This window comes from Actinomadura macrotermitis (assembly GCF_009604375.1).
GTDB classification, from domain to species: domain Bacteria; phylum Actinomycetota; class Actinomycetes; order Streptosporangiales; family Streptosporangiaceae; genus Spirillospora; species Spirillospora macrotermitis.
This window is the reverse complement of the sequence record NZ_WEGH01000003.1, coordinates 952,012-1,180,514: the sequence shown is the minus strand read 5'-3', so window position 1 is coordinate 1,180,514 and position 228,503 is coordinate 952,012. Positions and strand designations below refer to the sequence as shown.

The window sequence follows — 228,503 nt, the reverse complement described above, 5'->3', positions numbered from 1 at the left end:
GATGGACGTCACCACCGACGCCGTCCAGCTGCTCGGCGGCTACGGCTACACCCGCGAGTTCCCGGTCGAGCGCATGATGCGCGATGCCAAGATCACCCAGATCTACGAGGGCACCAACCAGATCCAGCGCATGGTCATGGCCCGCCAGCTCCTCAAGTAGGCCCCTGAAATGCGAAAACGCCCCCTTCCCCGGTGACCGGGAAAGGGGGCGTTCGGAGTTGTGGAGGGGGTCAGGGGCCGTCTGCTCCGTCCCTGCTCCGTGAGCCCGGTTTCGGCAGGCGGCTCATGCGGTTGTCGATGGCCTTGCGGGCGCGGTCGTGGGAGCACGGCAGCATGTGCGCGTAGGTCCGCAGGGTGAAGCCCGGGTCGTGGTGGCCGAGGTACTCGGCGAGCTCCTTGATGGACACGCCCTCGGCCAGCGTGACGCTGGCGTAGAAGTGGCGCATCTGGTGCGTCCCCTCCTTGCGCGTGGTGGCGTACCGCATCCGGGTCTTGCGCTTGCCGTCCTTGCCGGGCTTCTCGTCCTTCACCGGCTCCGCCGGCGGGATCACCTTGGCGTCGACAAGGGCGGGCTTCCAGACGCTCTCGCTGAAGTTGCGCGCCCGGACGTGGAGGTCGTCGGTGTGCCAGCGCAGGAGCATCCTGCAGGTGTGTGGCTTCCCGCCGACCTTCTCCCACGGCAGCGTGTACGGCCGGGGCGGAAACGCCTCCATGTACTCGCGCAGGTAGTCGGCCACCCAGTCGGGCAGGGGCACGATCCGGCTCCGGTCGTTCTTGGGCAGCGCGAAGATGCACTCCCTGCCGACTTTCTTGACCTGCCGGCGGATCTTGATGACCTGTTCGTCGAAGTCGATGTCCTCTTCGGCCAGGCCGAACACCTCGCCCTCGCGCAGGCCGCATGCCGCGCCGAGCACCGGGACGATCCGGTACCGCTCGGGGTGCGCGCCGATCACTGCGAAGACCCGCTCGTCGGCCCAGGCCTCCACCTCCCTGGGCGGAGCGGAGGGGACCTGGACGGCTTTTGACTGGACGGGGCTGGTCTTGATGATGCCGTCCGCGACGGCCAGCTCCAGCGCGCCCTGGAGGACGAGGAACGCGGCTCGGACCGTCGAGGTGTCGTAGCGCTCGCGCAATCCGCTGATCCACTGCTGGATCTCGGAGGGCTTGATCTGGTTGATCTTCCGCTTGCCGAAGGTGGGCGCGACGTGCAGGCGGTACTTCGACTCGTACTGAATGGCGCTGCTGGGATCGACGACCCGGGTCTCTAGCCACCGCTGCCCGTAGTCCTCAAAGAGCTTTTCGCCGGCCTTGGAGTCGATGTAGTCGCCGCGCTCTTTGTCGGTCTCCTTGCTCTTCCAGTACCTGTTGGCGTCCTCCTTCTTCTGGAACGCCTTCGACTGCTCCTTGCCCTCAGGAGAGGTCCAGCAGGCGAGCCAGCGCTTGCCCTTGCCCCACCGCTCGTTGCGAACGCGCTTGGTTTTACCGTCCGAGGTCTCCTCCGGACGGGTCCACAGGTCCTTGGTGTAGCCCACGTCAGTCCTGCTCCTTGAACCAGGCACGGACGTCGGCGGGGTCATAACGCAGGTGCTTGCCGACCCGGCGGGCGCGCGGTCCGGTGCCGCGGTGCCGCCAGATGTAGAGGGTGTTGACCGGGACGCCGAGGTAGGCGGAGACGTCCTCGGGGCTCCACAGGCGGTCGTCGCTCAGCGAAAACTTGTCGTCGGCCTGCGTGGACGTGATGGGCGTGGCCATGATGAACAGAACCTCTCTAGGTGGGAGGTGGCGGCCCCGGCGGGGTGCTTGGCGGTTCGCCGCCGGGGCCGTCCTGGAATGGGTGGTGGTCAGCCGGCCTTGCGGTCGCCGGGTGCGGGCAGGGGACTGGCGAGGCCGTTGGCCAGGGCACGGTCGACGATGCGGCGGGCGAGGCGGTCGGGCAGGCCACTGGCCAGTCCGGCGTGGATGAGGCGGTCTTCGATGTCGCCGCGGCTCAGACCGGACCAGCTCAGAAGGCCGCCGGCCTTGTAGGCCAGGGCGGACAGGGCGCGCTGGCGGCCGTCGGTGAGGGATGCCAGCTCGGCGGCGCCGCTTTCGATCACGGCGGCGATGTAGGCGGCGGCCCGGTGCTCCTGGCCGGTCGCCGGCGCGGCCGGTAGCCGGGCCGGCGAGGTCGTGGGGCGGTCGGTGGCGACGCGCAGGACTTCGCGGGCGAGCCAGTCGGGCATGTGGCCGGGGGCGGCGGGCGTGCCGGTGAGAACGCGATAGGCGCCTGCAGGAGCGGCCGCGCCAGGGGCGATGCCGTAGTTCCAGCCGGCCTTGATGTCGATCTGCCAGCCCAGCTCGCTCAGCGCCTGGCGGAGCCGGCCGCCGCCAGCGACCTGGGGTGCGCGGTACCACAGGTGGCGGCCGCCGGACGGGGTGGCGACGGCGATGGGCTGGTGGCCCGGGCCGGTGGGCCAGGGGTGGGGGCCGCCGCGCAGGTGGGCCAGCAGGCGCAGCACGTCGGCGCCGGTACGGACCGCGGACGGCTCGTGCAGCTGCTCAGCGGTGAGGGTGAAGCCGGGCAGAAGCTCGGTCGCCGGATCGGCGGGCGGTGCGGGGGCGTGGTTGTCCAGGTCGATCAGCACCAGGCCGGAGGGGCCGGCGGCGACGGCGGGGACTGCGGTGGGGGTGCGTCGCCACCAGGTGCGGATGCGGTCGGGGTCGGTGGTGGCGGCGCGCACGCCGTGGCACCACTGCCCGGCGGGCAGGCAGGGGCAGGCGGCGTAGTCGTCGCGTGAGCAGGTGGGGTTGTCGCGGCAATGCAGGCAGTTGGCTAGGGGGCGCTTGTCGCGGGGCGACAGCGGGAAGACGTGCCAGCCGATGGCGGCCAGGTCCAGGGCGAGCTGGACGGCCGGGACCGTGGCCTGATTCAGGTTGATCATGGCGGCTCCTTCCGGGGCGGTCGATGTGGCGGCGTCAGATAGGAGAAGTGCGTTCGGGGCGCTGAAAGTGACAGCGGGCGCGGGGGATGTTTCGGCGATTGGGCGGGCGCGTCCGCGAGCCGGTTCGCCGGGGCGGAGGAAACGAGACATCCCCCGCGCCCGGGTGTCGGTGGGCGCCGGTGGCTGACTGAGGTGTGAATGACCCGGCGGTGATGTCGCTGATGTCACCCGACCGCTTGCCAGTGGTGCTGACCTGCGCGAATGCGGGTGACATCAGGCCGGTTTTGATGTCACCCAGGGGTGACATCAACCGGGCCGGGTGACATCAAGGCGGCGGGCCGGGTGACATCGGTGACAACGGGGTGACATCAAGCAGAGCGTTGATGTCACCGGGCCGACCTGCGGTTTCACCGCCGGGTGACATCAGTGACATCGCGTTCTCCTCTTTGGAATTGGAAGAGGAAGAAGAGCTGTTGTCCTGCGGCCCGGCGTCGATCTTGCTGATCAGCAGGGTGCGGCTCTTTTTGCTGCGTTGGGCGCGCACGTCGATGCCGACCTTGCGCAGCGTCGGGGCGATCTCGCGGACTTTGCGGCCCACCACGCGGTAGTCGGTGGGCAGCTCGCCGGCGGGCATGCCTTTGCGGCGGCAGGCGTCCTGCAGGTGCGGGATGAGTTCGCGGGCGGTGCCTTCCCAAGCGGCGCCGCCATGCTGGGCGTGGTGGTGTTCGGCGAACAGGTACAGCGCCTGGGCGAGCCGGTCGCCCTCGATGAGTTCGGCGCCCATCGCGGCGACCTTGCGGCGATAGGTGGCCAGGGTGGTCCAGCCGGTGGCGGTGTCCAAGGCGGCCAGCACGCGCGCGAAGTCGGCCATCCGCGGCAGCTCGGCCACCTGCACGGTGGGCAGCTCGCGCAGGACATCGGCGACCAGGTCCAGCACGACGGCCAGGGCGCGCGGGACGGCGGCATTGCGGCGGGCGGTGACTTCGGCTTCGGGCAGGCGGGTGTCGATGACATCGGGTTCGACCAGCATCATGCGGTCGGCCAGGTCGCCGGCCAGCTCGTGCTTGAGCCCGATGGTGGTCATGGCGATGACGCGCTGGAAGGAGAACACCGCGATGTCCTCATCGGAGTGCAGCACGCGCTGCAGCACCGCATCGCCGGTGACGCCCTTGCACAGCGAGTTGGACAGCCACGGGGCGATCTCGGTGACGTTGTCGAAGGAGAACGCCCACGAGGCGCGGGAGAAGATCGCCCATTCGCGCTTGTCGGAGGGTGCTTCGCGGTCGGCGGCCGGCTGCGGGTCCACCAGCGCCAGCAAGGTGCGTACCAGCGAGGACTTGGCGGTGCCCTGCTCACCCTGGACGAACAGGATCGGGTGCGGCATGTCGATCAGATAGGCGGCCACCACCCACGCCACCACCAGCCGGTAGTCCTCCTCGGCGAGGTTGATCAGCTCGCGCAGCCCGCCGAGGTCGTCGGGGGTGCCACCGCGCTCGGGAACGGCCAGGGGGTGGATGAGCTCGGAACGGCGGAAGATGACCGGGGAAGAGGAGGCCAGCGTCCATCCGTCGGGGGTGATGACGAAGGCCTGGCCGGTCTCGGTGCCCATGTCGACCACCACCGAGTGCCGGCGTTCCTCAGGGGCGTCGGGCATGGTGTGGCGGCCCATCCGCAGGAACACCGGCTCAGGCGGCTGTTCGGAGGCCTCGCCGTCCAGGATGTTGATGCAGTCGGCCAGCGCCGAGGACGGCGCGACCTTGCCGGTACGGCGCAGCAGCGACATCGCCAGCTTGGCGCGCAACCCCGAACCGCTGCGCGAGGCCAGCGGCAACGCCAGGTTCGGGCCGTCCTTGGGCACGGCGTAGGTACGGCCGTCGGTGGAGCGGATCATCCGGTAGCCCTCTTCGGCGTACTGCATCAGCAGCTGCGCGGTTGAAGGTCCCTTGCCGCTGTCGTCGGTGTCGGGCTCGTGGTCCTGGCCGCCATCGCCGCCGTTGCCGTCGCGGCCGTGGTCGGTACGGTCCGCGGGCGGCTGTTCGGCGGGGTCGTGGCCGGTGGCGGGGAGATCGTCAGAGAGGTCGTCGGGGTGGTCATCGTTGTGATCACGTGTGCTCATATGCGACCCTCTTTCTCGATTACGTGTGTTGCAGAAGGCCCCCTCGCCCGGGGCCTTCTTGCATTTGCGGGGCATGTCGGTGGACGGGAACGGCGGTGCGGGTCAGTAGCGGTACCGGGCCGGCCGGACCGCGGCGTACAGCTGCGTCAGGGCGACCTTGCGGACCGGGGCATGGGGATTGAGCGGCAGCATCTGCTGTACGGCCAGGCCGTCGCGCTGCAGCAGTCCCAGCGTGGTCACGGCGACCGCCAGCTCCCCTTCGTCCAGTCCCTCAACCGGCCGCTGAGTGGCCAGCACGCGGCGCACGGCTTCGACGCGTCGAAGCGCGACCGGGCCGGGGGTGTCGATGACCACCAGCACCAGCGGGAACGGCGTCCTGCGGTCGCCGGGGCTGTAGCGGGTGCGCCAGCTGGGCGGCGCGCCGGCGGCGGCTCGGGTGGCGGGCCGGTGCTGGCGGTAGGCGTCGTAGGCCGCCAGCTTGGTGGCCAGGGTGTGGACGCTGGTGGTGCCGCGGTCCAGCTCGACGAACAGCACCGGCGGCAGCCCGGCGGCGACGGCGTCGGGCTGCAGGCGGATGACCGCGTCGGTGATGACCATTGCCCGCGCCGAACCGGTCGCTGTTCCTGGTGATCCGGCCGGGCCGTGGGCGACCTCCACCGCGCAGTCCTCCAGCGCGGCCCAGCCACCGACATGCAGAGCGGTGAGCAGGTCGGTGACGGCCAGGGCGTGCGCCTGCAGGGGGCCGGCGGCCAGCGGCGCGGTCATCCGGTACGGCCGCGGCTGGATGTCGGGGGATGCCTCGGCAGCTGTGGCCCCGGAGCGGGTCAGGAACCACACGCGCTGGCGGTGGGCGCCGCGCCGTCGCACCGCACCCACCAGCCCGGCCCGCTCCAGCTTGCCGAGCTCGGCGCGGATATAGCGGGAGGAGGCGGCGTGGGGAGTGATCAAAGCCTGAAGGTGGTCCGCGGTGGCCAGACGGCATCGGTACAGCACGGTCAAGGCCTGCGCGGCCGCCAAACTGATCAGCAGATCACCAGGGTGGGCAAGGTTGCCCACCCTGGTGCCGACCTTGCCCGGGCGGACCACGGAAGGTTGCCGAGCCTGGGAGACGGCGCCCAGGCCGGGCAGTACCGCCGGCGGCGCGGGGGCGGCAAGACGTAGACGGGCGGAGCGAGGGCCGACGGCCGGGGGCTGGTCAGAGTGATCGCGCATACCCAGGGGAGGTGCGGAGCGCGGCGACCGTGTGACACCGAACGAAGATCTTTCTTGAGCCCAGCTTCAGCCGCGGCCTCCTGGCCGTGGGCAAGCTGGCGAAGTGTTCCGGGAAGAGGGCCAAGGCCGTCCTCGGCCGTCGGCATCAAGGGCCCTGATGCCACATCTTGCTCCCACAGGGCAAGCAGGACGTGGCCGCATCGGTTCATCGATGACCCGCCAACGTTCCAGGCCGCCCACGGCCGTTCGCGATACAGGGCCCTGTATCGCACATCTTGCGCCCGCAGGGCAATCAAGGTGGAGGTCGTCGGCAGTGGCGCCACTGGTACCGATGGCGGTGGCGCGGCAGGTTCCATGGGCAGTCTGCTCGCCGTGCGTATTTCTCCTTGCCAGGGCGGGTTTGGCAAGGGTCGGGCGAGCGCTGACAACCTTACCTGCGTGACGTGATCGGCCGCGGGCAACACGACCGGGTCGGTTGACCAGCAGCCGAGAAGATCGAGAGCCTGGCCTCTATGACGAACCGGGACTGGCTCAACACCGATCACCAGCTGATTCCTGGCCTGGAGGTGTTCCGCAGCGACCGCCGGTTCCAGCTCTGGGCCTACTCGGTCAGCCACAGCCAGCTGCTCCTACGCAGCAATGCAGGTGAGGACCGGCAAGGATGCAGCCACGAGACGACCATTGAGGTGATGTTCAAGCCGGTCACTACGGTGAAGATCCGAGACGCTTACAACGGGCTTGCCATCCGCTGCGCCACCCCCGAGGAAGCCGAGCGGATCAAAACATCGACCCCCAGCATCGAGTTCCTCCGCGACGACCGCGTCTTCGCTCTCGAAACCCAGGGCGAGACCGACTACGTGATCGCCATGGCAGTCGGCTGGCACGAGGACATCCTCAGCCCAACCCGCCTCAGCTTCTACGCCGCCATTGACCCCTACGAACCACGCTGGCCCGGAACGCTGCTCGGTGGCGCGGACGCGGGATTCACCATCGCCTCCGCCGAGGAGCTCATCAATTCCCTCTCCGACTCCGAGCCCGGCCAACGCAGGGACCACTGGCGCGCCGTCTACGTCGTGATGACCAAGGTCACCTACCCCAAGGGCGAGACGGAGTCTTCTGGCGCCGGCGTCTTCCTCTCCCGAGCGGACGCCGAGGACTTCAAAGCCCTCATCCAGGAGCGCGTCACCGACTGCTGGATCGAGCAGCTTCCCATCGCGATCTGAGCAACCGGACGACGATGCCGCACTCGTCATGGACATGTCTTCGACACAACACCACAGGTCAACTACGCGATCTTCACGCTAACCCCGCATAAGCAGGGACTCGGCGACGTTGTCGGCTGCCTGCCGCCAGATGGTGCAGGTCAGGAACAGCGCCTCGCCGTCGGTCCAGTTGTTGGCGGCCTTGTTGAAGTAGCGCGGGGTGGAGGCGACGCGGAACGACGCCACGCTCAGGCCGCTGGGGGTGATCCGCAGATCCGGATCCTCTACGAGGTTGCCGATCAGGGTGATGGGGGGTGTCGCCGAAAACCATGGGGGCCTCCTTGTGAGGCTGGTGGGACAGGGAAGGGCGAAGAAAAGCCCGGGCGGCCGGTGAGGGCCGCCCGGGCTGGACTGAGCGGGTCGGTCAGGTGCGGGGGGTGCGCCAGCCGCGCGTGAACAGCACGGCGGTCTTGGTGGTGATGGCGTCGGCCAGGTCGATGCCGTGCACGGTGGCGGTGGCGTAGGCGGCGGCGACCACGTCGGCCAGGTGGGCGGTAGCGACCTCGTCGGCCGGCCCGGTTGCGTTGGTGCGGCCGGCCAGGTGGGCCTGGACGAAGCGGCCGGTGATGGTGAACAGGTGCATCACCTGTTCGTCGCCACCGGGGTGGGTGTGGTCGTCGATCAGTTCGGCCAGGTCGGGCGGCTCGGGCAGCACACGGTCTAGGACGTGGGCGGTGATGTAGGCGGTGATGACGACGTCGGCGAGTTCGGCGGCGACGTCGCTGAAGGGGCCGGTGCGGCGGGCCTGTCCGGTCCAGCGCCGGTAGGCGCCCATCAGTTCGCCGGTCTCTTCGGCCAGCGCGAGGACCTGGCGGTCGCGCTCCTTGCGGGCGGGGAAGTGCTCGCGCAGCCGCTGGGTGATCTGGGCGGCGAGCGCGGCCAGCGGCACCGGGGTGAGGCCGTAGGGGTCGGTGGGCATGTCAGGTCTCCTGCGCGGGGTCGGGGCGGTAGGTCAGCCAGTCGGTGATGCGGCGCTGGGCGCCGGCGGGGGTGTGGCCGAGGTCCAGGAGGCGCTGGAAGGCTTCCTCGCTGTCCAGGTACCCCTCGGCCAGGTCGGTGCCGATCTGGGCGATGGCCTCATCGCGGGGGTCGGGGGCGTCGTCGAGCGGCAGCAGGCACATGGCGGGTGTCCTCGCTTCCTGCCAGGGGCGGGCTCTACTCCTGGCGGCGGCGTTTGCTGGGGTTCTGCTTGTAGGGGTCACGCGCGAACATGCGATGTTCGCGGCCGGTGCCGCCGCAGCGGTCGCAGGCGCGGTAGGCGCCGGTGAACCAGGTGCCGCGGTGCTTGCCGCTGCCGCTGCACCGGCCGCAGGACTTGAAGGGGTGCAGCCGGATCGAAACGCGGTAGCCGAGGGCCCAGATGAGGCCGAACAGCAGGGCCACGACGATCAGGCCGCCCTGGCCGTGCTCGCCGCCCGGGGTGCCGGGCGGGCCGGTGGGAGTGGGCGACGGCGGACCGCTGGAGGGGACGGTGGCCGGCAACAGAACGCCGGGGTGCGGAAGGAAGACGGTGGGGTCTAAGCGGTGGGTCATGGGGGAGAAGGTCCGTTCCAGAGCAGACCAGCCGCCCGGCTGCCGAGTGGCGGCCGGGCGGCTGGATGGAGCGATCGGAAAGGGGACGGATCGCGTGTGGTGATCACGCGTTGTGAGGGCGGGAACCGTCTCACCCGAACTGTCCCAACTGTCTCGCCCGGACGCGGGATGCGTCCACGTGTGCGCGCGTAGGGGCCGGTGAGACAGTTCGTTGAGACAGTTGGCGAGACAGTTCAGTGAGACAGTTCGCCCCGACCTTCGGTCACGGTGTGTGATCGGCGGTGGGGTCGTGGTCGGGCAGGTAGTACCGGTTGGCCTTGCCCTTCCCGACGCTGACGATGATCTGGTCCTTGACCAGCCGGCCCAGCCAGCGCGCGCCGGTGGAGGTCGGCTTGTCCAGGAGGGTGATCAGTTCGTCGCGGCGGGCGCCCTTGGGGCCGCGGTCGCCCAGGAAGGCGATCACGGCGCGGGCGGCGTCGGCGGGGACGGTGGTGTTGTCGATGGCGCGCCGGGCGTCCTGCAGGTGGGTGAGCGGGATGGCCTCCTCGGGCGGGGTGGCGGTCTCGTTGATGAACTCGTCCAGGCGCGCCACCAGCCCCTGGGCGGCCTTGTCGATCTGGGATTCGTCGGTGACGTCGAAGTCCCAGTCCTGGCCGCCGCCGTTGTCGGGCTGGGGCTGGCCGGCGGGAGTACCGCTCCCGCCGCCCGTGCCGGTGTCCGGCCCGGTGCCGGGCGAGGGGCTGGGCGAGGCTGGCCGCGCCGATTTGGCGGCGGGGACGGGGTGGCGGTCGGCGTAGCCGGGCAGGGTAGCGGCGATGTGGGGTTCCAGGTGCGCCTCGGCGGGGCCGTAGGCGGCGGCCAGGGCCTTGACGGTGTCCCGGTCGTACAGAGCGCGGGTGCGTCCGGCCTGCCAGGTGCCGCCCTGGCGGACCAGCAGCACCACGCCTTCGGCGCCGCCGCCGTAGGTGGACATGTCGGGGCAGCCCATGGCCTCCCAGCCGGGGACGGCCTTGGTCATCTCGCCGGCGTTGGCGACCCGGCCCACGATGGTGGTGTAGGCGTTGGCCTTGCCCTCCTTGGAGCCGGTGTGCTGGACGACGTCGCGTTGCTTGGCGGTGACGGCGACCACGCCGCCGGACCGGCCGCGCCGGTGGACCTTGTTCAGGACCGGCTTGATGTCGGCGGCGACGGCCGACTCCATGCCGGTGGCGGTGTCCTGCTCATCGATGATCAGGATGACCACCGGCGCCTGAGCGGAGGGCCGGTGGGTGCCGCCGTCGCAGTCGATGGCGCGTTCGTCGACCAGGGCGTCGATCCAGGCCAGGATCGCCAGCGCCTTGTCCTCCTCGTCGACACCGGCGGCCTCGTGCAGGTAGTCGCCCCACAGGCTGGGGATGACGCCCTTGCCCAGGTCGATGGCGACCACCAGCACGTCGAAGCATTCGGCGGACTGCTGGACGATGTTGGACAGCACGTTGGACTTGCCGCCGCCGTTGCTGGCCACGATGTCGACGTGCCGGGCGCCGCCGGCGTCGAACACCACCAGCTCCAGGTCCTGGCCGCTCTCGGGGGCGGTGCCGATGGTGAACGGGCCGTCCAGGATGGAGCGCTGGCCCTTGCCTGCCGCCGCGTGCTCCATGCTCTGGCTGCCCTCGGGGACGGTGAGCGCGGGGTGGGCGACCTCATCGGTCCACAGGTCCCGCAGCTGCAGGGTGATCCACAGGATCCGGGCGTTCTTGCGCTGCCCTTCGATGCGGACCTGATCGGCACCGATGCCGTAGCAGCGGGCGATCTGCTCACCCAGGTCACCGCGCTCCAGCCGCGTCACCGACGGGCCGTCCACGCCCAGATCGACCTTGAACCGGACACCGACCTTGGTGGTCTCGGTGCGCAGCAACCGCGACCCCTCCAGCCCGGTGAGGCCGGCGATGGTCTCCCAGCGGGCCTGCAGCTCGGCGGCGCGGCGGCGGGCCTTCAGCACGTCGGACCAGGTGTAGGCCGACCACAGGCCGGTGGAGGCGAGGGTGTAGGCCAGCAGGGTGGGCAGGTTGGTGATGCCGGTGGCCGCGGCGGTGGCCAGCCACAGCGGCGGCGCGGCGACGATCGCGGCGACGGCTCCGGAGTAGCGGGGCGAGCCGTGGGCCTTGTAGGTCGACACCCAGGCGGCCAGCGCGGCCGGCGGTCCGAACGCGCCCAGCATGATCGGGTCCATCGGGCCGGTGGCGTAGTGGTGGGCGAGCTCGCCGACCGGGTAGAGGGCGGCCAGGCCGGTGCCCAGGCCGCGGGTGTCAGGGGCCCGCATCACCCAGCGGGCGTACTCGCGCACCGCAGCGCGGGCCAGCCGTCCCGCCGGCGCCCGGCGCGGCGCCTGGTAACCCGCCGAGGCCAGCGCGGCCATCGGGGCCAGCGGGTCCATCAGGTCGGTCTCGGCGTACCGGCCGCGTCGGCCGCCACGGCGACCACCCGGGCGGGCGCCGAAGCCGCGGGGCTGGTTGGGAGCGCGGACGAAGCCGCGGGCGGGACGATTGAACATGCAGATCAACTCCAACGACGGCAACCGGCCGCGCCGCCCTGGAGGACGACGCGGCCGGTGAGAAGGCGAGTGAAGGGATGAGGGTCAGGCGGCGCGGCGGCGTGAGGTGCCGATGATGCGGATGCCGCGCGCGGCGATGGCGCGGGCGTCCTCGAAGTAGTCGGCGAAGTTGGCGGCCGAGCGGCGGGCGTCGCCGGCGGCGGCGTCCAGGTCGAGCACGACCTGCTCGAACTGGGCGATGACCGGGGCGGGGATGCCTCGGGCGGCCAGGTCCTGAACCCAGTCGTCGATCCGGTCGGCAGCCAGGGCGAGCAGGTCACCGATGGCCAGGCAGGTGGCGATGAACTCGCCGTCGGAGTCGGGCGCTTCGAACTCCACCAGGTAGCGGCGGGCACGGGAACGCATCACGACCTCCTTTCACGAGAGGAGCGGACGGGGTCAGGTGGGGTCGTCGCCGGTGAAGTGGATCCCGGCCTCGGCGACCGCGCGGGCCTCGGCGAACCACGCCTCGAACAGCATCGATGCCAAGGCGGTGCAGGCGGCGGCGTCCACCAGGCCCTCACTGACGTTGTTCAGCGGAGCGGTGACGATCGGCGGCATCCGGCGCACGATGACCTCATCGGTCCAGTCCTCCACCGCCACCCCGATACCGCGCAGGATCTGCTGCAGCTCCTGGCAGGACTCCAGGAACTCCACATCGGTCTCGGGGGCGTCCAGGTTCAGCGGACCGGTGATGCGCATCCGCGGCTGCGCCCGCCGCGCCCGCCGCGCCGCCGACCGGCCCCCGCCCCGGCCTGCACTGCGACCGGCGGCCCGGCGCGCGGGACCTGCGGTGCCCGGCTGCGGCACCGGACCGCCGGACGGCATGGGGATCGGGCTGCGCGGCTGCCCGCCGGTGCCGGCGGGCAGTTGCGGCATGGTGCGGCCGTTCAACGCAGGCTGCGCAGCCTTCGGGGACTGCACCGCCTGCGCCGGCCGTGCGGGCTGACCGGGCTGCGCGGTGTTATCGCCCGGGGCACCCGGACCGTTGCCCGGGTTGGTGCGGGGTCGGCGGATGAAGCTGGTGGTGCCGCCGTTGGCCTGGCGACGCTGCCAGCGGGCCTCGGCCCAGGGCTTCATCCGGCGGCCACGCTGCGCGGCGCCGCGCACGCCCTTGCCGATCGCGCGGCCGCCCAGATCGGCGACCGCATCCGCCAGCATCGTCTCATCGGTGTGCGGGGCACCGGCACTCTTCCACGCCTTGACCAGCAGCGAATCGGTGCGGGCCGGGCGGCGCGGCGGGTGGTGCTGGGTGCGGTTCTTGCGGATTGCGTGGGCGCCGCCGGCGAACGCCGCCGACCCCAGGAACAGCATTTCGATCACGGCCGCGCCCCCTTGCCGGTCTCGGCCAAGTCGGCGGGCAACTCGTGTCCGCTGCGCCGGACGTCGATGACGGTGATGACCAGCCAGAGCAGGGCGTAGAGCGGCCACTGCACGGCGGCGGCCAGCCACCACGGCTGGCCGAACACCACCTGGGTGCTGCCGGGCACGCCCAGCAGGAACGCCCAGGCACCCAACGACGGACGGTTGGCCCAGCCATACGCCACCGCCCGGCGGACGGCCGACGTGCCGGCGGGCGGGGAGGTGGGGGTGGTCATCGCAGCCACCCGTCCAGGGCGCCCGACAACTGGTGCAGGACCGGCAGGATCTTGGACCCCAGCGGGGTGCTGGCGGCCAGCAGACCCCACGCGGGCAGGGTGATCAGGAAGAACATCTGGACCAGGCGGCTGTAATACACCATGAACAGCACGCCGGTGAGCAGGGCGAGCAAGGTCATCGAGACCCTCCTTGAGAAAGCGGCCGGCCCAGCCGCGCGGGGGCGGCCGGGCCGGTGAGGCGACAGGTCAGGGGCAGTAGGTCAGGGCAGCAGTGAGCCCAGGAACGCGCCCAGCAGCGAGGCCAGCCCGATCACCAGGACGGTGTCGGCCAGGGCGCACAGGCGCTGCTTGCGGTGCAGCAGGTTCCACGGCGAGGCCTTCGCGTCGGCGCGGTTGGTCGCGGCCGCGGAGCGGGGGCGGGCGGTGAAGGTGGGAGCGGGACGCAGCTGCAGCGCGGCCAGCCGCAGCAGGGCCACGGCCGCCATCAGCATCAGCGCCAGGACCGCCATCAGCCGGCCCGGCCACCCGGTCGGCAGGCCGATCAGGCCGGTCAGGACGAAGACCAGGGCGACGGTGCAGGCGATGATCTGGCGGCAGCGGTTCTCCACCCGGGCGATCTCGCTCCGCACGTCGCGGACGTGGTCGGCTGGGGTGTCGGTGGGCGGGTAGTTCAGGTCGGTGAGGTCGGACACGGCGACTCCAGAGGGGAAACGGCGCCGGGCCCTGCCTGCAGCTGCAGGCAGGGCCCGGCGGAGCGGACGGAAGGAGTAGGGAGACCGGATATGCAGTCCGGAGCACGGGTCAGGCTGCGTTGCGCAGTTCCTGGAAGCGGTTGTTGACCCAGCCGATCGACCAACCGCAACGTGCGGCGGCGGCCCGCACCGACAACCCGGCCTCGAACGCCGCCTGGACCACGCGCAGGGCCTGGTCCTCAGGGAGCTTGTCGGTGACCGGGGCGGCGGCCAGCAACTCGGCGCGCTGCTGCTGGACCTGTTCGGTGCGTTGCTGTTCACGCTCGCGTTCACGGCGGTGGGCCTCGGCCTGGCGCTGTTCACGCTCGCGCGTGACGCGTTCAGCCTCGGCCTGCTGGCGTTCAGCTTCGGCGCGGGCCTGTTCACGCTCGCGCTCGTGGCGTTCACGCTCGCGGGCGGCGGCCTCTTCCTGCTGCTGCTGCAACTCCAGCTCCTGGAGGTGAGCGGCGATCTCGGCCTGGCGGGTGATCTCGGCCTGGCGCTGGGTCTCCTGACGGGCCAGCTCGGCCTGCTGCGCGGCGGCCTCGGCCTCGTGGCGGGCCTGTTCGGCCTGCAGTTCGGCGCGCTGGCGTTCCTCGCTCGCCAGCCGCTCGGCATGCTCGCGCTGCTCACGCAGTTCGCGTTCGCGCGCCTCACGCTCGGCCTGCTCCTTGCGCTCGGCCGCCAGGGCGCTTTCTCGCGCGGCCTTCTGCCGGGCGGCGTGCTCGGCTTGCCGGCGGGTCTGTTCGGCCGTCTGCGCGGTGGTGAGGGCCGCGGTGATGGCGCGCCGGTAGGCCAGCCCGGTCTCGGCGGTGACGATCAACAGCAGCGGCGCGACCGCATGCACCGCGACGCCCGCCTTGTCGTGCTTGAGCGCCGAATCGGCGGTGTTGAGAGCCAGCGTCATGATGCCGGTCATCCACCGCAGCACCACCGGCCAGCCGCCGCCGTCGCCGTCCAGGCGGGCCAGGACCGAGTCCAGCCGCACCACGATCACCACCGCGGCATCCACCACCAGCGGCAGGATCGGCGCCGTCCACTCCCATCCGTCGGGGGTGTGCTTAGCCATCAGCGGGGTGACGGTCAGCACCGAGTAGAGCATCGCGCCGAACACGATCAGCCAGGTGCCGATCGAGAGTGCCCGCTCGGCTTTGTGGATCTGCTTGTCGCCGTGGTGAACGCCGCTCTCCTGAACGGGCTCGGCGTGAACATCGCGGTGAACGGGTGCGGGGTGAACGGGGTCGGCGTGAACGCGGCGGGCCGGGGTGTTCACGCCGGTGTTCACCGCCGGGCCGGTGTTCACGGCTCCGGCTGCGCTGGGTGCGGCGAACGTCGGTGCGTGGTGGTCGGTGGAGTCCCTGGCGAGGGCGGCGGGTTTCGTCGCGGGAATCCCCGTGGTGGTGGGGATGTCCATGGGCGCAACCTCCTTACGGGGACAGGGCCCGGCCGCCCATGCAGACGGCCGGGCCGAGGGTGAAGAAGTGGAGCACCCAGAGGAGGTGCGCGAAGGGTGCGGAATGTGACAGTGATGGCGCAGAGCTGAAGAGAGCCGGTGGAACTCGGTCGGGCACTGGGCGGCCGATGGCGGACAGAGACGGTTCAGGCGTTGACGGTGGCGGTATCTGCCCGTTGATTGCCCTGTTCGAGACCGTCCGGGATGTTTGCCGGTTTGAGGGGTGGGCTCGTGGAGCACCAGGAACCCGAGTTCTCTCCCGCAGCGACCCGCGCATTGACCGATGCGGTGCTAGTGCAGGCGCGTGCTGATGAGCTGGATGATTACCGTGACTTGGCTGTGCAGGCTGGATGCGGGCTGGTGGTCACTGGCCGGGACGCGATCCGCGGCTTGCGGGAGGCTCGGGCGGCCGGAGTGTCCTCGCCAGTGCTGGTCGACCGGCGCCGTTACGCCGGTAGGAGGCGGATGCCAGGGACCGCACCGCTGACGGCCTCATGGCTGGAACAGCAATATGCGGCGGGCGCGACGGTGCTGCTGACCGACTCGGGTTACATCGGCCGCGGTGATGAGCCGGCGTTGGACGCCATACTCAGTCAGGCCGCCTTCTATCAGCGAGAACGGGCTGGGGAGGCGACGGTGTGGGCGGTGTTGCCCCTGCACCAGTCCTGGCTGCGGGAACACGTGTCGATCTTGACCGGCTATCTGCGTCAGTATCGGACGCCGGTAGCGCTGGTGCTGGAACATGCCAGTGATCCGCTGGGAACTCAGATCGCGGTGCAGGGACTGATGCAGATACTGGCCGTTCCGGTGCCGGTCGCGCTGCTGTGCACTGACGTGTCGGCGCTAGGAGCGCTGGCGTTCGGTGCGGTGTTTGCCGCGGTCGGAGTGCGTACTAGCTTGCGGCACCTGTATCCCCAAGATGCCGGAGGTGGCCGGCCGACTGGGGTGGTCAGTGCGCTGGTGGACCCGGTGCTGTCGATCGTGTCGACCAACAAGATCGCGGCGGCCTACGCGGCAGACCCTGACAACCAGGTGTGGCAGTGCTATTGCGAGCACTGCCATGGTCGGGACCTGACCTGGCTGGCCACTGCCGGGCAGGTGCAGGCTAACCACCACAGCTTCACCGCGCTGCTGGCGCGCCGTGAAGAGCTGGAATCGATCCCTCGTGGCGAACGCCGCCGAGGCTGGTGGCAGAACCGCTGCAGCGACGCACTGTGGAACTACGAAGACCTACGGCTGTTGACGCGGCACCGATGGACGTCCCCAGGATTCCTCAGAGCGTGGAAGACGGTGTAGACACCGACGCGTCTCTCGATGCGGTGACTGTCTGCTGGCTGACCAGCAGAGCCTGGAAGATCTGTTCCTCCACCAGCCGGTGCACCCAGGTTGCGCGGCCGGTGGGGCGCTGATCAGGCGGATGCACCAGTTGCAGCCATCCGCCTGATCCATCCCGGGTCCAGCCGTTGCCCTGGCCGTCGTGTGTCTGGGACGCCGGCGGATCCGGTTGGGGATGATGGGCGATAACCCCAAATCCCTCTACTAGGGCGAGCATCTGCAGGTGGCTGGAGCGGGCCTGGGAGGGTGGGACGATCGCCATCCGTGCTCCGAACGCCACAAATCCGCCGAGCGGGGCCAGCGCCCCACGCCAGGTCCGCCGAGCTGACAATGCCCCATCGATCTGCACGGGCGCGGAAGCCTTAGCGAAGGCGGTATCGGTGGCCAGTGCGAAACGCAGGGACAGCGGGTCGGTGACCGGGCGTTGTTCTCCCTGCAGTCGGCTCTGGCCAGCCTCGGTAAGTCGAGCAGCCACCCACAAATGGCAGCCGAGCAGATCGACTTCGGCGAGGATGCCAGGCCAGCCCAACAGGGCCGCCGCGTGCTCCATCAGCGACTGGGTCGTGTTGTCGTTGGAGATCTTCGACATCAGTCCCTCGCAGATTGGGGCGACCAGGAAGCGGCCGGGCGAACAGCGCAGCGGAGCTCCTTGCCCAGCCACTCTGGCAGCAGGCGAATCGATCACAGCGACCGGGTCAGCAATCGTTACCGTTCCGGCGTTCCCGAGCCGCCGCTTTGCGCTGGGCGGTCAGCTGGTGAGCCGGATCGGCATTAGCGCCGGCCCCCGGTCGCCGTCGGCAGCGGCGCCAGCTGGTTCAGCGGCACGACCTGGGCGGGGTTGTCGCCGTCGTGGATCAGGACCCAGGGCTGGGCGAGGGCGGGGTCGCTCAGCCAGTCCAGCACCACGGCCGGGCGGTCGAAGCCGGGGCCGGTCAGCACGATGGTGCCAGGGGCATACCAGCGGCGGGCGAGGTGGTAGCGGCCTCGCGAGGACCTGGTGAGGGCGAAGTGGACGTGCCCCCACAGGGCCGCCTGCTCCAGCACCGCGGCGGCGCCCAGCACCGCCAGCAGGCCGATGCCACCGATCAGCAGGAAATGGTGGGGCAGCGGCGAGTCCAGCAGCACGGCGACGATGCCCGCCAGCATGACGACGCCGATGACGGCCCGGGTCAGCAGGGTGATGCGGCGGCCGCGGTCGTCCATCGCCTGCAGCTGCAGCAGGTCGGTGATGTCGGCCGACTCGCCGGTGGCCGGCTCGGCGGCCAGGACCGGGACAGCCGGGCGGATGTGGTCCAGGTGGGTCATGGTGACTCCTTCAGGAAGGGGTGAGGTCGGCGGTCAGGGGGCGGGGGGTGTTCACCTGCGCCGCCACCGCGGCCGCGCTCCGGCCGTGATGGCGGTCTCGGCGGCGGTGGCGAGCTCGGCCAGGTCGCCCGACAGGGCGCCGGAACCGGCGTCCAGCTGCTCGGTGACCTGCTCGGCCAGGGCCAGGACCGCGTGGGTGAGGCCGGACAACGAGGTGCAGATCTCGCGGGCGTCGACGGAGGCCTTGGGGTCCAGGTCGCGGTCGGCCACCTGCAGCGCTTCGTCGGCGTGGTCGCCGGTGGCGGGGACGGGCATGGTGATCGGGCCGTCCAGCACCGCGCGGCCGACGTCGGCGAGGGTGTCCAGCGGGCCGGCCTCGCCGACGAAGCCGCCCGGGCCCTCACCGATGCGGTGGGAGGCGCGCAGCCACAGCCAGCCCTGGCGGGCGCACGCCCACACGTACCGGCGCACCGCGGTGGACCCGCCGTGGCTCCAGGTGGGGTGGGCGATCAGGACGGTGACGGTGCCGTCGGCCTCGACGTCGAACGGCTCGTCCCAGTCGTCGGCCTTGGGGGCGCCGGCCAGGATCGGGGAGATGTTCAGCTCGGTGAGCTTGCGGGTCAGGGCGGCGACGTCGGTGACGGCGGCCTGGTGGCGGCGCTGCCGCTCGGCGCACCGCGCGGACTCGTAGTGGCTGATCGCCAGCTCCAGCCCGTCGGGCTTGGGCGAGCGGTCGACCGGCCGCCAGTCCAGGGGCGCGGTAAGTGCGTTCAGGATCATCGGATACCTCGCAGATGTGGGAAAGGGAGCCAGACCGGGCGCCGTGTAGCAGCGGCGCCCGGCCTGGCCTGGCAGAAGCGGGGGAATCGAGACGCAGGGATCAGAGGCGCGGGGTGCCGGGCCTGCGCTTGAGCGCGCAGGCGAGTTGGCGGGCCGCGCGGTGGGTGTGGTCGGGCAGGGCGCGGATCAGAGCACGGCGGGTGTCGTAGAGCAGGCCGGGCAGGCCGGCGGGCCGGAACGCCGAGTCGATCAGCCGGGCGGCCAGCGCCCGGGTGCAGGCCGGGCAGTACACCGCCTGGTCCTGGTGCATCCCCATCAGCCAGGGGGCGATGTCGGCCAGCAGAGTGCTGGCCGGGCACCGGTCGCAGGTGGCCGTCCACTGGTCCAGCCGGGCCAGGTCGGGGACGCCGTGGGCGTCGCGCAGCGGGATGATCACCGGGATCACCCCGCCCGCAGTCGCACCGGCCGCGCGGCGGTCGGCGGGCAGATTGGGCAGATAATGGCGCCGACGGGCGGGTTCCACACCCGGCCCGTGCCGTGGCAGGTCCAGCACGGCTCGCCGCACCGCCGCCTGGTGCGGCGGGCGCGGCGGCCGGTCAGGCGCGCGAGGATGGACATGGGTCGGTCCTCCAGGTCGTATCTGTGAGGAATCGGTCAAGGGCCCCGGCCGGTGTTGGAGCACCGGTCGGGGCCCGGCTCAAGGTCGAAGGGGCAGGCCGTCCGCAGCGGACACACAGCGGCGGTACCGCCGAGGTGTCCGAACCGCAGGGCAGGCCGCACCAGATCAGCCGGCGGGCGGGGGTGCCTGGCCGGTGACCGCGATGGTCAGGTAGCGGCGAACGCCCGGGGCGCGGCGGTTGGCGTAGTCGGTGGAGACGTCGACGACCTCGGCGTGCTCGCCGATCAGCTCGGCGAGCACGTCCACGTCGGCCGGGTCGCCCGACAGGCGGACCTTGACGAGCCTGATCACCAGGCGCCCCGGCTCGGCTCGTTCAGCGCCTGGATGAGAGGCGCGAGCTGCCGGTTGATCAGGCCCACCAGGGCGGTGACGGCGGCCTTGGCGTCGTGGGTGAGCATCGCCTCCCCGCTGCGGGGCAGCGGCGTCACCTTGTGCGCGGTGACCGGCGCGGGCAGCTCCTCCGCAGTGAACGGCAGGACCACCGTGGCGGTGGTCAGGAGCGTCGGCCGGTCAACCAGGCGCTCTCCCAGCGGCTCCCAGTACCGGTCGGTGAACCGGTCGTGCTCCCAGCCGTTCCACCGCCCCGGCAGCCGGCGGTAGGCCAGCGGCGCGGGCGGCGGGACCGCCAGGGCGGCCCTGGCCAGCAGGGAACCGTCCCACTGCGACCGCACGCAGTGCACGGACTGCAGGCGGGGCTCGTCCCACTGCACGTAGCTGGGCGACATGATCGGGCCGCAGGCGACCTGCCAGGCCGCCACGGCGAACCGGACGGCGTCGCCGGTGATCGGGACGCTTTCGAAGTCGTCCTCGAACAACTCGACGTGCTGCTTCAGGTACTCCCCATACCGGGAGGTCGCCTGACGGCCGTCGGACGCGTCGGTCCGCAGCGGACCGGTGAAGGTAGCGGTATCGGGCATGGGCAGGTCTCCGTTCTCCGCCGGGCCGGGGCCGGGCGGTGCGAGGTCGGTCGGGTTGGGGTCGATCGCGGTACCGCGGCAGCGCAGGCAGGGTCCACCTGCGGGGTCGGTGCGGGTGCCGACGCAGCCGACGCAGATCACGACCACGGGGGCGGGCGAGCCGGTCACGGCCGGTCGGGCGGCCGGGCCGGGTTGGCGGCGGTGCGCGGGGTGGCGGTGCTGTCGGCGGCTGGGGTCGTGGTGGCGCGGCGGGCGCGGGCGGTGAGCTCGGAGGCGCGGCAGTTGCGCTCCACCAGGCGCATGATCATCGGGTGCTGCATGGGGAGTCCTGGGCGTGAAGGAAGACCGGCCTCGCTCCCCGGGACGAATGAGGGAAGCGAGGCCGGTCAGCTTGGACAGCGGGAAGGAAGGGATCAGGAGGCGGACAGGTCGGCGATTGCCTCGGGGCGGGTGTTCCAGGGCGCGGCCGGGACGGCCGGCCGGGAACTGCGGTTCACGCGGCGCTCCCCCGCGGGCGCATCGGCGTGACGGCGGTCGCGCTCACACCCTCGGCGGCGATGACGATGCGTTCGTCCTGGCGGATGACGGTTTCCCAGCACTGCCCGCAGGCGGTCTTGCCGATCCGGCGCCGCATGGTGTGCTCGCGGGCGTCGCACAGCCGGCGGGCCTTGACGGCCAGCGGGTGCGTGGCGGCCAGGAAGTCCGGCTCCCACTCCCAAGTGGCCGTCGAACCGTTCTTGGCCCGGGACTTGCGGCGGGCCCGCCGCACCGCGGCGACCGCGTCGGTCGCGGACACCTTGCCGTCCCGGACCTGTGCGCGGGAGGACTCGTCCAGCTCCAGCAGCGCCAAGTGGTGCGACACCGTGGAGGACGCCAGCCCGGTCGCGCGGCAGATGTCGGCGGCCTAGTAGCCGCGGTTGACCAGCGCGCCGAGCGCTTCGGCCTTCTCCATCGGCGTCAGCTCGCGGCGCTGGCAGTTCTCGATCAGCATGACCTCGATCGCGCGGCCGTCGTCGTTGACGCCGTGCCGCACCACCACCGGCAGCCGCTCGCCGTGGCGGCCGGCCTGCAGGGCGGCGGCGTGACGGCGGTGGCCGGCCAGCAGCTCGAAGTGCCCGTCCCGGGTCGGGTGCGGACGCACCACCAGCGGCTGCAGCAGACCGTTCGCGCGGATCGAATCGATCAGCTCGGTCAGGTCGCCCAGGTCCTCGCGGACGTTGGCCGGGTGCGGATGGATCAGGGATGCGTCCAGGTAGGCGTTGCTGCCCATCGGCGGACTCCTTTCAGAAGGGATGAAGGGCATGCGAGAACGCCCCGGCCGAACCGGCCGGGGCGTGGAGAGCGAGGAATCTCGAAGGGAGAGGCGTCAGAGGCGAGCCGTCTGCGCGAGAGCTGCGCCTTCGGACTGGGCCAGGGTCTTGGCGCGGGCCTGAGCGATCTGGTGCACGGCCGGCGGCACCGGCGGGCGGGGCTTGGTGAACTGCCGGGCGCTGCGGCGGGCGTCGGCGTCGGCGACGGCCTCGGACAGGCGCTGCCGCCACATCTCGTAGGACAGGTTCACGATCACGCGCTGACCCGACCCCGGGCACCGCGGCTGGGTCGCCCACCGCTCCAACGGAGCGGTCTTGCGGCCGAAGGCATAGCACGGACCTCGCTCTCGGACAGACGCGACCGCCGGTGCGGGTGGATCATGTGCCGCTTGATCGGCTGGAACGAACCGCAGTCGAGGCAGGTGACCAGCGTCCGCGGCTTGGGGTGGACGTCCTCGGGGACCGGGGCGGGGATGTCGATCTGGGAGGGAAGCAGGTCGCTGAGCGAGATCGGGTCACGGCCGTTGTGACGCATGGGCAGCTCCTCGTGAGAGGGAACGCGGTTTCGCGCACTCCACCCGCCACCTCCTGCGAACCGGACGATGGCGCATGGGCAGCGCGAACGCTGCGAGCTTGCGATCAACCGTGGTGTCCGTGCGGGGACCTCGTTGTTCGTCATCCCGCCGGTGGAGCACCACGTATGAAGTTGTGAGGAGACTCGCTGAACGATCAACAGGATGCCTACACGTCTAGATGAGTTCCATCACTTGTATAGATGTGTGCGCGTCGTCTGTCAACGCTTTGCCTTAGTGGGCCGGAAGCTCGTACGACAGGACGTACGCGTCGGCCGACATGATCGTGTCGCAGACTTCGACGGCGCGCCCCTCGGTGTCGAACGCCGTCCGCACGAGCCGGAAGACCGGCGTGCCGGCGGGAAGCTGCAGGATGCGCGCCTCATCGGGGGTCGGCATCCGAGCCGACACCTCTTCCTCGAACCGTTCGAGGGTGTGCCCCATATCCTCGATGCGGGCGTAGATCCCACCGGGGCCAGGGTTGGGATCCGTGATCGGAGTACCTCTGGCGATGTCGGCAGGGATGTACGACACGGCGGTCTCAACAGGGTGGCCGTTGAGTGAGTACCGCCGACTGCGGACGACTACCTCGTCGCCGGCTTCGAGGGAGAGCCGATCGGCAACCTCGGCCGTCGTGGCCTGCTCGCGGATCTCGATCATGTCGACTTCGGACTTGGCCCCCACCTGTGCCGACTCGGCGAGGAAGGCGGCCTTCCCCTCCTTGCGGTGCCTGCGGGCGAACCGGTCGGAGGCAAGGCGGCGAACCGGGGGCCGGCGGCGAACGAACACGCCCCGCCCATGCTCGGAGACGACCAGCCCTTCCGTCTGCAGCTCCTGAAGAGCGCTGCGGATCGTCATGCGGGCGACCTTGTAATGCTCGACAAGCTGGGCTTCGGACGGCAGCTTCGCCCCCTCCGGGAGGCGGCCCCGCTGGATGGCGTCACGCAGGTGGTCGGCGATCTGACGGAAGACGGCACGATCACTGTGCGGATCGAGCTCGCCGGTAAGTACTCCGTCAGCGTTCAAAGCGCGACTCCACAACTTGTCCAGACGTCTACTACTGTCAGGTTACCGATGGAGGGGAGCACATGCCTGATCACTCTGCCCGTCACTCAGTGAGCGTCGCCGGCGTCGTTGTCGACGGCGACAAGGCCCTGCTCGTCCAGCGTCGGGACAACGCCCACTGGGAGCCGCCCGGGGGAGTCCTCGAAGTCGCCGAGACCATCACCGACGGCCTGGTCCGCGAGGTCCGCGAAGAGACGGGACTGACCGTCGAGCCCATCGCCCTGACCGGCGTCTACAAGAACATGACGCGCGGCATCGTGGCCCTCGTGTTCCGATGCCGGTCGGTCGCCGGCAACCTCCTGACGAACGATGAGGTCAAAAGCTTCCACTGGGCCACGAAGGACGAAGTCACGGCCATGCTCGACGAGGCTTACGCTGTCCGCGTCCTCGACGCCATGCAGGCCGAGCACCCCAAGATCCGCCACCACGACGGCGTGAACCTCCTCGGGTGACGAGCAGGCAGCGAGGCTAGCACCACGTTTCAGGTGTCTACTTCTAACTAGCTCATCGCTCCCGCCAGAATGCAAGGTTGTTGCGGGTGGCCAGGGTGTTTGGGTGGTCGGGGCCGAGCACGCGCAGTAGGTCGGTCAGGAGTTCTTCGAGGGCGGTGGCGGCGCCTGCGGCGTCTCCTGCCCGGCCTCGCCAGGAAGCGAGGTTGTTGCGGGTGGCCAGGGTGTCGGGGTGGTCGGGGCCGAGCACCCGTATCCGATCGGTCAGGAGTTCTTCGAGGGCGGTGGCGGCGCCTGCGGCGTCCCCTGCCCGGCCTCGCCAGGAAGCGAGGTTGTTGCGGGTGGCCAGGGTGTCGGGGTGGTCGGGGCCGAGCACCCGTATCCGATCGGTCAGGAGTTCTTCGAGGGCGGTGGCGGCGCCTACGGCGTCCCCTGCCCGGCCTCGCCAGGTTGCGAGGTTGTTGCGGGTGGCCAGGGTGTTTGGGTGGTCGGGGCCGAGCATACGCAAGACATTGGTCAGGAGTTCCTCGAATGCGGCAGCGGCGCCTGCGACGTCCCCTGCCTCGCCTCGCGAGGAAGCGAGGTTGTTGCGGGTGGCCAGGGTGTTTGGGTGGTCGGGGCCGAGCACGCGCAGTAGGTCGGTCAGGAGTTCTTCGAGGGCGGTGGCGGCGCCTGCGGCGTCTCCTGCCCGGCCTCGCCAGGTTGCGAGGTTGTTGCGGGTGGCCAGGGTGTCGGGGTGGTCGGGGCCGAGCACCCGCAGTTGGTCGGTCAGGAGTTCTTCGAGGGCGGTGGCGGCGCCTGCGGCGTCTCCTGCCTCGCCTCGCCAGGAAGCGAGGTTGTTGCGGGTGGCCAGGGTGTCGGGGTGGTCGGGGCCGAGCACCCGTATCCGATCGGTCAGGAGTTCTTCGAGGGCGGTGGCGGCGCCTGCGGCGTCTCCTGCCTCGCCTCGCCAGGAAGCGAGGTTGTTGCGGGTGGCCAGGGTGTCGGGGTGGTCGGGGCCGAGCATACGCAAGACATTGGTCAGGAGTTCCTCGAATGCGGCAGCGGCGCCTGCGGCGTCCCCTGCCCGGCCTCGCCAGGTTGCGAGGTTGTTGCGGGTGGCCAGGGTGTCGGGGTGGTCGGGGCCGAGCACCCGCAGTTGGTCGGTCAGGAGTTCTTCGAATGCGGCAGCGGCGCCTGCGGCGTCTCCTGCCTCACCTCGCCAGGAAGCGAGGCGATTGCGGGCAGCCAGGGTGTCGGGGTGGTCGGGGCCGAAGTGGCGCAGGCAAGCGATGTGCAGGTTGGCGGAGGCGGTGATGGCGGCGGCGACCTGCCCGGTTTCGCCGAGACTTGCAGCGGCCCGAAAAAGCAGGGTGTGGGCGTCAGAGCTGTAGAGGGCAGCGCCGGTGGCGTGCTGGAGGGCGGTGGTGTTGGCGCGCAGGATTTGGCCGATCTGGTCGCGTTCGATCTGCGGCCATATCTCCAGTAGGGCGCCAGCTGCGGCATGGGCGAGATCGGTAAACGTGTCTGGGTCAAGTTGGGGTTGGAGGGTGAGATTCTCGCGGGTAGCGCGCTGGACGAGCTGGTGTACGCGAACCTCGCGCTGGTCGGCGGCCCGGTCGTGATCGATCAGACTGTGCCGGTGCAGGTTCCGTAATGCGTCGTCCACCATGTCTGCATCTACCTGCGGGCTCGTGGTGTCGGAAGCGGGTACGAGTAGACGGGTGGTGAGGTAGTCCAGGGCGGGCGGGCAGGTCAGTGCGGCCTGGGGGATGCCAGCCGAGTCCAGGACGCTGATCAGTTCCAGTACCGGACGGGCGAGCCCGGTAGGTGCGGCCTGGTCGGCATGCTCGACGGACAGTTCCCAGGTCGCGGTGACAACCCGTTGGTGCCCGTCGGGCAGGTAGTCCTCGCCAGGGACGGCATGGGCCAGCAGCCGGCTGGCAATGCGTCGCCGATAGGTCGCGCAGGTGATGTCGGCGTTGTTGATGTAGGCCGTGGCCTGTGCCAGCGCCAGCGGCAGAAACCCCAGTTCCTCGGCGAGGGCATCTAGCTCGGAGGCCAGCGCATGGTCACCTAGCTTGGCGGCCAGGTAGGAGCGGGCTTCGGCTGGAGTGAAAGTGCCGATATTGACCGTGCGCCGGTCCGCCCCGGCGAGTGCCGCTTCCCGTAGCCGGGTGGTGACCAGTACTTGCCTACCCGTCTCCGAGGCCGTGGTCGGCGGCCACAAACCGTTCAGGTCCCGAGGGAGCTGCACGTCGTCCAGCACCACCAGCCACCGTTGATCAATGGTCTCAGCCCAGATCAAGAATTGTTCGGCCGCATGTTCTGGGTCATCGTGATCGGCCAGCGGTAGACCTAGGCGCTGGGCGGTGGCGGTGTAGGCGGAGACGATGTTGTCGCGGGTGGCGGCGTTCACCCACAACACGACGCCGACCCCCTGCTGGCAGGCGCGGCGGGCGTGCGCGGCGGCCAACTGGGTCTTGCCGACTCCGCCCATCCCGGCCAACACCTGGGTCAGCGCCTGGGGTTCTGGTTGGGTCAGCACCACCGTGCCGCCCTCACTGACCGCTGTCTGTACCTGTTCGGCAACCTGGCGTTCCTGGAAGCAATCGGCTGGCCGCGGGATCACCCCGACCCGGATCTGTTCCACCATCGTGCTTGGTTCGGACGGGCAGGAGGACGAACGGCTGCGGTCAGCGATCATCAGCCGATCCCACTCGTGCGTCGACAGAGGCCGCTCGTTCGCCCACTTCGCCAAAGTGGCGCCGACCTTGACCAGCTGATCCAGAACACGCGGCACCGCCGTGCCCTTCGCCCACCCGTTCACCGTTGAATACGGCACACCCGAAGCGGTCGCGAGCTTCTTCTGGGACACCTGGCCAGGTTGGCGGACGCGGGCCTGGTCCCACAGCCGTGCCAGTTCCGCCAAGACCTGGGAAGTCGAGTCCTTCGGACGGAACTCCGCCACGACGACCGCCTCCTCGCCCCCGAAAGACCGCTATCCGGATCCGGGACGGACCGACCCGGATCCCCGCCCACCAGGAGCGTAGCCCCACGGTTCCGGACCCATCCGGCATATCTGCAACATCATCGCCATCCTCGATGTCATGCAGCCATGACACACACCAACACCCCCAAGCTCCGCCCGACCACCCCCACTACGAAGCGCCGCTCCACCACCCGCCGGCTCCGCCGCACCATCGGATTCGCCCTCGCCCGCGGCGCCGCCCACGCCACCGGCACCGGCCTCATCGGCCTGCTGTTCTGGTGGATCACCCATCGCTAACTTGCGCTGCACCACGAAGTGGCCTGCACGCCTATGGGCGTGCAGGCCACTTCGTTTATCTGTTTGACTTTGAGTGTGTGGAGTTCTGCTGCATCCCTTCGATCCTGAAGTAGTGGCTGGCTTCTGCTTTTCTGTCTCAGACGGACATGATTCTGATCAAGTATAAATAGCTCTGCTAGCCATGAGATGGATCAGTGTTCCTTAGAGGGCTATCACTCATCTTTCGTACTCCCCTCGCGCCAGTCTCGTTCAATGCCCCCTCCAGGGCTCGCTGAGTTCAGCGGCAGCGCCAACTGATTTCTAAAGCACAACGTGAGCATAGGAGTCGAAGCGAGCGCGATCTGATGTCTGCGCCTCATTGGAACAGTTCCTATCGGCGATAGGACTCGATGAGGACTTGGGTCAGTTGGGCAAGTGCAGTGATCGATGTCAGGAGGGCCGGAACCACCAGCCACCACACTCGCTTCCACTTCTTGAAATTCTCCATCTCTCCTCCTTTCGTTCTTGGGCGTCGTGGCCACCCACGCCCAAGAAAAGGGGAGATCAGGCCGTGAGCCAGTCGAGAGAACTCTCTGGCTCGCGCTCGTGCTCCGCCTTGGCATATTCCACTTTGGCGCTCTTCAGTAGTTCATGCCACGAGGTGACATCAGGGCGTCGCCTCAGGAGTGCGCGCCGCTCCTGTTCGGTCATGCCACCCCAAACACCGAACTCGATCCTATTGTCCAAAGCATCGGCAAGGCATTCAGCCCTGACCGGGCAGCCTCGACAGATCAATTTTGCCCGATTCTGGGCCGCGCCTTGAACAAAGAGCGCATCCGGATCGGCGTTTCGGCAGGCAGCTCTGGCCGTCCAGTCTAGGATCCATACACTGCTTTCTGTAGGCTTTGGCTCGCTTTCTGGTGGGGTTTCTTCATCCAATGCCCCACCCGATATGATGATGAATGCACGCGAGGGATGCCGGGTGAAAAGTTCGGATTCGGCGTTGACGATCCGGCTTTCGAGGCGGCGCAGAGCTTGATCGGTGTCGTAGTCAGCGTACTGCTCGCGGAACTTCGCTGCGAAGTTCTCCAGTGGGCTCCTATCGGTGTTCATGCCTCCGCACCTCCTTCGCGGTAGTCCCCCAGGAGAGACCTCAGGCTCGATCTGGCAATGGCCAGGTGAGAGGTCACCGTTGATGGGCTGATGCCGAGATAACGGGCGATTTCGGCGGTCTCGTAGTCGAAGATGAGGGAGAGTCGGGCACATTCGGCTTGTCGTTCGGGGAGTTTGTCGATCGCCCGAGTGACGTCGAGCATGCGTAGTGAGGGCTCTATGGCGTCCGGGGCGTGGTGGTAAGCGTCAATGGAGTCGCCGTCTATGGTCGCCGAGGCGGGGGCTCGGTCGGATTTGCGGCAGTGGCTAGCGAAGGTGTCACGGAGGACTTTAAAGGCGAACGCCACCGGGTTGTCGCTCGCGAACAGGCGCTTCCTCACCCGGTAAAGGGTCAGGAAGGTTTCGCTTACGACATCCTCGGCATCCTCATGTGACAAGCCGCGCAGCCGCACGTACATGACGAATCTGACCTGGTGCTCCCGGTTGAACGCCACGAACTCCTGAGGCAGCAGGCTGCCGGAAGGTGCGATCTCATCGGTGTCCTGACATAGCGGGCTGGGTGCTAGGCCGTTCAACAGGCAGACACAGGAGGCGCGTGGGCACGCGTCGACGGCTGCAGCCAAAGCTCATCCCACCAAGATCGCTAGTTGGGGGAGCGGGTCTCTTCCATGCATGTCCCTACCTCCCGTCATGGTCACTTTTCACTCATAACGCCGCTCCTGGATGGCGCTCCGTCCAACGGATTCTCAAGATTTTTTCGAGCGGTCATCAGGTGGAGGCTGGAAGCGAGGCTCAGGTCCTGGCCTGGAGGGGGTCATCGAGCACCCTGCCAGAGCTCGGGTGCTGTAGGCCGACCTGGCCTTATCCAGTGACCTCGCCGGCAAGCCCGCTATCGAGTCACCTGAAGATCCGCAGGTATGAAGTTCAGCGCAGCAGCGATCCACGCCTCAGGCAGGCGGGCCGGTTGGTCCCCTGGATGCTGAGCTTCGCTTGCTCCGTCTGTGCTCCGTGAGACGTCTGAAGAGGATGAAAGGCGACGTGTGATGACGGGTGGCTCCGCTGCAGCTCAGAAGCGGGTTCGATGGTCCTGATCAAGGTGGGATTCGGCCCGGCTGAAAACACCCAGATCTACGAGGGCACCAACCAGATCCAGCGCATGGTCATGGCCCGCCAGCTCCTCAAGTAGGCCCCGGCCGACAGAAACGCGCCCCTTCCCGACCCCAGGGAAGGGGCGCGTTCGCGTTCGCGGTGCAGGATGATCTTCTCGGTGGACGGGGCGCCGATCAGGTGCAGCCGGCCGATCGCGCGGGTCGCGCTGTCCGCCAGGTCCTTGAGGTGGGCGCGGGCCCGTCGGGGTCGAAGATCTCGTGTCCGTCGATGACGGCCGTCCGGTGGTGAACGGTGCTCATGGTGGTCAGGCCGGCAGGGGCCGGCGGGGGCGCGCCGGGGCGACGAGCAGCGCCGCGGCGACGGTGAAGGCGAGGGTCAGGGCGAAGTAGCCCCGGTAGCCGCCGGTCGACGCGTGGATCAGGGTCGCGACCCCGAGCCCCGCGGCGGCGGACAGCTGGTGGATCACCCAGGCGGGGGCGAGCGAGCGGCCCATCCGCGCGGGGTCGAGCCCCCGCGAGAGGACGGCCATGGTCAGCGGGATCACCGGGAACGAGGAGGCGCCGAACAGCGCCGCGACGGCGATGAGCGCCCAGCGGCCCGGCACCGCCACCGCGATCAGCAGCGCGGTCCCGCGCACCGCGTACAGCACCCGCAGCAGCGTCTCCGGCGGGTACCTGCGCAGCAGCCGGACCGCGGCCGCCGAGGTCAGGCCGGCCGCGACCGCCGCGACCGCGACGAGCCGCCCGCCTCCCGCGACCGACCAGCCGGCCTCCACAGCGTGCTTGGGCAGCATCAGGATGACGACGTAGAGGGTCGCCGCGTGCAGGCCGAACGACACGAGCACGCGTCCGCGCCCCCGCAGCGGCTCCCCGCCGCGGGCGGGCGCCTTGACCGCGGCGGTATCGGCGGGCAGGAGGAGGCGGAGGGCGAGGGTGACCGCGAGGCCCGCGGCGCCGAGGACGGCGTAGGTGGCGCGGACGCCGATCGGGCCGAACAGGGCGGTGGCGGCCCAGGGCCCGAGGAGCTGGCCGAGGTTGATGCCGAGGGCGGCGCGGGCGAGGGAGGGGCCGGCCCGGTCGCCGTGCACGCGGCCGATCAGCGTGGTGACGGTGAGGCTGGAGGAGGCGGCGAAGCCGAGCCCGCCGAGCACCATGTAGGCGAGGACGAACTGCCAGGTCTCCCGCACGGCGGCGAGCGCGAGGTAGCTCGTGGAGATCAGGGCCAGCCCGCCGGCGAGGACGGCCCGCGCCCCCACCCGGTCGAGCAGCCCGCCGATCGGCCGCTGCGCGAGGCCGGTGAGCAGGGTGCTCAGCGCGGCGGCGACCGCCAGCGCGGTCGTGCTCACCCCGTACGAGGCGGCCGTCGGCGTGAAGAACACGCCCATCGAGAAGTTGAGGCCGAACGAGACCGTCATGGCGGCGAGCCCGGCCCAGGCCACGTGTTCCTTGCGCATGGACATCTCCTAACTGTCTAGCTTGCTGTGATCGGTTAACATGGGGTATGGCCATCCGACCCCTGCTCGGCGAACCCCTCCCGCTCGATCTCGTCGACACCGAGTGGCGCGAGCACGGGCAGCCGGTCGACGGCCTGGCCGGGCCCGGCGCGGTCGAGGCCTGGCTCGCCGAGCACGGCCTGCCCCCGGGCGACCCCGGTCCGCTGCTCCAGGTCCGGCGCGCGATCCGCGCCGCGCTGGAGCGCCGCGACTTCACCGCGATCGGCGAGGTGCTCGCGCACGGCCGGATCCGGCTCGGCCTGGACGCCGCGGGGCCGGTGGAGACCGTCGAGCTGGACGACCCCGGCCTGCTCCCCGCCTGGACCGTCGCGCGGGCCTTCGCCGACCTGGTCGCGTCCGCCCCGCCCGGCCGGATCCGCCACTGCGACGGGCCCGGCTGCGTCCTGTGGTTCCTCGACACCTCCCGCAACGGCCGCCGCCGCTGGTGCTCGATGGCGGCCTGCGGGAACCGCGCCAAGGCCCGCGCCTACTACTCCCGCGCGACGTCCTGACGGGCCCGCGGGTCACCGGGCGGCGGCCCCGACCAGGTCGATCTTGGCGTTGAGCGCGCTGAGCAGCAGCGCGGTGTTGTGCGAGCCGGTGCGCAGGCTGCCGGAGATCGCGAGGGTCCGGTGACCGTTCATGGCCGTTCCTTTCGGGGGGAGGAGGCGATCAGTGCCGGCGGCGGGCTCCGTGCCGACTTAACTGATCATCATCTAGTTGAAGGTTAGAAGTGCGCCGGTGATTCCCGGATTCCAAGGAATCTTGAAGTTCCGCGGTGGCGTGTCACCAACGCCAGGGCCGCCGCTGCGGGGCACCGGGGACCCATCGCGCCACGCCCGGCCGACACGAAAGCGCCCCCTCCCGGGGTCCGGGAGGGGGCGCGTCCAGGGCGGTCACACGCTGCAGAGGTAGTGCCTCGGGAGGGAGATCGTGTCGACGCACTGGGAGTTGTCGTAGAGCGAGCGGGGGGCGATCCGCGGCGCCAGGCGGTACAGGACGCCGCTCGCGCCGTAGGCGACGATTCGGGTCGGGCGGTCCGCCGAGGTGCGCATCGCGCCGCGCGACATCGCGCCGGTCGCCGTCGGGTCGGGCTCCATGCGGCCGGTGTGGGACGCCAGGAAGAAGCCGTCGCGCAGCACGGCCCGGACGGTCCGGCCGTCCGACCAGGTGACCTCGACCCGCCGCACCTCCGGCCTCGCCCGGCCGGAGACCAGGAAGACCAGGTCGTCGTGGACGGCCCGGCCGTTGCGGTACTCCACCGTCCCCGACCTCGTGGGCGCCGTCACCGAGGCGGCGGCGTCCACCCGCAGCGGGTGCCGCAGCGCCTTCGGGTCGGCCGGGCCCGCCGGATACCAGGGGATCGGCTGGGGCACCTCGGTGTTGCCGGTCTTCGGGGACGCCGCGCACAGCACCAGGTCCCGCGGGCTGCCCACGGCCGCGACGAAGAGGTCCTTGCCCAGGTGGATCCGCGCGAGCAGCCGGGCGTCGGTCGCCGCGACGGGGTCGCGCGGCACTTTCCTGCGCAGGCATCTGAGCGCGTCGGCCACCTCGTCCGGGGTGTTGGCCGGCAGCCCGTTCGAGGTGTGCAGGGCGGCCGTCCGCCCCTCGTCCTGCGGCCAGGCGAACGGCACGACCACCGCCGCGGCGGTCGCCACCGCGGCGAGCGCCGCGGCGGTGATCCGCCGCCGTCGCCTGCGGTCGTGCCGCCGCAGGACGCGCCCGGCCAGGCCGGGCACCGGCGCGGCCTGGCCGGCGAACTCGGCGAGCGCTTCCTTGAGGATGGGATCGGTCATGTCCGTCCTCCCGCGTGTTCGGATGAGGGCGCCAGCTCGCGGAGCCGGGCCAGCGCCTTGTGGGTCTGGCTGCGCACCGTGCCGACCGAGCAGCCCATGATCTGGGCGACCTCCGTCTCGGAGAGGTCCTCGAAGTAGCGCAGGACGAGCACGGCCCGCTTGCGCGCGGGCAGCGCCGCCAGGGCGTGCCGCAGCGCCAGCCGCTCGGCGACCTCGCCGCTGCGGTCGGGCTGCGCGACCTCGGGCGGCGCCGCCACCGCCGTCTCCCGCCGGGACCGGCGCCACCGGCCGACCTGCTCGTTGTACATGGCGCGGCGCACGTACGCCTCGGGCGATCCGTGCACGTGGCGCCACCGCGCGGCCGTCTTGACCAGCGCGTTCTGCAGCAGCTCCTCGGCGGCGTGCTGGTCGCCGGTCAGCGCGTAGGCGGTCCGGACGAGGACCGCGGAGCGCGACTCGACGAACCGGGTGAAGCTTTCGCGTGCTTCCTGGTTCACACCGGCCTCCCCCTTGTCTTCCGCCCCCTCAGACTTCGGGCGGGCCGCGATCTATGCCGCCGGGCGCGTTCGCTTATCGATTAGGGGCGGTGAAATTTCGGCGGCGCGCCGGACCGGCCTGGACGGCGGGCCGCCAGATGCGCTCCGAGCTGGGAGAACGGCGTTCGGGGCGGCGCCGGGCGGGCCGGCCGGTGCCCATTGCCGGGTGCCTGGCCAGGGGTCATCGTGACGGCACCACGAGCGCCTCTCCGAACGGCAGGTGTCCCTCCCATGGTGAAGCTTTCCAGACCGTTCGTCGCCGTCTTGTCGGCACTCCTCCTCGTCCTGGCGGTGACGAGCCCGGCCCGGGCCGCCGCCGCACCCGAGCCCCCGTCCCAGCGCTACCTGGTCAGCGGGCCGAAGACGCCCCAGCAGCGCAGCCAGGTCGCCCGTACCGGCGCCGCGATCGACGCCGTCCGCAAGGACGGGTCGCTGGAGGTCAGCGCCATCGCCTCCGAGCTCAAGGCGATCAAGAAGCTCGGCTACACCGTGGCGGCGCTGCCCTCGCCGCAGCCGTACCAGCGGCTGGCGACCTCGTACCACACCTTCGCCGAGATGCAGGCCGAGCTGGACGCGGTCGTCGCGGCCTACCCGCAGATCGCGCGCAAGGTCGTCATCGGCAAGTCCTACCAGGGCCGCGACATCGTCGGCGTGAAGATCAGCGACAACGTCGCGGTCGACGAGAACGAGCCCGAGACGCTCTACATCTCCAACATCCACGCCCGCGAGCGGCTCACCGCCGAGCAGACCCTGGACCTGATCGGCACCCTGACCCGGGGGTACGGCAGCAACACCCGGATCACCAACCTGGTCAACTCCCGGGAGATGTGGATCTTCCCGATGGTCAACCCGGACGGCCAGGTGTACGACATGACGTCCGACACCCAGCCGGGCCGGATGTGGCGCAAGAACCGGCAGCCCGCGCCGACCGACCTGAACCGCAACTTCCCCTACAAGTGGGGCTGCTGCGGCGGCTCGTCCGGCAACGTGTCCAGCGAGACCTACCGGGGCCCGAGCCCCGAGTCCGCGCCGGAGACCAAGGTGCTGACGAACTTCGTGCGGAGCCGGATCGTCGGCGGCGTGCAGCAGATCAAGCTGTTCCTGGACATCCACTCCGACGCCGAGATGGTGCTCTGGCCGTTCGGCTACACCTACAACGACACCGTCCCCGGCTCGATGTCCACCGACGAGGAGGCCACGCACCGCACCATCGGCCGGACGCTGGCGGCGAGCAACGGCTTCACCCCGCAGCAGTCCAGCGACCTCTACATCACCGACGGCACGACCGACGACTGGACGTGGGGCGACCAGCGCATCTTCTCGTTCACCTTCGAGCTCGGCGGCGGCAGCTTCTACCCCTCGCCGTCCCGGATCGACTCCCTGGTGGCCGGCACCCGCGACTCGCTGCTCACGCTGACCGAGTACGCCGACTGCCCCTACCGCGCGATCGGCAAGCAGGCCCAGTACTGCGCCGCCTGACGGTGCGTCCCGCCGGGGCCGGCCGGCCCCGGCGGGGTCACCCGCCGGCGGCGTCCTTCGCCGCCTGCTCCACCCGCTGCCAGTGCTCCCGCCACGCGACCTGCTCGGGCAGGTTGTCGTTGTCCTCGCGCATCCCGGCGGCCCCGTCGATGAGCTCGCGGACGATGTCGGCGTGCCCGGCGTGCCGGTGGGTCTCGGCGATCACGTGCACCAGGATCCGGTGCAGGGTCACCTCCTCGTTCCTGTCGTCCGGCCAGTGCGGGACGCGGCCGGGCGCGTCCAGCTCCAGCGCGGCGACGGTGGCGTCGGTGTGCGCCCAGGCCCGCCGGTACCCGTCGACGATCTCCGCACGCGCCTCGTCGGCGTGGGCCCACAGGTCGGCGTTGGGGTCGGTGTCCCATTCCTCCTCCCACGGCTTGGGCTCGCCGGAGGGACGGCCGAACGTCTCGCCGAAGTAGACCAGCTCGACGCTGGTGAGGTGCTTGACCAGGCCCAGCAGGTTGGTGCCGGTCGGGGTGAGGGGACGGCGCGCGTCGTACTCGGAGAGTCCGTCGAGCTTCCACAGCAGGGCGCCGCGCGCGTTCTGCAGGTAGCGCTGCAGGGCGGCCTTCGGATCCGATTCGTTCATGCCGGGAGTCTGCCCGCTGCACGGCCCGCATGGTGGATCTAGATGGTTTTCGTTGTGAGATGGTTCGATCGCAACTGTTTTCGTTGAGAAGTGGTTTCCAGGCTGCGGTAACGGTAGCGTGCTGCTGATCATTTTCAGCATGCCTCGGGGAAGGGGCGCCGTGAGCCACAGCCCGCTGCCGGAGACCGAACGCACCCGTCATCGCCGGTTGCGCGAGCAGGGGAGCCGGGACCGCGCCCAACTGGACGCCATCCTGGCCGCGGGCTTCGTCTGCCACCTCGGCGTCGTCGTCGACGGCTGCCCCATGGTCGTCCCCACCGTCTACGGCGCCGACGGGACGAACCTGTACTTCCACGGCTCCGTCGCCAGCCGCAGCCTGGTCGCCTCGCCGGACGCGCTGGTCTGCGTCACGGTCACGCACGTCGACGGCCTGGTCCTCTCGCGGTCGGTGTTCGAGCACGGCGTCAACTACCGCAGCGCGATGGTCTACGGCGTGCCCCGGCTCGTCACCGACCCGGCGGAGAAGCTCGCCGGGCTGCGCCTCCTGACCGAGCAGTCGGCGCCGGGGCAGTGGGACTACGCGCGGCGGCCCGACCGCAAGGAGCTCGCGGCGACGGCGCTGCTCGCCCTGCCCCTGGACGAGGCGTCGGTCAAGATCCGCGTGGGGCCGCCCGACGACGGCGACGGCCCGGACGCCGGCCTGGACGTCTGGGCCGGCGTCCTGCCGATGTCGGCGGTCTTCGGCGAACCGGAGGCCGACCCCGCCCTCAGGGAGGGCATCGCCCTGCCCGCCCACATCGCGGCTAGGCGGGGATGATCGGGCCGAGCCAGTTGCCGCCGCAGACGTCCAGGGTCTGGCCGGTGACGAAGGCGGCGTCCGGGCCGGCCAGGAAGCCGACCGCGCCGGCCACGTCTTCGGGCTCGCCGAGCCGGCCGAGGGCGGTGATGGCGGACAGGCCCGCCACCGCCTCGGGGGAGGCGGTGTGGCCGGCCGTCAGGTCGGTGCGGATCACGCCGGGGGCGACGGTGTTGACGGTGATGCCGCGGCGGCCGAGCTCGTTGGCCAGCGACGGCGTCATGGCGTCGAGGGCGGCCTTGGTCATCGTGTAGGCGATCTGGGTGGAGACCGCGATCCGGGTGGAGGCGACGGAGCCGATCTGCACGACGCGGCCGCCGTCGTTCAGCAGCGGCAGGGCGCGCTGCACCACCAGGAACGGGGTGCGGACGTTGACGGTGAACAGCTCGTCGAACTCGGCGGCGGTGACCCCGGCGACGGGATTGGTGGAGCCGATACCGGCGTTGTTGACCAGGATGTCCAGGCCGGCGCCGTCCAGCGCGGGGACGAGCTGCTCGAACATGCGGTCGGCGGCGTCCGCGGCGGCGAAGTCGGCCCGCACCGCGAACGCCCGGCCGCCCGCGTCCTCGATCAGCCCGACGGTCTCGTCGGCGGCGACCTTGTTGCCGCCGTAGTGGACGGCGACCCGCGCGCCGTCCGCGGCCAGCCGCAGCGCCACGGCGCGGCCGATCCCGCGCGATCCGCCGGTCACCAGCGCGGTCTTGCCCGTCAGCGTGCTCATCTCGTTCTCCCGCCCGGCGGACCCCTGCGGCCCGCCAACGAGACGACCATCGCGGTCCGCGCTGACCGCCCGCGCACCGCCCGCTGACCGCGCCCGCTGACCGCTAGTAGGCGACGGTGAAGCGGGTGCGGGAATGGCGGGGGTGCTCGGCCTCGTCGAGGACGGCGACGGCCAGGTCGGCGACGGAGATCTGCGAGACGCCCTCGGCGTCGACCAGGAGGGCGTCGGTGCCGAGGCGGTAGTGGCCGGTGCGCTCGCCCGGGAGGAGGAGCGCCGGCGGGCTCAGGTAGGTCCAGTCGACGTCGGGGACCTCGCGGGCCGCCTCGTGCTGGGCGGCGCAGGCGAGCGCGATGGGGCGGTAGGCGGGCGGCATGTACTGCGGGTCGTCCAGCACCCGCAGGCCGTTCGGCGTCGTCAGGGTGGCGGCGCCGCCCACCAGGAGCAGCCGGGTGGGGGTGCCCGCGAGGCCGGTCAGCAGGGACTTGGCGGCCGTGACCAGGTCGTGCTCGTGGCCGTCGGGCGGGCGGGTCGCGCTGACGACGAGGTCCTGGCCGGCGGCGAGCGCGGCGACGGCGGCGGGGTCGGCGGCGTCGCCCGCGCGGTGGGCGGCGGCCGGCGGCAGTTCGGCGAACCGGGCCGGGTCGCGGACCACGGCGGTGACCTGGTGGCCCCGGGACAGGGCTTCGGTGACGACCTGGGCGCCGACGCTGCCGGCGGCCCCGAACACGGTGATCTTCATGGCCCCAGCATGGCGGCCGGGTGATCTATGAGTCCAACGCATGTTCGTCATGGGAACGATCGTGATGCGCGATGGATGCGGCGGGCGCGCCGGACTGGATTACGGGCCGGCGGGAACCGGGCGTGATTCGGTCTTATATGAGGTTATTTCCCGGGGTTTATCGGTGGGGCGGCTGAGACGAATCTGCCGAGCCTCTACTGCGGTGGCCCGAACAGGTGGATAGTTGTGTCAAGGTCAGTGCATCCGTCCACCAACGGCGGGCCGATCGAACGGATATGACGTGTCAGACACCATCGAGTGGCGCACCGTGCGCGGGCCGGTGCCCGACGCCCGGGTGATCGCCGAGACCTCTCCGCGCCGTACCGTCCAGTACCAGCTGCTCGCGGCCGGGGGCCTGCGCTGGATCCGCCGGATCCGGCGGGAGCGGGGCCGCGAGATCATCGAGGAGTCGCCGCCGACGCGCGCGGCCGTCACCAACGACCGGTGGCCGCAGGTGATCGGCGAGCTGCACACCATCGTCTGACCTGGCCCGCGGCGGGATTGTCGTACGTCCGCGGCATCATGGGGCGGGTGGACGCAGCACCCCGTACGACACCGCCGCCGCCCGTCGACATGGCGGCCGAGGTGCCCGGCCTCGGCGCGTACGCGCGGACGGCCGTACGCCTGCACCCCCGGCCGGGGAACCCCGGAGCGCGCGACAGCCATATCGGCGGGCCGCTGCTGTGGCCGGCCGGCGAACCCTGGCCGCACTGCGCCGAGCCCGAGGACCGGCCGCCCTGGATCAAGGGACTTGACGCGCCGAACGCCCTGGTTTCGGTCGCCCAGTTACGGGCCGCTGATTTCCCGGAGCTCGCCTTTCCGGACGGGGCCGATCTGCTGCAGATCCTCTGGTGCCCCACTTTCCACCCGCATAACGGTTACCAGCCCGAAGTGCGCGTGGTGTGGCGGCGCGGCGCGGACGTCACCGACGTGCTCGCCGCCCCGCCCGCACCGGCGCGCGCCGAGGACGGCTACGTCCCCCGCCCCTGCGTCCTGCATCCCGAGCGGGTGACCGAGTACCCCTGGCACGAGGAGCTGCCCGGCGAGCTGCGGGCACGGCTGCACGCCTGGGAGGAGACCAGGGAGGAGCCCGCCGACTACCAGTCGGACCTGTCGGTGGTGCCCGGCTGCAAGGTCGGCGGCGGCATGGCCTGGCCCGTCACCGACATGCCGCCGCAGGAATGCCCGCACTGCGCCGGGCCGATCGGGCTGCTGCTGCAGCTCGACAGCACCGAGTGGGACGGCGCAGGGCGCTGGCGGCCGGTCGAGGACGCCGACGACGCCGAGCCCACCGGCCTCAGCATCGCCCGGCACAGCCATCTGGGCATCTTCCGCTGCGAGCGGGGGCACGCCTTCCCCCTGTCGCAGTGATCAGGTGCAGAGCTTCTGCGTCGCGGTGCCGGTCTCCAGCTCCTGGCCCGGAGCGGTGGAGGAGTCCTGCTCCTTCTTCTTCTTCACCTTGACCTTCTGGGCGCCGTCCCAGTCGGCGCCGACCAGCACCTGGATGCGGTCGCCGAGCGAGGCGACCTTCTTGACCTTGGCGCCCGGGATCGCGGCGGCCAGCGTCTTCGCCGAGTCCTCGCGGCTCCCGCCGTACTGGATCTGGGTGGTCTGCAGGCCGCGGCGGGCGACGCCCGGCACGACCGTGACGTTGAAGCCGACCTCGCGCAGGTCCTTGCCCGCCTTGGTGGCCAGGCCCCGGGTGCCGATGGCGTTCAGCACCCGCACCGAGATGTCGGCCGGCGCGACCGTCGGCGCGTTCGGGTCGTCGGGGGACTTGGCCGGCGCCGGGGACTCCTCCTTCTTCTTCTGCGTGACCGGCTCGTCGTGCCGGATCTTGGAGAACAGGTCGCCGGCCCGCTCCTGGTCCCACAGCACCGTGGACTGCGGCGACCCGGAGTTCCACAGCACCACGTTGTGGCCGGGATCGGCGAGGGGGAGCTTGGCGAAGGTGAGGTTGTCGGTCGACAGCCCCTTCATCTGGTCGGCGAGCTTGGGCAGGTCGCGGGCCAGGTCCTTGTCCACCCGCAGCGACTTCAGCGCCGCGTTCAGGAACCGGGTCGACTTGACCGGGTCGCTGAGCGTCCGCGACGACAGCGCCTGCTTCATCATCGACGCCATGAACTGCTGCTGGCGGTCGATGCGGCCGAGGTCGGTGCCGCCGGTCAGGGTGTAGCGGGCGCGGGCGAACGCCAGCGCCTTCAGCCCGTCGACGTGGGACTTGCCGGCCGGCAGCCGCAGCCCGCTCTTGGGGTCGTCGACGGCCTGCTCGGAGCACACGTCGACGCCGCCGAGCGCGTCCACCATGTTCACGAACCCGTAGAAGTTGACCTCGACGTAGTGGTCGATGGACACGCCCGTCGAGCGCTTGATCGTGTCGACGGTGAGGTCGGGGCCGCCGAACTGGTACGCCCAGGTCAGCTTGCCCTGGCGGCTCGGCACGAGCTGCCCCTTCGGCGCCTCCGCCCCGTTGGACCTGTGCGCCGGGATGGTGACGAGCGAGTCGCGCGGCAGGCTGACCATCGTCACCCGGTCGTGGTCGCGCGAGACGTGCAGCAGGATCATGGTGTCGGAGCGCTCGCCGGCCTCGTGCCCCAGGTGCGCGGCGCGCTGCTGCTCGGGGGTGAGGCCCTCGCGCCGGTCGACGCCGGCGACCAGGATCGTCATCGCGCCCTTCGGGCCGTCCTTGCCGTTGCCCAGGCCGCCGACCGAGACCTTGTCGATCGCGCCGGTGACGTAGTTCTGGAACGCCCACGCGCCGCCGGAGGTGAGCAGCACGAACGCCGACATGGTGCCGGTGAACATGAGGAAGCGCCGCTGCCGGCGGGCGTTCAGCGCGGCGCGCGGGCTGAGCGCGGCGGCCGGCCGGCGCGGGCCGCGCGGGGCCTGCACCGTCACCCGCGGCGCCGGCACGCCGTCGACCTTGACGCCCTCGACCTCGCCGTCGCCGTCGCCGGACGCGGCGCCCGGGCGCGGGCGGAAGTAGTGCTCCAGCGGGTCCTTGCCGCCCTCCGCGTCCTGCCCGTCTGCCATGCTGGCCGCCGCCTCCCCAAAGAACGATCCGGCGTTACCCACGCGAGTTTCCACCACTCTAAAGTGGTGCGGGGCGGATCGTTCGCTACCGGGCCCTCGTGTCCTTGCAGTAACGTGGCGCCGTCTTGACCTCCGTCCCGGTACCCGCAGCCGGGTCGTCCGGGCGTGTCACAGGCAGCGAGTAAGAGAGGACAGAGGGGTCCTGCTCCGGCGAGCCGGGGCGCGGCCCGTGAGCGATGAACCCGTCTCCCCACGCACACAGCGCCCAGCAGCACGAGGCCCCCGACGGCCTCGGGACCCGCGAGCCGCAGCCCGCCGACCGCACCTGGCCCGCCGTCTCGGTGGTGATGCCGGTCCTCAACGAGGAACGCCACCTGACCGACGCCGTGCGGCGGATCATCACCCAGGACTACCCGGGCGAGCTGGAGCTGGTGCTGGCGATCGGCCCGTCCAAGGACCGCACCGAGGAGATCGCCGCCCGGCTCGCCGCCGAGGACCCGCGGATCGTGGTGGTGGCCAACCCGACCGGCCGCACCCCGCAGGGCCTGAACATCGCGATCAAGGCGTCCCAGTACTCGATCATCGTGCGGGTGGACGGCCACTCGCTGCTGCCCGCCGACTACGTGCGGGCCGCGGTGGAGACGATGGAGGCGACCGGCGCCGACAACGTCGGCGGGATCATGGCGGCCGAGGGCGTCAGCCCGTTCGAGCAGGCCGTGGCGCGCGCGATGACCTCCAAGCTCGGCGTCGGCAACGCCCGCTTCCACACCGGCGGCGAGGCCGGCGAGGTGGAGACCGTCTACCTCGGCACGTTCCGGCGCAGCGCGCTGGAGCGGGTCGGCGGCTACGACGAGACGTTCGTGCGCGCCCAGGACTGGGAGATGAACCACCGCATCCGGCAGACCGGCGGGCGGATCTTCTTCACGCCGCGGATGCGGGTCACCTACCGGCCGCGCCCGAACCTGCGGGCCCTGGCCAAGCAGTACTTCCACACCGGCCGCTGGCGCCGCGTCGTCGGCCGCGAGCACCAGGGCACGCTGAACCTGCGCTACCTGGCGCCGCCGCTCGCGGTGGTGGCGATGACGGCGGGCGTGGTGGCCGGCGCGTTCGGGTTCTGGCCCGGCTGGGTCCTGCCCGGCGGCTACGCCCTGGCGATGATCGCGGGCGCCGCCGTCGAGGGCCGCGGCCTGCCGCTCGCCGCCTGGGTGCGGCTGCCGCTGGTGTTCGCGACCATGCACGTGTCGTGGGGCGTGGGGTTCCTGACCAGCCCGCCCGGGCTCGGCCAGCCCACTCCCGCCAAGCACTGACCCGGCGGGGCGAACCGGACGCCGGGCCGGCGCGTCTCAGGGACGGGCGGGCGGATCACGCCACCCGTCCTCGAGGAGGGTGGCCATGTCCAACACGGTCCGGCATGTTCTCGGCCTGCTGCTCGGCCTGGTCGCGACCCCGCTGGTCGCGGCCGGCCTGGCGTACGGCTCCTACCGCTGGTGGTGGCGCATGCGCTACCAGGTCGGCGTGCTGAGGCACGACGACTCCGGCGGGCTGGCCGGCCTGGTGGTGCTGCTGGTCGTCGCGGTGCTGCTCGGCCTGCTCATGGGCTCGCGCGTCTCGCCGCTCGCCTCGCTGGTGCCCGGCGTCCTCTTCGGCGGCCTCGGGCTGCTGTGGCTGCTCGCGCCCCGCTGGGCGATGCTCCACAGCGGCCACGGCCTGTCCTCCAACATCAGCTTCGGGTACACCACCCTCGCCACGAACGGCGCGCTGATCGTCATCGGCGGCGCGCTGCTGGTGGCGTCGCTGCCGCCGTCGCGGTGGAAGGCCAAGGCGCCGCGCCAGGGCGCCGTCCCGCCGCCGTACCAGGGCGCGCCCATGCCCGGCCCCGGCCGTCCCGCCCCGATGCCGCAGGACGCCCCGCCTCTCCCGCAGCCCCGCCCGGCGGCTCCGCAGGCGCCCGCCCAGCCGCCGGCCCCGCAGCCGTCCGCACCGCGCCATGACGGCGAAGGCGGCGAGTGGACGCAGATGTTCGGCGGTAAGGGCTAGTCCGCCAGGGCCTTCAGGACTCCCGGGACCTCGTTGACGACCATGGCGTCGACGCCCGCCGCCGCGTAGTCCCGGGCGGCGTCCGCCTTCGGGCACCACACCATGAACTCCAGGTCGGCCTTGTGCGCGGCGTCCACGCACTGGTCCAGCGGGCGCAGCCGCGTGTCGGGGTGCTCGAAGCCGCAGGTCGCGGTGTGCACCGCGACCGCCTGGAATCCCAGCCCGGCGGCGGCGGGCACCGCGTGCCACATCGGGAACCGCAGCCAGGTCAGCAGCCCGACCGGGACCTGCGGCAGTTCGTCGCGCAGGAACGTCAGCAGCGACGGGTCGAACGAGGTCACCAGCAGTTCCCGGCGCCGCGCCTCGCGCGCGAGCAGGGGGAGGAGCAGCGCGCCGGTGCGGCGGGACGGGGCGTCCACCGCGTCCTCCAGGATGGTCTTGACGTCCACGTCCACCGCGATCTCCGGCGGCAGCGCGTCGAAGATGTCGGCGAGCCGGGGCAGCCCGCTGGCGGCGGCGGTGCCCTCGATCAGGAACGCGCCGTCGGTGCCGGTCGGGTCGTGCCGCAGCACCAGCTCGTCGTCGGCGGTGCGGGTCACGTCGATCTCGATCCAGGTGAGACCGGCCGCGGCGGCGGCGAGCATCGACTCCAGGGTGTTCTCGGCGACCGGCACGTCGGTCCCGGCGGGCAGCACCTCGCCCGAGCCGAGGCCGCGGTGGCCGATGACGACGGGGGGACGATCGAAGATCACGACTGCTCCAGGGGTTCGGTGGCCAGGTGCTCGGCGACGACGACGTCGAGGGGATGGGTGACCTTGAGGTTGCGCTCGCTGCCGGCCACCACCCGGATCGGCACGTCCGGCAGGTAGCGGTGCACGATGCCGCAGTCGTCGGTGGCGCGCAGCGCGGGGTCGGCGAGCGCCAGCTCGTAGGCCTTGCGCAGCACGCCGAGGCGGAACCCCTGCGGCGTCTGGAACCGGCTGAGCGACTCGCGCGGCGGCATCGCGGCGACGAACCCGCCGGCGACCTCCACGATCGTGTCGGAGGCGGGCATGCCGACCGCGACGCACTCGTGCGCGTCCAGCGCGTCCAGCACCCGGCCGATCACCGCGGCGTCCACGAACGGGCGGGCCGCGTCGTGGAACAGCACCCGGGTGCCGTCCGGCCGGTCCGCCAGCACCCGCAGCGCCGCGACGGTGGAGGCGGTGCGGGTGTCGCCGCCCTCGATCACGGCGGTCACCTTGCCGAACGGCGCGGCGATCGCGGCGGCCGCGCGCAGGTGCCCGGCGGCCATCACCACCACGACCTCGGCGATGCCGGGGTGGTCGTCGAAGGCCCGCACGGCCAGCTCCAGGATCGGGCGGCCGCCGACCTCGATGAGCTGCTTGGGCCGGCCGGCGCCGACACGCTGGCCGATCCCGCCGGCCAGCACCACCGCGACCGTTCGCATCGTCGTACTCCTCTTTCCGTAGCGGTCGGTGGCCGAGCCGCTACTGTGTGCATTCTCCAGCTCGGTTCCCTGTGTGGCGGAGGCGCCGATGACCGTTGCGGTAATCATTGCGACCGGATGGACCCGAGGCGGCCCCGAGCCCGGTCCCGCCGCCGCCCTGGGCTGCGCGGACGACCCGGAGGCGCCCACCCAGCTGGCGCGGCTGCAGGGCCGGCTCGGCAGGCTCAACGTACCGGACCGGTACGTGGTGGCCCGTCCCGAGCAGGCGCCGCTGCTGCGCAAGGACGGCCACGACGTCGTCGAGTGCGCCGATCCGGCCGCCGACCTGCGTGAGATCGCCCGGCTGGCGCGGCGGCACGGCGGCCCGCTCCTGCTGCTGCCCGGCGACGTCGCGATCGGCGACGAGCAGCTCGTCCGGCTGCTGCGCGACGTCCGCGCCCCGGCCGCCGCGCTCACCGTCGCGCCGCCCCCGGCGCCGGACGGCGGCCTGGCGCCGGTCCGCACCCGCGCCGGCCTGATCGACTCCGCCGGGTCCCCGTACCACCGGGTGACGGCGCCGGACGCGGCGTTCCCCGGCGTGCTGCGCGTCGACAGCACCGGCATCGGCGACCTCGCCGGCGTCGCCGAGAAGCTGGCGCTGCTGCTGGAGGTGCCCGGCGCGTTCCCCGAGCCGCACGGCGGGCAGGAGGCGGAGGCCGCCGGGCTGCTGCTGGTCGGCCTGGTGCGCTCGGGTGTTCCGGTCACCGCCGTCCGCGACGACCGGCTGCCGTGCCTGCGCGCCGCCTCCGGACCCGCCGCCCACGCCGCGCACGCCGCCGTGGACGCGGTGGACGAGGACCGGATCCGGCTGGCCGACGCCGTCAAGAGCGACGACGGCTTCTTCGCCACCTACGCCGTCAGCAGCTACTCGCCGTACCTGGTCCGGCTGGCGGCCTGGCGCGGCCTCACGCCGAACGCCGTCACCTGCGTCTCGCTGGCCGTCGCGCTGCTGGCGGCGGTGTGGTTCGCGGCCGGCACCCGGGCCGGCATGGTCGCCGGCGCGGTGCTGTTCTACCTGTCGTTCGTGCTGGACTGCGTGGACGGGCAGCTCGCCCGCTACACCCGGCAGTTCAGCGCGCTCGGCGCCTGGCTGGACGCGGTGGGCGACCGGGCCAAGGAGTACGCGGTGTTCGCCGGGCTCGCGGTCGGATCGTCCGTCGCGGTCGCCGGGTCGGGCGTGGATGGCGGGAACGTGTGGCCGCTCGCCGTCGCCGCGCTGGCTCTGCAGACTGTCCGCCACATGATCGACTTCTGTTACGCGGCCCGTCCCGGGCAGGACGGGGCGGAGCCGCCCGCGGTCGTCCCGCTGTCGGCGGCGGGCGACGACGCCCCGGCCGAGCGGCCGCCCGCCCCCGAGCCCGCGGGCCGGGCGGCGCGGCTGTCGGCGGCCACCAGCCGGGTCCGCGCGCTGCACTGGGCCAAGAAGATCGTCGTGCTGCCGATCGGGGAGCGGTTCGCGCTGATCTCCCTCACCGCCGCGTTCGGCGACGCCCGCCTGACCTTCACCGCGCTGCTGGCGTGGGGGACGGTCGCCGCCGCCTACACCCTGGCCGGACGGGTGCTGCGGGCGAGGGCCCGATGAGCGGGACCGTCCCGGCCGGCACCCGGGAGCTGCAGGCCTTCCGCGACGACGGGCCGGTGGGCCGGGCCGTCGGCGGCTTCGTGCGCGGCCAGCTGCCGCCGCTGCCCGGCGCCCTGGTCGCCCTCGCGATCACCGCGGTGCTGCTGGTCACCGGCGTCGGGGAGCAGCGCAGCCCGGCGCTGTTCGCGCCCGCGGTGGCGCTGCTGCTCACCTGCCCGGCTGCGCTCCATCCACATAACGGCCGGTTGGACTGGCTTGTCCCGCCCATCATTCGCTCAATCGAGTATGGTTACCTCGCTGTATTGGGGTTCGCACAGGCTGTCCCGGCACCGCTGGTCTACGTGCTCGTGGCGGTCCTGGCCTACCACCACTACGACACCGTGTACCGCGCCCGCCAGGGACTGTGGCCGCCGGAGCAGCTCTTTCGCGCCGGTCTCGGCTGGGACGGCCGGATGCTCATTGTGGCCTTCGCGGGCCTCTGCGGGCTCCTCCCGTTCGCGTACGCTGCGCTCGCCGCCTACCTTGGCGTGTTGTTCGTGAGCGAGAGCGCCGCGACGTGGTCGCGGACCGGCCGCGACAGCGGCGTGATGGTCGACCTGGAGGATGGGAACGCATGATCGGTATGGTGCTGGCCGCGGGTGCGGGGCGAAGGCTGCGGCCGTACACCGACACACTGCCGAAGGCCCTGGTGCCGGTCGACGGTGACACCACCATCCTGGACATCGCCCTGTCCAATCTGGCCGAGGTGGGCCTGACCGACGTGGTCATCGTCGTCGGCTACTGCGCCGGCGCCGTCGAGGAGCGCAAGGCCGCCCTCGAGGAGCGCTACGGCGTCACGATCACCCTGGTGCACAACGACAAGGCCGAGGAGTGGAACAACGCCTACTCCATGTGGCTGGCCCGCGAGCACTTCGCCAAGGGCGTGCTGATGGTCAACGGCGACACCGTCCACCCCGTCAGCGTCGAGAAGACCCTGCTGGGCAACCGCGGCCCCGACATCCTGCTGGCCGTCGACGACGTCAAGAAGCTCGCCGACGAGGAGATGAAGGTCATCCTCGACGCCGACGGGCACCTGGAGCGCATCACCAAGCTGATGGACCCGGCCGACGCGGCCGGCGAGTACATCGGCGCCACGCTGATCGAGCCGGCCGCCGCCGAGGCCCTCGCCGACGCCCTCAAGGCGACCTTCGAGGCCGACCCCGACCAGTACTACGAGGACGGCTACCAGGAGCTGGTCCGCCGCGGCGCCAAGATCTCCGTCGCGCCGATCGGCGACGTCGCCTGGGTCGAGGTCGACAACCACGACGACCTGGCCAAGGCGCGCGAGATCGCCAAGACCTACTGAGCGGTCTCCCCCCGAACGACCTCCCCCTCCGGGAGCACGCCGTCCGACGACCTGCCGAGGAAGGCCCATGCCCCTGCTGACGCGGATGCTGACCGCACCGCTGTCCATCGACGTACGCCGCGGAGCCGTGGCCGACCTCGGCACGCTGCTGGCCGACCGGCGCATCGCCACCGAGGGCCGGGTGGCGATCGCGGTCGGTCCCGGCCAGGGCGACCAGATCGCCGAGCACGTCCGCCCCTCGCTGGAGGCGTGCGAGGTGTTCCGGGTCGAGGACGGCACGGTGGACGCGGCCGTCGCGCTCGGCTCCCGGCTGCGCGCCGGCTCCTACGAGGCGGTCGTCGGCATCGGCGGCGGCCGCACCATCGACGCCACCAAGTACGCCGCGACGCTGTCGGGCATCCCGATGGTGTCGGTCGCGACGAACCTGTCGCACGACGGGATCTGCTCGCCGGTCGCGTCCCTCACCCACGAGAAGGGCAAGGGCTCGTTCGGCGTCGTCATGCCGCTGGCGATGGTGGTGGACCTGGACTACGTGCGGGCCGCGCCGCCGCGGCTGGTGCGCGCCGGCGTCGGCGACGTGGTCAGCAACTTCTCCGCCGTCGAGGACTGGCTGCTGGCGGCGCAGGAGTGCGGCGAGAAGGTCGACCGGATGGCGCTCACCGTCGCGCGCACCGCCGCCGAGGCGCTGCTGCACCAGCCCGGCACGATCGACTCCGACCGGTTCCTCACCGTGCTCGCCGAGGGCCTGGTCCTGTCGGGCATGGCGATGTCGTTCGCCGGCGACTCGCGGCCGGCGTCCGGCGGCGACCACGAGATCCTGCACGCCATCGACCAGCTGTTCCCCGGCACCGCCAACCACGGGGAACTCGCGGGCATCGGCGCGGCGTTCTGCTATCACCTGCGCGCCACGCACCTCGGCGACGGCGCGGAGCGGCTGGAGGAGATCCTGACCTGCCTGCGCCGGCACGGCCTGCCGTGCCTGCCGGGCGACGTCGGCCTCAGCGTGGACCAGTTCGCCGAGGCTGTCCTGTATGCCCCGCGCACCCGTCCCGGCCGCTATACGATCTTGGAACATCTCGGGCTCGACGAGGACGCGACCCGCAAGGCGGTGCAAGAGTATGTCCAGGCCCATGGAGGCTGAGGCCCCCGAGCCGGGCCCCCCGCCCGGCGGCGGCATCCGCGCCGGCGACGACCTGCGGCCCTCGCGCAAGCAGGCCAAGGTCGCCGACGTCCGGCGGCACGGGCAGCCGCCCGGCCTGAAGGACCGGCGCAACGAGGAGCACTGGGCCGGCCGCATCTACATGCGCGACCTGTCGCCGTACTTCTCCTGGCTCGCGCTGCGCCTCGGCTTCTCCCCGAACCAGCTCACCTACCTGATGATGCTGAGCGGCATCGTCGCGGGCGTGGTGGTGTCGCTGCCGCTCGCCGGCATGGGCGCGCTGTGGGCGGCGCTCGGCGGCGCCGTGCTCATCCAGGTCTACCTGCTGCTGGACTGCGTGGACGGCGAGGTGGCCCGCTACCTGCGGCAGACCTCGGTCGCCGGGGTGTTCCTGGACCGCATCGGGCACTACCTGTCGGAGGTGTCGCTGCTGATCGGGCTCGGCTTCGCCGCGCAGGGCGGCTGGCACAGCGGCGGCTACGTCGAGCTCGGGCTGGTCGCCGCGCTCGGCGCCGCGCTGATCAAGGCCGAGACCGACAACGTGGTGGTGGCCCGCGCCAAGTCGGGCCTGCCCGCCGACCCCGCGGGCGGCGACCGGGCGCTGCGCCCGCGCTCCACCCGCATCGCGCTGGCCCGGCAGGCCGCCTCGATGCTGCGCTTCCACCGCATCATCGGCGCGGTCGAGCTGTCACTGCTGATCCTGCTCGCCGCCGGTCTGGACGTGGCGCTCGGCACCGGCACCCCGGCCGCGACCCGGGTGCTGGCCGTCGCGGTCGCCGCCGTCGCGGTGCTGCAGACGCTGCTGCACCTGATCAGCATCATCGCCTCCCGGAGACTCAAGTAAATGAAACTGTCCGTCGTCGTCCTCACCATGGGGAACCGGCCGCAGGAGCTGGCCCGCGCCATCAACAGTGCGCTGGAGCAGGAGCACGTGGACGTGGAGGTCGTGCTCGTCGGCAACGGCGCGGACCCCGCCGGTGAGCGGGCGGGGCTGCCGCCCTTCGACGACGAGCGGGTGCGCACGCTCGCGCTGCCGCGCAACGTCGGCATCCCGGCCGGCCGCAACCGGGGCGTCGAGGCGTCCTCGGGCGATGTGATCCTGTTCCTCGACGACGACGGCTGGTACCGCTCCAACCGGCTCGGCGCGCACCTGCGCGACCGGTTCTCCGCCGAGCCCGACCTCGGCATCGTCTCGTTCCGGGTCCGCGACCCCGAGGGCGGCCGCGGCGAGCGCCGGCACGTCCCCCGGCTGCGCGCGGGCGACCCCGAGCGCTCCTCGGAGGTCACCACGTTCCTCGGCGGCGCCTGCGCGGTGCGCCGCGCCGCCTGGGACGCGGGCGGCGGCCTGCCGGAGGACTTCTTCTACGCCCACGAGGAGACCGACCTGGCCTGGCAGGTCCTGAACGCGGGCTACCGGATCGTGTACGACGCGTCGGCGGTGATGTTCCACCCGGCCGTCCTGCCGACCCGGCACGAGATGTTCTACCGCTACAACGCCCGCAACCGGGTGTGGCTGGCGCGCCGCAACCTGCCGTGGCCGCTGGCGCTCACCTACCTGGCGGTCTGGGTCGGCATGACCCTGCTGCGCGAACGGCGTCCGGCCGCGCTGAAGCCGTGGTTCAAGGGCTTCGCCGAGGGCTGGCGCAAGCCGGCGGGCCCGCGCCGCCCCATCTCCTGGGGCACGGCCTGGCGCATGACCCGCACCGGCCGCCCCCCCATCATCTGACGGGTGCCGGCCGCGGCGTCATGAGGCCCAGGGCGTCTGCGGCACCGGTTCTTCCAGCCACCCGCCCTGCCGGACCGGGCGCCCGCTGAGCACCGTGCCCAACGAGGGCTCCACCAGGAACGGCGTCGAAGGGACGGCCCGGAACGCGCGGATGTCCCGTTCGAGCAGCACTCCGGCGGGGTAGTCAGGGATCTTGATCTCCCGGTGGACCCGCGTGAAGCCCTGCTCGTGGTAGTAGCGCTGCAGCGCTGTGTTCTTGGACCACACGTCGATCCGGAGGCAGTGCGCCGCGTGCTCGTGCAGGGCGCACTCGCCGACCCAGTTCAGCAGCAGCGCGCCGAGGCCCTGTCCTCCGTAGCGGCGGTCGACCACCAGCCGGTGCAGGTAGATCGCGGTGTCCCCGGGTTCGCCCCACAGGTCCTCGTTCGCCTTCAGGGTGGCGCTCACCGTGGCGATCGGGGCGAGCCCGTCGCAGAGCATCCAGGTCTCCCCGCGCAGCAGGGCGTCCCACACCCGCTGGTCGCGCTGTACCCGGGTGGGCCAGGGCCGCTGCCACTGGTCGCTGCCGATGCTCTGCAGCCAGGCGGACGCCTGAGAGATGAGCCGGAGGACGGTGCCGCAGTCCCCGGCGAAGGCCGGGCGAAGCCGAAAGCTGGATACCACGTTCGGTCCTGTTCGCGACGACGAAACACACACTCACTCACAGCGCCGTGCCGAAGCCTCACGCGCGCCCGCTGCCGGTCAAACCCTTACGTTAACTCAGACAAGCCGGTCGAAATAGACATGCGGAGCGTGGATGCGCGACCGCCGTGCCACCCCGGGGAACCGGTGGAGCGGCACGGCGGCGTCGCGGCAGAAGCCGTCGCGGGACCTAGGCGAGAACGCGGGCCGGTGCGAGAGCGCGGACCACGGCGTCGAACGCGGCGGGGTTCTCGTCGTGGGCGCGGTACTTCACGCAGGACCCGGTGATGCCCGCCAGGAGCCGCCAGACGACTTCGGACGGCACGGGCAGGACACCCCCGCCCAGGTGGACGGCATCGGCGAGGACGGTGCGAACACCCTGCTCGCCGGCCACGTAGGGCCCGACCCGCCAGCCCGTCTCCTCGTCCCACACCAGCGCGCGGCCGTCGGCGAGCACGATGGTGGCGTCTCGCGGGCCGCTCGGGTCGAGCCAGCTGCGCACGACGGTGACGCCGGCGTTGTGCAGGGCCAGCACCGCCTCGGTGAGGTACGGCCGCAGGAGCTCGAGAGCCGGGTCCTCGTGCGGTGCCGGTGTGATGTCGATGGACATGTGGACTCCAACTATGGGAAACAGGCGACGCGCCCTGCGCCGCCCCTAGTGGTGAAGACAGGAGTGGTCGAAGAGAGGAAAAGGCCGTGCGGAGAATGTTCGCCGCTCACGCGGTCTCGTCGGGCACGGGAAGCATGGCTTCGATGACGAAGATGTTGCGGTCCGTGGGATAGGCGGTGACCGTGTAACGGCAAGGGTGGCCGTGCGCGTCGAAGGCGGTGCGGCGGTGTTCGAGGATCTGCACGGCACCGCTGTCCGGGATGTTGAAGAAGTCGACCTCGCGGGCGTCGGGTGGACGCACCACGATCTCGTCCCGGTATCCGACCTGCTTGATGCCCAGGCTTTCTTCCAGGTAGTCCATCGTGCCCTGGTCGATGTCGGTGTTGCGGAGCAGTTCCGTCGCCCCCCTGGTGACGAAGTCCATGGGGTAGTAGGAGGTCTGCAGCGACCAGGCCACCTCGTCGATGTAGCGCTCCTGGTGCCGGCCGACCAGGGACTCGGTGGTGCTGACGTTCAGCGCCTCGGCCATGACCGGCGTGGCGACCTTGATGTGCACCTCGGTGTCGCCGGTGCGCGCGGTGCGCCCCTTCGCCTCGGCCTCGGCGACCCACGCCTTGCCCTCTCCGCCGCCGAAGCCGGTCCGCTCGTCCGGCGTCAGGGTGACCTTGTAGCGGACGGGCGGGATCGCCACGAAGGTGCCGATGCCCGAGCGGGCCTCGACCAGGCGCAGGTTCTTGAGGATGCCGATGGCGTCCCGGATGGTGTTGCGCGCCGTCTCGTGCTGTTTGGCCAGCTCGGCCTCGGTCGGCAGCTGGTCGCCGGGCCGCAGCCTGCCGGTGGTGATCTGCTGGCGCAGCTCGTTGGCGATCTCCATGTAGCGCGGCGTGTTGGCCACGGTGCTGCCTCCCGGCGGTCCCAAACGTCCAGATGGCTTAAACGAAGGGTATGGCGTAGGCCTCTTGCGTCACCTGACTTAATCACCTCCATTTTCCATGATCAAAAGTTTACTGGCCAGTATCCGTGGAATGGTCAAGGTAGCTGAGCTGTCTAGACAGCCTGGATTGCGAGACCGAGCCTAGCCGCCTGAGCTGAATAAGTCACCAGCACCAACGAGATAGCCGGGGAAGGTTTGCCAGATCCTGACGGAAGACCCTGGAAATGGTGTGCCGCGCCTCAGAAGCCTCACAAGTAACAAAAGATCTGAAAATCCGCAAAAGGGAAAGGCGGGGCGTGATCGGAATGCGAACCGACACCATCCCGGTCCACGGCCCGGCCGGACGGCCGGAACGCCGCGCGGTGGCCCCTCCCGAACGACAAAGAGGCCCAAGCCGATGAAGACCCACATGCTGTGCCGCGCGAAGCGGGACCGGTCGGGAGCGATGATGCGGCACACGGAACGGCGGACCGGCGCCTCCGGCCCGGAGCTCGACCTCACCGAAGAGCAGCGCTCCGCCCCCCGGGCGGGCTGCGATCTCACCGGGGAGCGGGCGGACGGCGCCGAGATCGACCTCACCGGCGAGTGGACGACCGCCCGGCGCGACGCCCTCGACCTGAGCGCCGAGCGCCCCACGGCGCGCAGCGGCGTACGGATCGCCGCCGGGCCCCGCGCCGTCGCCTGACCCGCCGGGGCGCGGGCGCTCCGGCGGGTCAGGCGGTCAGGCGGTCAGGGTGGTCCGCCAGGTGGGGTCGGCGGTGAGGACGGTCAGGCGCTGGGTGGCGCGGGAGACGGCCACGTACAGGACGCGCAGGCCCCGGGGGGACTGGGACGCGACGGTCTCGGGGGCGGCGATGACCGCGGCGTCGAACTCCAGGCCCTTGGCCTCCAGGACGTCCAGGACCTGGACGCGGTCGGGCAGGCCGGCGGCGAGGCGGTCGCGGTCGGCGGCGGTCCAGGAGCCGCCGTCCGGAAGCGGGACGATCACGCCGATGGTGCCCTCGACCTGGTCCAGCAGGGTCTCGGCGGCGGCGCGGGTGGCCGCCATGAGGCCGCCCGGGGCGACCAGCTCGACCAGCGGGTCGATGCCGGACTCGCGGACGGCGCGGGCCGGCCGGGCCTCGGGCAGCGCCAGCGCGAGGACCCGGGCCGAGACGGCGGCGATCTCGGTGGAGTTGCGGTAGTTGGTGGTCAGCTCGTACTCGTGCCGGACGGTGCGGGCCGCCGCGGGCGGCTTGCGGGGGCGGCGCCCCCGGCCGCCGCGGGAGCGGGGCGGCTCGCCGCCGAGCGCGGCGTCCATGGCCTGCCGCGCCGCGGCCAGGTCCTCCCAGGCGCTCTGCGCCGGGTCCTCCACGATCGTCCAGCTGGCCTGGCGGCCGCGGCGGCCGAGCATGCGCCACTGCATCGGGGACAGGTCCTGCGCCTCGTCGACGACGATGTGCGCGTACTCGGGGCGCTCCTCCACGACGCCGTCGTCGACGCGGCGGGCCCGCTCCAGCCGCTCGATGGAGGTGGTGAGCTCCTGCATCTCCGGCTCCCACGACTCGTCGGCGACCTCCTCGCCGGTGAGGATGTTGACGCCGTCCACCACGAACGGGTCGTCCTCGCGGGCGCGGCGGCGGGACGGGCGCGGCGGCGGGCCGAGCAGCGCGTCGATCTCGTCGAGCAGCGCGACGTCCTGGTAGGAGACGCCGGGGCCGGCGAAGGACGCCGCGAGCGGCCCGATCGCGGCCGGGTCCAGGTCGCGGGCGGCGGCGCGGCGCAGCCGGGCCGGGTCGCCGAGCGCCGACAGCACCTCCTGCGGGCGGCGCATCGGCCACCAGGCGATCAGGAAGTCGGTGAAGGCGCGCTGCTCGCGGACGACGGTGTCGAAGCGGCCGCGGTCGGTCTGCGCGGAATCGCCGCCCGGCCTGTCCAGCTCGCCGAGGCCGTCGGCGGCCAGGATCGCGTTCCACAGCCCGGTCTGGCCGTCGACCTCCTCGGCCTCCTGGCCGCCGGTGTCGGTGAAGCGCCGCCACAGCGCGTCCAGCAGGGCCTCGGCGGCGCGGCCGCGGCCGGCGTTGACGCTGCCGCGGGTGCGCCGGTGCACCTCGGCGCGGATCTTGTCCAGGGCGCCGCGGTCCAGCCGGACGACGACGCCGCGGAACACCACGCGCAGCTCGTTCGGCGCGCCGGGCGCGTGGTCGGCGACGGCGCGGCGCAGCACCGCCGCCATCGCCTCCGCGCCCTTGTGCCGGGCCAGCTCGGGGGTGTCGTGGCCGGTCGCGGTGACGCCCGGCACCAGGTCGCCGAGCGAGCGCAGCGTCGCCGACCCCTCGCCGAGGGAGGGCAGCACGCGCTCGATGTAGGCGGTGAAGCGGCGGTTCGGGCCGACCACGAGCACGCCGCGGGAGCCGAACCGGCGGCGGTGCCGGAACAGCAGGTAGGCGACGCGGTGCAGGGCGACGGCGGTCTTGCCGGTGCCGGGGGCGCCGCGCACCAGGACGGTGCCGTCGGCGGGCGCGCGGATGACCTCGTCCTGCTCGCGCTGGATGGTCGCGACGATGTCGCGCATCGCGCCCTCGCGGGTGCGCGCGAGCGAGGCCAGGAACGCGCCGTCGCCGACGACGGTGAGCCCGTCGGCGGCGGCCGGGTCGAGCAGGTCGTCCTCCAGGTCGACCACGGCGTGCCCGCGCGAGTGCAGCACCCGGCGGCGGATCACCCCGCGCGGGTCCTCGGGGGTGGCGCGGTAGAAGTCCTCGGCGGCGGGCGCCCGCCAGTCGATCACCAGGGAGTCGTGGTCGCGGGTGCGCACCCCGATCCGGCCGACGTAGCGGACCTCGCGCCCGTTCTCCACCCGGCCGGACGGCTCCTGCCCGTTCTCGGGCGGGCGCGGGAACAGGTCGAGGCGGCCGAAGACCAGGCCGTCGTCGGCGATGTCGAGGGCCTGGGCGCGCAGCGCGGCCTGGTGCACCATCGCGTCGCGGTCGACCAGCGACGCCTTGGTGCCGGCCTGTGCCTGCCGGAAGCCCTCGCGCAGCATCGCCTGGGCGTCGGCGCGCATCTCCTCGAGCCGGCCGTAGGCCACGTCGACGTAGCGCTGCTCGGCGGCGATCTCCTGGTCCTTCACGCTGGAAGGCCGGCCGGTGACCGGGGACGACATGCGGGCTGCTCCTCGCGGCTGACGGAAAGGGACAGCTTATGCCGTTCGGGTGACATCCCGATCAGGGGGCCGGGACGTGCCGGAGCCCCGGCCGGCGGACGGCCGGGGCTCCGGGTGCCGGTCAGGCGGTCTTGGCGACCTTGGTGACCTTGGCGGGCTTGGGCTCGGGCTTCGCCGGGGCCTTGTGGCCGGTGGCGGGCTTGACGGCGGGCTTGACGGCGGGCTTGGACGCGGGCTTGGCGGGCGCCTTCGGCTTGGCCTGCGCGTGGGGCGCGGGGTCGGGGGCCGGGGGCGTGGGCTTGTCGCCGCCCTTGTCCGGGACGGGGGCGGGGGCCGGCGGTTCGGCCGGCGGCGCGGGCGGGTGCTCGTGGGCCGGGGGCGGCGGCAGCTCCGGGTCCGGCTTGGGGTCCGGCTTCGGGGCGGGCGCGGGCTCGCCCGGCGCGGGCTCGCCCGGCTTCGGCTCGGTCGGCTCGGCCGGCTTGGTCGGCGCGGGCTCGGCCGGTGCGGGCTCGGCCGGCGTCGCGGGCGGCTCGGCGGGCTTGGGGTCGGCCGGCTTCTCCGGCTCGGCGGGCCGGGCCGGCTCGCTCGGCTTGGCGGGTTCGGGCGGCGTGGTGGGTTCGCTCGGCTTGGGGTCCTTACCCGTCTTGGGCGGCTTGGGGTGCTTGTCGGGCTTGCCGGAGGGTTCGGCCGGCTTGGTCGGCGCGGGCTCGCTCGGCGCCGTCGGCACCGTGGGCGTGGCCGGCTCGGACGGCACCGTCGGCGCGGGCGCGGCCGGCTTCGGCTCCACCGGCTTCGGCTCGGCCGGCGGGACCGGCGGGACCGGGCTCGGGGTGCTCGGCAGCGTCGGGTCGACGGTCGGGTCGGTCCCGGCCGCCGGCGGGGCGGTGGCGCCCGGCCCGGCGGGCCCCTGGTCGGGCGCCGGCAGCGGGCCGGGCACCGGGGACAGGCCGTAGGGCGTGGGGAAGGCGGGCGGGAGCGGGTCGATCAGCGGGTCGACGACACCGAACTGGGCGGGGGCGGCGGCGGTGTGCGGCGCGGCCACCACGGCGTCGGCGAAGGCGGGCAGCCCGAGGCCCGCCAGGCCGGCGCTGAGCGCGGCGATCGCCAGGCCTCGCCTGGTCGAGCTGAGTGCAGACACGAGGGATCAGGTTCCTTTCTCGTTCGGTTCAGCGGGGCGGGAGGGCGAACAGGGCGACGCCGTCGGCCGTGCGGTCGGCGACGATGACGCGTTCGGCGGCGATGCCCCAGGGCAGCGCGGTGCCCTGGGGGAGGTCGGCGGGGGCGGCCGGGGCGGCGGCGGGGACGGCGACCAGGCGCTTGCCGATCCGCCCGTACAGGGTCGGGCCGGCGGCGGTCAGCGGGCTGAACCCGGGCCGGGCGACGGCGGCGGGGCGGCCGAGGTCGAACAGCACCGGCCCGAGGGCGGCGGCGGCCCCGTCGGCGCCGCGCGCCCAGACCGGGGCCCGAAGCTGCGCGGCGGGCGCCGCCGCGGCAGCCCTGACCTGCCCGGACACCGCGTCGTGCAGGGCCGCGACGGCGTCGCCGCCCTTGCGGGCCGACCACACCAGCGCCACGGTGCCGTGCCCGGCGGCCGCGACCCGGGTGACGGCGCGCGCCCCGGCCGGCGCCTTGGGGACGATCTTGACGGGGGCGGCGCCGGGCGCGACCCGCCACCACAGCCCCTTGCCGGTCGCGGCGAGCACGCCGGTGCCGTCGACGGCCATGGCGACGGCCTGGCCCGGCAGGGTGACCCGCACGATCCGGCCGCCGCTGACCAGGGCCGCCTCGCGGCCCGGCAGCGTCAGCAGCGGGCCGTCCCCGGCCCAGCTCAGCCGGGCCTTGTCCGGCAGGTCCAGGGTCAGCGGGTCGGCGCCGGTGCCGTTGACCGGCCAGAGCAGCAGGCGCTGCCCGGCCTGCACGGCGATGACGGGCCGCCCGTCGGCGTGGGTGGCGACCGGCTCGCCGGCGGCGTCGGGCGGCAGCGCGGCGGCGGTGGTCCAGATGACGGCGCCGGTCGCGCCGTGGCGCAGCTGCAGCCGCCGGTCGTTGGTGACGAGCGCGACCATGCCGCCGTCGGCGATGGCCGGGCGGGTGCCGGGGCGGATCGCGGCCTGCCAGGCGGCGCGGTCGGACCAGCCGGGCGGGACCTGGCGGTTGAACCGGGCGGTGGCCGACGGGGACGGCGCGGCCGTGGGGGCGGGCCGCCCGCCGTCGTCGTCCCGCAGCAGGCTGAACCCGCCCGCGACCAGCACGCTGACCGCGAGCGCGGAGCCGGCGCCGAGCAGCATCACCCGCCGTTCGAAGCGGCGCCGCGTCCCGGGGACCTTGGCGGCCGGGCGGGCCGGGCGGGCCGGCGGCGGGGCCGGTCTCAGCCAGGGCTCGTCCTGCTCGGGCGGCGCCTGGTAGACGGGGCCGGTGAAGGGCCGGGGGGCCTCGCCGGGGGCGGGCCCGGCGTTCGCACCTGGGTCGGGAACGGACACGGGGGGTCCCTTCCGGTCGCGGGTCGGATCAGGTCAGGACTGGCCGGCGCCGCGATCCGGCGCGGCCTGCTGCACTGCGGTCACATCACCACGAATCACCTCACGAGCATCTCAGAAATCGATCATGTGATGACAGCCTTCCGGTGACTTGCGGAAGAAAAAACGGCCCGCGCCCTGACCTGAACAGGCCAGGGCGCGGGCGCTCCGGGCGGGCCGGCCCGCGCGGGTCAGTCCGCGGGGGCGGTGTAGCGGTCCTGGATCCAGCGGAACGTGCGCGGGAGGTGACGCGAGGCGACCGAGGCGAAGCGGGCCGTCGGGCCGGGGAACACGAACAGCTCGTCGCGGGCCAGGGACCGGTCGACCGCGTCCAGCACGACGCCGGCGTGCATGCCGCGGGCGTTGCCGGTCGCGGCGGGGTGCTCGGCGGCCTGGCGGCGGTAGGCGGGGGTGTCGACCTGGGCCGGGCAGACGCAGCGGATCGCCACGCCGCGGCCGCCGTACTCCACCGCCAGCGACCCGGCGTAGGCGTTGATGCCGCCCTTGGCCGCGGCGTAGGCCGAGGTCATCCGGCCGGGCGCGATCGCCGCCAGCGAGGAGAACAGGATCAGCTCGCCGCGCCCGGCCGCCAGCATCGCGGGCAGGGTGGCGCGGACGACGTGCAGGGTGCCGAGCAGGTTGGTGCGCAGCACCCGCTCGACCTCCTCCAGCGGCTGGTCCATGGCGGGCGCGAGCGGGCTGATCGCGGCGGCGTGCACCACCCGCTGCGCCGGCCCGGCCTCGGCGGCGATCTTGTCGACGGCGGCGGCGTCGGTGACGTCGCAGACGCGCACGTGCACGTTGGGGGAGCGGCGGGCGGTGCGGGCGAGGCCGGCCTCGTCCACGTCGATCGCGACGACGTCCCACGCGGCGGCGGCGAGGCGCTGGGCGGCCAGCGCGCCGATCCCGCTGCCCGCGCCGGTGACCAGGGCGGTGCGGCGGGTCATGCGCGCACCTCCTCGGCGCCGCCGAAGGTCATCGACAGCCGGCCGACGCTGCTGCTCGTCAGCGCGCGGGCGCGGTCCAGGCCGAGGCCGCGCAGCTCCTCGGCCACCGGGTGGTCGCCGAGCAGGACGGTCGCGCCGCCGGGCCGCGTCCGGACGGCGCCGGGCCGCAGGCTCCACGGGATGCGCCGGGTGACGCCGTCCAGGCAGGAGTAGGCGTCCACGGCCGGCTCGCCGCCCCGGGCCGGGATCGGCGGCCCGGGGCGGACGGCCACCTCGATCGCGGTCCGGCCGCCGATCCGCACGGCGCACCGCTTGATCCGGCTCGACAGGTCCATCGGGATGTCGGCGAGCTCCTTGGGGAAGCCCCAGATCGACCGGCCCGCCTCCAGGGTGAACTCCTGGTTGACCGGCAGCCAGTGGATGAACGCGCCGACGCCGCGTTCCCGGTCGGGGTGCCGGACCAGGAACGCCACGGCGAACTCGTGGTAGGCGCCGAGGTCGCCGTCGGCGTAGCGGACGAAGGCCAGGGAGCAGACCGCCCGCCCGCGCCACGCGGCGGCCTCCAGGCCGGAGTAGGCGATGACGGCCTGCGCGGCGCGCGCGGGCACGGCGAACATGGCCGAGGCGACGGAGGCGTCGCGCACCGCGAGCGGTAACGCGACCTTTTCCCCCTGGATCGTGTGGAGTTCGGTCGTCACCCGGTTATTAGAACAGGTACCTATTTTGTTGTCATCCGCGTGTTCCGTCACGCGGCGACTCCAGGGACGCCTTGATCCGCGCCAGGGTCGCGCGCATCCCGGCCCGGTTGACCCGCGCCCGCTCCGCGGCCGGCACGCCGGTGAAGACCTTGCCGAGCAGCGAGACCAGCCCCGCGCCCCGGTGGTCGCGGCGCAGGTCCTCCCAGTACTCGGCGAGCCGGGAGGTGCCCTCGCCCGTCCCCTCGATCCGGTAGCCCCACAGCGCGACCGGCATCCCGAAGCTGGACACCCGGAACGCGAACGCCTGCCCGGGGACGGCCGCCGTCACCTCACAGTTGGTGAACCACACCCGCCACCCGAGCCGGTTGAACCCGACGAACCGGGTCCCCTCCACCACCTCGCGGCCGCGCACCCACACCGCGAACAGCTCGGGGCTCCACTGGCGCATCCGGCGCGGATCGCGCAGCGCCCGGTAGATCTCCTCAGGCGCGGCGCCGACCGCCACGCTCTCCTCCACGACCCATTCGCGTTCCATGGCGGCATCTTGTCAGCGCAGATGCGCGAACCGCTCGGCCCAGTCGGCGTACCACGCGGCGTACCAGGGCTCGGCGGCGGCGAGCGGCATGATGTAGGTGACGGTCTCGGCGTAGTAGCGGCCCTGGAAGTCGCGCGGCATCGCGTCCAGCGTCTGCACGTTGCTGACCCGGTCGGCGAGCTTCACCAGGATCGCGTCGGGCGGGGCGTCGCGGAGCCGCCGCAGGTAGGCGGCCTTGGCGGCGCGCTTGGCCTGCCGCCCCTGCCCGGCGGCGGGCGGCTTGGTCACCCAGTCGACCAGCTCGGCGACCCGCTCCCCGAACCCCGCCTCGACCTCGGCGACGGTCGCGGCGGTGTCCTCCACCACGTCGTGCAGCAGGGTCGCGGCGAGGACGGCCGGGTCGGTGACGCCGGCCCCGCGCGCCTGCACCTCCAGGGCCTCCAGCAGGTGCTCGGTGTAGGGCGCGCCGGTGGGCCGCTCCTGGTCGCCGTGCCAGCGCCGGGCGGCCGCCGCGGCGGCGTCCAGGAAGGCGAGCGCGGCCTGGTCCAGGCGGCCGTCCGCCGCCAGGCCGGCGCGGGCCTGCTCCCAGGTCCGCCAGTCGGTGAACAGCTGCATGGAGACAGTCTGCTCTAGACCGGTTCGCGCAGCCCCGCCGGGGAGCGGCCGCCCCAGGTCTCCAGCTGCGCGACGAACCGCTCGGCGTGCACCGGCCAGTGGTAGCGGGCGCGGGCGGCCTCGTAGCCGCGCTTGCCCGCGCCGGTGCGCAGCTCGGCGTCGGCGCGCAGCTTGCGCACCGCGTCGGCCGCCGCCGCCGGGTCGCCGAACGGCACCACGATGCCGCAGCCGGCCGGCTCGACGATGCCGACCGCCGGCGGGTTCGGCGTGGTGACGACCGGGATGCCGTGCGCCATGTACTCCACCACCTTGGTGGGCATGGAGTGCCGGTAGTTCGGCTCGTCGTGCAGCAGCGCGAGGCCCGCCATCGCGCCCTCGGCGATGCGCAGCGCCCGGTCGTTCGGCACGAACCCGTACCAGCGCAGGACGCCCTCGCGCTGGGCGTCGCGCAGCGCGGGCCGCACGTCGGCGTCGGCCGACCCGATCAGCTCGATCTGCACGCCCTCGGGCGCCAGCAGCCGGGCCATCTCGATCATGTCCAGTGCGCCGCGGGCGACCGACAGGTGCCCGACGTAGACGGCGCGCCGGTCGTCGGGCGGGCCGGGCGGCAGGTCGGCGACGTAGGTGGTGTTCGGCACCACCGGGTGCTCGCCGCCGAACCGGTCCCGGTAGCCCTCCTCGGCGAGCAGCAGCCGGTGCCGCCGCTCGGAGCGCTTCTCCAGGTGCCGGACGGCCGGGCGCAGCAGCGGCCGGACCGGGCCGGGCACCCAGCCCTTGGCGGAGAGCGCCGCCGCGGTGTCCTCGTGCACGTCCCACACCACCGTGCGGCGGCTGACCTGCTTGGGCAGGCCGACCAGCAGCTCGGGGTCGTGCAGCAGGACCAGGTCGGCGTAGGCGGAGTGCTCGACCAGCGCCCGGTGCGCGGCGCGCAGCGCCCGCAGCCGGTGCCGGCCGGTCGCGCGCGGCACGTCCACCGGGCTGATCTCACGCCACGGCGTCACGTTGCAGGCGCGGAACGGCGCGATGTAGGTGACCTCGTGGCCCGCGTCGAGCAGCGCCCGGATCTGGCGGTGCAGGATCCGGGCGTCCTCGGGATGGTGCACGACGGTGCAAACGCAGACCCGCATTCCACTCACTCCGGAAGGGTGCCGATAGTCCTTCTTGCCCGTGACGGGAGAATTCCAGGTGCCCGGCGGGTTAACGACGGGCGTACGCATGGCGTCGCCGATCGTGGAATCGCTTACCAAAGGGCCGGTCACAGTAGTTCAACGGTTTCTTGCTGAATTCCCCGGGTTCGTCCCCTGGTGTCGAAGAGGAGCCGGGAATGGCCGGCCAGCAGCGCCGCGTCGTACTCGGCGTGGTCGGCCAGCACCACCACCAGATCGGCCTCCTCCAGCGCCGCGGGCAGGTCGGTGCCGGCAAAGCGGACCTCGGTGTCGCGCACCCGCCACTCGGTGACGTAGGGGTCGTGGAAGCTGAGGTCGGCGCCGAGCCGGGCCAGCCGCCGCGCGACCGGGCGGGCCGGCGACTCGCGCTCGTCGGCGATGTCTGCCTTGTAGGTGACGCCGAGCAGCAGCACCTTGGCGCCCTTCAGCGCCCGCCCCTCGCGGTTGAGGAGCTGCTGGGCGCGGTCGGCGACGTATCGGGGCATCCGGTCGTTGATCTCCTGGGCCAGTTCCACGAACCGGAACGGGTAGCCCAGCGAACGCACCTTGTACGACAGGTAGTTGGGGTCGATGGGGATGCAGTGCCCGCCCACCCCCGGCCCCGGCCGGAAGGCCTGGAAGCCGAAGGGCTTGGTGGCGGCGCAGTCGATGGCGTCCCACAGGTCGATGCCGAGTTCGTGGCAGAAGACCGCCATCTCGTTGACCAGGGCGATGTTGACGTGCCGGTAGGTGTTCTCCAGCAGCTTGGCCATCTCGGCCTCGCGGGTGCCCTTGGCCTGCACGACCCGCTCGACGAACTTGCCGTAGAACGCCGCCGCCGCCGACGCGCAGGCCGGCGTCAGGCCGCCCACGATCTTGGGGGTGTTGTGCACCCCGTAGACCGGGTTGCCCGGGTCGATGCGCTCGGGCGAGAACGCCAGGTGGAAGTCCTCGCCGGCGGTGAGCCCGGAGGTCTCCAGGATCGGCCGCAGCACCTCGTCGGTCGTGCCGGGGTAGGTCGTCGACTCCAGCACGACCAGCGTCCCCGGGCTGAGGTGCCGGGCGATCGCCCCGGCGGCGCCCTTCACCGCGGCCAGGTCCGGGCCGCCGTCCTCCGACAGCGGCGTCGGCACGCAGATCACCACGGTGCGCGCGCCGTCCAGCACGCTCTCGTCGGTGCTCGGTGTGAAGCCCGATCCCAGCATCGCCGCGACCTCGGCGTCCGCCACGTCGTCGATGTGCGACCGGCCCGCGGCGAGGCCCTCCACGACGGCGGCGTCCAGGTCCAGGCCGCCGGCCTTCAGGCCGGCGGCGCTGGCCTCACGCGCCAGCGGCAGCCCGACATAGCCGAGCCCGATGACCACCAGATCCACCCGGTGGCTCCCTTCGCGAGTTCACGTTGATGATCATTGCTTCGAATACGCCTGCCGGTACCGGGTGGCGACGGCCCGCCAGGTGCGTTCCGCGCCGACCCACTCCCGTGCGGCCTGTCCGATTTTTCGTCTTAGTTCGGGACTGTAAATCAGCCGGGACAGGGAATCCGCCCAGGCATCCGGGTCTTCGGGAAGAGTTAACGTGCCTGTCACGCCCGGTTCCACGATTTCCCGAAGAGCCTTGACATCACTTGCTATTACAGGGATTCCCCCTGCCATCGCCTCCAGAGGTTTTAGGGGCGTCACCAATTGGCAAACCCGGTCCGCCCTCCTGGGGACCGCGAAGACATCGAGGACCGCGTGGAAGCTGCGAACCGACGCCATCGGCACCCGGCCGGTGAACACGGCGTGCACGCCGTGCCCGGCGGCGCGGCGCTCCAGCGCGCCGCGCTCGGGGCCGTCGCCGACGAGCAGCAGCGTCACCGGCTCGCCCCGGTCGCGCAGCAGCGCGGCGGCGTCGATGAGGGTGTCGATGCCCTCGTACCCGTAGAAGGACGAGGTCAGTCCGACGACGACGGCGTCCGGCGCGATGCCGAGCCCGGCGCGCAGCGCCGCCCCGTCCGGCAGCGGCTCCAGGAACTCCTCGTCCACCCCGTTCGGCACCGTGAAGATCTTGGCGGGGTCCACGCCGCGGCCGGCGATCTCGGCGCGCATCGCCTCGCCGAGGGTGACGACGGCGTCGGCCTCCAGCATCCGGCGCGTCTCCAGCGCCCGGGTCAGCCGGTAGAACTCGTCGGTCTCGGTATGGGCGGGGTCACGCGAGAGCCAGGAGTCCTCCAGGAAGCCGCGCACCTCGTAGACGACCGGCAGCCCGTGCCGCCGCCCGACCTCCAGCGCGACCGCCGCGTTCAGGTGGTTGCTGACGGCGTGCAGCACCTGCGGGCGGACCTGCGCGACGACGCGTTCGGCCAGGTCGGCGCCCTTGATCACGTCCCGCACCGGATTGGCGGCGGGCAGCCAGGGAAGCAACCGGTGGTAGGGGACGCCGTCGACGTCCACCCGCGCCCGCGCGTCGCCGAATCCCTGGCCGAGCGGGTGGCCGAGCCGCGACACCACGTGGGTGTCGAAGCCGAGCCGCCGCTGGGCCAGCGCGATCCGGTGGGTGCGCACGGTGTACCCGGCGTTGGTGACCGGCAGCGCGTTGGTGACGAACTGCAGCACCGTGCGCCGCTCGGTCCCGGCCGGGCGGACGGCGCGCGGCGCGGCCGGTTCGCGCAGCAGCAGCCGCAGGTCGGCGGCCTCGCGGCGCGGGTCGCGGGGCCGGGGCAGCGCCAGGCGCGAGCGGCGCAGGGCGGGGACGGGCAGCACCCGGGCGGCCAGCCGGGGCGCCCGCGCGGGGTCGTCGCGGAGCTGGCGGCCGGCGGATCCCAGCAGGTAGACCGCCGTTTTCGGTGTGGGTTTGGTCGGCACGGCGGGCGAGCGTAGGCGACCCCGATGAACAGAAGGGAAATCATGACGGCTTCACGCGTGCTCGTGCACGTCCTCGGGGCGCGCCCCAACTTCGTCAAGGCGGCGCCGGTGATCCGCGCGCTCGCCGGGCGGGGCGTCGAGCAGGTGGTGGTCCACACCGGCCAGCACTACGACCGGGCCATGTCCGAGGTGTTCTTCGACGAGCTCGGGCTGCCCGAGCCCGACGTCAACCTGGGCGTCGGGTCCGGCTCGCACGCCGCGCAGACGGCCGCGCTGCTGACCGGGCTGGAGGACGAGTTCATCCGGCGTTCACCGGCCCTGGTCATCGTGTACGGCGACGTGAACTCCACCATCTCGGCCGCGCTCGTCGCCGCCAAGCTGCACATCCCGGTCGCCCACGTGGAGGCCGGGCTGCGCAGCTTCGACATGACGATGCCCGAGGAGGTCAACCGGCGCCTCACCGACCAGCTGTCGGACCTGTGCCTGGTGACCAGCCCCGAGGCCGTCGGCCACCTGGCCCGCGAGGGCGTGGACGTGGACCGGGTGCACCTCGTCGGCAACCCGATGATCGACACGCTGCTGGCCAACCTCGACAAGTTCGACACCGAGCGGGTGCGGGCCGAGCACCGGCTGCCGGAGCGGTACGTCCTGGCGACCATGCACCGCCCGGCCAACGTCGACGACCCCGACACCGCCGCCGCGCTCGTCGGGCACCTGCACGGCGTCGCCGACCTCGCCGACGTCGTCATCCCGGTGCACCCGCGCGGCCGCGCCACCCTGCTGGCCGCCGGGCTGGACGACCACCCGCGCGTGCACGTCCTGGAGCCGCTCGGCTACATCGACTTCATCGCGGCCGTGCGCGGCGCGGCGGCGGTCGTCACCGACTCGGGCGGCCTCCAGGAGGAGACGACGATCCTCGGCGTCCCCTGCCTGACCGTCCGCCCGAACACCGAGCGGCCCATCACCATCACCCACGGCACGAACCGGCTCGTCACCTTCGAGGAGCTGGTCCCCGCCGCACGCAAGGCGCTTGCCGTTGACGCGGGGGGTACAGGGGGGTCGTCCCCCATGAATGACTCGACCCCGCCGCTGTGGGACGGCCAGGCCGGCCCCCGTATCGCCGATGTGATCATGGAGTCCCTCGTTGGCTGACCCGATCGACGCCGCCGCCCTCGCCAAGGCCCACCAGCAGACCGCGCGGCTGCGCGCGGCGCTGCGCGACCGCGAGGAGCGGCTGAAGGAGACCGAGCAGCGGCTCGCCGCGCTGGAGGCGTCCACCACCTGGCGGGTCGGGCGGCTGATGGCGGGCACCGCCCGCAACCCCAAGCGCGGCGCCCGGCTGCCCCGCGAGCTGATGCAGCTGTGGAAGGACCGGCACAGCCCGACCGCGGCGCCCGCCAAGAGCGACCGCAAGCCGGTGCACATCGAGCAGACCGACCGGCCCGAGGACCGGCTGCTGGTCGCCGGCCCGTGCGAGACCGCGGTCGTCGCCGGGATCTTCGGGCACGGCACCGCCGACCTGATCGCCTCGCACGCCAAGGTCATGCCGCTCTACCCGCACGACGCCAAGATCGTGCTCGGCACCGCCGACGTGGACGCGCTGCTGGTCGACGCCACCGCCGGCGCGCCCGGCGGCCCCTGGGCCTACCTCGGCCAGCCCGGCATGTACGACCGCGACCGGGCCCTGCACGACCTGCGGCGCCTGGCCCGGTCCCGGGACCTGCCCGTCGTGCTGTGGGGCGCCGCGCCGCCGCCGACGCTGGCGATCCTGGAGTGGGACGCCGTCGTCACCACCCCGGCCCAGCTCACCGAACTGCTCGTCCCGTGAAAGGAAAAATCGTGGGACCCCTTTTGCGGAAGCGCGCCCTCGTCTACGGCGACGTCGATCTGAACCTGATCGACGGCTCGGCGATCTGGGCCCAGGGCATGGTGCAGACCCTCGCCCGCGCCGGGTGCGAGGTCACCCTGGTCCTGAAGGCCCCGGTGCGCACCGGGCGGCTCGTCGACCCGCTGCGCGCCCTGCCGAACGTCACCGTGCGCAGCCCGCACGCCGACGGCCGGCTGCCCGCGCAGATCCCGATGCCGGTCCGCTGGGCCGCGACCGTGCTCGCCGAGGTCGACGCCGAGGACCCGTTCGACCTGATCGTGGTGCGCGGCCGCCGCCTCGCCGGCAAACTCGCCGCCGGGCCGCTCGCCGGGCGCCTGTGGACGTACCTGACCGACGTCCCGCAGCAGGCCGGCGACTTCGACGGCGACGCCTTCGGCGAGCTGCGCCGCATCGCCGACGCCTCGCGGCTGCTGCTCTGCCAGACCGAGGAGCTGCGCTGCTTCCTGGAGAGCGCGGTCCCGGCGACGGCGGGCAAGAGCGTGCTGTTCCCGCCCGTCGTGGTGCTGCCCGAGGGCCTGGAGCCGCGCGCCGCCGGAGCGCCCGAGGGGCGCGCGCTGAAGCTCGTCTACACCGGCAAGTTCGCGCCGCGCTGGAACACCTACGAGATGACCCGGCTGCCCCGGCTGCTGTCGGTGGACGCCGAGGTGCACATGGTCGGCGACAAGGTCCACGACGATCCCGGCGACCCCGGCTACGCGCCGCGCATGCAGGCCGCGCTGGAGACCGCGCCCGGCGTGGTCTGGCACGGCGGCCACCCGCGCGCCGAGGCGATGCGGCTGACCGCCGCCTGCGACATCGGCCTGTCGTGGCGGCACCCCGAGCTGGACGCCAGCCTGGAGCTGTCCACCAAGCTGCTGGAGTGCGGGCTGCTCGGCGTGCCGGTGGTGCTGAACCGCACCCCCATGCACGAGCGGCTGTTCGGCGTGGACTACCCGCTGTTCGTGGCGACCGAGGACGACGTCGTCACCGCCCTGGACAAGATCGGCCTGAACCCCGACCTGTACGAGCTGGCCGCCGAGCGCTGCCGCGCCGCCGCCGAGGACTACACCCTGGAGGCCGCCGCGCGCCGGGTGAAGGGCTACCTCGCCGAGGTGTTCCCCGAGCCCGACCCGGCCGTCCTCGCCGCCGCCGGAGGCCGCAAGCTGCGCGTCGGCGTCGCCGGGCACGACCTGAAGTTCTTCACCCGCCTGCTGGACTACCTCAGGTCGCGGCCCGACATGGAGGTCCGCGTCGACCACTGGGCGGCGCTGAAGGCGCACGACCCCGAGCGCGGCCAGGAGCTGCTCGACTGGGCCGACGTCATCATCTGCGAGTGGTGCGGCCCGAACGCCCTGTGGTACGCCGAGCGCAAGCGGCCGGGGCAGCGCCTGGTCGTCCGGCTGCACCGGTTCGAGCTGTACGCCGACTGGCCGCGCAAGCTGGACATCGACAGCGTCGACCAGGTCATCTGCGTCAGCCCGCACTACGCCGACCTCACCCTGGCCAAGACCGGCTGGCCCAAGGAGAAGGTCACCGTCATCCCCAACTGGGTCGACGACCGGCAGCTGGACCGGCCGAAGCTCGCCGGCGCCGAGCACCACCTGGGGTTCATCGGCATCGCGCCGTCGCGCAAGCGCCTGGACCTCGCCCTGGACGTGGTGGAGGAACTGCGCCGCGACGACCCGCGCTTCACCCTCTTCGTCAAGTCCAAGCTCCCCTGGGAGTACTGGTGGATCTGGCAGAAGCCCGAGGAGCGCGCGCACTACGAGAAGGTGTTCCACCGCATCCGCCGCTCGCCGCTGTTGTCGGGCGGCGTGGTCTTCGACGACTACGGCCGCGACGTGGCCGCGTGGCTGCGGCGCATCGGGTTCGTCCTGTCGACCAGCGACGACGAGAGCTTCCACCTCGCGCCCGCCGAGGGCATGGCCTCGGGTGCGGTGCCCGCGCTGCTGAACTGGCCCGGCGCCGACACCATCTACGACACGCGGTGGATCCACACCGGCACGTCGGCGATGGCGGCCTCGATCGCCGACACCGTCCGGCTGGACCGCTGGGAGGCCGACCGGACGCTCGCCCGTGAGCAGGTGCGGCGCGACTACGGCCTGGCGGAGGTCTGCCGCCAGTGGACCGACCTGCTCGCCGTCCGCGCCCCGGTCGCGGCGCCCGGGATCTGAGGCGGGGAACCGGCACCGCCGGCGGACCGAAGCGGTCCGCCGGCGGTGCCGGTTCCCCTCTGTCCGCTCAGCTCGAGCCGAAGACGCGCTCGACGGCGCGTGCGGCGGCCTGGCCGTCGTCGTACGGGCAGTACTTGGCGACGAAGGCCCGGTAGGCGTCGGCGTACTCGGCGGTGAGCTCGTCCATCCGCTTGATGGCCGCGAAGACCTCGGCGGAGGTGCTCACCAGCGGACCCGGGGCCTCGGACTCGAAGTCCATGTAGAAGCCGCGGACGTGGTCGCGGTAGGTCTCCAGGTCGTAGGTGAAGAAGATCTGCGGCTTGCCGGTGCCGGCGAAGTCGAACATCGCCGAGGAGTAGTCGGTCACCAGCGCGTCGGCGACCAGGTAGAGGTCGGCGATGTCGGGGTAGTGCGAGACGTCGATGACCGAGCCGTCCGACCGGGCCCAGGTCCGGTCGGTGATCAGGTAGTGCGCGCGGACCAGGACCACGTGGTCGTCGCCGAGCGCGGCGTGCGCCTCGGCCAGGTCCAGCTCCAGCGAGAAGGCGCGCTTGCCGGGCGCCAGGTGCTGGTCGTCGCGCCAGGTCGGCGCGTACAGCACGATCCGCTTGCCCGCCGGGATGCCGAGGATCTCGCGCACCCGCGCCGCGCGGCTCGCGCGGTCGGGGGCGCGCAGGATGTCGTTGCGCGGGTAGCCCGCCTCCAGGATCTCGCCCTCGTAGCGGAAGGCCCGGCGCATGATCGGCGTGGTGAAGGGGTTCGGCGACACCAGGATGTCCCAGGCCGGCACCTCGCGGTCCATCCAGTCCAGCGACTCGGTCCGCCGGTAGGCCATGTCGCGCAGGTCGAAGGCGAGCTTCTTCAGCGGGGTGCCGTGCCAGGTCTGCAGGTAGAACTGGTCGTCGCGCTTGACGAACCACGGCGGCACGCCGAAGTTGGCGACGATGTAGCGGGCCCGGGCGAGGGCCTCGTAGTGCTCCCGGGTGTCGTACAGCACGACGCGCGCGTCGCCGGGCACCTCGAAGCGCCCGTCCTTGGAGGCCCAGACGCACTCCAGGTCGGGGCGCGTGCGCCGGATCTCCTCGTAGATCGCGCGCGGGCTGCAGGAGTACTGGGCCCCGGCGTAGGAGTCGAAGACCACCATCTCGCGCAGCGGCAGGCGCCGCATCGCCGGGTAGTCGTTCTCCTGGATGCGCCGCTGCGCGAAGGCGCCGCGGTCCTCGTCGGGCTGGTCCGCCCGGATGCGCATCAGCAGGGCGTCGACCTGGTAGGCGTCCACGGTCACCCGGTGCACGCCGGCGACGTGCGGCTCGGGCAGCGTGGCGAGGGCGGAGCGCTCGACGGCCACCAGCGTCTCCTCGCCGGCGGCCGTGCGGGCCAGCATCTCCCAGACGCCGCTGCCGAGGGCGCGCGTGGTGCCGAACACCGAGATGGCGCCCGGCCGGAACTCGGCGGTGAACCGGTCGCCGTCCCAGACCAGCGGGAAGTCGTAGGTCTCGCTGGAGCGGCGCCGGCGCAGCATGAGCCGCTCGGGCCGGTCCACCGGGGAACAGTGGTCGCCGCTCAGCACCAGCCGGTCGCCGTCGGCCCAGCGCACGTCGGTGACCACGGGCCGCCGGGTGCGCTCGACGCCGCGCAGGTTCCCGTACCGGGTGCGGGTGACGGCGAACTCCTGGCCCGGGGTGGGGTAGCGGCCCTCGGGGAAGCCGCCCGGCGTGGCCGGCTTGATGAGCTTGTCCCCGACGGCCAGCCGGATGTCCCAGTCGACGCTGTCGCGGATCTGGGACAGCCCGCCGGCCGCGGCCGGCCCCTCGGGGCCCGAGACCAGCTCGTCCAGCGGTAGCCGGGCGGTGAAGCCATAGGTTCCGTCGACCGCCGGGACGATCTCCACCGGTCCCTGCACGGAGGTGTCGTCGCCGGCGTGCACCCGCGAGGCCTGCACCCGCACGCCGGCTCCGGGGTCGCTGGTCAGCACGCCTTCCAGGAGCAGTTCCCCGTCGACCTGGCGGTGCCCGGTCACGACGGCCTCGTCCCGCCGGACCTGCACCAGGAAGCCGTCGGGGGCGGCGACCGGCTGCACCCGGGTGTGCGCGGCCACCTGCCGGTCCGGGGCCCACTTCACCCGGGCCTGCGCGGGGCTGTCGACGGCCTGGCTGCGCTTCAGCCCGGGCACCGAGGCCTCGATGTGCAGCTGCCAGGTGATCTGCCGCCACTTGCCGGTGTGCTTCAGCTGCTCGGGGTCGATCTCCACGGCGAAGCCCGACCCGTCGTAGCTGACCGCCCGCTGCCAGGAGTCGGCGGTGACGTCGGGACGCCGCACCCGCTGGACGTCCAGGGCGATGCGCTTGCCGCGCTTGGGCGCCTCCAGCCACATCCGGATGTCCAGGTCCTGCGGGCCGGCGACCTGCAGCCGCTCGAAGTTGGCGTGCCCCTCAAGGCGCAGCCGGCCCCCCTGCCAGCTCACCTCGTCGACCTGGGCCCACAGCTTGAGGTCGTCGGTGACCTCGTAGATGTCGAGCGGCACGTTCTTGGCGGGGTCCTCGAAGAAGGGGTACTCGGCGTACCAGCGCTTGCGCAGCCGCCCGCGCCGCACGATGCGCACGTCCTTGGCCTGCCGCTTCTCGAACTCCACGGCCTCCTCCAGCTCGGGCAGCAGGTGCCGGCCGAGCAGGTGGAAGGTGAGCCGGCGGTTCACCGGCAGGTGCCGCAGCGCCTCGAGGTCGGACCGCTGCAGGCACGCCACGCCGAGGTCGTAGATCTGCTGCTGGGCGTCGCCCTCGGCGGCCAGCAGGCTCTCGGTGAGGATGCCGAGGTCGACGTCGAGGGCGTATCCGTCGAACTTGGTCTTCAGGTCCGGCGCGTGCTCCTTCAGGAAGACCTGCACCATCTCGACCGACTTCATGCGGTCGGTGATGTTCGCCAGCTCGTCGCGCCGCCTGGTGATCGAGCCCTCACGGCGGCGCCAGTAGTAGACCGTGCTGGACAGCACGTCCACCGACTCGGCCAGCACATGGGCGGCGATCATGACGGGCGGGTCTTCGTAGAGCATGTGCGGGTAGGTCAGCTTGTGCCGGTCCCAGAAGGAGCGCCGGAAGACCTTGTTCCAGACCGTCCGGTCCTGGAGCAGGGCGGGGTGCTTGCGGATGTGCGTGCGCAGCCGGGTGGTGGCGCAGGCCTCCTCGTGCAGCCAGCAGGGCCAGCTCTTGGCCGAGTCGAACCGCCGCACGTTCCCCGAGACGATGTCGGAGCCGGTCTCCTCCAGGGAGCCGACCATCAGCTCGTAGGCGTAAGGGGCCAGTACGTCGTCGCCGTCGGCGAAGGCCAGGTACTCCCCGGCGGCCCGCTTGATGCCGGCGTTGCGGGCCGGGCCGGGGCCCTGGCTCTCCTCCAGCTGCACCAGCACGAAGCGCGGGTCGCGGGCCGCGTACTCCTTGGCGATGATCGTGCCGCCGTCGGTGGAGCCGTCGTCGACCATGACCACTTCGAGGTCGTGCAGGGTCTGCCGGCCCAGCGACTCCAGGCAATCTCCGAGGTACTGCTCCAGATTGTGGAACGGAACGACGACACTGATCTTTGGTGACATGGCCCCACTCAGTCAACGCATAGGGAGGTGTGCGGAAAGGTGCTCGGGTCGGACGGTCGGAAGCGGCGGTCAGGAGCCGTGCCGGGTCCCCGCCGGTCACCGCGGTGACCGCCGGCGTCGCCGCCGGGCTCGGCTGGTGAGGGAGGTGCGCGGCCGCCGGTCCTGGCTCCGCCGGCACGTCTGGGAGGTACGGACGATCACCGGGGGTGATTCGGTGGCAGTGTCCTACGTCACCGAACCCCCATCAATCCCGATTTACCCAAATCTTCACCAGGGTCAGGGTATATGAACTTTCGCTGCCTTTGAGATAAACGCCTCCGACCAGGGAGAGCGGCACTAAGCGGGGACCGGCCGGGAAGTCCGGTGGCGGGGCGGGGCGCCGGACCTGCGGCCCGGTCGCCGGCCTGGTTCCGAGGCCGGACCGGGAAGATGACCTTCCCGGCACTATGCTGCAGCCATGCGAGCTGTGTCACGGGGAGCGCGGTATCTCGTAACGACAGATCGCGGTGACGGGGCCGGCCGGCGCCTGGCCCGTCGGACGGGCGGACTGCTGCTCGGGCACGGGCTGTTCGCCCTGCTCCTGCTGGGGGCCTGCGGGCTCCGCTGGACCGCCATCCGCGGTTTCCCGTCGATGCTGCTGTTCGGCGACTCGCCCACCTACCTGCGGACGGCACTGGACGACACGCCGTCGCAGCTGCGCCCCGGCGGCTACTCGATCTTCCTGCGGCTGCTCCGGCCGTTCCACGACTTCACCGTCGTGCTGACCGTCCAGCACGCGCTCGGCCTGCTGGCCGGCACCGTGGTGTACGCCCTGGTGTGGCGCGGCGTCCGGGCGGCCTGGCCGGGCCGGATCTGGGTTCCGGGGCTCGTGGCCGCGCCGGCGGCCGTCCCGGTGCTCTACGACGCCTACGTCGTCCAGCTCGAGCACATGCTGCTCTCGGACTCGCTGTTCACCTGCATGCTGGTCCTCGGCGTCGCGGTGATCATGTGGCGGCGGCGCATGCCCTGGTGGGCCGGCGCGCTGACCGGGCTGATCTTCTCCTGCGCGGCGCTGGTCCGCTCGGTGGGACTGCCGATGCTCGCCGTCGCGCTGGTCTGCATGGCCGCCAGGCGGGCCGGGTGGCGGCCGGTGGCGGCCGCGGTGGGCGCCGCGGTCTTCCCGATCGCGGCCTACATGACGTGGTTCCACTCGGCCTACGGCACCTACGCGCTGACCAGCACCGACAAGATCTGGCTCTACGGCCGGACCGTCGACTTCGCCAAGTGCACGGTCATCAAGCCGCGCCCGGAGGTCGCCATCTTGTGCCGTGACGGCCTGCCTCGCGACCCGGCCGTCGCCCCCGCCTTCCAGGCGCTGTGGGGCGAGGATTCGGGGTTCGCGAAGCTGCCCGCCCGCCTGTACGACCCGCAGGCCAACGAACTGGCGGGCGAGTTCGCGACGGCGGCGATCACCAAGCAGCCCGGTGACTACGTCAAGGTGATCTGGCGCGACACCTTCCGCGCTTTCGAACCGGGCCGCGCCCCCTATCCGACGCCGGACACCGCCGCGGAGTACGAGTTCCCCGTCGGCGCCTCCATCCGGGACCGTGAGGCCGTACTCGGCCGCATGTACGGCGGTTCCAGCGCCGCCGCCCGCGTGGTCGAGCCCTACGGGCAGACCATGCGCGACTACCAGGACTGGGCCTACCTGCCGGGCCCCGCCCTCGGCGCCTTCATGGCGATCGGGCTGGCCGGCGTGCTGCTGCGGGCCCGGCGCTTCGGCGGGGACGTGCTGCTGCCCTGGTCCACCGCGCTGGCCCTGCTGGTCGTCCCGGCCGCGACGGCGGACTTCGACTACCGATACGTGCTGCCCGCCATCCCCTTCGCCATGCTCGCCGCGGGGCTCACCTTCGCCTTCCGGCCGTCCCGCCGCGCGACCACGCCGGCGCCCGAAGCGGCGAAGGTGTCGCTCCTGAAAGCCGAGCCGTCCCCGGCGGAGGGCGCGCCCGCGTCTGCCGGCGGGGCGATCAATCGTGGTCCTGAATCCACTTGAGGAGGTCGTCGCGGACGGTCCCGGAGGCCAGCACGTCCATGCCGTGGGCGCTGCCGGTGATCGTGCGGGCGGTGCAGGAGACCTTGACGGCGGCGAGCCTCTGGCACAGCTTGACCGAGTGCTGCGGGGGGACGAAGTCGCCTGCCGAGTGGACGAGGTACATCGGGGTGTCGCCGGCACTGGCGTGGTTGAAGCTGACGGCGTCGACCCAGCGGTTCCAGCAGGCGGTGTCGGCCTTCTCCGGGGTGCACCGGGTCAGCAGGACGGCGGTGTCGCGGAGCTTGTGGCGGTTGTTCTTGGCGCCGGCGGCTTCACCGTCGTAGTAGGCCTTGTAGGGGCTGGCGACGGGCGAGACCGCGGCGACGGCCTTCACGGTGCCGGTGCCCGTGCCGTAGGTGCCGACATTGGTGACCAGGTGCCCGCCGGCGGAGGAGCCGAGCAGGACGACGCGCTTGGGGTCGACGGCATAGGTGGCGGCGCGGACCTTGATCCAGTTGACGGCGGCGATGACGTCGGTGCGCTGCGCGGGCCAGGCCGCCTGGGTGTTGAGCCGGTAGCCGGCCGCGAAGACGGCGTAGCCGTGGTCGCTGAACCAGCGGGCCTGCCCGGCCCAGGAGGACTTGTCACCCTCGTACCAGTAGCCGCCGTGGATCATCAGGATCGCCGGGCGCCGGGCGGCGCTCGGATGGTAGTACGCATCGATCTTCTGGCGCGCGTCGGTGCCGTAGGCCAAGCCGGTCTGCTCGATACGGGACGCGGTGGTGCGGGCAGAGATCCTGGGGGCGGCCGCGGTCCCGTCGTCGGTGGTGCGTCTGGAGGGCACCAGCGCGGGCGGCCTTTTCCCCGTGGTGTCGCCCGGCCGCGGGGTGGTGGCCGATACCGCTGCGCGGGATGCGGTGCGGGCTCGGATCCAGGCGAGGACCTGGTCGCGCTCGCCCGTGGTGAGCAACGGGCCGCCGCTGGCCGAGCCCGTGACGGTCCTGACGGTGACGTCACCGTCGCCTGCAGCGGTGAGGGCCGTGCGCAGCTGCTCGCTGTGGAGGGCCGGGAACATGTCGCCGGCCGAGTGGACCAGCAGCATGGGGGCATCGTCGGCGGAGGCTCCGGTGGCGGCGGCCATGTCCTGGTAGCGGGCGGCGCACACCGGCTCGGAGTAGGTGGGCGAGCAGTTGGCCAGCAGCACCGTCTGGTCACGGGCCTTGCGCTGGGACGTGGTGGACGCCGAGGTCTGCGCCGAGTCGTACGCCAGCCGCGGTGAGGCGATGGGGGAAAGGCCCACCACCCCCCGCACCCGTGCGCCGCCGCTGCCGGAGGTCCCCAGGTGGGCGGCCAGCTGCCCGCCCGACTGCGAGCCGATGACCGCGATCCGGCCGGGGTCGAGCCTGAACGACGAGGCGTGGCTTTTGATCCATGCCACGGCCGCCATGGCGTCATCGCGAGGTGCGGGCCACGGGGCATCGGTGTTGAACCGGTAGTCGACGGAGAACACCGCGAACCCCTGGCCGGCGAACCACTCGGCGTTGGCCTTCCAGTCGATCTTCTTGCCCGTCTGCCAGTAGCCGCCGTGCAGGATCACGATGCCCGGCTGGGAGCTGCCCGGTTTCGGGTCGTTCCAGTAGGCGTCCAGCGCCTGCCGCTTGTGCGATCCGTAGGCATAGGACTTGGTGTGCCCCACCGCCGCGTGCGAGACGACGATGGGAGTGAGAACACCGATGCTCGCAAGACCGGCCGCCACAGCGGCGATCCTTGCTCGCTTGCGCACGAGGCTTTTCATAACGATTGTTTCCTGTGGATAGTCAACGGGTTCTTGCTGGTGAGCGGCTTGGCCGACCGACGGCTCGACGGGTGATCAGGGAAGCGGGAATGGTGTAGCGGCGTGCACCGGCCGTCTCTGGAGGGGGCGGCGTACTGCTGCCCGGGAGCCTTGGGCGAGGCGGGCTGTGACGGCTCTCTTGCCGAGGGGCCACCGGCTTCGTGTCCGCGGTGTGCCCGGGGCCGCGAGAGCACACATGCGAGTACTTGTGAAATGAGGCATTGACCTGGCGCGACGCGTTCTTTCCACTGGTGAGCGACCCCTGAGAAAGTTCGCTCTAGGTGACGGGGGAACCGACTTGTCGACTTGTCGATCTTCCCTTGCGGGACGCCTCGATTGACTTGGACGTTTACCCGGCTTTTCTGTGATGTGGATCACTGTTTGGCGGCCCTGGCGTTTCCGACTTCGATGGGCGCGCGGATGCAGGTTCTTTTGATGGCCATGGGGTCCGTGTCCGATTTAACGGTGATCTTCGAGAGGCAAGGCGTTCCGGGCCGACCCCAGCGGGGCCATCGCCGAGGAGGTGTCCGCTGGGCCGGTCAGAGCGCCCGGACGGTTCGGTCGCAGATGCCGTCGAGCGGTGAAGGTGACGGGCCGGCTTCACAACGGGGCGATCGGCTTGGGAACGCGAGGTGGTCCCGCCCGGATGCGGCGGGACCACCTCGCGCGGGACAGGGGTCTGCGTTGTGCTAGATGTTTTTCAGCGCGTTCCCGAAGTGGCGGAAGTCGGCGCGCTCGATCAGCAGCTTGGGGCCGGCAGGGTCCTTCGAGTCGCAGACGGCGACGGCACCGTGGATGGCGGCGAGTTCGATGCACTGGTCGCCTTGCTCGCTGCTGCGGCGAGATTTGTGCCATTCAACGATGCTCAGGTCCATTTCTCTTCTATCGCCTTTCGCAGAAGATCGCGCGTCGCATTTGGAGATAGGGACTGAGACTGTAGTCTAGCGAAGACCCGCACGGACTCGCCGATCTGGGCGGGAAGTGTAGTGGTCTCGCCGTTCGTGGTCTTTTCGATGTACACGGTGCTGGAGTCATCGCCCTGCGTTGCGATCGAGAACGATGACCGAGCTCCGCGGTGATAGGCGAAGGGTGCGATCTGCACGAACACCCCGTCCCGCTGCGACACCTCGACGAGGTGCTGTAGTTGCTCGCGCATTGTTTCCTTGCTCCCGATCCTCCGGTACAGGACTCCTTCGTCGAGAACGAGGCAGAACATGGGTGTCGGTATACGCTGTAGGACTTCTTGCCGCTTGAGCCTGTTCGCCACTGCCTTGTCGTCTCTCAACAGCTCAAAGGCGTACTCTTTTGTCTGGAACAGTCCGTCTACGAGTAGAAGCGAGTAGGTTCGAAGGAGGGAAGCTGTCGCCTCCTTCGCCTGAAAGTCCTGATAGTAGGCCGGGAAACCGCTGTTGAGCTTTTTCCATGCGTCGGTGATGTGGCCACAGGCGTTGAGCAGCTCGTCAAGCTTCTCGGCGTTCTCGTAGGAGCACCTCGTCGTTCCCTTGATGGTGCGGCCGATGTAGCTGGGGCTCACCGGGAACTTGCTTGCCAGTTGAGCGCGGGTCATCTTCGCGAGCTCTCGATGCTCGTTGACGATGGCGCCAAAATGTAGCGACTCGGTTGTCGGCTGCACTTTGCTCATGTGCGCTCCCGGATGAACTCAACTGAACCACCGATGAACCGAACTGACCAGAAGTCGACACTCTGTGTAGGTGCGCTGTCGCGCTACGCCGGACCCTGGCTGGATGAAGCCCCTACCAGGCACTCGAAACCGAGGTCAGACGATGATCAGAGCGAGCGGCGGGCCGCCGTCGGCGGAGGCGGGCCGGAGCGGAAGTAGCGCGATCATGCTTCCGGCGGAAGCCGGGGCGATCAAAAAGGCGCGTGATTTCACCACCGAAGGGTGCGAGCGGCACGGAATGGACACGTTCACGGCCGTGCTCGTGGTCTCCGAGCTGGCCACCCACGCACTCCACCACGGCACGGCCGCCGGAGAGCCGATCATCCTCCGGCTCTACATCTCCGACCACGGGCCGGTCGTCGAGGTATGGGACCGCGGCGACGGACACCCGTACGCGCTGCCGCCGGACCCTTCCCGCGAGAACGGCCGCGGAATGGCCATCGTGGGGGAGTTGGCCCTCCGCTGGGGCGTCAACGTCCTAGAGGGGGGCGGGAAATGCGTGTACGCCGTCCTGCGGGCGGAGGCGTCATGAGCGGCTACCCGGTCTACATGGTCCTGCTCAAGACTTCCGGCGCGCGCCGGGCGATGCGTCGCGTGGCCGCTCAGCCCCACGCCCTGCAGGCCGTCGCCGACGAACTGCACGACGACCTGGGAAAGGTGCGCGATCCCGTCGAGCGGGCTCGCCTTCTGGGCATGGCCGAAGGGCTGGAACGCGCGTCCCGGCAGGTCCACCAGGCCATCATGGACGGCTACGGCCTATGGCCCCAGTGGGATCGCCGGACGGCCGGAAGGCCCTAAGGCATTGACGGGGAAGGGCGGTGGGCCTACCTCCCGGCGGCGGGCTTGGTCGTCTGAGCGAGGCCGACGCCTTCGACGCCCTTGCCGGTCAGATCTTGCGAGCTCGGTCGGCGCAGGCGCGCTGGAGGCGATGAGGTGTTCGCCTGGCGGGGGCTCGTCGTTCGTGCAGGTCAGGGCAGGAGGACCAGGCCGAAACCGCCGTTCGGCCGCTGGGTGAGGCCCAGCTGGGTGCCGCTGATGGTCGTGGCGTCCCGGGGCCGGCCGCCGGGGAGGATGTAGAGGCGCCCTCCCGCCCGGGTCGACCACTCGGGGACCCCGATGACGAGGTCTGGTGTGCCATCCCCGGTCAGATCGGCGACGGACAAGCCGCCGATCTGCCGCGGGTCGCTGCTGGCGGGCTGCGGCAGGCTGTCCTCATCGATGGTCTCGGCCTGGGCGGGCCGCACGCCGCCGGGAAGGACGGCGACCTTGCCGTTTTCGGTGACGGTGACGTCCGCAGTGCCGTCGCCGGTCACGTCGCCGACGGTGAATCCGGGTGCTGTGCCCGAGTTCAGGGGCACTCCGGGGTCGGGGTCAAGGGGCTCGAGGGTGGGCGGAAGGGGGAGGCTCTGCGGGGCTCCAAGTCCGGTGGAGGTTCCCGGCACCACCGTCATCGCCCTGCCGGTGTCCCGCATGACCAGGTCGGGCCGGCCGTCGCCGGTGACGTCGCCAGCCATCGACTCCAGTCCTACCCGGCCGCGGCCGAACACAGTGGCCCGCTCGCTCAGGCCACGCGGGCCGCCGAGCCGCAGTTCGCCCCAGTCATGGCTTCTTTCGCCTTGGGTGCTCCACTTGACCATCACCGCGAGGTCGGAGCGGCCATCGGCGTTGAAGTCGGCGACCTGGAGAGACTCGAAAGAATCCTCGGCGCCACGTCCATGCGGCGGTTTCCTGATCAGCCTGCTGCGTTCGACGGGGACGGGCCGGTCGACCACGTTGCGGAACAGGTACAGAGCGCTGAACGCTCCTGTCGTGGCGACGATGTCGAGTTCGCCGTTGCCGCCGAAATCCCCGATCGCCACCTTGTCGAAGACCCCGTTCGTTCCTGGTGAGACGAGTTCCACCGCACGGGTGGTGGGCCCGTTCGCACCGCCATAGATGATCGTCACGGCGGCGTCCCCGAGACCGTTGCAGCCCCCGTCTTGCCCGGCCGCCACCAGGTCGTCGTAGCCGTCGCGGTCGAAGTCGGCCGAGTCCAGCATCGTGCCGAACGTGTAGTTCGGCTTGCCGCGGGTCGGCACGTCCAGGCAGCCATGGGTGATGATCTGCCGTCTGGCCGGGTCCGGAGCATGCGGATCACTGGGAATACGGCGACATAGGCGCCCGACCACTCTCCGGGCAGGACCTTGCCGGGCGCGTCCGCCATGCGGAAAGAAACCGAGACGGCGATGTCGCGACGACCGTCGCCGTTGAAGTCACCACCATGGCCGCCGGCTCCCTTGACGGAGCGGCTCGCCTCGCGCGACGCCGCTGCGCCGGGCGTGGGCGCTGAGGAGCTTCTGCCGTGGGGTAGTGCAGAGGCGCAGCCCGGCTGGGGCTTGGCGCTCCGCGTGACCGGAACGTCGGGGATGACGTCACCGGCGGCAGCGAACAAGGTCACCACAGCGACGGCGGCCGTCGGCAGAGTGCTCCGCCTCCACGGGCTCGTGCTTCGAAAACACTTCACCCGAAAAGCCCCCAAATGCGATGTGTCGTACACGTGATCATCCACCATTGGTCCGGCTCCGCCAAGCGTCGGCCCGTGGGCAGTGGCCGGCGGTGTGTCTGCCGCGCGCGCTCCAAGCAGGTGGTTGCGGACACGCCCAGGGTGAACCGGGATGGTTCGGGCGCAGTGCGGTCGGATGATCCCGACGGCGTGCGTCGGCGCTGGTGGCATGGCCAGGATGCAGGGGAGTTCAGACATTCCGTCACACCGCAGGATGAGCGCGAAGAATGGCAGAACTTCAGTACTCCCGAACGTCGGTTAAGCACCAGAATTGCCCTCGATTCAGAGAAGACCGCCCGGTCCAGGGAGCGCCGAGGCCTGGCAGCGAGCTTGGAATTCTGGGTCACCTCTTACCTGGCGCGGCTACTGATCGTGACCACCGTGACGACGCGGACGGATGCCAGATGACGCCGGGTGTCGGCTTCCCGGCGGCACCTCCAACACGAAAAGCAGCCGTGGTCACTCACAGTTGCTTTGAGACTGGATCACGTTCGGGAGCGGAGGGCCGTGAGCGGGGGCTCGGGCTTCTGATCGAGGCCGACGCCCTTGCCGACTGGATCATGCGAGCACGGCCAGCGCAGGCGTGGTGGAGGCGGTGGGGCATCTGCCTGATCTCGTAGAGCCGGTGGGGGAGGCCCGCCGTTCGTGCAGGTCAGGGGGAATACGAGTCAGACGACCTTGGTGATGCGGCAGTCGATGCCCGCCGGGCCGGGTGGTGTCTGGGCCGGGGTGGTGCCGCTGAAGGTCGTGGTGTCGCGGACGTCGAACGTGCGCTCTCCGATGCGCTGCTTGGTCGCGGCGTCGAGCACCTCGACCGTCACCTGGAAGCGGTTCGAGTCGCCCTTGATGGTGCCGTCGATCGTGACCGTCCCGACGCCCCCGGTGGTCTCCACCTGGCAGCTGACCTGGGCGTTGTAGGTCCGGTGGCCGAGACGGGGCGTGTCCTTCCCGGTGAGGGCAGGGACGAGCAGGTAGAGCAGGCCGACGGCGCCCGCCACGATCACGGCGATGAGGAGCGCCTTCCGGTGCCGCTGTCGGCCACCCGGGCCGTGGGGATCCTGGGCAAGCGTCCACTCGTGCGTCGGCATGTGTCCTCGCTGACTTCAATCCGGATGATCACCGGCACGGGGACAAGCGGCCAGGCCAGCGGCGCAGAGCGTCCCCTTCACCCGAGGCTCTGTGCCCGATCGCATGCGACGAGGGCCGTGCCGGAGGCACCACCGGACGGGGGCGGGGGTGCCGCGGCACAGTGTATTCACGCGATCAACACCGCAAACCGGCACCGGTGAGGTCTGAGGGGTGCGCGGCCGTCGTCCGTGCGGGTCAGGGGGTGGGAACGGCGCCGATCTTGTTCACCCAGCCCTGGCGTTCGAAGGCGTAGTAGTCGCCTACCTGCGGGCCGCGGCCCGTTTGCGGGTCGGGGTCGCTGGACAGCTGCTCGAAGGCGAGGAACCGGGCGGTCGCCGGGTCCACCACGAGCCGCACGCCGTCGACGCCTTGCGCGGTGACGGCCATGCCGGTCCGGCCCAGCCGGTCCTTGATCTGGCCGGTGACGTGGACGGACGGGGAGTCGGCGAGGATCCGGTAGAGAGCCGCCCGCGTGCCGGGGGTGGTCGGGGCCATGAACAGGTCCCAGGCGCTGACGAAGACGTACCGGCCGAAGTCGGCGGGGGCGACGTAGCCGTTCGCGCCGCCCTTGCGGTCCTGCTGCCACAGTTTCCGCAGGTAGCCCTCCAGGCCGCTTTTGGTCGCCGGCAGTGTTGCGATGGTCGTCCACTCGATCTCGTGCGAGCCGATGCTGGGGTTGACCAGGTGCGAGGCCTTGTACTTGTACTCCTTGCCTGTGGGCTTGTCGTACGTGATCGTGGCCGGCTTGGAGGCCGTCGTGCCGCCGTTGATGTCGAGCGGCGGCGAACCCGCCGCCTTCCAGGCCGCCTCGTCCTTCTTGGTGGGGAAGGTGGCCGTGATGTCCAGCGGGCCGTGCATGCGGAACCTCATGCCGGTTCCGCCCGACCGGGTGCACACCCAGTTCTCGGCGCTGCTCGCGGTCTGTGCCTGGAACGTTCGCCGCTTGCCTGCGGGGGTCGGGAGGCCGGGGCCGGCCTTGAAGGGCATCAGGTCCTGCCACATGCGGGTCCGGCTGTACCAGCAGGTCCCGTGGGTGGCGGGCTGCTTGGCGGCGGTCTCCGCGCTGGACAGCAGGAACGTGCGGGTGTCGATCGTCCCGTTCTGCCGGGGGTTGCTGGGCAGCGCGTTCACGGCCAGCGCCGCCGCCACCGCGGTCGCGCCGGCGGCGAGGGCCAGCAGCCGGACCGGCCGCCGTCTCTGCACCGTGGACGCCCGCGCCTGGATCTGCGCCAACTCGGGGCGCCGCGCGTAGGCGGCGTCGGCGAGTTCGGCGACCAGGGCGGGCTTCAGCCCGTCGATCACGCGGTCGAGTTCGTCGTTCTTCACTGCTTCTCCTGGACGACTTGAGGGCGCAGGACGCGTGCACCGGGTTCATGGGACGCCTCGAGCGCCCGGGCCAGCCGGCGCCGTCCGCGGTGCAGCCGGACGACGAAGGCGGTGCGGGAACAGCCGGCGACACGCGCCGCCTCGGCGGGTTCGAGGCCGTGCCAGACGGTCAGGGTGACCGCCTCGGCCTCCTTCGCCGACAGGGTGCGTAAGGCGGCCAGTGCCTGGTCGCGGGCGATGACGTGGTCCGCGGCGTCCCAGGCGTGCCGGTCGGCGTCCGTGGTCAGGCCGGCCAGCCGGTCGACCAGGCCGCGCGCCCGGCCGGCCGCGCCGTGCGACTGGCGGGCCAGGTTCCTGGCCACGCCCAGCAGCCACGGCAGCGCCTGCTCGGGGATCTCGTCGATCTTCCGCCAGGCGACCGTGAAGACCTCACCGGTCAGGTCCTCGGCCGTCTGGGGCGGGACCCGCAGCACGACGTAGCCGAAGACGTTGCGGTAGTACCTCTCGTAGAGGCGGGTGAAGCGGGCCTCTCGCTCGTCCATGCCACCTCCTTCCTTCTCGGAGCCGATACACCGGGAAGTCGGAGAAGGACGCGCCGGATTACCCCCAGGGTCGGGAAAACTTCGCGGATCGCGCTGAAGGCTCACTCACTGGGCGGCGATATCTCGACCATCCCTCTTTCCACGTTGTCGTCCTCCTCGTCGGGCTTGGGCAACAGCTTCTCCGGTGGGGTCCTGGTCCATTCGGCCTGGCGGACGATCTCATAGAACCAGCGGGAGCCGGGGCGCAGCCCGGCGTTGCGGGAGCCGGGCGTGATGATGACGGTCTGGCTCGCGGTGAGCCGGCCCGTCCGGGCGTCCACGAGGAGTTGCAGCTCGACCGTCCCGTTCTCGGGTGTCGTCTCGCGCATCGCGACGCCCTTGCTGATGCGGCCCGCGGCGTCGGTGGCGGTGATGGCCTGGACGCCCTTCAGGCTGGCGAGGACCCGGTAGGTGGCGATCCGCACCGCGTCGCTGACGGGGGCGTCCACCAGCAGGAAGGAGGCGCTCCCGAACAGGTAGCGGTCGGGGTCGGGCAGTCGCTGATGATCGAACTGGGTCGCGTAGTTCAGCAGCCAGGCGCGCAGCTTGGCGGGATCGGCGGGCAGCTTGCGGGCGTCCTCGTCGCCGAAGTCCAGAACCGGGCCATTGCCCATCTCCGGTCCGATGGCGCGTTCGGGAGCATTAACGCCCAAGGTGGCGGCGTCCGGGCGGAGGTCGGCCTTCCAGATGGTCCGGTCGACGGGCGTCGCGGGACGGACATCGATCCGCCTCCCCTGCCATCCTCTGCTGGTGGCCGCGTGAGAGAAACGGCGCCGGGGGAGTGTCCCGTGGGCCACGGTGAGCGTGTAGTCGTCCTGCTCGACCTCCATCGCGTAGCGGACGCCGGGCCGGTAGGGAGACGTCACCAGGACGGTCCCGCCGACCGTCGACCGGCGGTACCAGACCTCGCCGTCGCTCGGGTTGCGGGCTCGCCCGTCGGCCGCCGCGAGCAGGAACCGGGCCGCCGGGCCGCTCTGCCCCGCCAGCGGCTCGACCCCGTAGAGCGGGCGGGTGCGCCAGGCGTACAGCCCCCAGGCGGTCGCGACCACGGCGGCGGCCAGGAAGGCGGCCACGGCCACCCGCGTCCGCGGTGCCATCGGCCCCGGCCGCCGCACGGCGGGGCGCGCCTCGGCCAGCAGCCGGGCGCGGGCCGCCGCCGTGGTGGCCGGCGACGGGGGCCGTTCGGCGGCGTGCAGTCCGGCGATCCGGTCCAGGTCATCCACGGGTGTCCCCCAGGTGGGCGTCGGGCAGCACGGCCTTGATCTTGCGGCGGGCGCGGCTGAGCCGCGAGCACACGGTGCCGTAGGCGATGTCCAGGGCCTCGGCGACCTCGGCGTATCCGAGGTCGCCGAGCGCGACCAGCAGCAGGACGTCGCGGTCGCCGTGCGCCAGGCCCGCCAGGGCCGCGCTCAGCGGGCCGTCCGCCGCGGCGACCGCGCTCAGCACCCGGTCCTCGTGCCCTTCGACGGCCTCGGCCGACCGCAGCCGGGCCAGCGCCCGGTAGCGCCGCAGCTCGGTGCGCCGGTGCCGGCTGACGAGCCGGGTCGCGATGCCGTACAGCCACGGCCGCGCCGAGGCGTGCGCCGGGTCGAACGCCGCCCGGCCCCGGAAGGCGATCAGGAACGTCTCGGCGGCGATGTCGTCGGCGGCGTCCGCGCCGAGGCGGCGGTCCACGTACCGGTGGATCTCGGCGTAGTACCGGTCGAAGACCGCGGCGAAGCCTTCGGGGCGGCGCCGCGAGGCCGCGATGATCTCGGCGTCGGTCGGTGGTCCCGCCGTCATGTCCGGGCCCGCGGCGCCCTGGATCCGGCCATCGGGACTCCTTGGTGGGGTGTGTACGGGAGGAGGCACACCCTTGATTGCCCGCAGGCCGCCGGATCCTTCTCGCCGGGATCCGGCGCCGCCCGGCGGGAGCGCCGGCCTCGATCATGGTCTGTGCGGGGTAAAGAATGCGGCGGGTGGTCCGGCGGAAGACTGATCTACCGGTATGCAGCGGGCATTTGCCCTGGTCGATGCGGCAGGGTGATCGGGTACGTAAGCGCCATGAACGCAATGGGTGATCGGACCGGGACGTTCGGAATGCTCAGTGGTATCTGCGGGCAGACGGCGCAAACATTCGATGTCAGGTACCGTCGGAACGGTATGGGACATGTCGGGTCGCTGTCATGGGTGTCGCCGGAACGCCGGCCGGCCACGGCCCGTGGACCCGGCGCGTCGCCCGCCCGTCCGGTGAGTGCGGCCGGGGACCGATGCCCGCGCGAGGGCCGTTCCGGTTATATCGGTCCGAATGGTCGCGACAGAAGAAGAGGTTGCGCCTACGGTAGTTAACCCGCCAAAAGGTGTCCTGCCTTGCGTGTGGCGCATTCCGTGGAAGGGACCGCATCGGCCGCGGGCCGGGACGCAGAACAGGGGGCCATGCCATTTCCGAGATCGATACGGGCACCTTGCCCGACGACGTCACCGGGCCGCCCCGGGCCCGCACGCTCGTCGTGGTGCCCGCGCTGAACGAGGAGGCGTCCATCGGCGGGGTGCTCACGGAACTGGCCGCCTGCCATCCGGCGGTGGACGTGCTGGTGGTCGACGACGGCTCCAGTGACGGCACCGTCCGCGCCGCGCAGGCCGCCGGGGCGCCGGTCGTGCAGCTCCCGTTCAACCTCGGCGTCGGCGGCGCGATGCGCGCCGGTTACCGGTACGCGCTGCGGTACGGCTACCGGGCCGTCGTGCAGGTGGACGGCGACGGCCAGCACGACGCGGCCTACATCGAGCGCCTGGTCGCCGCGCTGGCGGACGCGGACGTGGTTGTCGGCGCCCGGTTCGCCGGCGAGGGCGCCTACCCGGCCGGGCGCGGCCCGCGCCGCTGGGCCATGGTGATGCTGTCGCTGGTGCTGTCGCGGCTGGCCGGTACCCGGCTCACCGACACCACCAGCGGTTTCCGCGCCGCCGGGCCGCGCGCCATCGCGCTGTTCGCCGAGCACTACCCGGCCGAGTACCTGGGCGACACCGTGGAGACCCTGGTGATCGCGATCCGGTCCGGCTGCACCGTCCGCCAGATCCCGGTGGCGATGCGGCCGCGGGCCGCCGGGCAGGCCAGCCAGTCGCCGGTCCGCGCGGCGATCTACCTGTTCCGCGCCGTGGTCGCGCTCGGCATGGCGCTGGTGCGCCCGCAGAAGGGCTTGGCATGACCGTCTACCAGCTCGGCCTGCTCGGCGCGGCCATCTCCATGCTGGTCATCTTCGAGATGCTGCGCCGCCGCCGGCTGCGCGAGAAGTACGCCGTGGTGTGGGTGCTGGTCGCCGTCGCCATCGCCGTCTTGGCGATCTTCCCGGAGGTGCTGGTCTTCGCCGCCCGGGTCACCGGCGTGCAGGTGCCCGCCAACCTGCTGTTCTTCGGCGCCAGCCTGGTGCTGCTGACGGTCAACGTGCAGCTCAGCTCCGAGGTCAGCCGGCTGGAGGAGAAGGTGCGCACGCTCGCCGAGTCCGTCGGGCTGGAGCGGCTGGAGCGGCTGGAGCACGAGCGGCGGTGCGAGCGGCGGTGACCGAGGAGCAGGCCGTCCGCGCACCCGCCGCCGGGCGCGGCACGCTGACGGTCGGGGCCGGGCTGGTCCTGCTCGGCGTCTCGGCGAGCGTCTACCTGGTGCTGTCGGCGCGCGCCGTCGGGCCGCGCGAGTTCGCGTCGGTGTCCACGCTGTGGACGCTGATCTACACCTTCGGCATCGGCGCGTTCCTGCCGTTCGAGCAGGAGCTGGGCCGGGCGCTGGCGCACCGGGGCGAGCTGGGCCGGGGCGGTGCGCCGGTACTGGCCCGCACCGCCGTCGCCGCCGCCGTCGTGCTGGCGGTGCTGCTGGCGGCGGGCGGCCTGCTGGCCCCCGCGCTGGTGGACCGGCTGTTCGGCGGGACGTGGGCGCCGCTGCTCGCGCTGGCCGTCACCCTGGTGGCGATGGCCGCGCAGTACGTGACCCGCGGCGCGTTCTCGGGCACCGGCCGGTTCGGCTGGTATTCCGCGCAGCTCGGCCTGGAGGGCGGAGCCCGCATCGCCGGGTGCGCCGTGCTCTTCCTGGCCGGGGTGCACACCATCGGCCCCTACGCCTGGCTGCTGGCGGCCGCGCCGCTGCTGTCGGTGCTGGTGACCGCGCCGGGTGTGCGCGCCGCGCTGCGTCCCGGGCCGCCGGCCGGCTGGGGCGAGATCTCGGCGAACCTGGGCTGGCTGCTGCTGGCCACGGTGTGCGCGCAGGGCGTCGCCAACGCCGCCATGGTCGCGATCCGGCTGCTGGCACCGGGCAGTGACGCGGCGGGCCGCTTCCTGGCCGCCTTCGTCGTCGCGCGGGTGCCGCTGTTCCTGTTCCAGGCCGTGCAGGCGGTGCTGCTGCCGGGCCTGTCGCGGGCGCTGGCCGCCGGTGACCGGGCCGCGTTCGGCCGCGAGCTGCGCCGGGTGCTGGCCGCGACGGCCGGCGTCGGCCTGGCGGGCGTGCTCGGCGCCGCGCTGCTCGGCCCGCAGGTGCTGCGGCTGGCGTTCGGCGCCGCCTTCCACCTCGGCCGGCTCGACATCGTGGTGCTCGCCGCCGCCACCGGCCTGTACATGATCGCCCAGGTGTTCCAGTCGGGACTGGTGGCGCTCGGGCGGCATCGCGCCAACGGCCTCGCCTGGGCGATCGCACTGCTGGTGTTCGTGCTGGCCTGCCTGCTGCCGATGGGCGTGCTCGCGCGCGTCGAGCTGGCGCTGGTGCTGTCCTGCGCGGCGGCCGCGGTGCTGCTGGGCGCCTGGCTCCGGGAAGGGGCCCGCGCCGCCGTTCCGGCCGGGCGATTCGAAGATGGAGTGATGACCCGTTGAAGCTTTCCCTGGGACGGCGCGTCCCGGTCCGGCTGCGCTTTCCGCTGGTGGTCTACGCCGTCTGCCAGTTCGTCCTGCTGCTGTGGTGGGCCGCCTACTATCCGGGCGCGATGAGCTATGACTCCATCTCCTACGTCTGGCACGTCACCACCGGCCACTGGATGGCCAACCACTCGGTGCCCTACGACGGCCTGGTCTGGCTGTCGCTCAACGCCACCGGCGGCCTGGCGGCGCTGACGTTCCTGCAGGTCGTGTTGTGGGCCGTGGTGCTGGCCTACACCGCCGACGTGCTGCACGACCTGGGCGTGCGGGCCCGCTGGGCGGCGCTGGCCGCGCTGGCCGCGGTGCTGCTGCCCGCGCTCGGCCAGTTCCCCTCCTGGGTCTGGAAGGACGTCCCGTTCACCATCGCGGCCGTGCTGGTCTTCGCGGCGACCGGCCGGATCATCGCCCGCCGGCTCGCCGGGGAGCCGGCGCCCGCCCGGCTGTTCTGGCTGCTGGGCCTCGGTTTCCTCGGCCTGGTGCTGTTCCGCAACAACGGCTTCCTGACCGCGCTGATCGCCGTCCCGGTGCTGGTGGTGGCGCTGCGCGGGTACCGCCGGCGGGTGCTGGCGCTGACGCTGGTGCCGATCGCGTTCTCGTTCGTGCTGACCTCGGTCGTCTATCCCGCGCTGAAGATCGAACCGGCGCGGCCGAGCCTCACCTACGCCTCGGCCTACGCCGATGTCGCGGTGGCCTACCACGAGCGCCCCGAGAGCTTCTCCAAGAAGGACCGCAAGGTCATGCGCGAGGTCGCACCGCTTTCGCACTGGGACCAGGCGGGTACCAGTTGCTACAGCGCCGACTGGCTGACCAACCGGCCGCAGTTCAAGAAGTCCGTCGCCGACCGGCGGACCGATGAGCTGATGGCGTTGTGGTTCCGCACCCTGCACCGCACCCCCGACCTGGCCATCGGCGCCCGCATCTGCCGGGGCTCCGTCGCCTGGGCGATCTGGCCGGGTCCGCGGGCCCTGGACGGCCAGACGCTCATCGCGGGCGGTGACGTCCCGGGCGACCGGTTCTCCTGGGCACTGCCCGGCGCCCGGATGGACGGCAACCCCTATCTGCCGGAGCTGAGCACCCGGCCGCTGTGGCGGCCACTGCACGGCGCGCTCTCGTTCGCCTGGCGGGTCAGCCGGATCCCACAGCTGGAGTTCCTGCTCTGGCGGGCGCCGATCTGGTGCTACGCGGGCATCGTGGCCATCGGCCTGTTCGCCTGGCGACGGCGGACGCCGGGCGCCTGGGGGCTGACCGCGATGATCGTCGCCGGTCAGCTGTCGGTGCTGGCCGCCAACCCCGCCCAGCTGTTCCGCTACATGCCGGGGCCGATGCTCATCGGGATGCTGGCGCTGCCCTTGGCCACTGTCCTGTCCGGGTCCGGGCGCGCCCGGGGCGGGGCGGGGGAGGACGTCCCCGCGGAAGCCGGGAGCGGCGAAGCCGTCCAGCCCGTTTCGGAATCTATGTAGAATTTATTCAGGTTTGTCGAATGAGCGGCGGGCCGTCAACCGTCTCCCACCCGCCTTCCTGAGCGACGCCCCCTGCGGATCCCCGCTCGATGCCCGCAGAGGGACCGGCGTCGCCGCTTCCAGGTGTGGGTAGAGACGCTTGGCCAGTCACGGACGGGGACGTGGAGCCACATGGCGAATCCGAAGGTCAGTGTGATCGTGCCGGTGTACAACTGCCGGGCGAGCCTGGAGCGGACCTTCCGCTCGGTGCTGGACCAGACGCTGCCCGCCGGGCAGGTCGAGATCATCGCGGTGGACGACGGCTCCACCGACGGCAGCGGCGAGGAGCTGGAGCGGCTGGCCGCCGGGCACCCCGGCTTCACCGTCCTGCACCACGAGACCGGCTCGGGCGGGCCCGGCAAGCCGCGCAACACCGGCCTCGCGGCGGCGACCGGCGAGTACGTCTTCTTCCTGGACGCCGACGACCACCTGGCCCCCGAGGCGCTGGCCCGCTGCGTCGCGATGGCCGACGAGAACGGCACCGACGTGGTGGTGCCCAAGTACGTCGGCATCGGCCGCAAGGTCAACCCGCACCTGTTCCGGCGCACCGTGCCGTTCACCACCATCCAGGACGCCGTCCCGAACCTGTACGGCAGCATCACCGTGCTGAAGCTGTACCGGCGCAGCCTGCTGGACCACCACGGCATCCGCTTCCCCGAGAACGTGCTGTCGGGCGAGGACCAGATCTTCGCCGTCCGCGCCTACTTCGAGGCCAAGGGCGTCTCGGTGCTGGCCGACTACGACTGCTACTACTGGGTGGACCGCGACGACGGCACCAGCGCGCTCCAGCTCGGCGGCGCGCCGGCCGAGCACTACTTCCCCGAGATCGAGACGCTGCTGGCCTATGTCACCGGGCGGACCGAGCCCGGCGCCGTCCGCGACCGGCTGCTGCGCCGGCATTTCGCCATCGAGATCTTCTCCCGTTTCGACCCGCGCTACCAGCACTTCACCGAGGCCGAGCGGCAGGCGACCAAGGCCGCCGTGCGCGACCTGGTCCGCCGGTACGGCAACCCGACGATCATGGGCGGGCTGTCGCCCTACATGCGGCTGCTGGACCATCTGCTGCGGCACGGGCACGACGCGCTGATCGACCAGGCGGCCCGGGTGCACGCCGAGGACCCGCCGCCGATCGTCGTGGACGGCGAGCACGCCTACCTGGCCTACCCCGGCTTCCGCGACGCCGCCCTGAGCATCCCCGACGAGGTCTTCCGGCTGAACGGCCCGCTGAGCTGGCGGCACGGCCTGACCGGCCTGGAATGGCGCGGTGGCCGCCTGCTGGTGCACGGCTACGCCTTCGTCGAGCGCGTCGACCGGGCCGAGCAGCGTGAAGAGCTGGTGCTGCGCGAGCGCGAGGGCGAGCGCGAGTACCGCATCCCGTTCGTGCGCGCCGCCGCGTCCGCCGAGGGCCGCCCTCAGCTGACCGCCGAGATCGACCCGGCCACCGTCGCGGGCGGCGCCCCGCTCCCGCCGGGACGCTGGGACGCCTTCGCCGTGGTCCAGGTGCAGGGCCGCACGCACGAGGGCCGCATCGTCGCGCGTGAGGGCGCGCAGGACGTCCTGCCGGGCGCCCGTGTGGCGCCGGTCGCCTCCGGCCTGCCCGTCCTCACCCCCTACCTGACCAAGAACGCGGGCGCCCTGGCCCTGCACGCCGGCGGTACCGGGGGCCTGGCCGGACCTGCGGCCCCCGCGCGGATCGAGGCATCCGGTGACGGCTTGCGGCTGACGGCCGAGCTGGCCACGGCGGGCGACGCGCCGGTCACCGTCGCGGTGCTGCTGCGGCACCGCGGCGACGACACCGTCCACACCGTCCCGGCCGCCCTGCAGCCTCTGGACGGCGCCGTACGCGTCACGGCCGACCTGCCCCCCATCAGCGGCCGCAAGGGGGTCTGGGACGTCTCCTACGAGATCACCTTGGCCGGTGCGCACGGTAGGCTGCGCGCTCCCGCCGCCGAGTCCGCCGCCGGCGTTCCCGGTGTGCTGCGCACGGTCAAGGGCAATCTGTCGCTGGAGCACGGCGGCGCCAAGAGCGCCGGCGGCCGGCTGCGCCGCCTGTTCCGCCGCGGCTGACCTCTGGAGAGACGAAAAGGCGCCCCCGGAAGCCGGGGGCGCCTTTTCGTTCGGCAGGCGGAGCGGTCAGCCGCTGCTGGCGGCGAACTCCTCGGCCGGCAGCTGGGCGCGCAGGCTGTCGATCTTGGTCTGCAGCTTGGCCAGGTTGCGGCTGTAGTCGCGGCTGGACAGCCAGAACTTGTAGATGATGATGAACTCGAACGCCAGCATGCCGATGGCCGACAGCACCGTCACCGGGATGATCGCGCCCGGGATCAGCGCGGCGACCAGCGGCGCGACGATGAACACGCCCATCTGGAACTCGATGCCGCTGATCAGGTGCGGGCGGATCCGGCCGCGCTTCAGCACGTTGCGGATGCGCGCGTACCAGGGGAACTGCTTGTTGAAGCCGGCCTGCAGCTGGGCGTTGGGGTTGTCCCCGACGACCTGCTCCTCCATGTCGGCCTCGGGATCGGCGCCGATGGCGCCCTCGGCCGAGCGCAGCTCGTCGCCGACCGCGACCGGCGTCTCGCCGTTCGCGCGGCGGACGGCCAGCTCCAGCGTCTGCGCCTCCTCGCGGGCGGCGCCCAGCTTGGCGCGCATCTGGTTGCGGACCTTGTAGATCTCCAGCGCGTCCATGTACCGGAGCATGTCCAGGAACACCACGGCGACGGCGGTCCACACGTAGGCGACGTTGCCGGTGATGGCGTACTGGCCGCCCATCAGGGCGATCGCGCAGGCCAGCACGCGGACGCGGTCGAAGATGTAGTCCAGCCAGGCGCCGAACACCGAGCCGGTGCCCTTCAGCCGGGCGATCTTGCCGTCCATGCAGTCGAGCGTGAAGGACAGGTGGTAGAGCAGCGCGCCGAGCAGCAGGTAGGGCCATGAGCCGACGGCGAAGCAGCCGCCCGCGGCGAGGCCGAGCAGCAGTGCGCCGACGGTGAGCTGGTTCGGCGTGATGTTCGTGCGGTTCGCCGTGACGCGCACCAGCCGCGAGGCGAGCGGATCGACCAGCAGCACCGTCCACCATGCGTCACGCGCCTTGTACGTCCGTTGCCGGACGTCGTCGAGCGTGAAATTCGCCATGGAGAGCTGTCCTTTCGTTCTGAAGAGGCTTACCCGGTCGCGGAGTCCGCCGACCTCGAAGCCGTCGTGGGGTGCGGCTCGCGTCGCCCGGCTGCACGCCGTCCCCCAGAGCACCGCTCCGATGGTATCGGGTGTCCGCCGCGAGACCTTCGCATCGTGGCCGGTTCGTGATCAAGTGATCACATAACGGTCAGCCGCGGAGCAGCATCCGATCCACCGCGCGAGCGGCGGCGGTGCCGTCGTCCCAGGCGCAGAACTTCTCCTGGAACGCCCGATAGCGGGCGGCATAGGCACCGGTGGACGCGCCGGCGTCGCGGATGGCGGCGATCACCTCGGCCGAGGTGGCCACCAGCGGTCCGGGCGCCTCGGCCTCCAGGTCGAAGTAGAAGCCGCGCAGTTGATCACGGTAACGCTCCAGATCATAGGTGAAGAAGATCTGCGGGCGGCCGGTCACCGCGAAGTCGAACATCACCGACGAGTAGTCGGTGATCAGAACATCGGAGATCAGGTACAGCTCGGCGATGTCGGAATAGCGGCTGACGTCGATGGTGAACTCGCCGTCGGCGCCCTCCACCCCGCCGCCCAGGTTGAAGTGCCCCCGGACCAGCAGCACATGGTCATCGCCCAGCGCGGCGCGGGCGGCGGCCAGGTCGAGCTTCAGCTCCATGCTGTAGCCGCCGCTGCGCGCCTGGTCGTCGCGCCAGGTCGGCGCGTACAGCACGACCTTCTTGCCGGGGGCGATGCCCAGCAGCGACCGGACCCGCTCGGCGCGTTCGGCGTCGCCGCGCACCAGCAGGTCGTTGCGCGGGTAGCCCGACTCCAGCAGCTCGCCGTCGTAGCGGAACGCGCGCCGCAGGATGGGGCTGCTGAACGGGTTGGGCGACACCAGCGCGTCCCACTGCGCGACGTCGGCGCTGAACCGCCGCAGGTAGTCCTGCGCGTTCTTGAACTGCGGCCGCTCGATGTCGTAGCCGATGCGCTTGAGCGGCGTGCCGTGCCAGGTCTGCAGGTAGAACTGCCCCTCGCGCTTGACGAACCATTCGGGCATCGGGTCGTTGCCGACCAGGTACCTGGCCTGGGCGAGCGTCTCGAAGTGGGTCCGGCTGCCGTACAGCACCGTCCGCACGCCCGGCGGCGCCTGGAACCGGCCGTCGAGGGTGACCCAGACGTAGTCCAGGTCGGGGTGCCGTCGCGCCATCTCCTCGTAGACGGCGCGCGGGCTGTCGGAGTACTGCCGGCCGCGGAAGCTCTCGAACACCGCCAGGTCGCGCAGCGGCTCCCGGCGGAAGGCCGGGTAGTCGCGCTGCGCGAGGCGCTTCAGGCCGTACACGCCGCGCTCCTCGTCCGGCAGCGCGGTGCGCACCTCCAGCCGCAGCGAGTCGGCCTGGTAGGTGTGCAGCCGCAGCTCGTGCAGCCCGACGATCTCCTGCGGCGGCAGTCCCGACAGTGAGCTGCGCGACACCGCGACGGGCACCTCGCCGTCGGCCATCGGCACGAAGAAGCCCCACAGGCCGCTGGCGAGCGGCAGCGGCTGCCCGAAGACCTTCACCCGGGTCGGCGCCAGCTCGGCGGTGAAGTTCTCGCCGCTCCAGGTGAGCGGGAAGACGGCGGTGTCGCCACCGTTGCGCAGCCGCAGGACCAGCCGGTCCGGCCGGTCGGTGCCGGCCATCTCGCCGTGCAGCAGCAGCCGCCCGTCGCCGGTCCACTCGGCGGTGGTCACCGCGGGCCGGCGGGACCGCTCGATGATGCGCAGGTTGCCGAACTTGGTGCGGGTCACCACGATCTCGTCGGCGCCCAGGGGGTGCCGCAGTTCGACGTCGTCGTGGACGGACAGCCTGATCGGCTTGGCGTGCCCGGCGAGTTCGAGGGAGGCGTCCCAGTCCAGGCCCTCGTTGACCCAGGTGTGCAGCGCCACGCCGGTCTCGGCGGCGTGCGAGACCAGCGCGTTCAGCGGGATCCGCGCGGTGAACGCGCCCTCGGCGTCCAGGCTGACGGGCGACTGCGCCTTGGCCATGCCCTGCCGGCGGGTCAGCAGCAGCCGGCCCGACGCGGCGGCGCCCTTGGCGCTGCGGCCCTGCAGCACCAGCTCGCCGGCCTCGATCCGGGCGGCGCCGACCTGCGCGGCGAGCTGCTTGACCTGGATGGTGAACCGGTCGCCGGCGGCGGTGACGGGCCGGATCGTCACGTCCGGGCCGGCCTGCCAGGCGTTGGCCCAGCGCACGTCGCTGCGGCGGGGGCCGCCGAGCGGGCCCGAGCGCACCAGCCCGCCGGGCGCGGTCACCTCGGCATGCAGCTCCCAGCTGGCCGAACGCAGTGCCTGCAGGATGCGGTGCCGGCTGACGCGCAGGAACCGGTAGCGGTTGACGTGCAGCGCGGACGGGGCGATCTCGACCTCGAACCCGGCCCAGTCGTAGTCGGCGGCGGCGCGGGTGGCGTCGGCGGACACGTCGGGCCGGTGCGCCCGCCGTACGGGCAGCTCGACCGTGGCGCCGTTGCGTACGTGCCGGAGCCAGACCCGCAGGCCGGGTGCCCCGGGGGCGTCGCCCGGCCTGGTCATCGGGATGCGGGTGATGTAGGCGTGCCCGGCGATGTGCAGCCGGCCGTCCCGCCATCCCGCGTTGTCGACGCGGCCCCGGAGGGTGACCTCGTCGGTGATGTCGTACAGCTCGTCGGGGACGTCGTAGGCGGGGTCGCCGAAGAACGGGTAGGCGCCGTACCAGCGGTCGCCCTTGCGGACCGCGTCGGCGGAGAAGATCTGTGCCTGCTGGTAGGCGAGCATGACCAGCAGCTCGTCGATCATGCCGTGCGAGATGAAGTGGTACTTCAGCCGCTTCAGCGCGGTCAGCTCGGTCAGCAGGGACGGGTCGGCCTCGGCCAGCACGTCGTTGACCAGCGACCGCAGCCGGGCCTGGTACTCGGGGCCGCCGTCGCCGGCCACGTCGATGTACAACGGCAGCTCGTCCGACAGCACCAGGGCGAGGTGGGCACGCCACAACCGCGGTGAGTGCTTCTTCAGGAACGCGGTGACCGAGCGGATGCTGCGGACCCGGTCCTCCAGGTTGCCCGGCTCGGTGCGCCGCTGCGTGATCGACTGGGACTCGCCCTCGCGCTCGCGCCAGTAGTAGACGACGTCGCTCAGCACGTCCACCGACGCGGCCAGGAAGTGCGCCGGGATGGTGACCGGCGCGTCCTCGTACAGGCCGCCCGGGAACGCGAAGGCGTGCTTGTCGTAGAACGACCGGCGGAAGACCTTGTTCCACGCGGTGCGGTCGCCCAGCAGGTCTGGGCGCTTGGAGATGTGCGTGCGCTTCTCGGTGACCCGGAACATCTCGGTGTGCATGCCCGAGGGCCGCGGCCCCGCCGAGGTGAGCCGCCGTACCGCGCCGCAGACCAGGTCGGATCCGGTCTCCTGCAGGGTGCCCACCATCATCTCGTAGGCGTAGCGGGGTACCAGGTCGTCGGAGTCCAGGAACGTCAGGTAGGTGCCCGTGGCCTGTGCCGCGCCGGTGTTGCGGGCTGGGCCGAGGCCCTTGTTGTGCTGCTCGATCAGCCGGAAGCGCGGGTCGCGCTCGGCGAACCCCTTGGCGATGGTCGCGCTTCCGTCGGGAGAGCCGTCGTCGACCATCAGCACCTCGACGTCGCGCAGCGTCTGCTGCTGTACCGACTCCAGGCAGGCTTCGAGATAGTCCTCAACGTTGTAGAACGGCACGATGACGCTCAGCAACGGTGACACGGCTCTCCCGATCGCACCGGCGCCTGCGGCGCCGTCTGTGGTTGGCCCCCGCCGGAGAGCGGCGTAGGGGAACGGCTGGCTTGCGGAGTGACCGGACCGGGACGGCGGCCGGTCGGGGGTGGTTCCCTACCCACTCATGATCATGATCATGAGTGGGGGTGCCCGCCTTTCGCGTGGACGCGGCTGTTCCTCAGGCTAGCCGACGAGCTTGTCGTGCGTCGTCCGATTGATCACCTTTGGTCGGCGCGGCCGACCGGCCGCGCCGCGCCCGGCCGGCGCAGCCCGGTGAAAGCCCAGGTCATCTTGGGTTCCAGCGCCCAGCTCATGCAGCGGACCACCGGCTTGGAGCACAGGAAGGTCCCGGCCACCACGGCGCCCGCCATCACCGCGAGCACGCCCGGGACCGTGTGCATCCAGGCCGCGCCCCACCAGTCGGTGAACTGCAGCAGCCGGGTGACGAACCCGTGCAGCAGGTAGGCGTACAGGGTGGTCGCGCCGAGGCCGGTGAACCAGGTGCGGCGCTGCGGCACGATCGTCAGGAACGCCGCGACCAGCACGATCGCGCAGCCGAACATGCCGAGGCGCATGAGGGTGCCGACCAGGTTGCCGACGCCGAGCTCGTCGTGCGGGTCCTTCCAGTAGATCCAGTCCTTGTTCATGTGGTTCATGACCACGAACGCCGCGCCCGCGCCGCAGACCAGCGTGACGATGCCCGCCATCCGCGCGGCGGGCCGCTTCAGCAGCTCGAAGTGCGCGGGCTTCAGCATCAGCCCGAGCACGTAGAACGGCAGCAGCCCGATCACCCGGTGGATGTTGAAGGTGGAGCCGAGGTCGCTCATGTACGACAGCAGCGAGAACACCATCGCGACCGCGAGCGGCCAGCGGATCTGCTGCCAGACCGGGGTGGACAGCCGCCACATGAACAGCGCGCACAGGAACCAGGTCAGGAAGTACGGCTTGAGGAGGCTGATCTCCAGCTCGTTGCGGCCGGCCAGCCAGTCGTAGAGCGAGTAGGCGATCTCGAAGACCACGTAGGGGACGCCCACGTTGGTGATGAGCTTGCGGGCCTTGCCGCCGGAGAACGTCCAGTTCCGGGAGAAGTAGCCGGTGATCACGATGAACAGCGGCATGTGGAACATGTAGATGAAGATGTACAGGCCCTTGGCCAGCGGCACGTCCAGCAGGTTCGCCAGGGAGTGGCCCACCACCACCAGCAAGATGGCCAGGAACTTCGCGTTGTCGAAGAACGGGTCGCGTTCCTTGCGGCGGGGGGTTGGAGCGTTCCCGGCGGCCTGGGGGGCGCTGCCGGGGGTGTCCACCGGGGGCGCCGGCCACGGGGGACGGGGCTGCTGGGCGGGGGGACTGCTGGTGGGGAACATGGGCCTTCCGGAGGGTCGGCTTTGAAACGGAGCCGGGCCCGGCCCGCGAGGGGGCCGGGCCACCGGCTCAGGGCTGCTTGCAGACGTCGTCGCTGGCGCGGATCTCGCCGGTCTGCTTGGGGATGCCGCCGCTGCCCGCAGTGCGCAGGTTGGTGAAGTCCTGGCCGATGACCAGGGCGACCATGCCCGGGGCGAGCTTCGGGCCGGGGGCGGGCTTGGGAGTGCCGTTGACGATCTTGGCCAGCGTCTGCGCCTGCTGCTCGGCACCGGCGCCGTACAGCACCTTGGTGGTGGCGCTGGTCGCGGCGTTGCCGGTGCCGGCGACCTGGAAGCCCTGCGTCTCCAGGTCCTGGGAGACGCGGCCGGCCTGGCCGTAGATGCCGCTGGCGTTGAAGACGCGCACCCGCACCTGGTTCGGCGGGATCTTGGCGGCGGCCGCCTTCGGCGCGGCCGGCGGCACGGTCTTGTCGTTGCGGATCGCCGAGAAGAACGGCGCGGCGGCCGAGGTCAGCGCGACCCGGTTCTTGTCCAGGGGGTCGGGGCCGGAGGGGACGGTGACGAAGCGCAGCTTGCCGGAGGAGATCCCCGACATGCCCCGCGCGATCTTCATCATCTCCTCGGTGGTCAGCTCGCTGTCGGTGCGCAGCGACTTGCTGCCCGCGCTGATCAGCGAGAACAGCTTCTGCGGGTTGGTGAGCGTGCCCGCGCTCATCGCCTTGTTGGCGAGGGCGCCCATGAACTTCTGCTGCCGCTTGATGCGGTCGGTGTCGGAGCCGTCGCCGAGGCCGTGCCGGTTGCGTACGTAGGCGAGCGCGGTCTCGCCCTTGATCGTGTGCTTGCCCGCGGACAGGTGCAGGCCCGAGAGCTTGTCGTTGACGTCCTTGGGCAGGCACACGTCCACTCCGCCGACGGCCTCGGTGATGGCCTTGAAGCCGACGAAGTTGACCTCCATGAAGTGGTCGATCTTGATGTTGCTGATGCCCTCGATCGTCTTGATCACGCAGGCCGGGCCGCCGAAGGTGAACGCCGAGTTGATCTGCGCCCGGGACGAGCCCGGGGTCATCGTGCCGTCCTTGCGCTTGCAGGGGGGCATCTGCACCATCAGGTCGCGCGGGAAGCTGATGCCCATGGCCTGGCCGCCGCCCGGCGACAGGTGCATCAAGATCATGGTGTCCGAGCGCGGCGGCTCGTTCTTCATCTTCCGGCCGTACTTGGAGTTCTTGCCCGCCCGGCTGTCGGACCCCAGCATCAGGATGTTCAGCGCGTTGTTCAGCTTCTGCGGCCGGTTGGTGCCGATCTGCGCGTTGACGTCATCGCGCCCGATGTTGCCCATCGCGTTGAGGTAGGTGCCGTAGGCGGTCAGTGCGGTGGCGACCAGGACCACCGACAGGCCGATGGACACCCAGCCGAGGATGCGCCAGCCGCGGCGCCGCGCCGGCTGAGGGTCGGCGTCGTCGACGTACTCCATGTACAACGGGTTGCTGTTCATCGGCTCCGAGGCAGGGCGTGGGGCCCGCTTTCATGGGGGGTCGGGACACAGAGGTTAGGTCAGGGGACCCGGTGTACGGACCCGGATGTGTCATTCCATCCGGGCACTCCGGCCACCACGGTCACATGTTCCAGGGTGAGGCGACGATCTAGGAGTGCTTTGTCAAAGTTTCGTTGGATTATGACGGAAGCTCCCGAGGCTAGTGGTGCAAGCAGACCCGCCAGAACCCCCGACAGTGTGGCGAAGGACACGCCAACCAGAAGGCGATCGTCGGCGTCAAGGCCCCATTTCGTGGCGGCCGCAACCGCTTCGCGGACGAGTTCGGCACCCGTCAGTGTGTCCTTTGTCACACTCAGGGCGGGCATGTCCGCGGACGTTCCCGCGGGCGGCACGAACCGGTCCCCGTAGCCGCGGACCTCGGTGGCGTAGTCGGTGACGCCGGGCGGGCAGGAGGCCAGCGGCCCGCCGAGGGCGTGCAGGGACAGCCCGACGATCTCGTCGGCGTCCTCGTCGGTGAGCACGTCCGCCAGCACCTCCTCCGCGGCCACCAGGAGGTACGGCGCGGTGCCGGCGCCGGGTTCGACCGCATCCGGCCCGCTTTGCGGCCGGACCGTTTCGGGCTCCACCGGCTGCGCGACGAGCCCCGCCGACCAGCACGCCATCAGCCACACCGCCGTCTGCCAGTGCGGCGGCAGCGCCAGCACCACCCGGGTGCCCGGCTCGGCGCCGAACCCGTCCACCAGCAGGTTGGCGGTCTTGGCCACCCAGTTGTCGAACGTGCGCGCCGACAGCTCCACCCGCTCGCCGGTCCGGTCGTCGTAGAACGTCACCAGCGGCCGCGACGGATCGTCGGCCACCCGGCGCCGCAGCAGCCCCGCGGGCCCCATGTCCTCCATAGGGAGGAGCGTAAGCCCAGCAGGCCCCGCGGACGGCGCGGCGCGGCCCGCTTCCGCCCGCACGCGCACTGCTTGCCCAGGTCATCGCGCGTGAGTACGATCGGCCGGACGTCCGGCGCTCCGCACCGGCCTCCGGACGCCCCGGGGCGGCGAGCGCCGCCCGCCGGGCGGCGCGGGGCGATGCACTCGACCATCCGGGGGGAAATGTGAGCGCGGGCCGGCTGCTCGCGCGGCTCACGGTCGCCCCGGCACTGCTGATCGTCGCGTGGCTCGCGGTGTCCCTGCCGCTGCTGCTCGCCGGCTCCTTCGAACCCGGCCCCGCCTTCGTGCTGTTCCTGCCCGTGGCGGCCCTGGTGCTCTGGCTCGGGCTGCGCGACGGCGCCCCCCGTGGGGAAAGCGGCGACGGCGCGGACGTTCCCGGCCCGCTCGGGCGTGTCTCCTGGTGGTCGGCCGGCGGCGTGATCGCGGTCGCGCTGGCCTTCCTGGCCGTCCAGGTCTGGATGTGCTCCGAGCAGGTCATCGTCCGCCGCGACCCCGCCTCCTACGTGCAGTTCGCGACCTGGCTCGCCGAGCACGGCTCGCTGCCGATCCCGCAGAACCGCGCGGCGTTCGGCGGCGGCGACCCGGCCCTGGCCTACGGCAGCCCGGCCTTCTACGCCGAGCCCGGGCAGACGATCGTCCCGCAGTTCATGGCGGGCCTGCCGCTGATCCTCGCGCTCGGCGCCTGGTTCGGCGGCACCTACGGGCTGCTCGGCATGGCGCCGCTGCTCGGCGCGTGCGCGGTGCTGGCGTTCGGCGGCCTGGTCGCCCGCTACGTCGGCCCGCGCTGGGCGCCCGCCGGGGCGCTGCTGCTCGCGCTGACCACCCCGATGATCTGGGTGTCGCGGACCACGCTCAGCGAGCTGCCCGCCCTGGTCATGCTGCTCGGCGGGCTGGCCCTTCTCTACGACGTGCGGACGGACCGGCGGCACGCCGCGCGCGCGCGGGCGTTCCTGGCCGGGCTGACGCTCGGCCTCATCGTCCTCACCCGCATCGACGCCCTGCGCGACCTCATCCCGTTCGTGGTGTTCGCCGGGCTGCTCGTCGCGCGCGGCCGCCGCACCGGCTACCCCTTCGCCGCCGGCCTCACGGTCGGCGCGGGCGCGGGCCTGCTGGAGGGGTTCGTGCTGTCGCGGCCGTACCTGCGTTATCTGCACGCTTCGGTGAACCCGCTGCTGCTGCTGACGGCCCTGGCGATCGCCGCGACGGCGCTGCTGGTCCTGCTGCTGCGCTGGCACGTCACCGCGCCCCGCATCGCCCGCGCCGGGCAGGCCGTCGCGCGCGGGCCGCTGCCGAACATCGCCGCCCTGCTGACGCTGCTGGTGATGGCGGCGTTCGCCGTCCGCCCCTACGTGCAGACGGTCCGGCGCGTCCCCGCCAACGCCGACGACAAGCTGAACGCGCACTTCCTGCAAGAGGTGCAGCGCATCAACCACCTGCCGCTGGACGGCACCCGGCAGTACTCGGAGCTGTCGCTTCACTGGGTGGCCTGGTACATCGGCGTCCCCGCGCTGCTGCTCGCCGTCTTCGGCGCGGCCCTGCTGGCGCGGCGGCTGCTGCGCGGCCGCTCGCCCGAGTGGCTGATGCCCTACGCCGTGATCGCCTGGACGACCGCGACGACGCTGATCCGCCCCGCGATCACCCCCGACCACCCGTGGGCGACCCGCCGGCTGATCACCGTGGTGATCCCCGGGCTGCTGCTCATGGCGCTGTGGGCCGCCGCGTGGACGATGCGCCGCGTCCGCCGCGCCGGCTACGGGCCCGCCGTGGTGCGCACCGCCGCCGTGGTGACCGCGGCGGCGCTGGCGGTGCCGGTCGCGGTCTCCTCCTACGGCGTGCTCACCTCGCGCACCGACGAGGGCGAGGTCGCCGCCGTGCGCGGCCTGTGCGCCCGGCTCGGCGGGCCCGGCCGGTCGGTCATCGTGGTCGACGCCGACACCGCCGACCGATTCCTGCCGGTGATCCGCGGCATGTGCGGGCTGCCCGCCGCGCGGACCGCCCCCGGCGCGCGGACCGAGGACGTGCGGCGGGTCGCCGCCAAGGTCTACAAGGCGGGCCGCCGCCCCGTCGTGCTGGGCGCCCAGGCCGCCCAGGTGCTGCCCTACGGGCCCGTCGCCCAGGTCATGGCGCTGCGCACCCGGCAGGACGAGCGGACCCTGGACCGGCCGCCCTCCAGCACCTGGGGACTGGCGATCACGGTGTGGATCGCGGAGCCGCCCGCGCGGTGACCGGCCGCATCCGGCCGCCGGGACGGGTATTCTCGCGCTGCGTGAGCACCGACCCCATCTCGACCGCGCCCGTGCACGTGACGATCGTCCTGCCGTGCTACAACGAGCAGGACCACGTCATCGACGAGGTCGAGCGCATCACCAAGGCCATGGACAACAGCGGCCAGACCTACGAGCTGCTGGCCGTGGACGACTGCTCGACCGACGCCACGCTGGCCCGGCTGGAGGAGGCGGCGCCCCGCTTCCCCAACATGCGCATCATGCGCTTCCAGCACAACAGCGGCTCGGGCACCGTCCGCCGCATCGGCACCCAGCAGGCGCGCGGCGAGATCGTGGTGTGGACCGACGCCGACATGTCCTACCCCAACGAGCGCATCCCCGAGCTGGTGCAGATCCTGGACGACGATCCGGCGGTCGACCAGGTCGTCGGGGCGCGCACGTCCGAGGAGGGCACGCACAAGGTGCTGCGGGTCCCGGCCAAGTGGTTCATCCGCAAGTTCGCCGAGCGGCTCACCAACTCCAAGATCCCCGACCTGAACTCGGGGCTGCGCGCGTTCCGCCGCGAGGTCGCGCTGCCCTACCTGCGGCTGCTGCCGCCCGGGTTCTCCTGCGTCACCACGATCACCATCGCGTTCCTGTCGAACCAGCACCCGGTGCGCTACGAGCCGATCGCCTACTCCAAGCGGGCCGGCAAGTCCAAGTTCCACTTCTTCAAGGACGCCTACCGCTACATCCTGCAGGTGCTGCGGATGGTGATGTACTTCAACCCGCTGAAGGTGCTGCTGCCGCCGGCGCTCTGGCTGGTCGGGATCGGCCTGGCCAAGGGCGTCTACGACATGGCCGTGCACTTCGGCTACTTCGCCAACAACACCATCATGATCTTCGTGACGGGGCTGATCATCGCCTCGATGGCGCTGCTCGCCGACCTGATCGTCAGATCCCGGGGGGACGTCTAGCCCGTGGTGACGAGCATGCGGATCGCGATCGTCGGGCCCGCCTTCCCCTACAAGGGCGGCGGGGCGCACCACACGACCGAGCTGGCGCACCGCCTGGCCGCCGCCGGGCACGAGGTGCGGATCGAGTCCTGGCGGGCCCAGTACCCGGGATTCCTGTATCCGGGACAGCAGACGATCGACGAGCCGGAGGGGGAGCCGTTCCCCAACACGGCGCGCGCGCTGGACTGGCGGCGCCCGGACGGCTGGTGGCGCACGGGGCGCGCGCTGCGGTCGGCCGACCTGGTGGTGCTGGCCGTCCTCAGCCCGGTGCAGGTGCCGGCCTACCTCGGCATCCTCGCCGGGCTGCGTGGCGGCGCGCGCGCTGTGGCGCTCTGCCACAACGTGCTGCCGCATGAGCGCAAGCCCTACGACAAGCCGCTGATGAAGGCGCTGCTGAACCGGGTGGACGGGGTGCTGGTGCACTCGGAGGAGCAGGCGGCGTTGGCCCGCGACCTGACGTCCAAGCCGGTTTCGGTGGCCGAGATGCCCGCGCACCTGCCCACTCCTGCGCGCGCGCTGCAGCGCGCGGACGGAGTGCGCGACCACCTGCTGTTCTTCGGGATGGTCCGCCCGTACAAGGGCCTGGACGTCCTGCTGCGCGCGCTTGCCGCGAGCTCCACCAAGGCCACGCTCACGGTCGCGGGCGAGTTCTGGAGCGGCCTGGAGGAGACGAAAGACCTGATCGCCTCGCTGGGCCTGTCCGACCGGGTCGAACTGCGCCCCGGCTACGTCCCGGCGGCCGAGGTACCCGAGCTGTTCGCCGCCGCCGACGCGCTCGTCCTGCCCTACCGGACTGCCACCGCGTCGCAGAACGTCTGGATGGCCCACGAGTACGGCGTCCCGGTCATCGCGACCCGCGTCGGGGGCTTCCCGGAGCAGGTCCGCGACGGCGTGGACGGCCTGCTCTGCGAACCGGACGACGCCGCGTCCCTCACCGAGGCCCTGGACCTCTTCTACACGCAGGCGGAAAAGCTGAGGGCCGCGGTCGAACCCGCCGACCACGGCCCCCGCTGGGACGCTTACGTCACCGCGCTCACAGGTGCGGCTCGATGACCTTCAGCAGCGCGCGCTTCGGCTTGGCGCCGGTGACCTGCTCGACGACCTCGCCGCCCTTGTAGAGCAGCAGCGTCGGCAGGCCGAGCACGCTGTACTTGCCTGGGGTGACCGGGTTGGCGTCGTAGTCGAGCTTGGCGATGGTGATCTTGCCGTCGAACTCGGCCGCGATCTGGTCCAGCACCGGCGCGATCATCTTGCACGGGCCGCACCAGTCCGCCCAGAAGTCCACCAGCACGGGGATATCGCTCTGCAGGACCTGCTCGTCGAACGTCTCGTCGGTCACGGTGATGGGGGCGGTCACGGTCGCTCCTTCGTCGGCTGCCTGTCGGGGACAAGCATCGGGGCCGCGGTTTTATTTCGTCCCATCGCCACCGCGACGCCCGCGCCGAGCAGGTCGGCGACCGTCAGCAGCACCCGCGAGGCCACCGCGACCACCGCGGGCGCCCCGGCGGGCAGCACCGGCGTCAGCACCAGCACCATCGCGGCCTCCCGCGCGCCGAGCCCGCCCGGCGCGATCAACACCAGGAAGCCCGCCACGAACGCCAGCGCGTAGGCGCCGGTCGCCATGAACGGCAGCCCGCCGCCCGACCCGCCGACGGCCACGCACAGCAGCCAGATGTGCAGGCCGAACAGCGCCCACGCCACGATCGTCCAGGCGATGGCGTGCAGCGTCACGCCGAGCCCGACGGGCCGCTCCAGCGGCTCCCGCCGGGCCAGCCGCAGCACCAGGTTGATCGCCCACGTCACGATCCTCGGGTGCAGGCAGGCCAGCAGCACCGGCGCCAGCAGGAACAGCCACCAGTACCGCTCCCGCGCGGCCGGCGACGTCAGCGGCAGCGTCGCCGCCGCGACCGCCAGCCCGCACGCCATCGACGTGGCGACGGCCAGCATCGTGGCACTGAAGCTGCGCTCGCGCGGCACGTCGTGCTCGCGCGACATCTCGATCTGGGTGACCAGCGCCCACACCTTGCCGGGCACGTACTTGCCGAGCGCGGAGATCGCGGCGATCCGGAACGCCGCCTTCAGCGGCAGCGGCGACCCCATGCCCCGCACGAAGATCCGCCAGGCGACCATCCAGGTCCACAGGCCCGCGCACCCGGCCGCCAGCGACCCGAGCAGCGTCGGCACCGACATCTGCTCGAACGCCTTGACGGTCTGGTCCCACTGCGAGACCAGGCTCCACGCGCAGAAGCCCAGCGCGAGCAGGACGAGCAGGATCCGCAACACCCGCATCGCGACGGTCTTCGTATTCACGGCCCCAAGGGTAGGCGAGCCGCACCGCCCCCCGAGCCGCTCCGCGCGAACGATAAGGTCACTCTCTTCGGGCCGGCGCGAGCCCCCCGGAGTCCCGAAGGCGACCGCCCATGACGAACCTTCCCCAGGCGACGGCACGCCTCGACGCGGCCTTGGCCGGTCTGGCAGTCACTTTCCGCGGGATGACGGCCCACCCGGACGAGTACAACTGCGTGTGCCACTGGGGCAGCGCCGAAGAGCCGGCGTTGCTGAAGACACCGGACGTGGAACTGGCCCCGGACCTGCTGCGCCGCACCTGGGAGACCACCGACTGGGACCACCAGGCGCTGGTGCTGCGCCGGATCCTGCCCCAGTGCGCCAGAGCCTTGGTGAGCGGTCACCTGCCCTCGGACGACGCCGGCCGTTACATCGCCCTGGGGGAATGGCGGCAGTGGCCTGCGTCTCAGGTCCATCTGGCCGAAGCGGTCGAACAGTGGGAGTACGACCTGCTGGTCGACGAGCTCCCATGGGAGAACTGGGAGTACCAGCGGACCGATGAGGAAAGGTGCATCGAGCTCACGGCCTGGCTCCTCCGGCACGCGTCCCCGCGCCTCCGCGTCCATGGCGTTCCCGAAGAGCGGCTGCAACGGATACGGCTGTTCGGCGTCCCCGTTCCCACCCGCTGGGACGACCCGCACTGGCCGTACCAGGCTGACGACTGACGAGAGGCGTGCGCTGCGCCACGGCGTCCTGGCGAGCGCAGCACAGGACCACGACGACGGCACAGAGGACGAATCCCACGCGCAACCCGCCCAGCAGCAAGGGCGGAGCGCCCAGGAACTTGGCGGCGACCTGCGGCAAATACAGCATGGCCACGGCCAGCATGGTCAGACGGGGCACCCGTGCGCGGCTCCCGGCCAGGTCGTGGACGAGAGTGCCCAGCACGATCCCGGAGGTGTAGTAGGCGTGCACGGCCGGGTCGAGGAGGATCCGGACGGCCAGGGCCGGCAGGATCACCGAGGCCCACCCCTGGCGCGCGATCGCGGCCGCCGCGAGCGCCGCGCCCAGCAGGAACTGCGCCGGCCGCACCCATGAAGGCGTCGCGGAAGCAGCGACGTCCAGAAAGTGCAGACCCGACGCGGCGGCGACGGGGACGCCGAAGCGGGCCGCCGCCAACGTGCCCGGCTCGGCGATCAGGAACGGCGCCCAGACCAGCACCACCCCGGCGGCGCACGCGGCACCCGCGCGCCACCACATGCGCCAGGGCAGAACGAGCAGCAGCGGCGCGAAGGCGAGCGCCCAGGGCTTGGCATCGCCGGCAGCGGCGATAACAGCCCCGCCGGCACCGGCCACCGCCGCCGCAACGCGTGCAGCGCCCCGAGCGTGAAGCCGAGCGCCAGCACGTCGTCCAGATGGGCGGTCTGGGTCGCGACCTCGGCCCAGACCGGCAGGAAGAACGCGCCGGCCCACAGCAGCCGCGCGGGGGAGCGCACCGCCGGCGGGACCAGGGCCCAGACCGCCGCCAGCATCAGCGGGCCGGACAAGCCGAGCAGCGCGACCGCGGCGAACCTGCCGGGCACCAGGCCCAGCGCCGACAGCGGGGCGGCGGCCAGCAGCGACAGCGGGCCGAACTGCAGCTCGGGGTGCGCGGCGTAGAGGTGCAGGCCCGTCCCGGGACCGTTCCCGAACAGGAGCCGCCCGCCGAGGTCGAAGTAGTGCCACGACCCGCCGGCCTTGGGCTCGTGCACGAGCGTCCATGACGCCGCCCAGCCCCACCCCCACACCCAGGGGCGCTTCGGCCACCGTCGCCGCCGCTCCTCCTGACGGACGGCCGGTGAAGCGGCCGTCAACGATCCGGCCTGCCCGCTCCATGACATCTGCTTTCCCCCTGGTCATCGTTCAGTTGATCACGCCGGGTGATCAACTCTCACTGAAAAGACTCTTTACTGCCCTTGATTCGTGCAGCAAGATCTTCTTCGTAGGACTCTATGTCATGAGGAAATTAACCGAAGGTTAAACAGGCAGAAAGGAGGCTGTCATATCTGGCTCCCGCTTGACCGCGAAGCCCGGCGACCCCTAGTGCGCGACTTCGAGCCGAGGATCATCGACAACTTTCAACGGCGAGGATTCGCCTGCGCACCATGTGATGAGCGCTTCCCGCCGCCGTCGGTTCCGGTGGGCTTCACGCCTGCTGGAGGCCAGGTGAACGCCTGCACGGAGTGCGCTCCCCTGATCACCGTGCCGCCGAGCGCGCTCCCCGCCACATTGGTGACAGTCACAGATTCCTGACCAGGACCACCGGTCCTGGTTTCCTCAGGCGCCCTTACAGCAGGCGCTTAACACACCCCGCAGTTCTCTTCGCCATGCCCTGCGAATGAAAGGCGATCACTTCAGGCCGTCCGGCCCGGCGAGGGACGGTAATTCCGCATGCCCATGTGAGAGGAAGAATGTTCGTGGCAAAACGTTCCGTCGCACTGGCCGCCGCCTCGGCGCTGGTGCTCGCCGCCTTCGCCGCGCCCGGCGCGGCCGAGGCGAAACCCCGTCCCAGCTCCAAGCCCTACACCTTCCAGCACCTGTTCCCTGAGCCCGGTTCGCCGAATGCGGCCCATCCGAAGCTGGGGCCGTCCAAGCGCAAGGGTGTGCGGCTGGTCAGCCCGGGCACGGTCGGCAACCCGTCCAAGACCCGCATCCCCAAGTACGCCCCGTCCGGTGCGACGACCAAACCTCCGGCGCCCGGGCAGAGCCGCACGGCCGCGGTGGCGGCGGCATCGGTTCCGGTGGGCATCGGCCCGGTCCGCAACGGCACGTTCCTGTCGTTCAACCTGGCCGACTACCTCCAGCTCAAGGTGAACGTCGGGTCGGGCAACGCGATGGTGCGCACCACCGACATGTCGCTGCCGGGCATCGGCGGGAACGTGACGGTAGGGGCGGCCTACAACAGCCTGCTGCACGCCGCCGATGTCCCCACCGGTGTCATCTCGCCGGGGTGGACGACGCGGGTCGGCCAGGACGTGCGGCTGCGCAAGAACAGCGACTCCTCGGTCACCTTCACCGGCCCCGACGGCACCTCCGGGGTGTTCACCACCTCGGGGTCGGGCTACACCACGCCCAAGGAGTTCAAGGGCGACCTGGTCACCCAGACCGGCGGCGGCTGGAAGTACACCGACCACGGTTCGGGCCGCAAGCTGTACTTCGACTCCGCCGGGCTGCCGACCAAGATCGAAGACCGCAACGGCAACACCACCGACTACGGCTACACCTCGGGCAACGTCTCCAGCATCACCTACAAGCCCAAGGGCACCACGACCGGCCGCTCCATCAAGGTGGAGATGTACAACGGCAACCAGATCACCAAGTACAGCCAGAGCGTCTCGGGCGGCGCGGGCCGCGCCGTGGTCTACACCTACGACGCTTCCAACCGGCTGGCGCAGATCCAGGAAGCCTCCGGCGAAGTCGCCCAGTTCAACTACGACGCCGCCGGCAACCTCAACTGGATCAAGAACGGCAAGGGTGCCGTCACCCAGCTGGCCTATGACGGCAACCACCGGGTGCTGTCGGTGACCCGGGTCGGGGCCAGCAGCAACCAGGTGACGCGGCTGGCCTACACCTCCGAGACCGAGTCCCAGGTCGCCGACGCCAACACCGACCAGGCCAAGGCGGTCGCGGACGTTCCGCACACCACCTACACCCTCAACTCCAACGACCGGGTCACCAAGACCGTCGACCCGGCCGGCAAGACCCGTTCCAAGTCTTACACCCCCTTCAGTGACGTCCAGTCGTATGAGAACGGCAACCAGGGGGTGACAACCAACACCTTCGGCGCCAACGGCGGTGAATCTCAGACCAAATCAGCCTCACCGTCAGGTTCCTCGGCTTCGATGACCTACGGGAACTCGGCCACCAGCCAGAATCCGACGGCCGCCTACCAAGCGTCAGCCGGGTCCGACACCCAGGGCAACTCGACCGCGTTCACCTACGACGGCCCGGGCAACCTGTCATCATCCAAAAACGCGCTGGCCGCCGAGGCCAAGCTGTCCTACAACAGCGACGGCACGGTCAAAGACTCCACCGACCCGGACAACGGCTCCAACTCCACCACCTACGGCTACGACAGCAACCGCCAGCTGACCTCGGTGACGCCGCCGACCGGCAACACCTTGAAGAAGAAGACTTTCACCTACGACGGGTATGGGCGGCTGGCGACCGTCACCGACGGCAATACCAAGAAGACGACCTACACCTACGACGACAACGACCGGGTACTGACCGTGGCCTACTCCGACGGCACCCCGACCGTGACGTTCACCTACGACAAGGCCGGCAATGTCCTCACCCGAACCGGGGCGACGGGCATGACGACCTGGTCCTACACCGCCCGCAACCTGATGGCCGGGCGCCAGTCCACCTCCGGTGGCGGGGAGATCGACTGGCAGTACGACGCGGCCGGGAACCTGGTCAACCAGCTCACCACCGCCGGGACGCTGCACTACGTGCACAGCTCCCGCAACCTGCTGGCCAACATGACCGACTACTTCGGCAAGAAGTGGGAGTTCAAGTACGACGACGACGGCAACCGCACCGACACCTGGTTCAACAAGACCTCCGACACCGCCTGGTCGATGCACACCAAGAACACTTACGACGACTCAGGCCGCATCACCCGCATTGTGACTTCGCGTGCCGGCAACGACTCCACCGTGGTCTCCGACACGATGTACTGCTACTCCAAACGCGGCTCGGCCACCAGTTGCGACACAACGAATGCCAACGACACCGGTCTGCGGCAGTGGAGCAAGAACAACCTCTCAGACACCATCAGCGACTACACATACGACAAGAGCAACCGGCTCACCAAGGCCACCAACGTCGCAGGCCATGACTACACCTACGATTACGACGCCCGCGGCAACCGCCTGACGGTCAAGACCGACGGCACTCAGACCCAGTCGCTGACCTACAACTCCGGCAACCAGGCCACCACCTCGGGTGAGACCTACGATGCCGCCGGCAACCTGACCGCCACCACCGGGAGCGGGGGATTGAAGGGCACCTACAACGGTGCCGGACAGACCTCGCAGTTCACCAAGGGGTCAACGACGATCGGTCTCACCTACGCGGGAACCGATCAGGCCGAGATGGTCACCACCAAGGGCGCCTCGATCGTCTACGGCAGGTCCGGGGCCACCAGCGCCGGAATCATCTCCTACACCCAGGGCACGATCTCGGTCTGGATGATCCACGACAGCTCCGGTACCCCGATCGGTTACTCCGACGGCCAGAATCCCTACGCCTTCGGCGTAGATGGTCTCGGCTCCACCACCTCGATCATCTCCCTGGCCGGAACTCAGGACGCCGCCTACACCTACGGCCCCTACGGGGAGACCACTCCCAACTCCGGAGCGCAAGCCGGCGTTAACCTCATCCGCTACACCGGCGGTTTCCACGAGCCCGGCACCGGTCTGCTCAAACTCGGCCAGCGCTACTACGACACCGGCCGCGGACGCTTCACCCAGCAAGACGCTGTCAACTCCGTCGGCAATCTCAAGAACGGCAACCGTTACGGCTACGCCGGAGACGACCCGATCAACAACGTCGACACCACCGGCATGCTGACCAGCGAAGTCAGCGGTAAAGCCTGCTATTACGTCTGCGTGGGCGTGGGCCTCGCCGCCGACGACCAAGGGAACTGGGCGCCCACCAGCTTCTTCGGTGTGGGAAGCCCGGGCCTCAGCGGCGGTGCCCAGACCAGCACCGGCAACGTCGAATCCGGCAACACCCTGGAAGTCGAAGGCGCTTACGGCTACGGAGCCGCCACGATCAACAACCAGGGAGAGGTCGGAGGTGGCGTCGGCACCGAGTACAGCACCGACCCCATGCTCAGCGGTGGCATCAAGACCGTCTATTAGGACATAGAGAGGGTGCCAACAGGCACAGCGCAAGAACGAGAGGAGAGTCATGCATCCCCTTCAGATCGTCATCATGATCGTAGGTGTGCTCATCGCGATAACACTGAGCTACTTCGTCAAGAGGACGAGAAGGTAGAACGTGGCACTCCTGTGGATCATTGCGATCGCGGTCGGCGCTGCGGTCGTGCTGCTCAACGGACCGGTCGCCCGCCTCCTTGAGCGCAAGCAGAAGACCTTCAAGGACCCGACGGCGCACCGGGTCGGCCTGTACCGCCTCGTCGTCATCTTCTGGGGGCTGCTGCTCGCGGGCATCGGGACCACCAACCTGATCGGCTGAGCACCCTCACCCACCCGTATGGCGTTGCCTGCGCCCGGCATCCAGCCGGGCGCAGGCAACGCCATACGATCTCAGTTCTGCACTCACCCGACCTCAGTCCCCCTATATCGCGCTCGACCGTACCGGCCCCCTGCGCGGCCGGCTCTGCGCGGCAGGCTTCGTGCGGATGCCACCCGCAGGAATGCCGCATCAGTACGGATGCCAATAGCGCCAGCGGCCGGGGACGGTCAAGTTCGCGATCCGCCGCCGCACCTCACCGGCGTCCTGCTCGTCCTCCCCGGCTTTCGGGGCAGGTCGCGGACGACGCTGCCGGGTAGCGCGGTGGTCAGAGCGGCCTGCAGGTCGGGGTCGGCGGCCAGCAGTCGCGGTGCCTGCTCGGGGCCAGCCGGGCGGCATGCCGGTAGGCGTAGGTTTCGCGGCCGTAGTTTTGCGGCGAGGGGCTGAGCTTGACGTAGGCGGTGGTGTCGCCGTCCAGGCGCCAGACCTGGGAGTCCTCACGGCCCCAGGACACATCGACTGCGGTGGTGACGTCCGGCAGGTGGCGGGCGACCCAGTGGCGAAGGTCGGTGGGCAGAGCGGCGGTGTCGCGCCTCATCGGGGTGGGTCTCCATAGCATAACTGGCGATAGTGCAGAGAAGGGGGAAATCCCCTCTCCGGGTCGGTGCAATATTTAGACTTCCTAAGGTGGAATTAAATATGCTAAAAGTGATGTCGGTCGTTGCCTGTGTCATTGGAGTAGCTCTCATGGTCTACCTTCGACAAGGCATTAGCGGAAAGGTCTCAACTCCTGGATGGCTTTACGTTGTTGGAGGCATTTATGCAATCACCCTTCTTGTGTCGGCAATAATTTACTCGAATAGGAAATCTAGGGAAAAGTAATATTGAGAGGCTTTGATCCTGCTAGAAGGGGCGAATGCTAGCTAACGCCGGAAGGTGGCGCGGCCTGCCCGGAGTCGGCGCCTCCCGAAGGCGTTTCGCCACGCTCAACGCATTGCAGGGAGTTGCTGCCCACTGTCCTCATAGGCACCCTCACTGGCCCGGGCATCGGCAACCTGTATATGTCCCACCGCTACTACGCCCCCAGCAAGGTGGCTTCCCCCAGCAAGACACCATCACCAAACTCGCCGACCCCAAAAACGGCACCTCTATGCCTGCGCCGGCGACAGCCCCATCGACTACACCGATCTCACCGGCCGGCTCCCCTTCGGCAATGCCGTCCAGGCAGGCGCCACATGCATCGAAGGCGGCTTGGTCGCCCCCTAGGGTGACATCTCCCTGCGCCGCGATGTCCGGAGCTGCGACCGGTGGTCTTCCGGGAGTCGCTATGGAGGGAATCGCCGCAGGAGGCGGATGCGCTATCGCCGCAGCGAGCCCGTGGTACCTGGACATGAACGCCATGACCGGTACTCCCTAGCGGAGGTAACCGGCAGAAAGGAAAGGGAGGACGATGCAGAAGGATGAAGGGGACTTCTCGGCGATGGACGGTCGGACCATGCGAGGCTTGGCCGGCCTTGCTGTCTTCTTCATGGCGCTGACGCTCCTGGGTATCTAGTTCCTTATCGCTCCTCGCCTTGGCTGGCTCAAGGGCGGAAACGTCGTGATCGACGCGATCTGTGTTGTAGGTGTCCTCCTCGGAGGCGCTCTCTCCGTTATGTTCATCCGAACCATGGTGATCGGAAGTAGAGGTCACAAAGGAAAGCGATGATCTAACGGTCGCTGCCGGCGTCGGCACATCATCGACGAATTCGTCTCCGCAGGGGTGCATGAGCCGTGGCTGTCGCCTCCAGGTAAATGGTGGTGGCGGCCACGATGTCGTTTACGAGAGTGGATGTGGTCGTGAGGATAAGTTCGCCAAGCGTGATCAGCGTGCAGTAACCTGTAAGCGACGGGCCCGCCGAACTCAAAAGCGGCGATCTCTGTGCCTATGCAGGCCCTGCGGTCCCAGTGTGATCGAAGGCGTCACCTGGTGCCCGGCGAGAGGTCCAAAGGGATTGCTGATTAGGCCGGCAGTCAGAGTCGCGGAAGCAGAGTAGGTGCAATCGGTGCTTTTGCTGCCGGCTGTGTCATGGGAATGGCAGGACAAGATACCAAAGGATGCAGAGGAGATCGCTCCGTGAAAGAGGTCGCCATTGTCGCTGCCCTGCTGCTTGTTTCGGCGATCTTAAAGCATATTTTCTACACTTCTACCTTCAATGACTGGTGCAAGAAGCGTCGCAAAAGGAGATAGCCTCAGCATAGAACAGTGCAAGTCGGACGTTGATTGGACGTCCACGCCGCTCTGGCGGCGCATAGTTGTCGTGTGCGCCTGTGCCGAGGCGGCTACTGGGACGCGGCCGGGCCATCAAGTGCTGATACCCAGGCGACGGCCCTCATCAGCCCCTGCCCTGGACCATGCGGCGGCGTACCCGGCAATCCTGCCCGGCCGTCGCCGCAGCCCTACCGTCGCAACGGCGACCGCAGACGGGCAGGAAGTGGGCGCCCAGCTCCCGTCCGCCGCCCTGCTGGGCGGCCGTTCAGCCTTGGCGCTCCCGTCGGTCTCTCTGGCGGGCCTGGGTGATTCCTTTCCACCGCGTTCCGGCCGTACTCCAGGTCAGAGGGGCGTTCCTGGGGAATCAGATTGCTGGAGCCATCACTGGGTAGGCGGAACAAGGGTCCGGGGACTATGTGCGGCCGTCCCGATGGTAAGTCCATGACGGGCGGAAAGGATTGCAAGTGCAGATGCCTAAATCGGTAGTCGCGATCATCGTCACCATCGGTCTGTCGTTCGGACTCTATATGGCCTATAGCAGAAGGGCCAGTTATGACGCACCACCATGGGTCGCTGGACTGGGAGTAGTAACCCTGATCATCATTTTCGTGGGCATGGTCATCTACTCTAAGAGAAACTCGAAAGGTAAGAGCGGCGACTCGCCCAGGTGAGAATACGGCGGATTTCAGTGCGGCAATAGAAGGTGGCCGGCCTTCCCGGCGTGAGTCAGATGACCTGCAACGCCGCCCAGAAGATGAAGGCCGGTAAAGCCGGCACTATCACTGTGCACATCCTGCTTGGCGACTCGGGGACTCCGTTGGGCTCGTCAATGGCATCACTACCGCCTACGCCACTGACGGCCTGGGATCGGCCGTCGCCACCGTCGACCAGGCCGGCGCCAAAGCCACCGGCTACACCTACACCCCCTCAGGCGAGCAGTCCGGCAAGGCTGCAGGTGACACCAACCTGGTCGGCTACACCGGCGCCCTCACCGACCCGGCCACCGGCAACCTGTACCTGTCCCACCGCTACTACGCCCCCAAGTAGGGCAGCTTCACCCAGCAGGACACCATCAACCAGCCCGTCGACCCCAAGAACGGCAACCTCTACGCCTACGTCGGCGGCGATCCCATCAACTACACCGACCCCACCGGGCAGTTCGGTTTCGGAAACCTCGCGAATGTGGGCCTTAACGCCGGCGTCGGCATCGGCGCCGGCCTGATGACCCCCGTCCTGTGCGCGGGCGCTCTCGGCGTGGGATGCATCGCGGCTGGCGCCGCAGTCGCCCTTACTGGAGGCGCTGTCGCTGGGGGACTCGGGTCGGTCATGAAGGGCAACTCTGGAAGCGCGGTTGCTGACGACACCTACGAAGGAATGCTCTCGGCGGGGCTCGGCTATGCAGGAACCTTCATCTAGGTTCCTATCTGATTACCTCGAAGGAAACGCCAATGAAAAGAATCGCGCTCGCCGGGATATGCACTGCTCTCGTTATGGCGGCACTCGGCCTCGTGGCAGGGCTGCTGGGTTTGTGGCGCCACGCCCTTGAAGCAGTAGTAGCTCTTGGCGCAGTGGGGTTCATTGGCGGCATGATCAAAGAAGTCATGGCCCAAAAAAGGAGAACTTCCAGGTAGGGAGATGGATGCCACTCCGGTTTGGTCAGGTCGGAGTGGCATCCATCGCCTTCATGGAATCCGAAAGGCCTGGATTGATGCGCAGATTTTTCTATGTCGCAGGTGTGGTCTTCCTTTTTGTTTTAGCAGGAGCTCCTTTTGCTGCCAGAGCAGCCGGAAATTCGATCCCTTCGTGGATCGGAGTTTCTGTGGGATTGCTTGCATTTGGAGGTGCTGCGGCTTATACGTGGATCCATCGAAGTGGAAGGAGAAAGGATTGAAAACTTCCGGCTATGGGCAGTGGGCGATAGTCGTAACGTAATTGATGGTCGGGGCATCGGCGGTGCACTCTCGTAATCTGCAAGATGCGCCTGATGGCCTGCTCAAAGCAGGGTCGATCGTCAAGGCGTGGACAATAAATGAGAACGCCTCGCGAAAGAGGCCATCATTGTCGCCGCCACTGGCCAGGTGGGGCTGCCGCTGCGCCGCTACCCGTCGGATATGCCGGTAAAGTGGCCCCGGCTGAGCGCCGGACGGCCCAGTCGCGCTAGTCCTGTGTGTACACCCGACGGCCTCTCCATGGTGCGCATCCAGCGATATGCGTTCTTCCCGCTGGGTTGTCTTAAACGGCGCTCCTGGCAGAGGCGATCGGGGAGTTCGCCTTCGCAGAAGGCCCGTTCGCCGTCTCACCTTCCCCATCGCGCCGGGGCGCTGCGCAAGTGACCGGCCGCCGCATGACCGTCCATGGAAAACATGCCTGGCAACGCCATCATCTGGGCCGCCAGCGGCCTGGCCTCGATGGTCGCCATCGTTGATCAGGTTTGTGGTGCGTCGATCCGCCGAAGGGGATTGAGCGCGGACTTCGGCCATGGTCAGAGACGAACGTCCATGCCAGGTCAGCATTGGGTGAGGGTGAGGGTGAGGGTGAGGGTGAGGGTGAGGGTGAGGGTGAGGGTGAGGGTGAGGGTGAGCAGGCCGTGGGCGGCGTTGTTCACTGTGGACGGGCGTCGGCGCGGGCGATCCGTTCGGCCGCCCGGCTGAGCAGGTTGGTCCTTCTGCCCGAGCCGACTTCGCCGGCGTGCCCGGCGATCTCGTTCAGGACCGGTTCCGCCTTCTGCCATGACCCCACGTGGGTCAGCTCGTTCAGCAGGTGGACCTGGTCGTTGTAGCAGGCGATACCAGCAACATCAGCGTCTTACCGGTCAGGCACAGCTGTACGACGTATGCCGCGTCGGCTCTGCGCTCGGAGGACCCCAGCCTGCGGACCGTGCCTAACAGGCTGGCCAGCTGACCGGCTCGTCCGCCTCATCCACCTGCAGACGGTGTCGTTGTCTGGTTTTTCTGCTGCCTCCTCCGGGAGGGGGAGTTGGGGTGGAGGCGGTGACGAGGGCGGGGAGGTCGGTGGCAGGGACGCGGCGGCCGGTTCCTCAATGGGAGATGCCCCAGGGTGTCAGGGCTTTGCCGTTGAGGTCGTTGGTTTATTCGGCAAGCTGCTGCTGAGGGAGGTCGAGTTTGGTGCGAGGTGTGTGATCAGGGTGCCAATGGGGCCGGTTTAAGTTAATGCGTCCGGCTGGCTTGGGGCTTGCGGGGACGTTTCGTTTTCTGCCGGTGGAAAAGCGGCGCCGAGGGGATGCGGTGGTAGGGGGCTGCGGTGAGCGTTGGTGTTAGTGGGCGTTGCGGTTAGTGTTTTGAGGGCTTGTTGTTCGGTTTCCGGCTGGTGGCCGGGCTGCGGGGCGTGTGCGTGGCGCCGCGATGCGAATTGAAGGAAGATCCAGCCGGACGGCGGTGCGGCGGTGCGGCGGGTTGTCGGGGTGCGGGTGGGTGGACGGTGAACGTGGGCCGTCGGCTGAGGCCGATGGAGACCTGGCGCGTACTGCCGGCGGGGGTCGCAATTAATGCGAAAACAATTCGGGCATTGACTGGCGAGGGGCGGATCAATCCGGCATTCCACCTCTTTCGCAAGGCGATGGATTCGCCTGGCCCGGCGAGCGATCTCGAGTGCCAGAGAAAGAAGGTAAAGAAATGCGGTGAGTAGTATCACGATCACCGTGTGTTCGATATTATTTGTGTATGCGTTCGGTGTTGGATCCGGCAGAAGTGGCCCAGATCCCCAGCGGGGATCTGGTGGCCACTTTGGCCGTGGTGACCGCCGAACTGGCCCGCCGTGAATCCCCCGAGTCGGGTGCGGTGTGCAAGGAAATCGCCGAGACGCTGAGCCGTGCTCAGGACCAGGCCGAGTATGTGATGGCCGGTCTGGTCGGGCGGGTGGACGCCACCAGCGAACAAGCCCGGTGGGGGCTGGCCTCGCCCAAGGCGTGGTTGTGCACCGGGTTGGGCATGACCGACGCCCGCGCCGCCGAGCGCCTCGCCCTGGCCCGCCAGCACCACCGCCTGACCGAAACAGCGCGCCGCTGGGCGGCAGGAGAGCTGCCGCTGGGGCAGGTCACCACCATCACCCGCGCCGTGGCCTGCCTGGACGACGAGGATGCCGCCAAGGCCGAAGAGGTGCTGCTGGGGCTGGTGGATGAGGGCTTGTCGACGCGGCGGGTGGCGCAGGTGGGCAAGCGGATTCGTGAGGTGATCGCCGACCGCGACGACACCGGCGAACCCAAAGAAGCCGCCCGCGGCTACGACCGCTCCTGGATCGCGGTGACACGGTCGCTGGACGGCGGCCGCTACCTCAAGGGCTGGCTCAACCCCGAAGACGCCGCGATCTGGGACGGCACCCTGGCCCCGCTGGCCAAGCCCGCAGGGCCGGACGACACCCGCGATGTCACCGAACGCACCGCCGCGGCCTTGTCGGCGGTGCTGGCGGGCGGCCACCGCGCCACCAAGGTGACGGTCATCTGCGACCTGGACACCCTCACCGGCGGTCAGGCCCCCGCCCGCCTCGCCGACGGCACCCCGATCCCCGCCGAGCACGCCCGTCGCATCGCCCTGTCGGCGGGGGTGTCACCGCTGCTGCTGGGCCGCGGCCACACCCCCCTCTACCTGGGCCGCACCGCCCGCTTCGCCACCACCGCACAACGCCAAGTACTGGAGACCCTCTACGACACCTGCGCCGTCCACGGCTGCGAGATCCCCGGCGCGCTGTGCGAGGTCGACCACATCACCGGCTGGGCCCTGAACGGATGCCCCACCGACATCGACCGGCTCGCCCTGTGCTGCGGCTGGCACAACCGCTTCAAACACACCCACCCCGACCAAATCCACATCACCCACGACGGCCACCGCTACATCTACCGGCTACTCCCGCCCCCGGACCACCGCCCGCACCTCACACCCACGCGCGAAGCCACCGAGCGGGACGCCAGTGGACGGCACACTGGCGAGCGCAACCCCTGGCTGGGGCCCGTGCCGCACGTGCCGACCCCCAGCCGGCCGCCCCAGAGACAGCACACCGGCCTCGGCGCCCGGCCGCACCGCCGAACCCAGCCCCCGCCCCCGGCCACCAATCACCCCCAGCGGACATAACCCCCCTAGCTCCAGCAGGAACCGCGCCGCCGCACCGCATCTACCACCGCACCGGCTCACCCGGCCGGCACCCACCCGCGCCCTGCCCGCCACCAGCGTCAGAGACGCGCCCACCGCCCAACCCGCTCGCGCTCGAGCAACCGCGACCCTCAGGGCACGCGCAGACAGCCGGCTACCACCAGAGCGGACGCCCGCAGCGGAGCGGCCACACCACGCAGGCGGCAGCTGAGCACTTCACTCAGCTCCCGCCCCGACCTCGCTCCGCCCCCAACGAAGCGAGCCCGAACACCCCGCTCTCGCCGGGCAAGTGCAGAAAGCGCCAAGCCCTCACCGAAGCGGGCGCCGACGAGTCACCCGCAGCGGGCAGGCGGCAGCTGCTACTTCCCCAAGGCCTCGTCTCCGCCAAGCAGCGCTCGACGGACCCGCCCCGGCTCCTCACCCTCCTCGCGGGCTGGTGCTCTGGGTGATGAAAGGAACACGGAGTGGAAAGGGGTGGGGGATGGACGCGCAGCGGTTCGGAGGGCCGCCTCGGTTGTACTCGTGGGACGTCGAGTGTGTGGGAGCGGCCGGGGTCACCGATGATCCTGGGCGCGCGATCGACCACGTCAACGCCGCGCTGCGAGCTGCTCCGCCTAGGGCGTGCGCGAGTGTGAAGCGGGTTCATCTGTCCAGTGGGCTGGAGCCCGGTTACCGGGTCGTGAGGGAGGTCGGGCGCGCACGGCGTGATCGGGTCACCGGCGATGTCGCCTGGGAGTTCTGAATGCCGTGCGCTGGTACGGGGCAGGGCGGATGCGATAAATCCGGATACGAACAGTGCGTGAAGATCTTGTGCAGGCGAGGTCGTCAGCGGGTCGGCGGCCCTGTTCCGCGGGGATCATTTGCGGGCAGGATCCGCCCACCGTGCTCGTTTCCTAGTGCAAAGGCCCTCATCCGCTGATGGACGTCTCCGATATCGCCGCCGACCGGTCGGTTGCGCCGGATGTTCGCCGGCGCGTGGCCGATCCGCTGGTACTCGCGGTGGGCGGTTACCTTTTTGTCCGGTTGGTCGCGATCGGGCTTCTGTGGCTCTGGGCCCGGTCGGTGCATCGGCCGCTGAGCGGTGTGCTGGGGCGGAAATGGGACGCGGTCCACTACATCAATCTGGCGCAGCATGGCTACGACCACGGCGCGGGGCAGAGCAATCTCGCGTTCTTCCCGCTCTATCCGGGCCTGGTTCGCGTTGTCGATGCGGTCTCTCCCGGCAGTACGGTCGCTGCGGGCATTGCCGTGGCCTGGGTGGCGGGGCTGGTCGCGGCGTGGGGCATCTACCGGCTCGGTGCCTTTCTGCATGACGCTCGTACCGGCATCGCACTGGCCGTGCTCTGGGGGGTGATTCCGCATGCGGTTGTGGAATCCATGGCCTACAGCGAGAGCCTGTTCACCGCGCTTTGCGTCTGGTCCCTCTACTGCGTGCTCGCCCGCAGATGGGTCGCCGCGGGCATGCTCTGCTTATTGGCCGGGCTCAGTCGGCCTACGGCTACCGCGCTCATCGCGGCTGTCTGCCTTGCGGCCTTGGTCGCTGTCTTTGAGCGGCCGGCTGACTGGCGGCCCTGGGCCGCGTTGGTGCTCGCACCGCTGGGGTGGGTCGGTTATCTCGCTTGGGTCGCTCATCGTGTGGGCAGGGCCGACGGGTGGTTCTACGTCCAGAGCCACGGCTGGGGCAGTTCTTTCGACGGCGGCCGGTTCACCGTGACGGAAGGTGCCCGGTTGCTCTCCAAGTCGGCGCCGCTCGATCCTTATCTCGTCACTCTTGTTCTGGTCATTGCGGTCGCTTTGTTCGTCATCACGTTGTGTGACCGGCAGCCCTGGCCACTGCTGGTCTACAGCGCTCTTCTTCTCGTGACGGCCCTCGGCGGGGCTGGCTACTACCACGCCAAGGCCCGGTTTCTTGTTGCCGCCGTTCCCTTGCTGGTTCCGGTGGCCGCTGGCTTTGCCAAGGCCCGCACCGGGACGAAGGTCGTCCTTTTCGCGGTGCTCACCCTTGTCTCGGGGTATCTGGGCGGCTATCTGCTTCTGGTCTGGACGCGCTCCCCCTGAAGCTGACCTGATCTTGGGCATAGCTTCACCGACGATCAGGCATCTCCTGTTCTGTGACGTTCGTCGCCGACAGGGAGAACCGCATGGAAGTCGAACGGCAGTGGAAGTACCTGGCCGAGTTCCTGGGGACGGCCCTCCTGGTGTTCTTCGCCGTCGGCAGCGCCTGTTTCGGGAAGGCCGAGCTCGGCGCCCTCGGGATCGGGCTGGTCTTCGGCCTGACGCTCTACGGGCTTGCCTACGCGTTCACGCCGATCTCCGGGTGCCATGTGAACCCCGCGGTGACCGTGGCCCAGCTGGTGGTGGGACGGATCTCGGTGCCCGACGCCGTCGGCTACATCGTCGCGCAGGTGCTGGGCGGCATCGCGGGCGCGGCGCTGATCCACGCCGTCGCGGGCGCGGGGGGCATCGCGCTGCAGGTGCAGGGCGCCAACGGCTACGGGCATCCGAAGTACGTCGGGGCGGGCGGCGCCTTCGTGCTGGAGATCATCCTGACGTTCATGCTGGTCTTCGTGGTCTTCCGGGCCACCGGGCCGAGCGCCGGCGCGGCCATCGGCCTCACCCTGGGCGTGGTCAACCTGGTCGGCATCCCGCTGGACGGCGCCTCCGCCAACCCGGCCCGCTCGATCGGCCCGGCCCTCTGGGACGGCTCGCACGCCATCGGGCAGCTGTGGCTCTTCATCATCGCGCCCCTGATCGGCGGGATCCTGGCCGCGCTGGTGGCGCGGCTCTTCGCGCCCGTCGTCGACCCGTACGCGCCGGCCGCCGGTGACTGAATGCAGCCGCGCGTCGTTCCGCTCGGGCCGATGAAACTCTCGGATGTGGTCGCCTTCATGGGGCACCAGGTGCATGTCTGCCGGTACCGCGAGGCCGGGACGCTCCTCGGCTGGATGGGGCGCGACCTGCGCGGGCGGCGGGTGCTCGACGTCGCCGGCGGGGACGGCTACTGGGCCGGGCGGGCCCGGCGGCGGGGCGCGCGGGCGGTGTCGATCGACCTGGCGCGCAAGAAGATGGAGTACGGGCGCACGCTCGCGCACGCCCCCGCGCTGATCGAGTGCGACGCGCTGCGGCTGCCGTTCGCCGGCGGGTCGTTCGACGCGGTCCTGTCGGTCTGCGCGATCGAGCACTTCGACGACGGCGGCGCGTCGCTGGAGGAGATGGCGCGGGTGCTGCGCCCCGGCGGGCAGGTCTTCATGTCGGCCGACGTGCTGAGCCGCGCCGACGCCTGGCCGAAGCTGCGCGACGCGCACAAGGCCAAGTACCACGTGCAGCACACCTACACGCACCAGAGCCTGCGGGGGCTGATGGAGGAGCGCGGCCTGGAGCTGGTCCGGCACTCCTACCAGTTCCGGACGGCCGCGGCCGAGCGGCTCTACCTCTCGCTTTCGGCGTACGGCGGCAAAGTGGGCTTCAACGCGGCCGCCCCCCTGGCCCCGCTGGTCGCGCTCGGCGACCGCGGCGCGCCGAACGAGCGGGGCAGCATCGTCCTCGTGCAGGCGCGCAAGAGAGGGTGATCTTCCGTGCGGGGCGTCCTGCTCTGAGCGGTCGATCGGCGTAGGCTCGGAACGTAATGAGTGATCTACGCCACCCCGGCTGAGCCGGGGGATGGGGGTGAACCGTGGCGCCTCGGATTCTGCTCGACGCCACAGCGGCGCCGGCCGACCGCGGGGGGCTCGGGCGCTATGTCGACGGCCTGCTGGCCGCGCTGCACGAACTCGGCGCCGACCTGGCGGTCGCGTGCCAGCGCGCCGACGAGGAACGGTACGCGGCGCTCGTGCCGGGGGCGCGGGTGGTGGCGGGCCCGACGGCGCTGGCGCACCGCGCGTCCCGGCTGTCGTGGGAACAGACGGGCCTGCCGCACGTGGCCGAGCAGGTGGGGGCCGACGTCATCCACCTGCCGTCCTACACGATCCCGGTGCATCCGGGGCGGCCGACGGTGGTGACCATCCACGACGTGACGCTGTTCGCCGAGCCCGACGGCGGCGACCCGCTGCGCGCCACGTACGTGCGGTCGGCGACGCGGACGGCGGCGCGCCGCGCGACCCGGCTCATCGCGCCGTCCCGGGCGACCCGCGACGAGCTGGTCGCGCTGGTCGGCGCCGACGCCGGGAACATCGACGTGGCCTACCACGGCGTCGACCACGCGGTGTTCCACCCGCCGTCGACGGCCGAGGCCGAGCGCGTCTCGGACCGGCTCGGCCTGCACGGGCTGCCCTACGTCGCCTACCTGGGCGCGCTGGAGCCGCGCAAGAACGTGCCGAACCTGATCCGCGGCTGGGTGCGGGCGTGCGCGGAGCTGACCGGCCCGCCCGCGCTGGTGCTGGCCGGCAGCGGCGGCTGGGACGACGAGGTGGACGCGGCGCTGGCGACGGTGCCGCTGCAGCTGAAGGTGGTGCGGCCCGGCTACCTGCCGTGGTCGGCGCTGCGCGGCCTGTTCGGCGGCGCGCTGGTGGTGGCGCTGCCGAGCCGCGGCGAGGGGTTCGGGCTGCCGGTGCTGGAGGCGATGGCGTGCGGCGCGCCGGTGCTGACGACGCGGCGCGGCCCGCTGCCGGAGGTCGGCGGCGACGCGGTCGCCTACACCGAGCCGGACGCGGCCGGCATCGCCGCGGCGCTGACCTCGCTGATCGGCGACCCGGCCAAGCGCAAGCGGCTGGCCGACGCGGCGGCGGCGCGGTCGCGGCGGTTCAGCTGGCGGGCGTCGGCGGAGGCGCACCTGGCGTCCTACGAGCGGGCCGTGGCGCAGTACGCGGCGGCGCGCTGATCGGGCGGCAGTAAGCTCTCCCGAGCGAGGAAGGAGTCCCTTGGAAGCGATCTTGTTGGTCGGGGGGCAGGGCACCAGGCTGCGTCCACTGACCATTTCCACCCCCAAGCCCTTGCTGCCCACGGCGGGGGTGGCCTTCCTCGCGCATCAGCTCGCGCGCGCGCACGCGGCGGGGGTGACGCGCATCGTCTTCGCGACGTCCTACCGCGCGGAGATGTTCGAGGCCGCGTTCGGCGTCCGGGCGCACGGGGTGGAGCTGGTCTATGTCAGCGAGGCCGAGCCGCTCGGCACCGGCGGCGCGATCCGCAACGCCGCGCGCGCGCTGACCAGCGGCCCCGACGACCCGGTGCTCATCCTCAACGGCGACATCCTGTCCGGCCACGACGTGCAGGCGCAGGTCGCGCTGCACGAGAAGGCCGGCGCGGCGGTGACGCTGCACCTGACCGAGGTCGACGACCCGTCCCGGTTCGGCGTGGTGCCGACCGACGGCGAGGGCCGCGTCACCGCGTTCCTGGAGAAGGCGGCGCGGCCGGTCACCAACCAGATCAACGCGGGCTGCTACGTGTTCCGCCGCTCGGCGATCGACACCATTCCCGAGGGGGAGGTCGTGTCGGTCGAGCGCGAGACGTTCCCCGGCCTGATCGCCTCGGGCGCGGTGGTGATGGGCCACGTGGAGTCGGCGTACTGGCTGGACGTCGGCACGCCCGAGGCGTTCGTGCAGGGCTCGCGCGACCTGGTGCTCGGGAAGATCGCCTCGTCGGCGATGCCGGGCGAGCCGGGCGACCGCCTGGTCCTGGACGGCGCGGTGGTGTCGCCGGGCGCGGTGGTGCGCGGCGGCACGACGGTCGGGCGCGGCGCGGAGATCGAGGCGGGCGCGACCGTGCTCGGCAGCGTCCTGCAGGACGGCGCGTTCGTCTCCGAGGGCGCCACCGTGCGCGACTCGGTGATCGGCCGCGGCGCGCGGGTCGGCGCGGGCGCGGTGCTGGACGGCGCGATCCTCGGCGACGGCGCGTCGGTCGGTCCCGGCAACGAGCTGCGCGGCGGCCTGCGCCTCTGGCCCGGGATCTCGCTGCCGCCGACCGCGGTGCGGTTCTCCACCGACGCCTGACGAGCCCATGACGGTTCAGGTGGCGGACGCGCTCCGGCGGGAGTGGCGTCCGCCCTGGCCGCTGGACCTGCACCGGGTCCTGTCACCGCACCAGCGCGGGGTGGGCGATCCGGCCTTCACGGTGGACCCCGACGGGGCCGTCCGGCGCGCCTCGTTCACGCCCGACGGCCCCGGCACGCTGCGGCTCGCCCTGTCCGGCGGCGTCGTCCACGCCATGGCGTGGGGGCCGGGTGGGGCCTGGCTGCTGGAGGGCGTCCCCGACCTGCTCGGCGCGGCCGACCCGGCCGAGGAGTTCGACCCCGCCGGGCATCCGCTGCTGACCCGGCTGGTGCGGGCGAGCCCGGGGTTGCGGATCGGCCGGACGGGCCGCGTCTTCGAGGCCCTGGTCCCGGCCGTGCTGGAGCAGAAGGTCACCACGACCGAGGCGTGGCGCGCCTGGCGGTACCTGGTCCGCCGCTTCGGCGCGTCCGCGCCGGGCGCCCCCGACCTGCGGGTCCCGCCGCCGCCGGAGGTCTGGGCGCGCATCCCGTCGTGGGAGTGGCACCGCGCGGGCGCCGAGGCCGTCCGCGCCCGGACGATCATCGGGGCGGCGCGGGTCGCGGCGAGCCTGGAGCGGGACACGGCCGAGGCCCGGCTGCGCACGCTGCCGGGCATCGGGGTCTGGACGGCGGCCGAGATCCGCCAGCGCGCGGCCGGCGATCCCGACGCCGTCTCGGTGGGCGACTACCACCTGTCCGGCCAGGTCGGCTGGGCGCTGGTGGGCCGCAAGGTCGACGACGCCGCGATGCTGGAGCTGCTGGCGCCGTTCGCCGGGCACCGCCACCGGGTCACCCGGCTGCTTGGAGGGTCCGGCGGCGCTCCGCCGCGGCGCGGTCCGCGGATGCCGGTGCGGGACTACCGCTCTTTCTGATCTGATCGGCCCGGCGGGCGCGGGTTCTGCGCTGCCAGAAGGAGTTCGGGGCCCAGTCCAGGCCGTCGCGGGTGTCGGCGCCGAACAGGGCGGCGAGCAGGCCGGCGGCGGCGGTGATGAGGGCGAGGGCGAGCAGTGCGTACATGGGAACGCGTCCTTTCGTGCCGGTTGTCACGTGTGGGCCCTGGCCGGGGCCCGGGACGTTCCCGCGGGTTCGTACCTCCAGTGTGAAGCGCGGGATCCTTCAGGTCCAGCGACCTTTGCTGCAGTGTTCGTGTAAGAATCGCTTCACTATGTTGGATCTGGTGCGTTTGCGCGTTCTGCTGGAATTGCGGCGGCGGGGCACGGCGGGCGCGGTCGCGGACGCCCTCGGCTACAGCCCCTCGGCGGTCTCCCAGCAGCTCGCGCAGCTCCAGCGGGACGTCGGCGTGCCGGTGGTCGAGCGGGCGGGCCGGCGGCTGCGGCTGACCGAGGCGGGCGAGGTGCTGGCCGAGCACGCCGAGTCGCTGCTGGAGGCGGCGCGGCGCGCCGAGGAGCACGCCTTGGCCGCGAGCGGCCGGGTCACCGGCACCGTCCGCGTCGTGGGGTTCCAGACCGCGATCCTGCACCTGCTAGCGCCCGCGCTGCCGCGGCTCGCCGGCGCCTACCCCGACCTGGTCGTGGACGTGCTCGACGACGAGTACGTGCGCATCCTGCAGGCCCTGGTACTGCAGGAGGTCGACCTGGTGCTGTCGGGGGAGTACTCCCACCTCGGCGCCCCGCCCCGTCCCGAGCTGGCGTCCGAGGCGCTGTTCGACGAGCCGATGCGGATCCTGCTGCCCGCCGCGCACCCGCTCGCCGCGGGGCCGGGCCGGGTCCGGATGGCCGACCTCGCGGGCGCCACCTGGGCCACCGGTCATCTCGGCACCAACCACGCCAACCTGCTGGAGCACACCTGCCTGGAGCTCGGCGGGTTCCGGCCGCGGGTGCGCTACCGCAGCAACGACCTGCTGGTCATCTTCGCGATGGTGCAGCGCGGCGCCGCCGCGTTCGTCCCGGACCTGTCGCTGGCCGAGGAGCAGCCGGGCGTCGCGGTGCGCGAGCTGGAGGGCGGGATGCGCCGCCGGATGGTGATGTGGTGGCGGGCCGGCGGGGAGCCGCGCCCGGCGGTGTGCGCGGTGCAGGAGGAGATCCGCCGCGCCGCCGCCGAGCTGGTCGCGAATCGACCGTCGCTGCTGCGGGAATAGATCACCGCGGGGGACCGCTGATCACCGTGAACGGGTCCCCGCCCGTCCCGCGAATATGACGATTGGCATAGAGTGCCGGGCATGACAGGTGTGACGGAGAACGCCCTGCGGCGGGCCCTGGCCCGTGCTCGTGACGGCAAGACACTCGACCAGGACGAGGCCACCGTGCTGCTGCACGCGCGCGGTGCGCAGCTGGACGACCTGCTGGCCCACGCCGCCCGGACCCGCGACGCGGGCCTGGAGGCGGCCGGCCGGCCCGGCGTCGTCACCTACAGCCGCAAGGTCTTCATCCCGCTGACCCGGCTCTGCCGCGACCGCTGTGGCTACTGCACCTTCGCCACCGTGCCGCACCGGCTGGAGTCGCCCTACCTCAGCCCCGACGAGGTGCTGGAGATCGCCCGGCAGGGCGCCGCGCTGGGGTGCAAGGAGGCGCTGTTCACCCTCGGCGACCGCCCCGAGGACCGGTGGAAGCCCGCCCGCGAATGGCTGGACGCGCACGGCTACGACGACACCCTCTCCTACGTGCGCGCGATGGCGATCCGGGTGCTGGAGGAGACCGGCCTGCTGCCGCACCTGAACCCCGGCGTGCTGACCTGGCGCGACTTCCAGCGCCTGAAGCCGGTCGCGCCGTCGATGGGCATGATGCTGGAGACGACCGCGACGCGGCTGTTCACCGAGAAGGGCGGCCCGCACTTCGGCTCGCCCGACAAGGACCCGGCGGTGCGGCTGCGGGTGCTGGAGGACGCCGGGCGCGTCAACGTCCCCTTCACCACCGGCATCCTGATCGGCATCGGCGAGACCGTCGCCGAGCGCGCCGACGCGCTGTTCGCGATCCGCCGGACGATGCGCGAGTACGGCGCGATCCAGGAAGTGATCGTGCAGAACTTCCGCGCCAAGCCCGACACCAAGATGATGGCCACCCCGGACGCCGAGCTGGAGGAGCTGGCCGCCACGATCGCGGTGGCGCGGCTCGTCCTCGGCCCGAAGGCCCGCATCCAGGCGCCGCCGAACCTGGTGGACCGCGAGTACGCGCTGATGCTGCGGGCCGGCATCGACGACTGGGGCGGGGTGTCGCCGCTGACGCCCGACCACGTCAACCCCGAGCGGCCCTGGCCGCAGATCGACGAGCTGGCCGCGCGCACCGCCGAGGCCGGGTTCACGCTGCGCGAGCGCCTGACGATCTACCCCGAGTACGTCCGGCGCGGCGAGCCGTGGCTGGACCCGCGCCTGGCCGCGCACGTCGCCGCGCTCGCCGACCCCGCGACCGGCCTCGCCCGCGAGGACGCCGTCCTGGAGGGCCGCCCCTGGCAGGAGCCCGACGGAGGGTTCACCGCGTCCGGCCGCACCGACCTGCACGTGGAGATCGACACCACCGGCCGCACCACCGACCGCCGCGACGACTTCGACGAGGTCTACGGCGACTGGGACGCCCTGAAGGACCGCATGTCGGCGCCGCAGCGGTTCGACTCCTCGGTCAAGGACGCGCTCGCCGCCGCCGAACGCGACCCGGCCGGCCTGACCGACGACCAGGCCCTCGCCCTGCTGCACGCCGACGGCCCCGAGCTCGCCGCGCTGACGAAACTGGCCGACGACCTGCGTCGCGACGTGGTCGGCGACGAGGTCACCTACGTCGTCACCCGCAACATCAACTTCACCAACGTCTGCTACACCGGCTGCCGGTTCTGCGCGTTCGCCCAGCGCCGCACCGACGCCGACGCCTACACCCTGTCCCTGCAGCAGGTCGGCGACCGGGTGGACGAGGCGTGGGCGGCGGGCGCCACCGAGATCTGCATGCAGGGCGGCATCCACCCCGACCTGCCCGGCACCGCCTACTTCGACCTCGCCCGCGAGGTGAAGCGCCGCGCGCCGGAGATCCACCTGCACTCCTACAGCCCGATGGAGGTCGTCAACGGCGCGAGCCGCACCGACCTGTCCATCCGGGAGTGGCTGACCGCCGCCAAGGAGGCGGGCGTCGACTCGCTGCCGGGCACCGCCGCCGAGATCCTCGACGACGAGGTCCGCTGGGTGCTGACCAAGGGCAAGCTGCCCACCGACCAGTGGGTGGAGGTCGTCACCACCGCGCACGAGCTCGGCATCCCGACGACGTCCACGATGATGTACGGGCACGTCGACACCCCGGCGCACTGGGTCGGGCACCTGCGGCTGCTCCGCTCGATCCAGGAGCGCACCGGCGGGTTCAGCGAGTTCGTGCTGCTGCCGTTCGTGCACCACAACTCGCCGATCTACCTGGCCGGGCTGGCCCGCCCGGGGCCGACCGCGCGCGAGAACGTCGCGGTGCACGCGCTCGCCCGGATCATGCTGCACGGCGCGATCGACAACATCCAGACGTCCTGGGTGAAGCTCGGCGACGAGCTGTGCACGCGGGTGCTGCAGGGCGGTGTCAACGACCTCGGCGGCACGCTGATGGAGGAGACCATCAGCCGGATGGCCGGGTCGGAGAACGGCTCGTTCAAGGCGATCAGCGGGCTGGAGGCCATCGCGGCGGCGGCCGGGCGGCCGTCCCGCCAGCGCACGACCCTCTACGGGCAGGTCCCGGCCGAGCGGATCGAGGCCGCCCGCCGCACCGACGGCATCGGGCATTTCGGGAACCTGCCGCTGGTCACCCGTTGACGCCGCAATCCCGGTATTACTAACGCGTGGAGCAAAAAGCGGTCGGGCGCCGGCCCGTGATGTGGGTCGGCGCCGCAGTCCTCGCGGTCCTGACGGCGGGCGGCGGCGCGTGGGCGCTCGGCGCCTTCGACGGCTCCTGCGGCGCCACGCTGCGGATCACCGTGGCCGCCCAGCCCGAGATCGCGCCGGCGCTGCGCGAGGCCGCCGCGAACTTCACCGTGGAGAAGCACCGCGTCCGGGGACGCTGCGTGCAGGCCGCGGTGACGCCCGTCGCGCCCGCCGACTACGTCCGTGACGCCGCGCGGCGCGAGATCGGCGACGCGTGGGTGCCCGAGTCGGCGCTCTGGCTCGGCGTCGCCCGCGACCGGGGCGTCCGCTCGGTGCCGGACAGGGCGCCGTCCATCGCCGCGTCCCCGGTGGTGCTGGCCGCGCCCCGCGCCGCCGACCCCGGGGAGCAGAGCTGGCAGGCGCTGCGCGACACCGGCCACAGCCGCCGGGCGGACGGCATGAGCGGCACCGTCGCGCTGATCGCCCTCGGCCAGATCGACTCCGCCGACGACGATCTGGTCAAGGACCTGCGCAAGGGGCCCGCGCTCGCCGGCCTCACCGCCGTGGAACGCTCCGCCGACCCCATCGTCGTCACCACCGAGCAGGCCGTCGTCGCCTACAACGACACGCACCGCCCGAACCCGGCGGCCGCGCTCGTCCCGCGCGAGGGCACGCTGCTGTTGGACCACCCCTTCGCGGTCACCACGGCCGACCCGGGCCGCCGCGACGCCGCCCAGGCGTTCCTGACCGCGCTCGGCACCCGCTCGGCCCGCGACATCCTGCAGCGCGCCGGGTTCCGCACCGTCCAGGGCACGTTCGCCCCCGAGTACGCGCAGCGGTTCGGGCTGACCGAGCGGCCGCCGCGCGCGCTGCGCCCGCCCGAGCTCAAGGAGATCAGGCAGGCGCTGAAGGCCTGGGGCTAGCGGACCTCGATGAAGGCGTCCGCCGGGCGCGGCGGCCGCTCGCGCGGCGGCGCCGCCGGGTGGCCGACGCCGACCGCGCCCATCGGGTCCCAGTCGTCCGGCAGCTCCAGCACCTCGCGGACGACGTCGCGGCAGAACATCGTGCTGGACACCCAGCACGACCCGAGCCCCTCCACCGCCAGCGCGACCAGCAGGTTCTCCACGCCCGCGCCGGCCGCGACGACGAACATCTCCCGCTCGGCGCGGGCCCGCCGCTCGTCGGGGTAGTCGTGCGAGCCGTCCATGACCAGGCACGGCACGATCAGGTACGGCGCGCGGCGCAGCACGTCGCCGCGGCGCAGCCGCTTGGCGATCGACTCCTCGGTGAAGCCGTCCCGGCGCAGGTCGGCCTCCCACGCGTCGCGCATCGCGTCCAGCAGCCGCACCCGCGACTCCGCCGACTCCAGGAGCACGAACCGCCACGGCGTGGTGTGGTGCGGGGCCGGCGCGGTGATCGCGGCGGCGACCGAGCGGCGCACCGCCGCCGGGTCCACCGGCGCCCCGGTGAACTCGCGGATGGTGCGGCGCGCCTGCAGCACCTCCGACGGCCCGTAGCGGAACATGTCCTCGTCGGGGGAGCGGACCAGCGCCCGCGCGCCCGGCCCGTCCTCCTCGGTGACCAGGGCGGCCAGGCCCCGCACGACCGCGACCGGCACCCCGTCCAGCTTGCCCTTGACCAGCTCGCCCGCCGCCGCCACCTCGTCGGCGACGGCCGTGATCGTCGCCTCGAGCCGGTTGCCGTGCGCGTCGGCGCGGCCCCGGAAGTCGTGCAGCGGGTCCAGCCCGGCCGCGCCGATCGCCACGTCGGTCAGCCCGTTGCGCCACGGCCGGCCGAAGGTGTCGGACACGAGCACGGCGACGTTCAGCCCGGTCCGCGCGCGCAGCCCGGCGCGGATGCGCGCCGCCGACGCGTCGGAGTCCTCGGGCAGCAGCAGGACGGTGCCGGGCGCGGTGTTGGAGGCGTCCACCCCGGCCGCCGCCATCACCAGGCCCTGCCGGGTCTCCACGATCCGCGTCGCGCCGCGCCGCGCCACGACCCGGACCGTCTCGGCGTCGATCGCCTTCTCCCGGTCGGCGGCGACCAGCACCCGGCCCTCCGCCTTGCTGACGATCTTGGAGGTGACGACCAGGATGTCGCCGTCCTCCAGCATGTCGCCCGGCACGAGCGCGGCGATGTCGTCGCCCTCGCGCACCTCGGGCAGCCCCGGGATCCCGAAGACCTGAAGGTTCACGACAGCTCCCCGGCCAGGTCCAGCGCGGCGCGGGCGATGGCGGCGGTGGCGTCGGTGTCGCTCATCAGCAGCGGCCGCGACCGCACCTCGACGCCCTCCACCCGCACGCCCGCGTCGGCCTCGTCCACCAGCCAGCCGTCCAGCAGGTCCGCGCCGTAGTGCTCGGCGACGGCCTGCGCCGAGGTCTCCACGCCGATCGCCGTCAGGCACGCGTCGGCCATGCCCCGCACCGGCGCCCCGCCGATGATCGGCGACACCCCGACCACGGTCTTGGCCGCCACCGCCGCGCGGATGCCCGGCACCGCCAGGATCGTCCCGACGCTCACCACCGGGTTGGACGGCGGCAGCAGCACCACGTCGGCCGCCTCGACCGCCTCCAGCACGCCCGGCGCCGGCTTGGCCTCGTCCGCCCCGATCGGGGTGATCGCCACCGCGGGCAGCGACGCGCGCAGCCGCACCCACCACTCCTGGAAGTGGATCGCGCGCCGCCCGTGCCCGGGGTCGTCGACGACGACGTGCGTCTCGACCTGGTCGTCGCTCATCGGGATCAGCCGCACGCCCGGCTTCCACCGGTCGCAGAGCGCCTCGGTCACCGCCGACAGCGGATAACCGGCCGCCAGCATCTGGGTGCGCACGATATGGGTGGCGAAGTCCCGGTCGCCCAGCCCGAACCAGGACGGCCCGACGCCATAGGCGGCGAGCTCCTCCTTGACGGTGAACGCCTCGCCCTCGCGGCCCCAGCCCTGCTCCTCGTTGATGCCCCCGCCGAGCGTGTACATCACGGTGTCCAGATCCGGGCAGACCCGCAGCCCGAACAGCGAGATGTCGTCCCCGGTGTTGCCGATCACGGTGATCTCGGCGGCGGGCTCGGCCGCCTGAAGTCCACGCAGGAAGCGAGCCCCACCGATACCGCCCGCCAGCGCCACGATCCTCATGCGGCAAGCCTAGGGCCGGTCCGGGACCGGTGCCGCGCCGGGCTCGGCCGGTGGGTGGCGGGAAGAGACGGTGGGGGGCGTGATGTGCAAAGCTTTGCGATGTAATCCGGATTGCCTCTGTCGGGAGATGCCGTCGTGAACAAGGAAGCCGTCCAGCGCCTGCGCGAACCGGCCGCCTGGGTATTGCTCGTCTCCGCGGGCCTGCAATTGCTGGCCGGCCTGATGGCCCTGTTCGTGGGCGGCGGCGGATTCACCTACCGCGCATTCGGCGAGACCCAGTCGGGCTTCTTCACCCAGGTCGCGACCGTGGCGCTGCTGGTGCTGGCGGTCGCGCTGGTGAACTGGCCGGCCGAGAGCGGGCAGGCCCGCACGATCACGATGGGGGCGCTCGGCATCCTCGGCGGCATCGCGCTGTTCGGCGTCGTGTGCTGGCTGAGCGCGATGCTCGTCAGCTCCGAGTACGCCGGCGCGGGCTCCAAGCTGGCGGTCTTCCTGTACGGGGCCTCCAAGCTTGCGGTGGTCGGCGTCGCCGGCTGGTTCGTCTTCACGGTCTTCCAGGGGATGATGCCGCCGCGGCCGAAGCCCGCCGGGCAGATGCCGCAGGGCGGCTACCCCGACTTCGGGTACCAGCAGGGTCAGCCCCAGCAGTTCGGGCAGCAGCCCCAGTACGGGCAGCCGCAAGAGCAGCAGTACCAGCAGTACGGCCAGCAGTTCGGACAGCAGGGCAACCCGCAGGGCACGCAGCCGGCGGGTTACGACCAGCAGCAGTACGCGCAGCAGCAGTACCAGCAGTACGGCCAGCCCGAGCAGCAGTACGGTCAGCCGGAGCAGCAGCAGTACCAGGCCTCCCCGCAGCCGGGGCCGGCGCAGGAGGCCGAGGACGAGAGCATGGGCGAATGGACCCGTGCCTACGGCGGATCGGGCGAACCGGACCCTAACCAGCCCGGTTCCACGGGGACCCCGCATGGTCTTGGTCAGCAGGGGTATGGTCAGCAGCCCCGACAGGGCGAGGGGCAGCAGGGCGAGGGTGGCGATTGGTATCGCGACAACCGTCCACCTCAGTGATGCAGTGATTATCTGATCTCTGGTCAAAGCAGATCGCAGCCGATACCCCAAAAACCCCTCATTGCCCCATGACAAACTCGTTCCGCTTGACGGAGCGGGTACTACACACGTGTAATTTCGTGGGTGTAGTTCTATGCCTTCTCGGGGGACGGAGCTCGAGGGAAGGCATTGACCAGGGGGCTCCACGGGCTAGGAGGTGCGCTGTGAGCGAGGTAGTGATCCCGCTGGCGCACGGCACAGACGGCGAAGAGATGGGCTGGCAGGAGCGTGCCCTGTGCGCGCAGACGGACCCGGAGGCGTTCTTTCCGGAGAAGGGCGGGTCCACTCGTGAAGCCAAGAAGGTGTGCCGGGCATGCGAGGTTCGGGCGGAGTGCCTGGAGTACGCGCTTCAGCATGATGAGCGTTTCGGTATTTGGGGGGGACTGTCGGAGCGGGAACGTCGCAAGCTGAAGCGCCAGGCCGTCTGATCCAGGCGGAGTGAACGGAGCGCGACCGCGGGAAGACCCCCAGGCAAGACCCGGATGATATGTGGGGATTCGGGAAGGTTCCTGGCGGTCACGCGTACAGTTGTCAGCCGTGCGGCCCTTCGGGGCGGCACGGCTGACGGCTTTCCCCCACGAGATCGCGCGGTTCCGTGTCGCCCACTCTCGATCGTCACCACGTCACCGCCGTCCTGGTCGTCCACGACGGCGCGCGCTGGCTGCCCGCGGCGCTGAAGGCGCTGCTCACCCAGTCCCGCCCGGCCGACCGGCTCACCGTCGCCGACACCGGCAGCCGCGACCGCGGCCCCGCCGTGCTCGCCGAGGTCGCGGGCGCCGGGAACGTCCGCACCCTGCCCCGCGCCACCGGCTACGGCGCGGCCGTCGCCGAAGCGCTGCGCGACCTCCCCGGGCCGTCGCCGGAGACGATGCAGTGGCTCTGGCTGCTGCACGACGACTGCGCGCCGGCGCACGACGCGCTCGCCTGCCTGCTGCGCGCCGCCGGCGCCGACCCGCGCATCGCCGTCGCCGGGCCCAAGGTCCGCGACTGGGACGACCGGGCCGTCCTGCTGGAGGCGGGTGTGGCGATCGACGGCGCGACCCGCCGCCACACCGGCCTGGACGGCCGCGAGTACGACCAGGGCCAGCACGACGGTGTCCGGGACGTGCTGGCCGTCGGCAGCGCCGGGATGCTCGTCCGCCGCGACGCCTGGGACCGGCTCGGCGGCTTCGACCCCGCGTTCGGCCTGTTCCGCGACGACGTCGACTTCTGCTGGCGCGCGCACGCCGCCGGCCACCGGGTGGTCCTCGCGGGCGACGCCGTCGTGCACCACGCCGAGGCGTCCCGCCGGGGCCTGCGCGAGACCGGCGCCGTGGCCGGGAGCCACCGCCGCCGCGACCGCCGCAACGCCCTCTACGCGCTGCTCGGCAACCTGCCCGCCCGCCGCCTGCCGCAGGCCCTGCTGCGCAACGGCTGGGCCGCGCTGGTGCGGGCGCTCTGCCTGCTGGCCGTCAAGCGCCCCGACGCCGCCCGCGACGAGCTGGCCGCGTTCGGCGGCGTGCTGGGCGCCCCCGTCGGGTTCTGGCGGATGCGCTCGGCGCGCGCCAAGGGCCGTGCGCAGGCGTACCGCGCGGTCCGCCGCTTCCTGCCGCGCCGGGTCGCGCTCCGCCGCGCCGCCGAGGCGGTCGCCGGCCGGTTCGGCGGGGACGAGGCGCCGGCCCCGCGCGGGCCGGGCCCGGTGCGCCGCCTGCTGGCCCGTCCCGCCGCGCCGCTCGTGCTCGGCCTCGGTGTGATCACGGTGGCGGCCGAGCGGTCCCGGGTGCCGGCGGGCGGCGCCCTCGGCGGCGGCGCGCTGGTGCCCGCCCCGGGCGGTGCGGGCGACCTGTGGGGGCAGTACCTGTCGGGATGGCATCCGGCGGGCCTCGGCTCGTCCGCCGGGAGCCCGCCCTACATCGCCGTCCTCGCCGCGCTGTCCACGCTGCTGCTGGGCAAGCCGTGGCTGCTGATCTCGCTGCTGCTGCTCGGCAGCGTCCCGCTGGCCGGCCTCACCGCCTACCGCGCGTCCCGGCTGCTGATCCCGCGCGACGCGGCGGCGCTGCGGGTCTGGTTCGCCGCGACGTACGCGCTGCTCCCGCCCGCGACCGGCGCCATCTCCGGCGGGCGCCTCGGCACCGCCGTCGTCGCCGTCCTGCTGCCGCTGATCGCTCTCACCGCGTCCCGGATGCTCACCGCGGACGCCAGGCCCGCGGGCCGGGCCGCGTGGGCGACGGCCCTGCTGCTCACCGTCGTACTGGCGTTCGTCCCGCTGGCGTGGCTGCTCGCGGCGCTCGGCGGCGCGGCCGTCTGGGCGCTGTTCGGACGGCCCGGCGGGCGCGTCCGCCGCCACCTGGTGATCGCGCTCGGCGTCCCGCCGCTGCTGCTCCTGCCCTGGACGGCGGGCCTGCTCCGGCACCCCTCGCGGTTCCTGCTGGAGGCGGGCCTGCACGCGCCGGCCACGCCGCCCGCGACCGCCGCCGGGCTGCTCACCCTGAACCCCGGCGGGCCGGGCACGCCCGCGCCCTGGATCATGCTCGGGCTGCCGCTGGCGGCCGGCTGCGCGCTCTGGGCCCGCAGCGGCCGCCGCGTCGTGCTGACGGGCTGGCTGCTGGCCCTGGCGGGGGTGCTGGTCGCGATCCTGGCGTCCGCCATGACCGTGACCAAGGGCGCCGACGCGGCCCCCGCCTGGCCCGGCGTCGCACTGCTGGCCGCCGCCGTCGGGCTGCTGGCCGCCGCGACCGCCGCCGTGCGGCGCGCGCTGCGGACGCACCGGCTCGTCGCGGCACTGATCCTCGCGGCGGTGGTGAGCACACCGCTGCTGGCCGCCGCGTCCTGGATCGGCAACGGCCGGGACGGGCCGCTGGGGCGCGTCGACCCTGACGCCTTCCCCGCCTACCTGAACGGCCCCGAAGGCCCCCGCACCCTCGCCCTGCGCCAAGACCCCGACGGCCGCGTCACCTACACCGTGCTGCGCGGCGCCGCCCCCGTGCTCGGCGAGGCCGAGACCCCGGCCGACGACCGCGCCCGGCGCCGCATGGACCGCCTCGCCGCCGCGCTCGCCGGGGCCCGGCCCGGCGACGACGGCACGGCCCTCGCCCGGATGGGTGTCCAGTACGTCATGGTCCGCTATCCAGGCCGTGAGCCTCTTACCGCCGTGCTGGACGCCGCACCCGAACTGACCCGCCTCAGCCGCACCACCGAGTTCGCCGCCTGGCGCGTCCAGCCCCCGGCCGGGCGCCGGATGCTGCTGGACGGCGCCGCCGTCACCCCGCTGCCCGCGCACGGCCCCGTCCGCATCCCGCCCGGCGGCCCCCGCACGCTGCTGCTGGCCGAACCGGCGGACGGCGGCTGGCACGCCACCCTGGACGGCCGCGACGCCGCGTCCACCACCGTGGACGGCTGGGCGCAGGGCTACCGCATCCCGCCCGCCGGGGGCGTGTTCGACGAGCGGCGCGGCATGCTGCTGCGGCACATCTGGCTCGTCCTCCAGGGCGCCGGGACGCTGCTGGTGATCGCCCTGGCGCTGCCGGGCGCCCGGCGCCGCCGCGTCCAGGTCCGGCACGAGCCGGTCCCATGATGGACCTCCGCTCCCGCCTCGCCCCCGCGCTCCTCGTGCCGGTCGCGGTCGCGGCGCTGTACGGGGCGGCGCAACTGTCCCGGCCCGCCGCCCGCCAGGCCCCCGCAGGGACACGGGTGCCGATCACCTTCGCGCTGGCCGCCTGCCCCGGCGGCGACGGCACCACGACCGTGCGGGCGCTCCCGCAGCGGCCCGGCCGCCTCGCCGTCACGGCCGCCGGCGGCGCGACGCTCGCCGCCACCAACGCCCCGGGCGCGGCCTGGACGGGCGACCGCGCCGGGCCCGTCGTCGTCCGGGCGGACGGCGACCTCGCCGCCGGCCTGGCCGCCGAACGCACCACCGACCGCGGCCTCGCCGCCGTCCGCTGCGCGGCGCCCGGCACCGACCTGTGGTTCCTCGGCCCCGGCCCGGCCGCCGGCGCCCGCCTCGAACTGCACCTCGCCAACGCCGACGACCGGACCGCCGCGGTCGACATCACCGCGCTGTCCGGCGAGGGCCCGCTCGACACCCCCGACGGGCGCGGCGTCCCCGTCGCCCCGCACGCCACCAGGGTCGTGCGGCTCGGCGCGCCGGGGGAGGGCCTCGGCGACATCGTCGCGGGCGCCCGCGACCTCGCGCTGCGCGTGCACGCCACCGTGGGCCGGGTCGCGGCGTCGGCGCACGCCCGGGCCGGGCGGGGCGCCGACTGGCTGCCGCTCGCCCCGGAACCGGCCCGCGCGCTGATCGTCCCGGGGGTGCCGGGCGGGCCGGGCGCGCGGCGGCTGGCCGTCGCGGTCCCCGGCGACGCCGACGCCCGCGTGCGGATCCAGGTCCTCACCGGGCAGGGCGCGTTCGCCCCGCAGGGCCAGGAGGTGCTGGACGCGCCCGCCCGGACCGTCACCACCGTCGACCTGGACCGCGCCCTGGCGGGCCGGCCCGCCGCCGTCCGGCTCACCGCCGACCGCCCCGTCGCCGCCGGGTTCTCCGTCGCGAGCGGCGGCGACGTCGCCTACGGGACGGCCACCCCGCCGCTCGGCGCGGACGGCGCGTTCGCCGCCGACGCCCGCCTGCCGTCCTGGCTCAGCCTGACCGCGCCGGAGGGGCCCGCGCACGTCCAGGTCGCCGGGACACGCATCGACGTCCCGGCGGGGCGGACGGTGGAGCGGCCGCTCGCCGCCGGCGGAACCGGCATGACGGTCGTCCCGCTGGCCGGATCGGGGCCGGTGCACGCCGCCCGCACCACCGTCGCCGACGGCCGGATCACGGTGCTGCCGCTCGTCCCGGCGGCCCGCACCACCTGGCTGCCGCCGGTCGGCGCGCGCTAGTCGTCGGGCGAGTCGTAGCTCGGGTCGACCGACTCGGGGGACATCCCCAGCAGGTCGGCGACCTCCTCCACCAGCACGTCGCGGATCAGCCGGGAGGTGGCCGCCTCGCCCTCGGCGCGCGCCTCCACCGGCCGGCGGTAGACCACGATGCGGACCGGGCGGCCCGGCTCGCCGGGCTCGGTGCCGCCGAGCGGCACCGTGTCCACCGGGTCCGGGCCGACGTCGGGGACGTCCTCGACGACGAACTCCACCTGCGCCAGCTCGCGCTCCCAGCGGCCGCCGAGCCGCGCCACCTCGCCCGCGACCAGGTCGTCGAAACGCTCGGCGCGGGTGCGGGAGACCGGGGCCTGCGGGGGCGTCAGCGGGCCGCGGAGGCCGCGGCCGTGCCGGTCGCGGCGCCGCACGCCAACCACACGGGATCGCACGTGCCCCAGCCTACCGCCACGCCCCGCGGTCCGCCCGGGCGACGGCCCCGCGCGCCCGGCGCGCCACGCTATGTAATCGTTACCGGGGAAATTGACCGGTAACGGCGACACGTGCACCGGGGTGGTGGCGGACACGGCGGGAGCGGGGTACGGTCGGCCATCGTGAGCCCCGTCCGCATCTGCTCCCGCACCGCCTGCAAGGCGCCCGCAGTGTTCACGCTCACGTACGTCTACCGCGACTCCACCGCTGTCCTGGGGCCTCTCGCCACGTACGCCGAGCCACACTGCTACGACCTGTGCGCGGAGCACTCCGAGAGGCTCACCGCGCCCATGGGCTGGGAGCTGGTCCGGCTGCCGGTGGAGACCGAGACCGAGCCGAGCGCCGACGACCTGGAGGCCCTCGCCGACGCCGTCCGCGAGGCCGCCCGCCCGGCGGGCGCGCCCGGCGCCGAACCGGTCGGCCAGGGCACCGAGGTGGGCCGCCGCGGCCACCTGCGCGTCCTGCGCTCCGAACCCGCCGGCACCCAGCCCGTCCAGGAATAAGCCCCGCCCGCACCGAAGCCGCCCTTCCGGGGGCGTGAGGGCGTCCCCTCCCGGGCGGTTCGGCCCCGCCCGCAGCGAAGGCACCCCTTCCGGACTCCAGGCGTCTCCCCCTGGTAAGCGCAGCCCGGCTCACGGCGGAACCGCCTCTTCCGGGCTTCGGGCGTCCCCCCATAAGCGCAGCCCGGCTCGTGGCGGAGCCGCCTCTGCCGGACTCCGGGCGTCCCCTTGGGCGGCTGGGCGGCGCAGCCCGCCCGCAGCGAAGCCGCTCCCTTTGGGCCCCGAGGCCGTCCCTCTCTGGAGGCCCGGTCCGCTGAGCGCGGCGAGGCTCCCCGGGTAGTGCGGCCCCGGCCCTCCCGCTGTGGCCGCGCCGGTAGGCTCGGGGGCCGCAAGGACGACGGGAACAGGGGGCAGGAGTGGGCGACCTCGCCAAGATCTTCAAGGCGTACGACATCCGCGGCGTGGTGCCGGCGGAGCTGGACGCCGCGACCGCCGAGGCGGTCGGCGCGGCCTTCGTGCGGGTGACCGGGGCCTCCGCCGTCGTCACCGCGCACGACATGCGCGCCTCCTCGGCCCCGCTCGCCGCCGCCTTCGCGCGCGGCGCGACCGCGCAGGGCGCCGACGTCGTCGAGGCCGGGCTCGGCTCGACCGACCTGCTCTACTACGCCAGCGGCACGCTGGACCTGCCCGGCGTGATGTTCACCGCGAGCCACAACCCGGCCCGCTACAACGGGATGAAGCTGTGCCGGGGCGGCGCCCGCCCGATCGGCCGCGACACCGGCCTGAACGACATCCGCGACCTGGTGGCGCAGGGCGTCCCGGCCCACGACGGCAAGCCCGGCACGATCACCCGGCGGGACCTGCTGAGCGGCTACGCCGACCACCTGAAGACGCTGGTCGACCTGTCGGGCATCCGCCCGCTGAAGGTCGTGGTGGACGCGGGCAACGGCATGGGCGGCCACACCGTCCCGCCGACGTTCGCCGGGCTGCCGATCGACCTGGTCCCGCTGTACTTCGAGCTGGACGGCACCTTCCCCAACCACGAGGCCAACCCGATCGAGCCGGAGAACCTGCGCGACCTGCAGGCCAAGGTCCGCGAGACCGGCGCCGACATCGGGCTGGCCTTCGACGGCGACGCCGACCGCTGCTTCGTGGTGGACGAGCGCGGCGAGATCGTCTCGCCGTCCACGATCACCGCGCTGGTCGCCGCCCGCGAGCTGGCCAAGTACCCCGGCGCCTCGATCGTGCACAACCTGATCACCTCCCGCGCGGTGCCGGAGATCATCGCCGAGCACGGCGGGACGCCGGTGCGCACCCGGGTCGGGCACTCGTTCATCAAGCAGACGATGGCCGAGACCGGCGCGGTGTTCGGCGGCGAGCACTCGGCGCACTTCTACTTCCGCGACTTCTGGTTCGCCGACTCGGGCATGCTGGCGGCGCTGCACGTGCTGGCCGCGCTCGGCGAGCAGTCCGAGCGGACGCTGTCGCAGCTGCTCGGCGAGTACTCCCGCTACAGCGCGTCCGGCGAGATCAACAGCGAGGTCGCCGACCAGGCGGCCGCCGCCGAGCAGGTCCGGCGCGCGTTCCAGGACCGCCCCGGCGTTACGATCGACGAACTGGACGGGCTGACGGTGGGCGCCGCGGACTGGTGGTTCAACCTGCGGCCGTCCAACACCGAGCCACTGCTGCGCCTCAACGCGGAGGCCGCCGACGAGCGGACCATGACGGCGATCCGCGACGAGGTGCTGGCCATTGTGAGGGGGAAGTGACGGTGAAGCTCGACTCCTGGCTGCTGGAGATCCTGGCCTGCCCGAACTGCAAGGGGGCGCTGCGGGCCGACGAGGCCGCCGACGAGCTGGTCTGCACGGGCGAGTGCGGCTACGTGTACCCGGTGCGCGACGGCATCCCGGTGCTGCTGGTGGACGAGGCCCGGACGCCGGCTTCGTGAGCGCGCGGGAGGCAGCGGCCGATCGGGAAGCACGGTGAGTGAGGCGAAGGGGCGCGGCGCCGTCCGGACCGAGGAGCCCGCGACGAGGGAAGACGGCGCCGTAAGGCGCCCCGCAGCCGATCGGGAAGCACGGTGAACGGTGTCGATGTCGGGCGGCTGAGCGACGCCGCGGCGATCGAGGCCGCCGACCCGGGCGGGATGCTGCGCCAGGTCGCCTCGTCGGCGGCGCAGATCCGGGAGGCGCGGCGGCTGACGGCCGAGGCGGGCCTCGCGGGGCTGGCCGCCGACGGCCGGCCGCGCGCGATCGTGATCACCGGCATGGGCGGTTCGGGGATCTCGGGTGACGTGCTCGCCGCGGTGTGCGGGACGGGCTGCCCGGTGCCGATCGTGACCGTGCGCGGCTACCGGCTGCCCGGCTGGGTCGGCGCGGCCGACCTGGTGATCGCGGTGTCGTGCTCGGGTTCCACCGAGGAGACCCTCGCGGTGGCCGCCGAGGCGGCCCGGCGCGGCTGCCGGCTGCTGTCGGTCGGCGGCGAGGGTTCGCCGCTGGCCGATCTGTCGGCGCAGAACCGCGGCCTGTTCGTGCCGGTGCGCTCGGTCGGGCAGCCGCGCTCCACGCTGTGGGGCCTCACGGTGCCGCTGGTCCTGGCGGCGCGCGAGCTCGGCCTGGTGGACGCCTCCGACGAGCTGCTGGAGTCGGTCGCGGCGCGGTTGGAGGACGTGGCGCACCGCTGCCGTCCGGCCAGCGAGACGTTCGTGAACCCGGCCAAGCGGATCGCCGCGGAGCTGGTCGGCGACATCCCGATGGTGTGGGGGTCGTCGGCGCTGGCGGGCACGGCCGCGTACCGGTTCTGCTGCCAGCTCAACGAGAACGCCAAGTACCCGGGCGTCTTCGGCGACCTGCCCGAGGCGAACCACAACCAGGTGGTGGCGTTCGACGGTTTCTTCGCGGGCGCGGCCCGCGGCGCGGACGTCGACGACTTCTTCCGGGACCGGTCCGAGGACGCCGAGCACGGCCTGCACCTGGTCGTCCTGCGCGACACCGAGGAGCATCCGCAGGTCGCCAAGCGGCGCGCGGTGTCGGTGGAGCTGGCGCGGGCGCGCGGGGTGGCCGTCACCGAGATCGTCGCCGAGGGGGAGCACCCCCTGGAGCGGATCGCGTCCTTGATCGCCTTGGCGGACTACGTCACGGTTTACTTGGCTATCGCGTTGGGGGTCGACCCGACGCCCGTGTCGGCCATCCAAGAGCTCAAAGCGAGGATTGTGTAGATGAGTGCAGAGGGCGGAACGAAGGCGATCGTCGCCGCGCTGGGCGCCAACCTGGGTATCGCGGTGGCGAAGTTCGTGGCTTTCGTGTTCACGGGCTCGTCCTCGATGCTGGCCGAGTCGATCCACTCGGTGGCCGACTCGGGCAACCAGGGCCTGCTGCTGCTGGGGCGCAAGCGCTCCGAGCGCGACCGGTCGCCCAAGCACCCGTTCGGCTACGGCCGTGAGCGGTTCTTCTACGCCTTCGTGGTCGCGGTCGTGCTGTTCACGGTCGGTTCCGCGTTCTCGCTGTACGAGGGCTTCCACAAGATCGCCGACCCGCACAAGGTCGAGTCGCCGGCCTGGGCGTTCGGTGTGCTGATCTTCGCGATCCTGCTGGAGGGCTACTCCTTCCGCACCGCGATCAAGGAGTCGAACACGCTGCGCGGCGACAAGTCGTGGGTGCAGTTCATCCGCCGCGCCAAGGCCCCCGAGCTGCCGGTGGTGCTGCTGGAGGACTTCGCCGCGCTGATCGGCCTGATCCTGGCGCTGATCGGCGTCACGCTCGCGGTGGTCACCGGCGACGGCGTCTGGGACGGCGTCGGCACCGTCGCGATCGGCGTGCTGCTCGGCGCGGTCGCCACCATCCTGGCGATCGAGACCAAGAGCCTGCTGATCGGCGAGGGCGCCGACCCCGAGCAGGAGGGGCGCATCATCGCGGCGCTGGAGTCGGTGCCCGAGGTCGACCACGTGATGCACATCCTGACCGAGTACGTCGGGCCGGAGGAGCTGCTGATCGCCGCCAAGATCGCGGTCTACCACAACGACACCGCGGCCGAGGTCGCGCGCGGCATCGACGCCGCCGAGGCCAAGATCCGCGGCGAGTTCCCCGAGGCCAAGCTGATCTACCTGGAGCCCGCGCTGGACCCGGCGGACTGCCGCCAGGCCAGGCCGGGGAGCACCGCCACCTCCTGACGCCGTGTCCCGCCGGGCGCCCGCCGTTCTCCGGACGGCGGGCGCCCGCGTATTTCAGCGCGGGCGGGGCGCGGTCGTCCAGGTGATGGCGTGCCGCAGCGGGTCGGCGTGGCGGCCGTAGGAGCCGGCAGCCGTCATCCGCGTGGTGCCCGGGACGCGCGCGAGGCCGAGCACGGCGGCCGGTCCGGAGTCGGCGTCGTCGCCGCTCGGGTCGGGCACCGGCGGCCGGGAGACGTCCCAGCGGCCGTCCGCCCAGTGCGCGGCGATCGGACGGCCGCCGTCGTCCTCGCCGCCGGCCCAGACGCCGCCGCGGCCGTCGCCGGCGACGGTGTCGAAGCGGCCCTTCAGGCCCGGGACGGGGACGGGCGCCCAGGAGCGGCCGTCCCAGCGCTCGGCCAGCGGCGCCGTCGCCGTCGCGCCCACGGCCCAGGCCTCGGCCGGGGACAGCGCCACCACGTCCGTCAGCCAGGCGCGGCCGCCCCGCGCCGCGCCGGGCGGGGACGTCCAGGACCGGCCGTTCCAGTGCATGATCAGCGGGCGGTCGTCGCGGCTGCCCACCGCCCAGGCGTCGGCCCGGCCGCGGGCCGAGACGGCGGTCAGCTCGCCGGTGACGGGCGCGATCGGCGCCCGCCGCCACGCCTTGCCGTTCCAGTGCCACGCGGCGGCCTTGCCCTTGGCCGATCCGGCGATCCAGACGTCGTCGTTCGCGCGCGCGCTCACATCGCGTGGCGTGCCCGGGAAGGGGCTCTGGCGCCACTGCCGTCTGTCCCAGCGGAAGACGCTGCCGATGTCGCCCTTGTGGGCCGCGACGGCCCACGCGTCCCGGCGCGAGGCCGCCGAGACACCCTCCATGATCGTCTCCGGTGCGGCCGGGACGAGGGTCTCGCGCCACTGGGTCCCGTCCCAGACCACCGCGAACGGGGCGTTGCCGCGCCGCCCGACCGCCCAGCCGGCGCCCGGCGCGGGCTGGGTGACATCGGTGAGGACGGTGTCGGACGGCCGGCCCTGCGGCCGTACGTAGCGCCAGCAGCGGCACTCGGCCGCCGCCGCGGTGAGCGTGCCGCCGGTCAGCGCGGTGGCCGCGCCGAGCACGACGGTGGTGCGGAAAAAGGTCATGACAGCCCCCGGAGATCGATTCTCGGGGAGCTTGATCAACGCGATGGGCGAGAGGTGGGGCACCGGTGGCAAAGGACCCGTCACCGTTCAGAAAGGGCATCGGGCGAAGGGCATCGTTCGCCCAAGGCGGCGGGAAGGCCGTTCCCTCGCCGACCGGCCAGTGCGCCGATCGTCCCCAGCCCAGGCATGACCGGTCGTGTCCCATGAGGGGCACGCGCGGCCGGCCGGCAAGGGCGCCTTCCCATGCGTCCCGTCCGGACCCCTGAACACCGGACGGTTCTGGTGTGACCGCGGCGGCGCATCCGGACCCCCTGGCCGGTCGCGCCGCCGTCGCGGCCACAGGAAGAACACTACGTTCGCGCAGGTGGCCCGCACGTCCCCCGAAAGGAGGGACCCTGTGTCGTCCTCCAGGGGGATGAGGGCCCGGTCCCTGGCACCGGGAGGTGAGGCGGCCTGTGGCACCCCGAGGTGACGTGGTCGCGCGGGCGCAGGGGCCACTATGGACTCGTGAGCAGTGACGACCGGCCCGACAGCCCCGCCCCGACCGCCTTCGGCCCCGCCATCGCGCATCACGCGTGGCGGCTGTCGGGGCGCATCGTCGCGGGGGTCGGGCAGCTGCTGCTGTGGGTGCTGACCGGCATCGGCCGCGTGCTGCGGCCGCTCGGCGCCCGCATCGGCGCGAAACTGAACGGCGGCCCGCCCCCGGCTCCGGGGGTGACCGCGACGGCCCCGCTGCCGCGGTGGATCCACATCTGGGTGGAGGTGGCCGACTCCTGGTACTTCGCCCCGCTGACCGGGCTCGCCCTCACCGTCGCCGCGCTCGCCGAGCTGGCGCCGCGGGTGGCGTCCCCGCTCAGCGTGCCGGGCGCGTTCGCGGTCGCCGCGACGCTGCCGCTGGTGTGGCGCCGCGAGTACCTGCGGCCGGTCGCGGCCGTCGCGCTCGCCGCGTTCGCGGCCAGCCTGCTCACCGGCCAGGTGCTGCTGATCACCACCACGGTCGCGGCGCTGTACACCCTGTACGCGCTCGGCCGGCGGCTGCCGCGCCAGTCCACCGGCGTGCTCGCCGCCGGGTCGGCCGCCACCGTCGCGGTCGTCTACCTGTCCACCGGCACGCTGGACGACGTGCCCTGGCCCGCCGCCGTCGTCGCGGTGCTGGCCGCGATCGGCCTCGGCGACGCGCGCCGGGTGGTGGAGTCGGCGGGCCGCACCGAGGCCGCCGCGCAGGAGCGCACCAGCGAGACGCTGACGCAGCTGATGGCGGTGCAGCGCGAGCAGGCGGTGATGCGCGAGCGCGCCCGCATCGCCCGCGAGCTGCACGACGTCGTCGCGCACTCGGTCTCCATGATCGCGGTGCAGGCGGAGACCGCGCCCTACACCATGGACGAGCTGTCCCCGCAGGCCCGCGCCGGCTACACCGAGATCGCCCGGACCGCCCGGGAGGCGCTGGTGGAGATGCGCCGGCTGCTCAGCGTGCTGCGCGCCGACGCCCAGCCCGAGCCCGAGTCGGCGCCGCAGCCGCGGCTGGACCGGCTCTCGGAGCTGATCGACCAGCACCGCGGCGCGGGCGGCCAGGTCGACCTGGCGGTGCACGGCGACCCGCGCGCGCTGTCGACGACCGTGGAGCTGTCGGCGTACCGGATCGTCCAGGAGGCCCTCACCAACGCCCGCCGGCACGCGCCGGGCGCGGAGGTCAAGGTCGATCTGATGTACCTGCCGGACCGGCTGGAGGTGCGGGTCCGCGACGACGGCGCGGCCGCGCCCACGATGGTGCTGAACCGGGAGCGGCCCGCCGCCCGTACCGCCGTGCTGGACGACCCGGCGGGATCGGGCCACGGCCTCGTCGGGATGCGCGAACGTGCGACCATGCTGGGCGGACGGTTCTCCGCCGGCCCCGCCACCGAGGGCGGGTTCGTGGTGGAGGCCGAGCTTCCGCTGGACAGGGAGGGGAATCCCGCTCGTGAGGCGCCGCGCTGACCGCCCCGGAGGGCCGCAATGATCAAGGTCCTCGTGATCGACGACCAGACCATCGTGCGCGCCGGCTTCGCCGCGCTGCTGGCCGCCCAGCCCGACATCACCGTGGTGGGGGAGGGCGGCGACGGCAACGACGCGGTCCGCCTCGCCGAACGCGAGCGGCCCGACGTGGTCGTGATGGACATCCGGATGCCCGGCATGGACGGCATCGAGGCGACCCGCCGCATCCTGGCCCAGCCGTGGGCCGAGAACGTCCGGGTGCTGGTGCTCACCACCTTCGACGTGGACGAGTACGTCTACGACGCGCTCGCCTGCGGCGCCAGCGGCTTCCTGCTGAAGGACGCGACCGCCGACGAGCTGGTGTCGGCGGTGCGGGTCGTCGCGCGCGGCGACTCGCTGCTCGCGCCGCAGGTCACCGGGCGGCTCATCCGCGAGTTCACCAGGCAGCGGCGGCACCGGCCGCAGGCCCCGGCCGAGCTGGCCACGCTCACCGCCCGCGAGAACGAGGTGCTGGTGCTGATCGCGGGCGGGCTGTCCAACGGCGAGATCGCCGCGCGGCTGTTCGTCAGCGAGCACACCGTGAAGACGCACGTGGCGCGGGTGTTCACCAAGCTCGGGCTGCGCGACCGGGCGCAGGCGGTGATGCTGGCGTACGAGTCGGGCGTGGTCGTCCCGGGCGCCGCCGGGGAGTGACCGGCCGGGAGTGATCTCTCAGCGCCCGCCGGGGCGCGGCCGTCCGGCGGGCGGGCGCAGCAGCCGCAGCGCCTTCTCCTTCTCGAAGTCCAGGTAGCGGGCGGGCGGCGCCGACAGCCGGCCCATCCGCTCGCCGAGCTCGCGCACCCGCGCCTGCACCTCGGGCTCGGCGAGGACGCGCAGCCCGAACGCCAGCTCGGCGGGGCCGATGTCGTAGCGCTTCTCCAGGGCGAGCGCGAGCGCGACGGCGCGCAGCTCGGCGTCGCCGAACCGGCGGTGGCCGGGTCCGGCCTTCTCCCGGGTCGGCGGCAGCAGGCCGAGGGCCTCGCGGTAGCGGAGCATGCGAGGCGAGATACCGAGTCGGCGGGCGGCCTCCGTGATACGCATGGGGCCGATTCTGACAAATCCGTGTCAGGAAGTCGCCCTCGGCCGTGCCCCGCGGCCGCCGCCCCGCCTAGACTCGGCGGTGATCCGGCCCCGCGCGTCCCCTTCGTGTCGCGGCCGTCACGCGGACTCAAGGAGCAACCACAGCATGGACTACAAGGTCGCCGACCTTTCGCTGGCCGACTTCGGGCGCCGGGAGATCCGGCTCGCCGAGCACGAGATGCCCGGTCTGATGGCGGTGCGCAAGGAGTACGCCGACACGCAGCCGCTGCGCGGTGCCAAGATCATGGGCTCGCTGCACATGACGATCCAGACCGCCGTGCTGATCGAGACGCTGGTCGACCTCGGCGCCGACGTGCGCTGGGTGTCGTGCAACATCTTCTCCACCCAGGACCACGCCGCCGCCGCGGTCGTCGTCGGCCGCGACGGCACCGCCGCCGAGCCCAAGGGCGTCCCGGTCTTCGCCTGGAAGGGCGAGACGCTGGAGGAGTACTGGTGGTGCACCGACCAGGCGCTGCGCTGGCCGGACGGCTCGGCCCCCAACATGATCCTGGACGACGGCGGCGACGCGACCCTGCTGGTGCACAAGGGCGCCGAGTACGAGAAGGCCGGCGCGGTGCCGACCGCCACCGAGGACGACCCCGAGGAGTGGGGCATCATCCTCGACACGCTGCGCCGCACCATCGCCGAGACCCCGGGCCGCTGGACCGAGACCGCCGCGACGGTCAAGGGCGTCACCGAGGAGACCACCACCGGCGTGCACCGCCTCTACGAGATGGCCAAGGCCGGCACCCTGGCCTTCCCGGCGATCAACGTCAACGACTCGGTCACCAAGTCCAAGTTCGACAACAAGTACGGCTGCCGCCACTCGGTGATCGACGGCCTGAACCGCGCCACCGACGTGCTGATCGGCGGCAAGGTCGCGCTGGTGGCCGGCTACGGCGACGTCGGCAAGGGCTGCGCCGACGCGCTGCGCGGCCAGGGCGCCCGCGTCATCGTCACCGAGATCGACCCGATCTGCGCGCTGCAGGCCGCGATGGACGGCTTCCAGGTCGCCCGCCTGGACGACGTGGTGGACCAGGTCGACATCTTCGTCACCACGACCGGCAACTTCAACATCATCACCGCCGAGCACATGGGGCGGATGAAGCACCAGGCGATCGTGTCCAACATCGGGCACTTCGACAACGAGATCGACATGGCCGGGCTGGCCAAGGTCCCGGGCATCGAGAAGATCGAGATCAAGCCGCAGGTGCACGAGTGGCGCTTCGCCGACGGCCACTCGATCCTGGTGCTGGCCGAGGGCCGGCTGATGAACCTGGGCTGCGCCACCGGCCACCCCTCGTTCGTGATGTCCAACTCCTTCACCAACCAGGTCATCGCGCAGATCGAGCTGTTCACCAAGACCGAGGAGTACCCGGTCGGCGTGTACGTGCTGCCGAAGCACCTGGACGAGAAGGTCGCCCGCCTCCACCTGGACGCGCTCGGCGTCAAGCTGACCGAGCTGACCAAGGAGCAGGCCGCCTACATCGGCGTGCACGTCGAGGGCCCCTACAAGCCCGACCACTACCGGTACTGATCAACTTCCGGTAGAACGGCCGGACGGCCGCCGCACCCTCCGTGCGGCGGCCGCCCGGCACGTGGGGGGCCGTATGAGTGACATCGCCGACGTCTCGCTGGCCTACGCGGGCGTCAAGCGGATCGAGTGGGCCGACCGGACCATGCCGGTGCTGCGCCAGATCCGCGACCGGTTCGCCGCCGAGCGCCCGCTGGAGGGGCTGCGCGTCGCCGCGTGCATGCACGTCACCACCGAGACCGCGAACCTCATCCGGACCCTGCAGGCCGGGGGCGCGCAGGTCGCGCTCGCCGCGTCCAACCCGCTGTCCACCCAGGACGACACCGCCGCCGCCCTCGCCGCCGAGTACGGCGCGCAGGTGTTCGCCCGCGCCGGCATCGACCGCGAGGGCTACTACCGGCACATCCACCAGGCGCTGGAGATCGGCCCGGACCTGGTCCTGGACGACGGCTGCGACCTGGTCAACATCCTGCACCTGGAGCGCACCGACCTGCTGGCGGGCGTCAAGGGCGGCTGCGAGGAGACCACGACCGGCGTCATCCGGCTGCACCAGATGGCGCGCGAGAAGGCGCTGCGGTTCCCGATGGTCGCGGTGAACGACACCGACACCAAGCACATGTTCGACAACCGCTACGGCACCGGGCAGTCGACGCTGGACGGCATCATCCGGTCGACGAACACGCTGCTGGCGGGCAAGACGGTCGTCGTCGCCGGGTTCGGGTACTGCGGGCGCGGCCTGTCGGAGCGGGCCCGCGGGCTCGGCGCCCGCGTCGTGGTCACCGAGATCGACCCGGTGAAGGCGCTGGACGCGGCGCTGCAGGGCTTCGCCGTGATGCCGATGAGCGAGGCGGCGAAGGCCGGGGACGTGTTCATCACCGTCACCGGCAACCGCGAGGTGATCACCGGCGCGCATCTGGCCGCGATGAAGGACGGCGCGATCCTCGCCAACTCGGGGCACTTCGACGTCGAGATCGACGTGCGCGCGCTGGAGGACCTGGCGGTGGCGGTGCACCGGGGCGTCCGCCCGCAGGCCGACGAGTACGTCCTGGCCGACGGCCGGCGCCTGGTCCTGCTCGCCGAGGGCCGGCTGGTCAACCTGGCGGCGGCGGAGGGCCACCCGGCCGCGGTGATGGACATGTCGTTCGCCGACCAGGCCCTCGCCTGCGCCTGGCTCGCCGCCGCGCACGCCACCCTGGAGCCGGCCGTGCACGAGGTGCCGAAGGAGATCGACACCGAGGTGGCCCGGCTCAAGCTGGCGTCCATGTCGATCGCGATCGACGCCCTCACCCCGGACCAGGAGGAGTACCTGCGCTCCTGGCGGCTCGGCTCCTGACCGGCCCTCCAGGGGTCCTTCAACAGGGGCGATCACTTTTGCGCACCCGCCTTGTGACGTGATCAGCCCCATAGGTAACATTCCTTGCTTTTCCCCCCAATTCCCCCAAGCGAGGACTGCTTCATGCGCAAGTTCGTCACCGCCGGCATCGGTGCCGCGGCCCTGGCCGCCTCCGTGCTCGGCACCGCCGCCCCGGCGGGCGCCGACACCGCCGCCCCCCACGCGGCCGCCCGCGCGGGCGAGGGCTTCCAGGGCGCGGCCGTGTCCGCCACCGCCGGCGGCGCCTTCAAGCGGATCGGCAAGATCCACAAGTACCGCGCCCGGTCGATCCGCGGCGCCGAGGTCTACGGCCACTGGTACTGGGCCCGCAAGGGCGACGGCCCCTCGTTCGTCTTCCTGGTCACCAAGGTCAAGGACACCCGCGGCGACGGCAAGAGCGCCGCGTTCTGCTACGACCTGACCACCCCGAAGGTCAAGGTCCGCGACCACTGCTTCGTCAACGTGTCGGGCAACGGCAAGACGCTGCGGATCGCCGGGTCGATGCCCGACTGGAACCACACCAGGTTCCGCGTCCGCGCGGCGGTCGGCCGCCTGGACAAGAAGAAGTCCATCTTCTACAGCTCCGCCGTGGGCCCCTGGCTCAAGGTGCGCTGGGTTTGATGAGGTCGGCGCGGCTTCTCCTGCTTTGAGAGGTGCGCACGACCGGGCATGACCGGCGGCGGCGTCCCCTGCGGGCGCCGCCGTTCGCGCGCCGGACAGATTGCAACCTGGCAACAACTGTCCGTGACGGCATGCCCGGCGGGCCGTGAGCCGTCAGGATCCCCGGATGGACCAGTGCAGGCCCTCCAAGCTCCCTCCGTCCGCGCATCTGCGCAGCCGGCCCGCCCCCGCGGGGCAGCGGCCCTGGCGGCCCGTCGCGCTCGCCTTCACCGCCGTCGTGGCGGCCGGTGTGACGATCGCCGCCCTGAGCGCCGGGACCGATGCTCCCCGCGGCCCCCTCCAGGTGGCCGCACCCGCCCCCGCAGCACCCGCCCCCGCAGCACCTGCCGCCACGGGACCTGCCACCACGGGACCCAGTGAGGAGCCCGCGCCGGTGCTCGCCGTCTCGATTCCCCCCAGGCGCAAATCCGTCCGGCACAGAACCGACCCGGAACCGCGCCCTGCCCACCGCCCGAGCCGCCCTGCCAAGGCGGCTCCCCGCGCGTCCGCCGCCGTCTCGCATCCGCGCAAACAACGGCACAAGGCCGCCAAGCCCCACCGCGGCGGCTCGTCCTGGGTGCGGGCCGAGTGCGCCCGCCGCTTCCCGGCCGGCGACCCCCGCCGCCCCGCCTGCGTGGACGCCCTGACGGGCTGACGCGTCAGCCGGGGCGCTTGACGGCCCGGCCGACCAGGACGGTGTCGGCACTGCGGACGCCGAGCGCCCCGAGGTCCCCGCTGACGAACCGGTACAGATGCTCCAGGTCGCGCAGCCAGACCGCGACCTGGAGGTTGGCCTCACCGGTGGTGGCGAGGGCGCCGTGCACGGCCGGATGCGCGGCGAGGGCGCGGCCGACCTCGTCCAGGCGGCCCGGCTCGATCCGCATCCACACGTTGGCGTCGATGGCGAGGCCGAGCCGGCGCGGATCGACGATCACCTGGGTGCGCAGGTGCCCGCGCGCGGCGAGGCGGCGGCGGACGGTGGAGTCGGGCAGGCCCGTCCGTTCGGCGATGGCGGCGGCACTGGCGCGCCCGTCGGCGGCCAGGACGCCGAGGATGCGCCGGTCGGTGTCGTCGGGCGGGCCGGCGGGCGGCGGCGGGGCCTGCGGGGTGAGGGCGCGGCGTTCCTCAGGGGTCAGCACGTCGTGCCGCCAGGCGTCGGCGGTGGAGAAGACGTGCAGGACGGTCTGCGCCGTCACCGAGGTGACCGCGCCCGTCGCTGGAAGCTGCCGGTAGAGGAGACGGCCGCGCGAGCCGGGCGGGGCGATCACGATCGCGCCGATCTCGTCGCCGCCCGCCGACAGGTCGATGAACGGGACGTCGTCGCGGGCCGCGAGGGCGGCGGCGATCGCCTCGACCCGGCCGCGCAGCACCCGGATGCGCAGCAGCGTCGCCGTCGTGCCGGGCGGGTAGGGGACGACGCCGCGCACTCGGACCACGTCGCCGTCCAACAGGGCCGCCCAGCGGCGCCGCACTACGCGGGGGCCGACACCGAGGACCTCGGCGGCCCGCCCGGCGGTCAGCCGGCCGTCACACTGCAGTGCCGCGATCAGCCGCTGATCGCGCAGATCGAGCACCTCGATCGCCGGAAACTCCTCCATGAGGGCCAGTTTCGCTCATAAGCGCGGCTTCGGGCGGCCTCTTTCCACCACGCTGCCCGAAGCTGGTGTCACCACACCGAACGGAGGACACCATGGTGCTCGCCTCGATGACCGCCGCCGCCCGCACCGCCGGAGCCTGGCTGGCCGCGCAGCCGCCGCCCGGGGACGCCACGACCTGGCCGGAGTTCGCCGCCGCCTTCCGCGCCGTCGACGGGCCCGCCGGGGAGATGCTGCGCCGCGACCTGTCCGCCCTGCGACCGGACGCCGCCTGGGCCGGTGAGCTGGACACCGACCTGCCGGACGAGGGCGAGGCGTGGGTGGTCGACGCCATCGACGGCGCCGTCCAGTACTTGCAGGGCCTCCCGCAGTGGTGCGTCAGCGTGGCCCTCGTCCGCGACCGGGAACCCGTCGCGGCCGTGCTGCACTCGCCGCACCTGGGGGAGACCTACGCCGCCGAGGCCGGCCGGGGCGTCACCCGGAACGGCGCGCCCGTCGGCCCCTCCAGGAAGAAGGAGCTGGCCGCCTGCGTGGTCACCACCGCCCAGCCGCCGTTCCCCGAGGAGACGAGGCAGGCCGGCGCGTCGCTCAGCGCGGTGCTCCCGCACGTGGCGGCCGTCCGCAACCTCGGGCCGACGTCCTGGCAGATCGCCGACGTCGCGGCGGGCCGCCTGGACGCCTTCTGGCAGTACGGCGCCGACGACGGCAACCTGCTCGGCGCCGCCCTGCTGGCCCGCGAGGCCGGCGCCCGCGTCACCGACCTGGAAGGCCGCGCCTGGACGGCGGGCGCGCCGTTCTTCCTCGCCGCCCCAGAAGCCCTCCACGGCCCCCTACTGGAATTGCTGGCGGCCGTTTAGCGTGGCCGCATGGGCGACTTCTTCAGCACCTCCGCGATCAGTTTCGTCAACGATGACGACGACGAGGACGACTACGTCATGCCCCCCTGGGTGGGCCCCGGCGAGGACGTCCTCGGCGTGACCGTGCCGATCGGCCGCATCCTCGCCCGCACCGGCAACGTGGTGATCGCGCTGCCCCACGCGACCGTGTACCCGACCGGAGTGCTGTTCGACGTCCGCCTGGCGGCCCGCCGCGAGGGACTGGGCGACGACGCCTGGGACGACCTCGAGACGACGTTCTTCGGCCACGACATGCCCCGCCGCCGCCGGGGCCTCCCCGACACCCTGTGCCGCTACGGCGTCCGCCTCTCCGACGGCGCCAAGGCCACCACGGTCGACAGCGACCCCTCTGACGAGGGCGAGCCGTCCGGCCCGGTGCTGACCGAGCACGGCGGCGGCGGGTGCGGGGGTGGCGGCCGGACGCTGGAGGGCAGCAACGCCTACTGGCTGTGGCCGCTGCCGCCGGAGGGCCCGCTGCAGTTCGTCGTGGAGTGGCCGGCCGCCGGAATCGAGGAGACCTCGCTCGAACTGGACGCCACCGCCCTCGTAGCCGCCGCCGCGGACGTCGTGCCGCTCTGGCCGGAGGGCTGATCCGCTACGGCCGCACCTGGCCCGCCAAGGCCGCCTCGATGAGTTCCTCCACGGGCGGCCAGGGGAAGCGCGGGCGGCTGGTGCGCAGCGACACGATCCCGTGCAGCGCGACCCAGACGTTCGTCGCCATGGCGAAGGCGTCCCCCGGACGCGCCGCGCCGGCGTCGGCGCAGGCCCGCACGGCGTCCACCAGCCGCCCGAAGACCCCCGCGCCCCGGCCGTCCAGGGCCGGGGCCGGCTCGTCCCAGGGCAGGTCGGCGCTGAACAGGGCCCGGTACTGCCCGGGGTGCTCGAACCCGAAGCGGCAGTAGGCCGCGCAGCAGGCGCGCAGGGCCTCCTCCGGGCCGGGCGCTCCGGCCGCGGCCCGCAGGAGGAGGTCGTCGAGCCGCGCGAAGCAGCCGGCCACCGCCGCCTCCACCAGCGCGTTGCGGTCGGGGAAGTGGCGGTAGACCGACGGCGCGGCGACGCCCGCCTCCCGGGCCACGGCCCGCAGGGTCAGGGCCGCCGCGCCGTCCGGGGCCTCCAGCAGCCGGACGGCCGCCTCCAGCAGCTCGCCGCGGAGCCGGGCGCCCTCCCCCCGGGGGTTGCGCCGCCGGGCGCCGGGCGCCGGGGACTCCTCGTCGTTCACCCGCCTCATGATCCACCTTCCGGCCGGGGCCTGCTTGACGCTTTCGGCTAACGATCGTTAGCTTACAGGTGTTAACCGAATCGTCCGAGGAGCCCCATGGCCACCACGATCACCCGGGTCGCCCACGCGTGCGCGCTGCTGGACTTCGACGGCCGGCGGGTCCTCACCGACCCGTGGTTCTCGGAGAAGCGCGGCTACCGCCGGGGCGAGCCGCTCGCCTTCACACCGGCCGAGCTGCCACCGCTGGCGGCCGTGGTCGCCAGCCACGACCACTACGACCACTTCGACGTGGACGCCTTCGCCGCCTACCCCGACCGTTCGGTGCCCTTCGTCGTCAAGCGGGGCATGGGGGACAAGGCACGCAAGGCCGGGTTCACCGGCGTGATCGAGGTCGAGCCGTGGGAGAGCGTCGACCTCGGCGGCCTGCGCGTCACCGCCGCCCCGGCCGCGCACGGCGTGCCGGAGGTCACCTTCGTCGTGCAGGACGCCGGCACGACGGTGTACTTCGCCGCCGACACGCTGCGCATCCCCGAACTGGACGAGGTGGCTGAGCGCTTCCCTCCCATCGACCTGGCGCTGCTGCCCGTCAACGGCCTGCGCATCCGCCCGCTGCGGCGCCAGGTCGTCATGAGCGCCGAGCAGGCCGCGGAGCTGTGCGCGGTGCTCCGCCCCGCCGTCGCGGTGCCCGTCCACTACGCCTTCACCGCCGGGCCGGTGCGCGACCGCCTCTTCCTCGGCTACGACGGCACGCCCGAGCGCTTCGCGCGGGCCGTCGCCCGGCACGCCCCCGCCACCGCCGTGCGGATCCTGCCGCCCGGCCGCCCCCTCACGCTCGGCGGGGCGGAGTGAGATAGCTTCTGGCGGATGCCGAACGGAACCTACCTGCACCTTGACGAGGGGATCGAGGAGAGCTTCCAGTGCGCTCCCGGTCCCGGTGGCTGGCGCTACGTCGGGCAGCGCTCCGACGGTGTCCGCACCGACCTGGTGGTGGACGACCGCTGGCGGCAGATCCGCGTCGAGGTGACCGCCGGGCCGCTGTGGATCAGGGGCGGCGTCACCGGCCACGACCTCGTCTGGGTGCGTGCGGGGGAGGAGCGCGGGGCGCGCGCCGCGGGGTTCCTCGGCGAGTCGCCCGGCTTCCTGGTCGCGGTGGCGCGGTGGCTGCGGCTGGAGCCGGGCGAGGAGCGCAACGTGCGGCTGGTGCGGCTCGGCGGGCCCGCCCTGGCGGCGCTGACCGTCGACCAGCGGTGGCGGCTGGTCGACGTCACCACGCACGAGACCGACATCGCGCCGCTGCCCGTCGAGCGCTACGAGGTCGGCGACCTGGCGACCGCCGAGGCGGGCGAGGTGCACCTGGCCGGGGACGTCGTGCTCGCCGCCCCCGGCATCGAGCTGACGGCGCTGGAGTCGCCGCCGAACCTGGTCAGGGGCTGACCACCACCGTGTGGGACGGCGTCTTCGGGTCGGCCCAGACCGACAGGACGCGCCGCTTGGCGTCCCACGTCGTCCGCCAGCGGCCTGCGGGGTCGGACGAGGTGACGCGCGGCTTGCTCGGGAACCAGATCTCGGTCGGCCCGTGCGCGCCCGACCGGTTGCGCCACGCCACCGTCAGCTTCCCGGACGAGTAGGAGATCTTCGTCGGGGTGCCCGCGACCGCGCGCGGGTAGGGCCGCGCCAGCAGCCTGCCGATGCCGGTCAGGTCGCCCTTGCCGTCCACGACGCCGCCCGATCCCGGGTCGTTGGACCAGTACGCCCAGCCGATGCCGAGCCCGTCGGCCATCGCCAGCCAGTCGGCGGTGAAGTCCAGCGCGCCCGGCGCGGTCTCGGGGATGCCGCCGACCTCGCCGATCCACAGCGGGGTGCCGAGCCGCCGCGCGGACGCCGGCAGGTTGTGCCTCCACAGCTCGAACTGGCCCCTGGCCAGCAGCTTCGCCGCGCCCGTGTAGGAGCCGCCGAGGTCGATGCCGAGGGGGTAGAAGTGCGGCGCGAGCACCACCCGCGACCCGCCCGGGCGCGGGTCGGAGATCTTCTTCAGCGCGGTGGCGAAGCCCTCGTTCGGCCCGAGCACCTGCGGCTCGGCGAAGATCCAGTTGTCCCGGTCGACCTGCCGGATCGCGGTCACGATGCGCTGGTAGAACGACGTCAGCGTGGGCCCCTCGAATGCGGCGAACTGGCGGGACCCGCCGAACGGCTCGTTCATCAGGTCGTAGCCGAGCACCGCCGGCTCCTTGGCGAACCGGGCCGCGACGTGCCGCCACATCGCGGTGTAGCGCCGCATCAGCTCGGGGTGCTTGCCGGTGTGGTTCCAGAAGTTGTCGAAGGCGCGCACGATGCCCGGCTGCAGGTAGGTCAGGCTCCACGGGTCCTGCAGCTTGCAGGGCAGGCCGTCGCTGAGCGACGCCCACGCGGGCGCGCCGTCGCCGGCTCCGGGCGACCCGGCGCAGGCCGACGGGCCGTACATGTCCTGGTGCATGTCCAGGATGACGTGCATGCCCTGCTCGCGGTACCAGGCGACGCGCTTGGCGACCTCGTCCAGGTAGCGCTCGTCATAGCGGCCGGGGCTCGGCTCGACGTTCCGCCACTGGATCAGGTAGCGGACGGAGTTGGTGCCGATGTCGCGGGCCTCGCGGGCGACGTCGGCGCGGGTGATCCACGGCAGCCCGGACGGTCCCTTGGCGCTGCCGGCGGTGTTCAGGCCGTGCAGGATCAGTGCCCGTCCCTGGTCGTCGGTGATCAGCGGGGGCCCCGTGGTGGCAGGCGCCGTGGTGGCAGGCGCTGCATCGGCGTGGGCGGGCGTGCCGGTGGGCAGCAGCAGGGCGGCCGTCAGGGCGGCGACGGCGAGGGATGGGCGAGCACGCATGAACGGCCTCCGAATATGAAACTTATTCGGATCTTAGCCAGCTTGTGAGCCGCGCCACTAGGGCCAGTTGGCCTGATGTGGCCATTGCGCAGGTGGGGGCTGCTGCGCCGGCGGAGTCTGCTGCGGCCACGGCGCGGGTTGAGCGGGCTGCGGCCGCAGTGACTGCTGGTACGGCCCCGCCCCGTAGTCCTGCGGCGGCAGGAAGCGCGGCTGCCCCGGCCCCGGCTCGCTGAACGGCGGCGGCGCGGGCGGCCCCTGCCGCACCGGCGGCGCCGGCGGCGGCCCGCCGGCCATCGCGGGCACGGGCTGCTGAACCACGGGCTGCTGAACCACGGGCTGCTCGGGCGCACCGGTCCGCCGCGCCCGCCGGGCCGCGCGCTGCGCCAGCCGCCACTCCTCCCGGCGCCGCCGCTCGGCCAGCACCGCCGACAGGAAGATCTCCGGCCGGACGCCCGGCGGCGGGGGCGGGCTGATCACCGCGGCCACCTCGCCCGCGATCCGCCCGCCGAGCTCGTCGCGCACCTCCGGCAGCAGCTCCCAGAACCGGGTGAGGTACTGCCGCGCGGTGAGCGCCAGCTCGTCGGAGATCCGCGACAGCTCCAGCAGCTGCGCCCACGGCGCCAGCTGCGGCGGCATCACCGCGACCGGCCCGAAGAACGCGTTGGAGGGCACCCGCTCCTGGATGACGATCGTGCCCGCGAACAGGTCGCCGAGCCGCTTGCCGCGCTTGCTGAACAGCGAGGTGATCAGCGCCGGCGCCCCGTACAGCGTCCAGAACTCCAGGAATCCGGCCAGCGCCCGCACCAGCGCCTGGCGGAACCGGATCGGGCTGCCGTCGTCGGACACCACCCGCAGCCCGAGCGCCAGCTTGCCGAGCGTGCGGCCCCGGCTGAGCGTCTCGAACACGCACGGGTAGCCGACGATCACGGCGGCGGTGACCAGGATCGTCATGCCGACGGCCCAGGCCGGGTCGCCGATCGCGGCGAGCGCGCCGGCCATGTTGATCGCGAAGCTGAGGATCACGCCCTGGAAGAACAGGTCCAGCAGCAGGGCGCACCCCCGGCTGGCCAGCCGGGCGACCCGGATGTCGAGTGCGACGGCCTCGCCGGTGACGAGTTCGGCCATGACCCTCCTTCAGGGGGTGAGGCGTCCATTTTGCCCGGCCGGACGCGTGAGGCGTTACTCTCGCCGGGTGGACGTCGATGCCTATGTTGCCGCACACGACGCCGAGTGGCAGCGGCTGGAACGATTGATCAACTCCAGCCGGCGGCGGACCGGGGCCGAGATCGACGAACTCGTCGAGCTCTACCAGCGGACCGCCACCCACCTGTCGGTGGTGCGCTCCAGCTCGCCCGACCCGATGCTGGTGGCGCGGCTGTCCTCGCTGGTGGCGCGCGGGCGCGCCGCGGTCGCCGGGGCGCACGCCCCGATGTGGCGGGACGCCTCGCGGTTCGTGACGGCCTCGTTCCCGGCCGCGGCCTGGCGGATGCGCCGCTGGTGGCTCGGCAACGCGGTGCTCGGCAACCTGGTCGCGCTGGCGCTGGCGATCTGGGTGGTCAACAGCCCCGAGGTGCAGGCCGCGATCGGCTCGCCGTACCGGATCCGCGAGCTGGTCGACCACGACTTCGCCGACTACTACACCGAGCACTCGGCGGCCTCGTTCGCCTTCCAGGTGTGGATCAACAACGCGTGGGTGTCCGCGATCGCGCTGATCTTCGGGATCCTGCTCGGCGTCCCGACCGTGCTGGTGCTGCTCGCCAACCAGCTGAACCTCGGCGTCATCGCCGGGCTGATGTTCGCCAACGGCAAGGGCGGGCTGTTCTTCGGGCTGATCCTGCCGCACGGCCTGCTGGAGCTGACCGCCGTCTACCTGGCCTGCGCGGCCGGGCTGAAGCTCGGCTGGACGGTGATCGACCCCGGCCCGCGCCGCCGCGGCCAGGCCCTGGCCGAGGAGGGCCGCGCCGCCGTCAGCATCGCCATCGGGCTGGTCGGCGTGCTGCTGGTGTCGGGCCTCATCGAGGGCTTCGTGACGGGCTGGGTGCACATCACCTGGCTGCGCATCGGCATCGGCGTGGTCGCCGAGGCCGCGTTCCTGACGTACGTGGTCGTGCTCGGGCGGCGGGCCGTCCAGGCGGGCGAGACCGGCGACAGCGACCTGCGCCCCGACCTCGTACCCGTGGCCGGCTAGCACGGTCGCGGGCTAGAGCCGCCCGGCCGCCTTCAGCGCCAGGTAGGCGTCGGCGAGGGCCGGGGCCAGCTCGTCCGGCGGGGCGTCCACGACCTCCACGCCGTAGGAGCGCAGCTCGGCGGTGAGCCGCCCGCGCTCGGCCCGCGCGCGCTCGGCCGCCGCCGCGTCGTAGACGGCCACCAGGTCGCCGCGCCCGGCCGCCATCTCCGACACGCGCGGATCGGACACCGCCGCGATCATCACCAGGTGGCGGGCGGTGAGCTGCGGCAGCAGCGGCAGCAGCCCCTCCTCGATCGCCGCGGTGTTCAGCTCGGTCAGCAGCACCACCAGGCACCGCTGCCGCACCCGCGACATCAGCGTGGAGACCATCCCGGCCGCGTCGGACTCGATCAGCTCCGGCTCCAGCGGCGCCATCGCCTGCACCATCGCGGTCAGCAGGTCGGTGCGCGAGGTGCCCTCCACCCGCGCCCGCACCCGCCGGTCGTAGGCGAGCAGGTCGACCCGGTCGCCGGCCCGCGAGGCCAGGGCGCCGAGCAGCAGCGCCGCGTCCATCGAGCAGTCCAGCCGCGGCACGTCGCCGACCCGCCCGGCCGCGGTGCGGCCGGTGTCCAGCACCAGGTAGAGGCGCCGGTCGCGCTCGGGGCGCCAGGTCCGCACCACCACGTCGGCGCGCCGGGCGGTGGCGCGCCAGTCGATGGAGCGCACGTCGTCGCCGGCGACGTACTCGCGCAGCGAGTCGAACTCGGTGCCCTGGCCGCGCACCATCGAGACGTGGTTGCCGGTCAGCTCGCGCAGCTTGGACAGCTTGGCGGGCAGGTGCCGGCGCGAGGGGAACCCCGGCAGCACCCGCAGCCGCCACGGCGCCTTGCGCGACAGCTGCCGCGCCGCCAGGCCGAGCGGCCCGACCGAGCGCACCACGACCGTCACCGCGTGCCGGTCGCCGCGCCGCGTCGGCGTCAGCGTCATCTCCACCCGCCGCCGCTCCCCGGCCGGGACGTCGACGCGCGTCACCCGGGGCGCGGCGCCCGCGCTCGGCGGCCACGCGTCGCGCAGCCGCGCCCGCACCCGCCGCTTGCCGAGGTTCTCCACGGTCAGCGCCACGTGCGCGCTCTCGCCGAGCCGCACGTTGGTGTCGCCCGAGCGGTGGAACGCCAATCCGCGCACGTTGCCCGCGAGCGCCAGGTCGGCGAGCACGCCGAGCAGCAGCACGCCCCACACCGCCAGCAGCGCACCCCAGCTCGGGAAGAACAGCGGGACGAGCGCGGCCAGCGCCGCGAGCAGCCCGAGCCGGCCGGTGAGCGCCATCAGCGGGGCGTGGGGACGTGGGCGAGGATGCCCTCCAGCACCCCGTCGGCGGTGGCGCCCTCCAGCTCGGCCTCCGGCCGCAGCCCCACCCGGTGCCGCAGCGTCGGCCGGGCGAGCGCCTTGACGTCGTCGGGTGTCACGTAGTCGCGGCCCGACAGCCACGCCCACGCCCGCGCGGTCGCCAGCAGCGCGGTCGCGCCGCGCGGCGACACCCCGAGCTGCAGCGACGGCGACTGGCGGGTGGCGCGGCACAGGTCCACCACGTACGCGGCGACCTTGGGGTCCAGGTGGACGGCCCGCACCGCGGCGCGCCCGGCGGCCAGCTCGGCCGGGCCCGCGACGGGCTGCACGGCCGACAGGTCGCGCGGGTCGAACCCGGCCGCGTGCCGCTGCAGCATCGAGATCTCCTCGTCCCGGGTGGGGACGGGGACCGTCAGCTTCACCAGGAACCGGTCGAGCTGCGCCTCGGGGAGGGGGTAGGTGCCCTCGTACTCGATCGGGTTCTGCGTCGCGCACACCATGAAGGGGTCGGGCAGCGCGCGCGCCGTGCCCTCCACCGACACCTGGCGCTCCTCCATCGCCTCCAGCAGCGACGCCTGCGTCTTCGGCGGCGTGCGGTTGATCTCGTCGGCGAGCATCAGGTTGGTGAAGACCGGGCCCTCGCGGAACTCGAACTCCGCGGTCCGGTTGTCGTAGATCAGCGAGCCGGTGACGTCGCCGGGCATCAGGTCCGGGGTGAACTGCACCCGCTTGAAGCCGAGGTCCAGCGACCGCGACAGCGTCTTGATCAGCAGCGTCTTGGCGGTGCCGGGCACCCCCTCCAGCAGCACGTGACCCCGGCACAGCAGCGCGATGACCAGGCCGGTCACCACCGGGTCCTGGCCGACGACGGTCTTGGCCACCTCGGCGCGCAGCGCGGTCAGCGCCCGCCGCGCGCTCTCGGCGTCCGCCGGGACATCGTGCCCGGCGGGGGTGTCCACGGCGTCGTCGTCCTTATCGAGGTCGACAGGGTGGTTCACGACTGGCGTACCTGCCTTTCCAGGTCGTCGAGGAGGTCGGAGAGCCCGACGAGGGCGGCGTCGTCCGCCGGATCGGGACCGTACAGGGCGGCGCCGACCGTCGCCTCGTCGTAGGAGGTGCGCCGGGCGACCGCGGTGACGATCTCCCGGGCGGCGGCCGGGTCCTGCGCGGCGCCGCGCGGCAGCCCGAGCCGGGGGACGAGCCGTTCGCGCGCGCCGGTGCGCAGCGCGTCCGCGGCCCGGTCGCGGGCCCGGTGCGCCCGGTACAGCCGGGCGCGGCCCTCCACGGCCTCGGCCGAGCGGACCGCCACCGGCAGCGCCTCGGCCACGACCGGGCCGAGCCGCCGGGCCCGCCACAGCGCGACCAGCACCACCGCGACGAGCAGCTGCAGGATGAGCAGCTTGACGCCGAACGGGAGCAGGCCGCCGATCGACTGGTCGCCGGCCGTCTCGCCCTCGCGCGGCAGGTCGGGGATCAGCCACACGACCGCGGAACGCGCGCCCGCCAGGTTCATCGCCAGGGCGGCGTTGCCCTCCGCGGCGAGCTTGTCGTTGGTGAGGACCGAGGCGGCGCCGAGCACGGTGACGGTGCGGCCGCCGACCGCCAGCTGCACCAGCCGCGGGTACTTGCCGGCCAGGTAGCAGCCGGTGGCGCCGGCGGGCGCGTGGTAGCTCTCGGAGCCGCCGAGTTTGATCCGGCCGGCCGCCGTGGCGGCCGGCAGGCCGCAGCCGGGGTCGGCGGCCGGCTCGAAGCTCTCCTCGGCCGTCTCGACGCCCGGCGCGAGCGCGGCCAGCACCCGCTGGGACGGCTCGACCAGCAGCAGGTCGCCGGGCACGGCGCGCAGCCGCTCCAGGTCGCCGGCGGTGAGCCGTTCGGGGCGGGTGACGACGGTGACCGAGCCGGCGCCGGCGCGGTCCGCGGCGTCCTCGGCGCTGCGCGCGACCGCCACGTTCGTGCCGTGCTGCCGCAGGATCTCGGCGAGCGCGCGGGAGCCGCCCCGGCTCGGCGACTCGGGGTCCAGGTACTGGGGCGTGACGGCCGGCTTCAGCGCGGCCAGCGCGATCGCGACCAGGATCAGCGCCGCGATCACCAGCACCACGCCGCGGGCGGCGCGGAAGCGGCGGCCCGCGACCTGCGCCGCGGACGGCTCGGCGGCCGGGGCCTGCTGGGCGGTCACCACCGCAGGGCCTCCACTTCGGACTCGGCCGCGGGCTGCAACGGGCGCGGCCGGGCGGCGCGGACGCGGTCGTCCAGCGCCGTCATCCGCCCGTACTCCTCGGCGCTGCCGGGCCGGTCGCCGTACCAGACGTCGTCGAAGATCCGCACGCCCTCGCGCAGGCCGTCGTCCAGGTCCGGCAGCGCGGCGCCGGCCTCGGCGGCCAGCTCGTCGGCGGTGCGGCCCGGCCGGGGCTCCAGCACGGCGCGCTCCTCCAGGTCGCGGGCGACGGCGCGCAGCCGCTCCCGGATCGCCTCGGGCCAGCGGCCGGCGGCGGCGTGCTCGTCGGCCGCGCGGCGGTGGTCCAGCGCGGTGCTCGGGCCCTCCTCCAGCAGCCCCTCGGCCTGGGAGCGGACGTTGCGGCGGCCCCGCATCACCCACACCACCAGCCCGATGAGGACCGCGGCCAGCACCACGATGACGATCAGCGACAGCACGCCGCCGCCGTTGCCGTGCGCGCCGGGGGCGCCCGCCCGGTCGGTCAGCTCGTGCAGCCACTCGGAGAACCGCTGCCAGAGGCGCTCCAGCCAGGACGGCCGGTCGCGGTGGTAGATCGGCTTGTCCAGCTCGCGGCGCGCCAGCTCGCGGGCGGCGTCCCGCCCGATCGGGTCGAGGATCACGAGGGCCGCCCCGCGGGGGTGCGCCAGCGGGCGAAGAAGGTCTCCCGCTCGTCCGCGGGCTCGCCGCCGGAACCGGCCGGCGCCGCCGCCGCGCGGGTGCGCAGGTCCAGGTCGAAGCCCTCCCGGCGCATCCGCCGGTCCAGGTAGAGCAGCACGATCACCCCCGCGTCGAACGGGATCACGATCGACCAGGCGACGATCCGGCCGAGGGTGTCCACCGCCAGGCCGAGCACCAGCGGCCAGCCGCCGTCCGCGTCCCCGAAGAACAGCAGTTCGACGATCATGAAGGGCACGCGCAGCGCGAAGAACCCCATGAACACCGTGATCAGCAGGGTGAGCAGCAGCGTCCCGGCCGTCCGCCACCAGCGGCCCCGCGACAGCGCGCGCGCCCGCCGCAGCGCCGCGCCGACGCCGAGGCGCTCCAGCACCAGCGCCGGGACGGCCATCACCAGCAGCACGTACAGCCACGTCATCAGGAACAGCCCGACCGGCACCCCGACGATCCCGGCCAGCACGATCAGCGCCGGATGCCCCTCCACGGCCAGCAGCGCGATCAGCGGCGCGGTGGGGATCAGCAGCCCGAGCAGCGGCACCGCGACGATCAGCAGGGCGAGGCCGGCCAGCGCGGGCAGCCGGCCGCGCGCGTCCCGCCAGGCCGTCCGCCGCACCGCCGGCATCCCGAACAGCGCCCGGCCGAACAGCGGCGCGAGCAGCCCCGCCACGACCAGGATGCCGACGGCCGACAGCACCAGCCCGAGCACGCCGAGCACGAACTGCCCGCCGACCGAGCGCAGCAGCACGTCCGGGGTGATCTCGCCGCGCGCGCCGCGGCCGATGAAGTAGTAGGCGGCGACCGACCCGACGACCTGGATGACGGTGCTGACCGCGACCGACATCCCGAGCACGAACCGGGGATCGCGGCGGATCCCGGCGATCGACCCGTCCAGCATCTCGGCCATCGACATGGGCCGGAACGGGATGTCGCCGCCAAGCAGGGACGCGGGATCGTCGTCCCATCCGTCCGGTCTCGGCATCTCCCGCTCCTCATGGCGCCGCGTGCGTCCGGCCATCCTGTCACGGGCGCGACGCCCCGTTCGCCGGTATCGGCCCGGTGGATCACCTTGGGGCCGGTGGCGCGTTCAGGTCAACCGGAGGCGGCCGCCGCGAGTCCATGTTTAGAATCCGCCTTTTGACACGGTGCTGATAAACCCGAGGGCCGCGGCCCCCCGCCTGGAGGAGTCATGTCCGAGGCAAACGCAGGTAACCTGGCACGCCAAGGCATATCTCTCCCCGGCGAGGTGGTGCCGGACCACCCTCGGGAGGCCGGCCGGAGCGCCGCACCCGCGGTCCACCGAACCCCTACTTTGTGACGATGAGGGCCATGAGAGGACGTGTACTGGTCGTCGACGACGACCTTGCGCTCGCCGAGATGCTCGGCATCGTGCTGCGGGGCGAGGGTTTCGAGCCGTCGTTCGTGCACGATGGCGACAAGGCGCTGGAGGCGTTCCGGGAGAACCGGCCCGACCTGGTGCTGCTGGACCTGATGCTGCCCGGCGCCGACGGCATCGACGTGTGCCGCCAGATCCGCGCCGAGTCCGGCGTGCCGATCGTCATGCTCACCGCCAAGAGCGACACCGTGGACGTCGTGCTCGGCCTGGAGTCGGGCGCCGACGACTACATCGTCAAGCCGTTCAAGCCCAAGGAGCTGGTCGCCCGGGTGCGCGCCCGGCTGCGCCGCACCGACGAGCCCGCCCCCGAGACGCTGCAGATCGGCGACATCACCATCGACGTCGCCGGGCACTCGGTCAAGCGCGGCGACCGGCACATCCCGCTCACCCCGCTGGAGTTCGACCTGCTGGTCGCGCTCGCCCGCAAGCCGCGCCAGGTCTTCACCCGCGAGGTGCTGCTGGAGCAGGTGTGGGGCTACCGGCACGCCGCCGACACCCGCCTGGTCAACGTGCACGTGCAGCGGCTCCGCGCCAAGATCGAGAAGGACCCGGAGCGGCCCGAGATCGTGGTGACGGTGCGCGGCGTCGGCTACAAGGCCGGCCCGGCCTGAACCAGATGACCGGTGCGCGATGCAGAGGGTGAGGCGGGCCGCGCGGCGCGTCCTCGCCTGGCTGCGCCGGCTGCTGCGCGCCCTGTACGCGCGCCAGCGCCGCTCCATCCAGCTGCGCGTGGTCACCTCGACGCTGTTCATCTCGGCGATCGTGGTGGCCATCCTCGGGGTGTTCCTCACCCAGCAGATGACCAACGCGCTGATGGACAGCAAGGTCAAGGCCGCCGGGGTGCAGCTGGACGAGGGCCTGTCCACCGTGCGCGGGCAGCTCACCAACCAGCCCGACGCGGGCGGCCGGCTGAACAACGTCATCAACACGCTGAAGGAGCGCAGCGGCCCGTCGGGGCTGTACGAGGTGTACATCCGCGACACCCGTGACTCCTCCTTCGACGGCTACAGCTCCAACGAGCTGCGCGCCGAGAGCGTGCCCCAGCGGCTGCGCGACGAGCTGCGGCGCGCCCCCGCCGACTCCACCGCCTACACCTTCGGCCGGCTGACCTACAACGGCCGGCCGTCCGAGCCCGGCCTGATCGTCGGCGGCAAGACCCCCCAGTTCGAGCTGTACTACCTGTTCCCGCTGACCCAGGAGCAGCACACGCTGACGATCGTCAGCCAGTCCCTGGTCGGCGTCGGGATCGTGCTGGTGCTGCTGCTCGCCGCGATCGCCTCGCTGGTGACGCGGCAGGTCGTCATCCCGGTCCGGCTCGCCGCGCAGGGCGCCCAGCGCCTGGCCGCCGGGCGGCTGGAGGAGCGCATGCGCGTCCGCGGCGAGGACGACCTGGCCCGCCTGGCCCGCTCGTTCAACGACATGGCCGCCAACCTCCAGGAGAAGATCGGCGAGCTGGAGGACCTGTCGCAGGTGCAGCGCCAGTTCGTCTCCGACGTCTCGCACGAGCTGCGCACCCCCCTCACCACCATCCGGATCGCCGCCGACATGCTCTACGAGCACCGCGAGCACTTCGGCGACCCCGCCGTCGGCCGGTCCGCCGAGCTGCTGCAGAGCCAGCTGGAGCGGTTCGAGTCGCTGCTGGCGGACCTGCTGGAGATCTCCCGGCACGACGCGGGCGCCGCGACCCTGGACGCCGAGTCGCTGGACATGCGCGACCTGGTGCTGCGCGCCGTCGGCGACATCCAGGGCCTGGCCGAGCGCAAGGGCAGCAAGGTGCAGCTGCAGCTGCCCGGCGAGCCCTGCATGGCCGAGGTCGACCGCCGCCGGGTCGAGCGGATCATGCGCAACCTGCTGGTCAACGCCGTCGAGCACGGCGAGGGCGAGGACATCGTGGTGTCGGTCGCCGCCGACCGGGACGCGGTCGCGGTCGCCGTCCGCGACCACGGCGTCGGGCTGAAGCCGGGCGAGGGCCAGATGGTCTTCGACCGGTTCTGGCGCGCCGACCCGGCCCGCGCCCGCACCACCGGCGGCACCGGCCTCGGCCTGTCGATCTCCCGCGAGGACGCCCAGCTGCACGGCGGCTGGCTGCAGGCGTGGGGCGAGCCCGGCGCCGGGTCGCAGTTCCGCCTGTCGCTGCCGCGCGTCGCGGGCGCCGAGCTGCGCGGATCGCCGCTGCCCCTGGTCCCGCCGGGCGCCGGCGGGCGTGCCCTGTTCGCCGAGCTGGAGGCGGGAGAATGACCGATCGCCGTGCCTGCGGCGGGCACTCCGCCCGCGTCCCCGCCGCCCTCGCGACCGCCGCGGTGCTCGCGCTCGGCACCGGCTGCGCCAACGTGCCGAGCGGCGGCCGGGTCGTCGCCGGGCACGCCGCCGACCGGGTCGAGCAGGCCGACGACCCCTACGTCCGGCTGATCCCGGCGCACCCGAGGCCCGACTGGTCGCCGGCGCAGGTCGTCGCGGGCTTCCTGGCCGCCTCGGGCGGCTTCGACGACGGCCACAAGGTCGCCCGCGAGTACCTGTCCGCCGGTTCGGCGAGCTGGAACCCCGGCCCCCGGCCCGCGGTGACGGTCTTCCAGAACTGGCAGCCGCCGCAGGTCGTCCAGCAGAACGGCGACAGCGCGTCGGTGCAGGTCGCCGGCGACCGGCTCGGCCGCATCGGCGGCGACGGCCAGTACAGCGCCGACCCCGACACCGCCGTGGAGACCTTCCAGCTCACCCGCTCCCCGCAGGGGGTGTGGCGGATCACCGGGCTGCCCGACGACGCCCGCTCCGGCCTGCTGCTGACCAAGGCCGACGTGGACCGCGCGTTCCGCACCGTCAACCTGTACTACTTCGCGCCCGGCCGGCCCACCCTGGTGCCGAACGGGGTCTTCCTGCCGCTGGTCACCCGGCACGACCTGCCCGACCAGCTCGTCCGCGCGCTGCTGACGGGGCCGAGCTCCTGGCTCGGGCCCGCCGTCAAGAGCGAGTTCCCCGAGGGCACCCGGCTGCGCGGCCGCGTCGCCCTGGACAAGGACACCGCCACCGTCGACCTGTCCAAGGAGGCGCGCGGCGGCGACCCCGACCGGATGTCGGCGCAGCTGTCGTGGACGCTGCGCCAGCTCTCGGAGATCAAGCGCTGGAAGCTGCAGATCGAGGGCGTCACGGTCGAGCCGCGGCCGACGGGCCCGCTCCAGCCGGTCCGCTCCTGGCCGCAGAACGCGCCCGACGGCCCCGAGGCCGAGGCGGGGCAGGCGCAGCCCGCCTACGTCATCGGCGCCGCGGGCTCGCTGGCGCGCCTGGCCGGCGACCAGCCGCAGCCGGCCGGCCTGCCGCCGAACCGGCTGGTGCGCCCCGCGGTGTCGGGCGACCACCAGGAGATCGCCGGGCTGAGCCGCGGCGGCGACCAGGTGCTGGCCGGCGCGCTGGCCAACGGCACCGCCGAGGTGCACACCCTGCTCACCCGCCGCGACCGCCGCACCCGCTTCACCGCGCCCGGCTTCGACCGCGACGGCACCCTGTGGACGGTCGAGACGTCGCAGAACCGGTCGTGGCTGTGGATGCGCCAGCGCGGCCGGCCGCCGGTCCGCGTCCAGACCTGGGGGCTCGGCGGCCGCGAGGTGTCGGCCTTCCGGGTGGCCCGCGACGGGGTGCGCGCCGCCGCCATCGTCAAGATCGACGCCCGCTACCAGGTGCAGCTCGGCCGCATCGTGCGCGGCCCGGCCGGGCCCACCGAGGCCGGGTCCTTCCTGCCGGTCAGCTCCGAGCTGACCGAGAGCGTCGACCTGGCCTGGCGCGACTTCGGCACCCTCGCCGTCCTCGGCAGCAAGAACAACGACAAGAGCGTGCTGCCGTACCTGGTGCCGGTCAGCGGCGCCGCCGTGAGCGCCCTCGGCGCGGGGGCGCTCGGCGTCCCCAAGACCATCACCGCCGCGCCGAACCAGTCCGTCCTGGTCGGCACCCAGGCGGGCACGGTCTGCCGCCAGACCAACCCGAACGACCAGATCAGCGAATGGCTCTGCTCCGTCCAGGGATCAGACCCGACATATCCGTACTGATTTCCCCCACACCCGCCAGAAGTTATCCACAGGTCGGGGAAGGCCTTCCCCCGGACGTGCCGGTCGAGCAGGCTCGCCCTATGCGACTGCTGAGCGACCTGTACGATCTGCTGCTCCCGGCCAGATGCGCGGGGTGCGGGCGCGCCCCGGGCCTCGTCTGCCGGAAGTGCACGGACGCCCTGGAACTGCCGGCCCGCCGGGTGGACGCCCTCAAGGGGGCCCCGCCGACATGGACGGCCGTGTCCTACGAGGGGCCGGTGAAGGCCCTCATCGCGGCGCACAAGGAAGCGGGCCGGCTCCCGCTGGCCGGGCCGCTGGGAACGGCCCTGGCGCGCGCTGTGGCGGCGGCCATCGGCCCGCCGCACCCGCCCCGGGGCGCGGGCACGGCCCCGGGGCCCGGGCCGCCTGGCGATCTTCTGGTGGTCCCGATGCCCTCGGCGCGGGCGGCGACACGGCGCCGCGGCCATGATCCCGTCCGGCGGATGACGGCGGCGGCCGTCCGGGCGCTGCGCGCCGACGGATACCCGGTGCTCGGGCTGGACGCCCTGCGCCACCGCCGCGCGGTCGCCGACCAGGCGGCCCTCACCGGGACGGCGCGTGCGGCGAACCTCAGGGACGCGATGGAGGCGCGCCCCGCCCACCTGCCGGCCCGGGTCGTCCTCGCCGACGACATCGTCACCACGGGCGCCACCCTCGCCGAAGCCACCCGGACCCTGACCCGGGCCGGCGCCGAGGTCATCGCAGCCGCCACCGTGGCCGCCACCCCACGCCGCCGGTGACCCCACGACCCTGTGGCGGGCAAGCCTGTGCTCGGCAAGCCTGCGGCCGACAGGTCCGTGGTCGGCAGGCCGGCGGGGCCTTGTGGGGGCGCCCGGGGGTGAGAGTGGGGTCACCGGCGGGGGAAAGGTGACTTTCTTCACGTGGGCGCGGGTGAGGGGTGGTTACGCACCGTAATGGGGTGGGGTCGCGCTTGGGGGAAGGGGGGTGGTGTGGGGTGTTTTGCCCGGTCGGGGGCAGCTGACACGCCCGAAGAGATTTTGCTGACACTCCCGCCTGTCGGCAGGAGTTGACCTGCGTTGTCATAGGGGACTGTAACCCCTGCGGATACGGGGTTTCACGGCTTGTGAGCGCGATGGTGCGCCGGTTGCGGAGGTGGCTGTGGGAGGCGGCCGATGACCGTCAGTGAGTTTTTCCTCCATTCACCCCCCTGACATTCGAGGCGTAAGGGGTTAGCGTTCCTGACATGGCACCCGCCCGGGTCCGTGGTTGCGCTGGATCGCAGTGCTCGTCAGGAGCATGGGAAGCGGTCCGGCTAGCCGATGCCAGGCGCAGGCGAAACGGCCCACGTAAGGCGACTTCTCGTCGACCGATCACGGTGCGCCTTAGAGGTAAGTCCTGCCCCGCCGGAGGATCAGATGTCCTCCGTACCGGGAGAAGGGCAGTAGTGGCGATAGCGCCGCGAGCCCCTCAGCAGGCGGATGTGGGGACGAAGACCAGGTCGGCCGGGCGGGTGCATCCCACCGAGCTGTGGAGCCCGGCCGGAGCTATAAGGAGCTCCGGACCGGGCAAGAGCAACCGGGAGAAGGGGGGTCTCGCGTGGACATCATCGTGAGAGGCCGGCACACCGAGGTCAACGACAGGTTCAAGCAGCACGTCGACGGCAAGCTCGCCAAGATCGAGCGGCTGAACAACCGGGTCATCAGAGTCGATGTGGAGGTGTCGGAGGACCGCAACCTGCGCCAGCCCGACCAGCGGGAGCGGGTGGAGCTGACGATCCGGGCACAGGGCCCGGTCATCCGCGCCGAAGCCGCAGCCGAGGACCGTTACGCCGCGCTCGACATGGCGCTGGACAAGCTCGAGGGCCGCCTCCGCCGTGACGGCGAGCGGCGCAAGCCCGGGCACGGCGGCCGGGCGCGGGCCAAGCTGGCCACGATGGAGCCACTTCCCGAGGCACTTCCCGAGCCCGCGCCGGCGGCGGCGCCGACGGCCGTCGCCGAGATCGACGGCTACGAGGAGACCACCTCCGACCTGGACGAGCATCTCGTCCCCATCCCCATGGACGGCGAAGGTCCCGTCGTCGTCCGCGAGAAGTTCCACAAGGCCGAGCCCATGGGCATCGAGCAGGCCCTGTTCGAGATGGAGCTCGTGGGCCACGACTTCTACCTGTTCCGTGACAAGGCGACCGGCCACCCCTCGGTGGTGTACCGCAGGCGCGGCTGGGACTACGGAGTCCTGCGACTTGTCGAAGAGTGATGTGGCACTTGCGTCACGTCACCGCCCGAAGCGTGTCATGATCTAGAGCGTGTTCCACAGCGGCCGCAGCGGTCGTGTCACCCGCCCGGTGGGGCGCACCCGCCGGGCGGCTCGTGAGGCGACGGCGGGCCCGCACGGTCGCGGCCCGGAGTGAGTCCCGGGCCGGGATCTCGGAGCACCGACAGCAGGCCGTGGACGCGGTGGTCCCGGGCCGAGCCCGCGCAGCGCGCCGGGCGCGGACGGGACCGCCGCGCCGCGGCGACCTCCCAGGATCCGAGATCACTGACTGTGAAGGGGGGAAGCGGCGTCCCCTCCACGCCGCGACTCAGGTGAGCGAGAATCCCGAGGCTCGCGGAACCGCGGCGGTGCCCCGTCAGGCCGGCGCGGCCGACCCCATCCGGGTGCTCATCGTCGACGACCACGCGCTGTTCCGGCGCGGCCTGGAGATGGTCCTCCAGAGCGAACCCGACATCGAGGTCATCGGCGAGGGCGGCGACGGTCACGAGGCGGTGCAGATGGCCGGCGACCTGCTGCCCGACGTGGTGCTGATGGACATCCGGATGCCGCGCCGCAGCGGCATCGAGGCGTGCACCGCCATCAAGGAGGCGGCGCCCAGCGCCAAGATCGTGATGCTGACCATCAGCGACGAGGAGGAGGACCTCTTCGAGGCGATCAAGGCGGGGGCCAGCGGCTACCTGCTGAAGGAGATCTCCATCGACGAGGTCCCGCAGGCGGTGCGCGCGGTGCACGGCGGCCAGTCGCTGATCAGCCCGTCGATGGCGTCCAAGCTGATCACCGAGTTCGCCTCGCTGGCCAAGCGCAGCGAGGAGCGCAGCCAGCAGGTCCCCGCGCCCCGGCTCACCGACCGCGAGATGGAGGTGCTCCGCCTGGTCGCCCGCGGCCTCGGCAACCGCGAGATCGCCAAGCAGCTGTTCATCTCCGAGAACACGGTCAAGAACCACGTCCGCAACATCCTGGAGAAGCTGCAGCTGCACTCCCGCATGGAGGCCGTCGTCTACGCCGTCCGCGAGAAGCTCCTGGAGATCACCTGAGCCGCCCGCCCAACCGGAGCCGCCGCCCCGCCTGAAGCCCTCGCGCCCATCGGCGGCGCCCTCTCAGCGGCATGCACGCGACACGAAAAGCCGCTGATGCTCGCCTGAGCCGCCCGTGCAACCGGTGGTGCCGCCCCGGCCGAAGTCCTCATGCCGGTCGGCGGCGTCCGTTCCATCGTGCGGTGGCGGTATGTACGCGGCACGACAGCCGTTGGTGATCGCCTGAGCGATCGGGTAGCCCCGGCGGGCGGTTGGCTGTGCGTAGCTGTGGGAGAGCGGCTAGAGGGCTTCTGTGGGTCTTGTGGTCATTGGCGGCGCTTTTCGGCGGAGGATGGTCGTGTCCGCGTGATGTGCCGGAAGTCGCTGGTGATCGCCTGGGCGGCTCTGTGCAGTCGGTGATGTCGCGTTTCGGCAGTGCGCTGTGGGGAGGCGCTGGGGACTGCCTGCGGGGCCTCGTGTGGTCGGCGGTGTCTTCTTTGGTGGTCTTGCGTGCGGTGCGAGGGAAGCCGCCGGTGGTCGGCTGAGGGGCTCTGTGTGATCGCTGGAGCGGGGCTGGGTAACCGGCAAGGGTGTTTTGTCGGTGTGCTGGCGTAGCATCGCGGCGTGGTCGAACTCACCGGTGACGAGGCGCGCCGTCTGCAGCTGCGCGCCCAGGGTTTCGTAGGGGCGGGCGACCGCCGTGGGGGCGTGCGCGGGGTGCTGGAGCGGCTCGGGGCCGTGCAGCTGGACACGATCTCGGTGCTGGCGCGCTCGCACGAGCTCGTCCCGTACGCGCGGCTCGGCGCGACGGGCCGGGCGGCGGTCGAGCAGGCGTACTGGGACGGCGCCGGCTCCTTCGAGTACTGGGCGCACGCCGCGTCGATCCTGCCCATGGGCGACTGGCCCTACTTCGAGTTCCGGCGCCGCGCCTACCGGGCGCGCGGGTGGCGCTGGCACAAGGTCGCCGAGGGCGTCTGCGACGAGGTGCGGGCCCGGCTGAAGGCCGACGGCCCGCTCACCACCAAGGAGCTCGGCGGCGCCAAGGCCGGCGGCGACTGGTGGCAGTGGAGCGACCACAAGATCGCGATCGAGTGGCTGCTGGACACCGGCGAGGCCGTCTGCGTGGAGCGGACGGGCTGGCGGCGCGTGTACGACCTGGCCGAGCGCGCCATTCCCGCCGCTTTGCGCGACCGCGAGCCCGACGACCAGGAGTGCCTCACCTACCTGGTCCGGCACGCGGGCCGGGCGCTCGGCGTCGCCACCCGCGCCGACCTGGCCGACTACTACCGCCTCAAGGGCGTGCAGGTGGACGCCGTCGTCGAGGCCGCCGGGCTGGTCCCCGTCACCGTGCGGGGCTGGAAGCACCCCGCCTGGGCCGATCCCGGCGCGCTGGCCGCGCCGGTGCGCGGACGCCATGCGACCACGCTGCTGTCGCCGTTCGACTCGCTGGTGTGGGACCGCGCCCGCGCGTCCCGGGTGTTCGGGTTCGACCACCGCCTGGAGGCCTACGTCCCCAAGGCCAAGCGCGTGCACGGCTACTTCGCGATGCCGCTGCTGGCGGGCGGCCGCATCATCGGCCGCGTCGACCCCGCCCGCGAGGGGGGCACGCTGGTGGCGCGCCAGGTGACGTTCGAGCCGCACGCCGTCACGCCCGCGCGGCGCGAGGCGTCGGCGGCGGCGCTGGCCGAGGCGCTGCGCCGCGCCGCCGGATGGGTGGGCTGCGACGCGATCCGGGTGGAACGCATCGACCCGCCCGAGTTCCCGAGGGATCTGCTGGACGGGTCGATCCGGCTCGCCGGTGGTTAGGGCACACCTTCCGGGGCCGTGTCCTGTGACGAACGCGACCCCGGGAGCACGGCTCAGCCGTGCGGTGTGTGCTGGGTGTCGGTGCGGACCGGCTTGTCGATCGTCTCGCCCGCCGGGCCGCCACGGCGCTTGGCCGAGCGGCTGCCGAAGACGGAGTAGTCGACGATCTCCGGGATGACCCGGGGCGCGTCGACCACCACGTCGGAGAAGATGTGCACCAGGCCACCGACCACGATGCCCACCACGATGATCGCGCCACCGACCCCGAACATGACCCAGGACGGGCCCATGCACAGGGCCACCCCGCCCACGGCGAAGCCGATGAAGATGATGGCCACCGCCACCCATGAGCTGGGCCGGCCGGCGTGCGAGCCGTGCGATTCCTCGGACATCAGCGCCTCCCCTCGGTGCACTGCATGATTTTTTCCTCCATGCGGCGGGACGAACGGGACCCGCCGCGGATTGCGTCCCAGGGTGACCTAGACCATCCTGGGACTCGCCTACGATGGCATCGTACGTGTGGTGTGCGTGCCGCCTTCAGGCGGTGACCCACGATCTGCCAAGGAGCCTCCTAGAGTGCCGCCAGTCATCGACAAGATCCTTCGTGCGGGCGAAGGCAAAATCCTGCGCAAGCTCAAGAAGCTCGCGGATCAGGTCAACTCGATCGAAGAGGACTTCGTCGAGATGAGCGACGCCGAGCTGCGCGAGCTCACCGACAAGTACCGGGAGCGGATCGCCGAGGGCGAGTCTCTGGACGACCTGCTCCCCGAGGCGTTCGCGACCGCCCGCGAGGCCGCCAAGCGCGTGCTCGGCCAGCGGCACTACGACGTCCAGCTCATGGGCGGCGCCGCGCTGCACCTGGGCAACATCGCCGAGATGAAGACCGGTGAGGGCAAGACCCTGACCTGTGTGCTCCCGGCGTACCTGAACGCGCTGTCCGGCGAGGGCGTGCACGTGGTCACGGTGAACGACTACCTGGCCAAGCGCGACGCCGAGTGGATGGGCCGCGTGCACCAGTTCCTCGGCCTCGAGGTCGGCGTCATCCTCCCGCAGATGACGCCCGACGAGCGCCGGGTCGCGTACAACGCCGACATCACCTACGGCACCAACAACGAGTTCGGGTTCGACTACCTGCGCGACAACATGGCGTGGAGCCTGGAGGAGTGCGTCCAGCGCGGCCACAACTTCGCGATCGTGGACGAGGTCGACTCGATCCTGATCGACGAGGCGCGGACCCCCCTGATCATCTCCGGGCCGGCCGAGCAGAACTCCAAGTGGTACGCCGAGTTCGCCAAGATCGTGCCGCGGCTGAAGCGCGCCGAGCTGGTCTCCACCGCCGGCCAGGTCGACGAGTACGGCCCCGGCGACTACGAGGTCAACGAGAAGAAGCGCACCGTCGGCATCACCGAGGCGGGGGTGGAGAAGGTCGAGGACTACCTCGGCATCGACAACCTCTACGACTCGGTGAACACGCCGCTGGTCAGCTTCCTCAACAACGCGCTGAAGGCCAAGGAGCTGTACAAGCGCGACAAGGACTACGTCGTCATGAACGGCGAGGTCCTGATCGTCGACGAGTTCACCGGGCGCATCCTGCACGGCCGTCGCTACAACGAGGGCATGCACCAGGCCATCGAGGCCAAGGAAGGCGTGGCGATCAAGGACGAGAACCAGACCCTCGCCACGATCACCCTGCAGAACTACTTCCGCCTGTACAACAAGCTCGGCGGCATGACCGGCACCGCCGACACCGAGGCGGCCGAGTTCAACAAGACCTACAAGATCGGCGTGGTGCCGATCCCGACGAACAAGCCGATGATCCGCAAGGACGTCGCCGACGTCGTCTACAAGACCGAGCAGGCCAAGTTCGAGGCCGTCGTCGAGGACATCGCCGAGCGGGTCGACAAGGGCCAGCCGGTGCTGGTCGGCACCACCTCGGTGGAGAAGTCCGAGCGGCTCAGCAAGATGCTGAAGCGGCGCGGCATCACCCACCAGGTGCTGAACGCCAAGCACCACGAGCAGGAGTCGGCGATCGTCGCCGAGGCCGGCCGCAAGGGCGCGGTCACCGTCGCCACCAACATGGCCGGCCGCGGCACCGACATCATGCTCGGCGGCAACCCCGACTTCCGCGCCGACCTGGAGCTGCACCAGCGCGGGCTGAGCCCGCTGGAGACGCCCGAGGAATATGAAGCGGCCTGGCCCGAGGCGCTGGAGAAGGCCAAGCAGGCCGTCAAGGGCGAGCACGAGGAGGTCGCCGAGGCCGGCGGCCTGTACGTGCTGGCGACCGAGCGGCACGAGTCGCGGCGCATCGACAACCAGCTGCGCGGCCGCTCCGGCCGGCAGGGCGACCCGGGCGAGTCCCGGTTCTACCTGTCGCTGGAGGACGACCTGATGCGGATGTTCAACTCCGCCCGGGTCGAGGCGATCATGACCCGGCTGAACATCCCCGACGACGTGCCGATCGAGTCCAAGATCGTGTCCAACGCGATCAAGTCGGCGCAGGGCCAGGTCGAGCAGCAGAACTTCGAGATGCGCAAGAACGTCCTGAAGTACGACGAGGTGCTCAACCGGCAGCGCAAGGTCATCTACGCCGAGCGCCGCCAGGTGCTGGAGGGCGCCGACCTCAAGGACCAGGTCCGCCGGATGATCGAAGAGGTCGTCAACGGCTACGTCGCCGGCGCCACCGGCGAGGGCTACGCCGAAGAGTGGGACCTGGACAAGCTCTGGAAGGCCTTCAAGCAGCTCTACCCGATCTCCTTCACGGCCGACGAGCTGGTCGAGGAGGTCGGCGGCGACATCTCCGACCTGGACGCCGAGACGCTGGCCGCCAAGTTCCGCGAGGACGCGCTCGCCGCCTACGAGAAGCGCGAGCAGGAGCTCGGCGAGGAGGTCGTGCGCGAGCTGGAGCGCCGCGTCGTCCTGTCGGTCCTGGACCGCAAGTGGCGCGAGCACCTCTACGAGATGGACTACCTGCAGGAGGGCATCGGCCTGCGGGCGATGGCGCAGCGCGACCCGCTGGTGGAGTACCAGCGCGAGGGCTACGACATGTTCAACGCCATGCTCGACGGCATCAAGGAAGAGTCGGTCGGCTACCTGTTCAACCTCGAGGTCGAGGTCGAGGACCAGCCGGCGGCCCCCGCGGTCGGCGCCAACCCGGTCGCGCTGGACTCCGGCGACGAGGACGGCGACGAGGCCCCCCAGGACGACGCCCCCGTCGTCCACGCCAAGGGCCTGGACGAGCCGCAGCGGCCGAAGAAGCTGGACTACTCGGCGCCCACCCTCGACGGTGAGGGCGGTGTGGAGCACCACACCGAGGAGGCCGAGGACGAGTACGCGGGCGTGAACCGCAACGACCCGTGCCCCTGCGGCTCGGGCAAGAAGTTCAAGCGCTGCCACGGCGACCCGCGCAGCTGACGCGGTCCGCCACCCGAACGGCCCCCGGGGTTCTTCCCGGGGGCCGTTCGGCGTTCGCGGGTCAGCCGGCGCGGCGCAGCGCGCGGGCGTGCCCGGCGGCCGGGCCGGGCCGCGCGGCGGTGGTCTCCAGCGCGGTGCAGCGCCAGCGGCCGCCGCGCTCCTCCAGCCGCAGCGCGATCGCCTGCACCCGGCCCGCGGCGGCCACGACGGCGCCCGCCTCGGCGACACCGGGCGCGGGCCGCTGCAGCCAGCTGGTCAGGATCCGCGGCGGCCGGACCCGCGCCCCGGCCGCGACGGCCTGGCGGTGCGCGGCGATCCCGTCGTACACCTCGCGGACCGCCAGCCTCGCCAGCTGGCGAGGCGGGCGGACGCCGGTCAGCACCTCGACGATCAGCCGCACGCTCGCGTCGGCGACGGCCCGCAGCTCCGCCGCGTCTGGCACGGGCCCGTCCGCGGGGGAGGGGCGCACCAGGTGCAGGGCCGCGCGTCTCTCGTAGCGCACGACCTCCAGGGCCGGCCTGGGAGCGGTGGTAGCGGACAACGTGGACGAGGCAAGACGCATGATCATGACGGCTCCGGGGATCGGGGATGGAGTCGTCATCAAGAGCGGCGGCCGCCCGGGAAAATACCGGGGCCGAGATAACGCTTCGAACACGCCGGCGGCCCCTCCCGGGGCTGCGGGAGGGGCCGCCGGAGCAGGCCGGGCCTGCCGGGCGTCACGGGGTGACGGTGTCCTTCTCGCCCTTCTTGGTGACCTTGCCGTCCTTGGCCGCCGCGGCGACCTCGGGCGCGGCGGCGGGGTCGGCGGCCACCGACTCCTCGCCCTCGGGCTCGCGGCCCGGGGTGGCGATGTTCAGCTTGCGGATCAGCACGGTGAACAGCAGGTAGTAGACCACCGCGTAGACCAGGCCCATGGCGATCAGCCCGAGCAGGTTGTGGGTGTTGGACTTGCTGCCGTTGATCAGCATGTCGATCGCGCCGGCCGAGAAGCTGAAGCCGAGCTTCATGCCGAACGCCGAGGCCAGCGCCATCGAGACGCCGGTCAGCAGCGCGTGCACGCCGAACAGGACCGGGGCGACGAAGATGAAGGAGAACTCGATCGGCTCGGTGATGCCGGTGACGAACGCGGTCAGCGCGGCGGAGATCATGATGCCGCCGACGGCCGGGCGGCGGTGCGCCGGGGCGGCGCGCCAGATGGCGAGCGCGGCGGCGGGCAGCGCGAACATCAGGACGGGGAAGTAGCCGGCCATGGACCAGCCCGCGCCGTCCTGGCCCTGCAGGTAGCAGTTGAGGTCGCCGCTGTAGACCTTGCCGCCGACGGTGCACTCGGGGATCTGGGTCCACACCACGTTGTTGACGATGTGGTGCAGGCCGAGCGGCAGCAGCAGCCGGTTGATGACGCCGTAGATGCCCGCGCCGATGGTGCTGTTCTCGGCCATCCAGGTGCCGAAGGAGTTCAGCCAGCCGCCGAGGACGGGCCAGACCCAGCCGAAGACCAGGCCGAGCAGGACCGCGGCGAACGAGGTGATGATCGGCACGAAGCGGCGGCCGCCGAAGAAGGCCAGCCAGGCCGGCAGCTTGATCCGGTAGAAGCGCTGGTAGAGCAGGGCCGCGGTGATGCCGATGACGATGCCGCCCAGCACCTTGGTCGGGTTGGAGGCGGCGAGGTCCAGCACCTCCTTGGGCTTGCCGGGGTTGTCGGGGTCGAACAGCCGCTTGACGACGCGCGGCCGCAGCTCCGAGGAGTGGAAGAACATCGTCATGGAGACGTAGTGGAAGACCAGGTAGCCCACCACGGCGGCGAGGCCGGTCGAGCCGTCGGACTTCTTGGCGAACCCGACCGCGACGCCGACCGCGAACAGCAGCGGCAGCCAGTCGAACAGCGCGCCGCCCGCGGCCCCGAAGATCTCCGCGACGCGGTCGGCGCCGGAGAAGTTGAGCCAGGCGTCCTTGTTCTCACCGATGACGTCGGGCTGGCCGAGCCGGAGCAGCAGGCCGGCGGCGGGCAGCACGGCGATCGGCAGCATGAGGCTGCGGCCGATCCGCTGCAGCACCGCGAGGGCGCTGGAGCCTCGGCGTGGCGCGGCGGAGCCGTCCACGGCGGTGGTGGCACTCATCAGGGGGTCCTTCCTCGGTTCTCAGGGGAGTGACGGGGGGTTTCCGAGAGCGGTGTGGATCTGGTATCGGTCGGCGCGGTAGGTGGAGACGCCGAGCTCGGCGCAGACGCCGTTGATGAACGAGCGGCGCTGCAGCAGCAGCACGGCGCTGCCGCGGGGGATCTGCAGGTGCCGGGCCTCGGCGGCGTCGGCGAGGCCGGCGTCGATCGTCTGGTCGCCGGCGTCGAACACCAGGCCGTAGACCGCCTCCAGCACCCCGTACAGGGACCGGTCGGCGAGCCGCCGGTCCAGCAGGTCGGGGGCGAGCGAGGCGAGGATGTGCGCGCGTTCCAGCGCCATCGGCTCGCCGTCGGCGGTGCGCAGCCGCTCCACGACGTGGACGCGGGTGCCGGGCTCGACGTCGAACAGCCGGGCCAGCCGGGCGTCGGCGGCGACGGTGCGCCGGTCCAGGTCCACCGCGCCGGGGCGCAGCCCGCGGCCGAGCATGTCCTCGGTGAAGGAGACCAGGCGCAGCGGCATCTCCAGCTTCGGCCGGGCCACGAACGTGCCCTTGCCGGGGACGCGGTACAGCCGCCCCTCCGTGACCAGCTGGTCCACCCCTTGCCGCACCGTCATCCGGGAGAGCCCGTACCGGGTGCACAGCTCGCGCTCCGAGGGGATCGGCGCGTCGACGGGCAGCTCGGCGCCGTCGATCAGGTCGAGCAGGATCGCGCGGAGCTGGAAGTACTTGGGGACGGGGCTGTTCGGGTCAATGGTCGTCACGGAGCGTTCCTCAGGTCTGTGTGGTAGATCCGTAATGGATTCTCCAGCCAGCCGGGTCGGCGGTTGTGTCTGTCCGGCGTGGTCCCCTGGCTTGCCGGGGGTCTCATCCGGGGTCGGCACAGCGCGTTGCCGGGTTCGCCGCGCAGAAGCCACCGGGTTGTTCTTCCACTTGCGCCGTCGTGGCGGGCGGGCGGAGTTTGCGGTGGCTGGCGTTCCTGGACGCCCCGATCGTGCTGGAATGTCCAGGGTGTCGGTTGACGCGGTCAGGGCCCCTTGCGGCCCGGTGGAAAGCCCGAACACGCTGATCGCGTGCCGGGAAGCGGTGTAGTCGACCCGCGCCGTGCGCGGATCATCAAGATCGCCGAAGTGCACGAAGGCAGCCAGAGCGGCGGCGACCAGGTCCCGGTCACCTTGAAGCCCGCATCCGCCCTCACCGTCGCAGCGGTGCACTCGATCACCGAGGGTTTTGGGGGTGCGTCGGCCGCACAGGCAGTGCTGGGACAGCGCGGTGGTGAACGTCGACGCGCGCAGGAGCCGTCCGCCGGTGGCGGCGCACTCGCGCGCGAGGGCGGTGATGAGCAGCCCCGGTGTGAAGCGGGCGCAGGCGGCGCCCCAGCGCCTGTGCCAGGTGCGGATGTCGCAGTCCTCGATGACCAGGTGCGGGCCGTGCACACCCACCAGCGCACCGGCCACATCCCGGGCGTGCGCAGCGCGTACCTTCGCCGCTTGTTCGGCGGCGCGGTTGTGCCGTGCACGGATGCGCTGGTGGCTGCGCGAGAGGGTGTCGCGGCGGGGTGAGCGCAGCGGGATGCCGTTGGTGCGGGCGCGGCGTGCCCCGCCGGGCACGGGCACGGCCCGGGCAGGCAGCCCGCGCTCGGCACGCCGCTTCTCGCGTTTGCGCTGGCGGCGGCTGAGTTCGTACTGGGCGGCGTTGGCCGCGCGGCGCGAGCGCTCCATGGCCCGCTGCCTGCTGCCTGCTTTGCGCGCGGCCCGCGCCAGGTCACCGCGCTCGGCCGGCGTCAGCGTCAGCATGGTGGAGGCCGCACAGGCCGTCTCGTGTGGAGGCACCGGGTCTGCCGGGACAGGGAAGGAGACGGTGGCGAGGTTGGAGACGTTGCCGTCCACCCCGCCCCGCCGGTCCTTGGGCGCAGCCGCCCGGCGCGCCCGGGTGCCGGGCGAAAGATAAGCGGGTTTGAGGATGAGCAGGTGCGCCTCGTACACCCAGCCATGCGAAGTCGGTCGGCGGACCAGGTCGACCTTGTGCCAGCAGCCGGGGTCGCCGAGGGTGTGCAGCAGGTGCGGCCACTGGCCCGCGCCCTGCGGCAACCGCACCGGCAACACCAGGTCACCGCGTCCGCTGGCCGGGCCACCGGCGTACACCAGTGCCAGCGGACCCTGGTACTCCCACCACGACGACCGCCCCGGGACAGCCGGTAGGGCCGGGGCAGGCATGCGGCGTGGCTGCGCCAGCACCGAGTGTCCTCGCATGATGTTTCGGCGCCCGGTCCGGCCGCGTGCAGCCGCCCGGCCGAGCGGAGCGGGTCGCCCGGCGAGCGCGGCGACCTGCGCCGGGGTGAGACCGGCGGGCAGGGCGGGGTGGCGGTAGGTGTCCAGGTGCCCGTCCAGGGTGCCGTGCAGCCGGAACGTCTCCCACTTGCGGGGCTGGGTGTGGGAGCGGGCGCGGCCGGGGATGCGGGTGAACTTCCACCACGAGCCGTGCCGCGGGCGGCCGTGGCGGCGTCCGGCGGTGTTGGGGAACAGGTGCCGCTCCACTCCGGCCCACACCTCGTCGGCGATGTGCATCGCCACCGCTTTGGACAGGTGGTGCTTGAGATGCCCGGAGGAGTCCAGATGCCGGTACGCGGCCCGTTCCAGCCCCTCCCGTGACAATCCCAGCTTCTCTCGCCATTCAGCGGCGTCCTCGCCCGGGACGGCGGACGGGGCCGTGCGGCGGGCGGACGCTGCCCAGTAGGCGTCCACCCGGGCTCGAGCGTCCCGCCGCAGCGCACGTTTGACCTGCCATGCCGCGGCGAACAGCCGCTCCACCCGCACCCGGGTCGCCTCGTCGGGCACCACCAGCGGCAACCGCACCACCGACACCGGCACATCCATCGGCCGCCGCCAGGCAGGCCGTTTGTTCTTGCCCCGCCTTCGCTGGCCGGTCCCGCCCGTGGTCACCGCCGCCTGAGGAGGCACCGGTCGTGGGCGTCCGGCCGCGGGATGGCCGGGCACCTCAAGGGTGATCTCGGACGGTGGCATGGTGAACACGCTAAGCCACCATCGTCGAACGTGCGGGCGAATCGATCGGTTCAACGAAATCGAACCCCTGTCCATCCGCCCGCACTGCCTTCGCCTGGCCGTCGCTTGTGCGGTGAGCCGTTGGGAGAGTGCACATGGGGCGTCCTGAAGGGAGGGAGTGGATCGATGTGGGCCGTACTGGTCTAGGCCGGACTAGACCACAATTTCTGGACAGGTGTCAATGCACGAACAAGTAACGGGAATGTCACCGGCAGGTCAGCTCAAGATCGTGAATATGTGCAGGTCAAGGCCGGGAACGGCGGAGCGGCGGGGTGCCCGCGGCACCCCGCCGCTCCGCCGCCGTCCGGATCCCGACCAGGGGTGGTCCGGTCCGGGCCGGGCCGTCCGGCGTGTCACTCCCGGGCCGCCGCCGCGCCCTCGTCGTCCTCCTCGGGCTCGCGGCCGGGCGTCGGCAGGTTCAGCCGCTTGATGAGGAAGTAGAAGATCGCGAAGTAGAGGAAGAAGTAGACGACGCCGAGCCCGACGATCAGGATCAGGTGCCGGGTGTTGCTCTTGGTCGCGTTCAGCAGCATGTCGATCAGCCCGGCCGAGAAGGAGAAGCCGAGCTGGGCGTCGACGGCGGCGAGCACGTACATCGACACGCCGGTCAGCACCACGTGGATGCCGTACAGCAGCGGCGCGACGAACATGAACGAGAACTCGATCGGCTCGGTGACGCCGCAGACGAACGCGGTGAGCGCCGCGGAGATCATCAGGCCGCCGACCGCGCCGCGCTTGTGCGGCGGCGCGGCCCGCCAGATCGCCATGGCCGCGCCGGGCAGCCCGAACATCAGCACCGGGAAGAACCCGGCGAGGAAGGTGCCGGCGTGCGGGTCGCCCGCCAGGTAGCGGTTGATCTCGCCGTGCACCACGCCGTCCGGGCCCTTGTAGGAGCCGAACACGAACCAGATCAGCGAGTTCAGGATGTGGTGCAGGCCGAACGGCAGCAGCAGCCGGTTGGCGACGCCGTAGATGCCCGCGCCGACGGCGCCGAGGCCGGTCAGCCAGTCGCCGAAGTCGTCGATCCAGCCGCCGAGCACCGGCCAGACCAGCCCGAAGACCACGCCGAGCAGCAGCGCGGCGGCCGCGCTGACGATCGGCACGAAGCGCCGGCCGCCGAAGAAGGCCAGCCAGGACGGCAGCTTGATCCGGTAGAAGCGCTGGTAGAGCAGCGCCACCATGAGCCCGACGATGATGCCGCCGAGCACCTGGGTCGGGTTCTTCAGCCCGTACCCGATCATCTCCTTGAGCGCGCCGTCCTGCTGCACCTGCTGCACGACGTCGGCCTTCAGCTGGGAGCTGTGCGCGAACATCGTCTTGGAGACCCGGTCGAACACCAGGTAGCCGACGACGGCGGCGAGGCCGGTGGAGCCGTCGGACTTCTTGGCGAAGCCGATCGCGACGCCGACGGCGAACAGCAGCGCCAGGTTGTCCAGCAGCGCGCCGCCCGCCGCGGCGAACACCTCGGCGACGCGGGTCCAGCCGAGGCCGTCCTTGCCGAGCAGGTCGTCCTGGCCGAGGCGGAGCAGGATGCCGGCGGCGGGCAGCACCGCGATCGGCAGCATCAGGCTGCGCCCGATGCGCTGCAGCACGGCGAACGTGGCCGGCCAGGCGCCGCCGCCGGAGCCGTGTGTGACGGCCGTGGAACTCATGAGCGGATGACCTCCCCGAGCGGAGCCGGACACATCGGTGCGGCCCGCCATCTTCTGCTCTGTTCGGATGGTGGAGTATGGTGCGTACTGGTCTAGTCCGGACTAGACCAGTCGCCGGAGACGGCGACCCGTGGTCACCGCGTCACAGAGAGTGCGCACGCATGGCATCGCTGCTCATCACCGCGAACAGCTTGATCACTTCCCCCGGGGGAGGTCCTACCCGCCGGTCCGCGCCGGGATTCGTCCGGATCGAGAACGAAGTGATCGCCGAGGTCGGCGAAGGGACGCCGCCGGGCGCCGACGTCCACCTGCCGGACGGCGTGCTCGCCCCCGGCCTGGTCGACCTGCAGGTCAACGGCTTCTACGGATATGACATGGTGGACGCCGCCGAGCCCGGCTGGCACACCGTCGTCTCCCGCCTGCCCGAGACCGGCGTGACCTCGTTCCTGCCGACCTTCATCACCGCCCCGGTCTCCGTGCAGGCCGCCGCGCTGCGGCGCCTGCGCGACCTGATGCCGGGCCTGCCGCCGGGCAGCCGTGTCCTCGGCGTGCATCTCGAAGGCCCGTTCCTGTCGGAGAAGCGCAAGGGCGCGCACAACGCCGCCCACCTGGTCGACCCGACGCCCGAGGCGATCGCGACGCTGCTGGAGACCGGCCTGGTCAAGCTCGTCACCCTCGCCCCCGAGCGGGCCGGCGCGCTGGAGGCGATCCGCACGCTGACCGCCGCCGGCGTGCTCGTCAGCGTCGGCCACAGCGACGCGACCGCCGCGCAGACCGCCGCCGCCGCCGAGGCCGGCGCCCGCAAGGTCACCCACATCTTCAACGCGCAGACCGGGATCCACCACCGCGAACCCGGCGTCGCCGCGCAGGCCCTCGTCGACGACCGGCTGCACCCCGGCCTGATCGCCGACCTGCACCACGTCGCGCCCGAGGTGTGCGCGCTGGTGTTCCGCGCCGCCGCCGGGCGGGTCGTGCTGGTCACCGACGCCGCCGCCTCCGCCGGCATGCCGCCGGGCGTCTACGAGCTCGGCGGCGAGCCGATCACCATGCCCGAGTCCGGCCCGCCGCTGCGCGCCGACGGCACCATCGCCGGCTCCGGCCTGCGGCTGGACGAGGCGATCGGCAACTGCGTGCGCGTCGGCGTCGACCCGGTCACCGCGATCGACGCCGCCACCCGGGTCCCGGCCGACCTGATCGGCCGCCCCGACCTCGGCCGGATCACTCCCGGCGCCGCCGCCGACCTGGTCTGGCTCGGGCCGGACCACCGGGCGCTTGCGACCTGGATCAACGGGCAGAACGTCTTCAGAGGGGGATCATGAGCACCAGCCGCATGCGCACCGAGATCGGCGAGCAGCCCGCCGCGCTGCGCCGCACGATCGACGGCCTGCTGCCGCGCCTGTCCGACATCGGGCGGCTCGCCAGGGACACCCGCCAGGTGCTGTTCATCGCGCGCGGCTCGTCCGACAACGCCGCCGTCTACGGCCGCTACCTGGTGGAGTCGCACACCGGCCGGCTCGCCACGCTGGCCGCGCCGTCCATCGCCACCACCTACAAGCGCGACCTGGACCTGTCGGGCGTGCTCGCCGTCGCGATCAGCCAGTCCGGCAAGACCGAGGAGATCGTGCAGACGCTGGACTGGGCCGCCCGCTGCGGCGCCCGGACCGTCGCGGTCACCAACGGCGCCGGCTCGCCGCTCGCCGAGGCCGCCGAGGTCGCGCTGATCACCGAGGCCGGCGAGGAGCTGGCCGTCCCGGCGACCAAGACCTACACCACCCAGCTGGCCGCGCTGGCGGTGCTCGGCCTCGGCCTCGGCGCGGACGTGGACGCCGAGGAGCTGCGCGGCGTCCCGGACGAGGTGGCGCGGGTGATCGAGGCGACCGAGGCGTCGGCCGCGCTGCCCGAGATCGTCGCGGCGCTGGCGCGGGTGCCCGGCGCGGTCGTGTCCGGGCGCGGCATCGCGTTCGGCACCGCGCTGGAGCTCGCCCTGAAGATCAAGGAGGCGTGCTACCTGCACGCCATGGGCCTGTCCTACGCCGACCTGCTGCACGGCCCGATCGCCGTCGTCGACGCCCAGACCCCGGCGCTGCTGGTGGCCGCGGACAGCGGCCCGACGCTGCCGGGCACCGTCGCGCTCGCCGAGCGGGTCCGCGGCGCCGGCGCGCAGGCGTTCGGCATCGGCGGCGGCGCCGGGCTGGCCGGCGCGAGCACCGCCGCGCTGGCCGGGCCCGACCTGCCCGAATGGGTCGCGCCGCTCGGCCTCATCGTCCCCGGCCAGATCCTGGTCGAGAACCTGGCCCGCGCGCTCGGGCTGGACCCGGACGTGCCGCGCGGCCTCAACAAGGTCACCCAGACCGACTGACAACCGAGGAGACACACCATGGACAAGGCCGAGGCCATCGTCGCCGCCCTGGGCGGCGCGGGCAACATCGTCGAGATCGAGCCGTGCGCGACCCGGCTGCGCACCGAGGTCTCCGACGCCGGACGGGTCGACGAGGCCGCGCTGAAGGCCGCCGGCGCGTTCGGCGTCATGCGCAGCGGCACCGTGGTGCAGGTCGTGGTCGGCCCCGAGGCCGACACCATCGCCAGCGACATCGAGGACCTCCTCGACTGAGCCGCCCCCGGAGGCAACCGTCATGACCCGAGTACTGTCCCCGGTCGCCGGCCGCGTCGTCGGCCTGGCCGGGGTGCCCGATCCGGTGTTCGCCCAGGCCATGGTCGGGCCGGGCACCGCCGTCGACCCCGACCGCGCCCCCGGCCAGGCCATCGCCCCGGTCACCGGGAAGATCGTCAAGCTGCACCCGCACGCCTACGTGGTGGTGGACGCCGAGGGCCACGGGGTGCTGGTGCACCTCGGCATCGACACCGTCCAGCTGAAGGGCGAGGGCTTCACGCTGCTGGCCGCCGAGGGCGCGGAGGTCGACGCCGGGCAGCCGCTGGTGTCCTGGGACCCCGCCGCGATCGAGGCGGGCGGCCGCTCGCCGATCTGCGCCGTCGTCGCGCTCGACGCGAGCGCCGCCGACCTGGCGGGCGTCCTGGAGGACGGCCGGGTGCACAAGGGCACCGAGCTGTTCACATGGAGCTGACGCCCGCCGCGGTGGTCTTCGACCTGGACGGGACGCTGATCGACACCGAACCGCGGAACCGGATGATGTGGGCGCGGCTGTTCGCCGCGCACGGCGTCCCCTGCGACGACGCGCTGCTGTCGTCGTTCACCGGGCGCCGCGGCCGCGAGGCGCTCGCCGACACGCTGCACCTGTTCCCGGGCCGGACCGTCGAGGAGCTGTTCCACCAGGCGGTCTCCTACGAGAACGACCCCGACCTGCCGGCCGTGCGGCCCGTCCACGGCTCGGTGCCGCTGGTGCGGGCGCTGCACGAGGCCGGGACGCCGCTGGCCGTGGTGACCTCGGGCGTGCGCCCGTACGCCGAGGGCCTGCTGGCCACCCTCGGCGTCGCGGACCTGATGAAGGTCGTGGTGACCGCCGACGACGTCCTGGTCGGCAAGCCCGACCCCGAGGGCTTCCTCGCCGCCGCCGCCAGGCTCGGCCTGCCCGCCGCCGACATGGTCGCGTTCGAGGACGCGCCCGCGGGGGTGGCCGCCGTCAAGGCGGCGGGTATGACCTGCATTGCCGTGACCACGACCCAGTCGCGCCGCGCCCTGGCCGCGGCCGACCACGTGGTCGCCGACCTCAGCGAAGTAGACGTGCTGCCCGGCCCCGCGCTGCGGGTGCCCGCGGCCTGAACAGGAGTTCCCAGTGAGCGAGCGCACCGTCAAGATCGAGTCCAAGGTCGGGCTGCACGCCCGCCCGGCCGCGCTGTTCGTGCAGACCGCGGCCAAGGCGCCGATGGACGTCACCGTCGGCCGGCCCGGCCACGACCCGGTGAACGCCAAGAGCATCCTGGCGGTGCTCGGCCTGGACGCCCGGCACGGCGAGGAGGTCACGCTGCGCGCCGAGGGCGACGGCGCCGACGAGCTGCTGGAGCGGCTGCAGCGGCTGCTGTCGCAGCCGGAGCCCGAAAGTGCCTGAGCTGCTGCGCGGCGCCGGCGTCAGCCCCGGCGCCGGGCACGGGCCGGTGCGCACCGTCGCCGGCGCGGTGCCCGAGCCGGCCGCCGGTGAGCCGGCCCGGCCCGGCGACGCCGAGCGGGCGCTGGCCGCGCTGGACGCCGTCGCCGCCGACCTGGAGGCGCGCGGCGCGCAGGCCGCCGCGGCGGGCAACACCGACGGCCGGGACGTGCTGAACGCCCAGGCGCTGATGGCCCGCGACCCCGGCCTGGCCGACGGCGTCAACGCCCGCGTCGCGGACGGCGTCGGCGCGGCCCGCGCGGTGTTCGAGGCGTTCGGGGTGTACCGGGAGATGCTCGCGGGGGCCGGGGACTACCTGGCCGCGCGGGTCACCGACCTCGACGACATCCGCGACCGCGCGGTGGCGCGGCTGCTCGGCCTGCCGATGCCGGGCGTCCCCGAGTCCGACGAGCCGTTCGTGCTGGTCGCCCGGGACCTGGCGCCCGCCGACACCGCCGTGCTGGACCCGGCGAAGGTGCTGGCGTTCGTCACCGAGGAGGGCGGGCCGACCAGCCACACCGCGATCCTGGCGCGCACCATGGGCGTCCCGGCGGTGGTGGCGCTGCGCGGCGCGACCGGGCTGCCCGACGGGACCGTCGTGCTGGTGGACGGCGCGGCGGGCACGGTCGTCATCGACCCGTCCGAGGAGCAGGTCGCGGAGGCCGGGGCCGCCGCGGCCGCGCGCGCGTCGGTCCTCGCCGAGCCGGCCGGGCCCGGCGCCACCAAGGACGGCCACGCCGTCCCGCTGCTGGCCAACATCGGCGGCCCGAAGGACCTGGCCGCGGCGCTCGCCAACGGCGCCGAGGGCGTCGGCCTCTACCGGACCGAGTTCCTGTTCCTGGACCGCGCCGCCCCGCCGGCCGACAGCGAGCAGGAGGACGCCTACCGCAAGGTGCTGGAGGCGTTCCCCGACGGCCGCGTCGTGGTGCGGGCACTGGACGCGGGCGCCGACAAGCCGCTGGCGTTCCTGCCGCCGCCGTCGGACGAGCCGAATCCGGCGCTCGGCGAACGCGGCTTGCGGATGCTGCAACGGCACCCCGACGTCATGTCGGCGCAGCTGCGCGCGCTTGCCCGCGCGGCCAAGGGCACCACGGCCAAGCTCCAGGTGATGGCGCCCATGGTCACCGACTCCGGCGAGGCCGCCGCGTTCGCCGCGGCCTGCCGCGAGGCGGGCATCGAGCACCCGGGCGTCATGGTCGAGGTTCCGGCGGCGGCGCTGCGCGCGCGCGACCTGGCGCCGGAAGTGGAGTTCTTCAGCGTCGGCACCAACGACCTCACCCAGTACGCCTGCGCGGCCGACCGGCAGATCGGTGGCCTGTCCCATCTGCAGGACCCCTGGCAGCCGGCCATCTTGGACCTTGTGTCCTACGCGGCGAAGGCGGGCGTGCCCTGCGGGGTCTGCGGGGAGGCGGCGGGCGACCCGGCGCTCGCCTGCGTCCTGGTCGGGCTGGGGGTGACGTCGCTGTCGATGAGCGCGCCGTCGCTGCCGCTGGTGCGGGCCGCGCTCGCCCGGCACACCCTCGCCGAGTGCCGGGCCGCTGCTGCTGCGGCGCGCACGTCCCGCACGGCCGCCGAGGCCCGCGAGGGGGCCCGCGCGGTGCTGCCGGGGCTGGCAGACCTCGGTCTGTGACCGTCGGCGGTGAGGCCGCGGGGCCTCACCGCCGACGGAACAGCACGATCCCGTCCTGCCGGGCGACCTCGGCGTAACCGCGTGCGGGCAGGTCGCGCAGTGCGGCTTTTTGCGCGTCCTCGGGAGCGGGGACACCCGTCAGCCGCCCGGTGTCGACGATGACCCAGTCGACGGGCCGGTGGTGCACGTCGGCGAAGAGGGTGACCTGGCAGCGCGCGGTGAGTTGGGGGACGAGCCGGTTCCCGGCGGCGACGGCGGCCCCGTCCGGAATACGCGCCATCAGCCGCTGCGCCGCCTGCACATGGGCCGGCGTCGAGTAGAAGCCCGGCTGGACCAGCCGCGCGAACGGCAGGAACGGCAGCGCTCCCAGCGCGATGACCAGCGCGGTATGGGCGAGCAGCGGCTTGCGCAGCCGCCTGACACCGTCGACGAACGCCACGAACACGATCGGCATCAGGATCGCGTTGTAATGGACGATGCCCGTGCTCCACTGCATGGACACGCCGGACGCCAGCCGCGGCAGCAGCAGCGGGGCGGCGATGAGCAGCAGCGGCGACCGCAGCGCCACGAAACCGGTCACCCCGAGGACGCAGAGCAGCAGAACGAGCCGCTGCGGGTGCTCGGCGATCCCCGGTGGCGTGCCCATCTGATTCCAGTACCGGTACTCACCGGACGGGCTGAAATGCGGGAGGACGACCAGGACGGCCAGCGCCGACCCCGCCGCACCGGCCGCGCCGGCCGCCAGGCCCAGCCGCCACTTGCGGCGCAGGAGCAGGAAGCCGCCGACGGCCGCGACGGCGAGGCCCATGTCCTCCTTGACGAGCAGGAGCGGCAGGCTCCACAGGACGGCGGCCCGATACCGCTCGTCGGCCAGGCGGACCATGACGCAGGCCATCAGCGGGACCGCGAAGGCGATCTCGTGGAAGTCGAAGGCGACCGCCCCTTGCAGCCCCCACGACAGCCCATAGGCGACGGTCACCCCGATTCCAGCATCTCGGCCAAGCCGCCCCATGGCGAAACGGCAGATCGGAACCGTGGAGAGCGCGAACAGGACGCCTTGGGCGGCGAGCAGCATGCGCGGGTCGTCCCAGAGCCAGTACAGCGGCGCGAGAAGGGCGATGACGGGATGGAAATGGTCGCCGAGCAGGTTGAATCCCGGCCCCTTCAGGGGGACCACCGGCATCTGCAAATGGGCATAAGACCGGACAGCCTGGTCGAAAATTCCCAGATCATACCCGGCCGTCTCCATTCGCCGATGCCGGAGAAGGGAGAAGAGCGCGTAGACGCTCCCGAGGGCGACGGCCAGGATCCAGGGGACCCGTGCCGCGGGCTCGTCCAGTGCCGCCCGCTCGTGCGCGAGGGAACGGCCTTGCAGTGCCTGGGACAGCACGGATCACTCGCATTCGTCGTGCGCCGGGAGAGCCCCACAGTATTGAGTTCTCGTCCGGCACCGACAACCAAGGACGCGCGCCCTTGGGTCACCGCCGATGAACAAATCAGCGACTTTGACATGCGTGAGCTGCAAAAGAGATCATAAGTTTCCCGCAGCGCTATGACATGGATCACAGTGCCATTAATTCGGCCGGTGACGGACCGTCTATTCCGGCGTAACGTAGAGGTGCGTCCCCCTCCGCCTGGAGTTCTCCCAAGCCTGACCGCCGTGACTAGGCGTCGGCGGGGGTGGCCGTGGTGCGGTAGGTGCGCCAGATGGTGAGGTCGTAGCCGAGGCCGAGCGCGGCTCCCAGCAGCAGGGGCGCCCCCAGCAGGGCGAGGGGGCCGGTGAGCAGGGCGGTCGCGGCCATGGGGCTGACCGAGACCGCGATGCTGCGGGCCAGGCTGGTCATGCTGGCCGCGGTGGTGCGGTGGGCGGGCGCGACGGCGGCGGCGGTGAACGCCTGGCGAGCCGGGACGTCGATCTTCGACAGGGTCTGGCGGGCCAGCAGCAGGGCCACCGCCGTGCCGAGGGTCGGCGCGAACGGGACGCAGGCCAGCAGGACGTTGGCGGCGGCGTGCGGGAGCAGCATCGCGGCCAGCAGGCCCCGGCGGGCGGCCAGGAAGGGCACGGTGAGCTGGGCGAGGGCGGGCAGCAGGTTCGCGGCGAAGAAGACCAGGCCGAGCTGGGCGGTGGTGGCCCCGTAGCGGTGCGCGAACCACCAGGCCAGCACCGCCTGGACGGCCAGGCCGCCGGAGAAGGCGTCGAGGGCGAACAGGGCGGCCAAGCGGCGTACCGGGGCCGGCACGCGCGTTCCGGTGCGCTCGGGGGCGTCGCCGCGTTCCACCGTCCGGACGGCCTCGGCGTCGGGCGTCAGCCGCCGGAACAGCAGCACGGTGCCGGCCGCCAGGCCCGCGTACAGGACGAACGCGGCGTCGCCCGGCGTCGCCCACGTCTGGAGGCCCAGTCCCGCGGCGGCCAGGCCGCCGAGCGCCCCGGCCGCCATGGCGGCGACGTTGTAGCAGGTGAAGACGCGGGTGTGCCGGCCGGCCGGGCAGGTCTGGGCGAGGACGGCCTGCTCGACGCCGGAGAAGGGGGTGTTGTCGTTGGTGGACGGCGAGATGGTGCCGATGAACGCGGCGGCGATCAGGACGGGGTAGGACTCGCTGACCGCGAACAGGACGCCGGCCACGGCCATCAGGCAGCCGCAGGCCGTCAGCACCCGCCGCCGCCCCCAGGCGTCGGCGAACAGGCCGAGGACCAGGCTGGCGGCGACCGATCCGGCCGACGCGACGGCCAGCAGCAGGCCGACCTGCCAGGGCGCGTCGCCGTCCTCGGTGAGCATCTGCGCCAGCAGCACGCTGGTGCAGCCGTATCCGAAGGTGCGCAGCGCGCGTGCCGCGACGAGAAGACGGCCGTCACGTCCCAGGTCGCGGTAGAGGGGAGGAGTCGTCGGCGCTTTCGGCATGGGCCATGGTGGCGCGCGGCGCAGGCCGTCCACGCGCCTGAATGCCGAAGCTTTACCGGGCGGTCGGCGTTGGTCGAGGCGGGCCGCGCCCATCTCGCGCACGAGGCCGGCGAGCGCGCGGATGGCGTCGGTCTCGGCGTCGGAGCGCCAGATCAGGGCGTAGGCGAGGGTGTCCACCGGTACGAAGGACCGCCCGGCGAGCGCGTGGTCGGCGGCTGCGCTGTGGCCCGCGCTGCGCGAGACGCTGGCGGACCGGCCCGACGAGCTGGCGCTGCTGGAGGCGATGGAGGCCGAGCACGCCGCCGTCGACGAGGTCATCGCGGTGATCGGCACGGCCCTGGCCGACCCCGGCGCCCCGCTCGGGGACCTGATCGACTCCCTGTACACCGGTCTGAACGGCCACCTCAAGCACGAGGAGGACCAGACGCTGCCGCTGATCGGCCCTGACGCGCCCCGGCTGCTGCCGTGGCTGCTGGACGGTGCCACCGAGGAGGGCGCCGCGACGATGCTCGCCCCGCTGCCCCCGCCCGCCCGTGCCGCCTTCACCGCCCAGTGGCAGCCGGCCTACGCCGCACTGGACCGCTGGAACTTCGGCACCTGACGCCCGGCCGGTGGGCCCGCTTCCGCGGTCCAGGGGCCGGTTCGGCTGTCATGCCGGGATTTTCGGATGGTGTGCTGCTTTTGGGAGGAATCTGCTACAAACGTAGTTCGTCGTCGATCTTCCGTGCTGGGAACGCCGGGGTCGGCGACGTCGCCGTCTCCCCATCCGGGGTTGATCTGGGCGTTCCGCGGTGGCCGTGGACGGATGTCCGCCGGCACGGCGGACCGGGGGCAGGGAGGGTGCGGCGGTGCGACTGTGCTTTCTGGTCGAGGAGCAGTACCGGCGGGACGGGATGCCGATGGCGGTCATCGGCCAGCTCGCGGCGTGGGGCCACGAAGTGGACCTGGTGCGCCCCGGCGGCTCGCTCCTCAGCCTGGCGGAGACGATCTCCGCCGGGCGGCACGCGGCCTGGGTGCTGAAGACCGTGTCCGGCGGGCCCGGACTGAGCCTGCTGGAGGCCGCCTCCTCGGTCGGGCTGCGCACGATCAACGACGTCCGGGCGATCCGGCTCGTCCGGGACAAGGTGGTGGCCGCCGCGGTGGCCCACGACCGCGGCCTGCCGGTTCCGGCGACCCACGCCGCGCCGCGGGCCGAGCTCTTCGCCGAGCTGCCGGCGGACGCGTTCCCGCTGGTCGTCAAGCCCGCCGACGGCAGCAACGGCAGGGCGGTCCGCCTGTTCGAGCGTCCCGAGCAGCTGGCGGCCTGGCCGGACGGTGAAGGCATGGTGATCGCGCAGCCGTACGTGCCGAACACCGGCCTCGACCTGAAGGTGTACTGCGTCGCCGGGGACCTCTACGCCACCGAGAGCCGCTCGCCGCTGCGCCCCGACATGCCCCGCCACGAGCGCCCCGTCCCGCTGACGGCCGAGCTCGCCGCGCTCGCGGCCGAGGTCGGCCGTGTTTTCGGGCTCGACCTGTACGGGGTGGACATCCTCCTCGGCCCCGACGGGCCGGTCATCGTGGACATCAACGACTTCCCCAGCTTCCGTCAGGTGCCCGACGCGGTGCCCAAGGTGTCGCAGGCGATCCTGGACCTGGCCCGCGCGGACGTCCCCGAGGTGACGGAGCTCTGGCCGGCCGCGCATTCGGGCCTGCTGACCGCGCCGGAGGCGGTGTGAAGGTCGCCATGGTGACGGCCGACCGGCGGCATCCGCTGCTGACGGGCGCCGCCGAACTGCTGTCACCCCGGCACCGGGTGCAGTGGATCCATCCCGACGACGAGCCGCCGGCGCTGCCCGCCGACGTCTACCTCCTGAAGGCCCGGACGCCCCGTGCCCTCGCCCTCGCGCGCGCACTGGAGCGGAGCGGCGCGCCCGTCCTGAACCCGGCCGCCGCCACCGCCGACTGCCAGGACCGCGTGCTGATGGAGGAGATCGCGCTGCGCGCGGGGCTCCCGTTCGCGCGGGCCGTGGCCGTCTCCACGCCGCGCCGCCTGATCGATGAGGGGCCGCTGCCCTACCCCGTCGTGATCAAGAGCAGGCACAGCCGGTCCCGCGACCTGGTGACCCGCGCTGACGGCCCCGCGGACCTGCGCGCCCTGATGCCGGAATGGGCGGACGAGCCGGTGGTGGTGCAGCGGCTCGCGGCGAACGACGGCTGGGACCGCAAGCTCTGGATCATCGGCGGCCGGGTCTTCGCCGCGCTCCGCCCGTCGGAACTGGCCGCCCGGCCGCACGTCCTGCCGCCCGGCGACATCCCGCCCGCCTGGATCGACCTGGCCCACCGGGCAGGCGAGGCGTTCGGGCTGCAGGTCTTCGGCGTCGACGTCGTGTGCGGCCCCGGCCGGGATCCCCTCGTCGTCGACGTCAACGCCTTCCCCGGAGCCCGCGGCCAGGAAGGCGCCCCCGCGGCCCTCGCGGCGCTGGCCCTGCGCGCCGCCGAGGCAGGGGTGTAGCCAGTGCCACCCCCGGACTCATACCTGGGGGAGTGTGGGAGCCGGGCGCGCGTGATGATCTAGTGCGCATGGATGCGGTGAGGCTTCACTCGGTGAGCCGGAATTACGGGACGGGCGACGGCGCCGTCTGCGCCCTGGACGATGTCACGCTCGGCTTCGCCGCCGGGACGTTCACGGCGGTCATGGGCCCCTCGGGGTCCGGCAAGTCCACGCTGCTCCAGTGCGCGGCGGGCCTGGACCGGCCGTCGTCCGGGCGGGTCGAGGTGGCCGGCACCGACCTGGCCGGTCTCAGCGAGACCAAGCTGACGGTGCTGCGGCGGCAGCGGATCGGCTTCGTCTTCCAGGAGTTCAACCTGCTGCCCTCGCTGACCGCCGAGCAGAACGTCGGGCTGCCGCTGCGGCTGGCCGGGCACCGGCCCAAGCCGGCCGAGGTGGCGGCCGTGCTGGCGGAGGTCGGCCTGAAGAGCCGGGCCCGGCACCGGCCGGGCGAGATGTCGGGCGGCCAGCAGCAGCGGGTCGCGATCGCGCGGGCCCTCATCACCTGCCCGGCGGTGCTGTTCGCCGACGAGCCGACCGGCGCCCTCGACACCGTGACGTCCCGGGAGATCCTGGCCCTGCTGCGGGGCCTGGTCGACGAGCGCGCGCAGACCATCGTCATGGTGACGCACGATCCGGTCGCCGCCTCCTACGCCGACCGGGTCGTCTTCCTCGCCGACGGCAGGCTCGCCGGTGAGCTGCCGAACCCGTCCCCGCAGGCCGTCGCGGAGCGCATGGCGCGGCTGGAGGCGGCGCCGTGCTGAAGTCCCGGTGGGCGACGTTCGTCGCGCTGGCCCTCGGCGTCGGGCTGATGGCGACGATGGGGCTCGCCCTCGCGTCGGCCCTCACGAGCAACGCCGGGGCGGCACCGAAGCGGTATCCGGGCGCGCCGGTGGTGGTGGAGTCGCAGGTTCCGCCCGGCGCGGGTCTGCAGCCTGAGCTGGTCGCGCGGTTGTCGCAGCTTGGCAAGGCCGTGCCGGATCACGTTTTCTACGCGCAGATCCAGGACGGCCCGCAGGTCGGGCGGTCCTGGCCCGCCGCCGCCTACGGCCCCTACCGGATCGTGGCGGGCCGGGCACCTGCCGGGGACGAGGTCCTGGTCGCCGGAGCCCCGCACGTCCGGGTCGGCGAGCGTGTTCCGGTGCTCATGGCGGATGGCCCGCGCAGCTACCGCGTGTCCGGGACCGCCACCGGCGGCGAGCCCGCCGTCTTCTTCGCCGAGTCGGCCGCCGCGCGCCTGTCGCCCCAGGTCAACGCCCTGATCGTGCACGCCCCGATCGAGCGGGTCCGGGCCGCGGCCGGCTATGACGTCCAGGTGCGGCCCGGCCGGGACGCCACCGGGGACGACCCCCTCGGCGACACCGAGATCCTGCTCGGCATGTCCGGCGGCGTCGCCGGTTTCGTGGCGGTCTTCGTCGTGGCCTCCACCAGCGCCTTCGCCGTCGCGCAGCGCCGCCGCGAGCTCGCCCTGCTGCGCCTGGCCGGCGCGACGCCCCGGCAGGTGCGGTGGCTGCTCACCCGGGAGGCCCTGGTCACCGGGCTCGCCGCGTCGGTCCTCGGCTGCGCGGTGGCGCCCTTCTGCGCGCCGCTGCTCGGCGGAGCGCTGGTCGATCACGGCCTCGCGCCGCGCGGCTACGCGGTGACGACGACGTGGTGGCCGCTGCTGACGGCGTTCGCGACCGGCCTGACCGTGTCGCTGCTCGGCGTCCGCGCGGCCGCCCGGCGGGCGGGCCGGATCCGGCCCGCCGAGGCGCTGCGGGAGGCCGCCCTGGAGCACCGCATGTCGCCCTGGCGGTGGCTCGCGGGCCTGGCCGTCCTCGGGACGGGCCTGTGGATGCTGGTGCAGACGGCGGTGGCCGACCCCGCGGCCGCCGCGAACCGGAAGCAGTTCCTGCCCACGATCATGCTGCTGATCTGGGGCGTCGCGCTGCTGGCGCCGGTGGTCGTGCCGCCGGTCGCGCGGCTGGCGACCTGGCCGCTGACCTGGGCGCGCGGCGCGGTGGCGCTGGTCGTCCGGGAGAACGCGCGGACCTCGGCGCGGCGGACGGCCACCGCCGCCGCGCCCGTCCTGGTCACGCTCGGCCTGACCGCGGCGCTGCTCGGCACCACCGCGACGGTCACCGCCGCGAAGGACGACACGCTGCGCGCCCGCCACCCCGGCGCGTATGTCGTCGTCCCGGCGGGCACGCCCGGCCTGAACCGGGAGGTGGTGCGGAGGGTGCGGGCCCTCCCCGGCGCGCGGACCGTCACCCGGGTGCCGACCGCCGTCGACGGGTACGACGCCATGGGGACCGAGGGCCTGGACGACGGCTCGATCGCCGTCACCGGGGAGTGGCACCGCCGCGTCGGCGACCGCGTGGACGTCCGCCTCGCCGACGGCACCCGCAAGTCGCTCACCGTCACCCAGGTCCGCCGCCCCCGCCTGAACGACGACGAGGTGCTGGTCTCCCTGGCCAACGCCGGTGACGGCCTGGCCGAGTCGATCGACGTCACGCTTCCCGGCGGAAAGCCCGCACTGGAGGGCGCCGTCCGCGGCCTCGGCGCCAAGGTCGTCGCCAAGGACGCCTGGCTCGCGCGGGCCTCCACCGAGAGCAACCGCTACAGCCGCCTCGGCATGCTCGTCGTCCTCGGCATCGCCCTGCTCTACTGCGCCATCGCGATCGCCGCGACGCTCATGATGGCCAGGGCCGACCACTCGGCGCTGCGGCTGATCGGGGCGACCCGCCGCCAGGTCCGCCGGCTGGTCGTCGCCGAGGCGCTGGTCGTGGTGCTGATCGGGGCGGTCCTCGCCGCGCTGGTGACGGCGCTCGGCCTCGGCGGCCTGTGGGCGGCGCTCGCCACGCTGGACGGCCCGGCGCCCGCGATCGTCGTGCCGTGGGGGCCGGTCGCCGGCGTGCTGGCCCTCTGCGCGCTGATCGCGGCGGCGGCATCGAAAGATCAGGTTAATTAACGGTCATTGGTATGGACTTAGTCCAAAGGGTCGAACTACCGTCCCGATCACCCCTCTCTCGAAGGTGATCATGAAGAGTCTCCGCTGGATCGTCCCCCTCGCCCTCGGCGCCACGGCCCTCGGTGTCCCCGCCGCCCACGCCGCACCCCGCAAGGAATGCCCCAGGCTGGACAGCGGCCTCAGCTGGTACGGCGACAACCGCGCCAAGCTCCAGCAGTTCCTCTGCGCCGGCCACCGGGGGCGCGTGGCCCTCTTCGACTGGGACAACACCGTCGTCAAGAACGACGTCGGCGACGCCACCACCTACTGGCTGCTGCGCAACGACAAGGTCCTCCAGCCCGCCCGCCAGGACTGGCGGACGACCAGCCGGTTCCTCACCGGCGAGGCCGCCGCCGCGCTCAAGGCCGCCTGCGGGACCTCCGTCCGCCCCGGCCGCCCCCTGCCGACCAGCACCGACACCGCGTGCGCCGACGAGATCCTGTCGGTCTACGGCTCGGCCAAGACCACCGGCGGCGCCGCCGCGTTCGCCGGCTGGAACCACCGCCGCACCGAGCCGTCCTACGCCTGGGCCGCGCAGCTCCTCGCCGGGCACACCCCCGGCGAGGTCCGCCGGTTCGCCGCCGCCGCCCGCGCCGAGAACCTGAAGGCGCCGGTGGACGCCGTCCAGACCGTCGGCTCCCACCAGGTCACCGGCTGGGTCCGCTACTACGACCAGCAGCGCGACCTGATCAGGAAGCTGCGGCGGGCCGGGCTGGACGTGTGGATCGTCTCGGCGTCCGCGCAGCCGGTCGTGCAGGTGTGGGCGCGCGGCGCCGGCGTCCGCCCCGACCACGTGATCGGCATCGAGAACACCCGCCGCGCCGGCCGCCTCACCGCGCGGCTGACCGGCTGCGGCGGCGACCCCGACGCGATCACCTACATCGACGGCAAGCGCTGCGCCGTCAACCGCCGCGTGCTGGGCGTGCCCGAGCGCCGCGCCTACGAGCAGGCCCCCGCGTGGCGCCGCCAGGCCTTCGCCGCCGGCGACTCCGACACCGACGTCACCTTCGTCTCCGACGCGACGGACCTGCGCCTGGTGCTGAACCGCAACAAGGCCGAGCTGATGTGCCGCGGCTACTTCAACGCCGACGGCAAGTGGCTGGTCAACCCGATGTTCCTCCAGCCGAAGGGCCGCAAGAGCACGCGCTACCCGTGCTCGACGACCGCCTACACCGCCCCGGACGGCACGCCCGGCCCGGTCCGGGAGAACGGCCGGATCGTGCCCGACCAGGCCGACACCGTCTTCAGCCCGTGATGAGCCAGCGCTTGCCGGACTTGCGCAGGGTGTAGCGGGCGGCGAGCAGCCCGCCCGGACGCGCCGGTTCGCCCTTCCAGGCCAGGTCCTGGAAGGGCACCGACACCTCGTCGAAGTGCATGCCCGGCTCTGCGGTCGGCACCGCCACCGTGCGCAGCGCCTTCAGGTCCTGCGGGCGCAGCCTCGCGCGCGCCGCCCGCAGGCCGCCCGCGCACCCCTTGGGCCTGCCGAAGGCGATGCGCTCGTATTCGGGTGCCAGCAGAGCGCAGGCGCCCTTGTCGCCGGACGCGATCGCGTGCAGGTAGGAGGCCAGCGCCGCACGCGCGGCCTCGGACCACTCCGCCCGGACGGCGGCGGGGCGCTTGGGCCCCGGCGCGGGCGGGACCGGGGAGCCGACGGGCTTTTCGTCACTGCACGCGCCGAGCGTCAGGCACAGCGCCAGGGCCGTCAGGAACGGGCGGACGGACACAGGGACCTCCCGGGAAGACGAGGCGATCCTGCCATTCGCCGCGACCGCCCGAAAGGCCTAATAAGTCAGCCCGTACCCGATCGGGTGGCCCGCCACGGGGACGGGCAGCTTGGCGGTCGGCTTCACCTTCCCCGCCAGGACCTTGGCCAGCGCGTTCACCGACGTCGAGCTGGAGGAGTACGTGGCGAGCGCCGCCTTCGCGCCCGCCGCGTGGTCCAGGACGTAGGGGCTGCCGAGCGCCGCGACCACGACCGTCCGGCCGCGCGGGACCGCCGGGCGGGAGTTCAGCGCGGTGACGACGAGGACGCCCGCCGACGACGCCGGCGCGATCCGCACGCCCTGCTTGCGCAGCGCGGCGGTGAGCGTCTCGCTGTGCGGGCCGGTCACCGCGACCGTCCGGCTCCTCAGCGGCAGCGCGCCGTCGTTGCGGACCAGGGTGACCGAGCGTTCGGCGACGCGCCGCGCGACGGCGCGGTGCGCGGCCGAGCCGATGACGGCGTCCGCGCGGGCCGGGTCCACCCGGGTCCCCTTGAACAGGCCGCGCCGCTCCTTCATCCGCAGGATGCGCTCGACGGCCTCGTCCAGCCGCTTGCGGGAGATCTTGCCGGACTTCACCGCCTTCAGCACCGCGTCGTAGGCGCGCGGCAGGTCCGGCGGCATGAGCAGCTGGTCGGCCCCGGCGTTGATCGCGCGGACGGGCACGACTGAGTCGCCGTACTTGCGGCGCACCCCGGCCATCCGCAGCGAGTCGGTGATGATGACGCCCCGGTAGCCGAGCCTGCCGCGCAGCAGCCCGGTGAGCACGGTCTTGGACAGCGTCGCGGGGTCGCCCGAGGAGTCGAGCCCCGGCACCACGATGTGCGCCGACATGATCGAGTCGACGCCGGCGGCGGCCGCCGCGCGGAACGGCGGCGCGTCGACGCGCTCCCACTGCTTGGCCGAGTGCCTGATCACCGGCAGGCCGGTGTGGCTGTCGGTGGCGGTGTCGCCGTGGCCGGGGAAGTGCTTGGCGGTGGCGGCGACCCCGGCGGACTGGTAGCCGGCGACGGCGGCCGACACCATCGAGGCGACCCGGTTCCCGTCGGCGCCGAACGAGCGGACGCCGATGACCGGGTTGGCGGGGTTGACGTTCACGTCGGCGTCGGGCGCGTAGTCCTGGTTGATGCCGACGGCGCGCAGCTCGGTGCCGGTGACGCGGGCGGCGTCGCGGGCGTTGGCCGGGTCGCCGGTGGCGCCGAGCGCCATGTTGCCGGGGAAGCGGGTCAGGTAGCGGGCGCGGCTGACCAGGCCCTGCTCCTCGTCCACGCCGATCAGCAGCGGGACCTTGGACGCCTTCTGCAGCGTGTTGGACAGCTCGGCGGTCTGGCGGGGCGTGCGCAGGTTGGGCGGGAAGTAGATGAACCCGCCGACCTTGTACTTCTTGATCATCGCCTTGCCGTCGGCGGCGCCCGCCACCGTCGGCACGAACAGCTGCCCGACCTTCTCGGCGTCGCTCATCCCGCCGAGCAGGTCGGAGACGTAGGCGCCCTCGCGCTGCGCGTTCGGTCTCACCTCGCCCCCCGGCGGCCGGGGCCCCTTCGCCGCGTCGTCGCCGCAGCCGGCCAGCGGCAGGGCGGCCGCCGCCGCGGCGACGAGGGCGAGTGAACGTGAGGCGCGCACCAGGTCAGGCTCCCAGCAAGGTCGTTATCGGTTCGTGATCCGACCTGCGACGTTAACGGCTCCGCTGCCCGCTGTCGACCCGGGCCGGCGGGGGCGGCGGGTAGCCGAGGCGGCGCAGCGCGAGCGAGGCCGCGCCGACCGCGCCGTCGCCGGCGCGGCGCGGCGCCTCGGCGAACCGGTCGGTCAGCCCGGCCCGGACGGCGTCGGCGACGGGTCCCTCGCGCAGCACCGACCCGTGCATCACCACCGGCGCGCAGGGGTCGCCGAGCGCCGGGCGCACCGCGTCGACGTCGCGCAGCAGCCACTCGGCGGCCTCGGAGATGATCTGCCGGGCCACCGCGTCGCCCGCGGTCGCGGCGTCGGCGACGACCGGGCCGAGCCGGCCGAGCGCGGCGGGCGGCCGCCCGTACACCTCCTTGATGATCGCCTGGGCGAGCTGCGGGTTCGGCGCCGGCTCGGCGGGCCCGGCCAGCACCAGCGTGCTGCCGCCGCCCGCGCCGGGCAGGACGGTCGAGCCGGCCAGCGCCAGCGCCCGCCGGTGCCGGGACCGGCAGCGGGCGCCGTCCAGCTGGGCGACCACCGCCCCGCCGAGCAGCGCGCGCGGCACCGCGTCGGTCAGGACCGTCGCGCGGGCGCGGCCGTCCAGCGCGGCGAGCGCCGCGCCGACCGCCTCCCGGCCGAGCCAGACCGCCGAGCCCTGGTCGCCGACCAGCCAGCCGTAGCCGTCGGCGCGCTGCACGATCGCGCCGTCGTTGATGACGGCCGCGCCGGCGCCGGTGCCGGAGAAGACCACGATCCCCTTGGGCGCGGTCGTCCCGGCGGCGAACGCCACCGCGATATCGGTCACCACCGCGGGCGAGCCGCGCAGCCCGGCCGCGTGCCAGGCCGACCGGGCGGCCGTGACGGCGGCGGGCCGGCCGGCCGAGCCGGCCCCGGCGATGCCGAAGACGCCGCCGATGACGAGCGAGCGGTCGATGTCGCCGAGGGCCTCGCGCAGGGCCGTGGAGAGCGCACCCGCGGTGTCGCCCCCGGAGTTGGGGTTGGCTCCGGGACCGGTTCCGCAACCGGCCAGGGTGCCCCCGAGCGTTAGTACGACACAGCGGGTCTTCGTGCCACCCGCGTCTATGCCGATCACGAACGGACCGGCCAAATGGGTCAACACATGGCGACCGTAGCCTTTTCTGGCGTTGACGTGACATCTCGCATGTAAGAAAATTTCCTCCATGAGGAAACCCACCGGCTCAGAGTCGGGGAGCACGGCCGAGGGCGGTGCGCCCCGGGGCGACGCGGCGGCCAAGGAGGGCACGCCGCTGAGCACCGTGGTGCGGGTGCGCTCGCTACTGCCCTCGCTGCCCCCGGCCGAGCGACGAGTCGCTCAACGCGTCATCGACGATCCCGAAGGGGTCGCCAACTCGACCATCACCGAACTCGCCCACAACTGCGGCACCTCCGAGACCACGGTCATCAGGTTCTGCCGGGCGATCGGGTTCCATGGTTACCCAGAGCTCCGGCTGACCCTGGCCACCGAGGCGGGCCGGGCGCAGAGCGCCAGCGGCGGCCGGGTCATCGGCAGCGACATCAGCCCCGACGACTCGCTCGAGCAGATCGTGGAGAAGGTGACCTTCGCCGACGCCCGCGCCGTCGAGGAGACCGCCGCCCAGCTCGACATCAAGACGCTGGAGCAGGTGGTGGACGCCATCGCGGCCGCCCACCGCGTCGACGTCTACGGCGTCGGCGCCAGCGCCTTCGTCGCCGCCGACTTCCAGCAGAAGCTGCACCGCATCGGCCGGATCTGCAGCGCCTGGTCCGACGCCCACATCATGCTGACCAGCGCCGCCGTCCTCGGCGTCGGCGACGTGGCCATCGGCATCAGCCACACCGGCGCCACCGTGGAGACCATCGACGCGCTCGAGGTCGCCCGGGGGCGGGGCGTCACCACGATCGGCCTCACCAATTTCCCCAAGTCCCCCATCGCGGACGTGGCGGACCTTATCCTGACGACGGCGGCGCGGGAGACCACGTTCCGATCCGGTGCGACCGCCAGCCGGCTGGCGCAGCTGACCGTGGTCGACTGCGTGTTCGTCGGCGTCGCGCAGCGCACCTTCGGATCCACCCGCACGGCCCTGGAGGCCACGTTCGAGGCGGTCCGCGGCCGGACCGTGCGACCCGACCGGAGGCGTCGGTGATCGACTGCGATCTGCCCACCGAGGGCCGCAACCCGCGCACCCTGGACGTCGACACCCTGCCCACGCTGGACGTGCTGCGCCTGATCAACACCGAGGACGCCACGGTCCCCACGGTGGTGGCCGCCGTGCTGCCCCAGATCGCCGAACTGGTCGACCTGGCCGTGGTCTCCCTGCGCGCGGGCGGGCGGGTGCACTACTTCGGGGCCGGCACCTCGGGCCGGCTGGCGGTCATCGACGCCGCCGAACTGCCGCCCACGTTCGGGATCTGGGGCCGCGTCGTCGCGCACCACGCGGGCGGCCCCGGCGCGCTCTCCCAGGCCGTCTCCGACGTGGAGGACGACCGCGACCTCGGCGCCCGCGACGCCGCCGAGGTCCGGGCCGGCGACATCGCCGTCGGCATCGCCGCGAGCGGGCGCACCCCCTACGTGGTCGGCGCGCTGCGCGCCGCCGCGGCGGCCGGCGCCCGCACCGCCCTGATCAGCTGCAACCCCGACACCCCCTACGGCGAGGAGGTCGAGGTCCACATCGGGCTCGCCACCGGCCCCGAGGTGATCAGCGGCTCCACCCGGATGAAGGCCGGCACCGCCACCAAGCTGGTGCTGAACTCCTTCTCCACCACCCTGATGATCCGGCTCGGCCGGACCTACTCCAACCTGATGGTGAGCGTGAACGCGCTCAACGCCAAGCTGCGCACCCGGCTCGTGCGCATCCTCACCGAGGCCACCGGCATGGACGCCCGGACCTGCGAGAACGCGCTCGCCGAAGCCGGGGGCAACACCCGCGTCGCCCTGGTCTCCCTCCTCGGCGAGGTCCCGGCCGCCCGCGCGACGACGGTCCTGGAAGAGACCGACGGCGGGGTCAGAGAGGCCCTGCAACGCCTGAGGACGGCCTGAGCACCCGATAGGTCTGCGGCCCGCCGCAGCGGGCCGCAGACCACCGCTCAGCCCAGGTAGGGGCGCAGCTCCTGCCGGGCGACGGTCCGGATGTGGACCTCGTCCGGGCCGTCGAAGATGCGCATGGCGCGGGCCCAGGCGTACATCGCGGCCAGCGGGGTGTCGCCGGAGACGCCCGCCCCGCCGTGGACCTGGATGGCGCGGTCGATGACCTGGCAGGCGGTGCGCGGCACCACGGCCTTGATGGCGGCGATCTCGGTGCGGGCGCCCTTGGCGCCGTGCCTGTCGATCAGCCAGGCCGTCTTCAGGGTGAGCAGGCGGGCCTGCTCGATCGCCATCCGGGACTCGGCGATCTGCTCCTGGACGACGCCCTGCGCGGCCAGGGGCTTGCCGAAGGCGACGCGGTCGGCGGCGCGGCGGCACATCAGCTCCAGCGCCCGCTCGGCCATGCCGAGGGCGCGCATGCAGTGGTGGATGCGGCCGGGCCCGAGGCGGGCCTGGGCGATCATGAAGCCGTCGCCCTCGCCCGCGATGAGGTTGGCGGCCGGCACCCGCACGTCCTCGAAGACGATCTCGGAGTGGCCGTGCTGGTCCTGGTAGCCGAAGACGGGCAGGTGCCGCAGCACGGTGACGCCCGGGGTGTCGCGGGGGACCAGGATCTGCGACTGCTGGCGGTGCACCGGCGCGTCCGGGTCGGTCTTGCCCATCACGATGAAGATCGTGCAGCGCTCGTCGGCGGCGCCGGTGATGAACCACTTGCGGCCGTTGACGACGTAGTCGCCGCCGTCGCGCTCGATGGAGGTGGTGATGTTGGTCGCATCGGAGGAGGCCACCTCCGGCTCGGTCATCGCGAACGCCGAGCGGATCTCGCCGTCCAGCAGCGGGTCCAGCCACCGCTTCTTCTGCTCGCGCGTCCCGAACATGTGCAGGACCTCCATGTTGCCGGTGTCGGGGGCGGCGCAGTTGACCGCCTCCGGCGCCAGCTCGTGGGAGCGTCCCGTCAGCTCGGCGAGGGTGGCGTACTCCAGGTTCGTCAGGCCCGACACGTCGGGCAGGAACAGGTTCCACAGGCCGCGGCGGCGGGCCTCGGCCTTCAGCTCCTCGACGACGGGCGGCAGCGCGTGCGGGTCGTTCGCGGCCCGCCATTCGGCGTAGCCGCGTTCGGCCGGGTACACGTGCCCGTCCATGAACTCCTGGAGTTTCGCCTGGTACTCGCGTGCCTTCGGGCTGAGTTCGAAGTCCATGGGACCAGTTTGACAGAATGGTGTTCGGTTTACTCGGCGGGGACGCCGGATGGACGTGAACGCCCCGGTCGGGCATGGTGGGTGTCCACGATGTCCCTCCAGTCGCGCCTGCAGCCGGCCGATGCCTCGGCGCCGCCCAGGCCCACACCGCCCGCCAGCCGTGCCCGCGCCGCCGCGCGCCGGCACCGGCTGTTCCTGTGCGTGCTCACCGCCGGGGTGCTGCTCCGCGTCGTGGTGACGCTCGGCTACCGGCCGCTGATGTGGTTCCCCGACTCCGACGACTACCTGTCCGGCGCGGTGAACCCCAACCCCAACCTGATCCGGCCCAGCGGATACTCCCTGTTCCTCTGGCTGCTCAAACCCTTCCACAGCCTCCCGCTGGTCGGGCTGGCCCAGCACGCGCTCGGCGTCGGCATCGCGGTCCTGCTGTACACGCTGCTGAGACGCAGGGTGGCGCCGTGGCTCGCCGCGCTCGCCACCGCGCCGCTGCTGCTGGACGGCGACGTCCTGCAGTTCGAGCACCTGCTGATGTCCGACACCCTGTTCACGTTCCTGGTGATGGCCGCCGTCGCTGCGCTGCTGCGGCCGGGCCACCGCTGGACGGTCGCCGCCGGCGCGCTGCTCGGCCTCGCCACGATCACCCGCTCGGCCGGGCTGCCGCTGCTGCTCCTGCTGGCGCTGTACCTGCTGGTCCGGCGGGCCGGCTGGCGGGTCGGGCTGGCCGCGGTGACGGCGGGCGCGGTGCCGGTGATCGGCTACTCGTCCTGGTTCGCGGCCCAGCACGGCGAGTTCACGCTGACCCGCAGCACCGGGGTGTTCCTGTACGGGCGGGTCGCGCCGTTCGCCGACTGCCGCACGATGCGGCCGCCGGTCGAGGAGATGCCGCTCTGCCTTGCGGGCGACCCGGCCGAGCGCTCGGTCTACCGGTCCTACATCTGGGGGCCCGGCGCGGCCCGGCACCGGCTGGAGGCCGAGGGGTTCGGCACGCAGGGCGAGCGCTACGGCCGCTCCTTCGCCGTCCGCGCCATCCTGGCCCAGCCGGGCGACTACCTGCGGGTGGCCGGCACCGACGTGGCGCGCACGTTCCGCTGGACCCACCCGCAGTTCCCCGACGCCACGACCTACGGCTACTACCTGTTCAAGCCCGGACCCGCCCACGCCGGCGACCAGGCCGAACGGTTCTACCGCCGCTACGACGCGGGCTACACGCGGCCGCACGCCGTCCAGCCGTACGCCCGGTTCCTCGGCGCCTACCAGCAGACGGTGTACCTGCCCGGCACGCTGCTCGGCGTCGTGCTGCTGATCGGGGCGGTGCGGATCGTCCGGGAGCGGCGCGACCTCGGCGGCGAGCGGCTGCTGCCCTGGACGATCGGGGTGACGCTGCTGGTCGTCCCGGCGTTCACCGCCCAGTTCGACTACCGGTACGTCATGCCGGCCGTCCCGCTGCTGCTCTTGGCCGCGGCTATGGGATCGCGTGACCACTCGCCTACCATCGGGCCGTGACAGTCAAAGCTGTGATCACCGACTGGGGCGGCGTGCTGACCTCCCCGCTGAACGATGCGATCGACCTGTGGCTGGCCGCCGACCGGATCGACGTCGCCCGCTACAAGTCGGTCATGCGCGCCTGGGTCAAGCAGGCCTACGACGGCGGGACGGTCAACCCGATCCACGGGCTGGAGGACGGGACGCTCGAACCGGCCGAGTTCGAGCGGCTGCTCGCCGCCGAGCTGCTGGACGTGGACGGCGGCGCCGTCCTGGCCGAGGGCCTGATCGCCCGCATGTTCGCCGAGTTCGCCCCGGTCGAGCCGATGTATCAGGTGCTGCGCGAGGTCCGCGCGAACGGCGTCCGGACGGCGCTGCTGTCCAACTCCTGGGGCAACGTCTACCCGCGCGAGCTGTTCGCCGGCGTCTTCGACGCCGTGGTGATCTCGTGCGAGGTCGGGCTGCGCAAGCCGGACGAGCGGATCTTCCGGCACACCCTGGACCTGCTCGGCCTGGACGCCGCCGACTGCGTGTTCATCGACGACATCGAGCACAACGTGCGCGCCGCCGAGAGCCTGGGCATCCGCGGGCTCCTGCACACCGCCCCCGAGCCGACGATCGAGGCCCTGCGCTCCCTCGGCGCCCTCTGACCACCTAAAATCGACGATCATGCGCGTCTATCTGCCGTCCACGCTCGCCGGGCTCGCCCGCGCCCACGCCGACCGCGAGCTCGGCCCCGCGCCGCTCGCCGCCTACGCGGTGACGCCGGGGCTGCGCGAGTGGTACGCCGAGGGCGACACCGAGGAGCTGGAGTACGCCGCGCTCACCGCGGCCGCCCGCGCCTCGCTGCGGCTGCTCGCCGCCGGCCCGGCCGCCCCGCCGCGCCGGGTCGTGCTGGCCGCCGAGGTGCCCGACGACGCCGTCGAGCAGGTGAACGACGAGGACGAACGCGCCCTGGTCCGCCTCACCGCGCCGGTCCCCTGGAAGAAGATCGCCTCCGGCCACGTGGACGACCCCGCCGCCGAAGAGGACGTGAAGGCGGCCGCCGAGGCCGTCACAGCGGCCGACGCGGGCGACGCGGACGCCGCCTTCACCGCCGACGGCGCCGAGGGCCACGAACTTCTCTGGTACGCGACCCAGGAGCTCGGCGACCTGGTCTCCTGACGCGTCACCCGCCGGTGCGCGGGTAGATCCCGGGCATAGCGACAACGACGTCGGCAGGCTTAGGGAGCAGTGATGGACGCCGTCACCAACGTGCCGGTCCCGGTGAACGAGCCGGTGAAGGGGTACGCGCCGGGCAGTCCCGAGCGTGCCGCGCTGGAGGCGCGGCTCAAGGAGCTCGGCGGGGTGCGGCACGAGCTGACCATGGCGGTCGGCGGCGATCACCGGCCCGGCGGTGGTGAGCCGATCGAGGTGGTGGAGCCGCACAACCGCGCCCATGTGCTCGGCGAGATGCGCAACGCGACCGACGACGACGTCCGCGCCGCGATCGACGCGGCCCGCGAGGCGGCTCCGGCGTGGCGGGCGATGGCGTTCGACGACCGGGCCGCGATCCTGCTGCGCGCCGCCGACCTGCTGGCGGGCCCGTGGCGGGCGACGCTGAACGCCGCGACGATGCTCGGCCAGTCCAAGTCGGTGCAGCAGGCCGAGATCGACTCGGCCTGCGAGCTGATCGACTTCTGGCGGTTCAACGTGGCCTTCGCGCGGGAGCTGTACGCGCAGCAGCCGATCTCCTCGCCGGGGGTATGGAACCGGGTGGAGTACCGGCCGCTGGAGGGGTTCGTCCTCGCCATCACCCCGTTCAACTTCACCGCGATCGCCGGGAACCTGCCCACGTCGGCGGCGCTGATGGGCAACGTGGTGCTGTGGAAGCCGTCGCCGACGCAGCAGCTCGCCGCGCACTTCACCATGCGGCTGCTGGAGGAGGCGGGCCTGCCGCCCGGCGTGATCAACATGGTGACGGGGGACGGGCAGGCGGTGTCGCGGGTGGCGCTGCCGCATCCGGACTTCGCGGGCGTGCACTTCACCGGCTCGACGGGCACCTTCCAGGGCCTGTGGCGCACGATCGGCGCGAACATCTCCGGCTACCGGGGCTATCCGCGCATCGTCGGCGAGACCGGCGGCAAGGACTTCGTGGTCGCGCACCCGTCCGCCGACCCGGCCGTCCTCGCCACCGCGCTGGTACGCGGCGCGTTCGAGTACCAGGGCCAGAAGTGCTCGGCGGCCTCGCGCGCCTACCTGCCGCGCTCGCTGTGGGAGGGGATGCGCGACGACTTCGTCGGCCAGGTCGAGTCGCTGACCATGGGGAACGTGGCCGAGGACCTGTCGGTCTTCATGGGCGCGGTGATCGACGACCGGGCGTTCGCCAAGCACAGGGCCGCGATCGAGCGGGCGAAGGCCACCGCGTCGACGACGATCCTCACCGGCGGCGAGGTCGACGACTCGCGGGGCTGGTTCGTCCGGCCGACCGTGATCGAGGGCACCGACCCGACCGACGAGATGTTCACCACCGAGTACTTCGGCCCGATCCTGGCCGTGCACGTCTACGACGACGCCGACTACGACACGATGCTCACCCAGATGGAGTGCGCCGCCGACTACGCGCTGACCGGGTCGATCATCGCCCGGGACCGGGCGGCGGCCGCCGAGGCCGCCGCGAAGCTGCGCTTCGCGGCGGGCAACTTCTACATCAACGACAAGCCGACGGGCGCGGTCGTCGGGCAGCAGCCGTTCGGCGGCGGCCGGGCGTCGGGCACCAACGACAAGGCCGGCTCGATCCTCAACCTGACCCGCTGGACGAGCGTGCGGGCGGTCAAGGAGACGTTCGTGCCGCCGACCGACCACCGCTATCCCCACATGGGCTCATGATCGCCTTCCGGTTGCGGTGACCCGGGGGCAGGCCCGACGATAGGCACGCCCCAGCAGGGGCGTGCCCTCGGACGCACATGGGAACGGGATGTCGACGCTGAACCGGCTGGTGCTCTGGAACATCGACCACACGCTGGTGGACGTCGGCCGGGTGACCCGGGAGGCGTACGCGGAGGCGTTCGAGCGCACCACCGGCCGCCCGCTGGTGCGGCTCGCGCCGACGCCCGGCCGCACCGAATCGGAGATCATCTTCGAGACGCTGGCGTTCAACGACATCGTCACCACCGACGACCACCTGCCCGCCTTCATGGTCGCGCTCACCGAGGCGTTCGCGGCCCGCCGCGCCGGGCTGCGCGAGCACGGCCGGGTCCTGGCGGGCGCCGCCGAGGCCCTCGCCGCGCTCGCCGCGCTGCCGGGCACCGCGCAGACGGTGCTGACCGGCTCGATCCGCCCGAACGCGCTGCTGAAGGTCGGCGAGCTCGGCCTGGACCGGCACCTGGACCTGGACAGCGGCGGGTACGAGAACGGCGTCTACAGCAAGGCGGCGCTGCTGGAGATCGCGCGCACCCGCACCGCCGAGAAGCACCGCGCGCGCTTCACCGAGACCGTCTACATCGCCGACTCGCCGCGCGACGTGCAGGCCGCGCACATCGCGGGCGCGCCGATCGTCGCGGTCGCCACCGGCAGCGCCACCGAGTCCGAGCTGCGCGCGGCCGGCGCCGACGTCGTCCTGGCCACCCTCGCCGACACCGACCGCGTCGTCCGCGCCGTCACTGAACTGGGGGCCCGGTGACCGCCCTGGTCCAGCCCGCCGACGCCGAACGCCTGCGCGCGCCCGCCGGCGAGTACCTGGTCCGCCTGTCCGGCGCGCAGACCGGCGGCAGGCTGGCGATCGTGGAGTACACCTTCCCGCCGGGCGCGCTCGGCGCCGCCCCGCACGTCCACCACGGCCACGAGGAGCACTTCCAGATCCTCGACGGGGAGGTCACCTTCGACCTGGCCGACGGCCAGGTCGCGGTCGGCGCGGGCGGTACCGTCTCGGTCCCGCGCGGCGTCGCCCACGGCTTCCGCAACGCCTCCGCCGACCAGGCCCGCTGCCTGTTCATCCTCACCCCGGCGGGCTACGAGGACTATTTCCGCGACCTCCACCGCGCCCTGGAGAACGGCGACCCCCTCACCCCCGACCGCCTCGCCGAACTGCGCGCCAAGTACCGTACGGTCTCCGCCTAGCCCAAGATCACCCGGCTTGCGCGGGGGGTGGGGCGGGGCCGATATTGGGGGTGGCGTGCAAAGCCGCACGACAGGAGGGGTGAGCTGATGTCCCAGGTGTCCGAGGACGCTCCGCTGTGGGAGCCGTCCGACGCGGTGATCGCCAATGCGCGGGTGACGCACTTCCAGCACTGGCTGCTGGACCGGGGCGTGCTCACCGAGTCCTACGCGGACCTGTGGAACTGGTCGGTCACCGAGGTCGACGAGTTCTGGGACGCGGTCTGGGCCTACTTCGACGTCGCCGGCGAGCGGGGCGACGGGCCCGTCCGCAGCGGCGGCGCCATGCCGGTCGACGGGCTGCGCTGGTTCCCCTCCGCCACCGTCAACTACGCCGCGAACGCGCTGCGCGGCGCCGCCGACGACACCGCGGTGATCTTCCGTTCGGAGGCGGGCGGGCACCGGGTGCTCACGCACCGGGAGCTGGCGCGGCACGTCGCCGAGGTCCGCGCGGGCCTGGCCGCGCTCGGCGTCGGCAAGGGCGACCGGGTCGCGGCCTACCTGCCGAACATCCCCGAGGCGCTGGTCTGCTTCCTGGCGGCGGCGTCGCTGGGGGCGGTCTGGTCGTCGTGCTCGCCGGACTTCGGCTCCTCGTCGGTCATCGACCGGTTCGCGCAGATCGAGCCGTCGGTGCTCATCGCGGTGGACGGGTACGCCTACAACGGCCGGCACTTCGACCGCCGCGAGACCGTCGCCGAGATCCAGGCCGCGCTGCCCACCCTGGACGCCACCGTCCTCGTCCCCTACCTGGACCCGGCCGCGTCGCTGCCGGGCACGCTGCCCTACGCCGACCTGCCGAAGCCCGGCCACGAGCTGGAGTTCGAGCCGGTGCCGTTCGACCACCCGCTGTGGGTCGTGTACTCGTCGGGGACGACCGGCCTGCCGAAGCCGATCGTGCACGGGCACGGCGGCGTCGTCCTGGAGCACCTGAAGGCCCTGTCGTTCCACCAGGACCTCGGCCCCGGCGACGTGTTCCTCTGGTACACCACGACCGGCTGGATGATGTGGAACTACCTGGTCGGCGGGCTGCTGGTCGGCGCGACCGTGGTCATGTACGACGGCGCGCCGCTGGACCTGTGGACGCTCGCCGCCGAGACCGGCACGACCTACCTCGGCGTCGGCGCGCCCTACCTCATGGCCTCGCGCAAGGAGGGCCGCCGGCCGGGCGCCGAGCTGGACCTGTCGCGGCTGAAGGGCATCGGCTCGACCGGGTCGCCGCTGCCGCCCGAGGGCTTCGACTGGGTGTACGCCGAGGTCGGCCGGGACCTGCTGCTCGGCTCCTTCTCCGGCGGGACGGACCTGTGCACCGGCTTCGTCGGCCCCTCGCCGCTGCTGCCGCTGCGCGCCGGCGTCATCCAGTGCCGGGGCCTCGGCGCGAAGATCGAGGCCTTCGACGACGAGGGCAAGGCCCTCATCGGCGAGGTCGGCGAGCTGGTCCTGACCGAGCCGATGCCGTCGATGCCGGTGGCGTTCTGGAACGACACCGATGGCGCCCGCTACCGCGAGTCCTACTTCGACATGTACCCGGGCGTGTGGCGGCACGGCGACTGGATCAAGATCCTGCCGGACGGCGGCTGCGTCATCTACGGCCGCTCCGACTCCACCCTCAACCGGGGCGGGATCCGGATGGGCACCGCCGACTTCTACCGGGTGGTGGAGGCGTTCGAGGAGATCGCCGACAGCCTGGTCATCGACACCGGCCGGCTCGGCCAGGAGGGCCGCCTGCTGCTGTACGTGCAGCTGGCCGAGGGCGCCGGGCTGACCGAGGACCTGGCCGGGCGGCTGAAGCGCGAGATCCGCTCGGCCCTGTCGCCGCGGCACGTGCCCGACGAGATCACCGCCGTCCCGGCCGTCCCGCGCACCCTGTCGGGCAAGAAGCTCGAGGTGCCCGTCCGCAAGATCCTGCAGGGCGTCCCGCCGGAGAAGGCCGCCAACCGCGACTCCCTGGCCAACCCCGAGGCGCTCGGGTACTTCGTGCCCTGATCAGCGGGTCTGCTCCTGGTAGGCCAGGATGTCGGCGCGGCGGTAGAGGCGGCGGACGCGGCCGCCGCCGAGCGGCTCCTCGCGGGCGGGCGCGGGCCAGCCCGCGGGCGGCCGCTTGGCGTAGACGGTCGCGCTGCTCTGCGCGAGGCCGAGGATGCGCGCGGCCTCGGCGAGGGTGACCAGGTCGCCGGGGGACCCGGCGGGCTCCGCCAGGGCCGCGTACCAGGCGGTCCAGGCCGCCTCGTCCCAGTACAGGGCCTTGCCGTGCCGGTGCGCCGGCTCGGGGTGGCCGTTGGCGGCGCGGTCGGCCCACAGCTGCTTCAGCCGGTGCCTGGACAGGCCGTGCCGTTCGGCGAGCTCGTCGCGGGTGGCCAGGCCCTCGGGGACGGCGGGCGGGGCGGTGTGCCCGGCGTGCCAGCGGTCCCAGGCCTCGGCGTCCCAGGCGAGCTGGGAGCCGACGGTGCCGGCCGCTTCGGGATGGCCGTTGGCGGCGCGTTCCCGGTACCACTTCTCCAGGGTGCTGCGCCCGAGGCCGTACCGTTCCATCAGGTCGGCCCGGGTGTGGACGCGGCGCCCGTCCAGCGTGCTCATGGCGCCATTGTCGCGGAAATGAATGAGGGGCCGCACCGTAAGGCGCAGCCCCGTGTCCGTCAGATCAGCTTGTCGGTATCGCGGGCAGATCCCTCCAGGCGGGTCGGGCGGCTCCACTGAAGTTCGCGCGGTAATATCCGCGGAGTCGCTCGACGGTCACTGTGCGTCCCGGTCTGGGCGAATGGATGAACCGATTTCCGCCCAGATACATGCCGACATGGCCGAGCCCATTGAAGAACAGCAGGTCACCGGGCCGCAGCTGGCGCCGGCTCACATGCGTGGGAATCTGGCGGAACTGCGAGTACGTCACGCGCGGGATCTTGACGCCGGCGTTGCGCCAGGCCTGCTGGACGAGGCCGGAGCAGTCGTAGCCGCGTGGTCCGGTGCCGCCCCAGATGTAGGGGCGTCCGCGCTGCCGGAGCGCGAAGGCGATCGCGCGGTCGGCCTTGCGGTCCCAGGCGGCGATCATCTGGGAGCGCTTGCGGCGGGCGGCCTGCTGGAGCGAGGCGAGCGATCTGGCCCGTGCCTCGGCCCGTGGCCGGCTCCGTGGTGCGATGCGCGGTACGTCGCGCGCGCCGCGCTCCCGCGGCGATCGCTGGAAGTGCTTGCCGCGCTTGCGGGGCAGGGACCATTGCAAGGCCGTGGTCCAGGGATGCCGTTCGATGGTCCCGGGCTGCTCTCCGGCAGCTTGTGGTCGTCGTCCGGCCGGGTCCGTGCCCGGGTCGCGCTGGGTTTGGATCTTCTCCGTTCGGGCGGCGTCGGCGGCGTGCGCCTCGGTGATGCCCGGCGTCAGCGCCAGGGTGACCGAGGCCGCGCCGCAGGCGGCCCTTAAGGGGATGGACATGTATGTCGTACCTCCTCACAAGATCATCCGACGGCTGTCTACCCGGCGCGCGGAAACGGCATTCCTGAGTTACTCCGAAATTACCCGGTTGACCTGCGCAAATGACTTACGATGTCGGATAAGGTCCGCATTGCCCGGGGCGGCCGGGCGGTAGGGTGGAGCAGACCATGGACGCCCGAAGGGCAGCCCCCCGGTCATCTCGCGCCATACGGTCGCCGGGCCGGGTCAACCTCCTCCGGGGCCAGGACGTCATACCGGCACAAGGGCCGTGGGCCCTTTTCGGTCCGGTTCGAAAAGAGAGGAACGGTTCCGCGCATGGAGGTTGGGGCGCTGCGGTCCGGCGACCCGGAGCGGCTGGGGGAGTACGCCCTGGTCGGACGGGTCGGAGAGGGCGGCCAGGGCAGCGTCTTCCTCGGCACGGCCGAGGACGGCCGGCGGGTCGCGGTGAAGCTGCTGCACCCCGAGCTGACCGCGGACGCGAAGGCCCGCGCCCGGTTCCTGCGCGAACTGGAGGTGGCCAAGAGGGTCGCCCCGTTCTGCACCGCCCAGGTGATCGACGCCGACGTGGACGGCGACCGCCCCTACATCGTCAGCGAGTACGTGCCCGGCCCGTCGCTGAACCAGCTGGTGCAGGGCGAGGGCCCGCTCGCCGGCGCCGCGCTGGAGCGGCTGGCGGTCGGCACCGCCACCGCGCTCGCCGCGATCCACCAGGCCCGGATCATCCACCGCGACTTCAAGCCGCACAACGTGCTGATCGGCCCGGACGGCCCGCGCGTCATCGACTTCGGCGTGGCCCGCGCGATCAGCGGCTCCACCACGCTCACCAGCAAGGTCATCGGCACCCCGTCCTACATGGCGCCCGAGCAGATCCGCGGCGAGGAGGCCGGCACCGCCGCCGACGTGTTCTGCTGGGCCTCCACCCTCGCCTACGCCGCGACCGGCGAGCCGCCGTTCGGCCAGGACTCCATCCCCGCGGTGATCAACCGCATCCTGCACGAGGAGCCGAGGCTCGGCGGGCTGGACGGCGCGCTGCGCGACCTGGTCGAGGACTGCCTGGACAAGGACCCGGCCCGCCGCCCGGCGGCCCGGCAGCTGCTGATGCGGCTGCTCGGCCACGAGGAGGCCGCCGTGCCCGCCGTCCCGGCCGCCGCGACGTCCTCGGACGAGGCGACCGCGATGCTGGCGGTCGGCAGCGAGCTGGCCGCCGAGCTCGGCGACGAGGAGGTCCGCGCCGCCGAGACGCAGGCGGTCCGGCCCGTCCGCGCCCCCGAGTCCGGGCACGGGCTCACGCCGCTGGCGGAGGAGGCGCCGTCCTCCGGCGACACCGCCGAGCGGCTGCCGACGCCCGCCGAGTGGGCCGCGCAGAACACCCTCACCCCGGTGCAGGCCGCCGGCCCGGTCCGGCGCCGCGGCGCCGCCGCCGCGCTGACCCGCCCGGCCGCCCTCGCGGCCGCCGCGGCGCTGGCCGTCGCCGTCGTCATCACCGTGGCGGTGCTGGCGTTCAGCGGCCCGGACCGGGGCACCACGACCAAGCAGGTCAGCGACCCCAAGCACCCCGAGCAGGCGCAGACCTCCGCGCCGGAGACGGCCCCGACGGCCCGGCACACCCAGCGGCGGCAGCAGCAGGTCGCGCCGCCCACCGAGACGCCGTCGCCGACGCCGACCCCGTCGGAGGCGCCCACGACGGCGCCGTCGACCCCGCCGGCCGCCACCACGCCGCCGCCGTCCCCGTCGGCGCCGCCCACCACCGACCCGACGCCGACGAGCGGGCCGACCACCCCGGACGCGCCCGGCCCGACGGCCACCCCGCCGGCCGGCGGCGCCAACGCGGCCGGCGGCCCGCCCGCCGGATAGGCGGGCACCGGGCGGACTCGGCCGTTCCCGGCGAGTCGCGCGCCCGGGACTGGCAGGGTGGTGACGACCACCCGGGCCCGTTCGCGCAGGTCGGCTTTGTGGCGATTCCTGACTAGGCTGGCGCGGTGAGCGGCGCCACAACGGGGTGGCGGAAGTTCTCTAGGGAGTTTTTGATGGGCGGCAAGCTCGACCAGGCCAAGGACGACATCCTCCGGAGGGCGGCGGAGACGTGCGCGCACCGGCCGGGCGCACGCGGCGGTGATCTGGAGGAGGCGGTCGCGTACCTGCGCCTGTACTACCGCCACGTCGCCCCCGAGGACCTGCTGACGCGCGATCCCGCCGACATCTGCGGACCGGCGATGGCGCACCGCACGCTCGGCGAGGAGCGGCCGCAGGGCCGCGCCAAGGTGCGCGTCTTCACCCCCACCGTGGAGGAGTGCGGCTGGGACCCCGGCCACACGATCGTGCAGGTCGTCACCGACGACATGCCGTTCCTGGTCGACTCGGTGACGATGGAGCTGAGCCGGCACCAGTTCACCACCCATCTGATCGTGCACCCGCTGATCGGGGTGGACCGCGACGTGGCCGGCCGGCTGCTGGCGTTCCGCGGCAGCCGCGACAGCGACCTGGACCTGGACGAGTCCTGGATCCACATCGAGATCGACCGCACCAGCGACCGGACCCGGCTGGACCAGCTGGAGAAGGACCTGCAGCGCGTCCTGAACGACGTGCGGGTGGCGGTCGAGGACGAGACCAAGATGCGCGCGCGGGCCGGCGAGGTCGCCGCGCAGATCCGCGAGGAGCCGCCGCCGCTGCCCGCCGCCGAGCTGGCCGAGGGCGTGGAGCTGCTGGACTGGCTCGCCGACGGCCACTTCGTCTTCCTGGGCTACCGCGACTACACCCTGGCCGAGGACGGGGCGGTGCTGCGCCCCGAGCCCGGCACCGGCCTCGGCATCCTGCGCGCCGACAAGCTGGAGTCGGACTCCTTCGCCGCGATGCCGCCCGAGGTGCGCGCCCGCGCCACCCAGCCGCACCTGCTGATCGTCACCAAGGCCAACTCGCGCTCCACCGTGCACCGGCCGCTGTACCTGGACTACATCGGGGTCAAGCGGTTCAACGAGCTCGGCGAGGTGATCGGCGAGCGCCGCTTCCTCGGCCTGTTCACGCACGTGGCCTACAGCGAGTCGATCTCGCACGTCCCGGTGCTGAAGCGCAAGCTGGACGAGGTGCTGGAGCTGGCCGGGTTCACCGCCGACTCCTACGACGGCCAGGACATCATCGAGATCCTGGAGAGCTACCCGCGCGACGAGCTGTTCCAGATCTCGGTGGACGACCTGCTGCCGATCGCGCTCGGCGTGCTGCGGCTGCGCGAGCGCCGCCAGTTGAAGCTGTTCCTGCGCAAGGACATGTACGGCCGCTACATGTCGTGCATGGTGTACCTGCCGCGGGACCGCTACACCACCAAGATCCGGCTGCGCATCCAGGAGATCCTGCGCCGCGCCTTCGAGGGCGTCAGCGTCGACTACAGCGCCAACGTCACCGAGTCGATGCTGGCCCGGCTGCACGTGGTGGTGCGCGGCGAGCGCGGCCGGCCGCTGCCCGACGTGGACGTGGACGAGCTGGAGGCGCGCCTCGCCGCCGCCACCCGCTCCTGGGCCGACGACCTCACCGACGCCATCACCGAGCAGTGCGGCGAGGAGCAGGCCGGCACCCTGGCGCGCCGTTACGGCGAGGCGTTCCCCGAGGGCTACAAGGCCGACTTCCCGGCCCGCACCGCCGTGGCCGACCTGCGCCGCCTGGACGCGCTGACCGCGGGCGCCGACACCTCCATCAGCCTGTACGAGCCGTTCAGCGCCGGGCCCGGCGAGCGGCGGCTGAAGATCTACCGGCTGGGCGAGCCGATCTCGCTGTCGCGGGTGCTGCCGCTGCTGCAGAACATGGGCGTGGAGGTCGTCGACGAGCGGCCCTACGAGATCCTGCCGGCCGACCGGCCGCGCGCCTGGATCTACGACCTCGGCCTGCGCTACGACCCGCCGAAGGACGTGTCAGAGGAGGTCGTCAAGACCCTGTTCCAGGACGCCTTCAACGCGCTGTGGCGCGGCGACATCGAGAACGACGGCTTCAACGCGCTCGTCCTGCACGTCGGCCTGGACTGGCGGCAGGCGATGGTGCTGCGCGCCTACGCGCTGTACCTGCGCCAGACCGGCACCTCGTTCTCCAAGCGCTACATCGAGCAGGTGCTGCTGCGCAACGCCTCCATCACCCGGCTGCTGATCCGGCTGTGGGAGTCGCGGCTGGACCCGAGCCTGGCGGGCGGGGAGTCCGAGCGCAGCGAGGCCATCGCCGAGGAGCTGCGCGGCGACCTGGAGGACGTGGCGAGCCTGGACGAGGACCGCATCCTGCGCGCCTACCTGTCGATGATCCAGGCGACCCTGCGCACCAACCACTACCAGCGCAAGCCCTACCTGTCGCTGAAGTTCGACCCCGCGGGCATCCCGGACCTGCCGCAGCCCCGCCCCAAGTTCGAGATCTTCGTGTACTCGCCGCGGGTCGAGGGCGTGCACCTGCGGTTCGGCTCGGTCGCGCGCGGCGGGCTGCGCTGGTCCGACCGGCGCGAGGACTTCCGCACCGAGATCCTCGGCCTGGTCAAGGCGCAGGCGGTGAAGAACACCGTGATCGTCCCGGCGGGCGCCAAGGGCGGCTTCGTCGGCAAGCAGCTGCCCGACCCGGCCGCCGACCGCGAGGCGTTCATGAACGCCGGCATCGCCTGCTACAAGGACTTCATCTCCGGCCTGCTGGACGTCACCGACAACCTGGTGGACGGCAAGGTCGTGCCGCCGCCGGACGTGGTCCGCCACGACGGCGACGACACCTACCTCGTCGTCGCCGCCGACAAGGGCACCGCGACGTTCTCCGACATCGCCAACGGCGTCGCCGCCGAGTACGGCTTCTGGCTCGGCGACGCGTTCGCCTCCGGCGGCTCGGTCGGCTACGACCACAAGGCGATGGGCATCACCGCGCGCGGCGCCTGGGAGTCGGTGAAGTACCACTTCCGCTCGCTCGGCAAGGACGTGCAGAACGAGGACTTCACCGTCGTCGGCATCGGCGACATGTCCGGCGATGTGTTCGGCAACGGCATGCTGCTGAGCGAGCACACCAGGCTGGTGGTGGCGTTCGACCACCGGCACGTGTTCGTCGACCCCGACCCCGACCCGGCGGTCTCCTTCCGCGAGCGGCAGCGGCTGTTCGCGCTGCCGCGCAGCTCGTGGGCCGACTACGACACCTCGCTCATCTCGCGCGGCGGCGGGGTGTTCCCGCGCACCGCCAAGTCGGTCCGGCTGACGCCGGAGATGCGCGCGGTGCTCGGCCTGCCCGGCGACGTCAAGGCGCTCACCCCGTTCGAGCTGATCCGCGCCGCGCTGAAGGCGCCGGTCGACCTGCTGTGGAACGGCGGCATCGGCACCTACGTCAAGGCCTCCACGGAGAACAACGCCGACGTCGGCGACAAGGCCAACGACCCGGTCCGCGTCGACGGCGCCGAGCTGCGCTGCAAGGTCGTCGGCGAGGGCGGCAACCTCGGGCTCACCCAGCTCGGCCGGATCGAGTACGCCCGCAGCGGCGGGCTGGTCAACACCGACTTCATCGACAACTCCGCCGGCGTGGACACCTCCGACCACGAGGTGAACATCAAGATCCTGCTCGACCAGGTGGTGCGGGACGGCGAGCTGACCCGCAAGCAGCGCGACACGCTGCTGGACTCGATGACCGGCGAGGTCGCCGACCTGGTGCTGCGCGACAACTACGCGCAGAACGTGGTGCTGGCCGCGTCCCGCGCGCAGGCGCCGTCGATGCTGCACGTGCACGCCCGCTACCTGCGCCGGCTGGAGCGCAGCGGCCGGCTGAAGCGGCGGCTGGAGTTCCTGCCCGACGACAAGGCGCTGGCCGAGCGGCGGCAGGCGGGCCTCGGCCTCACCCTGCCGGAGTTCTCGGTGCTGCTCGCCTACGCCAAGATGACGCTGGACGCCGACCTGATCGGCTCGGACCTGCCGGACGACCCCTACCTGGACTCCTGGCTGGCCGGCTACTTCCCGACGCCGCTGCGCGAGCGGTTCCGCGGCTACATGGACCGGCACCCGCTGCGCCGCGAGATCATCACCACCGCGGTGGTGAACGACGTGGTCAACAACTCCGGCATCACCTTCGTGTTCCGGATGAACGAGGAGACCGGCGCGTCGCCGTCCGACATCGCGGGGGCCTACCTGGTCGCCCGCGAGGTGTTCGACATGCCGCGCTTCTGGCGGTCGGTCGAGGGCCTGTCGCACCAGGTGGAGGAGTCCACCCAGATCGCGATGCTGCTGGAGGCGCGCAAGCTCACCGAGCGCGGCGCGCGCTGGCTGCTGCACAACCGGCGCCCGCCGTTCGACATCCGCGAGACGATCGACTTCTTCGCCGGCGGCGCGCTCGCCCTCAGCGCCCGGCTGCCCAAGCTGCTGGCCGGCCTGGACCTGGCCGCGTTCGAGCAGCGCCGGGACCAGTTCGCCGAGCTCGGCGTGCCCGACGAGATCGCCGAGCAGTGCGCGATGCTCGGCGCCGCCTACTCCACCTTCGACCTGGTCGGCATCGCGCACGACACGGGCCGGCCGGTGGAGGAGGTCGCCGAGGTCTACTTCGACCTGGCCGACCGGCTGCAGCTGTCCCGGCTGCGCGAGCGGATCATCGCGCTGCCGCGTGACGACCGGTGGCGCTCGATGGCCCGCAGCGCGCTGCGCGACGACCTGTACGCCGCGCACGCCGCCCTCACCCGGGACGTGCTGGTCACCAGCGAGCGCGGCATGGCGCCCGAGGCGCGGCTGCTGAACTGGACGGGCAAGAACGAGACGGCGGTGCTGCGCGCGCAGCAGACGCTGTCGGAGATCTGGGAGAGCGACAGCTTCGACCTGGCGACGCTGTCGGTGGCGCTCGGCTCCATCCGCACCCTGGTCAACGCCAGCTCGCTGCCGGGGACGGGCGCCTAGCCCGCGGTGCCGGCCCGCGGTGCTAGCCCTCGGTCAGGGAGACCGAGGTGCCGAGGACGCGGGCCTTGCCGCCCGTGGCGGGGGAGTAGCCGATCGCGAGCCACTGCCAGGTGGCCCGCACGGTCCCGCCCGGGTCGGCGCCGGTCTTGGTGAGGTAGGCGCGCAGCTCGCCGGGGAGCCGCTCCGCGGTGCCCCCGGTGAGCGTCTGCCGCTGCGTCAGCCCGTACCAGACCAGGGAGCCGCCGTCCCTGGTGCGCAGCGCGTGGGACGGGCCCGGCCCGGGCGTGAACCGTCCGGGCGGGGCCGTCCAGTCGCCCGATCGGCCCGACCGGGCCTGCGTGGAGAACGCGTCGGGGGCGAGGCCGGTCTGGTCGTTGCTGGTCAGGTAGGCGGCGTGCGCGGCGGGCAGTCCCCGGTCGGACGCCGGGACGGCGTACCCCTGCGGGTCGTAGGCCAGTTCGGGCGGGCGGCCCTTGAACGTCAGCCAGTGCGCGGCGAGCCACGGCTCCTTCGCGGAGTTGCGCGTGAACAGCGCGAGGACCTGGCGTTCCCTGCCGTCCGAGCGTTCCAGCGCGGCCACCGCGAACCAGCGCGGGCCGCCGCTCAGCCGGGGCACGTAGAAGACCGGGTTGCGCAGCGAGATCCGCGCCTCCGCGCCGAGTGCGCCGTAGGTGCGGACGCGGGCCCGGACGGGCGCGGCGAGGGCGCCGGTGACGGCGGCCCGCCAGTCCCGCTCCTCGCCCGAGGTCAGCGCCTTGTTGTGCCGCGCCACCCAGTCCTTCAGGACGCGGGCGGACTCCTCGGCCGACACCGCCGGGGCGGCCGGCCGGGCCGCGCCGGCGGTGTCCGCCGGGTCCGGGTCGTCCGAGCAGGACGTCAGCGTGCACGCGGCCACGACCAGCGCCAGATAACCGCGCATCTCCACCTCGGACGGATGTTCCCGACGATTGCCGCGCCAGTGTAGAGAAGAACGGGCCCGGGGGCGGAGGCGGGTGGTGCGGGGAAAGGCGGTGCGGGAAAAACCCGTCGGGTGCGGAGCGGTCCCACCGCAGCGGTCAAGAAGAGTGGGACCGCCCCGCCACCCGACGGAGATCAGGAGGCGTCGACGGCGATGGCCTTGCGGTAGATCCCGTTGACGGTGGCGGCGCCGTGCGGCGGCACCACGGCCAGGTACTGGATCAGCACCGTGGAGTTCATCCGCTTTTTAACCGAATCGGGGGTGGTGAGCCCGATGAGGTCGCCGGATAGACGAAGCCTGCCCCGTTTCGCCGCCGAATACGCTTCGGTCTGCTTGACGGTGTACCAGACCAGCGCGCCGCCGTCCTTGGTGCGCAGCGCGTAGGTCGGCGCGGCGTCCGGGCTGAACGCGGCCTTCATGTCGACGCCGCGCTTGGTGAGCGCGCTCTGCCCGGCGCGCAGCGCCTCGTAGGCCCCGGTGGTCTGCGGCCCGGGCGCGATGCCGCCGGCCCCCGCCGCCTTCGGCCCGCCGTTCAGCAGCGCGGTGTGCGCGGCGCCGATCCGGCCCGGCGCGATGGCGAGGCCCTTGGCGTCCAGCGGGACCGGGGCGGCGAACCCGCCCTCGTCGCGCGCGGCCTTGGCCAGCGAGGTGTCGGCCGGGAACGGGTCGGCCGTGGCCAGCCACGGCGCGCCCTCCTTGGCCTGCGTGAACAGCAGCGCGTGCCGGAAGCCCTGCCTGCCCGTGCGGCTCACCGCGTCGACCGCGAACCAGCGCGGGTAGCCGCTGAGGCGCGGGATGAGGAAGCTCGTCGAGCTGAACTTCAGCGGCGCGGCCTTCTTCTTCACCGCCTTGCGCAGCTTGACGGACGCGACGTCCATCGGCAGCAGCGGCGCGCCCTCCACCGGCGACAGGGCGGCCGGATCCAGGCTCTGCCCCGCGGTGGTGACGGCGGCGGCGTAGCGGTTCAGCGCCTGCTCGGCCTGCTGGCGGGTCAGCGCGGGCGCGGCGTCCGCGCTCGTGTCCCCCGAGCAGGCGGCGGACAGCAGCGGAAGGAGGAGGAGCGCGCTGCCACCCAGGGCACGGGTGGGCAGGGCGGGGCGTACGGGCATGAGAGTCCCCCGAGATGGTGATGCGGCGAGTAAGCCGCGTCACATCATCGCAGGGTCACCATGTGATCACTGTGCGAATACGAAAATCGGCGAAGAGGCCGGCCGATCGTCCCCGGGGCGATCGGCCGGCGCCGATCAGCCGGTGCCGGCCTCCTGCTGGCGCATCCAGCGGATCTCGGCCTCGATGAACTCGTCCAGGTCGCCGTCCAGCACGGCGGTCGGGTTGCCCGCCTCCACGCCGGTGCGCAGGTCCTTGACGATCTGGTACGGGTGCAGCACGTAGTTGCGGATCTGGGTGCCCCAGGAGCTGGTGCCCTCGCCGCGCAGCGCGGACATCTTGTCCGCCTCCTCCTGCCGCTTGCGCTCCAGCAGCTTGGCCTGCAGCACGTTCATCGCGGTGGCCTTGTTCTGCAGCTGGCTGCGCTCGTTCTGGCAGGACACCACGATGCCCGACGGCAGGTGGGTGATCCGCACCGCCGAGTCGGTGGTGTTGACGCCCTGGCCGCCCGGGCCTGACGAGCGGTACACGTCGATGCGCAGCTCGCTCTCGTCGATGTCGACGTGGTCGCTCTGCTCCACCACCGGCACCACGTCCAGGCCGGCGAACGAGGTCTGCCGGCGGGCCTGGCTGTCGAACGGCGAGATGCGCACCAGGCGGTGCGTGCCGTGCTCGCCGCGCAGGGTGCCGTAGGCGTAGGGGGCCTTCACCGTGAAGGTGGTGGACTTGATCCCGGCCTCTTCGGCGTAGGAGGTCTCGTAGACCTCCGTCGGATAGCCGTGGCGCTCGGCCCAGCGCAGGTACATGCGCTGCAGCTGCTCGGCCCAGTCGGCCGCGTCCACGCCGCCGGCCTGGGCGTTGATGGTGACCAGCGCCTCCCGGGCGTCGTACTCGCCCGACATCAGGGTGCGGACCTCCAGCTGCTGCACCGCCTTGTGCAGCGACGCCAGCTCCTCGTCCGCCTCGGTGCGCGTCTCGGCGTCGTCCATCTCGTCGGCCATCTCGTAGAGCGTGGCGACGTCGTCGAGCCGCTGGCGCAGGGTCTCCACCCGGCCGAGCTCGCTCTCCAGGTACGACAGCCGGCGCGTCACGCCCTGGGCACGCTCCTGGTCGTTCCACAGGTCAGGGTCGGCCGACTGCTCGCGCAGCTCGGCGATGTCCCGGCGCATCGCGTCCAGGTCCAGCACCTGCTCGATGCCGCCCAGGGTCGAGCCGAGCTCCTTGAGCTGATCTTTAGGGTCGATTCCTGCCACGCTCCTGAGCTTATCGCCGTCCCGGCACTGCCCGAGCGTTCGCGGCGGCGGGGCGGGTGGCAGAATCTCGGGCCACGGAGATCCGTCCATGCCGGTCGGCCGGGACAAATAGAGTGTCCGCACGGATCTTCACGGGGGATCCGCCGGGATTCGGGAAGGCCGGGGGCAGTGCGTAAAAGGTCTGTGACGGTGGCGGCGGCGCTGCTGCTGCCGATCGCGCTCACCGCGGCTTGCGGCGGCGACGATCGGCGGGCGCGCCCGGCGGCGATGCCGGAGATCCCCAAGCCGGTCCCCGAGCCGCTGACCCCGCAGGTCGCCGACCGTGAGTTCCGCGCCTACGTCAGCAACGACGATGTCGCCCGCACCACCGGCGACGAGCGGCTCGCGCTCTCCTGGGTCGTCGAAGGCCAGTACGCGCTGACCGCGGCCGAGTACCGCAAGGCCCTGTTCGAGCACCGCCCGGTGGCCCGCTACACCTACGGCACGCCCAAGCTGTACGTGCCGCGGCTGAAGGACGCCGTATATCCCCAGTGGTTCGTGGCCTCGGTGCACCGGACGGTGCGCGAGGGCACCGGGCAGGACAGCAAGGGCAAGGACAAGGGCAAGGACGCGCTGATGGGGTTCGTCCGCCGCTCGGCCGGCGAGGACTGGAAGCTCAGCCTGGTCACCGAGCCGGCGCCGAAGGCCAAACTGCCCAAGGTCGTGGTGGACCGTGACGGTTACGCCACGGCGATCGCCCCGTCCGACGGCTCGCTGCGGATCCGGCCCGGCTCGCTGCCGAGCATCCAGGCGACGATCGCCTCCGAGGGCCCCAACAGCATCGCCACCGACGTCATGAAGCCGGGGCCGTACACCACCGGCATCTACCAGCAGCCCCGCCGCGCCAAGCGCCGGAAGGACCTCAGCCTGCAGTCGGTGGTGGTGGTGACGAACTACCAGCTGTTCGCGCTGGCCACCGAGCACGGCAACGGGCTGGTGCTGTACGCCCTGACGCGCAACAGCTACCTGCTGCCGAAGGACAGGAACAGAAAGGACGTCAAGCCTCCGATCCCGCCGGAGGTGGCGTTCCTGCTGGACGGGACCGTCAAGGGCAACGAGATCGACATGACGCAGACGCTCCAGTTCGCCGCGTTCGACCCGGTCAAGGCCAAGTCCGGGGAGCAGCCGAAGGCCGACGTCGTCGCGCAGGGCGGCGGCTACGTCAAGGCGAGCACACCGCCGTTCAAGTCCTCCTAGCCGAGTCCTCCTGGCGGGACCCGCGGGAGCCTCAGGCGAGGCGCTGCAGCAGCAGCGCGACGAACAGCAGCGCCACCAGCCCGGCCAGCACCAGCATCGGCGGGATGACCGGACCCTCGCCGTGCATCCGGTCACGCGCGTTCCGGCAGGTCGGGCAGCGTCCCTCGGCCACCGGATGGGAGCACTGGGCGCAGATCAGATGGTCGCAGCTCATCGCGCTGCCTCTCTCCAGCCGGAAGTTCCTGTCACTGAGAACTTTAGGCGCCATTACGCGGCAATCGGCATGTCCGGGCT

The 228,503-nt window shown here is 72.3% G+C and carries 201 protein-coding genes and 1 pseudogene (1 of these 202 running past the window's edge); 99 read left to right on the top strand and 103 right to left on the bottom strand.

Going from position 1 to position 228,503, the window contains the following annotated elements; genetic code table 11:
* Positions 1-160 carry the 3' end of an acyl-CoA dehydrogenase family protein gene (locus ACRB68_RS26785; protein ID WP_153536966.1) on the top strand. 1,010 nt of this gene lie to the left of the window's left edge, so only the last 160 of its 1,170 coding nucleotides appear in the window; its start codon lies off the left edge, out of view; the stop codon is at positions 158-160.
* Between the two features lie 70 nt (positions 161-230).
* On the opposite strand, the gene ACRB68_RS26780 is transcribed toward ACRB68_RS26785, so the two are convergent.
* From ACRB68_RS26780 to ACRB68_RS26760, 5 genes are all read right to left on the bottom strand, one after another.
* Entirely contained in the window at positions 231-1,532 is a 1,302-nt protein-coding gene (locus tag ACRB68_RS26780) for a tyrosine-type recombinase/integrase (RefSeq protein WP_194293454.1), read from the bottom strand.
* 1 nt (position 1,533) lies between these two features.
* On the bottom strand, positions 1,534-1,752 hold the full coding sequence (locus ACRB68_RS26775) for a helix-turn-helix transcriptional regulator (RefSeq protein ID WP_153536964.1): 219 nt from the start codon (positions 1,750-1,752) through the stop codon (positions 1,534-1,536).
* A gap of 89 nt (positions 1,753-1,841) precedes the next feature.
* The gene (locus tag ACRB68_RS26770) at positions 1,842-2,921 is read right to left on the bottom strand and encodes a bifunctional DNA primase/polymerase (RefSeq protein WP_194293453.1); all 1,080 of its coding nucleotides are present in this window, start codon (positions 2,919-2,921) and stop codon (positions 1,842-1,844) included.
* Between the two features lie 325 nt (positions 2,922-3,246).
* Complete coding sequence (locus ACRB68_RS26765; protein WP_153536962.1) at positions 3,247-5,037, bottom strand: ATP-binding protein; 1,791 nt, start codon at positions 5,035-5,037, stop codon at positions 3,247-3,249.
* 102 nt (positions 5,038-5,139) lie between these two features.
* Positions 5,140-6,249, bottom strand: coding sequence for a replication-relaxation family protein (locus ACRB68_RS26760; RefSeq protein WP_153536961.1), 1,110 nt, complete (start codon positions 6,247-6,249; stop codon positions 5,140-5,142).
* Between the two features lie 512 nt (positions 6,250-6,761).
* Between ACRB68_RS26760 and ACRB68_RS26755 the strand changes: the two genes are divergently transcribed.
* A complete protein-coding gene (locus tag ACRB68_RS26755; RefSeq protein WP_153536960.1) occupies positions 6,762-7,472 on the top strand; it encodes a hypothetical protein in 711 nt (236 codons plus the stop codon).
* Positions 7,473-7,565: 93 nt separating this feature from the next.
* Here ACRB68_RS26755 and ACRB68_RS26750 read toward each other — a convergent pair.
* From ACRB68_RS26750 to ACRB68_RS26700, 11 genes and pseudogenes are all read right to left on the bottom strand, one after another.
* A pseudogene (locus ACRB68_RS26750) lies at positions 7,566-7,782 on the bottom strand (single-stranded DNA-binding protein); the annotation flags it as partial.
* A gap of 93 nt (positions 7,783-7,875) precedes the next feature.
* Positions 7,876-8,430 carry a hypothetical protein gene (locus tag ACRB68_RS26745; RefSeq protein ID WP_153536958.1) on the bottom strand — a complete coding sequence of 185 codons (555 nt, stop codon included), beginning with the start codon at positions 8,428-8,430 and terminating at the stop codon, positions 7,876-7,878.
* A gap of 1 nt (position 8,431) precedes the next feature.
* The gene (locus ACRB68_RS26740; protein WP_153536957.1) at positions 8,432-8,632 is read right to left on the bottom strand and encodes a hypothetical protein; all 201 of its coding nucleotides are present in this window, start codon (positions 8,630-8,632) and stop codon (positions 8,432-8,434) included.
* A gap of 34 nt (positions 8,633-8,666) precedes the next feature.
* Complete coding sequence (locus ACRB68_RS26735; RefSeq protein ID WP_153536956.1) at positions 8,667-9,044, bottom strand: hypothetical protein; 378 nt, start codon at positions 9,042-9,044, stop codon at positions 8,667-8,669.
* Positions 9,045-9,306: 262 nt separating this feature from the next.
* Positions 9,307-11,577: an FtsK/SpoIIIE domain-containing protein gene (locus ACRB68_RS26730; protein ID WP_153536955.1), complete on the bottom strand. Its 2,271-nt coding sequence runs from the start codon at positions 11,575-11,577 to the stop codon at positions 9,307-9,309.
* Positions 11,578-11,661: 84 nt separating this feature from the next.
* Positions 11,662-11,982 carry a hypothetical protein gene (locus tag ACRB68_RS26725; RefSeq protein WP_153536954.1) on the bottom strand — a complete coding sequence of 107 codons (321 nt, stop codon included), beginning with the start codon at positions 11,980-11,982 and terminating at the stop codon, positions 11,662-11,664.
* Positions 11,983-12,015: 33 nt separating this feature from the next.
* On the bottom strand, positions 12,016-12,939 hold the full coding sequence (locus ACRB68_RS26720; protein ID WP_153536952.1) for a hypothetical protein: 924 nt from the start codon (positions 12,937-12,939) through the stop codon (positions 12,016-12,018).
* Entirely contained in the window at positions 12,936-13,214 is a 279-nt protein-coding gene (locus tag ACRB68_RS26715; protein WP_153536950.1) for a hypothetical protein, read from the bottom strand. The genes ACRB68_RS26720 and ACRB68_RS26715 overlap by 4 nt, the downstream gene beginning before the upstream one ends.
* Entirely contained in the window at positions 13,211-13,393 is a 183-nt protein-coding gene (locus tag ACRB68_RS26710; protein WP_153536948.1) for a hypothetical protein, read from the bottom strand. The genes ACRB68_RS26715 and ACRB68_RS26710 overlap by 4 nt, the downstream gene beginning before the upstream one ends.
* Positions 13,394-13,474: 81 nt before the next feature.
* Positions 13,475-13,906 carry a hypothetical protein gene (locus ACRB68_RS26705; RefSeq protein WP_153536946.1) on the bottom strand — a complete coding sequence of 144 codons (432 nt, stop codon included), beginning with the start codon at positions 13,904-13,906 and terminating at the stop codon, positions 13,475-13,477.
* A gap of 109 nt (positions 13,907-14,015) precedes the next feature.
* Positions 14,016-15,359 (bottom strand): coiled-coil domain-containing protein, encoded by a 1,344-nt coding sequence (locus ACRB68_RS26700; RefSeq protein WP_207709825.1) that lies wholly within the window; start codon positions 15,357-15,359, stop codon positions 14,016-14,018.
* A gap of 270 nt (positions 15,360-15,629) precedes the next feature.
* Between ACRB68_RS26700 and ACRB68_RS26695 the strand changes: the two genes are divergently transcribed.
* On the top strand, positions 15,630-16,694 hold the full coding sequence (locus ACRB68_RS26695) for a hypothetical protein (RefSeq protein WP_153536944.1): 1,065 nt from the start codon (positions 15,630-15,632) through the stop codon (positions 16,692-16,694).
* On the opposite strand, the gene ACRB68_RS26690 is transcribed toward ACRB68_RS26695, so the two are convergent.
* From ACRB68_RS26690 to ACRB68_RS26640, 11 genes are all read right to left on the bottom strand, one after another.
* The gene (locus ACRB68_RS26690; protein ID WP_153536942.1) at positions 16,672-17,322 is read right to left on the bottom strand and encodes a hypothetical protein; all 651 of its coding nucleotides are present in this window, start codon (positions 17,320-17,322) and stop codon (positions 16,672-16,674) included. The two genes, ACRB68_RS26695 and ACRB68_RS26690, sit on opposite strands and share 23 nt — an antisense overlap.
* Before the next feature lie 182 nt (positions 17,323-17,504).
* Positions 17,505-18,038, bottom strand: a complete 534-nt coding sequence (locus ACRB68_RS26685) for a hypothetical protein (RefSeq protein ID WP_153536940.1) — start codon at positions 18,036-18,038, stop codon at positions 17,505-17,507.
* A gap of 51 nt (positions 18,039-18,089) precedes the next feature.
* Positions 18,090-18,818, bottom strand: coding sequence for a hypothetical protein (locus ACRB68_RS26680; protein ID WP_153536938.1), 729 nt, complete (start codon positions 18,816-18,818; stop codon positions 18,090-18,092).
* A 100-nt stretch (positions 18,819-18,918) separates the two neighbouring features.
* The gene (locus tag ACRB68_RS26675) at positions 18,919-19,254 is read right to left on the bottom strand and encodes a hypothetical protein (protein ID WP_153536936.1); all 336 of its coding nucleotides are present in this window, start codon (positions 19,252-19,254) and stop codon (positions 18,919-18,921) included.
* A 348-nt stretch (positions 19,255-19,602) separates the two neighbouring features.
* Positions 19,603-19,788, bottom strand: a complete 186-nt coding sequence (locus tag ACRB68_RS26670; RefSeq protein ID WP_153536934.1) for a hypothetical protein — start codon at positions 19,786-19,788, stop codon at positions 19,603-19,605.
* Positions 19,785-20,414, bottom strand: coding sequence for a hypothetical protein (locus ACRB68_RS26665; RefSeq protein WP_153536932.1), 630 nt, complete (start codon positions 20,412-20,414; stop codon positions 19,785-19,787). The genes ACRB68_RS26670 and ACRB68_RS26665 overlap by 4 nt, the downstream gene beginning before the upstream one ends.
* A 164-nt stretch (positions 20,415-20,578) precedes the next feature.
* The gene (locus ACRB68_RS26660; RefSeq protein ID WP_153536931.1) at positions 20,579-20,734 is read right to left on the bottom strand and encodes a hypothetical protein; all 156 of its coding nucleotides are present in this window, start codon (positions 20,732-20,734) and stop codon (positions 20,579-20,581) included.
* 173 nt (positions 20,735-20,907) lie between these two features.
* On the bottom strand, positions 20,908-21,276 hold the full coding sequence (locus ACRB68_RS26655) for a hypothetical protein (RefSeq protein ID WP_153536929.1): 369 nt from the start codon (positions 21,274-21,276) through the stop codon (positions 20,908-20,910).
* Between the two features lie 42 nt (positions 21,277-21,318).
* Entirely contained in the window at positions 21,319-21,684 is a 366-nt protein-coding gene (locus ACRB68_RS26650; RefSeq protein WP_194293451.1) for a ParB/RepB/Spo0J family partition protein, read from the bottom strand.
* Positions 21,685-21,780: 96 nt separating this feature from the next.
* On the bottom strand, positions 21,781-21,981 hold the full coding sequence (locus tag ACRB68_RS26645) for a hypothetical protein (protein ID WP_153536925.1): 201 nt from the start codon (positions 21,979-21,981) through the stop codon (positions 21,781-21,783).
* Positions 21,982-22,530: 549 nt separating this feature from the next.
* Entirely contained in the window at positions 22,531-23,322 is a 792-nt protein-coding gene (locus ACRB68_RS26640; RefSeq protein WP_153536924.1) for a GntR family transcriptional regulator, read from the bottom strand.
* 89 nt (positions 23,323-23,411) lie between these two features.
* On the opposite strand from ACRB68_RS26640, the gene ACRB68_RS26635 reads away from it, so the two are divergent.
* Positions 23,412-23,813, top strand: a complete 402-nt coding sequence (locus ACRB68_RS26635; protein WP_328594817.1) for an NUDIX hydrolase — start codon at positions 23,412-23,414, stop codon at positions 23,811-23,813.
* A 52-nt stretch (positions 23,814-23,865) separates the two neighbouring features.
* Here ACRB68_RS26635 and ACRB68_RS26630 read toward each other — a convergent pair whose 3' ends face one another.
* Positions 23,866-26,760, bottom strand: a complete 2,895-nt coding sequence (locus tag ACRB68_RS26630) for a tetratricopeptide repeat protein (RefSeq protein WP_153536920.1) — start codon at positions 26,758-26,760, stop codon at positions 23,866-23,868.
* 147 nt (positions 26,761-26,907) lie between these two features.
* On the opposite strand from ACRB68_RS26630, the gene ACRB68_RS26625 reads away from it, so the two are divergent.
* A complete protein-coding gene (locus ACRB68_RS26625) occupies positions 26,908-27,078 on the top strand; it encodes a hypothetical protein (protein WP_153536918.1) in 171 nt (56 codons plus the stop codon).
* Positions 27,079-27,621: 543 nt separating this feature from the next.
* Here the strand turns inward: ACRB68_RS26625 and ACRB68_RS26620 are convergent.
* The 3 genes from ACRB68_RS26620 to ACRB68_RS26610 all read right to left on the bottom strand — a co-directional run bounded on the left by ACRB68_RS26620 (position 27,622) and on the right by ACRB68_RS26610 (position 30,733).
* Entirely contained in the window at positions 27,622-27,939 is a 318-nt protein-coding gene (locus ACRB68_RS26620) for a WhiB family transcriptional regulator (protein WP_328594907.1), read from the bottom strand.
* 227 nt (positions 27,940-28,166) lie between these two features.
* Positions 28,167-28,664 carry an RNA polymerase sigma factor gene (locus tag ACRB68_RS26615; RefSeq protein ID WP_153536915.1) on the bottom strand — a complete coding sequence of 166 codons (498 nt, stop codon included), beginning with the start codon at positions 28,662-28,664 and terminating at the stop codon, positions 28,167-28,169.
* A 920-nt stretch (positions 28,665-29,584) separates the two neighbouring features.
* Positions 29,585-30,733 (bottom strand): MFS transporter, encoded by a 1,149-nt coding sequence (locus ACRB68_RS26610; RefSeq protein ID WP_194293450.1) that lies wholly within the window; start codon positions 30,731-30,733, stop codon positions 29,585-29,587.
* Between the two features lie 47 nt (positions 30,734-30,780).
* Here ACRB68_RS26610 and ACRB68_RS41555 point away from each other — a divergent pair, with 47 nt between their 5' ends.
* Entirely contained in the window at positions 30,781-31,284 is a 504-nt protein-coding gene (locus ACRB68_RS41555; RefSeq protein WP_153536911.1) for a CGNR zinc finger domain-containing protein, read from the top strand.
* Between the two features lie 384 nt (positions 31,285-31,668).
* On the opposite strand, the gene ACRB68_RS26600 is transcribed toward ACRB68_RS41555, so the two are convergent.
* Positions 31,669-32,568: a hypothetical protein gene (locus ACRB68_RS26600; RefSeq protein WP_153536909.1), complete on the bottom strand. Its 900-nt coding sequence runs from the start codon at positions 32,566-32,568 to the stop codon at positions 31,669-31,671.
* Positions 32,565-33,065, bottom strand: a complete 501-nt coding sequence (locus tag ACRB68_RS26595) for a SigE family RNA polymerase sigma factor (RefSeq protein ID WP_328594816.1) — start codon at positions 33,063-33,065, stop codon at positions 32,565-32,567. Before ACRB68_RS26595 ends, ACRB68_RS26600 begins: the two co-directional genes overlap by 4 nt.
* Positions 33,066-33,335: 270 nt before the next feature.
* Here ACRB68_RS26595 and ACRB68_RS26590 point away from each other — a divergent pair, with 270 nt between their 5' ends.
* A complete protein-coding gene (locus tag ACRB68_RS26590) occupies positions 33,336-34,583 on the top strand; it encodes a M14 family metallopeptidase (RefSeq protein WP_153536907.1) in 1,248 nt (415 codons plus the stop codon).
* A gap of 37 nt (positions 34,584-34,620) precedes the next feature.
* On the opposite strand, the gene ACRB68_RS26585 is transcribed toward ACRB68_RS26590, so the two are convergent.
* A complete protein-coding gene (locus ACRB68_RS26585; RefSeq protein WP_153536905.1) occupies positions 34,621-35,211 on the bottom strand; it encodes a DinB family protein in 591 nt (196 codons plus the stop codon).
* Positions 35,212-35,371: 160 nt separating this feature from the next.
* Between ACRB68_RS26585 and ACRB68_RS26580 the strand changes: the two genes are divergently transcribed.
* Positions 35,372-36,028: a pyridoxamine 5'-phosphate oxidase family protein gene (locus tag ACRB68_RS26580; RefSeq protein ID WP_328594815.1), complete on the top strand. Its 657-nt coding sequence runs from the start codon at positions 35,372-35,374 to the stop codon at positions 36,026-36,028.
* Here ACRB68_RS26580 and ACRB68_RS26575 read toward each other — a convergent pair.
* Together ACRB68_RS26575 and ACRB68_RS26570 are read right to left on the bottom strand one after the other, a co-directional pair.
* The gene (locus ACRB68_RS26575; RefSeq protein WP_153536901.1) at positions 36,015-36,788 is read right to left on the bottom strand and encodes an SDR family NAD(P)-dependent oxidoreductase; all 774 of its coding nucleotides are present in this window, start codon (positions 36,786-36,788) and stop codon (positions 36,015-36,017) included. The genes ACRB68_RS26580 and ACRB68_RS26575 overlap by 14 nt on opposite strands.
* Positions 36,789-36,891: 103 nt before the next feature.
* On the bottom strand, positions 36,892-37,527 hold the full coding sequence (locus ACRB68_RS26570; protein WP_153536899.1) for an NAD(P)-dependent oxidoreductase: 636 nt from the start codon (positions 37,525-37,527) through the stop codon (positions 36,892-36,894).
* Between the two features lie 280 nt (positions 37,528-37,807).
* On the opposite strand from ACRB68_RS26570, the gene ACRB68_RS26565 reads away from it, so the two are divergent.
* Together ACRB68_RS26565 and ACRB68_RS26560 are read left to right on the top strand one after the other, a co-directional pair.
* Entirely contained in the window at positions 37,808-38,050 is a 243-nt protein-coding gene (locus tag ACRB68_RS26565) for a hypothetical protein (RefSeq protein WP_153536897.1), read from the top strand.
* A gap of 47 nt (positions 38,051-38,097) precedes the next feature.
* Positions 38,098-38,937, top strand: coding sequence for a YwqG family protein (locus ACRB68_RS26560; protein WP_328594814.1), 840 nt, complete (start codon positions 38,098-38,100; stop codon positions 38,935-38,937).
* Here ACRB68_RS26560 and ACRB68_RS26555 read toward each other — a convergent pair whose 3' ends face one another.
* Positions 38,938-40,599 (bottom strand): LCP family protein, encoded by a 1,662-nt coding sequence (locus tag ACRB68_RS26555; RefSeq protein ID WP_153536894.1) that lies wholly within the window; start codon positions 40,597-40,599, stop codon positions 38,938-38,940.
* A gap of 236 nt (positions 40,600-40,835) precedes the next feature.
* Here ACRB68_RS26555 and ACRB68_RS26550 point away from each other — a divergent pair, with 236 nt between their 5' ends.
* Both ACRB68_RS26550 and ACRB68_RS26545 read left to right on the top strand, forming a co-directional pair.
* On the top strand, positions 40,836-41,906 hold the full coding sequence (locus ACRB68_RS26550; protein ID WP_268890448.1) for a glycosyltransferase family 2 protein: 1,071 nt from the start codon (positions 40,836-40,838) through the stop codon (positions 41,904-41,906).
* An 85-nt stretch (positions 41,907-41,991) separates the two neighbouring features.
* Positions 41,992-42,636, top strand: a complete 645-nt coding sequence (locus tag ACRB68_RS26545) for a hypothetical protein (RefSeq protein WP_153536892.1) — start codon at positions 41,992-41,994, stop codon at positions 42,634-42,636.
* Here ACRB68_RS26545 and ACRB68_RS26540 read toward each other — a convergent pair.
* Positions 42,633-43,388, bottom strand: coding sequence for a glycerophosphodiester phosphodiesterase (locus ACRB68_RS26540; protein ID WP_194293492.1), 756 nt, complete (start codon positions 43,386-43,388; stop codon positions 42,633-42,635). The genes ACRB68_RS26545 and ACRB68_RS26540 overlap by 4 nt on opposite strands.
* Entirely contained in the window at positions 43,385-44,086 is a 702-nt protein-coding gene (gene ispD / locus ACRB68_RS26535) for a 2-C-methyl-D-erythritol 4-phosphate cytidylyltransferase (protein WP_153536890.1), read from the bottom strand. Before ispD ends, ACRB68_RS26540 begins: the two co-directional genes overlap by 4 nt.
* Before the next feature lie 88 nt (positions 44,087-44,174).
* Here ispD and ACRB68_RS26530 point away from each other — a divergent pair, with 88 nt between their 5' ends.
* The 6 genes from ACRB68_RS26530 (at position 44,175) to ACRB68_RS26505 (ending at position 49,937) form a co-directional block, all read left to right on the top strand.
* Entirely contained in the window at positions 44,175-45,707 is a 1,533-nt protein-coding gene (locus tag ACRB68_RS26530) for a CDP-alcohol phosphatidyltransferase family protein (protein ID WP_153536888.1), read from the top strand.
* Complete coding sequence (locus tag ACRB68_RS42150; RefSeq protein WP_153536886.1) at positions 45,704-46,324, top strand: DUF5941 domain-containing protein; 621 nt, start codon at positions 45,704-45,706, stop codon at positions 46,322-46,324. Before ACRB68_RS26530 ends, ACRB68_RS42150 begins: the two co-directional genes overlap by 4 nt.
* Positions 46,321-47,052: a phosphocholine cytidylyltransferase family protein gene (locus tag ACRB68_RS26520; protein ID WP_153536884.1), complete on the top strand. Its 732-nt coding sequence runs from the start codon at positions 46,321-46,323 to the stop codon at positions 47,050-47,052. Before ACRB68_RS42150 ends, ACRB68_RS26520 begins: the two co-directional genes overlap by 4 nt.
* Positions 47,053-47,137: 85 nt before the next feature.
* A complete protein-coding gene (locus ACRB68_RS26515) occupies positions 47,138-48,193 on the top strand; it encodes an iron-containing alcohol dehydrogenase family protein (protein ID WP_194293487.1) in 1,056 nt (351 codons plus the stop codon).
* Complete coding sequence (locus ACRB68_RS26510; protein ID WP_153536880.1) at positions 48,183-49,055, top strand: CDP-alcohol phosphatidyltransferase family protein; 873 nt, start codon at positions 48,183-48,185, stop codon at positions 49,053-49,055. Before ACRB68_RS26515 ends, ACRB68_RS26510 begins: the two co-directional genes overlap by 11 nt.
* A complete protein-coding gene (locus ACRB68_RS26505) occupies positions 49,056-49,937 on the top strand; it encodes a glycosyltransferase family 2 protein (protein ID WP_153536878.1) in 882 nt (293 codons plus the stop codon).
* Positions 49,938-49,955: 18 nt separating this feature from the next.
* Here the strand turns inward: ACRB68_RS26505 and ACRB68_RS26500 are convergent, their stop codons facing one another.
* The 3 genes from ACRB68_RS26500 to ACRB68_RS26490 all read right to left on the bottom strand — a co-directional run bounded on the left by ACRB68_RS26500 (position 49,956) and on the right by ACRB68_RS26490 (position 52,123).
* Positions 49,956-50,600: a GNAT family N-acetyltransferase gene (locus tag ACRB68_RS26500; RefSeq protein WP_153536876.1), complete on the bottom strand. Its 645-nt coding sequence runs from the start codon at positions 50,598-50,600 to the stop codon at positions 49,956-49,958.
* A 208-nt stretch (positions 50,601-50,808) separates the two neighbouring features.
* Complete coding sequence (locus tag ACRB68_RS26495) at positions 50,809-51,228, bottom strand: DUF6292 family protein (protein ID WP_153536874.1); 420 nt, start codon at positions 51,226-51,228, stop codon at positions 50,809-50,811.
* 106 nt (positions 51,229-51,334) lie between these two features.
* On the bottom strand, positions 51,335-52,123 hold the full coding sequence (locus ACRB68_RS26490) for a GntR family transcriptional regulator (protein WP_153536872.1): 789 nt from the start codon (positions 52,121-52,123) through the stop codon (positions 51,335-51,337).
* A gap of 436 nt (positions 52,124-52,559) precedes the next feature.
* Here ACRB68_RS26490 and ACRB68_RS26485 point away from each other — a divergent pair, with 436 nt between their 5' ends.
* Positions 52,560-52,847, top strand: coding sequence for a hypothetical protein (locus tag ACRB68_RS26485; RefSeq protein ID WP_153536870.1), 288 nt, complete (start codon positions 52,560-52,562; stop codon positions 52,845-52,847).
* A 36-nt stretch (positions 52,848-52,883) separates the two neighbouring features.
* On the opposite strand, the gene ACRB68_RS26480 is transcribed toward ACRB68_RS26485, so the two are convergent.
* The 10 genes from ACRB68_RS26480 to ACRB68_RS26435 form a co-directional block, all read right to left on the bottom strand.
* Complete coding sequence (locus ACRB68_RS26480; RefSeq protein ID WP_153536868.1) at positions 52,884-55,304, bottom strand: HelD family protein; 2,421 nt, start codon at positions 55,302-55,304, stop codon at positions 52,884-52,886.
* Between the two features lie 121 nt (positions 55,305-55,425).
* Positions 55,426-56,442 carry a hypothetical protein gene (locus ACRB68_RS42145; RefSeq protein WP_153536866.1) on the bottom strand — a complete coding sequence of 339 codons (1,017 nt, stop codon included), beginning with the start codon at positions 56,440-56,442 and terminating at the stop codon, positions 55,426-55,428.
* Between the two features lie 28 nt (positions 56,443-56,470).
* Positions 56,471-57,784, bottom strand: coding sequence for a hypothetical protein (locus ACRB68_RS26470; RefSeq protein ID WP_153536864.1), 1,314 nt, complete (start codon positions 57,782-57,784; stop codon positions 56,471-56,473).
* Positions 57,785-58,011: 227 nt separating this feature from the next.
* Complete coding sequence (locus tag ACRB68_RS26465) at positions 58,012-58,767, bottom strand: SDR family NAD(P)-dependent oxidoreductase (protein WP_153536862.1); 756 nt, start codon at positions 58,765-58,767, stop codon at positions 58,012-58,014.
* Positions 58,764-59,465, bottom strand: a complete 702-nt coding sequence (locus ACRB68_RS26460; protein ID WP_328594812.1) for an acetoacetate decarboxylase family protein — start codon at positions 59,463-59,465, stop codon at positions 58,764-58,766. The genes ACRB68_RS26465 and ACRB68_RS26460 overlap by 4 nt, the downstream gene beginning before the upstream one ends.
* A gap of 31 nt (positions 59,466-59,496) precedes the next feature.
* Positions 59,497-60,000: an SRPBCC family protein gene (locus ACRB68_RS26455; protein WP_153536860.1), complete on the bottom strand. Its 504-nt coding sequence runs from the start codon at positions 59,998-60,000 to the stop codon at positions 59,497-59,499.
* 12 nt (positions 60,001-60,012) lie between these two features.
* Positions 60,013-60,615, bottom strand: a complete 603-nt coding sequence (locus ACRB68_RS26450) for an HD domain-containing protein (RefSeq protein WP_153536858.1) — start codon at positions 60,613-60,615, stop codon at positions 60,013-60,015.
* Positions 60,616-60,629: 14 nt separating this feature from the next.
* On the bottom strand, positions 60,630-61,742 hold the full coding sequence (locus ACRB68_RS26445; protein ID WP_153537880.1) for a glycosyltransferase: 1,113 nt from the start codon (positions 61,740-61,742) through the stop codon (positions 60,630-60,632).
* Positions 61,743-61,870: 128 nt separating this feature from the next.
* Positions 61,871-63,133, bottom strand: a complete 1,263-nt coding sequence (locus ACRB68_RS26440) for a nucleotide sugar dehydrogenase (protein WP_328594811.1) — start codon at positions 63,131-63,133, stop codon at positions 61,871-61,873.
* A gap of 33 nt (positions 63,134-63,166) precedes the next feature.
* Positions 63,167-64,603 (bottom strand): glycosyltransferase family 4 protein, encoded by a 1,437-nt coding sequence (locus ACRB68_RS26435; RefSeq protein ID WP_328594810.1) that lies wholly within the window; start codon positions 64,601-64,603, stop codon positions 63,167-63,169.
* 42 nt (positions 64,604-64,645) lie between these two features.
* Here ACRB68_RS26435 and wecB point away from each other — a divergent pair, with 42 nt between their 5' ends.
* The 3 genes from wecB to ACRB68_RS26420 all read left to right on the top strand — a co-directional run bounded on the left by wecB (position 64,646) and on the right by ACRB68_RS26420 (position 68,644).
* Positions 64,646-65,755, top strand: a complete 1,110-nt coding sequence (gene wecB / locus ACRB68_RS26430) for a non-hydrolyzing UDP-N-acetylglucosamine 2-epimerase (RefSeq protein ID WP_235959886.1) — start codon at positions 64,646-64,648, stop codon at positions 65,753-65,755.
* A complete protein-coding gene (locus ACRB68_RS26425) occupies positions 65,748-66,431 on the top strand; it encodes a hypothetical protein (RefSeq protein WP_153536854.1) in 684 nt (227 codons plus the stop codon). The genes wecB and ACRB68_RS26425 overlap by 8 nt, the downstream gene beginning before the upstream one ends.
* Positions 66,432-66,529: 98 nt before the next feature.
* Positions 66,530-68,644, top strand: coding sequence for a glycosyltransferase (locus ACRB68_RS26420; protein ID WP_235960226.1), 2,115 nt, complete (start codon positions 66,530-66,532; stop codon positions 68,642-68,644).
* 67 nt (positions 68,645-68,711) lie between these two features.
* Here ACRB68_RS26420 and ACRB68_RS26415 read toward each other — a convergent pair whose 3' ends face one another.
* Complete coding sequence (locus ACRB68_RS26415; RefSeq protein ID WP_153536852.1) at positions 68,712-72,227, bottom strand: bifunctional glycosyltransferase/CDP-glycerol:glycerophosphate glycerophosphotransferase; 3,516 nt, start codon at positions 72,225-72,227, stop codon at positions 68,712-68,714.
* 457 nt (positions 72,228-72,684) lie between these two features.
* Between ACRB68_RS26415 and ACRB68_RS26410 the strand changes: the two genes are divergently transcribed.
* On the top strand, positions 72,685-74,259 hold the full coding sequence (locus tag ACRB68_RS26410; protein WP_153536851.1) for a hypothetical protein: 1,575 nt from the start codon (positions 72,685-72,687) through the stop codon (positions 74,257-74,259).
* Here ACRB68_RS26410 and ACRB68_RS26405 read toward each other — a convergent pair.
* The 3 genes from ACRB68_RS26405 to ACRB68_RS26395 all read right to left on the bottom strand — a co-directional run bounded on the left by ACRB68_RS26405 (position 74,234) and on the right by ACRB68_RS26395 (position 77,714).
* A complete protein-coding gene (locus ACRB68_RS26405) occupies positions 74,234-76,021 on the bottom strand; it encodes an alpha/beta hydrolase (protein WP_194293449.1) in 1,788 nt (595 codons plus the stop codon). The genes ACRB68_RS26410 and ACRB68_RS26405 overlap by 26 nt on opposite strands.
* 740 nt (positions 76,022-76,761) lie before the next feature.
* On the bottom strand, positions 76,762-76,947 hold the full coding sequence (locus ACRB68_RS26400; RefSeq protein ID WP_153536848.1) for a DUF397 domain-containing protein: 186 nt from the start codon (positions 76,945-76,947) through the stop codon (positions 76,762-76,764).
* The gene (locus tag ACRB68_RS26395) at positions 76,938-77,714 is read right to left on the bottom strand and encodes a helix-turn-helix domain-containing protein (protein ID WP_153536846.1); all 777 of its coding nucleotides are present in this window, start codon (positions 77,712-77,714) and stop codon (positions 76,938-76,940) included. Before ACRB68_RS26395 ends, ACRB68_RS26400 begins: the two co-directional genes overlap by 10 nt.
* 142 nt (positions 77,715-77,856) lie before the next feature.
* On the opposite strand from ACRB68_RS26395, the gene ACRB68_RS26390 reads away from it, so the two are divergent.
* Positions 77,857-78,285, top strand: a complete 429-nt coding sequence (locus ACRB68_RS26390) for an ATP-binding protein (protein WP_194293448.1) — start codon at positions 77,857-77,859, stop codon at positions 78,283-78,285.
* Positions 78,282-78,551: a hypothetical protein gene (locus tag ACRB68_RS26385; RefSeq protein WP_153536842.1), complete on the top strand. Its 270-nt coding sequence runs from the start codon at positions 78,282-78,284 to the stop codon at positions 78,549-78,551. The genes ACRB68_RS26390 and ACRB68_RS26385 overlap by 4 nt, the downstream gene beginning before the upstream one ends.
* A gap of 170 nt (positions 78,552-78,721) precedes the next feature.
* Here the strand turns inward: ACRB68_RS26385 and ACRB68_RS42590 are convergent, their stop codons facing one another.
* The 6 genes from ACRB68_RS42590 to ACRB68_RS26355 form a co-directional block, all read right to left on the bottom strand.
* Positions 78,722-79,831 (bottom strand): FG-GAP and VCBS repeat-containing protein, encoded by a 1,110-nt coding sequence (locus ACRB68_RS42590; RefSeq protein WP_153536841.1) that lies wholly within the window; start codon positions 79,829-79,831, stop codon positions 78,722-78,724.
* 1,132 nt (positions 79,832-80,963) lie between these two features.
* The gene (locus tag ACRB68_RS26375; protein ID WP_153536839.1) at positions 80,964-81,383 is read right to left on the bottom strand and encodes a hypothetical protein; all 420 of its coding nucleotides are present in this window, start codon (positions 81,381-81,383) and stop codon (positions 80,964-80,966) included.
* Between the two features lie 235 nt (positions 81,384-81,618).
* Positions 81,619-82,749, bottom strand: coding sequence for a hypothetical protein (locus ACRB68_RS26370; RefSeq protein WP_153536837.1), 1,131 nt, complete (start codon positions 82,747-82,749; stop codon positions 81,619-81,621).
* Complete coding sequence (locus ACRB68_RS26365) at positions 82,746-83,291, bottom strand: RNA polymerase sigma factor (RefSeq protein ID WP_153536835.1); 546 nt, start codon at positions 83,289-83,291, stop codon at positions 82,746-82,748. Before ACRB68_RS26365 ends, ACRB68_RS26370 begins: the two co-directional genes overlap by 4 nt.
* Before the next feature lie 101 nt (positions 83,292-83,392).
* Positions 83,393-84,553: a hypothetical protein gene (locus ACRB68_RS26360; RefSeq protein WP_153536833.1), complete on the bottom strand. Its 1,161-nt coding sequence runs from the start codon at positions 84,551-84,553 to the stop codon at positions 83,393-83,395.
* Positions 84,546-85,112, bottom strand: coding sequence for an RNA polymerase sigma factor (locus ACRB68_RS26355; protein ID WP_153536830.1), 567 nt, complete (start codon positions 85,110-85,112; stop codon positions 84,546-84,548). The genes ACRB68_RS26360 and ACRB68_RS26355 overlap by 8 nt, the downstream gene beginning before the upstream one ends.
* 662 nt (positions 85,113-85,774) lie before the next feature.
* Between ACRB68_RS26355 and ACRB68_RS26350 the strand changes: the two genes are divergently transcribed.
* The 5 genes from ACRB68_RS26350 (at position 85,775) to ACRB68_RS26330 (ending at position 91,765) form a co-directional block, all read left to right on the top strand.
* Positions 85,775-86,512 carry a glycosyltransferase family 2 protein gene (locus ACRB68_RS26350; protein WP_153536829.1) on the top strand — a complete coding sequence of 246 codons (738 nt, stop codon included), beginning with the start codon at positions 85,775-85,777 and terminating at the stop codon, positions 86,510-86,512.
* Positions 86,509-86,865 carry a DUF2304 domain-containing protein gene (locus tag ACRB68_RS26345; protein ID WP_153536827.1) on the top strand — a complete coding sequence of 119 codons (357 nt, stop codon included), beginning with the start codon at positions 86,509-86,511 and terminating at the stop codon, positions 86,863-86,865. The genes ACRB68_RS26350 and ACRB68_RS26345 overlap by 4 nt, the downstream gene beginning before the upstream one ends.
* A complete protein-coding gene (locus ACRB68_RS26340) occupies positions 86,850-88,157 on the top strand; it encodes a lipopolysaccharide biosynthesis protein (protein WP_194293447.1) in 1,308 nt (435 codons plus the stop codon). Before ACRB68_RS26345 ends, ACRB68_RS26340 begins: the two co-directional genes overlap by 16 nt.
* Complete coding sequence (locus ACRB68_RS26335; protein WP_153536824.1) at positions 88,154-89,659, top strand: DUF6020 family protein; 1,506 nt, start codon at positions 88,154-88,156, stop codon at positions 89,657-89,659. The genes ACRB68_RS26340 and ACRB68_RS26335 overlap by 4 nt, the downstream gene beginning before the upstream one ends.
* Positions 89,660-89,830: 171 nt before the next feature.
* Positions 89,831-91,765, top strand: a complete 1,935-nt coding sequence (locus ACRB68_RS26330) for a glycosyltransferase family 2 protein (protein ID WP_153536822.1) — start codon at positions 89,831-89,833, stop codon at positions 91,763-91,765.
* A 66-nt stretch (positions 91,766-91,831) separates the two neighbouring features.
* Here the strand turns inward: ACRB68_RS26330 and ACRB68_RS26325 are convergent, their stop codons facing one another.
* The 5 genes from ACRB68_RS26325 to ACRB68_RS26305 all read right to left on the bottom strand — a co-directional run bounded on the left by ACRB68_RS26325 (position 91,832) and on the right by ACRB68_RS26305 (position 100,327).
* Complete coding sequence (locus ACRB68_RS26325; protein ID WP_153536820.1) at positions 91,832-92,830, bottom strand: CDP-alcohol phosphatidyltransferase family protein; 999 nt, start codon at positions 92,828-92,830, stop codon at positions 91,832-91,834.
* 190 nt (positions 92,831-93,020) lie between these two features.
* The gene (locus ACRB68_RS26320; RefSeq protein ID WP_153536818.1) at positions 93,021-96,563 is read right to left on the bottom strand and encodes a bifunctional glycosyltransferase/CDP-glycerol:glycerophosphate glycerophosphotransferase; all 3,543 of its coding nucleotides are present in this window, start codon (positions 96,561-96,563) and stop codon (positions 93,021-93,023) included.
* Between the two features lie 230 nt (positions 96,564-96,793).
* Entirely contained in the window at positions 96,794-97,942 is a 1,149-nt protein-coding gene (locus ACRB68_RS26315; RefSeq protein WP_153536816.1) for an acyltransferase family protein, read from the bottom strand.
* 67 nt (positions 97,943-98,009) lie between these two features.
* Positions 98,010-99,431 (bottom strand): LCP family protein, encoded by a 1,422-nt coding sequence (locus ACRB68_RS26310; RefSeq protein ID WP_153536814.1) that lies wholly within the window; start codon positions 99,429-99,431, stop codon positions 98,010-98,012.
* A gap of 59 nt (positions 99,432-99,490) precedes the next feature.
* Entirely contained in the window at positions 99,491-100,327 is an 837-nt protein-coding gene (locus ACRB68_RS26305; protein ID WP_153536812.1) for a TIGR03089 family protein, read from the bottom strand.
* Positions 100,328-100,533: 206 nt separating this feature from the next.
* On the opposite strand from ACRB68_RS26305, the gene ACRB68_RS26300 reads away from it, so the two are divergent.
* Genes ACRB68_RS26300 through ACRB68_RS26290 form a run of 3 tightly spaced genes read left to right on the top strand, consistent with a single transcriptional unit; the run spans position 100,534 to position 104,642 of the window.
* On the top strand, positions 100,534-102,594 hold the full coding sequence (locus tag ACRB68_RS26300) for a hypothetical protein (protein ID WP_328594806.1): 2,061 nt from the start codon (positions 100,534-100,536) through the stop codon (positions 102,592-102,594).
* 41 nt (positions 102,595-102,635) lie between these two features.
* Positions 102,636-103,550, top strand: a complete 915-nt coding sequence (locus ACRB68_RS26295) for a glycosyltransferase family 2 protein (protein WP_328594805.1) — start codon at positions 102,636-102,638, stop codon at positions 103,548-103,550.
* Between the two features lie 15 nt (positions 103,551-103,565).
* Complete coding sequence (locus ACRB68_RS26290) at positions 103,566-104,642, top strand: glycosyltransferase family 4 protein (protein ID WP_153536810.1); 1,077 nt, start codon at positions 103,566-103,568, stop codon at positions 104,640-104,642.
* On the opposite strand, the gene trxA is transcribed toward ACRB68_RS26290, so the two are convergent.
* Entirely contained in the window at positions 104,623-104,946 is a 324-nt protein-coding gene (gene trxA / locus ACRB68_RS26285) for a thioredoxin (protein ID WP_328594804.1), read from the bottom strand. The genes ACRB68_RS26290 and trxA overlap by 20 nt on opposite strands.
* A complete protein-coding gene (locus ACRB68_RS26280; RefSeq protein ID WP_328594803.1) occupies positions 104,943-105,899 on the bottom strand; it encodes a lysylphosphatidylglycerol synthase transmembrane domain-containing protein in 957 nt (318 codons plus the stop codon). The genes trxA and ACRB68_RS26280 overlap by 4 nt, the downstream gene beginning before the upstream one ends.
* Before the next feature lie 110 nt (positions 105,900-106,009).
* On the opposite strand from ACRB68_RS26280, the gene ACRB68_RS26275 reads away from it, so the two are divergent.
* Positions 106,010-106,600: a hypothetical protein gene (locus ACRB68_RS26275; protein WP_153536808.1), complete on the top strand. Its 591-nt coding sequence runs from the start codon at positions 106,010-106,012 to the stop codon at positions 106,598-106,600.
* Positions 106,601-107,071: 471 nt separating this feature from the next.
* On the opposite strand, the gene ACRB68_RS26270 is transcribed toward ACRB68_RS26275, so the two are convergent.
* Positions 107,072-107,626 (bottom strand): hypothetical protein, encoded by a 555-nt coding sequence (locus ACRB68_RS26270; RefSeq protein WP_153536806.1) that lies wholly within the window; start codon positions 107,624-107,626, stop codon positions 107,072-107,074.
* A gap of 699 nt (positions 107,627-108,325) precedes the next feature.
* Between ACRB68_RS26270 and ACRB68_RS26265 the strand changes: the two genes are divergently transcribed.
* On the top strand, positions 108,326-111,784 hold the full coding sequence (locus ACRB68_RS26265) for an RHS repeat-associated core domain-containing protein (protein ID WP_153536803.1): 3,459 nt from the start codon (positions 108,326-108,328) through the stop codon (positions 111,782-111,784).
* A gap of 139 nt (positions 111,785-111,923) precedes the next feature.
* Positions 111,924-112,121 (top strand): hypothetical protein, encoded by a 198-nt coding sequence (locus ACRB68_RS26260; RefSeq protein ID WP_153536801.1) that lies wholly within the window; start codon positions 111,924-111,926, stop codon positions 112,119-112,121.
* Between the two features lie 325 nt (positions 112,122-112,446).
* Here the strand turns inward: ACRB68_RS26260 and ACRB68_RS26255 are convergent, their stop codons facing one another.
* Together ACRB68_RS26255 and ACRB68_RS26250 are read right to left on the bottom strand one after the other, a co-directional pair.
* Entirely contained in the window at positions 112,447-112,716 is a 270-nt protein-coding gene (locus tag ACRB68_RS26255; RefSeq protein ID WP_153536800.1) for a hypothetical protein, read from the bottom strand.
* A 4,254-nt stretch (positions 112,717-116,970) separates the two neighbouring features.
* Entirely contained in the window at positions 116,971-117,108 is a 138-nt protein-coding gene (locus ACRB68_RS26250; protein WP_153536798.1) for a hypothetical protein, read from the bottom strand.
* A 941-nt stretch (positions 117,109-118,049) separates the two neighbouring features.
* Here ACRB68_RS26250 and ACRB68_RS26245 point away from each other — a divergent pair.
* From ACRB68_RS26245 to ACRB68_RS26200, 10 genes are all read left to right on the top strand, one after another.
* On the top strand, positions 118,050-119,453 hold the full coding sequence (locus ACRB68_RS26245) for an HNH endonuclease signature motif containing protein (protein ID WP_153536795.1): 1,404 nt from the start codon (positions 118,050-118,052) through the stop codon (positions 119,451-119,453).
* 936 nt (positions 119,454-120,389) lie between these two features.
* Positions 120,390-121,529, top strand: coding sequence for a mannosyltransferase family protein (locus ACRB68_RS26240; RefSeq protein ID WP_153536793.1), 1,140 nt, complete (start codon positions 120,390-120,392; stop codon positions 121,527-121,529).
* A gap of 83 nt (positions 121,530-121,612) precedes the next feature.
* The gene (locus ACRB68_RS26235) at positions 121,613-122,302 is read left to right on the top strand and encodes an MIP/aquaporin family protein (RefSeq protein WP_153536791.1); all 690 of its coding nucleotides are present in this window, start codon (positions 121,613-121,615) and stop codon (positions 122,300-122,302) included.
* Between the two features lie 30 nt (positions 122,303-122,332).
* Positions 122,333-123,040, top strand: a complete 708-nt coding sequence (locus ACRB68_RS26230) for a class I SAM-dependent methyltransferase (protein WP_153536789.1) — start codon at positions 122,333-122,335, stop codon at positions 123,038-123,040.
* A 104-nt stretch (positions 123,041-123,144) separates the two neighbouring features.
* Positions 123,145-124,287, top strand: coding sequence for a glycosyltransferase family 4 protein (locus ACRB68_RS26225; RefSeq protein WP_328594802.1), 1,143 nt, complete (start codon positions 123,145-123,147; stop codon positions 124,285-124,287).
* A 40-nt stretch (positions 124,288-124,327) separates the two neighbouring features.
* The gene (manB, locus tag ACRB68_RS26220) at positions 124,328-125,395 is read left to right on the top strand and encodes a mannose-1-phosphate guanylyltransferase (protein ID WP_153536787.1); all 1,068 of its coding nucleotides are present in this window, start codon (positions 124,328-124,330) and stop codon (positions 125,393-125,395) included.
* Positions 125,396-125,402: 7 nt separating this feature from the next.
* Complete coding sequence (locus tag ACRB68_RS26215) at positions 125,403-126,305, top strand: DNA-3-methyladenine glycosylase family protein (protein WP_153536785.1); 903 nt, start codon at positions 125,403-125,405, stop codon at positions 126,303-126,305.
* Positions 126,306-126,610: 305 nt separating this feature from the next.
* Positions 126,611-127,531 (top strand): LysR family transcriptional regulator, encoded by a 921-nt coding sequence (locus tag ACRB68_RS26210; protein WP_328594799.1) that lies wholly within the window; start codon positions 126,611-126,613, stop codon positions 127,529-127,531.
* 81 nt (positions 127,532-127,612) lie between these two features.
* Positions 127,613-130,162, top strand: coding sequence for a bifunctional FO biosynthesis protein CofGH (locus ACRB68_RS26205; RefSeq protein ID WP_153536781.1), 2,550 nt, complete (start codon positions 127,613-127,615; stop codon positions 130,160-130,162).
* Between the two features lie 26 nt (positions 130,163-130,188).
* Positions 130,189-131,133, top strand: coding sequence for a substrate-binding domain-containing protein (locus ACRB68_RS26200; RefSeq protein ID WP_153536779.1), 945 nt, complete (start codon positions 130,189-130,191; stop codon positions 131,131-131,133).
* Here the strand turns inward: ACRB68_RS26200 and ACRB68_RS26195 are convergent.
* Together ACRB68_RS26195 and cofD are read right to left on the bottom strand one after the other, a co-directional pair.
* Entirely contained in the window at positions 131,130-132,404 is a 1,275-nt protein-coding gene (locus ACRB68_RS26195) for a coenzyme F420-0:L-glutamate ligase (RefSeq protein WP_328594798.1), read from the bottom strand. The two genes, ACRB68_RS26200 and ACRB68_RS26195, sit on opposite strands and share 4 nt — an antisense overlap.
* Positions 132,401-133,339 carry a 2-phospho-L-lactate transferase gene (cofD, locus tag ACRB68_RS40615; RefSeq protein WP_153536777.1) on the bottom strand — a complete coding sequence of 313 codons (939 nt, stop codon included), beginning with the start codon at positions 133,337-133,339 and terminating at the stop codon, positions 132,401-132,403. The genes ACRB68_RS26195 and cofD overlap by 4 nt, the downstream gene beginning before the upstream one ends.
* A 135-nt stretch (positions 133,340-133,474) precedes the next feature.
* On the opposite strand from cofD, the gene ACRB68_RS26185 reads away from it, so the two are divergent.
* From ACRB68_RS26185 to ACRB68_RS26170, 4 genes are all read left to right on the top strand, one after another.
* On the top strand, positions 133,475-134,404 hold the full coding sequence (locus ACRB68_RS26185) for a hypothetical protein (RefSeq protein ID WP_153536775.1): 930 nt from the start codon (positions 133,475-133,477) through the stop codon (positions 134,402-134,404).
* Between the two features lie 251 nt (positions 134,405-134,655).
* Positions 134,656-134,871 carry a WhiB family transcriptional regulator gene (locus ACRB68_RS26180; protein ID WP_153537861.1) on the top strand — a complete coding sequence of 72 codons (216 nt, stop codon included), beginning with the start codon at positions 134,656-134,658 and terminating at the stop codon, positions 134,869-134,871.
* Between the two features lie 167 nt (positions 134,872-135,038).
* Positions 135,039-137,996: a glycosyltransferase family 2 protein gene (locus tag ACRB68_RS26175; protein ID WP_328594796.1), complete on the top strand. Its 2,958-nt coding sequence runs from the start codon at positions 135,039-135,041 to the stop codon at positions 137,994-137,996.
* The gene (locus ACRB68_RS26170; protein WP_153536774.1) at positions 137,993-139,300 is read left to right on the top strand and encodes a DUF5719 family protein; all 1,308 of its coding nucleotides are present in this window, start codon (positions 137,993-137,995) and stop codon (positions 139,298-139,300) included. Before ACRB68_RS26175 ends, ACRB68_RS26170 begins: the two co-directional genes overlap by 4 nt.
* On the opposite strand, the gene ACRB68_RS26165 is transcribed toward ACRB68_RS26170, so the two are convergent.
* Positions 139,297-139,725 carry a metallopeptidase family protein gene (locus ACRB68_RS26165; protein ID WP_328594793.1) on the bottom strand — a complete coding sequence of 143 codons (429 nt, stop codon included), beginning with the start codon at positions 139,723-139,725 and terminating at the stop codon, positions 139,297-139,299. The two genes, ACRB68_RS26170 and ACRB68_RS26165, sit on opposite strands and share 4 nt — an antisense overlap.
* Positions 139,726-139,887: 162 nt before the next feature.
* Here ACRB68_RS26165 and ACRB68_RS26160 point away from each other — a divergent pair, with 162 nt between their 5' ends.
* The 5 genes from ACRB68_RS26160 to ACRB68_RS26140 all read left to right on the top strand — a co-directional run bounded on the left by ACRB68_RS26160 (position 139,888) and on the right by ACRB68_RS26140 (position 144,433).
* Positions 139,888-140,268 (top strand): DUF3499 domain-containing protein, encoded by a 381-nt coding sequence (locus tag ACRB68_RS26160; protein WP_328594792.1) that lies wholly within the window; start codon positions 139,888-139,890, stop codon positions 140,266-140,268.
* Positions 140,269-140,681: 413 nt separating this feature from the next.
* Complete coding sequence (locus ACRB68_RS26155; RefSeq protein WP_328594791.1) at positions 140,682-142,034, top strand: phosphomannomutase/phosphoglucomutase; 1,353 nt, start codon at positions 140,682-140,684, stop codon at positions 142,032-142,034.
* The gene (locus ACRB68_RS26150) at positions 142,031-142,213 is read left to right on the top strand and encodes a Trm112 family protein (RefSeq protein WP_328594790.1); all 183 of its coding nucleotides are present in this window, start codon (positions 142,031-142,033) and stop codon (positions 142,211-142,213) included. Before ACRB68_RS26155 ends, ACRB68_RS26150 begins: the two co-directional genes overlap by 4 nt.
* A 132-nt stretch (positions 142,214-142,345) precedes the next feature.
* Positions 142,346-143,482, top strand: coding sequence for a bifunctional phosphoglucose/phosphomannose isomerase (locus ACRB68_RS26145; protein ID WP_328594789.1), 1,137 nt, complete (start codon positions 142,346-142,348; stop codon positions 143,480-143,482).
* Positions 143,483-144,433 carry a cation diffusion facilitator family transporter gene (locus ACRB68_RS26140; RefSeq protein WP_153536772.1) on the top strand — a complete coding sequence of 317 codons (951 nt, stop codon included), beginning with the start codon at positions 143,483-143,485 and terminating at the stop codon, positions 144,431-144,433.
* Between the two features lie 54 nt (positions 144,434-144,487).
* Here the strand turns inward: ACRB68_RS26140 and ACRB68_RS26135 are convergent, their stop codons facing one another.
* Positions 144,488-145,549 (bottom strand): hypothetical protein, encoded by a 1,062-nt coding sequence (locus ACRB68_RS26135; RefSeq protein WP_153536770.1) that lies wholly within the window; start codon positions 145,547-145,549, stop codon positions 144,488-144,490.
* A 507-nt stretch (positions 145,550-146,056) separates the two neighbouring features.
* Here ACRB68_RS26135 and ACRB68_RS42585 point away from each other — a divergent pair.
* Entirely contained in the window at positions 146,057-147,523 is a 1,467-nt protein-coding gene (locus tag ACRB68_RS42585; protein ID WP_328594788.1) for a sensor histidine kinase, read from the top strand.
* A gap of 18 nt (positions 147,524-147,541) precedes the next feature.
* Complete coding sequence (locus ACRB68_RS26125; RefSeq protein ID WP_153536766.1) at positions 147,542-148,213, top strand: response regulator; 672 nt, start codon at positions 147,542-147,544, stop codon at positions 148,211-148,213.
* Positions 148,214-148,231: 18 nt separating this feature from the next.
* On the opposite strand, the gene ACRB68_RS26120 is transcribed toward ACRB68_RS26125, so the two are convergent.
* Positions 148,232-148,600 (bottom strand): MerR family transcriptional regulator, encoded by a 369-nt coding sequence (locus ACRB68_RS26120; RefSeq protein WP_153536764.1) that lies wholly within the window; start codon positions 148,598-148,600, stop codon positions 148,232-148,234.
* Between the two features lie 145 nt (positions 148,601-148,745).
* On the opposite strand from ACRB68_RS26120, the gene ahcY (ACRB68_RS26115) reads away from it, so the two are divergent.
* From ahcY (ACRB68_RS26115) to ACRB68_RS26100, 4 genes are all read left to right on the top strand, one after another.
* Positions 148,746-150,176, top strand: a complete 1,431-nt coding sequence (gene ahcY / locus ACRB68_RS26115) for an adenosylhomocysteinase (protein WP_153536762.1) — start codon at positions 148,746-148,748, stop codon at positions 150,174-150,176.
* Between the two features lie 73 nt (positions 150,177-150,249).
* Entirely contained in the window at positions 150,250-151,506 is a 1,257-nt protein-coding gene (gene ahcY, locus ACRB68_RS26110) for an adenosylhomocysteinase (RefSeq protein ID WP_153536760.1), read from the top strand.
* Positions 151,507-151,629: 123 nt separating this feature from the next.
* The gene (locus tag ACRB68_RS26105) at positions 151,630-152,166 is read left to right on the top strand and encodes a hypothetical protein (protein ID WP_153536758.1); all 537 of its coding nucleotides are present in this window, start codon (positions 151,630-151,632) and stop codon (positions 152,164-152,166) included.
* Positions 152,167-152,332: 166 nt separating this feature from the next.
* Complete coding sequence (locus ACRB68_RS26100) at positions 152,333-152,860, top strand: hypothetical protein (RefSeq protein WP_153536756.1); 528 nt, start codon at positions 152,333-152,335, stop codon at positions 152,858-152,860.
* 4 nt (positions 152,861-152,864) lie between these two features.
* Here ACRB68_RS26100 and ACRB68_RS26095 read toward each other — a convergent pair whose 3' ends face one another.
* Positions 152,865-153,803, bottom strand: a complete 939-nt coding sequence (locus tag ACRB68_RS26095; RefSeq protein ID WP_153536754.1) for an AsnC family transcriptional regulator — start codon at positions 153,801-153,803, stop codon at positions 152,865-152,867.
* Positions 153,804-153,895: 92 nt separating this feature from the next.
* Here ACRB68_RS26095 and ACRB68_RS26090 point away from each other — a divergent pair, with 92 nt between their 5' ends.
* Both ACRB68_RS26090 and ACRB68_RS26085 read left to right on the top strand, forming a co-directional pair.
* Positions 153,896-154,657 carry an inositol monophosphatase family protein gene (locus tag ACRB68_RS26090; protein WP_235959884.1) on the top strand — a complete coding sequence of 254 codons (762 nt, stop codon included), beginning with the start codon at positions 153,896-153,898 and terminating at the stop codon, positions 154,655-154,657.
* 9 nt (positions 154,658-154,666) lie between these two features.
* The gene (locus tag ACRB68_RS26085; RefSeq protein WP_153536752.1) at positions 154,667-155,287 is read left to right on the top strand and encodes a hypothetical protein; all 621 of its coding nucleotides are present in this window, start codon (positions 154,667-154,669) and stop codon (positions 155,285-155,287) included.
* Positions 155,288-155,291: 4 nt separating this feature from the next.
* Here ACRB68_RS26085 and ACRB68_RS26080 read toward each other — a convergent pair whose 3' ends face one another.
* On the bottom strand, positions 155,292-155,924 hold the full coding sequence (locus tag ACRB68_RS26080; protein ID WP_153536750.1) for a TetR/AcrR family transcriptional regulator: 633 nt from the start codon (positions 155,922-155,924) through the stop codon (positions 155,292-155,294).
* A gap of 87 nt (positions 155,925-156,011) precedes the next feature.
* Here ACRB68_RS26080 and ACRB68_RS26075 point away from each other — a divergent pair, with 87 nt between their 5' ends.
* Together ACRB68_RS26075 and ACRB68_RS26070 are read left to right on the top strand one after the other, a co-directional pair.
* Positions 156,012-156,764: an MBL fold metallo-hydrolase gene (locus ACRB68_RS26075; RefSeq protein WP_153536748.1), complete on the top strand. Its 753-nt coding sequence runs from the start codon at positions 156,012-156,014 to the stop codon at positions 156,762-156,764.
* Positions 156,765-156,779: 15 nt separating this feature from the next.
* Positions 156,780-157,349: a hypothetical protein gene (locus tag ACRB68_RS26070; RefSeq protein ID WP_153536746.1), complete on the top strand. Its 570-nt coding sequence runs from the start codon at positions 156,780-156,782 to the stop codon at positions 157,347-157,349.
* On the opposite strand, the gene ACRB68_RS26065 is transcribed toward ACRB68_RS26070, so the two are convergent.
* Entirely contained in the window at positions 157,339-158,775 is a 1,437-nt protein-coding gene (locus tag ACRB68_RS26065; protein ID WP_153536744.1) for a cellulase family glycosylhydrolase, read from the bottom strand. The genes ACRB68_RS26070 and ACRB68_RS26065 overlap by 11 nt on opposite strands.
* A gap of 57 nt (positions 158,776-158,832) precedes the next feature.
* Positions 158,833-159,900 (bottom strand): RDD family protein, encoded by a 1,068-nt coding sequence (locus ACRB68_RS26060; protein WP_153536742.1) that lies wholly within the window; start codon positions 159,898-159,900, stop codon positions 158,833-158,835.
* Between the two features lie 67 nt (positions 159,901-159,967).
* Here ACRB68_RS26060 and ACRB68_RS26055 point away from each other — a divergent pair, with 67 nt between their 5' ends.
* Entirely contained in the window at positions 159,968-160,963 is a 996-nt protein-coding gene (locus ACRB68_RS26055; RefSeq protein WP_328594787.1) for a stage II sporulation protein M, read from the top strand.
* A 12-nt stretch (positions 160,964-160,975) separates the two neighbouring features.
* Here ACRB68_RS26055 and ACRB68_RS26050 read toward each other — a convergent pair whose 3' ends face one another.
* From ACRB68_RS26050 to ACRB68_RS26030, 5 genes are read right to left on the bottom strand one after another with little or no spacing between them, the layout of a single operon-like run.
* Entirely contained in the window at positions 160,976-162,268 is a 1,293-nt protein-coding gene (locus tag ACRB68_RS26050; protein ID WP_153536738.1) for a DUF58 domain-containing protein, read from the bottom strand.
* Complete coding sequence (locus tag ACRB68_RS26045) at positions 162,268-163,248, bottom strand: AAA family ATPase (protein WP_328594906.1); 981 nt, start codon at positions 163,246-163,248, stop codon at positions 162,268-162,270. Before ACRB68_RS26045 ends, ACRB68_RS26050 begins: the two co-directional genes overlap by 1 nt.
* 35 nt (positions 163,249-163,283) lie before the next feature.
* Complete coding sequence (locus ACRB68_RS26040) at positions 163,284-164,465, bottom strand: DUF4350 domain-containing protein (protein WP_328594786.1); 1,182 nt, start codon at positions 164,463-164,465, stop codon at positions 163,284-163,286.
* Positions 164,462-165,124, bottom strand: coding sequence for a DUF4129 domain-containing protein (locus ACRB68_RS26035; protein ID WP_328594785.1), 663 nt, complete (start codon positions 165,122-165,124; stop codon positions 164,462-164,464). The genes ACRB68_RS26040 and ACRB68_RS26035 overlap by 4 nt, the downstream gene beginning before the upstream one ends.
* A complete protein-coding gene (locus tag ACRB68_RS26030) occupies positions 165,121-166,158 on the bottom strand; it encodes a hypothetical protein (RefSeq protein WP_153536736.1) in 1,038 nt (345 codons plus the stop codon). The genes ACRB68_RS26035 and ACRB68_RS26030 overlap by 4 nt, the downstream gene beginning before the upstream one ends.
* 347 nt (positions 166,159-166,505) lie before the next feature.
* Here ACRB68_RS26030 and mtrA point away from each other — a divergent pair, with 347 nt between their 5' ends.
* The 7 genes from mtrA (at position 166,506) to ACRB68_RS25995 (ending at position 175,696) form a co-directional block, all read left to right on the top strand.
* Positions 166,506-167,183, top strand: coding sequence for an MtrAB system response regulator MtrA (mtrA, locus tag ACRB68_RS26025; RefSeq protein ID WP_153536734.1), 678 nt, complete (start codon positions 166,506-166,508; stop codon positions 167,181-167,183).
* Positions 167,184-167,202: 19 nt separating this feature from the next.
* A complete protein-coding gene (gene mtrB, locus ACRB68_RS26020) occupies positions 167,203-168,810 on the top strand; it encodes an MtrAB system histidine kinase MtrB (protein WP_153536732.1) in 1,608 nt (535 codons plus the stop codon).
* The gene (locus ACRB68_RS26015; protein ID WP_153536730.1) at positions 168,807-170,606 is read left to right on the top strand and encodes an LpqB family beta-propeller domain-containing protein; all 1,800 of its coding nucleotides are present in this window, start codon (positions 168,807-168,809) and stop codon (positions 170,604-170,606) included. The genes mtrB and ACRB68_RS26015 overlap by 4 nt, the downstream gene beginning before the upstream one ends.
* A gap of 80 nt (positions 170,607-170,686) precedes the next feature.
* On the top strand, positions 170,687-171,385 hold the full coding sequence (locus tag ACRB68_RS26010; protein ID WP_194293445.1) for a ComF family protein: 699 nt from the start codon (positions 170,687-170,689) through the stop codon (positions 171,383-171,385).
* A gap of 817 nt (positions 171,386-172,202) precedes the next feature.
* On the top strand, positions 172,203-172,859 hold the full coding sequence (gene hpf, locus ACRB68_RS26005; RefSeq protein ID WP_328594784.1) for a ribosome hibernation-promoting factor, HPF/YfiA family: 657 nt from the start codon (positions 172,203-172,205) through the stop codon (positions 172,857-172,859).
* Positions 172,860-173,188: 329 nt separating this feature from the next.
* Entirely contained in the window at positions 173,189-173,911 is a 723-nt protein-coding gene (locus tag ACRB68_RS26000) for a response regulator transcription factor (RefSeq protein ID WP_328594783.1), read from the top strand.
* A gap of 603 nt (positions 173,912-174,514) precedes the next feature.
* Positions 174,515-175,696 (top strand): winged helix-turn-helix domain-containing protein, encoded by a 1,182-nt coding sequence (locus tag ACRB68_RS25995; protein ID WP_328594782.1) that lies wholly within the window; start codon positions 174,515-174,517, stop codon positions 175,694-175,696.
* A gap of 53 nt (positions 175,697-175,749) precedes the next feature.
* On the opposite strand, the gene ACRB68_RS25990 is transcribed toward ACRB68_RS25995, so the two are convergent.
* Complete coding sequence (locus ACRB68_RS25990; protein WP_153536725.1) at positions 175,750-176,088, bottom strand: HGxxPAAW family protein; 339 nt, start codon at positions 176,086-176,088, stop codon at positions 175,750-175,752.
* Between the two features lie 184 nt (positions 176,089-176,272).
* Between ACRB68_RS25990 and secA the strand changes: the two genes are divergently transcribed.
* On the top strand, positions 176,273-179,107 hold the full coding sequence (secA, locus tag ACRB68_RS25985) for a preprotein translocase subunit SecA (protein ID WP_328594781.1): 2,835 nt from the start codon (positions 176,273-176,275) through the stop codon (positions 179,105-179,107).
* 61 nt (positions 179,108-179,168) lie between these two features.
* Here secA and ACRB68_RS25980 read toward each other — a convergent pair whose 3' ends face one another.
* The 4 genes from ACRB68_RS25980 to ACRB68_RS25960 all read right to left on the bottom strand — a co-directional run bounded on the left by ACRB68_RS25980 (position 179,169) and on the right by ACRB68_RS25960 (position 185,936).
* Entirely contained in the window at positions 179,169-179,675 is a 507-nt protein-coding gene (locus ACRB68_RS25980) for an Rv3235 family protein (protein ID WP_153536723.1), read from the bottom strand.
* Positions 179,676-179,823: 148 nt separating this feature from the next.
* Positions 179,824-181,224 (bottom strand): PTS transporter subunit EIIC, encoded by a 1,401-nt coding sequence (locus ACRB68_RS25975; protein WP_153536721.1) that lies wholly within the window; start codon positions 181,222-181,224, stop codon positions 179,824-179,826.
* Between the two features lie 21 nt (positions 181,225-181,245).
* Positions 181,246-181,986: a GntR family transcriptional regulator gene (locus ACRB68_RS25970; RefSeq protein ID WP_328594905.1), complete on the bottom strand. Its 741-nt coding sequence runs from the start codon at positions 181,984-181,986 to the stop codon at positions 181,246-181,248.
* A 2,651-nt stretch (positions 181,987-184,637) separates the two neighbouring features.
* A complete protein-coding gene (locus tag ACRB68_RS25960) occupies positions 184,638-185,936 on the bottom strand; it encodes a PTS transporter subunit EIIC (RefSeq protein WP_153536719.1) in 1,299 nt (432 codons plus the stop codon).
* Positions 185,937-186,196: 260 nt separating this feature from the next.
* On the opposite strand from ACRB68_RS25960, the gene nagA reads away from it, so the two are divergent.
* The 7 genes from nagA to ptsP are packed head-to-tail and all read left to right on the top strand — an operon-like array spanning position 186,197 to position 191,627.
* Positions 186,197-187,255: an N-acetylglucosamine-6-phosphate deacetylase gene (nagA, locus tag ACRB68_RS25955; protein ID WP_328594780.1), complete on the top strand. Its 1,059-nt coding sequence runs from the start codon at positions 186,197-186,199 to the stop codon at positions 187,253-187,255.
* Entirely contained in the window at positions 187,252-188,295 is a 1,044-nt protein-coding gene (locus ACRB68_RS25950; RefSeq protein WP_153536715.1) for an SIS domain-containing protein, read from the top strand. The genes nagA and ACRB68_RS25950 overlap by 4 nt, the downstream gene beginning before the upstream one ends.
* 18 nt (positions 188,296-188,313) lie before the next feature.
* Positions 188,314-188,547 (top strand): glucose PTS transporter subunit EIIB, encoded by a 234-nt coding sequence (locus ACRB68_RS25945; RefSeq protein WP_153536713.1) that lies wholly within the window; start codon positions 188,314-188,316, stop codon positions 188,545-188,547.
* A gap of 22 nt (positions 188,548-188,569) precedes the next feature.
* On the top strand, positions 188,570-189,019 hold the full coding sequence (locus ACRB68_RS25940; RefSeq protein ID WP_153536711.1) for a PTS sugar transporter subunit IIA: 450 nt from the start codon (positions 188,570-188,572) through the stop codon (positions 189,017-189,019).
* Complete coding sequence (locus ACRB68_RS25935; RefSeq protein ID WP_153536709.1) at positions 189,010-189,675, top strand: HAD family hydrolase; 666 nt, start codon at positions 189,010-189,012, stop codon at positions 189,673-189,675. The genes ACRB68_RS25940 and ACRB68_RS25935 overlap by 10 nt, the downstream gene beginning before the upstream one ends.
* Before the next feature lie 13 nt (positions 189,676-189,688).
* Complete coding sequence (locus ACRB68_RS25930) at positions 189,689-189,961, top strand: HPr family phosphocarrier protein (protein ID WP_328594779.1); 273 nt, start codon at positions 189,689-189,691, stop codon at positions 189,959-189,961.
* Positions 189,954-191,627 carry a phosphoenolpyruvate--protein phosphotransferase gene (ptsP, locus tag ACRB68_RS25925; protein WP_328594778.1) on the top strand — a complete coding sequence of 558 codons (1,674 nt, stop codon included), beginning with the start codon at positions 189,954-189,956 and terminating at the stop codon, positions 191,625-191,627. The genes ACRB68_RS25930 and ptsP overlap by 8 nt, the downstream gene beginning before the upstream one ends.
* 25 nt (positions 191,628-191,652) lie before the next feature.
* Here the strand turns inward: ptsP and ACRB68_RS25920 are convergent, their stop codons facing one another.
* Entirely contained in the window at positions 191,653-192,876 is a 1,224-nt protein-coding gene (locus tag ACRB68_RS25920) for a DUF2079 domain-containing protein (RefSeq protein ID WP_235960196.1), read from the bottom strand.
* A 415-nt stretch (positions 192,877-193,291) separates the two neighbouring features.
* Positions 193,292-194,704: an MFS transporter gene (locus ACRB68_RS25915; protein ID WP_153536705.1), complete on the bottom strand. Its 1,413-nt coding sequence runs from the start codon at positions 194,702-194,704 to the stop codon at positions 193,292-193,294.
* Between ACRB68_RS25915 and ACRB68_RS25910 the strand changes: the two genes are divergently transcribed.
* From ACRB68_RS25910 to ACRB68_RS25885, 6 genes are all read left to right on the top strand, one after another.
* Positions 194,697-195,128, top strand: a complete 432-nt coding sequence (locus tag ACRB68_RS25910) for a hemerythrin domain-containing protein (protein ID WP_328594777.1) — start codon at positions 194,697-194,699, stop codon at positions 195,126-195,128. The genes ACRB68_RS25915 and ACRB68_RS25910 overlap by 8 nt on opposite strands.
* A 247-nt stretch (positions 195,129-195,375) precedes the next feature.
* Complete coding sequence (locus ACRB68_RS25905) at positions 195,376-196,245, top strand: ATP-grasp domain-containing protein (protein ID WP_207709824.1); 870 nt, start codon at positions 195,376-195,378, stop codon at positions 196,243-196,245.
* Positions 196,242-197,021, top strand: a complete 780-nt coding sequence (locus ACRB68_RS25900) for an ATP-grasp domain-containing protein (RefSeq protein WP_207709823.1) — start codon at positions 196,242-196,244, stop codon at positions 197,019-197,021. The genes ACRB68_RS25905 and ACRB68_RS25900 overlap by 4 nt, the downstream gene beginning before the upstream one ends.
* Positions 197,022-197,089: 68 nt before the next feature.
* Complete coding sequence (locus ACRB68_RS25895) at positions 197,090-197,821, top strand: ABC transporter ATP-binding protein (RefSeq protein ID WP_153536703.1); 732 nt, start codon at positions 197,090-197,092, stop codon at positions 197,819-197,821.
* Positions 197,815-200,007, top strand: a complete 2,193-nt coding sequence (locus tag ACRB68_RS25890; RefSeq protein WP_153536701.1) for an FtsX-like permease family protein — start codon at positions 197,815-197,817, stop codon at positions 200,005-200,007. Before ACRB68_RS25895 ends, ACRB68_RS25890 begins: the two co-directional genes overlap by 7 nt.
* A 70-nt stretch (positions 200,008-200,077) precedes the next feature.
* Positions 200,078-201,301, top strand: a complete 1,224-nt coding sequence (locus ACRB68_RS25885; protein WP_153536699.1) for a haloacid dehalogenase-like hydrolase — start codon at positions 200,078-200,080, stop codon at positions 201,299-201,301.
* Here the strand turns inward: ACRB68_RS25885 and ACRB68_RS25880 are convergent.
* The 3 genes from ACRB68_RS25880 to ACRB68_RS25870 are packed head-to-tail and all read right to left on the bottom strand — an operon-like array spanning position 201,291 to position 204,591.
* Positions 201,291-201,770: a hypothetical protein gene (locus ACRB68_RS25880; RefSeq protein WP_153536697.1), complete on the bottom strand. Its 480-nt coding sequence runs from the start codon at positions 201,768-201,770 to the stop codon at positions 201,291-201,293. The two genes, ACRB68_RS25885 and ACRB68_RS25880, sit on opposite strands and share 11 nt — an antisense overlap.
* Before the next feature lie 57 nt (positions 201,771-201,827).
* The gene (locus ACRB68_RS25875; RefSeq protein WP_328594774.1) at positions 201,828-203,429 is read right to left on the bottom strand and encodes a glycoside hydrolase family 3 protein; all 1,602 of its coding nucleotides are present in this window, start codon (positions 203,427-203,429) and stop codon (positions 201,828-201,830) included.
* A 52-nt stretch (positions 203,430-203,481) separates the two neighbouring features.
* On the bottom strand, positions 203,482-204,591 hold the full coding sequence (locus ACRB68_RS25870) for an N-acetylglucosamine kinase (protein WP_328594773.1): 1,110 nt from the start codon (positions 204,589-204,591) through the stop codon (positions 203,482-203,484).
* A 61-nt stretch (positions 204,592-204,652) separates the two neighbouring features.
* Here ACRB68_RS25870 and ACRB68_RS25865 point away from each other — a divergent pair, with 61 nt between their 5' ends.
* Entirely contained in the window at positions 204,653-205,615 is a 963-nt protein-coding gene (locus tag ACRB68_RS25865; RefSeq protein ID WP_153536693.1) for a MurR/RpiR family transcriptional regulator, read from the top strand.
* Complete coding sequence (locus ACRB68_RS25860; protein WP_328594772.1) at positions 205,612-206,508, top strand: N-acetylmuramic acid 6-phosphate etherase; 897 nt, start codon at positions 205,612-205,614, stop codon at positions 206,506-206,508. Before ACRB68_RS25865 ends, ACRB68_RS25860 begins: the two co-directional genes overlap by 4 nt.
* Positions 206,509-206,555: 47 nt before the next feature.
* On the opposite strand, the gene ACRB68_RS25855 is transcribed toward ACRB68_RS25860, so the two are convergent.
* On the bottom strand, positions 206,556-207,752 hold the full coding sequence (locus ACRB68_RS25855) for an acyl-CoA dehydrogenase family protein (protein ID WP_153536691.1): 1,197 nt from the start codon (positions 207,750-207,752) through the stop codon (positions 206,556-206,558).
* 90 nt (positions 207,753-207,842) lie between these two features.
* On the opposite strand from ACRB68_RS25855, the gene ACRB68_RS25850 reads away from it, so the two are divergent.
* The 7 genes from ACRB68_RS25850 (at position 207,843) to ACRB68_RS25820 (ending at position 215,351) form a co-directional block, all read left to right on the top strand.
* Positions 207,843-209,255, top strand: coding sequence for a hypothetical protein (locus ACRB68_RS25850; protein WP_153536689.1), 1,413 nt, complete (start codon positions 207,843-207,845; stop codon positions 209,253-209,255).
* Positions 209,252-209,884: an HAD family hydrolase gene (locus ACRB68_RS25845; protein ID WP_328594770.1), complete on the top strand. Its 633-nt coding sequence runs from the start codon at positions 209,252-209,254 to the stop codon at positions 209,882-209,884. The genes ACRB68_RS25850 and ACRB68_RS25845 overlap by 4 nt, the downstream gene beginning before the upstream one ends.
* 19 nt (positions 209,885-209,903) lie before the next feature.
* Positions 209,904-210,398 carry a DUF6912 family protein gene (locus tag ACRB68_RS25840; RefSeq protein ID WP_153536687.1) on the top strand — a complete coding sequence of 165 codons (495 nt, stop codon included), beginning with the start codon at positions 209,904-209,906 and terminating at the stop codon, positions 210,396-210,398.
* A gap of 72 nt (positions 210,399-210,470) precedes the next feature.
* On the top strand, positions 210,471-212,102 hold the full coding sequence (gene pruA, locus ACRB68_RS25835) for an L-glutamate gamma-semialdehyde dehydrogenase (protein ID WP_153536686.1): 1,632 nt from the start codon (positions 210,471-210,473) through the stop codon (positions 212,100-212,102).
* 88 nt (positions 212,103-212,190) lie between these two features.
* Positions 212,191-212,895 (top strand): HAD family hydrolase, encoded by a 705-nt coding sequence (locus ACRB68_RS25830; RefSeq protein ID WP_153536683.1) that lies wholly within the window; start codon positions 212,191-212,193, stop codon positions 212,893-212,895.
* The gene (locus ACRB68_RS25825; protein ID WP_207709822.1) at positions 212,892-213,332 is read left to right on the top strand and encodes a cupin domain-containing protein; all 441 of its coding nucleotides are present in this window, start codon (positions 212,892-212,894) and stop codon (positions 213,330-213,332) included. Before ACRB68_RS25830 ends, ACRB68_RS25825 begins: the two co-directional genes overlap by 4 nt.
* An 87-nt stretch (positions 213,333-213,419) precedes the next feature.
* Positions 213,420-215,351: an acetoacetate--CoA ligase gene (locus ACRB68_RS25820; protein ID WP_153536681.1), complete on the top strand. Its 1,932-nt coding sequence runs from the start codon at positions 213,420-213,422 to the stop codon at positions 215,349-215,351.
* Here the strand turns inward: ACRB68_RS25820 and ACRB68_RS25815 are convergent, their stop codons facing one another.
* Positions 215,352-215,942, bottom strand: coding sequence for a hypothetical protein (locus tag ACRB68_RS25815; RefSeq protein ID WP_153536680.1), 591 nt, complete (start codon positions 215,940-215,942; stop codon positions 215,352-215,354).
* Positions 215,943-216,006: 64 nt separating this feature from the next.
* Positions 216,007-216,786, bottom strand: coding sequence for a C40 family peptidase (locus ACRB68_RS40610; RefSeq protein WP_207709821.1), 780 nt, complete (start codon positions 216,784-216,786; stop codon positions 216,007-216,009).
* 315 nt (positions 216,787-217,101) lie between these two features.
* On the opposite strand from ACRB68_RS40610, the gene ACRB68_RS25805 reads away from it, so the two are divergent.
* Both ACRB68_RS25805 and ACRB68_RS25800 read left to right on the top strand, forming a co-directional pair.
* Positions 217,102-218,640: a serine/threonine-protein kinase gene (locus ACRB68_RS25805; RefSeq protein ID WP_153536678.1), complete on the top strand. Its 1,539-nt coding sequence runs from the start codon at positions 217,102-217,104 to the stop codon at positions 218,638-218,640.
* A gap of 173 nt (positions 218,641-218,813) precedes the next feature.
* Positions 218,814-223,655 carry an NAD-glutamate dehydrogenase gene (locus ACRB68_RS25800; RefSeq protein ID WP_153536676.1) on the top strand — a complete coding sequence of 1,614 codons (4,842 nt, stop codon included), beginning with the start codon at positions 218,814-218,816 and terminating at the stop codon, positions 223,653-223,655.
* Between the two features lie 22 nt (positions 223,656-223,677).
* Here ACRB68_RS25800 and ACRB68_RS25795 read toward each other — a convergent pair whose 3' ends face one another.
* The 3 genes from ACRB68_RS25795 to prfB form a co-directional block, all read right to left on the bottom strand.
* Positions 223,678-224,574, bottom strand: coding sequence for a hypothetical protein (locus ACRB68_RS25795; RefSeq protein WP_153536674.1), 897 nt, complete (start codon positions 224,572-224,574; stop codon positions 223,678-223,680).
* A gap of 173 nt (positions 224,575-224,747) precedes the next feature.
* A complete protein-coding gene (locus ACRB68_RS25790; RefSeq protein WP_235959883.1) occupies positions 224,748-225,722 on the bottom strand; it encodes a hypothetical protein in 975 nt (324 codons plus the stop codon).
* Between the two features lie 135 nt (positions 225,723-225,857).
* Complete coding sequence (gene prfB, locus ACRB68_RS25785) at positions 225,858-226,973, bottom strand: peptide chain release factor 2 (protein WP_328594769.1); 1,116 nt, start codon at positions 226,971-226,973, stop codon at positions 225,858-225,860.
* A 168-nt stretch (positions 226,974-227,141) separates the two neighbouring features.
* Here prfB and ACRB68_RS25780 point away from each other — a divergent pair, with 168 nt between their 5' ends.
* Complete coding sequence (locus ACRB68_RS25780; protein ID WP_328594767.1) at positions 227,142-228,209, top strand: hypothetical protein; 1,068 nt, start codon at positions 227,142-227,144, stop codon at positions 228,207-228,209.
* A gap of 31 nt (positions 228,210-228,240) precedes the next feature.
* Here ACRB68_RS25780 and ACRB68_RS25775 read toward each other — a convergent pair whose 3' ends face one another.
* Positions 228,241-228,423 carry a hypothetical protein gene (locus tag ACRB68_RS25775; protein WP_153536672.1) on the bottom strand — a complete coding sequence of 61 codons (183 nt, stop codon included), beginning with the start codon at positions 228,421-228,423 and terminating at the stop codon, positions 228,241-228,243.
* Positions 228,424-228,503: the final 80 nt, after the last annotated feature.

Bases quoted from the DNA above. Each gene is read 5' to 3' on its own strand.
- ispD (WP_153536890.1), bottom strand. From the start codon at position 44,086: ATGCGAACGGTCGCGGTGGTGCTGGCCGGCGGGATCGGCCAGCGTGTC.
- ACRB68_RS26725 (WP_153536954.1), bottom strand. From the start codon at position 11,982: ATGCGTTCCCGTGCCCGCCGCTACCTGGTGGAGTTCGAAGCGCCCGAC.
- ACRB68_RS26015 (WP_153536730.1), top strand. From the start codon at position 168,807: ATGACCGATCGCCGTGCCTGCGGCGGGCACTCCGCCCGCGTCCCCGCC.
- ACRB68_RS40610 (WP_207709821.1), bottom strand. From the start codon at position 216,786: ATGTCCATCCCCTTAAGGGCCGCCTGCGGCGCGGCCTCGGTCACCCTG.
- ACRB68_RS25795 (WP_153536674.1), bottom strand. From the start codon at position 224,574: ATGCGCGGTTATCTGGCGCTGGTCGTGGCCGCGTGCACGCTGACGTCC.
- ACRB68_RS26050 (WP_153536738.1), bottom strand. From the start codon at position 162,268: ATGGCGCTCACCGGCCGGCTCGGGCTGCTCGCGGCGCTGGCCGCGCTC.
- ACRB68_RS26455 (WP_153536860.1), bottom strand. From the start codon at position 60,000: ATGGAACGCGAATGGGTCGTGGAGGAGAGCGTGGCGGTCGGCGCCGCG.
- ACRB68_RS26585 (WP_153536905.1), bottom strand. From the start codon at position 35,211: ATGAACGAATCGGATCCGAAGGCCGCCCTGCAGCGCTACCTGCAGAAC.
- ACRB68_RS26345 (WP_153536827.1), top strand. From the start codon at position 86,509: ATGACCGTCTACCAGCTCGGCCTGCTCGGCGCGGCCATCTCCATGCTG.
- ACRB68_RS25885 (WP_153536699.1), top strand. From the start codon at position 200,078: ATGAAGAGTCTCCGCTGGATCGTCCCCCTCGCCCTCGGCGCCACGGCC.
- ACRB68_RS25865 (WP_153536693.1), top strand. From the start codon at position 204,653: ATGAGGAAACCCACCGGCTCAGAGTCGGGGAGCACGGCCGAGGGCGGT.
- ACRB68_RS26080 (WP_153536750.1), bottom strand. From the start codon at position 155,924: ATGAGGCGGGTGAACGACGAGGAGTCCCCGGCGCCCGGCGCCCGGCGG.
- ACRB68_RS26095 (WP_153536754.1), bottom strand. From the start codon at position 153,803: ATGGAGGAGTTTCCGGCGATCGAGGTGCTCGATCTGCGCGATCAGCGG.
- ACRB68_RS26685 (WP_153536940.1), bottom strand. From the start codon at position 18,038: ATGACCCACCTGGACCACATCCGCCCGGCTGTCCCGGTCCTGGCCGCC.
- ACRB68_RS26010 (WP_194293445.1), top strand. From the start codon at position 170,687: ATGCGACTGCTGAGCGACCTGTACGATCTGCTGCTCCCGGCCAGATGC.
- ACRB68_RS26030 (WP_153536736.1), bottom strand. From the start codon at position 166,158: ATGCCGAGACCGGACGGATGGGACGACGATCCCGCGTCCCTGCTTGGC.
- ACRB68_RS26420 (WP_235960226.1), top strand. From the start codon at position 66,530: ATGGTGCAGACCCTCGCCCGCGCCGGGTGCGAGGTCACCCTGGTCCTG.
- ACRB68_RS26480 (WP_153536868.1), bottom strand. From the start codon at position 55,304: ATGTCGTCCCCGGTCACCGGCCGGCCTTCCAGCGTGAAGGACCAGGAG.
- ACRB68_RS26445 (WP_153537880.1), bottom strand. From the start codon at position 61,742: ATGCGGGTCTGCGTTTGCACCGTCGTGCACCATCCCGAGGACGCCCGG.
- ACRB68_RS26125 (WP_153536766.1), top strand. From the start codon at position 147,542: ATGATCAAGGTCCTCGTGATCGACGACCAGACCATCGTGCGCGCCGGC.
- mtrB (WP_153536732.1), top strand. From the start codon at position 167,203: ATGCAGAGGGTGAGGCGGGCCGCGCGGCGCGTCCTCGCCTGGCTGCGC.
- ACRB68_RS26575 (WP_153536901.1), bottom strand. From the start codon at position 36,788: ATGAGCACGCTGACGGGCAAGACCGCGCTGGTGACCGGCGGATCGCGC.
- ACRB68_RS26660 (WP_153536931.1), bottom strand. From the start codon at position 20,734: ATGCAGCACCCGATGATCATGCGCCTGGTGGAGCGCAACTGCCGCGCC.
- ACRB68_RS26140 (WP_153536772.1), top strand. From the start codon at position 143,483: ATGAGTGCAGAGGGCGGAACGAAGGCGATCGTCGCCGCGCTGGGCGCC.
- ACRB68_RS26465 (WP_153536862.1), bottom strand. From the start codon at position 58,767: ATGACCCGCCGCACCGCCCTGGTCACCGGCGCGGGCAGCGGGATCGGC.
- ACRB68_RS26060 (WP_153536742.1), bottom strand. From the start codon at position 159,900: ATGGCCGAACTCGTCACCGGCGAGGCCGTCGCACTCGACATCCGGGTC.
- ahcY (WP_153536762.1), top strand. From the start codon at position 148,746: ATGGACTACAAGGTCGCCGACCTTTCGCTGGCCGACTTCGGGCGCCGG.
- ACRB68_RS26495 (WP_153536874.1), bottom strand. From the start codon at position 51,228: ATGTCCATCGACATCACACCGGCACCGCACGAGGACCCGGCTCTCGAG.
- ACRB68_RS26135 (WP_153536770.1), bottom strand. From the start codon at position 145,549: ATGACCTTTTTCCGCACCACCGTCGTGCTCGGCGCGGCCACCGCGCTG.
- ACRB68_RS25850 (WP_153536689.1), top strand. From the start codon at position 207,843: ATGTCCCTCCAGTCGCGCCTGCAGCCGGCCGATGCCTCGGCGCCGCCC.
- ACRB68_RS26120 (WP_153536764.1), bottom strand. From the start codon at position 148,600: ATGCGTATCACGGAGGCCGCCCGCCGACTCGGTATCTCGCCTCGCATG.
- ACRB68_RS26230 (WP_153536789.1), top strand. From the start codon at position 122,333: ATGAAACTCTCGGATGTGGTCGCCTTCATGGGGCACCAGGTGCATGTC.
- wecB (WP_235959886.1), top strand. From the start codon at position 64,646: ATGACGGCTTCACGCGTGCTCGTGCACGTCCTCGGGGCGCGCCCCAAC.
- ACRB68_RS26090 (WP_235959884.1), top strand. From the start codon at position 153,896: ATGGTGCTCGCCTCGATGACCGCCGCCGCCCGCACCGCCGGAGCCTGG.
- mtrA (WP_153536734.1), top strand. From the start codon at position 166,506: ATGAGAGGACGTGTACTGGTCGTCGACGACGACCTTGCGCTCGCCGAG.
- ACRB68_RS25945 (WP_153536713.1), top strand. From the start codon at position 188,314: ATGGACAAGGCCGAGGCCATCGTCGCCGCCCTGGGCGGCGCGGGCAAC.
- ACRB68_RS26325 (WP_153536820.1), bottom strand. From the start codon at position 92,830: ATGGCGAATTTCACGCTCGACGACGTCCGGCAACGGACGTACAAGGCG.
- ACRB68_RS26765 (WP_153536962.1), bottom strand. From the start codon at position 5,037: ATGAGCACACGTGATCACAACGATGACCACCCCGACGACCTCTCTGAC.
- ACRB68_RS26365 (WP_153536835.1), bottom strand. From the start codon at position 83,291: ATGGACGAGCGAGAGGCCCGCTTCACCCGCCTCTACGAGAGGTACTAC.
- ACRB68_RS26400 (WP_153536848.1), bottom strand. From the start codon at position 76,947: ATGGACCTGAGCATCGTTGAATGGCACAAATCTCGCCGCAGCAGCGAG.
- ACRB68_RS26715 (WP_153536950.1), bottom strand. From the start codon at position 13,214: ATGACCACCCCCACCTCCCCGCCCGCCGGCACGTCGGCCGTCCGCCGG.
- ACRB68_RS25815 (WP_153536680.1), bottom strand. From the start codon at position 215,942: ATGAGCACGCTGGACGGGCGCCGCGTCCACACCCGGGCCGACCTGATG.
- ACRB68_RS26625 (WP_153536918.1), top strand. From the start codon at position 26,908: ATGACACACACCAACACCCCCAAGCTCCGCCCGACCACCCCCACTACG.
- ACRB68_RS26235 (WP_153536791.1), top strand. From the start codon at position 121,613: ATGGAAGTCGAACGGCAGTGGAAGTACCTGGCCGAGTTCCTGGGGACG.
- ACRB68_RS26745 (WP_153536958.1), bottom strand. From the start codon at position 8,430: ATGCCCACCGACCCCTACGGCCTCACCCCGGTGCCGCTGGCCGCGCTC.
- ACRB68_RS26760 (WP_153536961.1), bottom strand. From the start codon at position 6,249: ATGCGCGATCACTCTGACCAGCCCCCGGCCGTCGGCCCTCGCTCCGCC.
- ACRB68_RS26610 (WP_194293450.1), bottom strand. From the start codon at position 30,733: ATGCGCAAGGAACACGTGGCCTGGGCCGGGCTCGCCGCCATGACGGTC.
- ACRB68_RS26275 (WP_153536808.1), top strand. From the start codon at position 106,010: ATGACGAACCTTCCCCAGGCGACGGCACGCCTCGACGCGGCCTTGGCC.
- ACRB68_RS41555 (WP_153536911.1), top strand. From the start codon at position 30,781: ATGGCCATCCGACCCCTGCTCGGCGAACCCCTCCCGCTCGATCTCGTC.
- ACRB68_RS25980 (WP_153536723.1), bottom strand. From the start codon at position 179,675: ATGATCATGCGTCTTGCCTCGTCCACGTTGTCCGCTACCACCGCTCCC.
- ACRB68_RS42150 (WP_153536886.1), top strand. From the start codon at position 45,704: ATGAGCGGGACCGTCCCGGCCGGCACCCGGGAGCTGCAGGCCTTCCGC.
- ACRB68_RS25840 (WP_153536687.1), top strand. From the start codon at position 209,904: ATGCGCGTCTATCTGCCGTCCACGCTCGCCGGGCTCGCCCGCGCCCAC.
- ACRB68_RS26515 (WP_194293487.1), top strand. From the start codon at position 47,138: ATGCTGACCGCACCGCTGTCCATCGACGTACGCCGCGGAGCCGTGGCC.
- cofD (WP_153536777.1), bottom strand. From the start codon at position 133,339: ATGAGGATCGTGGCGCTGGCGGGCGGTATCGGTGGGGCTCGCTTCCTG.
- ACRB68_RS26730 (WP_153536955.1), bottom strand. From the start codon at position 11,577: ATGTTCAATCGTCCCGCCCGCGGCTTCGTCCGCGCTCCCAACCAGCCC.
- ACRB68_RS26310 (WP_153536814.1), bottom strand. From the start codon at position 99,431: ATGAACAGCAACCCGTTGTACATGGAGTACGTCGACGACGCCGACCCT.
- ACRB68_RS26775 (WP_153536964.1), bottom strand. From the start codon at position 1,752: ATGGCCACGCCCATCACGTCCACGCAGGCCGACGACAAGTTTTCGCTG.
- ACRB68_RS26305 (WP_153536812.1), bottom strand. From the start codon at position 100,327: ATGGAGGACATGGGGCCCGCGGGGCTGCTGCGGCGCCGGGTGGCCGAC.
- ahcY (WP_153536760.1), top strand. From the start codon at position 150,250: ATGAGTGACATCGCCGACGTCTCGCTGGCCTACGCGGGCGTCAAGCGG.
- ACRB68_RS25855 (WP_153536691.1), bottom strand. From the start codon at position 207,752: ATGGACTTCGAACTCAGCCCGAAGGCACGCGAGTACCAGGCGAAACTC.
- ACRB68_RS26550 (WP_268890448.1), top strand. From the start codon at position 40,836: ATGAACCCGTCTCCCCACGCACACAGCGCCCAGCAGCACGAGGCCCCC.
- ACRB68_RS26105 (WP_153536758.1), top strand. From the start codon at position 151,630: ATGCGCAAGTTCGTCACCGCCGGCATCGGTGCCGCGGCCCTGGCCGCC.
- ACRB68_RS26070 (WP_153536746.1), top strand. From the start codon at position 156,780: ATGCCGAACGGAACCTACCTGCACCTTGACGAGGGGATCGAGGAGAGC.
- ACRB68_RS26555 (WP_153536894.1), bottom strand. From the start codon at position 40,599: ATGGCAGACGGGCAGGACGCGGAGGGCGGCAAGGACCCGCTGGAGCAC.
- ACRB68_RS26700 (WP_207709825.1), bottom strand. From the start codon at position 15,359: ATGGACATCCCCACCACCACGGGGATTCCCGCGACGAAACCCGCCGCC.
- ACRB68_RS26590 (WP_153536907.1), top strand. From the start codon at position 33,336: ATGGTGAAGCTTTCCAGACCGTTCGTCGCCGTCTTGTCGGCACTCCTC.
- ACRB68_RS26665 (WP_153536932.1), bottom strand. From the start codon at position 20,414: ATGCCCGATACCGCTACCTTCACCGGTCCGCTGCGGACCGACGCGTCC.
- ACRB68_RS26170 (WP_153536774.1), top strand. From the start codon at position 137,993: ATGATGGACCTCCGCTCCCGCCTCGCCCCCGCGCTCCTCGTGCCGGTC.
- ACRB68_RS26315 (WP_153536816.1), bottom strand. From the start codon at position 97,942: ATGTTCCCCACCAGCAGTCCCCCCGCCCAGCAGCCCCGTCCCCCGTGG.
- ACRB68_RS26290 (WP_153536810.1), top strand. From the start codon at position 103,566: ATGCGGATCGCGATCGTCGGGCCCGCCTTCCCCTACAAGGGCGGCGGG.
- ACRB68_RS26410 (WP_153536851.1), top strand. From the start codon at position 72,685: ATGCGAGCTGTGTCACGGGGAGCGCGGTATCTCGTAACGACAGATCGC.
- ACRB68_RS25820 (WP_153536681.1), top strand. From the start codon at position 213,420: ATGTCCCAGGTGTCCGAGGACGCTCCGCTGTGGGAGCCGTCCGACGCG.
- ACRB68_RS26735 (WP_153536956.1), bottom strand. From the start codon at position 9,044: ATGACCCACCGCTTAGACCCCACCGTCTTCCTTCCGCACCCCGGCGTT.
- ACRB68_RS26330 (WP_153536822.1), top strand. From the start codon at position 89,831: ATGGCGAATCCGAAGGTCAGTGTGATCGTGCCGGTGTACAACTGCCGG.
- ACRB68_RS26205 (WP_153536781.1), top strand. From the start codon at position 127,613: ATGACAGGTGTGACGGAGAACGCCCTGCGGCGGGCCCTGGCCCGTGCT.
- ACRB68_RS25805 (WP_153536678.1), top strand. From the start codon at position 217,102: ATGGAGGTTGGGGCGCTGCGGTCCGGCGACCCGGAGCGGCTGGGGGAG.
- ACRB68_RS26415 (WP_153536852.1), bottom strand. From the start codon at position 72,227: ATGTCACCAAAGATCAGTGTCGTCGTTCCGTTCCACAATCTGGAGCAG.
- ACRB68_RS25975 (WP_153536721.1), bottom strand. From the start codon at position 181,224: ATGAGTGCCACCACCGCCGTGGACGGCTCCGCCGCGCCACGCCGAGGC.
- ACRB68_RS26530 (WP_153536888.1), top strand. From the start codon at position 44,175: ATGACCGTTGCGGTAATCATTGCGACCGGATGGACCCGAGGCGGCCCC.
- pruA (WP_153536686.1), top strand. From the start codon at position 210,471: ATGGACGCCGTCACCAACGTGCCGGTCCCGGTGAACGAGCCGGTGAAG.
- ACRB68_RS26740 (WP_153536957.1), bottom strand. From the start codon at position 8,632: ATGTGCCTGCTGCCGCTCGACGACGCCCCCGACCCCCGCGATGAGGCC.
- ACRB68_RS26085 (WP_153536752.1), top strand. From the start codon at position 154,667: ATGGGCGACTTCTTCAGCACCTCCGCGATCAGTTTCGTCAACGATGAC.
- ACRB68_RS26240 (WP_153536793.1), top strand. From the start codon at position 120,390: ATGGACGTCTCCGATATCGCCGCCGACCGGTCGGTTGCGCCGGATGTT.
- ACRB68_RS25960 (WP_153536719.1), bottom strand. From the start codon at position 185,936: ATGAGTTCCACGGCCGTCACACACGGCTCCGGCGGCGGCGCCTGGCCG.
- ACRB68_RS26180 (WP_153537861.1), top strand. From the start codon at position 134,656: ATGGGCTGGCAGGAGCGTGCCCTGTGCGCGCAGACGGACCCGGAGGCG.
- ACRB68_RS26075 (WP_153536748.1), top strand. From the start codon at position 156,012: ATGGCCACCACGATCACCCGGGTCGCCCACGCGTGCGCGCTGCTGGAC.
- ACRB68_RS25940 (WP_153536711.1), top strand. From the start codon at position 188,570: ATGACCCGAGTACTGTCCCCGGTCGCCGGCCGCGTCGTCGGCCTGGCC.
- ACRB68_RS25935 (WP_153536709.1), top strand. From the start codon at position 189,010: ATGGAGCTGACGCCCGCCGCGGTGGTCTTCGACCTGGACGGGACGCTG.
- ACRB68_RS26395 (WP_153536846.1), bottom strand. From the start codon at position 77,714: ATGAGCAAAGTGCAGCCGACAACCGAGTCGCTACATTTTGGCGCCATC.
- ACRB68_RS26690 (WP_153536942.1), bottom strand. From the start codon at position 17,322: ATGTCGAAGATCTCCAACGACAACACGACCCAGTCGCTGATGGAGCAC.
- ACRB68_RS25990 (WP_153536725.1), bottom strand. From the start codon at position 176,088: ATGTCCGAGGAATCGCACGGCTCGCACGCCGGCCGGCCCAGCTCATGG.
- ACRB68_RS25775 (WP_153536672.1), bottom strand. From the start codon at position 228,423: ATGAGCTGCGACCATCTGATCTGCGCCCAGTGCTCCCATCCGGTGGCC.
- ACRB68_RS26265 (WP_153536803.1), top strand. From the start codon at position 108,326: ATGTTCGTGGCAAAACGTTCCGTCGCACTGGCCGCCGCCTCGGCGCTG.
- ACRB68_RS26255 (WP_153536800.1), bottom strand. From the start codon at position 112,716: ATGAGGCGCGACACCGCCGCTCTGCCCACCGACCTTCGCCACTGGGTC.
- ACRB68_RS26710 (WP_153536948.1), bottom strand. From the start codon at position 13,393: ATGACCTTGCTCGCCCTGCTCACCGGCGTGCTGTTCATGGTGTATTAC.
- ACRB68_RS26485 (WP_153536870.1), top strand. From the start codon at position 52,560: ATGAAGACCCACATGCTGTGCCGCGCGAAGCGGGACCGGTCGGGAGCG.
- ACRB68_RS26510 (WP_153536880.1), top strand. From the start codon at position 48,183: ATGGAGGCTGAGGCCCCCGAGCCGGGCCCCCCGCCCGGCGGCGGCATC.
- ACRB68_RS26600 (WP_153536909.1), bottom strand. From the start codon at position 32,568: ATGACCGATCCCATCCTCAAGGAAGCGCTCGCCGAGTTCGCCGGCCAG.
- ACRB68_RS25790 (WP_235959883.1), bottom strand. From the start codon at position 225,722: ATGCCCGTACGCCCCGCCCTGCCCACCCGTGCCCTGGGTGGCAGCGCG.
- ACRB68_RS26390 (WP_194293448.1), top strand. From the start codon at position 77,857: ATGATCAGAGCGAGCGGCGGGCCGCCGTCGGCGGAGGCGGGCCGGAGC.
- ACRB68_RS26755 (WP_153536960.1), top strand. From the start codon at position 6,762: ATGACGAACCGGGACTGGCTCAACACCGATCACCAGCTGATTCCTGGC.
- ACRB68_RS26100 (WP_153536756.1), top strand. From the start codon at position 152,333: ATGGACCAGTGCAGGCCCTCCAAGCTCCCTCCGTCCGCGCATCTGCGC.
- ACRB68_RS25830 (WP_153536683.1), top strand. From the start codon at position 212,191: ATGTCGACGCTGAACCGGCTGGTGCTCTGGAACATCGACCACACGCTG.
- ACRB68_RS26450 (WP_153536858.1), bottom strand. From the start codon at position 60,615: ATGCAGCTGTTCACCGACTGGCGGACCTGGGAGCAGGCCCGCGCCGGC.
- ACRB68_RS26375 (WP_153536839.1), bottom strand. From the start codon at position 81,383: ATGCCGACGCACGAGTGGACGCTTGCCCAGGATCCCCACGGCCCGGGT.
- ACRB68_RS26680 (WP_153536938.1), bottom strand. From the start codon at position 18,818: ATGATCCTGAACGCACTTACCGCGCCCCTGGACTGGCGGCCGGTCGAC.
- ACRB68_RS25800 (WP_153536676.1), top strand. From the start codon at position 218,814: ATGGGCGGCAAGCTCGACCAGGCCAAGGACGACATCCTCCGGAGGGCG.
- ACRB68_RS26545 (WP_153536892.1), top strand. From the start codon at position 41,992: ATGTCCAACACGGTCCGGCATGTTCTCGGCCTGCTGCTCGGCCTGGTC.
- ACRB68_RS26520 (WP_153536884.1), top strand. From the start codon at position 46,321: ATGATCGGTATGGTGCTGGCCGCGGGTGCGGGGCGAAGGCTGCGGCCG.
- ACRB68_RS26650 (WP_194293451.1), bottom strand. From the start codon at position 21,684: ATGGGCAGCAACGCCTACCTGGACGCATCCCTGATCCATCCGCACCCG.
- ACRB68_RS26215 (WP_153536785.1), top strand. From the start codon at position 125,403: ATGACGGTTCAGGTGGCGGACGCGCTCCGGCGGGAGTGGCGTCCGCCC.
- ACRB68_RS25950 (WP_153536715.1), top strand. From the start codon at position 187,252: ATGAGCACCAGCCGCATGCGCACCGAGATCGGCGAGCAGCCCGCCGCG.
- ACRB68_RS26505 (WP_153536878.1), top strand. From the start codon at position 49,056: ATGAAACTGTCCGTCGTCGTCCTCACCATGGGGAACCGGCCGCAGGAG.
- ACRB68_RS26245 (WP_153536795.1), top strand. From the start codon at position 118,050: ATGCGTTCGGTGTTGGATCCGGCAGAAGTGGCCCAGATCCCCAGCGGG.
- ACRB68_RS26770 (WP_194293453.1), bottom strand. From the start codon at position 2,921: ATGATCAACCTGAATCAGGCCACGGTCCCGGCCGTCCAGCTCGCCCTG.
- ACRB68_RS26570 (WP_153536899.1), bottom strand. From the start codon at position 37,527: ATGAAGATCACCGTGTTCGGGGCCGCCGGCAGCGTCGGCGCCCAGGTC.
- ACRB68_RS26385 (WP_153536842.1), top strand. From the start codon at position 78,282: ATGAGCGGCTACCCGGTCTACATGGTCCTGCTCAAGACTTCCGGCGCG.
- ACRB68_RS25895 (WP_153536703.1), top strand. From the start codon at position 197,090: ATGGATGCGGTGAGGCTTCACTCGGTGAGCCGGAATTACGGGACGGGC.
- ACRB68_RS26065 (WP_153536744.1), bottom strand. From the start codon at position 158,775: ATGCGTGCTCGCCCATCCCTCGCCGTCGCCGCCCTGACGGCCGCCCTG.
- ACRB68_RS25920 (WP_235960196.1), bottom strand. From the start codon at position 192,876: ATGGAGACGGCCGGGTATGATCTGGGAATTTTCGACCAGGCTGTCCGG.
- ACRB68_RS26355 (WP_153536830.1), bottom strand. From the start codon at position 85,112: ATGACGGCGGGACCACCGACCGACGCCGAGATCATCGCGGCCTCGCGG.